The sequence below is a fragment of the Chryseobacterium sp. WG23 genome (assembly GCF_024586575.1).
Taxonomy (GTDB): Bacteria; Bacteroidota; Bacteroidia; order Flavobacteriales; family Weeksellaceae; genus Chryseobacterium.
This window is the reverse complement of the sequence record NZ_JALCZE010000014.1, coordinates 1-173,073: the sequence shown is the minus strand read 5'-3', so window position 1 is coordinate 173,073 and position 173,073 is coordinate 1. Positions and strand designations below refer to the sequence as shown.

Annotated in this window: 161 protein-coding genes, 1 pseudogene and 1 riboswitch; of the genes and pseudogenes, 97 read left to right on the top strand and 65 right to left on the bottom strand. The window is 35.4% G+C overall.

Features of this window, described 5'->3' with window-relative positions; genetic code table 11:
* The first annotated feature begins 112 nt into the window (after positions 1-112).
* From MP477_RS20195 to MP477_RS20110, 18 genes are all read left to right on the top strand, one after another.
* Positions 113-1,018, top strand: coding sequence for an NAD(P)/FAD-dependent oxidoreductase (locus tag MP477_RS20195; RefSeq protein WP_257191819.1), 906 nt, complete (start codon positions 113-115; stop codon positions 1,016-1,018).
* A 315-nt stretch (positions 1,019-1,333) separates the two neighbouring features.
* Positions 1,334-2,599, top strand: coding sequence for a serine hydroxymethyltransferase (gene glyA / locus MP477_RS20190; protein ID WP_230040444.1), 1,266 nt, complete (start codon positions 1,334-1,336; stop codon positions 2,597-2,599).
* Positions 2,600-2,658: 59 nt separating this feature from the next.
* Positions 2,659-3,117 carry a regulatory protein RecX gene (locus tag MP477_RS20185; protein ID WP_257191818.1) on the top strand — a complete coding sequence of 153 codons (459 nt, stop codon included), beginning with the start codon at positions 2,659-2,661 and terminating at the stop codon, positions 3,115-3,117.
* Positions 3,118-3,144: 27 nt separating this feature from the next.
* Positions 3,145-4,281 carry a DegT/DnrJ/EryC1/StrS aminotransferase family protein gene (locus MP477_RS20180; protein WP_257191817.1) on the top strand — a complete coding sequence of 379 codons (1,137 nt, stop codon included), beginning with the start codon at positions 3,145-3,147 and terminating at the stop codon, positions 4,279-4,281.
* 128 nt (positions 4,282-4,409) lie between these two features.
* Positions 4,410-6,338 carry a nucleoside-diphosphate sugar epimerase/dehydratase gene (locus MP477_RS20175; RefSeq protein ID WP_257191816.1) on the top strand — a complete coding sequence of 643 codons (1,929 nt, stop codon included), beginning with the start codon at positions 4,410-4,412 and terminating at the stop codon, positions 6,336-6,338.
* A gap of 37 nt (positions 6,339-6,375) precedes the next feature.
* The gene (locus MP477_RS20170; RefSeq protein WP_230040436.1) at positions 6,376-7,194 is read left to right on the top strand and encodes a polysaccharide biosynthesis/export family protein; all 819 of its coding nucleotides are present in this window, start codon (positions 6,376-6,378) and stop codon (positions 7,192-7,194) included.
* Positions 7,195-7,273: 79 nt separating this feature from the next.
* Positions 7,274-8,566 (top strand): nucleotide sugar dehydrogenase, encoded by a 1,293-nt coding sequence (locus MP477_RS20165; RefSeq protein WP_257191815.1) that lies wholly within the window; start codon positions 7,274-7,276, stop codon positions 8,564-8,566.
* A gap of 70 nt (positions 8,567-8,636) precedes the next feature.
* On the top strand, positions 8,637-10,997 hold the full coding sequence (locus tag MP477_RS20160) for a tyrosine-protein kinase (protein ID WP_257191814.1): 2,361 nt from the start codon (positions 8,637-8,639) through the stop codon (positions 10,995-10,997).
* Between the two features lie 2 nt (positions 10,998-10,999).
* A complete protein-coding gene (locus tag MP477_RS20155) occupies positions 11,000-11,404 on the top strand; it encodes an FdtA/QdtA family cupin domain-containing protein (RefSeq protein WP_257191813.1) in 405 nt (134 codons plus the stop codon).
* Entirely contained in the window at positions 11,394-11,810 is a 417-nt protein-coding gene (locus MP477_RS20150; RefSeq protein ID WP_257191812.1) for an FdtA/QdtA family cupin domain-containing protein, read from the top strand. Before MP477_RS20155 ends, MP477_RS20150 begins: the two co-directional genes overlap by 11 nt.
* Complete coding sequence (locus MP477_RS20145) at positions 11,807-12,799, top strand: 3-oxoacyl-ACP synthase III family protein (protein WP_257191810.1); 993 nt, start codon at positions 11,807-11,809, stop codon at positions 12,797-12,799. Before MP477_RS20150 ends, MP477_RS20145 begins: the two co-directional genes overlap by 4 nt.
* Positions 12,800-12,826: 27 nt before the next feature.
* Complete coding sequence (locus MP477_RS20140; protein WP_257191809.1) at positions 12,827-13,498, top strand: SDR family NAD(P)-dependent oxidoreductase; 672 nt, start codon at positions 12,827-12,829, stop codon at positions 13,496-13,498.
* The gene (locus MP477_RS20135) at positions 13,495-14,430 is read left to right on the top strand and encodes a hypothetical protein (RefSeq protein WP_257191808.1); all 936 of its coding nucleotides are present in this window, start codon (positions 13,495-13,497) and stop codon (positions 14,428-14,430) included. The genes MP477_RS20140 and MP477_RS20135 overlap by 4 nt, the downstream gene beginning before the upstream one ends.
* Positions 14,427-15,527, top strand: a complete 1,101-nt coding sequence (locus tag MP477_RS20130; RefSeq protein WP_257191807.1) for a DegT/DnrJ/EryC1/StrS aminotransferase family protein — start codon at positions 14,427-14,429, stop codon at positions 15,525-15,527. Before MP477_RS20135 ends, MP477_RS20130 begins: the two co-directional genes overlap by 4 nt.
* Positions 15,527-16,807 (top strand): O-antigen translocase, encoded by a 1,281-nt coding sequence (locus MP477_RS20125; protein ID WP_257191805.1) that lies wholly within the window; start codon positions 15,527-15,529, stop codon positions 16,805-16,807. The genes MP477_RS20130 and MP477_RS20125 overlap by 1 nt, the downstream gene beginning before the upstream one ends.
* The gene (locus MP477_RS20120) at positions 16,804-17,865 is read left to right on the top strand and encodes a glycosyltransferase family 4 protein (RefSeq protein WP_257191804.1); all 1,062 of its coding nucleotides are present in this window, start codon (positions 16,804-16,806) and stop codon (positions 17,863-17,865) included. Before MP477_RS20125 ends, MP477_RS20120 begins: the two co-directional genes overlap by 4 nt.
* Positions 17,866-18,172: 307 nt before the next feature.
* Entirely contained in the window at positions 18,173-19,234 is a 1,062-nt protein-coding gene (locus MP477_RS20115) for an EpsG family protein (protein ID WP_257191803.1), read from the top strand.
* A complete protein-coding gene (locus MP477_RS20110; protein WP_257191802.1) occupies positions 19,222-20,064 on the top strand; it encodes a glycosyltransferase in 843 nt (280 codons plus the stop codon). Before MP477_RS20115 ends, MP477_RS20110 begins: the two co-directional genes overlap by 13 nt.
* On the opposite strand, the gene MP477_RS20105 is transcribed toward MP477_RS20110, so the two are convergent.
* Positions 20,057-21,505, bottom strand: coding sequence for a glycosyl hydrolase family 28-related protein (locus tag MP477_RS20105; RefSeq protein WP_257191801.1), 1,449 nt, complete (start codon positions 21,503-21,505; stop codon positions 20,057-20,059). The genes MP477_RS20110 and MP477_RS20105 overlap by 8 nt on opposite strands.
* A 60-nt stretch (positions 21,506-21,565) precedes the next feature.
* On the opposite strand from MP477_RS20105, the gene MP477_RS20100 reads away from it, so the two are divergent.
* From MP477_RS20100 to MP477_RS20055, 10 genes are all read left to right on the top strand, one after another.
* Positions 21,566-22,282, top strand: coding sequence for a glycosyltransferase family 2 protein (locus tag MP477_RS20100; protein ID WP_257191799.1), 717 nt, complete (start codon positions 21,566-21,568; stop codon positions 22,280-22,282).
* A 5-nt stretch (positions 22,283-22,287) separates the two neighbouring features.
* A complete protein-coding gene (locus tag MP477_RS20095; RefSeq protein ID WP_257191798.1) occupies positions 22,288-23,112 on the top strand; it encodes a 2OG-Fe(II) oxygenase in 825 nt (274 codons plus the stop codon).
* Between the two features lies 1 nt (position 23,113).
* Positions 23,114-23,926, top strand: coding sequence for a glycosyltransferase (locus MP477_RS20090; protein ID WP_257191797.1), 813 nt, complete (start codon positions 23,114-23,116; stop codon positions 23,924-23,926).
* The gene (locus MP477_RS20085; RefSeq protein ID WP_257191796.1) at positions 23,923-24,819 is read left to right on the top strand and encodes an NAD-dependent epimerase/dehydratase family protein; all 897 of its coding nucleotides are present in this window, start codon (positions 23,923-23,925) and stop codon (positions 24,817-24,819) included. The genes MP477_RS20090 and MP477_RS20085 overlap by 4 nt, the downstream gene beginning before the upstream one ends.
* Positions 24,816-25,781: a glycosyltransferase family 4 protein gene (locus MP477_RS20080; RefSeq protein ID WP_257191795.1), complete on the top strand. Its 966-nt coding sequence runs from the start codon at positions 24,816-24,818 to the stop codon at positions 25,779-25,781. Before MP477_RS20085 ends, MP477_RS20080 begins: the two co-directional genes overlap by 4 nt.
* Positions 25,782-25,799: 18 nt before the next feature.
* Positions 25,800-26,345, top strand: coding sequence for a dTDP-4-dehydrorhamnose 3,5-epimerase (gene rfbC / locus MP477_RS20075; protein ID WP_257191794.1), 546 nt, complete (start codon positions 25,800-25,802; stop codon positions 26,343-26,345).
* Between the two features lie 95 nt (positions 26,346-26,440).
* Positions 26,441-27,742, top strand: a complete 1,302-nt coding sequence (gene rimO / locus MP477_RS20070) for a 30S ribosomal protein S12 methylthiotransferase RimO (protein ID WP_257191793.1) — start codon at positions 26,441-26,443, stop codon at positions 27,740-27,742.
* 384 nt (positions 27,743-28,126) lie between these two features.
* Complete coding sequence (locus tag MP477_RS20065) at positions 28,127-28,801, top strand: hypothetical protein (RefSeq protein ID WP_257191792.1); 675 nt, start codon at positions 28,127-28,129, stop codon at positions 28,799-28,801.
* Positions 28,802-28,834: 33 nt separating this feature from the next.
* Positions 28,835-29,545 (top strand): hypothetical protein, encoded by a 711-nt coding sequence (locus MP477_RS20060; RefSeq protein WP_257191791.1) that lies wholly within the window; start codon positions 28,835-28,837, stop codon positions 29,543-29,545.
* Positions 29,546-30,485: 940 nt separating this feature from the next.
* The gene (locus MP477_RS20055; protein ID WP_230040381.1) at positions 30,486-30,857 is read left to right on the top strand and encodes a septal ring lytic transglycosylase RlpA family protein; all 372 of its coding nucleotides are present in this window, start codon (positions 30,486-30,488) and stop codon (positions 30,855-30,857) included.
* A gap of 67 nt (positions 30,858-30,924) precedes the next feature.
* Here MP477_RS20055 and MP477_RS20050 read toward each other — a convergent pair whose 3' ends face one another.
* The 4 genes from MP477_RS20050 to MP477_RS22875 all read right to left on the bottom strand — a co-directional run bounded on the left by MP477_RS20050 (position 30,925) and on the right by MP477_RS22875 (position 35,267).
* Entirely contained in the window at positions 30,925-31,689 is a 765-nt protein-coding gene (locus tag MP477_RS20050; protein WP_230040379.1) for an exodeoxyribonuclease III, read from the bottom strand.
* The gene (locus MP477_RS20045; RefSeq protein ID WP_230040377.1) at positions 31,689-31,979 is read right to left on the bottom strand and encodes a YciI family protein; all 291 of its coding nucleotides are present in this window, start codon (positions 31,977-31,979) and stop codon (positions 31,689-31,691) included. Before MP477_RS20045 ends, MP477_RS20050 begins: the two co-directional genes overlap by 1 nt.
* A 99-nt stretch (positions 31,980-32,078) precedes the next feature.
* The gene (locus MP477_RS20040; protein ID WP_230040375.1) at positions 32,079-33,623 is read right to left on the bottom strand and encodes a bifunctional response regulator/alkaline phosphatase family protein; all 1,545 of its coding nucleotides are present in this window, start codon (positions 33,621-33,623) and stop codon (positions 32,079-32,081) included.
* A 132-nt stretch (positions 33,624-33,755) separates the two neighbouring features.
* The gene (locus tag MP477_RS22875; protein WP_257191790.1) at positions 33,756-35,267 is read right to left on the bottom strand and encodes a S41 family peptidase; all 1,512 of its coding nucleotides are present in this window, start codon (positions 35,265-35,267) and stop codon (positions 33,756-33,758) included.
* A gap of 355 nt (positions 35,268-35,622) precedes the next feature.
* Here MP477_RS22875 and MP477_RS20030 point away from each other — a divergent pair, with 355 nt between their 5' ends.
* From MP477_RS20030 to MP477_RS19995, 8 genes are all read left to right on the top strand, one after another.
* Positions 35,623-36,849, top strand: coding sequence for an HD domain-containing protein (locus tag MP477_RS20030; RefSeq protein ID WP_257191821.1), 1,227 nt, complete (start codon positions 35,623-35,625; stop codon positions 36,847-36,849).
* Between the two features lie 71 nt (positions 36,850-36,920).
* A complete protein-coding gene (gene lpxD, locus MP477_RS20025; protein ID WP_257191789.1) occupies positions 36,921-37,952 on the top strand; it encodes a UDP-3-O-(3-hydroxymyristoyl)glucosamine N-acyltransferase in 1,032 nt (343 codons plus the stop codon).
* Complete coding sequence (locus MP477_RS20020; protein ID WP_047488416.1) at positions 37,945-39,342, top strand: bifunctional UDP-3-O-[3-hydroxymyristoyl] N-acetylglucosamine deacetylase/3-hydroxyacyl-ACP dehydratase; 1,398 nt, start codon at positions 37,945-37,947, stop codon at positions 39,340-39,342. Before lpxD ends, MP477_RS20020 begins: the two co-directional genes overlap by 8 nt.
* The gene (gene lpxA / locus MP477_RS20015) at positions 39,343-40,137 is read left to right on the top strand and encodes an acyl-ACP--UDP-N-acetylglucosamine O-acyltransferase (RefSeq protein WP_230040369.1); all 795 of its coding nucleotides are present in this window, start codon (positions 39,343-39,345) and stop codon (positions 40,135-40,137) included.
* A gap of 86 nt (positions 40,138-40,223) precedes the next feature.
* A complete protein-coding gene (efp, locus tag MP477_RS20010; RefSeq protein ID WP_103293839.1) occupies positions 40,224-40,787 on the top strand; it encodes an elongation factor P in 564 nt (187 codons plus the stop codon).
* Between the two features lie 70 nt (positions 40,788-40,857).
* Positions 40,858-41,760, top strand: a complete 903-nt coding sequence (locus tag MP477_RS20005; RefSeq protein ID WP_257191788.1) for an LpxD N-terminal domain-containing protein — start codon at positions 40,858-40,860, stop codon at positions 41,758-41,760.
* 90 nt (positions 41,761-41,850) lie between these two features.
* The gene (sucD, locus tag MP477_RS20000; protein WP_047488432.1) at positions 41,851-42,723 is read left to right on the top strand and encodes a succinate--CoA ligase subunit alpha; all 873 of its coding nucleotides are present in this window, start codon (positions 41,851-41,853) and stop codon (positions 42,721-42,723) included.
* A gap of 15 nt (positions 42,724-42,738) precedes the next feature.
* Positions 42,739-43,407, top strand: coding sequence for a porin family protein (locus MP477_RS19995; RefSeq protein WP_230040365.1), 669 nt, complete (start codon positions 42,739-42,741; stop codon positions 43,405-43,407).
* Between the two features lie 69 nt (positions 43,408-43,476).
* On the opposite strand, the gene MP477_RS19990 is transcribed toward MP477_RS19995, so the two are convergent.
* The 3 genes from MP477_RS19990 to MP477_RS19980 form a co-directional block, all read right to left on the bottom strand.
* Positions 43,477-44,787 (bottom strand): ABC transporter permease, encoded by a 1,311-nt coding sequence (locus MP477_RS19990; RefSeq protein ID WP_257191786.1) that lies wholly within the window; start codon positions 44,785-44,787, stop codon positions 43,477-43,479.
* Between the two features lie 4 nt (positions 44,788-44,791).
* Positions 44,792-45,703, bottom strand: coding sequence for an ABC transporter ATP-binding protein (locus MP477_RS19985; protein WP_257191785.1), 912 nt, complete (start codon positions 45,701-45,703; stop codon positions 44,792-44,794).
* Positions 45,704-45,808: 105 nt separating this feature from the next.
* Positions 45,809-46,159 carry a T9SS type A sorting domain-containing protein gene (locus MP477_RS19980; protein ID WP_230040353.1) on the bottom strand — a complete coding sequence of 117 codons (351 nt, stop codon included), beginning with the start codon at positions 46,157-46,159 and terminating at the stop codon, positions 45,809-45,811.
* 118 nt (positions 46,160-46,277) lie between these two features.
* On the opposite strand from MP477_RS19980, the gene hemB reads away from it, so the two are divergent.
* Positions 46,278-47,267 (top strand): porphobilinogen synthase, encoded by a 990-nt coding sequence (gene hemB / locus MP477_RS19975; protein ID WP_257191784.1) that lies wholly within the window; start codon positions 46,278-46,280, stop codon positions 47,265-47,267.
* A 64-nt stretch (positions 47,268-47,331) separates the two neighbouring features.
* On the opposite strand, the gene MP477_RS19970 is transcribed toward hemB, so the two are convergent.
* A complete protein-coding gene (locus MP477_RS19970; protein WP_230040349.1) occupies positions 47,332-47,625 on the bottom strand; it encodes a TM2 domain-containing protein in 294 nt (97 codons plus the stop codon).
* Positions 47,626-47,756: 131 nt separating this feature from the next.
* Here MP477_RS19970 and lptB point away from each other — a divergent pair.
* A pseudogene (lptB, locus tag MP477_RS19965) lies at positions 47,757-48,482 on the top strand (LPS export ABC transporter ATP-binding protein); the annotation flags it as partial.
* 575 nt (positions 48,483-49,057) lie between these two features.
* Positions 49,058-50,785, top strand: coding sequence for an ABC transporter ATP-binding protein (locus MP477_RS19960; protein ID WP_257191820.1), 1,728 nt, complete (start codon positions 49,058-49,060; stop codon positions 50,783-50,785).
* Between the two features lie 48 nt (positions 50,786-50,833).
* On the opposite strand, the gene MP477_RS19955 is transcribed toward MP477_RS19960, so the two are convergent.
* Positions 50,834-51,298 (bottom strand): carboxymuconolactone decarboxylase family protein, encoded by a 465-nt coding sequence (locus MP477_RS19955; RefSeq protein ID WP_257191782.1) that lies wholly within the window; start codon positions 51,296-51,298, stop codon positions 50,834-50,836.
* Positions 51,299-51,413: 115 nt separating this feature from the next.
* The gene (locus tag MP477_RS19950) at positions 51,414-51,983 is read right to left on the bottom strand and encodes a Crp/Fnr family transcriptional regulator (protein WP_257191781.1); all 570 of its coding nucleotides are present in this window, start codon (positions 51,981-51,983) and stop codon (positions 51,414-51,416) included.
* 95 nt (positions 51,984-52,078) lie between these two features.
* Here MP477_RS19950 and MP477_RS19945 point away from each other — a divergent pair, with 95 nt between their 5' ends.
* Entirely contained in the window at positions 52,079-53,032 is a 954-nt protein-coding gene (locus MP477_RS19945; RefSeq protein WP_230040341.1) for a YafY family protein, read from the top strand.
* Positions 53,033-53,393: 361 nt separating this feature from the next.
* Here MP477_RS19945 and MP477_RS19940 read toward each other — a convergent pair whose 3' ends face one another.
* The gene (locus tag MP477_RS19940) at positions 53,394-53,885 is read right to left on the bottom strand and encodes a DinB family protein (RefSeq protein WP_257191780.1); all 492 of its coding nucleotides are present in this window, start codon (positions 53,883-53,885) and stop codon (positions 53,394-53,396) included.
* A gap of 177 nt (positions 53,886-54,062) precedes the next feature.
* Here MP477_RS19940 and MP477_RS19935 point away from each other — a divergent pair, with 177 nt between their 5' ends.
* The 6 genes from MP477_RS19935 (at position 54,063) to MP477_RS19910 (ending at position 61,318) form a co-directional block, all read left to right on the top strand.
* Entirely contained in the window at positions 54,063-54,647 is a 585-nt protein-coding gene (locus MP477_RS19935; RefSeq protein ID WP_257191779.1) for an alkaline phosphatase family protein, read from the top strand.
* A 329-nt stretch (positions 54,648-54,976) separates the two neighbouring features.
* Entirely contained in the window at positions 54,977-57,397 is a 2,421-nt protein-coding gene (locus MP477_RS19930; protein ID WP_257191778.1) for a TonB-dependent siderophore receptor, read from the top strand.
* A 196-nt stretch (positions 57,398-57,593) separates the two neighbouring features.
* A complete protein-coding gene (locus MP477_RS19925; RefSeq protein ID WP_230037304.1) occupies positions 57,594-58,163 on the top strand; it encodes a cob(I)yrinic acid a,c-diamide adenosyltransferase in 570 nt (189 codons plus the stop codon).
* A complete protein-coding gene (locus MP477_RS19920; RefSeq protein WP_257191777.1) occupies positions 58,153-58,797 on the top strand; it encodes a thiamine diphosphokinase in 645 nt (214 codons plus the stop codon). Before MP477_RS19925 ends, MP477_RS19920 begins: the two co-directional genes overlap by 11 nt.
* Before the next feature lie 128 nt (positions 58,798-58,925).
* Positions 58,926-59,801, top strand: a complete 876-nt coding sequence (locus MP477_RS19915) for a tyrosine-protein phosphatase (protein ID WP_257191776.1) — start codon at positions 58,926-58,928, stop codon at positions 59,799-59,801.
* A 122-nt stretch (positions 59,802-59,923) separates the two neighbouring features.
* Positions 59,924-61,318, top strand: coding sequence for an arginine decarboxylase (locus MP477_RS19910; protein WP_230037298.1), 1,395 nt, complete (start codon positions 59,924-59,926; stop codon positions 61,316-61,318).
* A 107-nt stretch (positions 61,319-61,425) separates the two neighbouring features.
* On the opposite strand, the gene MP477_RS19905 is transcribed toward MP477_RS19910, so the two are convergent.
* Entirely contained in the window at positions 61,426-62,085 is a 660-nt protein-coding gene (locus MP477_RS19905) for an HAD family phosphatase (protein ID WP_257191774.1), read from the bottom strand.
* A gap of 186 nt (positions 62,086-62,271) precedes the next feature.
* On the opposite strand from MP477_RS19905, the gene speB reads away from it, so the two are divergent.
* From speB to MP477_RS19890, 3 genes are all read left to right on the top strand, one after another.
* Positions 62,272-63,129 carry an agmatinase gene (speB, locus tag MP477_RS19900; protein WP_257191773.1) on the top strand — a complete coding sequence of 286 codons (858 nt, stop codon included), beginning with the start codon at positions 62,272-62,274 and terminating at the stop codon, positions 63,127-63,129.
* Between the two features lie 68 nt (positions 63,130-63,197).
* Complete coding sequence (locus MP477_RS19895; RefSeq protein WP_230037292.1) at positions 63,198-64,040, top strand: methylated-DNA--[protein]-cysteine S-methyltransferase; 843 nt, start codon at positions 63,198-63,200, stop codon at positions 64,038-64,040.
* A 67-nt stretch (positions 64,041-64,107) separates the two neighbouring features.
* Positions 64,108-64,719, top strand: coding sequence for an alpha-ketoglutarate-dependent dioxygenase AlkB (locus MP477_RS19890; RefSeq protein ID WP_257191772.1), 612 nt, complete (start codon positions 64,108-64,110; stop codon positions 64,717-64,719).
* Positions 64,720-64,811: 92 nt separating this feature from the next.
* Here the strand turns inward: MP477_RS19890 and MP477_RS19885 are convergent, their stop codons facing one another.
* From MP477_RS19885 to MP477_RS19855, 7 genes are all read right to left on the bottom strand, one after another.
* Complete coding sequence (locus MP477_RS19885; protein ID WP_257191771.1) at positions 64,812-66,671, bottom strand: CocE/NonD family hydrolase; 1,860 nt, start codon at positions 66,669-66,671, stop codon at positions 64,812-64,814.
* Between the two features lie 169 nt (positions 66,672-66,840).
* Positions 66,841-69,558: an outer membrane beta-barrel protein gene (locus tag MP477_RS19880; RefSeq protein ID WP_257191770.1), complete on the bottom strand. Its 2,718-nt coding sequence runs from the start codon at positions 69,556-69,558 to the stop codon at positions 66,841-66,843.
* Positions 69,559-69,648: 90 nt separating this feature from the next.
* The gene (locus MP477_RS19875) at positions 69,649-70,068 is read right to left on the bottom strand and encodes an SH3 domain-containing protein (protein WP_230037284.1); all 420 of its coding nucleotides are present in this window, start codon (positions 70,066-70,068) and stop codon (positions 69,649-69,651) included.
* Between the two features lie 5 nt (positions 70,069-70,073).
* Positions 70,074-70,562 (bottom strand): BON domain-containing protein, encoded by a 489-nt coding sequence (locus MP477_RS19870; protein ID WP_257191769.1) that lies wholly within the window; start codon positions 70,560-70,562, stop codon positions 70,074-70,076.
* A gap of 174 nt (positions 70,563-70,736) precedes the next feature.
* Complete coding sequence (locus tag MP477_RS19865) at positions 70,737-71,648, bottom strand: hypothetical protein (RefSeq protein WP_257191768.1); 912 nt, start codon at positions 71,646-71,648, stop codon at positions 70,737-70,739.
* A gap of 9 nt (positions 71,649-71,657) precedes the next feature.
* Positions 71,658-72,500, bottom strand: a complete 843-nt coding sequence (locus tag MP477_RS19860; RefSeq protein WP_257191767.1) for a hypothetical protein — start codon at positions 72,498-72,500, stop codon at positions 71,658-71,660.
* 10 nt (positions 72,501-72,510) lie between these two features.
* A complete protein-coding gene (locus MP477_RS19855; RefSeq protein ID WP_257191766.1) occupies positions 72,511-73,353 on the bottom strand; it encodes a hypothetical protein in 843 nt (280 codons plus the stop codon).
* Positions 73,354-74,004: 651 nt separating this feature from the next.
* Here MP477_RS19855 and MP477_RS19850 point away from each other — a divergent pair.
* A complete protein-coding gene (locus MP477_RS19850) occupies positions 74,005-75,255 on the top strand; it encodes a dicarboxylate/amino acid:cation symporter (RefSeq protein ID WP_230037274.1) in 1,251 nt (416 codons plus the stop codon).
* 10 nt (positions 75,256-75,265) lie between these two features.
* Positions 75,266-75,988: a phytanoyl-CoA dioxygenase family protein gene (locus MP477_RS19845; RefSeq protein WP_257191765.1), complete on the top strand. Its 723-nt coding sequence runs from the start codon at positions 75,266-75,268 to the stop codon at positions 75,986-75,988.
* A gap of 118 nt (positions 75,989-76,106) precedes the next feature.
* Here the strand turns inward: MP477_RS19845 and MP477_RS19840 are convergent, their stop codons facing one another.
* Positions 76,107-78,908, bottom strand: a complete 2,802-nt coding sequence (locus MP477_RS19840) for a GH92 family glycosyl hydrolase (RefSeq protein WP_257191764.1) — start codon at positions 78,906-78,908, stop codon at positions 76,107-76,109.
* A gap of 95 nt (positions 78,909-79,003) precedes the next feature.
* Between MP477_RS19840 and MP477_RS19835 the strand changes: the two genes are divergently transcribed.
* Positions 79,004-81,346 (top strand): TonB-dependent receptor domain-containing protein, encoded by a 2,343-nt coding sequence (locus tag MP477_RS19835; protein ID WP_257191763.1) that lies wholly within the window; start codon positions 79,004-79,006, stop codon positions 81,344-81,346.
* 152 nt (positions 81,347-81,498) lie between these two features.
* Here MP477_RS19835 and MP477_RS19830 read toward each other — a convergent pair whose 3' ends face one another.
* Complete coding sequence (locus tag MP477_RS19830; protein ID WP_257191762.1) at positions 81,499-81,954, bottom strand: hypothetical protein; 456 nt, start codon at positions 81,952-81,954, stop codon at positions 81,499-81,501.
* A gap of 147 nt (positions 81,955-82,101) precedes the next feature.
* Here MP477_RS19830 and MP477_RS19825 point away from each other — a divergent pair, with 147 nt between their 5' ends.
* Positions 82,102-83,208, top strand: a complete 1,107-nt coding sequence (locus tag MP477_RS19825; RefSeq protein WP_257191761.1) for an Mrp/NBP35 family ATP-binding protein — start codon at positions 82,102-82,104, stop codon at positions 83,206-83,208.
* Between the two features lie 48 nt (positions 83,209-83,256).
* A complete protein-coding gene (locus tag MP477_RS19820; RefSeq protein WP_002977212.1) occupies positions 83,257-83,505 on the top strand; it encodes a NifU family protein in 249 nt (82 codons plus the stop codon).
* A 167-nt stretch (positions 83,506-83,672) separates the two neighbouring features.
* Here MP477_RS19820 and MP477_RS19815 read toward each other — a convergent pair whose 3' ends face one another.
* From MP477_RS19815 to ppk1, 5 genes are all read right to left on the bottom strand, one after another.
* Positions 83,673-86,711, bottom strand: coding sequence for a choice-of-anchor I family protein (locus MP477_RS19815; RefSeq protein WP_257191760.1), 3,039 nt, complete (start codon positions 86,709-86,711; stop codon positions 83,673-83,675).
* Positions 86,712-86,843: 132 nt separating this feature from the next.
* On the bottom strand, positions 86,844-86,996 hold the full coding sequence (locus MP477_RS19810) for a hypothetical protein (RefSeq protein ID WP_209804973.1): 153 nt from the start codon (positions 86,994-86,996) through the stop codon (positions 86,844-86,846).
* On the bottom strand, positions 86,993-87,646 hold the full coding sequence (locus tag MP477_RS19805; RefSeq protein ID WP_257191759.1) for an NAD-dependent epimerase/dehydratase family protein: 654 nt from the start codon (positions 87,644-87,646) through the stop codon (positions 86,993-86,995). The genes MP477_RS19810 and MP477_RS19805 overlap by 4 nt, the downstream gene beginning before the upstream one ends.
* Positions 87,647-88,020: 374 nt before the next feature.
* Positions 88,021-88,905 (bottom strand): exopolyphosphatase, encoded by an 885-nt coding sequence (locus MP477_RS19800; RefSeq protein WP_230037255.1) that lies wholly within the window; start codon positions 88,903-88,905, stop codon positions 88,021-88,023.
* Positions 88,902-90,974, bottom strand: a complete 2,073-nt coding sequence (gene ppk1 / locus MP477_RS19795; RefSeq protein WP_257191758.1) for a polyphosphate kinase 1 — start codon at positions 90,972-90,974, stop codon at positions 88,902-88,904. Before ppk1 ends, MP477_RS19800 begins: the two co-directional genes overlap by 4 nt.
* A 392-nt stretch (positions 90,975-91,366) precedes the next feature.
* Between ppk1 and dnaK the strand changes: the two genes are divergently transcribed.
* Positions 91,367-93,268 (top strand): molecular chaperone DnaK, encoded by a 1,902-nt coding sequence (dnaK, locus tag MP477_RS19790; protein WP_209804968.1) that lies wholly within the window; start codon positions 91,367-91,369, stop codon positions 93,266-93,268.
* A 114-nt stretch (positions 93,269-93,382) separates the two neighbouring features.
* Here dnaK and MP477_RS19785 read toward each other — a convergent pair whose 3' ends face one another.
* The 4 genes from MP477_RS19785 to MP477_RS19770 form a co-directional block, all read right to left on the bottom strand.
* Positions 93,383-94,339 carry a hypothetical protein gene (locus MP477_RS19785; protein ID WP_257191757.1) on the bottom strand — a complete coding sequence of 319 codons (957 nt, stop codon included), beginning with the start codon at positions 94,337-94,339 and terminating at the stop codon, positions 93,383-93,385.
* A gap of 578 nt (positions 94,340-94,917) precedes the next feature.
* Positions 94,918-95,271 carry a cupin domain-containing protein gene (locus MP477_RS19780; protein ID WP_257191755.1) on the bottom strand — a complete coding sequence of 118 codons (354 nt, stop codon included), beginning with the start codon at positions 95,269-95,271 and terminating at the stop codon, positions 94,918-94,920.
* A gap of 22 nt (positions 95,272-95,293) precedes the next feature.
* A complete protein-coding gene (locus MP477_RS19775; protein WP_257191754.1) occupies positions 95,294-95,710 on the bottom strand; it encodes a DoxX protein in 417 nt (138 codons plus the stop codon).
* A gap of 88 nt (positions 95,711-95,798) precedes the next feature.
* Complete coding sequence (locus MP477_RS19770; protein WP_230037244.1) at positions 95,799-96,587, bottom strand: helix-turn-helix transcriptional regulator; 789 nt, start codon at positions 96,585-96,587, stop codon at positions 95,799-95,801.
* 515 nt (positions 96,588-97,102) lie between these two features.
* On the opposite strand from MP477_RS19770, the gene MP477_RS19765 reads away from it, so the two are divergent.
* On the top strand, positions 97,103-98,212 hold the full coding sequence (locus tag MP477_RS19765; RefSeq protein WP_257191752.1) for a DUF1624 domain-containing protein: 1,110 nt from the start codon (positions 97,103-97,105) through the stop codon (positions 98,210-98,212).
* A gap of 135 nt (positions 98,213-98,347) precedes the next feature.
* Positions 98,348-98,866, top strand: a complete 519-nt coding sequence (locus MP477_RS19760; protein WP_230037240.1) for a thioredoxin family protein — start codon at positions 98,348-98,350, stop codon at positions 98,864-98,866.
* A 511-nt stretch (positions 98,867-99,377) separates the two neighbouring features.
* Here the strand turns inward: MP477_RS19760 and MP477_RS19755 are convergent.
* The 3 genes from MP477_RS19755 to MP477_RS19745 form a co-directional block, all read right to left on the bottom strand.
* Entirely contained in the window at positions 99,378-99,773 is a 396-nt protein-coding gene (locus MP477_RS19755) for a hypothetical protein (RefSeq protein ID WP_230037238.1), read from the bottom strand.
* A 262-nt stretch (positions 99,774-100,035) separates the two neighbouring features.
* Positions 100,036-100,392, bottom strand: coding sequence for a hypothetical protein (locus tag MP477_RS19750; protein WP_257191751.1), 357 nt, complete (start codon positions 100,390-100,392; stop codon positions 100,036-100,038).
* Between the two features lie 12 nt (positions 100,393-100,404).
* The gene (locus MP477_RS19745) at positions 100,405-100,566 is read right to left on the bottom strand and encodes a hypothetical protein (RefSeq protein ID WP_257191750.1); all 162 of its coding nucleotides are present in this window, start codon (positions 100,564-100,566) and stop codon (positions 100,405-100,407) included.
* Positions 100,567-100,797: 231 nt separating this feature from the next.
* Between MP477_RS19745 and MP477_RS19740 the strand changes: the two genes are divergently transcribed.
* Genes MP477_RS19740 through MP477_RS19725 form a run of 4 tightly spaced genes read left to right on the top strand, consistent with a single transcriptional unit; the run spans position 100,798 to position 104,230 of the window.
* A complete protein-coding gene (locus MP477_RS19740; RefSeq protein WP_257191748.1) occupies positions 100,798-101,691 on the top strand; it encodes a hypothetical protein in 894 nt (297 codons plus the stop codon).
* Position 101,692: 1 nt separating this feature from the next.
* On the top strand, positions 101,693-102,235 hold the full coding sequence (locus MP477_RS19735) for a hypothetical protein (protein WP_257191747.1): 543 nt from the start codon (positions 101,693-101,695) through the stop codon (positions 102,233-102,235).
* Complete coding sequence (locus MP477_RS19730) at positions 102,201-103,211, top strand: nucleoid-associated protein (RefSeq protein ID WP_257191746.1); 1,011 nt, start codon at positions 102,201-102,203, stop codon at positions 103,209-103,211. The genes MP477_RS19735 and MP477_RS19730 overlap by 35 nt, the downstream gene beginning before the upstream one ends.
* A gap of 59 nt (positions 103,212-103,270) precedes the next feature.
* The gene (locus tag MP477_RS19725; RefSeq protein ID WP_257191745.1) at positions 103,271-104,230 is read left to right on the top strand and encodes a hypothetical protein; all 960 of its coding nucleotides are present in this window, start codon (positions 103,271-103,273) and stop codon (positions 104,228-104,230) included.
* Positions 104,231-104,331: 101 nt separating this feature from the next.
* On the opposite strand, the gene MP477_RS19720 is transcribed toward MP477_RS19725, so the two are convergent.
* From MP477_RS19720 to MP477_RS19695, 6 genes are all read right to left on the bottom strand, one after another.
* On the bottom strand, positions 104,332-105,081 hold the full coding sequence (locus MP477_RS19720) for a succinate dehydrogenase/fumarate reductase iron-sulfur subunit (RefSeq protein WP_257191744.1): 750 nt from the start codon (positions 105,079-105,081) through the stop codon (positions 104,332-104,334).
* 13 nt (positions 105,082-105,094) lie between these two features.
* Positions 105,095-107,011: a fumarate reductase/succinate dehydrogenase flavoprotein subunit gene (locus MP477_RS19715; protein WP_257191743.1), complete on the bottom strand. Its 1,917-nt coding sequence runs from the start codon at positions 107,009-107,011 to the stop codon at positions 105,095-105,097.
* Between the two features lie 10 nt (positions 107,012-107,021).
* The gene (locus MP477_RS19710) at positions 107,022-107,678 is read right to left on the bottom strand and encodes a succinate dehydrogenase cytochrome b subunit (RefSeq protein ID WP_257191741.1); all 657 of its coding nucleotides are present in this window, start codon (positions 107,676-107,678) and stop codon (positions 107,022-107,024) included.
* 16 nt (positions 107,679-107,694) lie between these two features.
* Positions 107,695-109,125, bottom strand: coding sequence for an anion permease (locus tag MP477_RS19705; protein ID WP_257191740.1), 1,431 nt, complete (start codon positions 109,123-109,125; stop codon positions 107,695-107,697).
* A 20-nt stretch (positions 109,126-109,145) separates the two neighbouring features.
* A complete protein-coding gene (locus MP477_RS19700) occupies positions 109,146-110,309 on the bottom strand; it encodes an OprO/OprP family phosphate-selective porin (protein ID WP_257191739.1) in 1,164 nt (387 codons plus the stop codon).
* A 192-nt stretch (positions 110,310-110,501) separates the two neighbouring features.
* Positions 110,502-111,551 carry a linear amide C-N hydrolase gene (locus MP477_RS19695; protein ID WP_257191738.1) on the bottom strand — a complete coding sequence of 350 codons (1,050 nt, stop codon included), beginning with the start codon at positions 111,549-111,551 and terminating at the stop codon, positions 110,502-110,504.
* A 376-nt stretch (positions 111,552-111,927) separates the two neighbouring features.
* On the opposite strand from MP477_RS19695, the gene MP477_RS19690 reads away from it, so the two are divergent.
* The 3 genes from MP477_RS19690 to MP477_RS19680 all read left to right on the top strand — a co-directional run bounded on the left by MP477_RS19690 (position 111,928) and on the right by MP477_RS19680 (position 115,745).
* Positions 111,928-114,120: an ATP-binding protein gene (locus tag MP477_RS19690; RefSeq protein WP_257191737.1), complete on the top strand. Its 2,193-nt coding sequence runs from the start codon at positions 111,928-111,930 to the stop codon at positions 114,118-114,120.
* Positions 114,121-114,146: 26 nt separating this feature from the next.
* On the top strand, positions 114,147-114,698 hold the full coding sequence (locus MP477_RS19685) for a biliverdin-producing heme oxygenase (protein ID WP_257191736.1): 552 nt from the start codon (positions 114,147-114,149) through the stop codon (positions 114,696-114,698).
* A gap of 120 nt (positions 114,699-114,818) precedes the next feature.
* Positions 114,819-115,745, top strand: coding sequence for a malate dehydrogenase (locus MP477_RS19680; RefSeq protein WP_209805069.1), 927 nt, complete (start codon positions 114,819-114,821; stop codon positions 115,743-115,745).
* 71 nt (positions 115,746-115,816) lie between these two features.
* On the opposite strand, the gene MP477_RS19675 is transcribed toward MP477_RS19680, so the two are convergent.
* The 11 genes from MP477_RS19675 to MP477_RS19625 all read right to left on the bottom strand — a co-directional run bounded on the left by MP477_RS19675 (position 115,817) and on the right by MP477_RS19625 (position 130,048).
* A complete protein-coding gene (locus MP477_RS19675; RefSeq protein WP_257191735.1) occupies positions 115,817-116,176 on the bottom strand; it encodes a hypothetical protein in 360 nt (119 codons plus the stop codon).
* Positions 116,166-119,657 (bottom strand): RHS repeat-associated core domain-containing protein, encoded by a 3,492-nt coding sequence (locus tag MP477_RS19670; protein ID WP_257191734.1) that lies wholly within the window; start codon positions 119,655-119,657, stop codon positions 116,166-116,168. The genes MP477_RS19675 and MP477_RS19670 overlap by 11 nt, the downstream gene beginning before the upstream one ends.
* A gap of 5 nt (positions 119,658-119,662) precedes the next feature.
* A complete protein-coding gene (locus MP477_RS19665; protein WP_257191733.1) occupies positions 119,663-122,800 on the bottom strand; it encodes an RHS repeat domain-containing protein in 3,138 nt (1,045 codons plus the stop codon).
* Positions 122,801-122,805: 5 nt separating this feature from the next.
* Positions 122,806-124,473 carry a T9SS type A sorting domain-containing protein gene (locus tag MP477_RS19660; RefSeq protein ID WP_257191732.1) on the bottom strand — a complete coding sequence of 556 codons (1,668 nt, stop codon included), beginning with the start codon at positions 124,471-124,473 and terminating at the stop codon, positions 122,806-122,808.
* Between the two features lie 419 nt (positions 124,474-124,892).
* Positions 124,893-125,810, bottom strand: a complete 918-nt coding sequence (locus MP477_RS19655; protein ID WP_257191731.1) for an alpha/beta fold hydrolase — start codon at positions 125,808-125,810, stop codon at positions 124,893-124,895.
* Positions 125,811-125,975: 165 nt separating this feature from the next.
* Positions 125,976-126,530, bottom strand: coding sequence for a putative glycolipid-binding domain-containing protein (locus MP477_RS19650; RefSeq protein ID WP_230037193.1), 555 nt, complete (start codon positions 126,528-126,530; stop codon positions 125,976-125,978).
* Positions 126,531-126,584: 54 nt separating this feature from the next.
* Positions 126,585-127,157 carry a Crp/Fnr family transcriptional regulator gene (locus MP477_RS19645; protein WP_257191730.1) on the bottom strand — a complete coding sequence of 191 codons (573 nt, stop codon included), beginning with the start codon at positions 127,155-127,157 and terminating at the stop codon, positions 126,585-126,587.
* Positions 127,158-127,167: 10 nt separating this feature from the next.
* A complete protein-coding gene (locus MP477_RS19640) occupies positions 127,168-128,238 on the bottom strand; it encodes a lipopolysaccharide assembly protein LapB (protein WP_230037189.1) in 1,071 nt (356 codons plus the stop codon).
* Between the two features lie 59 nt (positions 128,239-128,297).
* Entirely contained in the window at positions 128,298-128,834 is a 537-nt protein-coding gene (locus MP477_RS19635; RefSeq protein ID WP_257191729.1) for an N-acetyltransferase, read from the bottom strand.
* 21 nt (positions 128,835-128,855) lie between these two features.
* A complete protein-coding gene (locus tag MP477_RS19630; protein ID WP_257191728.1) occupies positions 128,856-129,248 on the bottom strand; it encodes a VOC family protein in 393 nt (130 codons plus the stop codon).
* 14 nt (positions 129,249-129,262) lie between these two features.
* Complete coding sequence (locus tag MP477_RS19625) at positions 129,263-130,048, bottom strand: hypothetical protein (protein ID WP_257191727.1); 786 nt, start codon at positions 130,046-130,048, stop codon at positions 129,263-129,265.
* A gap of 104 nt (positions 130,049-130,152) precedes the next feature.
* Between MP477_RS19625 and pafA the strand changes: the two genes are divergently transcribed.
* From pafA to MP477_RS19610, 3 genes are all read left to right on the top strand, one after another.
* Positions 130,153-131,799 (top strand): alkaline phosphatase PafA, encoded by a 1,647-nt coding sequence (gene pafA, locus MP477_RS19620; RefSeq protein WP_230037181.1) that lies wholly within the window; start codon positions 130,153-130,155, stop codon positions 131,797-131,799.
* Between the two features lie 167 nt (positions 131,800-131,966).
* Positions 131,967-132,145: riboswitch (cobalamin riboswitch) on the top strand.
* A gap of 31 nt (positions 132,146-132,176) precedes the next feature.
* Positions 132,177-134,018 (top strand): TonB-dependent siderophore receptor, encoded by a 1,842-nt coding sequence (locus tag MP477_RS19615; protein WP_257191726.1) that lies wholly within the window; start codon positions 132,177-132,179, stop codon positions 134,016-134,018.
* 16 nt (positions 134,019-134,034) lie between these two features.
* The gene (locus tag MP477_RS19610; RefSeq protein WP_257191725.1) at positions 134,035-135,096 is read left to right on the top strand and encodes a hypothetical protein; all 1,062 of its coding nucleotides are present in this window, start codon (positions 134,035-134,037) and stop codon (positions 135,094-135,096) included.
* Positions 135,097-135,247: 151 nt separating this feature from the next.
* Here MP477_RS19610 and MP477_RS19605 read toward each other — a convergent pair whose 3' ends face one another.
* The 9 genes from MP477_RS19605 to MP477_RS19565 form a co-directional block, all read right to left on the bottom strand.
* A complete protein-coding gene (locus tag MP477_RS19605) occupies positions 135,248-136,666 on the bottom strand; it encodes a CCA tRNA nucleotidyltransferase (RefSeq protein WP_257191724.1) in 1,419 nt (472 codons plus the stop codon).
* A 38-nt stretch (positions 136,667-136,704) separates the two neighbouring features.
* Complete coding sequence (locus MP477_RS19600; protein WP_230037174.1) at positions 136,705-137,052, bottom strand: nuclear transport factor 2 family protein; 348 nt, start codon at positions 137,050-137,052, stop codon at positions 136,705-136,707.
* Between the two features lie 96 nt (positions 137,053-137,148).
* On the bottom strand, positions 137,149-137,697 hold the full coding sequence (locus MP477_RS19595; RefSeq protein ID WP_257191723.1) for an L-threonylcarbamoyladenylate synthase: 549 nt from the start codon (positions 137,695-137,697) through the stop codon (positions 137,149-137,151).
* Positions 137,698-138,047: 350 nt separating this feature from the next.
* A complete protein-coding gene (gene tnpA, locus MP477_RS19590; RefSeq protein WP_257191722.1) occupies positions 138,048-138,476 on the bottom strand; it encodes an IS200/IS605 family transposase in 429 nt (142 codons plus the stop codon).
* A 431-nt stretch (positions 138,477-138,907) separates the two neighbouring features.
* Positions 138,908-139,420 (bottom strand): DinB family protein, encoded by a 513-nt coding sequence (locus tag MP477_RS19585; RefSeq protein ID WP_257191721.1) that lies wholly within the window; start codon positions 139,418-139,420, stop codon positions 138,908-138,910.
* A gap of 78 nt (positions 139,421-139,498) precedes the next feature.
* On the bottom strand, positions 139,499-139,945 hold the full coding sequence (locus MP477_RS19580; protein WP_257191720.1) for a GNAT family N-acetyltransferase: 447 nt from the start codon (positions 139,943-139,945) through the stop codon (positions 139,499-139,501).
* Between the two features lie 72 nt (positions 139,946-140,017).
* Positions 140,018-141,157: a cystathionine gamma-synthase gene (locus MP477_RS19575; protein WP_047492187.1), complete on the bottom strand. Its 1,140-nt coding sequence runs from the start codon at positions 141,155-141,157 to the stop codon at positions 140,018-140,020.
* Positions 141,158-141,245: 88 nt separating this feature from the next.
* Entirely contained in the window at positions 141,246-141,569 is a 324-nt protein-coding gene (gene gldC / locus MP477_RS19570; RefSeq protein ID WP_123857252.1) for a gliding motility protein GldC, read from the bottom strand.
* Positions 141,570-141,601: 32 nt separating this feature from the next.
* Positions 141,602-142,585 carry a gliding motility protein GldB gene (locus tag MP477_RS19565; RefSeq protein WP_257191719.1) on the bottom strand — a complete coding sequence of 328 codons (984 nt, stop codon included), beginning with the start codon at positions 142,583-142,585 and terminating at the stop codon, positions 141,602-141,604.
* A gap of 51 nt (positions 142,586-142,636) precedes the next feature.
* On the opposite strand from MP477_RS19565, the gene MP477_RS19560 reads away from it, so the two are divergent.
* The 8 genes from MP477_RS19560 to MP477_RS19525 all read left to right on the top strand — a co-directional run bounded on the left by MP477_RS19560 (position 142,637) and on the right by MP477_RS19525 (position 147,063).
* Positions 142,637-143,275 carry a leucine-rich repeat domain-containing protein gene (locus MP477_RS19560; protein ID WP_257191718.1) on the top strand — a complete coding sequence of 213 codons (639 nt, stop codon included), beginning with the start codon at positions 142,637-142,639 and terminating at the stop codon, positions 143,273-143,275.
* Between the two features lie 9 nt (positions 143,276-143,284).
* The gene (locus MP477_RS19555) at positions 143,285-143,806 is read left to right on the top strand and encodes a GNAT family N-acetyltransferase (protein WP_257191717.1); all 522 of its coding nucleotides are present in this window, start codon (positions 143,285-143,287) and stop codon (positions 143,804-143,806) included.
* Between the two features lie 7 nt (positions 143,807-143,813).
* The gene (locus MP477_RS19550) at positions 143,814-144,344 is read left to right on the top strand and encodes a GNAT family N-acetyltransferase (protein WP_230037158.1); all 531 of its coding nucleotides are present in this window, start codon (positions 143,814-143,816) and stop codon (positions 144,342-144,344) included.
* A gap of 12 nt (positions 144,345-144,356) precedes the next feature.
* Positions 144,357-145,151, top strand: a complete 795-nt coding sequence (nadE, locus tag MP477_RS19545) for an NAD(+) synthase (RefSeq protein ID WP_257191716.1) — start codon at positions 144,357-144,359, stop codon at positions 145,149-145,151.
* A 29-nt stretch (positions 145,152-145,180) separates the two neighbouring features.
* Entirely contained in the window at positions 145,181-145,696 is a 516-nt protein-coding gene (locus MP477_RS19540; protein ID WP_257191714.1) for a ribonuclease domain-containing protein, read from the top strand.
* A gap of 55 nt (positions 145,697-145,751) precedes the next feature.
* Entirely contained in the window at positions 145,752-146,123 is a 372-nt protein-coding gene (locus MP477_RS19535) for a GIY-YIG nuclease family protein (protein WP_257191713.1), read from the top strand.
* 74 nt (positions 146,124-146,197) lie between these two features.
* Positions 146,198-146,749 carry a matrixin family metalloprotease gene (locus MP477_RS19530; RefSeq protein ID WP_257191712.1) on the top strand — a complete coding sequence of 184 codons (552 nt, stop codon included), beginning with the start codon at positions 146,198-146,200 and terminating at the stop codon, positions 146,747-146,749.
* Positions 146,746-147,063: a barstar family protein gene (locus MP477_RS19525; protein ID WP_257191711.1), complete on the top strand. Its 318-nt coding sequence runs from the start codon at positions 146,746-146,748 to the stop codon at positions 147,061-147,063. The genes MP477_RS19530 and MP477_RS19525 overlap by 4 nt, the downstream gene beginning before the upstream one ends.
* A 152-nt stretch (positions 147,064-147,215) precedes the next feature.
* On the opposite strand, the gene MP477_RS19520 is transcribed toward MP477_RS19525, so the two are convergent.
* Positions 147,216-147,698, bottom strand: coding sequence for a cytidine deaminase (locus MP477_RS19520; protein WP_230037146.1), 483 nt, complete (start codon positions 147,696-147,698; stop codon positions 147,216-147,218).
* Positions 147,699-147,798: 100 nt separating this feature from the next.
* Between MP477_RS19520 and namA the strand changes: the two genes are divergently transcribed.
* From namA to MP477_RS19430, 18 genes are all read left to right on the top strand, one after another.
* The gene (gene namA, locus MP477_RS19515; RefSeq protein ID WP_257191709.1) at positions 147,799-148,851 is read left to right on the top strand and encodes an NADPH dehydrogenase NamA; all 1,053 of its coding nucleotides are present in this window, start codon (positions 147,799-147,801) and stop codon (positions 148,849-148,851) included.
* Positions 148,852-148,871: 20 nt separating this feature from the next.
* On the top strand, positions 148,872-149,156 hold the full coding sequence (locus MP477_RS19510; RefSeq protein ID WP_257191708.1) for a DUF2752 domain-containing protein: 285 nt from the start codon (positions 148,872-148,874) through the stop codon (positions 149,154-149,156).
* 231 nt (positions 149,157-149,387) lie between these two features.
* The gene (gene tssD, locus MP477_RS19505) at positions 149,388-149,792 is read left to right on the top strand and encodes a type VI secretion system tube protein TssD (RefSeq protein ID WP_047492225.1); all 405 of its coding nucleotides are present in this window, start codon (positions 149,388-149,390) and stop codon (positions 149,790-149,792) included.
* 139 nt (positions 149,793-149,931) lie between these two features.
* On the top strand, positions 149,932-151,860 hold the full coding sequence (locus tag MP477_RS19500) for a type VI secretion system Vgr family protein (RefSeq protein WP_257191707.1): 1,929 nt from the start codon (positions 149,932-149,934) through the stop codon (positions 151,858-151,860).
* A gap of 1 nt (position 151,861) precedes the next feature.
* Complete coding sequence (locus MP477_RS19495; RefSeq protein WP_230037138.1) at positions 151,862-152,032, top strand: hypothetical protein; 171 nt, start codon at positions 151,862-151,864, stop codon at positions 152,030-152,032.
* A 104-nt stretch (positions 152,033-152,136) separates the two neighbouring features.
* A complete protein-coding gene (locus MP477_RS19490; RefSeq protein ID WP_257191706.1) occupies positions 152,137-153,600 on the top strand; it encodes a DUF2235 domain-containing protein in 1,464 nt (487 codons plus the stop codon).
* Positions 153,597-153,878: a hypothetical protein gene (locus MP477_RS19485; RefSeq protein WP_257191705.1), complete on the top strand. Its 282-nt coding sequence runs from the start codon at positions 153,597-153,599 to the stop codon at positions 153,876-153,878. The genes MP477_RS19490 and MP477_RS19485 overlap by 4 nt, the downstream gene beginning before the upstream one ends.
* Positions 153,879-153,961: 83 nt before the next feature.
* On the top strand, positions 153,962-154,921 hold the full coding sequence (locus MP477_RS19480; protein ID WP_257191704.1) for a DUF2931 family protein: 960 nt from the start codon (positions 153,962-153,964) through the stop codon (positions 154,919-154,921).
* A 154-nt stretch (positions 154,922-155,075) separates the two neighbouring features.
* Positions 155,076-156,119 carry a LysM domain-containing protein gene (locus MP477_RS19475; protein WP_257191703.1) on the top strand — a complete coding sequence of 348 codons (1,044 nt, stop codon included), beginning with the start codon at positions 155,076-155,078 and terminating at the stop codon, positions 156,117-156,119.
* Positions 156,120-156,132: 13 nt separating this feature from the next.
* Complete coding sequence (locus tag MP477_RS19470; RefSeq protein WP_257191702.1) at positions 156,133-157,176, top strand: hypothetical protein; 1,044 nt, start codon at positions 156,133-156,135, stop codon at positions 157,174-157,176.
* A gap of 2 nt (positions 157,177-157,178) precedes the next feature.
* The gene (locus MP477_RS19465) at positions 157,179-157,691 is read left to right on the top strand and encodes a DUF4280 domain-containing protein (protein WP_230037127.1); all 513 of its coding nucleotides are present in this window, start codon (positions 157,179-157,181) and stop codon (positions 157,689-157,691) included.
* Positions 157,676-160,468 (top strand): OmpA family protein, encoded by a 2,793-nt coding sequence (locus tag MP477_RS19460; protein WP_257191701.1) that lies wholly within the window; start codon positions 157,676-157,678, stop codon positions 160,466-160,468. The genes MP477_RS19465 and MP477_RS19460 overlap by 16 nt, the downstream gene beginning before the upstream one ends.
* 1 nt (position 160,469) lies before the next feature.
* The gene (locus MP477_RS19455) at positions 160,470-161,075 is read left to right on the top strand and encodes a hypothetical protein (RefSeq protein ID WP_257191700.1); all 606 of its coding nucleotides are present in this window, start codon (positions 160,470-160,472) and stop codon (positions 161,073-161,075) included.
* Between the two features lies 1 nt (position 161,076).
* Positions 161,077-161,796, top strand: coding sequence for a hypothetical protein (locus tag MP477_RS19450; protein WP_257191699.1), 720 nt, complete (start codon positions 161,077-161,079; stop codon positions 161,794-161,796).
* A 63-nt stretch (positions 161,797-161,859) separates the two neighbouring features.
* Positions 161,860-162,630 carry a hypothetical protein gene (locus MP477_RS19445; protein ID WP_257191698.1) on the top strand — a complete coding sequence of 257 codons (771 nt, stop codon included), beginning with the start codon at positions 161,860-161,862 and terminating at the stop codon, positions 162,628-162,630.
* A gap of 79 nt (positions 162,631-162,709) precedes the next feature.
* On the top strand, positions 162,710-163,492 hold the full coding sequence (locus MP477_RS19440) for a hypothetical protein (protein WP_257191697.1): 783 nt from the start codon (positions 162,710-162,712) through the stop codon (positions 163,490-163,492).
* The gene (locus MP477_RS19435; protein ID WP_230037115.1) at positions 163,492-164,052 is read left to right on the top strand and encodes a LemA family protein; all 561 of its coding nucleotides are present in this window, start codon (positions 163,492-163,494) and stop codon (positions 164,050-164,052) included. Before MP477_RS19440 ends, MP477_RS19435 begins: the two co-directional genes overlap by 1 nt.
* Positions 164,033-164,440, top strand: coding sequence for a hypothetical protein (locus tag MP477_RS19430; protein ID WP_257191696.1), 408 nt, complete (start codon positions 164,033-164,035; stop codon positions 164,438-164,440). Before MP477_RS19435 ends, MP477_RS19430 begins: the two co-directional genes overlap by 20 nt.
* Positions 164,441-164,664: 224 nt before the next feature.
* Here MP477_RS19430 and MP477_RS19425 read toward each other — a convergent pair whose 3' ends face one another.
* From MP477_RS19425 to MP477_RS19415, 3 genes are all read right to left on the bottom strand, one after another.
* Positions 164,665-166,455, bottom strand: a complete 1,791-nt coding sequence (locus tag MP477_RS19425) for an endonuclease (RefSeq protein WP_257191695.1) — start codon at positions 166,453-166,455, stop codon at positions 164,665-164,667.
* A gap of 262 nt (positions 166,456-166,717) precedes the next feature.
* A complete protein-coding gene (locus MP477_RS19420) occupies positions 166,718-167,245 on the bottom strand; it encodes a DUF4136 domain-containing protein (RefSeq protein ID WP_047492272.1) in 528 nt (175 codons plus the stop codon).
* Position 167,246: 1 nt separating this feature from the next.
* Entirely contained in the window at positions 167,247-167,429 is a 183-nt protein-coding gene (locus MP477_RS19415; RefSeq protein ID WP_047492275.1) for a DUF5522 domain-containing protein, read from the bottom strand.
* A gap of 39 nt (positions 167,430-167,468) precedes the next feature.
* Between MP477_RS19415 and MP477_RS19410 the strand changes: the two genes are divergently transcribed.
* Positions 167,469-167,801, top strand: a complete 333-nt coding sequence (locus tag MP477_RS19410; protein ID WP_230037109.1) for a hypothetical protein — start codon at positions 167,469-167,471, stop codon at positions 167,799-167,801.
* A gap of 4 nt (positions 167,802-167,805) precedes the next feature.
* Here MP477_RS19410 and MP477_RS19405 read toward each other — a convergent pair whose 3' ends face one another.
* Entirely contained in the window at positions 167,806-168,417 is a 612-nt protein-coding gene (locus tag MP477_RS19405; RefSeq protein WP_257191694.1) for a hypothetical protein, read from the bottom strand.
* 773 nt (positions 168,418-169,190) lie between these two features.
* Between MP477_RS19405 and MP477_RS19400 the strand changes: the two genes are divergently transcribed.
* The 3 genes from MP477_RS19400 (at position 169,191) to hemL (ending at position 172,537) form a co-directional block, all read left to right on the top strand.
* A complete protein-coding gene (locus MP477_RS19400; protein ID WP_257191693.1) occupies positions 169,191-170,099 on the top strand; it encodes a 1-aminocyclopropane-1-carboxylate deaminase/D-cysteine desulfhydrase in 909 nt (302 codons plus the stop codon).
* A 16-nt stretch (positions 170,100-170,115) separates the two neighbouring features.
* Positions 170,116-171,174 (top strand): glucosaminidase domain-containing protein, encoded by a 1,059-nt coding sequence (locus MP477_RS19395; protein WP_230037104.1) that lies wholly within the window; start codon positions 170,116-170,118, stop codon positions 171,172-171,174.
* A gap of 73 nt (positions 171,175-171,247) precedes the next feature.
* Positions 171,248-172,537 carry a glutamate-1-semialdehyde 2,1-aminomutase gene (gene hemL / locus MP477_RS19390; RefSeq protein ID WP_257191691.1) on the top strand — a complete coding sequence of 430 codons (1,290 nt, stop codon included), beginning with the start codon at positions 171,248-171,250 and terminating at the stop codon, positions 172,535-172,537.
* Positions 172,538-173,073: the final 536 nt, after the last annotated feature.

Genomic DNA, 173,073 nt, shown 5'->3' with positions numbered 1-173,073 from the left:
TAAGCAATAAGCAATAAGCAATAAGCAATAAGCAATAAGCAATAAGCAATAAGCAATAAGCAATAAGCAATAAGCAATAAGCAATAAGCAATAAGCAATAAGCAATAAGCATATGGAAAGTAAAAAATTTGATGTCATCATCATAGGAGGAAGCTATGCCGGATTATCAGCAGGAATGGCCTTGGGCAGATCGTTAAGAAATGTTTTAATTATAGATAATGAAAAACCTTGCAACAGGCAGACCCCACATTCACATAACTTTATTACACACGACGGAAAAACTCCTAAAGAAATTTCAGATGCCGCAAGAGAGCAGGTGAAAGCATATCATACTGTAGAATTCTATAATGGGACTGTTGTGAAAATAACCAGGGAAGTTGATGGTTTTAAAGTAGAAACATCTTATAATGGGGTTTTCCGGGCTAAAAAACTTATTCTGGCTTCCGGAGTGAACGACCTAATGCCTGATATTTCAGGATTTGCTGAATGTTGGGGAATCTCCGTAATACACTGTCCCTATTGTCATGGTTATGAAGTAAAAGATGAGGTGACAGGAATTCTTGCAGATGGGGAGATGGCTTTTGAATTTTCAAAACTGGTTTTTAACCTGACTAAAAAGCTAACCTTATTTACCAATGGGAAAACTAAGCTCACCCCGGAGCAGGTTGCCAAATTGAACCGGAATGGAATCATCATCAATGAAGATGAAGTTCAAAGTATAGAACATGAAAACGGATATATTCAGAACATAATTTTTAAAAACGGAAAAATGGTTCCGCTAAAAGCTTTATATGCTAAAATACCTTTTGAACAAAATCTGAATGTCTCGGCTGATTTGGGGGTTGAATTAACGGAGCAGGGATTTATAAAGGCAGATTTTATGCAGAAAACAAATGTTCCCGGAGTTTTTGCCTGTGGAGATAATGTTACCATGATGCGGTCTGTAGCCAATGCTGTTGCGCAGGGGAATTTTGCAGGAGCTGTTGCCAATAAAGAGCTTTCGGAAGAAGAATTTTAATAAGTTCCATACAGCATGTGGATCTTATCCAGGGTGAAGATTAAAAATAATTCTGGCTGCTGCTTTATGGATGAAAAATCGTTGAATAGTTGAATGCCTGTTTCTCAAATACAATTACAACAGAGGGTGTAGTTTGGAAAAGCTCGTAATCAGATTAAAAATTATGGTCATCAGTTTATGGCAGAAAGGTTATAATTATACATTACCGGTAAGGTTTTACAACACTTAGGGGCTAAAAATCATATAATTTGATGCTGAAACCTCAAGGGAAATTCCGTACATTTGGGGTGAAAAATTTCAAAAACTAAAAGTAAAATGGATATTATTTTTGACCTGATTGAAAAGGAAAGACAAAGACAAGCCCATGGATTAGAGCTTATCGCATCAGAAAATTTTGTTTCTGAAAACGTGATGAAAGCAATGGGAAGTGTACTGACAAATAAATATGCTGAAGGATATCCCGGAAAAAGATATTACGGGGGATGTGAAGTGGTAGATGAGGTTGAAACATTAGCCATCAACAGAGCAAAAGAACTTTTCGGAGTAGATTATGTGAATGTTCAGCCACATTCCGGTTCTCAGGCCAATGCAGCCATTTATCTTGCTGTTTTGAAAGCTGGAGATAAAATTATGGGAATGGACCTTTCAATGGGAGGACACCTTACTCATGGTTCTGCAGTGAATTTTTCAGGAATTCAATATGAAGTGGTTTCTTACGGTGTAGAAAAAGAAACAGGGCTTATTGATTACAACCAAATGAGGGAAGTAGCTTTAAGAGAAAGACCAAAAATGATGATTGCAGGTTTCTCAGCATATTCAAGAGATCTTGATTATGTTAAATTCAGAGAGATTGCAGATGAAATTGGAGCAACACTTTGGGCAGATATAGCACATCCTGCTGGTTTAGTAGCTAAAGGATTATTAAACTCGCCATTTGAGCATTGCCACGTAGTAACTACTACTACACACAAAACATTAAGAGGTCCAAGAGGAGGTATGATCATGATGGGGAAAGATTTTGAAAATACTTATGGTCACAAAACTCCAAAAGGAGAAACTAAAATGATGAGCCAGGTATTGGATGGAGCTGTATTCCCGGGAATACAGGGAGGGCCGCTGGAACATGTGATTGCCGGTAAAGCAGTCGCTTTCGGAGAAGCTATAGATGGACAGTTTGAGACATATGCAAAGCAAGTTAAAGCTAATGCCCAGGCATTATCCAAAGCAATGATCGACAGAGGGTTTGATATTGTAAGCGGAGGCACAGATAATCACCTGATGCTTGTAGATCTTAGAAACAAGGGAGTAAATGGTAAAGAAACTGAAAAAGCATTAGTACTTGCTGATATTACTTGTAACAAAAATATGGTTCCTTTTGATGACAAATCACCATTTACAACATCTGGTATCAGACTAGGAACAGCAGCAATTACAACAAGAGGACTTAAGGAAAACGATATGGATACCATTGCCGGATTTATTTCTGATGTGGTAGACAATATTAAAAATGAAGAGGTTCTTACATCTGTAAGAAAGAAGGTTAATGAATTAATGGAAGGAAAAGCTCTATTCAATTATTAATATAACAGAAAAAATATAATACAAAGAATGAGCGCCCGCTCATTCTTTTTTTTGCAGATATGGAAAAGAAATCTTTTACTTTTGATGAAATTAAGATGAAATTGGTGAACTATTGTGTTTATCAGGACCGATGTCATGCCGAAGTAGAGCAGAAAATGAGAGAATTTCTGCTTATTGAGAAAGCAAAGGAGGAAATTTTATTGTATCTTATGAAAGAAAATTATCTGAACGAAGAAAGGTTTACACGTAGTTATATCCGCGGTAAGTTTTATATCAAGCACTGGGGGAAAAATAAAATCAAAATGCATCTTAAACAGAAACAGATCTCTGAAAAACTGATCAATATGTGTTTTGACGAAATTTATGAAGATGATTACATGAAAACCATCACAAGAATCTATGAAGATTATTTCTCTAAACAGACGGGACTTAAGGAATATCAGAGAAAATCAAAAACTATAAAATATTTAATGAGCAGAGGTTTTGAATATGAGAAAATAAATGATATTTTTGAATAAACATAAATTAAACAACAAACACACAAATTGAAAAAGAATAAGATCTTGCTTTCACCTCCACACTTAGGAGGCAGCGAGTTACAGTATATACAGACTGCATTAGATACAAACGGAGTTTCTCAGTACGGTTCAAACATAGATGGGTTTGAAAAAAGACTTGAAAACTATCTTGGAAAAGACTCCTTTGTGACCGCTTTGTCCTCAGGGACAGCAGCAATACACCTAGCATTGAGACTTTTGAATGTAGAAGAAGGGGATTTTGTGATCTGCCAGTCTTTTACTTTTGTGGCTTCTGCTAATCCCATTCTTTATCAAAGAGCAATTCCTGTTTTTGTAGACAGTGAGGCTTCTACCTGGAATATGTGTCCCAATGCTTTGGAAGATGCTGTTAAATATTGTCTGCAGCAAGGTAAGAAACCGAAAGCAATCATTGCCGTATCTTCATATGGAATGCCGTTTATGGTAGATGAAGTCCTTGAAGTTTCCAGAAAATATGAAATTCCTGTTATTGAAGACAGTGCCGGAGCTTTGGGCAGTACATACAAAAATAGACCTTGTGGAACATTTGGAGATTTATCTGTGATTAGTTTTAACGGGAATAAGATTATTACGACTTCAGGTGGGGGAATTTTAATATCTAGAAGCAAAGCAAATAAAGAAAGAGCTTTTTCCTTTTCTACCCAAGCCAACGAAAATAAAGACTATTACAGTTATTCAGACATAGGATATAACTACAGGATGAGTAATATCTCTGCAGGAATAGGAATAGGGCAACTGGATGTTTTAGAAGACAGGATATTAAAAAGAAGAGAAAACCATGAGTTTTATCAGGGTATCTTTGAAAATGATGAAACCATCAATCTTTTGGAAGAGCCAGGTGAAGATTTTTTTTCTAACTATTGGCTGAACACAGTCACCATTGAAGGAAATAAGTCTGGAATGACAAAAGAAAAATTAAAAAAAGTATTTTCTGAGAATAATATAGAAACCAGGTATTTATGGAAGCCTATGCATTTGCAAACCCTATATAAAGGGTATAAGTTTTTTGGGGATAATATTTGTGGTATGCTTTTTGAAGCGGGTTTATGCTTGCCGTCAGGGTCCAATCTTTCTGTGGAAGATAAAAATAGAATTGCAGATGTCCTGAAAAATCTAAGAAAGTAAAATTATTTTTTAGATTTAGGATATTGATGATATTTTATTTTAATTTTGCACGAATGATTCAATGTGAGTTGAATTAAGCGGCTAGAAATTGTATCACATTTAATAACATATGAACACCAATCAAGACAATGTATAACTCTCTTAGAAAAAAAATATTTGGAGGAGATAATGTTGTCAATCTCTCAGATGTAAGATATCTTCCCAGATGGATAATACTTGTAATAGATATTATTATTTTGGTAATATCCTTATTTCTCTCTACGTATATCATTGAAAAAATTACCCAAAAAGAGTTTATTTATCACGAAGAAAAAAGTATTGTTTTTGCTTTTATCATTCTGGTAAATACAGCATTTATGTATTTTTTTAAAACATATGCAGGGATTATCAGACATTCCACATTTATAGATTTATTTAAACTTCTTGTTTCCTGCTTCTCTACATTATTTGTCGTTGCGACAATTAATCTGATGTATTTCTGGGTTACCGGAGGAAAATTCATTTTAACACCCTATCTTGTTTTATACTTCGTTATATCCTTTATGGGATTATTTCTTTTTAGACTCTATGTCAAAGAATTTTTTCACATTGTCAGAGAGTACAGGAGAAGTACTTTGAAAAAAAGAATCCTTGTATTGGGGATTGATGAGCAGTCTATTGCTATTGCAAGGGCTATTTTAGATAATCCCAACCTTCCTTACCAGGTGGTAGGATTCCTGACTCAAAGAACGGATTCAAAAAGAGCTTCACTTTTAGGGAAACCTATTTACGCAAAAGAAAAAATAGAAGAGAATACCAAAGATGATCTTCTTGTTGACGGAGTTATTATTGTAAAAGAAATGATGGCTAAGGATGAGATGAATTCCTGGGTGAATTTATTTCTGGAAAAAGACCTGAATGTTTTCAAAGCTCCTTCTGTGCAAAAACTAAGAGATAGTGATCTGGGAGGATCAATCAGAAATCTTCAAATTGAAGATTTGCTTAACAGGAAGCCTATAAAAATTGAAAACGAAGAAGTCAAAAGCAGACATTACGGTAAAAATGTACTGGTTACTGGTGGTGCTGGTTCTATTGGTAGCGAAATTGTAAGACAGGTTGCTCAGTTTACACCTTCTTTAATTGTTGTATTAGATCAGGCTGAAACGCCGTTATATGATATCGAGCTTGAAATGAAAGACAAGTTTCCTCATATCAGGTTTAAATTTGTTCTTGCAGATGTTTCAAATATACATAGAGTAGAGCCGCTATTTGAGATGTATAATTTCTCAATGGTCTATCATGCTGCAGCTTATAAGCACGTGCCTCTTGTTGAAGATAATCCTAATGAAGCGATTCGGGTGAATGTTTTGGGTTCAAAAAATATTGCTGTTTTATCCAGTCGTTATAAAGTAAACCGATTTGTGATGATTTCTACGGATAAAGCGGTAAACCCTACTAATGTAATGGGAGCTTCTAAAAGAGCTGCAGAGTTATTTGTTCAGTCTTTACAACATGCTGAAGGAAATTCAACAAAATTTATTACCACAAGATTTGGAAATGTTCTGGGATCAAACGGTTCCGTTATTCCACATTTTAAAAAGCAGATTGAAGCTGGAGGACCTGTAACAATCACACATCCTGATATTGTAAGATATTTTATGACCATTCCTGAGGCTTGTGAACTTGTTCTTCAGGCCGGAACAATGGGGCAGGGAGGTGAAATTTTTGTTTTCGATATGGGTGAGCCGGTGAAGATTCTGGATTTAGCCAGAAGAATGATTAAACTATCGGGATTTGAACCTAATATTGATATTAAGATTATTTACACAGGACTTAGACCGGGGGAAAAGCTATATGAAGAGCTGTTAAGTGATAATGCAAAAACTCTTCCTACCCATAATGAAAAGATCATGATTTCTAAAGATCCTACCATGTCATTTTCAGAAATAGAGAGTCTTGTCCAGTTGATCGGAGAGGCTTCTGTCAATAAAGAAAAAGTAGAAGTTGTTAAGATTTTAAAGCTAATAGTACCTGAATTTATAAGCAATAATTCGATCTACGAGGTTTTAGATAAATAGAAAAAAATATAAGTGTATATTTGCACAATTTTAAAATATGAAAAGTAAAATATTAGGGATATTTTTTGTATTCTTATTAATATCATGTAAGGTAAAGGAAAATGCCCAGAATGATTTAAATTATATGCAGAATATAGAGAATGTTGCAGTAGAATCCTCTGCTAAAAATTCTAATTCTACTATACAGACTGGTGATCAATTAGTGGTTTTGATCACTGCAAAAGATATGGATGTAGTAAAACCATTCAATCAAAATTATTCTTCTTCTGAAATGATCCAGACAAATAGTCTCGCAGGAGGGAATACTCCTAACCAGGGGATGACAACCATTTCTGGACCCACGTATATTGTAGACAGTGAGGGGAATATAGATTTTCCCGTGCTTGGTAAGATTGATACAAAAGGTAAATCACTTGTAGAATTTAAAAATGAAATTAAAGATAAAGTAAGCCAATATGTTATTAATCCGACAATAAGTGTCAGACTTGCAAATTTTAAAATAACAGTTTTAGGTGAGGTTAATAAACAAGGAGACTATACCATATCTAACGGGCAGGCTACTATCCTCAATGCCCTGGGGCTTGCAGGAGATTTAACGATGTATGGTAAGAGGACGGATATCTTAGTAATAAGAACTGAAAACGGAACGGTTACGCATGGTAAAATCAATTTACAGGATGCTAATCTTATTAATTCTCCATATTTTAACCTGAAGCAAGGAGATGCTATTATTGTTCCATCAAATAAAGCAAGAGATTTAGCCTCTAAGCAAAACCCTAATACAGCAATTTATCTGACTGCAGCTTCTGTTGTAGTTACTGCTCTTGCTGTAGTAGTTGGTTTATTTAAAAAGTAAGAGTATATATTTAAAATGCAATTTTATTTAGATTGTATTATAAATGTAAGGTAGGCTCTTCTAATAAAATCACAAAGAAATGAAATCATATAAAATAGCTGTTATTGGACAAGGATATGTAGGATTACCTTTGTCTTTAGAGTTTGCAGGTCATTATCCGGTGTTGGGTTTTGACATTAATGCAGACAGAATTAACCAGCTTAATAATGGCTACGATATAACCCTGGAAGCAGATATCCATAAGCTTAATGAAGGCTTACACTCTTATAAAGAATCTGGCGGAAGCATAGGTTATAATGGTACAAGTGAACTGAATGAAATTTTAGACTGTAACATTTTTATAGTAACTGTACCCACTCCGATTGACAAATATAATGCTCCCGACTTAAATCCATTGCTGACAGCATCAAAAATGTTAGGAGGGATTATTAAAAAAGGAGATATTGTAATATTTGAATCTACCGTTTTTCCCGGTTGTACAGAGGAAGAATGTGTTCCGATACTAGAACTGTATTCTCAGTTAAAACTCAATGAAGATTTTTTTGTAGGCTATTCTCCGGAAAGAATTAATCCAGGAGATAAAATAAACACGTTAACAAGTGTAAAGAAAGTAACCTCCGGGTCTACTGTTGAAATTGCAGACGAAATAGATCATTTATATAAAAAAATCATTACAGCAGGTACCCATAAAGCACCTAGCATAAAGGTTGCTGAAGCATCTAAAGCCATTGAAAATGCCCAAAGGGATGTGAATATTTCTTTTGTTAATGAGTTAGCTCTCATCTTTGACAGAATGGGAATTGATACACATGATGTTCTTGAAGCTGCTGGTACAAAATATAATTTCTTACCATATAAACCGGGATTAGTAGGCGGACACTGTATTTCTGTAGATCCATATTATTTAGCTCATAAAGCAGAGCAATTGGGGTATCATCCTGATGTTATTTTATCCGGTCGAAGAGTAAACGATTCAATTGCAAAATTTATAGCGTCGAAAGTGGTAAAACTATTAATAGCAAAAAGTAAGATTATAAAAGGTTCACAAGCTTTAATTTTAGGGGTAACCTTTAAAGAAAATTGCCCCGATGTTAGAAATACCAAAGTAATTGATATTTATAATGAATTAATAGACTACGGGATTGGAGTTGATATTTTTGATCCATGGGTAAACAAATCAGAAGTGGAACATGAATATGGAATAAGCATTCTCGACCAACTTCCGAAAGATAAAAAGTATGACTCTATTATCATTGCTGTATCCCATAAAGAATTTCTTACCTTAGATTTTGAAAAACTAAAGAAAAAAGATAGTGTTATCTTTGATACTAAAGCTTGTATTGACAGAAGTTTAGTAGATGCTAGACTATAATTAAAATAATAAAACTAATAAATATCTGTTGTTAATTGACAGAATAATTTGTAAAATTTAAAATTAAATAATGGATAATCCAGTTATTGAAGAATCGGAAAAAATTAATATTCAGGAAATAATCAAACCCTATTTAAGAAACTGGTTATGGTTTGTAATTATTCCTATAGTGTCTTTAATTATCAGTTATTTTTATTTAAAACTGACTACTCCGGTATTTAGTATTCAATCATCGGTACTTATTAAAGATGCTAAAAAAGCTCCTTCTGGTGGTGGAGATTTTGGCGTATTGCAGGACCTGTCAGTATTGGGAGGGATGGGAACCAATAGTATAGAGAATGAAATAGAAATTTTTAAGTCTAAAAAGTTAATGCAGGAAGTTGTAAAACAATTAAGGTTACAAACTTCTGTATACACAGAATATGGCTTAAAAGAAAAAGAACTTTACAAAAGTACATCTCCTATCATCATTGAAGTAGTTAATGAAAAACCTTTTACAAAAGGACCCAAAAAACCTATTTCAATAAAAATTTCCGGAAATAATATAACGTTAGCTAGCGATGAATTGCCTGAGGTTAAAACTCAGTTCAATAAAATTATAAATCTTCCTTATGCTAATATAATCATATTGAAAAATTCCCAGTTTAATAAATTAGAAACTGGTGAAATGGGAGATATATACATGACTTATTCAACCGTTGATGGTGCTGTGGATAACTTACAAAAAATATTAAATGTAGCATTGGTAAATAAAGATGCTACAGTAATTGGATTATCTCTGAATTATGCGAATGTATCTAAAGCTAAAGATATAGTAAACAAATTAGTAGAAGCTTATAATAATGAAGCTATTTCAGATAAAAATTCAGAATCTAAAAAGACAAAAGATTTTATAGATGACAGAATCAATATCATTTCAAATGAATTAGGACAGGTTGAAAATGAAAAGGAAAAATTCAAATCGAATAATCAGATTACTGATTTAGTAACAGAAGCTAAAATTAATCTTGAAGTTTCTGCAGAAGCAAGAGCAAAACAAATTGATCTTGAATCTCAGCTTGAACTGACCAATGCGTTGATTGATTTTATGGGTAGACAAAATAACAGTCAGGTTCTACCTACCAATATTGGTTTAAATAATACCACTGCTACCACTAATATTTCTGCATACAATCAGTTGGTATTGGAGAGAAACCGTTTATTAGAAAATGCAACTCCTCAAAACCCATTAATTATAGATCTTAACAAACAGATTTCGTCTTTAAAAGGCTCTGTTATGGAAAGTCTTATTAAAAACAGAACAGGGATTCAGTTAGCTAAAAATCAATATGAAGGAGAGCAGAACAAGATAAGCTCAAAAATTACGAAAATTCCTGCTCAGGAGAAGATGTTTAGGAGCATTGAGAGACAGCAGCAGATAAAGGAAAATTTGTATTTACTTCTATTACAGAAAAGAGAAGAGACTGCTATTTCTTTAGCTGTAACAGCCAGTAAAGCAAGAATAGTAGATTATGCTTATGCTTCACCTAAACCGGTTGCACCAAAAAAAATGCTTATACTGTTAGGAGCATTGGTTTGTGGTTTTGCTATCCCTTTCCTTATTGTATATCTAAAAGAACTTCTTAATAATAAAGTGAAATCAAGAAGTGATCTAGAGAAACTTTCTAATGGTAAATCTGTAATAGGTGAAATCCCTGGTTTATTAAGAGGTCAGGATGAATTGGTAAAACTTAATGATCTTTCACCTTTGGCAGAGGCATTTAGAATTCTTATTACCAATATGAATTTTATGATTCCTAAAAAGAAAGATGCTAAAGTGATCTTCGTTACCTCAACGGTAAAGGGAGAGGGGAAAACTTTTGTTTCCGTTAATTTAGCACTTACTTTAGCTACTCCGAATAAGAAAGTTATTATTATTGGGTCTGATATTAGAAACCCACAGCTTCAGAGATATAATCCTGCTAGAAAAGGTTTGTTAGGTCTCACAGAATATTTGTACAGTGATAAAGTAAATATTAAGGAAGTTGTACACGTATCTACGTTCAATCCTTATTTGGATGTTATCTATTCTGGAAGCATTCCTCCAAATCCCACGGAACTTCTTACAAATGGACGTTATGAACATTTAATTGAAGAATTGAAAGACCAATATGACTATATTATTCTGGATACGGCTCCTTTAATGCTTGTTACAGATACATTCCTGATAGCCGATATGGCTGATGTTACTTTATATGTAACAAGATCAAGATATACAGAAAATGCATTAATTGATTTTGCAAATAAGAGTATCAGCAGCCAGAAAATTAAAAATGTAGGCTTTATATTAAATGATGTTGATAAGGATTACTTTGGATATGGTAATAAATATGGGTATGGATATCATGCTGAAGAGCAAAATTGGTTTACAAAACTAAAAAACAGATTTTAATTATGGATAAGCCGGTTCTCATTACACTTCCTAAAATTGTTGATCCCAGGGGTAATTTGTCTTTTTTTGAACATCCCAATCAGTTACCCTTTGAGATTGTAAGAACTTATTGGGTCTATGATGTGCCAGGAGGAGAAATAAGAGGAAGCCATGCGTTCAAAGAACAGCAGGAGTTTATTATTGCACTTTCAGGAAGTTTTGATGTAATACTCCATGATGGTATAAAAGAAGAAAGATTTTCTTTAAACAGATCTTACTATGGTTTGTACATTCCCAAAATGTATTGGCGAAGATTAGAGAATTTTTCTACTAATTCGTTAGCCCTTATTGTATCAGACAAGCTATATAATAATGAAGATTATATTAGAGATTTTGAAGAGTTTAAAATATTAGTCAATGGAAAGTAAGGCTTCAGTATTTGATTGCAGTGTAATTGATTTGGGAAAAATCAATTTTGCAGAAGGGAATCTAACAGTTGTTGAGAACGACTCATCATTTCCCTTTAATATAAAGAGAGTATTTTATCTTTATGATATTGCTGGTGGTGAAAGCCGTGGAGCACATGCCCATAAAGAATGCCACCAATTCCTCATTGCGGCAAGTGGCAGTTTTGAAGTAGAACTGGATGATGGTATTTATAAAAGACAGGTTTTTCTAAACTGCCCTAATATGGGACTTCATATTCCTCCTGGAATCTGGGCTTCAGAAGTTAATTTTTCATCCGGTGCTATTTGTCTGGTATTGGCATCTCATACCTATAATGAAAGAGACTATATTAGAGATTATAGTAATTTTTTAGAATTTTTGAAATGAAACAATTAGTTAGAAATGTTAAGATAATAGGAACAGGCTCTTATGTTCCATCAACAATATATACAAATGAATATTTAGAAACCATTTTACCAACAAATGCTGACTGGATATTTGAAAATTTAGGAATTAAAGAGAGAAGAATCGCAAGTGAGACAGAAGCGACTAGTGATTTAGCATGGAGAGCAGGTGAAAAAGCAATTAGCAACGCAGGATTAACAAAAGATGATATTGATTTAATCATTGTTGCAACAGCTACTCCGGATCGTCTGGCCCCTTCAACAGCATGCATTGTTCAAGATAAATTACAAGCCTATAATGCCGCTGCATTTGATATTTCAGCGGTTTGCAGCGGCTTCTTATTTGGAATGTCTGTTGCCTCACAATATGTGGCGAGCGGAGTCTATGATAATGTTCTCATCATTGGTGCGGATACATTCTCTAAAATTACTGATTGGACGAGGAGAGATGCTGTTTTCTTTGGTGATGGAGCAGGGGCTGCCGTTATTTCTCACTGTAAGGATGATGGAGGTTTCTTAGCATATCGTCTTTATTCTGATGGAAAAGGAAAAGAAAATTTTACAATTCCTGGGGGAGGATCAGAATTTCCTGCTACTTCAAAAACATTGGAAGAGAAGAAACATTTCTTTAAAATGAACGGAAGTGCTGTTTACGAAACAGCAACGAAAGTTCTTCCCAAAGCTATTATGCAGGTTCTAGAAGATACTGGACTGTCAATAGAAGATGTAGATTTAATGGTACCACACCAGCCAAGTATCAAAATTTTACAAAAAACAGCCGAAATAATTGGCTTACCTTTTGAAAAGGTAATGACTAATATGGATAAATATGCTAATACTTCTGGTGGTACTTTGCCCATTTTATTAGATGAATTGCATAGAGCAGGAAAGATAAAGAAAGGGAATATTATTCTTTTTGTTGCAGTCGGAAGCGGCTGGACTTATGGTGCATCCATTATTAGATGGATGTAATTTAATAAATAAATATAACAACACAATATGATTATAATAATTGGAGCCTCAAAAGGGATTGGTAATTTTCTGTATGAGAAATACAAATCTTTAGATTTCAAAGTTTTAGGTACTTATAACAATACTTCTTCTTCAGATGAACTTTCTAAAGTGGATGTTACAGACTATCAATCAGTTTCAAATTGGATTGATAGCAATGTAGAATCATTAGAAAATATTACCCTTATCAATTGCGCAGGAATTACATATAATGCCTTTGCTCATAAATCGGATCCTGATGCATGGAAGAAGGTTATTGATGTGAATCTAGTTGGAACTTTCAATTGCATAAGAGCAGTATTACCAATAATGCGTTCTCAAAAATTTGGTAGAATTATCAATTTTTCCTCTGTTGTTGCCACTAAAGGTACACCTGGAATTAGTGCATATGCAGCATCTAAATCTGCACTTTGGGGAATGTCTAAGTCATTAGCTCAGGAAAATGCAGGACTGAATATAACGATTAATAATATTAACCTGGGATATAGTGAATTGGGAATGATAAGTCAGGTACCACAAGAATTTCTTGAAAACTTGGTTAAACAGATTCCTGCTAAAAAGCTATGTGAGCCGATTGATATTTTTAGAACAGTGGATTACTTAATTAATTGTGAATATATCAATGGTTCATCAATTGATCTAAATGGAGCATTAATATGAGTAACAAATTAATTAAAAACCAAATAGAGCTTAGAAAAAATGAACTCTTGCATTATGCACCAACAAGCTTTTTTAGAAAGAACTCTGAAAAATCATTTGAATATTTTGTTAAAAATGATATTCTTTCAAAAACAGACGGAGGAAGTGAGATTTATAGCGTTGATATAGAGGATCACACATATAATTTCTTTTATGAATTCTTAGAATGGGATAGTGAATTTTTTAAAATACCCACCCTTAAACTTACCTATATACTTTTCGGAGAAACTAACTATGCAAACCTTCTAAAAGCAATTTCAGCCTTTAAAGAAAATGTTGTTAAGAGTAATTACATTTTTATTGAAATTCCTTCTGAAGATATTTTTGTTATTCAGGCATTAAATGAAAGCATGTTTAGGCTGGTAGAAACGAGGATGACATATTATCTGGATCTTAATAAATTTACAAACAACAGATACGCTGTAAGAGAAGCTCAGGAATCTGATATTATAAATTTAAAGAAAGTTTCCTCTGAAATGGTTAATCCATTTGATAGATTTCATGCTGATGTTTGCTTGGATCCTGTAATTGCAGACAGTTTTCTGGGTGTATTTGCAGAAGAATCAGTAAAAGGATTTGCAGATTATGTGATGGTTCCAAATGAAGAAGGAGTGCCGGCAGATTCATTTTTAACAGCTAAATATTATCAAAGCTGGTGGGATAATATTGACCTTAAAGTATCTAAAATGGTATTAAGTGCAGTATCATCCAAAACAAACCAAGGATGGTATGTTAAACTTATTTCCGAAATGGCATATCATTTAAGAGAACAAGGAGCCGAATTTGCCCTTATGCATCCTGCTTCAACAAATAAAGCCGTAATTCACTCTTATGAAAAATTAGGATGTAAATTGGGTAAAGTTTCACATATTTTAACATACAAACTGAGATGATAAAGTTTTTAGATTTACAAAAAATAAACATGGTTTATCAACAGGAGATAGAAGATAGAATTTTAAAGACTTTCCGTTCAGGATGGTATCTATTAGGTGAAGAATTGAAAAACTTTGAAGAAAAATTAACTCAATATATAGGATCAAAGCATGCGATTGGGGTAGCCAATGGTTTAGATGCATTGCGTCTTATTCTTCGAGGATATATTGAATTGGGTATCATGCAGAAGGGAGATGAAATTATAGTTCCTTCTAACACTTATATTGCTTCTATTCTTGCCATCTCAGATAATGGGCTGGTTCCTGTCTTAGTGGAGCCGGAGATCAATACTTATAATATCGATATTTCTAAAATCGAAGAAAAAATTACCCCTAAGTCGAAAGGAATCCTTATTGTACACCTTCAGGGAAGAGTTGTGTTTTCTGAAGAGCTTAAGAAAATAGGGGAAAAGCATAATCTTAAAATTATTGAAGATAACGCTCAAGCTATTGGCGCAGAATGGAAGGGCATAAAAGCTGGAAATCTTGGGGATGCTGCAGGTTTTAGTTTTTATCCGGGTAAAAATCTTGGAGCTTTGGGAGATGCCGGAGCTGTAACAACCAATGATGATGATTTGGCAAAGGCAATAAGAGCTTTAGCAAACTATGGTTCTAATCAGAAATATGTTAATATATATCAGGGATTAAATTCGAGACTTGATGAGATTCAGGCTGCTGTACTGGATGTGAAGCTGAAATATATTGATCATGAAAACGAAGTAAGAAGGCATATTGCCAAAAGATTAATTGATGGAATTGAAACCTCTGGTATTATACTTCCGGAATATCCTGTAGATGAGAAGGAACATGTATGGCATGTTTTTGTAATCAGAACAGAGAAAAGAAATGAACTGCAGGCTTATCTTACAGAAAATGGAATACAAACTATTATTCATTATCCAATTCCGCCACATAAACAAAAGGCTTATAAAGAGTTGAATGATCTATCATTTCCGATTAGTGAAAAAATTCACAACGAAGTTTTAAGCTTACCAATTAGTCCAGTAATGAGTGAAGATGAAGTTACCAAGGTAATACATATACTTAATAACTTTTAATGATTTCAAAAGCAAAAAAGGTACTTTCCAGTGATTTAGTAAAAGTCTTTTCTTACACAGGACTTTCTACACTCATTAAATTAATTACAAGTTACATTACAATAAAAGTAGTTGCCAATATTATTGGACCTGCTGGGGTTGCTCTTGTTGGACAACTGCAAAATTTTACGGCTATATTTACTACAATTGGTGCTGGGGGAATTAATAATGGTGTTGTAAAATACGTGTCAGAATATAAGAATGATGAAACAAGATTAAAAAAATATCTTAGTAATGGTTTTAAATTAACTATATATTTTTCTGGGATCACAGGATTATTTTTAATTTTTCTTGCCACATATTTGAGCCGGTGGATTTTATTTGAAGAGAAATATTATTATCTTTTTATATTATTTGGACTGAGTTTGATCCTATTATCTCTCAATAATTTTTTTCTGTCAGTTCTTAATGGTTTTAAAGAATTTAAAAAGTTTGTAACCATCAATATTTTCACAAATATTATTAGTCTTTTATTTACAATCATATTAGTTTGGTTATATAATCTGACAGGTGCATTAATTGCATTAGTAACATATCAAGGATTTATTTTAATAATTACTTTATTTTATCTTAGGAATAAAAAGTGGTTTTCGAAAGAATTATGGACATCCTGGGATAAGAATATTGTAAAAAAATATTTTTCATACACACTAATGGCATTTGTTACTGCACTGACAGTTCCTGTTTCACAATTGCTAATTAGGGGATATATTATTAAAGAATATTCTATTGTAGAAGCTGGTTTTTGGGAAGGTATTAATAAAATATCTGCTATGTATTTGATGTTTATTACAACATCTTTTAGTGTATATTATTTACCTAAACTTTCTGAAATTAATGATAATGAAACTCTTAAAAAGGAGGTGTTTAAGACCTATAAAATAATAACACCCTTAATATTTGTAACATTATTATTGATCTATCTATTAAAAGATTTCGTCATTAATATACTTTTTACAAAAGAATTTTATCCCATGAAAGATCTGTTCTTTTGGCAATTATTGGGTGATTTTTTTAAGGTATCAAGTTGGTTATTAGCTTTTATAATGGTTGCTAAATCTATGACTAAGCTGTTTATTTCTACAGAAATTATATTCTCTGTTTTATTAGTGGGATTGTCTTATTATTTAATTAATATAAATGGATTAATCGGAGCTACACAGTCATATTGTATTAATTATTTCGTTTACTTTTTAACAATGATTTTTATATTTAGATATAAATTTTATAAAACAACATGAAAATAATAATTCCAATTGTTGGATCCTTTGGTAAGTCGGGAGGTTTCCGTGTATTATCTCAACTTGCTAATTATTGGATCAAAGATGGACATAAAGTCGTCTTTTTATCATATATTAATGCTACGGATCCATATTTTCCAACAGAGGCAGAAATACTATATTATGATAATAAAGGAGATGTACTAGAGCAAAAAGATAATAACCATCCTAAAGCTTTTTTGGGTGTGTTTCAACTTAGGAATGCATTGAAAAAAGCACTCAATCGGTTAGAGGCAGATATTGTATTAGCTAATCATTGCTTTACAGCTCAACCTGTAAAAAAATCTTCTATCAACGCAAGAAAATTTTACTATGTACAAGCTTATGAACCTGATTTTTATTATCACAAAACAATCAAAGATTTTATTTTTAAAAGAATAAGTAAAAAATCTTATAAGCTAGGTCTGGAAATTATTGTCAATGCTTCAATGTATAAGAGTTACAATGAAATAAAAACAGATAAGGTAATATTTCCTGGTTTAGACCTTGATATTTTTAAACCGTTACCAATAAATAAGGACTCTAATAAAATAGTTTTAGGAACTATAGGGAGGTTGGAAGAATATAAAGGAACGATATATATAATTGAAGCTTTTAAGATTTTACGTAAGAAATTAGGTGATAAAATAGAACTTCATATTGGTTTCGGAGAGAAGCATTTAGAGGAAATAGAGGGAATAAAAATACTTTTTCCTGATGGTGATAAGGAGCTTGCTCAATATTATAATTCTCTGAATTTTTATATTTGTGCAGGAACTATTCAATTGGAAGCAATACATTATCCTATTATTGAATCTATGGCATGTAAAGTTCCGGTGATTACAACCGGCTATTATCCGTCAAATGATGATAACTCTATTATTGTTCCTATTAAAGATAGCATATCATTGGAAAAAGCAGTAATAGCAGCTATTAATGAACCGGAAGCTGTTGAATTAAGAAATGAAATTGCATCTAATAGTATTAAACAGTTTGATTGGAAAATTATTTCTCAAAAAATGATAAACTACTTTTCTTAGATAATAAAATCTTTAATTAGTGATCAATTTTAGTCATTAAAATAATTGGTTTTATAAAGTTTAATAATTTATTGTGAAATAATGTTTTATATAACGCGATACTGAAATAAATAAGAAATTTTTACTAATTGTATATGTATGAGATATGCTTATTAATGTGTAATAAGATTTACTAACCTTAATAATATTTAGATAAATAAATCACAAATGTAAAATGATAAAGAAGGGAATTTTAAAGAAATATACTTTATAGTTTTAAACTTAAATAAGTAAAGATTATTAAATTAGTAAAATAGATTGAGTATTTATGTTAGCATATAGTTATTTGTTTTTTTTTGTAGCCTTAATTAGTGTTGGCCCTATTCCCAAAAAGGTGAAGTTATTCTTATTATTTGTTATATTGTCTTTTTTTGCGGGGACTAGACTTGATATTGATAATGATTATGGATTATATGAGTATAATATTCAATACATAGAATCAAGTATTAAAGATTTTGCTACTAGGGATTCTCCAATGGAATGGTGTATGTATATTATTCCTAATTTTTTAAAATTATTTATTCAATCTAAAGTCGAAATCATTAATTATACCTTTTTAACCTTTGCTTTTTTAGGTGTTGGTATTAAATTAATTGCAATTAATAGACTTACTCCCTTTTTCTTTTTGAGTATTATACTATATACTGCTAATCTATATTTCATGCAGGAGATGACCACGATAAGGGCTGGAGTTGCTACAGGTATTTTTCTTTGGTCTATAAAAGATATTGAAGAAAACAGAAATAAGATATTTTTTGTAAAGCTTGGATGCGCGTTTTTATTTCATTATTCTTCAATCGTTTTTGTAATGACTTGGCTTTTACATAAATTCAATGTTAAGTATAAATGGTTGATTTTAGGATTGTGTCTTGCGATGTTAGTACCTATCCTAAATCTTAATTTTATTGAAATCCTTCATCTGAATGTTATTTCAGATAAGGCAGATGCTTATATGAAAATACAAGAATATGAAGAAAAGAAGCTTAACTTATTTAACTTTAAGATTATAATTTCATTATTTTATCTGATAATTTTTTATTGGCAAAGAAATAAAATTTCTGTTGTAGGTTTTGATTTACTTTTAAAAATTCACTTTTTATCCTTAATATTATTCTTTTTATTCAGCACTACAGGTCTTACTTTTTCATTAAGAACTTTTGAATTACTTTCAATCATACAAGTTATATTATATCCTTTAATTATTTTATGCTTTATGTCAAAGCTTAGAATTTGGGGATACTTGCTGGTAATGGGGACATCTTTTATATTTTTTTACTATAATATTTTTATTGCAGATTTTTTAAAGGAATACACATCATGGCTATTTTAGAACAAGATATTATTTTTGGGATTGTTTTATATAATGAAGACATACAAACTAGTAAAACTTATATTTCTTTAGTTAAGAGTATTAGAATGATTTCTCCAACTTATATCCCTGCAACAATATTAATTTTTGATAATACACCAAGGGTTGAAAATCAAAAGACTATCGAAGTTGTTTCATTTGATGATTTTATTAAAGTCCATTATTTTACAGAGAATAAAAACAGAGGTTTACCTTATGCATATAATTTCTTTGCACAAAAAGCAAAAGAAATGAATAAAAAATGGATAGTTTTATTGGACCAGGATACAACATTGCCTATCTGTTTTTATGAAAATTATTTAAATATAGATGCTTCAATTCAGGTACATTGCCCATTGGTTTTTACAAATAATAAACTTATGTCTCCATCTTATTATTGTAATTTTAGATCTTATCCAATGTCTGTTCCTGATAAAAATATTATTGAACTAAAGAAAATCAGTTGTATTAATTCAGGATTAATGATTAACTTAGATTTTTTTCTTAAAGTTGGGGGCTACAACCCAGATCTTTTTTTAGATTTCTGTGATCATGATTTTATTCATAAACTAAAGGAATTAAAAATAAATTCATTAGGTATAATTCGCTGTAAACTAGATCAGGACTTTTCAGCAATTAATCATACAAAAGAACAGGCGCTTTTAAGATATAAGCTTTTTGTGAAGGATTTGAAGACGTTTTATAAAGGAAAAAATAATTTTCAAATTTTCAGTTATGTAGATTTACCCAGACTACTGAAACTTACTTATCGATATAAATCTCTGGAATTTTTTAAAATTAGATTTATTTAGGTTTATAAAAATAACTAATATCCAGAGTAAGAAAGTTCTGCTGGCTAATATTGTTTCTGAATTTCATTTTTGAAATTTGATTTTTGGAAGTATAAGTTTGAGTAACCAAGGGTAACCCTCCTTTGTACTGAGTTGATAAAAATTTATTATTACTAAATTCACCAACGCCATTTATATCGTTAATTGTTACTCCGTGTATTGAAAAGTTTTTAAATGTATTACCAAGGAAATTAATATTTCTTGTAATTCCGTAAAATCCTAATCCATTTCCATTTTTATAGCCATCAAATAAACAATCTTTAAAGGTGATTGTATTTGCACCGCCCTCCGTTACTACATTGTTAATTGTATTGAAAATATTAATAAAATGAACATTTTCAATAAGTACACCATAAGCTTTCCGAAGATCCACAGAAGATAATGAATTGGTGATTTTAGAATTTTTTAAAATTATATAGTATTCAGATGAATTAAAGTTTTCAAAACTGGAATTCCCTATTACACCTAATGCAGAATTAACATTATTAAATGTACAATTTTCTACTATGTAATTCTTATTTGAAAATTGGTTTGCTTGAATAGAAGATAGAAGAATAATATTTACTGCAGCAATCCCGCCGATATTATCAAAAGAGCAATTCCTGATAACCCCATTTCTGGAAACTAAAAAGTCGCGATCTGGTTCTATATCTATAGCACCTGGCATATCTTTTCTAGTAATATTTTTGAATTGACATTTTTCAATTAAAAAACCATCACAATAATAAATAGAGACTCCTTGTCGATTGTCTTTATTTACTCCATCAAAATTACAATTCGATATTGTTACATTTTTATTATATGCATAAGAGTAAATATTTAAGTCAGTACCAGCATTTATAGCAATGCCATCTCCATAAAAGCCAATAAAAGAGCAATTTTCTATTTTGAAATTACTAACACCATGAGCAGAAACCTGATGTAATAATTCATCAAAACCATTTTTCTTCACTTCGGACTTAAAGGTAAAGCCACTTATTCTAATGTTTTTTATACTTTTACTATCATCTTTTTGATTTGATACTTGTGCGTCAAAAACAAAGCAGCCATCAGCAGCATAACGTTCAGAAAATGTTTTAAATAAACCATTATGAACAGTTTTACGTAATTGTGGTACGATCTGGTGTATAGTTACATTGTCTCCTTTTATAGTAATATTGCTATATTTTTTACCAAAGAAGGTTAAATGTTTAATATAATAATTTCCAGTTGGCACAATTAATGTCCCTCCATTTTTGCTGGCTAAATAATCAACTGCTTTTTGAAAGGCATTTGTATCTTCTTGTGCATCAAAGCCATTAGCCCCGTATTGTGTTATGTTAATTTGTATTAGATTTTGAGCACTATAATTTTGATAAAAAACACTGGTAATAAGTATAATTAATATTTTAGAAATATCCATAATATAGTTTTAACTTTGCAAAAATACAAGTATTTTTGCATTATAAATAGAATTGATTACATGACTGATGAAAAAAAAATATCCGTATGCCTTGCTTCTTACAATGGAGAAAAATATATTAAAGAACAATTAGAGTCCATTTTACTTCAGCTGTCAGAAAATGATGAAGTAATTATTTCAGACGATCATTCTACAGATAGAACAATTGAGATCATTAAATCTCTAAAAGATACACGGATAAAAATTTATGAAAATAGTAATGGAAAAGGGCCAATAAAAAATTTTGAAAATGCTATTTGTAATGCTTCAGGTGATATTATTTTTCTTTCTGATCAGGATGATATTTGGAAAGAAAACAAGGTCCGGAAGATTATGTCAATGTTTAGTTCTGATGAGACAATAACTTTAGTTTCCAGCAATGCAGAATACATAGACCAAGATGGACATCCAACAGGTACTAATTTTTTTAAAGGACATGTGCCTGAGAGATCTTTGTTACACCACTATGTAAAGCCTGAATTTTTAGGTTGTACTATAGCTTTTAAAAATAGAATTATAGATAAGTTACTCCCATTTCCCAACAAAATACCAATGCATGACTGGTGGATAGGAATGATGCATATATATTATGGAAAAGTAAAATATGTACCTGAAGCCTTAATTTCTTATAGAAGACATGATAACAATGTTACTTCTAGAAAAAAAAGTAAACTCTCAAAAATTATTAGATGGAGAGTAGATTTTTTGTTTAATTTTGTAAAAACCATTTTAAAATAAATGTTATGAAAAGAAATGAATATGCAGATTTAATTTTAAAAAAACTGCAGGAAAAGAAGGAAGATTACAAAAAAGAATTTAATTTACCCGACAGAATAAATTCTTGTATAATAGATAATTTGTTACCTGAGAATGTTGCCAAAGAAATTTACGAAGCATTTCCAACACCTGAGGAAATGACTGCATATAAGTCTTTACGAGAAAATAAAAGAATTGCAGCACAGATGGATTTGTATAATCCATTATTAGAAGAAATTGTTTTTGCATTCCAAGATCAAAGAGTAATTGACATTGTTGAAGAAATTACAGGATTGAAAGAAATGACACCTGATTCTAATTTATATGCAGGAGGAATTAGCTTAATGGCTAAAGGTAACTTCTTAAATCCTCATTTGGATAATTCACATGACAATGATCGTGAAAATTATAGAGTTCTAAATTTATTATATTATGTAACACCGGACTGGGATATTGAAAATGGTGGGAACTTAGAATTGTGGGACAATGGAATGGATAGTAAACAAAGAGTACTTCATTCTAAATTTAATCGTTTAGCTTTGATGATTACAAATAAAACTTCTATACACTCTGTTAGCAAGGTGATTGTAGATCGCAAAAGATGCTGTGTTTCTAATTATTATTTTTCCAAAAAACCTGCTGAAAAAGAAGAATATTTTCATGTCACATCATTCTATGGCAGACCAGATGAGCCTGTAAAAAATGTTATTTTAAGAGCAGATGCTTTATTAAGGCAGACAGTTCGTAGTGTGACAGGAAAAAGAATTGTGAAAACAGATCATATTTATAAAAAGAAAGGAGAAGACGAATAGTATGCTATATATTTCCGTAGTTACTTTTAACACAAATATTAATGATCTTTCTAAACTTTTTGATTCATTTATAAAAATTAAAACTGATTTTAGAGTAATAATCATAGATAATTCAAAATCAGATTCTTTAAAAATTTTCTTTAAAGAATTTGATTTTGTTGATTATATTCATAATCCTTTAAATCCAGGATTTGGAGCCTCTCACAATATTGCTATTACAAAATCTATAAATGATAATATTAAATATCATTTTATAGTTAACCCTGATGTCTATTTTGAAGAAGACGCTGTTACAAAAATGGTTGATTTTGTTAAAAATCATTCAGATATTGGAATGATGATGCCTCAAATTCTTAACCTTGATGGAACTGTTCAAAATTTACCTAAATTACTACCCTCACCATTCAGTGTTCTTTTGCGTAAACTGAGAAAACCTAATTTTATTTATGAACCTTTTATAAATAAATATGAATTACGACAAGTAGATAAAAACACGATTTACGAAGCTCCAATTTTATCAGGATGTTTCACTCTTTTGAATATTGAAGCAATAGAGGACGTAGGTATGTATGATGATGTTTTTTTTATGTATTTTGAAGATTGGGATCTTTCCAGAAGAGTTCATACAAAATTTAAAACAATTTATTATCCATTAACTGCAGTTTATCATGGCTATGAATCTGGAGCAAACAAAAATAAGCACCTCTTTAAAATTTTCGTTAAATCTTGTATTTATTATTTTAATAAATGGGGGTGGTTTTTCGATAAAGAAAGAAGAAAGATTAATGATAAAACTTTAAAACAATTTAAGTGATAGTCATAATTACAGGAATTTCAGGTTTTGTCGGAGAAAACCTTTCAAAATTTTTAAAAGATAATGATTATAACCTTCAAAATCTTTCATTACGAAAAGAATGGAGACTAAAAAGAGATGCTAATGCAATAATTCATCTTGCAGGAAAAGCCCACGACACAGCAAATACCTCGGCTGACGAAGAGTACTTTAAAATAAATACAGAACTTACCAAGAAACTTTTTGATGAATTCTTGGATTCGGATATCAGAGATTTTATTTATTTCAGCAGTGTAAAAGCAACAGCAGATACCGTTGATGGAATTTTGGATGAAGGACATGTATCCGACCCTAAGACACCTTATGGAAAATCTAAGCTTTTGGCTGAAGAATATTTATTATCAAAAAACCTTCCCGAAGGAAAGAGGTTTTTTATTATCCGTCCATGCATGATCCATGGTCCTGGAAATAAAGGAAATCTGAATCTCTTGTATAAAGTTGTAGAAAAGGGTGTTCCGTGGCCGTTAGCTGCTTTTGACAATAAACGTTCATTTTTGAGTATTGACAATTTAAACTTTTTAATACACGAAATTCTTAAAAATAAAGATATTCCCTCCGGAATTTATAATTTTGCTGACGATGAAAGTATTTCTACAAATGATTTGATAGAAATTATAGGAAAGGCTTCAGGTAGAAAAAGCAAGCTGTGGAAGCTGCCTTCCGGAATGATTTCTTCAGCAGCAAAATTAGGTGATGCTTTAAAATTACCTTTAAATTCTGAAAGATTGAAAAAGCTAACGGAAAGTTATCAGGTTTCAAATGAAAAAATTAAAAATGCTTTACATATAAAAAAACTTCCTGTATCCGCAGAAGAAGGCCTTTTTAAAACAATAAAAAGCTTTAAAAACACATGATGGAATATATAATTATAATAATTGCCTTATTTATTGTAATGCTGTTGTATTTTAAAATAGCCGATAAATATAATATTATTGACAAACCCAACCACAGAAGCGCCCATACACAGATTACCTTAAGAGGCGGAGGAATTATCTTTCCTGTTGCATTTATTATTTTTGGGTTGTTTAATCCCAGCTTGGTAATAGAGGAGTATTGGTCTTTTGGACTGGGTCTGCTTGCCATATGTACAATAAGTTTTATTGATGATGTTAGAACATTATCTAATAAAATAAGGCTGTCTGTTCATCTTATTTCAGTTATTTTGCTGTTATATTTTACCGGAGCCTTTGCCTTAATGCCTTTCTGGGTCTGGCCTATATTATTTGTTGTGATCATAGGGACACTCAATGCCTATAACTTTATGGATGGTATTAATGGGATGACAGGGATTTACAGTCTGGTTACCCTGGGATCTCTGGCATATATCAACAGGGAGATTATTCAGTTTACAGATCATGATTTTATTTATTATCCCATATTGGCATGTCTTGTCTTTTTGTTTTTTAATTTCAGAAAAAAAGCAAAATGTTTTGCCGGTGATGTGGGAAGTATGGGAATCGGCTTTTGGGTAATTGGGCTTATTACATTGCTGATCATGAGAACAGGTGAATATAAATACATCTTACTTTTGGCCATCTACGGAATGGAAGTAGTACTTACCATTATTGAAAGAATAGTATTAAAAGAAAATATTTTCGAGGCCCATAGAAGGCATTTATATCAGCTTTTCGCCAATGAGGAAAAAGTATCTCACTTAGTTATCAGCAGTGTTTACGCTCTAGTACAATTATTCATAAATATATTTTTAATACATTCGCACTTGCCAATTTGGGCTATTGTATTAATTGTTTTTATTCCTGCAGGTGGTATATATCTGGGATTAAAATTGAGCTTAAAAAAGAAATACAGTTTATAAGAAAATTAAAACCTAAATATGAAAATAAAAGAAACTCCCTTAAAAGATTGCTACGTAATAGAACCTACTATTTTCGAAGATGAGAGAGGTTACTTTTTTGAAAAGTATAACGAGAAAAGATTTGAAGAGTTGACGGGAATGAATGGTCATTTTGTACAGGACAATATTTCGAAGTCTTCTTATGGTGTGTTGAGAGGATTGCATCTTCAAAAAGGAGAACATGCACAGGCAAAGTTGGTATCTTGCCTTGAAGGAAGAGTTTTTGATGTCGCTGTAGACCTTCGTAGAGAGTCTCCTACTTTTGGCCAGTGGTATGGTGTTGAGCTTACTCCTGAAAATAAATTGCAACTTTATGTACCAAGAGGATTTGGACATGGTTTCTCTGTATTAAGTGAAACTGCTGTTTTTTCATATAAATGCGATAACTTTTATAATAAAGAATCAGAAGGAAGCGTTATCTGGAATGATTCTGAATTGAATATAGACTGGAAGTTACCGTTGGATGTAGTTCAACTTTCAGATAAAGATAGAATCCTGCCTACATTTGCTGAGGGAAACTTTTAAATAAGATATTGAAAACCACTTTTCTAAAGTGGTTTTTATTTTTTAATTTTTTACTCTTCAATATTTTGTATCTTTGCACACTCAAAATCAAAAAGATGCGCACAAAATCTGTAGGGAAGAAGAAAATCAATGTAGTTACTCTTGGATGCTCCAAGAATGTATATGATTCTGAAGTTTTAATGAGCCAGTTGAAAGCGAATGGCAAAGAGGTGGTTCATGAAGACCGCGGTGATATTGTAGTCATTAACACCTGTGGATTCATAGATAATGCCAAAGAAGAATCTATCAATACGATCCTTGATTATGTAGAAGCTAAAAACAGAGGAGAAGTGGAAAAAGTATTCGTTACAGGGTGCCTTTCTGAAAGGTACAAGCCGGATTTGATAAGAGAAATTCCAGATGTAGACCAATATTTTGGAACAAGAGACCTTCCTATTCTCTTAAAGCATCTTGGAGCAGATTATAAACACGAATTGGTTGGAGAAAGGTTGACAACCACTCCTAAACATTATGCTTACCTTAAAATTTCAGAAGGCTGTGACAGACCTTGTTCATTCTGTGCCATTCCCTTGATGAGAGGCGGGCATATTTCTACCCCTATCGAAAAATTAGTTACTGAAGCTCAGAAACTGGCCAAAAAAGGAACAAAAGAATTGATTCTTATTGCTCAGGATCTTACCTATTATGGATTAGATCTGTACAAAAGACGTGCACTTGGAGATCTTTTAAAAGAATTGGTAAAAGTAGAGGGAATAGAATGGATTCGTCTTCACTATGCTTTCCCAAGTGGATTTCCTGAAGATGTTCTGGATATCATCCGTGAAGAACCGAAAGTATGTAATTATATCGATATTCCCCTTCAGCATATCAATTCAGATCTTTTGAAATCTATGAAGAGAGGAACTACCCATGAAAAAACAGATGCGCTTTTAGCAAAATTCAGAGAGAAAGTTCCGGATATGGCTATTAGAACGACTTTAATTGTAGGATATCCAGGCGAAACCCAAGAGAGGTTCCAGGAACTTAAAGACTGGGTAAGAGAACAAAAATTTGATAGATTAGGATGCTTTACCTATTCACATGAAGAAAATACAACGGCCCATGTATTGGAAGATGATATTCCACAGGAAATAAAAGAGGCAAGGGTAGAAGAAATCATGGAATTGCAGTCACAAATTTCATGGGAAAAAAATCAGGAAAAAATAGGTAAAACCTTTACATGTGTCTTTGACCGTAAAGAAGGAAGTTACTTTATCGGAAGAACAGAATATGACTCTCCAGATGTAGATAACACAGTTTTGGTTTCAGCTGAAGAAACCTATATTTCTATAGGAGAATTTGCAGAAGTGAAGATTACCTCAGCTGAAGAATTTGACCTATACGGAGAATTGGTGTAATCATTTTTATTTAGTCTTGATTATCAGCAGTATTGAATTTGACTTTCAGACCTGAAATAAAAATATATTAATGAAAATTAACATAAATATTCTGTTTCTGTTAATTTTTATATTGTTGGTTTTCAATGGTTTGCACTTTTGCGATATTAAGATTTTTTAATTTTATTTTATAAAGTATACAAATTAAAAAATTATGTCTTAAATTTGCGCCATAAGCAATATTTTTAAATATATACTCTTAATAAGTATTTGTTTGAAATATTGTTTAAATTGACTATAATGTACTATCTTTGTCTATATTAACTAGGAAGAATCACAAGTTGGGATTCGTATTCCTTTTAAAAATACTGATGAAAATAATGTAATTAAAATCTTTAAAAACTTATGAAAAAATTTTTATTCACAGCAACTATGCTTGTTTGCCTTTCGGCACTTTCCAAGGCTCAGCAAGGGCGCGTGGGGATTAACACAACCACACCCGCCGCAACATTAGATGTAGTAGCCAATACTACTGACATTGCAAGACCTGATGCTTTATTGGTCCCTCGTTTAACTGAAGATCAGCTGGCAGCTAAAAATAATGCTTATACTGCTGATCAGAACGGTGCGCTTACTTATATTACTGCTGTAGATGGTACAACTACCACTAAAACAGCAAATGTGACTGCCGTTGGATTCTATTATTATGATTCTGTATCTTCTACATGGAAACCTGTAGGAGGAGGCACTTCTACTCCAAACTTCCAAATTCAGAAAGGTAGAATTCATAATGCAAATACTGCTATTGTATGGGCAGCTGATGATTATTCAGTAGTTGCAACTGCATTAGGAGGTACTAGTGTATTAAAGTTACCGGATGCGACAACGCTTCCTTTAAATTCAGTAAGATGTGTATCTGCTAACGGACCTGGAAATATAGGTTGGGATACTACTGCTGTAGCCGGACCTACTAGACCTATCGGTGGTTTCCCATCTACAATTACTTCTGCCGGATCTTTCTGTTTCATTACAGTTGACCAGGCTGGTGTAAAGGTATGGGGTATACTTTCAGGTAGATAATAGAATTTAATTGTAACTTTTAACTTTAAGCAAATGAAAAAAATAATATTAGCACTTTTTGTGACAGCAGGTACATATGCAAGTGCACAGGTTTTATCCAACGGGTCTATCATTAACCAATTCCCAAATGAGAACATCTTCTTAGATGGTTCTACAAATAATAACTCAACTGTTAATGATGGAAAAGGATTATTATTCCCGTCAACAGATTTAACACAGTTTACTTTTAAAACAGCTAGTTTAGATGGTATCAACTTCCCTTCAGCTTATGATGGTATGGTAGTTTACAATACGGCTACCGGTAATACTGTTACTGGTAACGGAGTAGTAACTGCTGTAACTCCTGGTTTTTACTATTTCTCTAACCCAGGTCAGTCTACAGATGTTGCTCCGGGTAAATGGTTGCCATTAGGAGGATCTAATGCTAATGCAGGTAAAGTGAATATCCTTACAACAGAAACTATAACTAATACTTCAGTAAATAACAAGCAGGTATATGCTGTTAAAGGTGCATTTACTACATTAGGTACTTCTACAGCAGTAAATATTCCTGCTCCTGCAGGGATGACCGCTATGTATGGAATCACGATCTATAAAGCTGGAACAAATACGGTATATGACAGAAGTTTATATTCTTATACGGTAGCTACTTCTGCTGGAAATGCTATTACAGGATCTCCTAGTATGTCTGTAGTTTATCCGGCTGATACATATGAGTATGTATTAGAGTATTTGAAAAACTAAAAATTAATTTAATTACATATAAAACCAATGAGTCTTCTCATTGGTTTTTTTAATTATAGCAGTGGTAAATGAATTGCGCAGACAGGTTATAAACATCTTAAAAGACTATCTTTAGGATTAAAGCCTGAGACTAGGAAAATTCAGCTGATTAAATACGCATATTTTAAATTGACCAGAGTTTGAGAAGAAAAATATAAAATAACAGGGTATTCTTCCTAACTTTTGATAGTAATATTATTTTTGAATATAAAGAGTTTAAGAAGGAACCTGTTTATACTTTTTATTTTAACCGCAAATCGAAGATTCAATAGTCAAGAGTCACAAGTTTCTTTAATAAAACTGTGAAAATAAGCTCATGTAAGTTTTAAAAAATCATTTTTTTTTTGATTAAGTGTACTTTTATTTTTAAACACTTTAAACTTAAAATAAAACTAAAGTGTTTATAAGTTTTCATTCAGCTTTTGCGACTAAATTTTTAATTAGTTTAAACGGGTTTAAGTATTGATATATAAGAATGAATAATGGGTTTAAAATTTTTTGAGGTTTATTTTTGTTGTTAAAATGACTTTGAAAGGAGGAGCCTTATAAGAGGAAACAGCCTTTATTACAAATTTTTTCTTTTCTCTTTAATCTTAAAACTTTTGTTTCCTTACAACAAATTTTAAAAGTAAACTGAATATTGGCTATTTTTCAATGTGTTGATTTTCAATATTTTAACTTTATCCTTTTTTGTGATTACGCATGGATTAGTTAATTATATTAACTTTTAGACTATTTTTTTAACACTTTTTAACAGTGTGTCCTAAAATGCCTATCCATAGGAGCTTACAAGGTTGTTTAACATAGGTTTTTGTTTTCATTAACATATTTTAACATTTCGACTGTGGACTTTAAAAGATTCCTGATACATTTGCCCAGTCAAAACCAATAAAAGTTCAACATGATGAAAAGATTCATTCTCGTAATCATAATGATGATTTCAACCTTAGGTGTTTATTCGTTTACGAGTAATGCCTTAGATGCGAAAAAAACAAGTTATGCATCGTACTACCACGATAAATTTAACGGTAGAAAAACCGCTAGCGGTGAAATCTTTGATAACTCAAAGTTTACTGCAGCAAACAGAACGCTTCCATTTGGAACAAACGTTAAGGTAACGAACCTTAAAAATGGTAAAGAGGTAATAGTGAGAATTAATGACAGAGGGCCTTACCATTCATCAAGATCTTTAGATATGTCTAAAGCTGCGTTCGATGAGATCGGAAATATCAGTCATGGTACCATTCCGGTTGAATATGAAATTGTCGATTAAATTTATGATTTAAATTAAAAAAGCCAGCTGTTTAAGCTGGCTTTTTGTATGATCATATTCGAACTTATCAGATATCTAATTCCAATAAAGCTGGACAATGATCAGAATGTACCGCCTCTTTTAAAATTACAGCTCTATTAAGCTTGTCTTTTAAACTATATGAAGTAAAGTTATAATCTAATCTCCAGCCTTTATTATTTGCCCGGGAATTCTGTCGGTAGCTCCACCAGGTATAATTGTCAGGATCACCGTTGAAAAACCTGAAACTGTCAATCAGTTCACATTCATTGATGAAATTGGTCATCCATTCTCTTTCCATAGGAAGAAACCCTGAAACATTTTTTAAGCGGATCGGATCATGTATATCGATAGCTTCATGGCAAATATTGAAATCACCCGATATAATAAGATTGGGAATTTCTTTTTTAAGATTTTTGATGTATTCTAAAAAGTCGTGACAGAACTGCATCTTAAAATCTAATCTTTCAATATTGGAAGCCGAAGGAACATATACTGAAATAGCTGAAAACCCGTCAAAATCTGCGCGGATGATTCTGCCTTCGTTATCATAGCTTTCAATACCACAACCATACTCTACATGGTTAGGCTTTATTTTTGAAGCTATACCAACCCCACTATAGCCTTTTCTTACTGCTGAATGCCAGTAACTGTGATATCCTGATTTTTCAAGGCTTTCGATATCTATCTGATCATTTCCGGCTTTACTTTCCTGGATACAGATAATATCGGGATCAGCGACCTTCAGCCAGCCTAAAAAATCTTTCGTGAATGCGGCCCTGATTCCATTGACGTTGTATGTAATTAATCTCATTAGTCTTTTATAAAGAATTTAAAGTTTTCATTGTATTTTGAAGGAATAAACTCGATGATCTCATAATCTGCTATCTGATGAATATAAAAAGGATCTTCGCTGATGGTCTTTTCCGCTTCATGTTTAGAGGAGATATCGGCAATAATGATACCTCCGGTTCTTGGCTCCTTTCTTCCTGAAGTGATAAATACTCCGGAGTCATAATACTTTTGAAGAAAGAGATTATGTTCAGGAATATAACGTTCTACATTTTCAAGAGGCATTTTGTAGGTAAGCGAAATAATAAACATGCTGTATTTTTTACGAAGATATAAACTCTTTCAGACTATAAAAAAAGAAGCGGAAAAAATCAATTGATTTTTTCCGCTTTATATTCAAAAATGAAAATACTACTTAGGTTCTAGAACACTGATTGGAATAATACACTCTTCAAGTGAAATTCCTCCATGCTGGTAAGTCTCTTTATAGTAATTTACAAAATGATTGTAATTTTTAGGATAAGCAAGGAATATATTGTTTTTAGCAAAAATATACTTTGAACTCAGGTTTCCTTTCGGTAAGAAAAGCTTTTCAGGATTAGTAATTGCCCATACATCACTGCTGTCATACGTTAAGCTCTTTCCTGTTTTATAACGGATATTGGTGGAGGTTTCCCTGTCGCCAACAACCTTGCTTGGTTTTTTTACATATACCGTTCCGTGATCGGTGGTAATAACCAGTTTATATCCGCTTTCTGCTGCTGCCTTAATGATCTTCAGTAGTGAAGAGTTTTCAAACCAGTTGAAAGTAAGAGAACGGAAAGTCTTATCATCACGGATAAGCTGGTCTACAATATGGTTGTCTGTTTTAGCATGAGAAAGAATATCAATAAAGTTATAAACAATAACTAAAAGGTCATTGTTTTTATGCTGATTGAAGTCATCATAGATTTTTCTTTCAAAATCAGCATTCAATACTTTAAGATATTTCATAGACTTAGAACCAAGCCCGATTCTTTTCATCTGATCTTCAAGGAAATCACGCTCAAACTCATTCTTATTACCTTCCTCATTGTCATTGAACCACTTGTCCGGGAAACGTTTTTCAATTTCTGACGGCATAAGACCTGCAAAAAAAGAATTTCTTGCATACTGTGTTGCGGTAGGTAGAATACTGTAATAATAATCTTCAGAAATTTTATTGTAGTATTTTGTGAATAACGGTTCTACCACTTTCCATTGGTCATAACGAAGGTTGTCAACCATCAAAAGAAGTACTTTTTCTTTTTCTACTTCCGGTTTTACTTTTTCTTTGAAAAGGGTATGGCTCATCAGAGGTTTATCTGAGTCAACAAGCCAGTCTTCATAATTTTTTTCAATAAATTTTGCAAACTGAATATTAGCCTCTTCTTTCTGCGACTGCAGAAGATCAGCAAATTCATTATCTGCTACTTTATCAAATTTAATCTCCCAGCTAAGAATCTTCTTATAATATTCTGCCCATTCCTGATACGTTCTCAGATAGGAAAGTTCCATAGAAAGGTTTCTGAACTCCTGCTGATACTGCAGAATTGTTTTCTGCTCCACAAGATTGTCCTCCTGAAGATTTTTCTTTAATGAAAGCAAAATCTGGTTAGGATTCACAGGTTTTAAGATGTAATCGGCAATCTGAGATCCGATAGCTTCTTCCATGATGTGTTCTTCTTCACTTTTAGTTACCATAACTATTTTCAGGGAATTGTCTTTTTCCTTGATCATAGGAATAGCTTCCAGTCCGGAAATACCGGGCATATTTTCATCAATTAATGTTAATGCAAATTTCTCTGAATCCATAAGCTCCAATGCCTCGTTCACATTATTAACGGGGGTTACCTGGTAGCCCTTTTTTTCTAAAAATACGATATGAGGTTTAAGTAAATCTATTTCATCATCTATCCATAATATCTTTTCTGACATAATTTATTTTTTACATGATTATTCTATCAAAATGTTGACCAATTCCGTTTAAAATCTCACAAAATGAGCAGATTAAAAGTTAAATATTAGTTAAATGAAAACGATGGTCAAAATTGTCTGTTTTCATTTCATTTATTCTTTGGTTTCTATATAGCGCAATGCCCTCTGTAATACCTCATCAATTCCCTTTTTTATGCCCTCTGCGGTGGGTTTTACTATAATATCGGGAATGATACCGATTCTTTGTGTTTCTCTGCCATCAGGATAATATGCGCCAAGCCCGGTAAAACAGGTGTCGAGGTCAGCAATCTTAAATCTGATAATATCTCCGTTAGCTCCGGAAGTATTGCTCCCTATTACTTTAGCGTTTGGATGCTGCTTAAACATCATGGTAGTTGTTTCTGCCTGGCTTTGAGTATCTTCGTTCACCAAAACAACTACATTGCCTTTATAATAATTCTTATTTTTTCTTCCGATACTGTTTTTTCTACTGTAAAACTTGCCCGGATAATTGGTTTCGGGAAAATTAAATTGATAATAAACAGCCGGTTTTGGAAGTAAAAGGTGGCTTAAGGGTATAATGGTCTGCCTGGGATAATTTCTAAGATCAAAAATAATAGATCCGGCAGATTCCAGGTTTTTGTACATCTCATCCAGATCTTCCCTTTCAATAATTCCCATATTAACGTAACCAATACTTTTTTTATTATCTATGAATGCCCATTTTTGGGGAACTGCAGCTGTTTCATAGACGAGATCTTTTACAAAATATGTTTTTGCTGTAATCGGTAAATTTTGCCCGTTTCTTTCAATCTTTACAGAAATTGAATCTTTATTGCTGAAAAGGAAGAGGTTTTTTACTTTTTTTATTTTTCCCCAGGAATTGGAAGCGGGAATAAATTTTCCAAGATCATTGACCATTTGAGGAATGGTTTTACCATTAATATCATAAATCACATCTCCCACATGTAAAGGTGTTTCTTCATGGAATCGGGTAGTATTTACTTTGGTAATCACCAGCTTGCCCTCTGCATATGAATACTCTACAGGTATTTTTCTATTCCCGAACTGATGAAGACTAATTAAAGTTGAAAACAAAAATGCATGTGAGTCATCTGTTTTTGTTACCAGTTCGGCTAAGGCCAGGTGATAATTTTCATCATTATTTACATGAAGGAATGTTGGAATCATTTCAGATAAAACATCACTCCAGCTTTGATCTGTTTCATATTTATAAGGAAAAAAATATTCCACATAATTCCAGTATCTGAAAAGTTCCAATAATCCAATTTCTTTGGAAGTAAATTTTGAACCATAAGAATTTTCATTTCTGAAATATACTTTTCTTCCTCCTTTTCCAAAATAATGGTTGTTACCTGTATTCCGATTATTTTCTATATTATGAAGTTTTTGGGCTGTTTTTTCATTGAATATATTAGAATTGTCTATCCATTTCAGGTCAAAATTATTCAGAAAATAAATCTTGTCACTTTCTTTTAAACATGATTTACATTCATCTATTTTTCCAAGACTTTCAATCCAGTTAGAATATAAAAGGTTGAGTTCTTCTTTATCATGAATCTTTTCAAGTTCATTGATCTTAAGAAGAAGTTGCTGATCCCAATCCAATTTTCCTTTTGCCACATTGGGATGGTAGTATTTTAAAAATCCCCAGACTCGGCATAGTGATTCCAGTTTTTGGTTTTCTGATAAAACCCGGGCGGAAAAGTGTAAACTTAAAAAAATAAAAAAGAAAAGTGAGAGTTTCCTCATTAAAGGTTATTGTGTTTTCATTCAAAGATAGATCTTTAATATTACAGTTACAAAAGATTTTTTTAAAATAAACAGGTCTTTGAAAATCTGAGGAACTTAAAAATTTTCCGGTGTGAAATTAATAGTAAAAGTAGGCGGCATTAATGGGTAGATGAGATCTTAATAGTAAATTAATGAGTCCTAAAATTTAAAATTCCTAACTTTGTTTACTAATATTGAAGTTTCAATGCAGAATAAGCTTAAAATCATCAACGATCCCGTTCACGGATTTATCAAAATACCACACGAAATTTTATTTGATATCATTGAACATCCTTATTTTCAAAGATTGAGGAGAATTGGGCAAACAGGTCTTTTGAATCTTATTTTTCCGGGAGCAACCCATACAAGGTTTCATCATGCTTTGGGGGCAATGCACCTGATGTTTACGGCATTGGAAACATTAAAACAGAAAGGTATTAAAATTTCTGAAGAAGAAGAAAAGGGGGCAATGCTGGCGATTTTGATGCATGATATTGGTCATGGTCCCTTTTCTCATGCATTGGAAAGTATGCTGATGGACGACTGGCATCATGAAAATCTTTCATTGCTGCTGATGAACGAGCTTAATGACGAATTTGATGGACAGCTTTCAATGGCTATTGAAATGTTTCAGGGGAAGTACCACAGAAAATTTTTTAATCAGCTGATTTCTTCTCAGCTGGATGTTGACCGGCTGGATTATCTGAAAAGAGATAGCTTTTTTACAGGAGTATCAGAGGGAAATATTAATACCCAGAGGATTATTTCTATGATGAATGTTTGTGAAGAAGGAGAATTAGTCATAGATGCCAAAGGAATTTATTCCATTGAAAACTTTCTGACTGCCCGGATGTTTATGTACTGGCAGGTATACTATCATAAAACCTCTGCCTTAGCCGAATTTCTTTTGGTAAAAATTCTGGAACGTGCAAAATATCTGATTTCTCAAGGGAAGGAACTTCCTGCAACGGAAAATCTGAAATACTTTTTATACCGCGAAAAAAGCTCAGCTTCAGATGAAGATATAGAAAGATTTACACAGCTTGATGATAATGACGTCATCCAGGCGATGAAAGAGTGGCAGAATTCTGATGATTTTATATTGTCATATTGGTGTAAATGTGTGATTCAGAGAAACCTTCCGAAGACAATCATTTCAACACAGGCTTTTGATGAAAAAATCATTGAAGAAAAAATAAAAAATACCAATGAATTTTTCGGAATTGATAACGGTAAAGAATTGGTGCATGAAATCAAAAGAAAACTTCTTCCCTATCATACAGAAAAACAGCCAATTTATTTGTTGCATAAAAATGGTAAAAAAACAAGGCTTCATGAAGCTGAAGACCAGCTTTTATCAGGGTTAATGGTGAATAAGACAACAAGACATATACTGATGTTTCCCCGGGATATTTCCAGTTTAGATTCTTAAAGAATATTAAAATTTGAGATCTGAAACCAAAAAATGTTTGCAAATTATAGAATTTCTTATCTTTGCAGAATATGGAATTTACAGCTTCGCAAATTGCAAGTTTTATTGACGGAAAAATAATAGGTGACGAAACGGCACTTATTACAGGGGTTTCTCCAATTGAAAATGGAGAATCAGGACATCTTTCTTTTATAGCACAAGATCGGTTTTCTCATTTTTTGGATACCTCCAAATGCTCCGTTATCATTGTTTCTGAGAAACTTATAGTCAAAGATAATTACAATCCAACCTTAATTGTTGTAAAAGATGCCTATCTTTCTTTTCAGGTTCTGATGAATTTATATCAGGAAATGAGAGGAAGAAAAGAAGGTGTTGAGAATGGTTCATCCATTCATGATACAGCTGTAATAGGAGACAAAGCTTATATCGGTGCATTTACTTATGTTTCTGAGAAAGCTAAAATCGGGGAGGGCTCACAGATTTATCCACATGTATATATTGGAAAAGGTGTAAAAATTGGTAAAAACTGTAAGATTGACAGTGGTGCCAGAATTTATGACTATTGCATTATTGGTGATAATTGTGTGATCCATTCTAATACGGTAATAGGAGGTGATGGATTTGGTTTTCAGCCTACCGCTGAAGGATTCAAAAAGATTCCGCAGCTTGGAAATGTTATTATTGAAGATGATGTTGAAATCGGTTCAAACTGTAGTATTGACAGGGCAACAATAGGTTCTACCATTATCGGTAAGGGAACAAAAATTGATAATCTGATTCAGATTGCTCACAATGTGAAAATAGGACAGAATAATGTAATAGCCGCACAAGCCGGTATTGCGGGTTCTACTACAATTGGGGACTGGAATCAAATCGGAGGTCAGGTAGGAATTGTAGGGCACATCAAAATCGGAAACCAAGTGAAAATTCAGGCTCAGAGTGGTGTGAATTCCAGTGTTAACGACAAAGAAACACTGTATGGTTCACCAGCAATCAGCTACAATGACTATCTGAGAAATTATGTTCATTTCAGAAATTTCACTGAAATAGTAAGCAGAATAAATAATCTTGAGAATAACTCAAAAGATCATACTAATGAGTGATATGCAAAAAACACTTCAGCAAGAGGTTACTCTTTCTGGAATTGGTCTTCACACTGGTAAAGAAGTAAAACTTACCATTAAACCTGCCAAAGAGAACACAGGTTTTGTATTTGTAAGAACAGACTTAGAGGGCCATCCTCAGGTAGAAGCAGATGTCAATTATGTTATAGCAACAGAAAGGGGAACAACATTAGAAAAACTGGGAGTAAAAATTACGACCTGCGAACATCTTTTAGCAGCATTAGTAGGTTGTGATATTGATAATGCAATGTTAGAAATGGATGCCTCTGAACCCCCAATTTTGGACGGATCTTCAAAATATTTTGTCGAAGCAATTGAAAGTGTTGGAGTCGTAGAGCAAAACATTGCCAGAGAATATCTGGTAGTAAAAGAAGTTCTTACTTATAGTGACCCGGCTACCGGCTCGGAAATCACAATTATACCTTCAGATACATACGAAGTAACAACAATGGTAGATTTTGGAACTAAAGTTTTAGGGACTCAAAATGCTACGCTAAAAAATATTTCTGAGTTTAAAGACGAAATATCATCAGCAAGAACATTCAGCTTCTTACATGAACTGGAAATGCTGTTAGACCATGGGTTGATCAAAGGAGGAGATATATCTAATGCTATTGTATATGTAGATAAAGATCTTACACCGGAAACTACAGAAAAATTAAAGAAAGCCTTTGGGAAAGATAATGTTTCTATCAGACCAAACGGTATTCTTGATAATTTGAATTTAAACTATCCAAATGAAGCTGCAAGACACAAATTACTGGATGTAATTGGTGATCTGGCTTTAGCTGGAGTAAAAATAAAAGGTAAGGTTATAGCTAACAAACCTGGCCATTTTGTAAATACTCAATTTGCAAAAAAACTAAACCGTCAGTGGAAATTGCAGAAAAAGAAAAACGTTCCGGACTTTGATCTTACAAAAGAGCCGGTATTCGATATCAACGGAATTATGAAGCTTATGCCTCACAGACCTCCGTTCTTATTAATTGATAAAGTTCTTGAACTTTCAGATTCTCATGTAGTAGGATTGAAAAATGTTACTATGAATGAGCCCTTCTTCGTTGGGCATTTTCCTAAAGAGCCTGTAATGCCGGGAGTACTTCAGGTGGAAGCTTTAGCACAGACAGGAGGTATTCTTGTATTGGCAAGCGTTCCAGATCCTGAAAACTATTCTACATACTTTATTAAAATCGATAAAGTAAAGTTCAAAAGAAAAGTAGTTCCTGGAGATACTATTATTTTCAAAATTGAACTGATAGAACCTATCAGAAGAGGTATTGTTCACATGCAGGGGTATGGATATGTGGGAGATACAGTGGCAGTGGAAGCAGAGCTTATGGCTCAAGTTGCAAAAAATAAAGTTGATTAAATGATCCATCAATTAGCAGCCGTAGATAAACGTGCGAAAATCAGCAAAAATGTAATTGTAGAACCTTTTACTACAATTGCAGGGGACGTAGAAATTGGAGAAGGAACCTGGATTGGTCCTAACGTTACCATCATGGAAGGCGCAAGAATAGGAAAAGATTGTAAAATCTTTCCGGGAACTGTAATTTCTGCAATCCCTCAGGACTTGAAGTTCGATGGGGAAGATACACAAACAATTATTGGAGATAATACAACTTTAAGAGAATGTGTGACTATAAACAGAGGAACTAAAGCTCTTGGATTTACAAAGGTAGGCAGCAATTGTCTTATCATGGCTACTTCCCACGTTGCTCATGACTGTATTATAGGAGATAATGTGATTATTGCCAATGGATGCGGTATTGCAGGACATGTTGAAATTGGAGATTTTACTGTAATGGGAGGTCTTTCAGCAGTTCAACAGTTTGGTAAAATCGGAAAACATACTATGATTTCCGGGGGATCACTGATCAGAAAAGATATTCCTCCGTATGTAAAAGTTGCCAGAGACCCAATTTCTTATGCAGGGATTAATTCTGTTGGTTTAAGAAGAAGAGGGTTTTCTAATGAGAAGATCTTCGAAATTCAAAAAATTTACAGAGCTATTTTCCAGATGAAGATGAATGTTTCCCAGGCACTGGCATATATTGAAAAAGAAATGCTTCCTACTGCTGAAAGAGACGAAATCCTACAGTTTATCCAAAACTCACCAAGAGGTATTGTAAAAGGATACGGAACCAGCAAAGACAGCAATTAACCAAACAGAGCTAAAAGTAAATTTGCAATTTGCCTATTTGCCGCACAGCCCAATAAAAACTAAATAAAAAAAGAATAATATAATTAATGGCAACAAGTAACGATATCAGAAAAGGACTTTGCATCGAATTTAGCAATGATATTTTCAAAGTAATTGAATTTTTGCACGTAAAGCCAGGAAAAGGTCCTGCTTTCGTGAGAACAAAACTGAAGTCAGTAACCAATGGGAAAGTACTTGATAATACTTTTTCTGCAGGACATAAAATTGATGAAGTAAAAGTAATTACAAGAAAGTTCCAGTATCTGTATGATGATGAGAACGGGTTCCACTTCATGAATAATGATGACTTCTCTCAATTATATATCAATAAAGAAATGATCGAGAACGCTCAGTTTATGAAAGCTGGTGAAGAAGTAACGATCATTCTGAAAGAGGCTGATGAAACTCCACTTTCTGCTGAGCTTCCACAATCCGTTTATCTGGACGTTATTGAAGCTGATCCGGGGGTGAAAGGAAACACTGCAACAAATGCCCTTAAAAACGCAATCGTTGAAACAGGAGCAAGAGTAATGGTTCCTTTATTTATTGAGCCGGGAGATAGAATTAAAGTAAGCACTGAAGACGGTAGCTACTTAGAAAGAGTAAAATAATAAATACAATTTACATAAATTCGGTTTGCATTAGCATTCCGAATTTTGTTTTATAAGAAAATCTATTGTTATGAGATTCCATTCTCCACAAAAGCTTAAAACAATTGCAGATCTGATAGGAGCAAAATTTGTTGGTCCTGAAGATTTTGAAGTATTGGGTTCCAATGAGATCCATATGGTGAAACCGGGTGAGATCGTTTTTGTGAACCATCCTAAATATTATGACAAAGCATTACAGTCTGCGGCTACCATCATTTTGATCGATAAAGAAGTGGAATGTCCTATAGGAAAAGCTCTTTTAGTTTCTGATGATCCTTTCAGAGATTTTAATGCAATTAATACTCATTTTACAAGAATATACAATTTCACAGAAGAACTTCATGATGCAGAAATTGGTGAGGGCACAAGAATTCACCCTTCAGCAGCCATTGGAAATAATGTGAAAATAGGAAAAAATACCCTTATTTTCCCTAATGTTGTCATTGGTGACAGAACAGAAATAGGAGATAATGTAGTCATTCAATCCAATACAGTATTGGGTGGTGATGCATTTTATTACAGAAAGCTAAACGGAAACTTTGACCGTTTAATTTCAGTGGGAAATGTGGTCATAGAAAATAATGTGGAGATAGGAAACGGCTGTACCATTGACAGAGGTGTTACAGATTCTACCATAATTGGAGAAGGCTCAGTGTTGGATAACCAGATCCAGATAGGACATGATACCGTTATCGGGAAAAAGTGTCTGATCGCTTCCCAGGTGGGGATTGCCGGATGTTGTATTATTGGAGATGAAGTAACATTATGGGGACAGGTGGGCATCGCCTCAGGCAATAAAATAGCAGCTGGAACTGTAATTTTAGGAAAAACCGGAGTAAACAGAGACCTGGAAAAAGGTACTTATATCGGGATGTTTGCCGAAGACTTCAAAACATATCTGAAAAAAGAAGTAAAGCTGAGAAATCTCAAATAAACTATTCTAAAGGTTTTATCTAAAATCAAAGAAATTTAAGTAAATTTGTGATCATTAATAAAATAATTAATAAATTAAAACAACAATAAAATGTCAATTTTAGTAAACAAAGATTCTAAAGTAATTGTACAAGGATTTACAGGGAACGAAGGTACTTTCCATGCTAGCCAGATGATTGAATACGGAACCAACGTAGTAGGTGGGGTTACTCCAGGAAAAGGAGGTAGCGAGCACTTAGGAAAGCCGGTATTTAATACAGTAGCTGACGCTGTTGAAAAAGCAGGAGCAAACGTAAGTATTATTTTCGTACCGCCAGCATTTGCAGCAGATGCTATTATGGAAGCTGCTGAAGCAGGTATTAAAGTAATTGTATGTATTACTGAAGGTATTCCTGTAGCTGACATGGTAAAAGTAAAATCTTATATTGCTGACAGAGACTGCAGATTAATCGGACCAAACTGCCCTGGAATCATTACTTCTGAAGAAGCTAAAATTGGTATTATGCCAGGTTTCGTTTTCAAAAAAGGTAAGGTAGGTATTGTTTCAAAATCAGGTACCCTTACGTATGAAGCTGCTGACCAGGTGGTAAGAGCAGGATACGGAATCTCTACAGCTATCGGTATTGGTGGTGACCCAATCATTGGAACAACTACAAGAGAAGCATTAGAGTTATTCATCAATGATCCTGAAACTGAAGCTGTTGTAATGATCGGTGAAATCGGTGGTGGATTAGAAGCTGAAGCTGCCAGATGGTACAAAGCAAGCGGATCTACTAAGCCGGTCGTAGGATTTATTGCTGGACAGACTGCTCCAAAAGGTAGAACAATGGGACATGCTGGTGCTATTGTAGGTGGTGCTGAAGATACAGCTCAGGCAAAAATGGAAATCATGAGAGAAAATGGTATCAACGTTGTTGACTCTCCTGCTGACATCGGTGCAACTGTTGCAAAAATCCTAGGATAATCTTAAACAAAACATATGAAAAAACTTTTATTAGCCTCAGCGCTTACCCTCTCCGCTTTGTCTTTTGCTCAAGTTCAATGGAAAAATACCAGATTTGGAGTTACTGCAGGATTAAATTATTCCAGAGTAGCCAATGCCCATAATCCTTCTGGCCCTAGATACACTTTTCAAGGTGGAGCTTTGGCTTTGATCCCGGTTGGAAAGGCAAACCAATTCTATATACAGCCGGAAGTTCTGTACTATGGTGCAGGAGAAACTGGTAAAGATAAGGATGCAAAAGGAAAAGATGGTTATGATGCTGTATATGGCAACAACTATCTGAGTGTACCTCTTTATTTTAAAGGGTATTTTTCAGAATCTGAATCAGAATTCTTTGGAATGATAGGACCAAGATTTAACTTTTTGCTTAACCAGAATGTTAAAGATGTTCCTGCAGACAGACCTTATTATGATCCGGATGTTATTGATCCGGCAAGACCAACAGTCAACGGAAAAGCAAAAAGCTTCAACTGGGGGTTAGGACTAGGAGTAGGTTATAGCTTCAAGAGACAATTGGAAGTAGCCGTTAAATATGATTTAGGTTTTTCAGATACTTATCCTGGCCTTGCCAAAGAAAAAGGAGGTACCGACAAGAAAAAATCTGAACAGGTTTTAGCGCTTACCTTAAGCTACATATTCAAATAAAAGTTATTCATCATAACATAAAAAAATCCCGGAATTTCCGGGATTTTGTTTTATAAATAAAGATAGTCTCTATCCTCTGATCCATTTCCAAAGCTCTTTTAAAGTAGCTTTATTGCCATACATTAAAATACCTACACGGTAAATTTTTCCTGCCAGGAATATCATGAAAATGGTTGTTCCCAACAATAATACAATAGATAATGCAATCTGCCATGCAGGAACTCCAAATGGTATTCTTGCAATCATTGCCACAGGTGAAGTAAACGGAATAATAGATAACCAGAAGCCCAGTGGACCATCAGGGTTATTCATTAATGAAAAGCTTCCATACATCCCTAGCATCAACGGTAAAACAGCAAATAAAGTAAACTGCTGGGTTTCGGTTTCATTATCAACGGCAGAGCCTATTGCAGCATAAATTGAACTATAGAAAATATAGCCTAAAAGGAAGAAAACAATGAATACAAAAATAATCAATGGGAAGTTCATTTCCAGTAAGCTATGAGAAATCTGAGTAGCCAGCTGGGCAATGTCCAGTTTATTCATTACCTGTTCATTTCCGCCAGGAATATTTTTCTGGAGTGATGAAAAACCGGTATTTAAAACCACAGCACCAATCACAGACATGGTGATCCAGATGATAAACTGAGTTAAGGCAACTAAGGTCACCCCTAAAATTTTCCCCATCATCAGCTCAAAAGGCTTTACAGAAGAAATGATAATTTCTACGACACGGTTGTTTTTCTCCTCCAGAACGCTTCGCATTACTCTTACTCCATAAATGATGATAAACATAAAAGTGACGTACATCAAAATCATGCTAAGTCCTGTTTTCACCCCGAAAGCAAGATCAGAATCTTCTTTATTGTCGTTAGATACATTGATGGTTTTCAGGGTGAAACTTTTATCAAGATCATCTAACTGAACTTCCTGAATCCCTAATTGCTTGATCTTTTCCTTTTTAATAACGTTGGAAATATCAGAAACAATCTTCTGTTTTGTATCAAGACCTATTTTGCTGTTTACTATTAACCGGCTGCTGCTTTCCAGCTCATCATAATTTTGATTTTTAAGCTCCGGTAAAATTAAAATACCATCCAGGGACTCGTTGTCTTTTAAATTATTAACTTTTGCCTTTTCGTCTGCTGCAGAAATAAATTGGTAATCCAGTTTATCATTAGACTTTAGCTGATCTTTAAACAATCCGCTTTTATCCACCACCTCTATGATACTGTGAGATTCATTAGCTTTAAACATAAGCCCAATCACTGCTCCAAAAGCAATAATAAGGATAGGAGCCAATAAGGTCAATATGATAAAAGACTTTTTCTTAACCTGAGTAAGAAACTCTCTCTTTGTAATTAAAAAAATATTATTCATAAAATTAAGAATGGTTACTTACTGCATTAATAAACACCTCATTCATACTAGGAATTCTTTCGTCGAATGATCTTACCTGGCCAACGTTTACAAGGTCAAGGAGAATATTATTCTGACCGGCCTCGTTCTTCAGGTCGAATGAAATGAGATTATTCTCATGAGAAAGATTAAAAATTTCATATTTGTTTTTGAAGGTTTCAAATTGGTCACTGCCAACTTCGGAAAGCGTAACGCCAAAAATATTTTTCTTAAACTTTTCTCTCACGTCAAAAACCTTTCCGTCAATAATCTTCTTGGAATTGTTGATCAATGCTACATAATCACACATTTCTTCCACACTTTCCATTCTGTGGGTAGAAAGAATAATGGTGGTTCCATTATTTTTGAGATCAATGATCTGGTCCTTAATCAAGTTCGCATTTACAGGATCAAAACCGGAGAAGGGCTCATCAAGAATCAAAAGGTGAGGTCTGTGTAAAACAGTAACTACAAACTGGATCTTCTGGGCCATCCCTTTGGAGAGTTCAGAAAGCTTTTTTTTCCACCATTGGTCAATATTGAGTTTTTCAAACCATTTTTTAGCTTCCTGTAAGGCGTCATTTTTGCTCATCCCTTTCAGTTCTGCAAAATAAAGAATCTGATCACCCACACTCATATTCTTATATAATCCCCTTTCTTCAGGCATATAACCAATATCTCTGATATGATTCGGATTCAGTTTTTCTCCATTGATGAAGATGTCTCCTGAATCTGCCTGGGTAATTTGGTTGATAATACGGATAAAGGAAGTTTTTCCGGCTCCGTTGGGGCCTAGAAGCCCATAAATGCTGCCTTGTGGAACATGGATGCTAAAATCATCCAGTGCGACCTTTTTTCCTGCATTATAGGTCTTTTTAATATGTTCAGCTTTTAACATTAAATTGTTCTTTTACAATTAGTATAAAAAAGTGCTGAAAGTTACGGAAATATTAAACAGAATTGGTGTAAAAGAAAAAATCCTGATGATTATCAGGATTCTAATTTATTGTTTTACGATTTGAGTAACTTTTTGCGTGTTGTCACTTAAGAGGTAACGGATCAGATATTTTCCGGGTTTCAATTTTTCAATATTGATTTCTCCGGAATTCATATTGACAGTATAGCTGGCAACCTGCATACCCAAAATGGAATAAAAAGTCACACTTTTGATTCTTAAAGAAGAATCCTTTGCCTTTATGATAAGATAATCCTTTGCAGGATTTGGATAGGCAATCATCACTCCATCATCAGCCTTCTGTGAGATGGAACCCGGCTCCTTAAGCTGAGCTTGTAAATTGTTGGAAAATCCAACAAAAGTGCCTACAAATAAAATTAAAAGTAAAAGTTTTTTCATCAAATTTATATTTTCTCGAATATATATAACAAATGTAACAAATTCTACAATCTTGCACAATAGTTTTTTATTGAACTTGTAGTAAATTTGTAGAAACTTATTCAAAAAGTATTCCAAAATGATACATTCAAGAAATAGAAGACTTAGAGTTAATGAATCTATCAGAGGTTTGGTAAGAGAAAATGTGCTTACAACTGATGATTTTGTGATGCCGATCTTCGTAATGGAGGGCGAAAACAAGCAGGAGGCAATCCCGTCGATGCCGGGGATATTCAGGCGGAGTATAGATTTAACCGTAAAAGAATGTAAGGAATTATTTTCTTTAGGAGTAAAAGCTGTCAATTTGTACATGAAAGTGTCAGAAAATCTGAAAGACAATACCGGAAAAGAAGCATGGAACAAAGATGGATTGATGCAGAATACCATCAAGGCGATTAAGGATGCCGTTCCGGGAATGGTGGTTATGCCTGATGTAGCGTTGGATCCTTATTCAATCTATGGTCATGACGGAATCATTGAAAACGGAAAGATTTTAAATGATGCTACCAATGATGCATTGGCGAGAATGTCTGTGTCTCATGCTGAAGCAGGGGCAGATTTGGTGGCACCAAGCGATATGATGGATGGCAGAGTACTGGTGATCCGTGAAGCACTGGAAGAAAGCGGGTTTACAGATGTAGGAATTGTGAGCTATGCTGCAAAATATGCAAGTTCTTTTTATGGACCTTTCAGAAGTGCTTTAGACAGTGCTCCGAAAGATGATATGGAGATTCCGAAAGACAAAAAAACATACCAGATGGATTTTCACAATTCCCGTGAAGCATTGAATGAAGTCTATAAAGATATTGATGAGGGAGCTGATGTTATCATGATCAAACCGGGACTTCCTTATCTGGATATTGTTTCCAAAGTGCGTGAAGCTATAGACTTGCCGATAGCGGTTTATAATGTAAGTGGAGAATATGCCATGGTAAAGGCAGCGGTTCAGAATGGCTGGCTGGATAATGATAAAACCATCATTGAAAGTCTTACCTGTTTCAAAAGAGCCGGAGCAGATATGATTTTTACTTATTTTGCAAAAGAAGCAGCAATGATTCTGAATAAATAAGAAAAAGATACTATGAAAAACACCTCAACTAGAGGTGTTTTTTTTTTGCTTATGTCATAGCCGGTTAAAACCAGCCTTTTTTTCCATATACGTAAGTGTCATCAAACTGCTTGTCACTCATAAAAAGATATAAAATACCTTCTATAAACGGAATAATAGATGCCGCTCCTAGGGTAACGATATTAAGGATGAGCTGAATAACACCTTCTTTGGTATACCCCAGATAAAATTTATTGAGAGCTAGCCACCCTACAAGGATACCCAATATAGCCGCTGGAAGTTTCTTTTCCGAACGATAGGGGATATTGCTCTGCTGATTTTGTGTGTTTCCTGTTTTTGTATAGCCGTAATTTTCCATTTCCTAATGTTTTTAACCGATTGATTTTTTTTAATATAAGTAGTTTGAAATTATAAAAAGTTACAGTGATATGAAAGTAAATAAGTTTATATTGCTATAAAGGGAGTTTATATTTTTGATATATTTGCCCTATGATTTTACGAGGAGAAAACTTAATCAAAGAATACGGTCCTAAAAAAGTTGTAAAAGGCGTTTCTGTACAGGTTCAACAGGGAGAAATTGTTGGTTTGCTGGGTCCGAACGGAGCCGGAAAAACCACTTCGTTTTATATGATTGTAGGGTTGGTTAAGCCTACTTCAGGAAAGATTTTTCTTGATAAACAGGAGATCACCACTGATGCTATGTATCGCAGAGCTCAGAAAGGGATTGGCTACCTGGCACAGGAAGCTTCCGTTTTCAGAAAACTTTCCGTGGAAGAAAACATTATGGGAGTACTGCAATTGACCAAGCTTTCAAAACGTGAGCAGCAAATCAAATGTGATGAGCTGATTGAGGAATTTTCTTTACAGCATGTTCGTAAAAACAGAGGGGACCTTCTTTCCGGAGGAGAAAGACGTAGAACGGAAATTGCCCGTTGTCTTGCCACCAGTCCGAATTTTATTCTTTTGGATGAGCCTTTCGCCGGGGTAGACCCTATTGCAGTAGAAGATATTCAGAAAATTGTAAGAAGCCTTGTTGATAAAAATATCGGAATTTTAATTACCGACCACAACGTACAGCAGACGCTGGCAATTACCAACAAAACTTATATCATGTTTGAAGGGAAAATTCTTAAGGAAGGACTCCCTGAAGATCTTGCCAATGACCCACAGGTAAGAGAAGCATACCTTGGAGAAAACTTCGTTTATCAAAGTATTTTAGACAAACCGAAAAAGAAAAAATATGCCTACAATATCTGGGCAGGGAATTTTGATTCAAAAAATCATTTCCAGGGATTTGTAAACGAAAACTTTAAACAGTTTGATGACCTGAGAATGATGTATGGTTTTGAAGATATCAGCTTTGCTTCACTGGCCAATTCTGAGATTGAGCATATCTTTAATGAAGTGGTAGATAAAAATGCAAACAACTCATTTGTTTTCCAGAAAAAAGAAATCAATTCCAACTACTCTTTAGAACAGGCACAGGCAGAGTCTAAAGAGGCAAGTAAATCAGAACTTCATTATCTGACTACGTATATGTATGAAGGATAAGATCCTGGAATTTGTTGAAAATATTAAAACTGGAAGCAAAGTTTTCCTGGGTAATGAATCCGGGAAACCTCAGAATAAGAAAGAATTATTTGCTGTAAATTATAATAAAACGTACCTTTTCTCTTGAAACGGTACGTTTTTCAGTTTAAATAATTTCTATGGCAAAACCTTTTAACAGAACAGTTACTTTATTTGGGATCTATAGACAGCTGGTTCCATTTATCAGGCCTTATCGCCCCATGATTTATGGAACATTGTTTCTTACTTTTCTGGGAGCCCTGGCGGCACAGGTTAACCCAATCGTTCTGAAATATACAGTGGATGAGGTGACTAAGCTTACCCATCTTCCCCATCCTATGACAGAGGGGATTCATATCCTGATCATTATCTCCATTATTTTGCTTGGAAAGGAATTACTGAATATTTTTATCAATTTCGGACAGAAGTTTTATGGGGAAAAGATCAGAATTAATGTGAGTTCTGTTCTCGCACAGTCAGCTATAGATAAGATTTTGACCTATAAAGTTGCTTATTTTAATGACGAAAACCATGATTCCGGAAAATTACAGATCAGAATTGACCGCGGTATTGAAAGTTTAACAAAGCTGGTCCAGAATTTTTTCATAGATATTTTGCCGCTTTTTTCCAATGCTATTATCGCTTTGATTATTATGTACATGCAGAATATATATGTGGGAATGGTTTCTACGATCATTGTTCCCATTTATTTTTATATAAGCTCACTACAAGCCAAAAAGCTGGGTGGAGTGCGTCGCCAGCTCAGAAACCAGAGAGAAAAGAAAACTTCAGGACTTTTGAATCTGATTAATTCCATTATGGTGATTAAAAGTTTTGTCCGTGAAAAATTTGAAGGTAAAAAGCAGTATGATCTGCAGATGCAGCTCATGGAAAGCCAGATGTTCACCAGAAAGATCAACTTTATTTATGATGGGATGAAAACTTTTATTGAGCAGTTTGGAGTTGTTCTGATTATTCTTTTAACGGTTTATCTTGTGCTGGATCAGCAGATGACTATTGGGGCTATTATGCTTCATATTATGCTTTTTAATAATGTTTCAGCACCTATCCGTCAGTTACACAGGATTTATGATGATATGAATGATGCCATGATCTATGCCGAAGGATATTTTGATATTCTTAATGCCGATCATGAAGCCGAGCCCAACGGAAATTTTGTAGAAAAAAAGATTAAGGGAGTTTTTGAATTGAAAAATGTTGATTTTACCTATCCCAACGGGACAAAAGCTTTGCATAACGTATCCATGAAAATTGAGAATGGAAAAACAACCGCTTTGGTTGGGTTAAGCGGAGCCGGAAAATCTACAGTGATTAATCTTCTGTGTAAATTTTACCTCCCGGATTCCGGGGAAATCCTGCTGGATACTATAAACCTTAATGAATTTGATAATACTTTTCTGAGAAGTGATCTCGGATTGGTCCTTCAGAAAAATCATATCTTCCAGGGAAGTATTGAAGACAACATCCGCTATGGAGATATGAATGCTGATCTTAAAGAAATTCAGGAAGCTGCCAAAAAGGCTTACCTGCATGAGCAGATTATGGATCTTCCGGATCAGTATAATCATGATGCCACCCAGCTTTCAGGAGGACAGCAACAGAGAATTGCTATTGCCAGATTGTTTCTTAAAAATCCACCCATTATCTTTCTGGATGAGCCTACGGCAAGTTTGGATGCAATAGCCACAGAACAGATTAAGAATTCCTTAGATGCCATTAAAGAAGGAAGAACAGTGATTATTATTTCGCATTCTTTATCCCAGATTTTAGATTCGGATACTATTTATGTGATGAAAAAGGGGAGGGTGGTTGAAAACGGAACCCATGATGAACTTTATAGTAAAGATGGTACCTATCGGGAGATTTTTGATGCTTCAGCAAGGAGTTTAAACCTGGACAAACTGGTGAATACTTATAAAGAAAATTAAATAGAAAACTCAGCCGGACAGCTAAGTTTTCTATTCAATACCCATTTTTTAATGAGCTTTTTCAGGAACCTGATAAGTGCCCACCTCTGCACCAAAGGCAATATTGATTCTGTTGTAACTGTTGATGGCAATGACAGCCATTGTTAAATCCACCATTTCTGTTTCAGAAAAATAATGACTTACTTGTGAAAATACCTCATCAGGAACTTCTTTACCCTGTAAAGCTGTTAAAGACTCGGCCCAAAGTAGCCCGGCTTTTTCTTTTTCTGTATAAAATGAACATTCTCTCCAGGCACTTACCAGAAATATTCTCTGTTCAGTTTCACCCTTTGCTCTTAATTCTTTGGAATGCATATCCAGGCAGAAAGCACATCCGTTCATTTGAGAAACCCTGAAGTAAAGGAGTTCTAAAAATGTGTTGTCCAATGATGAGTTTTGTACCTGAAATCCCATGTTGTGAAGTGCATTTATCGCTTTGTTTCCCATTGCAAAAGCGTTGATTCTTTGTGACATACTATTTGTTTTTTGATTAATGATGTGACAAATGTAGAACTGAATTTCCCGGATTTTTTTTACAAATGATAAATAATGTAAGGAAAGAAAACAATTGATTTCCAAATGTTGTTATCTATTTTTGGGCTCTGATCCTGCTTAGAGAAACCTGGGTAATCCCAATATAATCTGCCATATCTCCAAGGCTGATGCGCTGAATAAGGTCAGGTCTCTGTTTCAGAAAATTATGATAACGCTTTTTGCCGTCGTCTTCCAGCATTTCACTGATCCTTCCCATCATATTCACCGGAGCTTTGGAATACAATTTACTGAACAATGTTTCTGCACTGTGGTATTTTTTGCATAATTTCTCAATGATATCTTTATGTATACGAAGGATTTCAGTATCTTCTAAAGCTACAACCATGTATTTTGAAGGCTGCCTGGTAAGAAAGCCGCTTAATTCTGCAAAAAAAGCATGTTCTGCAAAAAAAGTCATGATAAAATCTTTGTCACCATTGTCAAAAAATAATTTGACAAGGCCTTTTTCTATAAAATAAAAATACCTGCAGGTTTCATCTGCTTTTAACAGAAAATCCCCTTTTCTGTACATTTTGTATTCCAAACCGGAAACAAGTCCGTTCATAACTTCCTCTTCGGGTTTTAAAATCTTCTCAATGGTCTGGATGAACTGGGTATAGGGCATAAGAAATAGTCTGTTTGAAAAAAATAAAATTAGTAAAAAAGCACTTATAATTTATGGGATACCTCAAAAAAGAATTTTAGCTTTGTTGAAGCAATATGAACGACCATTATCTTAAAAAACTAGACCGGGTAACCGCTATTCTCACCCAGCTTCAGTCTAAACCTATTGTAAGGGCGCAGGACCTGGCAGCAAAATTTGATGTCAGCATCAGAACAATTTACCGTGATGTAAAGACACTGGAAAATGCCGGAATTCCTATTATAGGAGAAGCCGGAAACGGATATTCCCTGATGGACGGTTATAAACTTCCGCCTGTGATGTTTACCAAAGAAGAAGTTTTAAGTTTTATTACTGCTGAAAAACTGATGCAGAAATTTTCTCATCAGAGCTTGGGAAATCATTACCAGAAAGCAATGGAGAAGCTGCGTTCTGTATTGAGAAATTCAGATAAGAATTTGATTCAGAATATTGAAAAGCAGATTGATGTATTTAATTTTCATGCCCATCCGGAAGATTCTCTGAAAAATGTTATTCCGATCATTCTAGAAAGCATTGCAGAGAAAACTCAGCTCATTATAGAGTATAAAACGGTAGATGCAAAAGTGAGCCACAGAACCATTGAAACAGTAGGAGTCTTCTTTGAATTCAATTTCTGGTATATCATGGCATTCTGTACCTTGAGAAAAGATTTCAGGCAGTTTCGGGTAGATAGGATTTTGCAGATTACCAAGACAGAAACTCCTTTTTTGCAGGAGTATGGGCAGGTGAATGATTACCGTAAAAAATCAAATGTAAATAAATCTATTGCTAAACTATTAGTAGATAAAAAAATAATGTCCCATCTGGTCAATTCAAAAAAATATTACGGTCTGATTGAAGAGGTGGAAACTGACAGAGGTGTCGAGCTGACTTTTGAAACAGAATGGATCAATGACGGCTTTCCCCGATGGCTAATTACTTTTGCCGATTATGCTACCATTTTAGAACCCGAAAGTCTTCGGATAAGACTCAATGAGTTGCTGGTGAAAATGACTGAAAGACATCAATAAACCTCAACATGACTGCTGAGGTTTAATATAGGCAAAAAGATGAAATGGTTATAAAATGAAACTAATATTTTTATTAAAGAACTCGTTTAAACTTTTTATTTTAACCACAAATCAAAGATTCGACGTAGTCAACGTCACAAAGTTTCTTGAACACTTAAGTTTAATGAAGCTGTGAGAATAAGCTCACTAAAGCTCGCATAAGTTTTTAAAAAATCAAAGATTTCTTGCTTACGTGTGCTTTTATTTTCAATCAGTTTTAAACTTAAAATAACTAAAGTGTTTATAGCGTTTCACTCAGCTTTGGTGACTCAATTTTTAATTAGTTTAAACAGGCTTAAAAATAAAATAGTATCCTGGCATATTAAAATCTTTCCCAGAAGAAAGGAGGTTCTATTCCTAAAGCTCTCAGATAAACATATCCCTGGCCACGGTGGTGAATTTCATTGTCTACAAAATAAAGGATGTTTTCATATACCGGGAATTCATATTGTCCGAATAAGTTGAAAGTCTCCTGGAAACGTTCTTCTGAAATCTGGCCGAAATAATGATTGATTACTTCTGTCTCTTCATCCCATTTCTTTAAGATGTCTTCTTTAGTTGTTGGAACAAAGCCCTCTTCGTTATAAGCTTCCATATTTTTTTCAACAATTCCTTTTAAAGCAACTCCGCCAATACTGATCAGCTCTACGGCCAGTTTTGCGAAGGGTCTCATACCACCTACTGAAAATTCAAATAATTCTTTCTCAGGGAAAGCTTCAATAACTCTTCTTGTAAGATTTCTGTGGCCCTGCCAGTGCTTTAATAATTGCTCAGTTGTCATGAATTGTTTTGTTGCTGTTGTTGTAGTTGTCATAATTGTATGGTTTTTGTTTGTTATTATTGATACAAAGGTAAGACCGGGTTATGACAACAGTTTGTCAGCAGGATTTTTGATCCCGAAAAAAAAATTATTCCTTTGTTGAAATATCTTTACCTACTTTCCGTTAAAGGAAAAGTATAGTAATAAAAAAAGAAATTGATCATTAGAATTATGAAGAAGTATATTTTGCCAGTTATTACTGTTCTTTCATTAGTTTCATGTAATAAAATTGAAGAAAAAATAGACCAGACCGTCCAAAAAACAACGGAAACGGTACAGCAAAAAGCCCAGCAGGCAGTAGAAGAAACAGTCAAAAAAACAGTCAGCGAATCTATCAACTCATTTACAAACTCTCAGGATGTGAAGTTCAGTGAAGTTTTTCCGAATGCAGGAGCGGGTATCGTTTCCGAGGAAAAAGGGAAAAGATTCAAATTTCCCAACGGTACTGAAGGTTATATTTTTAAATATAAGGCAGACATTGCCGCCTTATTACCTCTTTTGGAAGGGCAGCCTACATCGGATGAAAGTAAGTCAGATAAAGCAGCCCGCAAAATTGATGGACAAAGCCTTATTGATAAAATAAGTTTTATTTCGAAATTTCTTCCTGAAAATACTTTTGATACAGGTTTTTTAGAAGATATTAAGAATGACAAAAGTATAGAATATTATAAGTTAAAAAGATTCCCAAACAGTAGTACTATTATCTACAACCCAAAAAATCAGACCATAATACAATATGTAGAGGTAAATAAATAATTTGGATTGGCCGGCTTTTGCCGGCCATTTTTATGGTTATTGCGAGCCATAGCTGATGCAATTTTAACCTATTTTAAATTGATTGTCAAAAAGAATAAAATTATTATTATTTGTAATTTCAGTTAATTATTTTTTATATAAAATAGAAAATTGTTGCTATATTTCTTTTTTAGATTATTAATAAGCAATTTTATACTTTGTAAATCAGTTTTTGTTTTTATAAATCAATAATATTTTATTGATTATTGAATATAATTCTTATTATTTATTTTGTTTTTATGTTTAGTGTTTAATTTTTTTATAAATTTATTTAATTATTAATACTTGACATGAAAAAGAAAATCTTTAAAAAAAAAATCTATGCATTAGTATTAAGCGGAGCTGGTACTATGGCATACGCTCAGGAAACTGTAAAAGAAAACAATATAGATGAAGTTGTGGTTACTACGGGGAGAACTAAACCCAGAACCATAATTACCTCTGCAATTCCTATTGATAATATTTCAGCTGTACAGCTAAAATCTACAGGGCAGGTTACCTTTGATAAAGCTTTGACGTATGCTGTACCCTCTTTTAATTCATCACAGCAAACCGTTTCTGATGCAACAGCTCATTTTGATCCTGCAGATTTAAGAGGATTAGGACCTTCCAGAACATTAGTTTTGGTGAATGGGAAAAGAAAAAATCAAAGTGCTTTAATTTATGTAAATGATACACCGGGAAAAGGTGAGGTAGGTACGGATCTGAAAAGTATTCCGTCTGCCGCTTTACAGAATGTAGAGGTATTGAGAGATGGAGCATCTGCACAATATGGTTCTGATGCTATTGCAGGAGTGATCAATATTATTCTTAAGAACAGCGTTGGAAAAAGTACAGTCAATCTTTTTTCGGGTATTACTTCAGAAGGAGATGGCTTTAATATCGGAGCAGATTTTAATACAGGAATCAGAGTGGCAAAAAATGGAAGTTTGAATCTTACATTGGGATATTCTTCCCAAAATAAAACAAACCGTGCAGGATCTACTACAAAAGATGAGCTTTTTGGGGTAGAGAATGCCTGGACGCAAGCCAATCCTGGATTAGGAATGACTATAGGACAGCCAGAGACAAAAGTTGCCAATATGTTTGTAAATTTTGAATTGCCAACAGGTGAAACGGGCAAGTTCTATGCTTTTGGAGGGACAACTTACAGGAATGGAACAAGCTATGGTTTGTATAGAACGCCCTATTGGGTAACTTCAGATTTTGGTTTATTAACTCCAAAAGGACAGCCTTATAATGGATTTCAACCAGAATTTAAAACAGATGTTTATGATTATAATTTAACCTCCGGGTGGAAAGGCATGTTTGGAAAATGGAGTTTTGATGGTAGTGCAACCTTTGGCTCTAATGCTGTAGATTATGTTGTAGGAAATACCATTAATACGTCTTTGGGTGCAAATTCACCAACCCGTTTTAAAGCAGGTGGTCATCAGTTTAGTAATATTATAGGAAACATAGATATCAACCGAGATTTTGGTGCGCTTGTTTTAGGAGCTGGTGTTGAAGTACGCAATGAAAACTATCAGGCGAAGGCAGGAGAGGAAGCATCCTATATAGGAACTGGTGCAGAATCATTTCCAGGGCTGCAGCCACAGAATGAAGTCAATGAAAATCGTCAGAATATTGGCGCTTATGTGAATGCTGAATGGGATATTACAAAAAACTTATTACTTGGAGGAACTGTGAGGTATGAAAATTTCAGTGATTTTGGAAATAATGTTTCCTGGAAAGGAAATGCAAGATATAAGTTGTTAGATGATAAATTAGTGTTCCGTGGGTCTGTTTCTACAGGATTCCGTGCGCCTTCATTACACCAAATTTATTATTCTAATGTTCAAACCAAAATTACAGGGAATACAGTAGCTAATCAGGGTACTTTTAATAATGACTCTCAAATTGTAAGATCTGATCTTGGGGTACCAAAATTAAATGCTGAAAAAGCCTTTAATATTACTGGAGGATTTGCCGTAAAACCTTTTAAAAACCTTACTATTACAGCAGATTATTATAGAATAAAAATTAAAGACAGAGTACTTTTCTCAGGAGATATTGGTTACAAAACCGGTGCTCCTGGTAGTCCGGATACAACAAACCCTGTGGAAGTAATATTAGACAATAATAAAATAACCTCCTTGAAGTTTTTCACCAATGCTGTAAATACAGTTACTCAGGGAGTAGATTTTGTAGCTAATTATTATACTTCTGCTATTGGTAAAGGAAGATTGGGAATTATTGCTGCTTTCAATTATAACGAAACTAAAATAGTAGATAATATTGCTGTTCCACTTATCTTGGCTGAAAATGGTTACTCAGAAAACTTTTTTGATAGAAAAGAACAATCCAGAATTACTTCTGCAAGGCCAAAAACAAAAACTATTCTTAGTCTTTCATATGACATTTCAAAGTTTAACTTTAATCTTAATAATACTTATTTTGGTTCTGTTACATGGCAGCATGCAGCTGATCCTGCCAAAGATCAGACATTTTCTGGTAAGGTCGTTACAGACATAGTTTTAACATATAAAATCACGAATGACCTTAAAGTTTCCGGAGTAGTAAATAATTTATTTAATATTTATCCGGATATAATAGACAGTAAAGGAGATATAGTAACAGATCTTGGAGGAAGGTTCAAATATCCTTGGGAGGTCAATCAGTTTGGATTTAACGGAACAATTTTTCAGCTCAATGTTAATTATACTTTTTAATCTATAAATAAGGGAATTAACATTTGCTTTGTCATGCTTAACAAAGAGTAAACCATATCGAAAGGTATAAAACCTACCTATGCAAATATTAACTGACATTAATTCCTAATGTCAGTTAATATTTTTTTCAGATAGAATAGAGATTTATTACTATGTTTTACTTTTCAAATTGTACAAAAAAAAGTATTTTAGTAGTATGAAAATTTATACAAAAACAGGAGATAAAGGCCAAACGGCACTATACGGCGGAACAAGAGTTTCCAAAGCGAGTGCAAGAGTGGACAGCTACGGAAATATAGACGAGTTGAATTCATTCATCGGAATTTCAAAAAGTCATATTGAGGATGAAGAGGTTCTAAGACAATTGAAAAAAATTCAATTTGATTTATTCACAGTAGGTTCTGAAGCTGCAACACCAGTGGATAAATTGATGCTGGCAAATGGAAAATCACGTCTTCCTATCATTATTTCAGAAACAGAAATTGAAGAACTGGAGCAGTGGATGGATTCTTTTGATGAAAAACTGGAACCGCTTCAGTACTTTATTCTTCCCGGTGGAGGAAAATCTGCCACTTTCTTACATGCAGCAAGAACCATCTGCAGAAGAGCAGAACGTTCATTGGTATTCTTAAATGAGGCTGAAGAAGTACGTCCCGAACTTATTAAATATTTAAACAGATTATCAGATTATCTTTTCGTATTGGCAAGATACATCTCAAAATTGAACAACGAACCGGAAGAATACTGGAACCCGAATGAGAGATAAAGTATTACTTTTCATCAATGGAGAGGCTCCGAAATCTTTACCCAATCCTGAAAATTATGGTTTAATTGCCTGCACAGACGGTGCTTTTCATTATTTAAAAAGAATGGGTTTTCCCTTAGATAAACTGGATTTTATTTCCGGTGATTTTGATTCGCATTCGGGATCAGATGAAGATATGTATGAAGAGAAATTTATTCTCACATTGGATCAGGATAAAACAGATTTTCATAAGGCATTGGAAATTATTGTAGAAAAAGGATTTTCTGATATAGATGTTTTTGGGGCAAGTGGAGGAGAACAGGATCATTTCCTTGGAAACCTTAGTGTTGCTTATGCATTTAAAGACCGTATGAGCCTCAGGTTTTACGATGAGTTTTCAGAATATTATTTTATCCCTAAAAATTTCACATTGGAAGGAGTGAAAAATAAGATGATTTCTCTTTATCCTTTTCCGTCAGCAGGTAATATAACAACTACAGGACTGAACTGGCCTTTAACCAATGGAGATTTAAGCATTACTACAAGAATAGGAACCCGGAATTTTGCTGTTAAAGATGAAGTTTCAGTGCAATATGAGTCAGGAGATCTGCTCATTTTTGTAGGGAGTAATGAAATAGAATATCCTTCAATATAGTAAAGCAGTCTTTTTACCGATAATGGAAATGGGCTTTAGCCCCTTACCCGTAAATAACCATTCCAAAGCGTTGGGTATAAAAGTTTAAAAATTTTTTGTAACTTTTGTGGTGAAACAAAAAAGAACTATTGAATAAGTTTATCAAAATATCACTGGTCAGTCTTTCATTATGCAGTGCTTTTTCCTGTAAAACACTGCATAATGAAACACCGGAGTATGGGAAAAATGAAACGGAGAAAGTTATCAAGATCAAAAAAGTGATTAACTTCCGGACAGTAGGAAATATTAAAAATACGGATGGCCGTACCTTAAAACAGGGCTTTTTTTACCGAAGCGGGCATCTTCATCAGCTCAAAAAAAGCTCTTTTGACGAAATTCAAAATCTGGGAATAAAAGAAATTATTGACCTTAGAAATTCAAAAGAAATTGCTCAGAAACCGGATCATCTTCCGGCAGAAATTAAGTACAAGAATTATTCTGCCTTTGAAGATCAGGGTGATCAGCTGGATCAGGCTAAAAAACTGGTGTTAAAAGGAAAAGTAAATGGTTCTGATGCAGATAAAAGAATGGTAGATTTCTATCGGGAATATGTCACAGAAAATCCGGAAACCATAAAGACCATTATTACAGAGATTTTAGAATCTAATGACCCTGTTCTCTACCACTGCACTGCCGGGAAAGACAGAACGGGAATTACTACAGCTTTGATCTTAACGATATTGAAATTTGATAAGGAGACTATTTACAATGAATACCTTTTATCCAATACCTTTAGAAAAGATCTTGTTCAGAAAAGACTCCGCCTGGCCAATAATTTGCATTTTCTTTATCCAAAAATGGACATAAAAGTCCTGGAAAAGCTGAGCTGGGTTGAAAAAGGATATCTTGATGCAGCTTTTGGGGAGATTAATAAAAAGTACGGCTCAATGGATGTTTACATTCAGCAGGCCTTAGGGATCTCTGAAGCAAAAAGGAAGGAATATATTGAAAAGTTTACGTATTGATTATCAGATAGAAAAATATTTAGAAGAGACGATCAGGGTATTATAGAAAATTATAATAAATTTAACGCCCAAAAATCAAACTTTTTTAGCAATTTTGCATTTCTTAATTCACTTGTTTAGAAATGAAAATAAAGTACTCGGAACTTATTGATCAGACGTTATATTTCCCTACAGAGGAGTTTAATGTTTCTGAGAACAATTTGTTGTTCCACGATGTTCCATTAATGGATGTCGTAGAGCAATTTGGCACTCCGCTAAAGATTAGCTATCTGCCGAGAATTTCTCAAAATATTCAGAAAGCCAAAAGCTGGTTTAAAGAAGCTTTTGAAAAAACCGGATATAAAAAGAATTACACCTACTGCTACTGCACAAAATCCAGTCATTTTAACTTTGTACTGGAAGAAGCTCTTAAAAATGAAATTTCTATAGAGACTTCTTCTGCCTATGATATGGATATTGTGAAAGCTCTTTATGAAAAAGAGAAAGTAGATAAAAATATTGAAGTGATCTGTAATGGATTCAAAACGGACGATTACCTGATGAAGATTTCAGAGATGATCAATAATGGTTTTGAAAATATTACTCCGATCCTGGATAACTACCGGGAGTTGGATAAACTTACGGAAAGTATAGATTCTACTTTTAATATAGGGATCAGAATTGCTTCGGAAGAAGAACCGAAGTTTGAATTTTATACCTCGAGACTAGGGATAGGATATAAAGATATTATTCCTTATTACAGCCAGAAAATTGCTGAACACCCGAATGCGAGATTGAAAATGCTTCACTTCTTCATTAATACGGGGATTAAAGATACTTCATACTACTGGAACGAACTGTACAAATGTCTTCGTGTATATGCACGTTTGAAGAAAATTGCTCCTGAAGTGGATTCCCTGAATATTGGAGGTGGTTTTCCTATTAAAACTTCTTTGAATTTTGATTATGATTACCAGTATATGGTAGAGGAAATTGTTTCTCAAATCAAGAAATTCTGTGAAGAAGAAGGGGTGGAAGAACCTAATATTTATACTGAATTCGGAAGTTTTACAGTTGGAGAAAGTGGGGCGAACCTTTATAAAATTATTTCTCAGAAACGTCAGAACGACAGAGAAAAGTGGAATATGATCGACTCTTCTTTCATGACTACACTTCCTGATACCTGGGCAATTTCAAGGCACTTCATTATGCTTCCGCTCAACCGTTGGGAAGATTCTTATGAAAGAGTATTCCTGGGGGGGCTGACATGTGATTCCGATGATTATTACAACTCTGAACAGCATACCAATGCCATTTACCTTCCTGTTTTCAGTGATATAAAACCTTTATACATAGGATTTTTCCATACCGGAGCTTATCAGGAAACCATTGGAGGTTACGGTGGGGTACACCACTGCCTGATGCCTCAGCCGAGGCACGTCCTGATTCAAAAGGATGAGAACGGTGAGCTGCAGTATGAAATTTTCCGTGAAAAGCAGGAGCCAGAAGATGTGTTAAAACTTCTTGGTTACAAATAAATCTGTTATCAATAAAAACAGGCTTTAAGCTCTTTTGCAAAAAACAATTGGCTCAGTTAAAACCTATATAAAGCAAAAGCTCTCAAAATTTTTGAGAGCTTTTTATTTTAGAAATATTTTGAAATTTTATCCAGTTCCAATTCTTCGTAATCGGAAACTACAGTATCCGCTAATGTATAATCCTGATTTTTAGAATGTGGACTTCTGTAAGCGGCACAGAAGATTTCAGCCCTGTGTGCAGCAAGAATTCCATTGGTAGAATCTTCAATTACCATACAGTTTTCTACCGGTTCACCTGCCATTTCTGCCGCCAATAAGAAAACTTCAGGATGAGGTTTTGATTCTTTTAAATCTGCACCACTGATCTTCCCACTGAAGTAATTTTCAAGTTCGAATTTATCAAAAACCATATTGATAGTCGTCATGGTTGCAGAAGAAGCTAAGATCAGCTTTATCCCGTTTTCATGGTAATGCTCAATCAGTTTTCTTATCCCCGGAATTAAATCAAATTCGTCATCGTTATAGAAATAATCCTTAAAATGGGATCTTTTGATCGCTGAAATAGCTTCATGGGTCTGGTTAAGATGATATTTCTGAATTAATGCTTCACAAACTCTTTTGGTAGAAGCTCCGGTAAAAGACGTATATAAATCTTCGGAAACTGCAATTTCCAATTCATCAAAGGTTTTGAAATAAGCTTTTCTATGCAATGGTTCTGTATCTACAATAACTCCATCCATATCGAAAAGAACAGCTTTTAAAGGCATATTTTGAAAGTTTTTACAAAAATAACTTTTAAAATTTAAACATTAAATGATTTCAGGATTTAAAAGTTGGCATAAGGGTAAAATTCATAACAAATCACCAATTATTTATAACTCAACTACTATTTTGTATCTTTGCAGAATCTTTTTAATTTTTCAATCATTTAATTTTTTAATTAATAATTATATATGAAAACATACGCAGGAATTCCCGAAGAAAACGCAACGTTAGAGAATTCGAAAGTAATGTTGGTAACTGTTCCTTATGATGGAACTTCAACATGGGGAAAAGGAGCTGATAAAGGCCCTGAGTTATTCTTAGATGCTTCTGAAAATATGGAGCTTTATGATATTGAAACAGGAACTGAACCTTACCTTGAAGGAGTATATTTAGCGGGTGAAGTTTCTGAAAACTCCAGCCCTGAAGCCATGACAGAAGCTGTTTATCAAAAAACAAAAGAGCTTTTGCAAAATGAAGGAAAAGTATTTACCCTTTTCGGTGGAGAACACTCTGTGTCTATCGGGTCTATCCGTGCTGTAGGGGAGAAATATGAAAATTTAACTGTTCTTCAGTTGGATGCTCATACGGATTTACGTCCTGAGTTTCATGGATCAACTTCTAACCATGCTTGTGCTGTTTTTGAAGCGAATCAGAAACACAACTTAGTTCAGGTGGGAATCCGCTCTATGGATGCTGAGGAAACTGAATATCTGCCTGAAGGAAGAGTATTCTTTGCTCATGAAATAGCGAACAATGAAAACTGGGTTAATGATGTATTGGAAAAAGTATCAGGAAATGTGTATATCACCATTGACTTAGATGCTTTCGACCCTTCTATTGCACCGTCTACAGGAACTCCGGAACCGGGTGGATTACAATGGTATCCAACATTGGAATTATTAAGAAAAGTATTTGAAAAATGTAATGTAGTGGCCTTTGATATTGTAGAATTAATGGATTCTCCAATGGCTAAGCCAACAGCTTTCTTGGCGGCTAAGTTATATTATAAGATGCTTGCGTACAACAATATTTATAACAACAACTAAATTCCACAAGAATCGGATTTTTTCTGCCGTATATTCTTAGGAAATTTGTGAGGTAAAACAGAATAAAAATGTCCACACAAAATCAAATAGATTATAACAGAATTGCCAAAGCGATAGAATATATCCAGAGCAATTTCAGGCTTCAGCCAAGTTTGGAGGAAGTGGCAGAGAATATTCACTTGAGTCCGGCCCATTTTCAAAAGATCTTTACAGATTGGGCAGGAACAAGTCCGAAAAAATTTTTGCAGTTCATCAGTCTTGAACATGCTAAAAATTTATTGAAGGAAGAAAAGGCAAGCTTATTTGACACCGCGTATGAAACAGGGCTTTCCAGTACCAGCAGGCTTCATGATCTGTTTGTGAAAATAGAAGGAATGTCCCCTGCGGAGTATAAAAACGGAGGGAAAAGTCTTGTCATTAATTATAGCTTTTCAGAAAGCCCATTCGGGAATATAGGAGTGGCTTCCACAGAAAAGGGAATCTGCTATATGGCTTTTGAAAACGATAAAGAATCAGTATTAGGGAATTTGAAACATAAATTTCCTAATGCTTCTTTTCTTGAAAAACAGGATACACTTCAGAAGAATGCATTGTCCATATTTGATAAAGACTGGACAAAGCTCAATACCATCAAACTTCATTTAAAAGGAACCGATTTTCAGCTTAAAGTTTGGGAAAGCTTATTGACTATTCCGATGGGGAAACTGTCTACATACGGTACTTTGGCTGAAAAGATTGGAAACCCAAAGGCTTCCAGAGCTGTAGGAACTGCCATCGGAAGTAACCCGGTAGCATTTCTTATTCCATGTCACCGTGTTATTCAGTCTACCGGACATCTTGGCGGTTACCGATGGGGTAGTGAGAGAAAACAGATGATTGTAGGCTGGGAGAGCTCACAACTTTACTCCTAAGTGTTTTAGCCACCATAACCTATTTACAAAAACATTATGTAATTTGTATTAACAAAAACAAAAATCAATGCTCAGTCTCTTCGACGAAACACCGGATTATCCCTTAAGTCTCCTTCCACACGATGGAACTGCTCTTTACTATGGAAAAGTTTTCTCAAAACAGGAATCTGACTTTTACTACGACTATTTGTTCCATCAGATTCCCTGGGAACATGATGAAGCGATGATCTTCGGAAAACTGATTTTAACTAAGAGAAAGGTAGCATGGTTTGGCGAAAAAGCTTTTGAATACACCTATTCAAAGAGAACAAAATATGCAAAGTACTGGACTCCTGAGCTATTGGAATTAAAAAAGAAGTGTGAAGAAGTGACAGGTGAAACGTACAATTCATGCCTTCTTAATTTATACCATGACGGAAACGAGGGAATGGCTTATCACAGTGATGGAGAAACCGACCTTAAGAAACATGGCGCTATTGCTTCTCTTACTTTTGGAGCGGAGAGAAAGTTTTTATTTAAACATAAAACAACAAAAGAAAAGGTGGAAATCTTCCTTGAACAGGGAAGTCTGCTGGTTATGAAAGGAACAACTCAGGATTACTGGCTTCACAGGCTTCCTCCAAGTACAAAAGTAAAAACACCCAGGGTGAATCTTACCTTCAGAACCATTGAAGATTAGAAAAAATCACACCTATTGATCAGATGCACAATATCAGCTCAATCTGCAGGTGATAAAAAATAAAAGCTGTTCGGACGAACAGCTTTTTCTCTTTATTTTAAAACCTCAGCTTCAATAGAGCTGTCATCATAAATTTTAATTAATGCCTTAGTATAATCTTCCTTAGTAGCAAAATTAGGATTATCCAGGAACTTCTGCGGATTAACAGCAAACAGAGGAAACCAGGTACTGCTGATCTGGATCTGGATCTTATGTCCTTTTTTGAAAGTATGAACCACATCCTGAAGCCTGAAGTTGACCGCTGTTTTCTGATTCGGAACTAAAGCTTCACCTTTTTCTCTTGTATTTCTGAATCTTGCCGGCATAATTTCACTTCTTACCATCTGATGGTAGTTTCCATAGATTACGCCGTCTTTCTTTTCAGCAGGTTTGAAATCTTCAGGATATACATCAATCAGTTTTACCGCAAAATCAGCATCTGTAGAAGTGGATGCAATATTCAGTTTGGCCATAATCTCTCCGGCAAATGCAATATCTTCTGTCAGAACATCTGTAGTGAACGTCAGTACATCGGGTCTTCCTACTGCAAATCTCTGATCTTCCGACATATAATTTTTAGGCGTAAAGCCGTTAAAATCTTTTAAGTGATCGGAACTTAAAACCGGGTTTTCAGGATCACTGTAATATTCTGAATATCCTGAGCCGGAAGTTTTCTTTAAGGTTTTGTTCGATAAATAGAAATTAACTTTCTGTGCATTTTTAGGAGGATAAGAAGCAAATTCTTTCCATTCTTTGGCTCCGGTATCATACATTAAGGCTTCAGGAAGTCCTGCATCTTCTTTTGTATTTCCTTTCAGATAGTGGTTAAAGAATTTGGTCTCAATATTTTTCTGATAATACGTGGCAATGCTGTCTCCGAAATAGGTTTCACTGTGGAAATGTTTTCCCTGTTCCTGAGACCAGCCGCCATGAGAGAAAGGTCCCATTACAATGGTATTTTTCGCTTTTGGACTTGTCTTTTCAATTGTTTTGTAAATATTCAGAGGACCGGAAAGGTCTTCAGCATCAAACCATCCTCCTACGGTCATTACAGCATGGTTGATATTTTTCAGGTGAGGAAGAAGGTTTCTCTTCTGCCAGAATTCATCATAATTGGTATGATTCATAATTTCGGTCATGAAGAAATTGTCTTTGTAATACTTTTCATAGGCATCTTTCAGGGTACCAAGCTCTCTGTAGAACTTTAATCCGTCTTCAGAGGTTTGCTTAACGAAAGAATCCATATACCAGGCTTTATTCTCTGCTTTTGTCTTTTGGACTCCAAAAACAGGGAATGTTCTGAAATATCCCAGCATAAATCTTCCGTTATGAAGGAAATCGTCATTCCAGAAATCAGAAATCGGAGCCTGAGGAGAAGAGGCTACCAAAGCCGGATGTTGTGCCAATGTACCTACAGCAGTATAAAAGCCCGGATACGAAGTTCCAAACTGTCCTGCTTTACCATTGTTATCTTTAACGTTTTTCAAAAGCCATTCTATCGTATCATAGGTATCTGTACTTTCATCCACATCTTTTTTTGTTTTACGTTCTACCTGAGGGGTCATATTGGTAAAAGTACCTTCGCTCATATATCTTCCACGGACATCCTGATAGACGAAGATGTATTTGTCTTTCATCAGATAGGAGTTCGGGCCTACCTTTGTTTTATATTCATTTTCTCCATAAGGAGCTACGCTGTAGCAGGTTCTCTGCATCAGGAAAGGATATTTGTTTTTATTTGAGATATCTTTCGGAATATAGACAGATGTGAAAAGTTTCACCCCGTCACGCATAGGAATATAAAATTCTTTCTTGGTGAAATTATCTTTAACGAAATTGTCTTTCTGTTCCGTTTTTTGAGCTTTCCCAAGAAGGAAAAAAAGAATACATAACACTGAAATATGGATTTTCATAAAAAAAATTTACGGCTAATTTAAAAATAAAAATAAAGCCACCCTGTTTTATCTCAAGAATCTTCCTGAAAAACACCCATCAAATCAGATATTTGTTGTGTTTATGGAGGAGAAACTCAGTTTTTCAAGTGAAATACTCATAAAATCATATTTTTAAAAAAATACAATATTATTTATTTTTCGGTTTTTTACCTGCAAATTTATTGAGTTTCATACTCAGCGAAAACATAATATAGCGTTTTAGAATCAGATCTTCACGGTCTTCAAAATAAGAATCTGTAATGGTTCTCCTTACACTTTGATTTTGATTTAAGACATCATAAATTTTTACTTTTGCCGTCAGCTGCTTTTTGAAAAAAGAATATCCCAGACTGGTATTCCAGAAATAGAAATCCTTTTTGAATCCGGGAGCAATATTGGAACTGGTATTGTACTCGAAGTCATTTCCGAAAACAAGCCTGTTTTGAAAGAGGTAGTTGGTAAGTTCCAGCTTTAAAGACTGATTCATCGTATTTACCTGGTCTATATTATAATTGGAATATTTTGAGAAATTATATCCAATTTTATAGGAGGGTTTAATACTGAACTTTTCCTTAATTTCAAAGCTCAGATTCAATCCCGGATTCATACTATATGAGTTGCTTTTAAAAGCCTGTCCATTGATAAAACCATTATTGTAAGTATAATTCATATTGAATCTTGGGCTAATGGTGAATTTTTTGTCCTGCCACTTGAAAATCTTGGTTAAACCTGTACCAATGGTAACATTTTTATTTCCGCTTACATTATCATAAGTAACAATCTGTTTTCCGGCCTCATCATATTTGGTGTAATTGATGACGTCATTATTTCTGTAGGTAAAGCCTATATTGATATAGTAGTTGAAATTTTTGATGATATTATACCTGTTAAAGGAAAGGTTAGTGTTAGTCATCCAGGTGTTTTTCAAATCAGGATTTCCTGTGTAGGATATCAGCGGATCAGACTCATCTTTATAAGGAGTCAGTTGTTCTGCCCCAGGAATATTGAAGCTGGAAGAATTGTATAAGGTTAGGTTTGTACGTTCTGAAAAAGTATACTGAAAATTCACTGTATACCTTGGAAGCACAAAACTTTTCTGAAGATCATATACCTGTCCCTTGAAAACAGAATTTACCTTCATATCTGAGATATCAAGATTTACACCGCTCCAGATATTATACTTCTTTTTGAAGAGAGAAAAAGAAAGCTCAGGAGAAACCTGGTTGATTCTTTGGTTCATACTGTTTGAAAGCAGTGTATTGTATTTGGAATATTGTCCCGTAACAGGATCAAAATCACTGAAATCTCTCGAATCTCGGGATAATTTTGAACTGTATTCCAATTGAAGGCTTAGTATTGCAGAATCTGAAATAGGTTCTGTATAGCCTGCACTGAAACTGTAATTATTACTTTGTGATGTATTCTTCTGTAGCTGATCCCGGTTGTCTGTGGTAAGGCCGGATTCATTGTAGAATGTATTTTGCGACTGATTGATATTATCACTGTTGGACTCAGAAATACTGGTGTTGATGGTGGCCGAAATTGACCTTCCTTTTTTTCTTAAATTTTTCGAAAAATAAATAGTAGGACTAAAAGCATTACTTTCTCCACGGGTACTGCTGGAAGATGTACTTTCATTAAGCAGCTTATCATCCCTTAAAGTGGATGACTGAGATCTGCTGAAGCTGAAATTTTCAGATTTTGAAAAAGATGGAGATATATAAATATTGGTCAGAGAGTCCAGTTTTATTCGCGCTGAACTGTCAAAATTATATGCTCTGGATTCAGTGTCACCATTGCTTTCAGAATTGGTTTTAAGTGTATAGCTGGGAAGAAGGGTCGTTCTTGAAACTTTAGACCGGGTTTCCATAGTAGAATTGGAGTATTTTAGACTGAGATTATCCAGATCTGCATCTTTTCCGAGCTTATCATTGTAGTTAAGTCCAATAGTGGTAGATCTTTGAATCCCATTGCCACCTGTTTGAGTACCGGAGCCTCTGATACGGCCCATATTATCAAAAACATCATCAGCAGAAACACTTTTAGAATTGATATTGTTGGAAGAAGCTAAAAGACTGATTTTAGTGTCTCCTTTGAAATAACTTAGAAGCGTACTGCCTTCATACCGCTTATCAGAGCCGTAGCCTAGGGTAATTCTTGAAAGAAATCCTTTGTTCTTCTTTTCATCAATAGTAAAGTTGATCGTAGTATTCTGAGATTTTGGATGTTTCCCACTAAGCTCTTCTTCTTTTGTTTTTGTAGTGGTAAACTGAATATTTTTAATAATATCTGCCGGAAGATTCTGTAAAGCCATTTTACCATCTTTATCAAAAAATGGTTTGCCATTGACCATAACCTGATCTACATCTTTCCCATTAACTGTAATTTTATCGTCATTACCGACTTCCACACCGGGAATCTGTTTTAAAAGCTCCAGAATTTTGCTGTCAGGGCGTACCTTAATCGCTGATGCATTGAATTCTATGGTGTCATTTTTTATTTTTACGGGAGAGACTGTAATTTTGACCTCATCAATATTGATCACGGCCTTTTTCTCAAGTTGTATAGTACCCAAAGATATAGACTGGTCAATTTTTTCAAATTTCCTGAAATAGGAAAGGTTTCCAGCGTCAATTCTGAGAACAGACGGTTCTTTTGCCTCATCAATTTTTAATGAAAATTTTCCCTCCTTATTGGTAGCAGTATAATTGACAATAGATGAATCTTTTGTCTTCAGCAGATATACCGTTAGATTTTCTACAGGTTTTTTTTCCAGGTCCGATACTATTCCGTCAATATGCAGTTTCTGGGCATGTACAATCACGATATTGCATACGAAAAGCAATAACAGTAAGATTTTCTTCATTTAGCTTTTTCAAAGGGTAAAAATAGAAAAACATCCCAATATAGGGATGTTTCTCAGTATATTTCTGAAATTAATTTTCGTAAAATTAAATTATGCTCTCAAATATCTTGAATACGCATATCCTTCCTGACCGTCAGCAGTTTTCACTTTCCACCAGTCGTCAGAAGTCTGCTCAATTAAAGTTACTGAAGAACCTTTGGCTGCTTTTCCTACAACAGCAGCTTCCGTAGAAGGCTCTTGTCTGATATTCAGGTTAGAGTCCTCTGTTGCTATTGTCAGAGAAGCACCTGCAGCAAGTCCTGCTACCTGTACATCAATATTGATATCTGAAGAAGAATAGGTAGAATCAATGGCACCTAAAGCATTCCATACTGCATCTTTTGCAGCGGTGCTTGAAGCATTTCCGGAAACATAAAGTATTCCGTCCTGCTCCTGAACCTGAAGGTTTGAAATTCCTGCAGACTGAGCTGCTGAAACTACACTTGAATATTTATTTTGTAATTCGCTCATCTTAATTATTTTACAGTTAGGTTATTGTTATATTTTCCAATTTTCAGGGCATCTACAGATTCTTTGATCTTTCTTGCCTGTAAACCTGAAACATTTCCTGTAAGAGTAAGCTGTCCGTTTACAACTTCTACTTTTACAGTTGGAAAATCTTTTACAGCATCCTGAACTTTTTTCTGAACAGCAGGGTCTACAGCTGATGTAGTTTCCACTGGTGCGGCAGGCGCAGGTGCTGCTATAGTAGACATATCCATTACGTCTTTTACTCCGCTGATCGCTTTTAATTGTGTGATCATTGCATCCTTAGACTGCTGATCTGCAAAAGTTCCGCTTAAGTGAGCTACACCTTCTTTTACTTCAACAGAAGCATTGGGATTAGAAGTTACTACAGTTGTAGCCTGAGTCTGAAGATCGGCATCAGATACTTTCTTTTTACAAGAAACTGCTCCGAAAGATACAGCTACAGCTAATGCAGCCATTGCGATAGTTTTTTTCATATTGTATATTTATTAATGTTGTTATACAATCAAATGTAATAATAAAATTTGTACCAAAAGAATAAAAAATCAATAAATGTTTCTTAAATTTTTTACAATATTTTATATATCAGGGATTTAATTTTAAATGTATAAATCTTTTCTAAGGTACTTCCGGTTTATTACAGAATGTTTTTACTGTTCAACTATGGTAAGAGAATTATAGGCTCCGTTTCCTGAAATATCAAACTGGCTGACTGTTCCGTCAAATGCTACTGTAATCCAAACAAAAGGTCTTAATTTATCTCCTTTATTTAAATATACACTTACTGTACAAGCCGAGCCTACAGGTACTGCATTAGGACTTCCTCCCGTATCGGAAGCATATCCGTTATTGGTTTTTACTCTTTGAGTGATAGTACCCGCCGGATTTCTAACTTCCCAAATGGCTTCTGTTTGATTGTTGGCCCCTGTATTCACCTGACTGGATTGTAGTGCGTAAGTAAAAGTAGCAAAGTATACACCATCACGCGGTGCTATAAATTCACCTGTAGCCGGGGTAAAATTTGCCGTTGGTACCCCCGAATCAGAATCTAATTTTTCAGCCCAATTAGTTAAATAGGAAGATCTTCTTTGAACCACCCCGGATTTAGTCCCTATTTCCGAAGGTACCGCACTTTCAAATACATAGGTATCCTGAGTAATCTTACTTGCCATTACGATGATACGGGGTTTTCCTTTAGGAAAAAAACTAACCCAACTGGAACCGTCGGAAAATTCTAAATAGCCTTTTACCCCAATGGCAGGACTTGCAACATATCGTAATGTGCCTGCGCCTGCCTCGGCAGCTGTTTTCGTTGTATTCCCGATAGCCACAGAACCGTTGGTGCCACTGCGTAGATCCATGGCTACTTTTGGATTGGCAACGAGTACCCCCATTCTTCCGGAATTATCAACTACAATATTGCCTGCATTTGTTTTAATTTCTACAGGATTTGCCGGATTGGGTATTCCAATTCCTATTTGAGCATTGATACAGGTTACTGTAAGTGATACAGTAAGTAAAGTACTAATACATCTTTTTATTTTATTTTTTGATACCATCATTACCTGTTTTTATAATTCGCTGATGCTTAAATTATTCAATTTGCTGTCATTTAGTGTGTTTCGCGCGCTGCCAATAGTATGCCTTACGCTAAACTTTATAGTATCATCTTTCTTAAGATTGAAAATAGCATTACAATTTCCACTTATATAATTACTTACTGCACCAGCCTGAAAAGCAGGATAAGAATTTATTGTTTTAAATACCGGAATATTATTAGAGCTTTGGCTGCTTTCTATTGCCGTTTCTATAAATGTATTTTTAGGGATATTCCCATTAGCCAATGTGATGCTAAAAGAAACCAAATAGAACCCATCGCGTGGAGCTTTGAAAATTCCGCTGGAAGGATCGAAATCTCCACCGGTACCAGCACCTAGATCAACTGTTTCTGCCCAACCGGTAATCACTGTTGATGTAGAAGTTGGAATGCTCTGGGTAGTGCTTTTATTAGCATTTACAAGGGCCTTAGTGGGAGGAGTAAGTGGTAATGCTATCCATTGCTCACCATCAGAATACTCTAAAAATCCACCAGTATTGTAACGTATGGCCCCACCACCTGCTGCAGCAGGGCTTTGGGTATTAGTGCCCAGGCCAATAATTCTCTCGTTACCCGCAGATCGAAGATCAACTTTAGTAACCGGATTTAAAAGGCCAACACCTAACTGCCCTGTTGATGTAACAACGATGTCATTAGATATTTTTGTGGCATCAGGTGCAGAGCCATCATCTTTTCCTGCGTCAATATGTAACGGTTGTGTAGGATTCGGAATAAAAAAACCTACCTGTGCACTTATTTTAATTATAGAGAAAAGTAAAGCACAAGTGAATAATTTATATATTATATTGATTTTCATACTCTATATCTTAATGTTCTATTATTGTTAAATTATTAAACCCATCATCTGGATTTGCGGGATTTGAAGAGTCAGTTGTTACTCTAAGGGGAATCGCACTTGAGGAAAGGTTTTGATATAATCTGACACTCACCCTGGTCCCTGCATCCAACGTAAGAGTAACAGTACTTGATCCTCCAGCCTGTGTGGAGCGTGTAGCATTAGCATCATCAGATGAACCGGTCATAGATTGACCGAAAGTTTTATAGACACTCGCCAGAACGGTGCTTGTAGCAGGATTATAAAACTGGGATTCTACTCTGGAACCATCAGTAATAACAGTACCGTTAAAATTAAATGTTAGTAAAAAAGTATAGGTTCCACTACGGGGAGCAGTAAATTCTCCTGAACTGGGATTAAAGCTATTACTCATGTCACGTACCTCATTCCAGTTAATGATAGTGGTTGCCGAAGCTGTTGGTATTGATTGGCTTGCAATCTTACGAACCACTATCACTGCCTTTTGAGGAGCTACATAAGCTTTATGCCACACCGTACCATCAGACACTTCAATTTTGGCTCCTACTGGTGTATTATTTACATCATAGCGTACGGCACCTGCACCTGCTGCGCTTGCCAGCATAGTGGTAGTACCTATACCCAGAGAATTTTCATTTGCCGCTGATCTCATATCTAGTTGAACCTGAGGAGTAAGAACTCCAGCTCCAATAAAACCTGTTGCTTTATTTATGATAATATCATTAGAAAGCTGTGTGGGTGTTGGTATTCCTGAAGTTGGATTATCCTTGGCTCCGTCTACATGAAAAATTCCTTGTGGGTTATTTGTTCCTATACCAATTTGTGCATTAAACACATTTATAAAAAAACAAAAGGGAAGTAGCAATATTTTGCGTGTTTTTTTTTCCATATTCTTGTGTAAAATTTGAAGTAATTAATTAAATTTAATAGGTTGTTAATCATTACTTATAAACCAGTTTATTTTAAAAATTTTATAAACTGGTTTTAAAATCAAAAAATGTACATTAAATCTGATGAATAATATTTTGATTTAATTGATGCAGTACCTTTAAACTATTGCATTAGAGGGAATACGCAAAGTTTAAAGGTTAAAAATTAATTGTACAGCATACTCTTAAAGTCAGATATGATACTCATCATAATAAATTTAATTTCTTATAAATTAATGTGTTTTTAGAATCTTATCAATGCAAACGTTGGGTTCTAATTGTTTTATAATAGATTTTATGCAAAACTGATGATTTTTTGCAGTCAATCAAAAAATAGCGAATCGATATATTTCGAGACGCTGATAGATTTAAGTGCTGCAAGTAAAGTTCTTTTTAATTTATTGATAATTAATAGAATACATGGTCAGTCATCTTTTCATTTTTTTATTTTCTGAATACCCGGCAGGTTATTAAAATCCTAGCCAAAAATTAATCCGTTTTGAAGAAAATCTTATGCCAACTGAAAAACCATTATATTTGCGCAAATTGAACTATATATGAAAGGACAGAATAAACTTTTTATAGCAATTATCATTGCACTTATCCTGGGAGTAGGAATTGGAGGAATAGTACATGTAAAATATCCGGAAAGTGCGGAGCCTTTTTCCAAGAATATAAAATTATTGGGAACTGTTTTTATCAGATTGGTACAGATGATCATTGCACCACTGGTATTTACCACTCTGGTTGTTGGGATAGCCAAAATGAGTGATATCAAAATGATTGGAAGGGTAGGAACAAAAGCCATGCTTTGGTTTATTTCTGCTTCTCTGGTTTCCCTTTTTATAGGGTTGATGCTGGTAAACTGGCTGGAACCGGGGCATGTTACAAAGCTGCCTATCCAGGACGTTGCTTCTGCTGAAGACCTTCTGAAAAGCAGTAAAAGTTTTTCTATGGAAGACTTTGTGAAACATATGATTCCTAAAAGTTTATTCGAAGCTTTTGCAACCAATGAAGTATTGCAGATTGTAGTATTTGCTATTATGTTTGGAGTGGCTTTGGCCAATCTGGGCGAAGAATATGCTCAGCCTGTAGTTAAACTTTTCGATATTATTGCCCACGCTATCCTTAAAATGGTAGGATATATCATGTGGTTTGCTCCTTTTGGAGTATTAGGAGCTATTGCAGCAGTAGTGGCTACCAATGGATTTGAAATATTTAAAGTCTATGCTATTTACTTAAGAGACTTCTTCTTTGCATTAGGAGTTCTATGGCTGGTTCTTTTACTGGTAGGATATCTGATCTTAGGAAACCGTCTTTTCGATTTGTTGAAAAGAATTAAAGAGCCTTTATTGATCGCGTTTTCTACCACAAGTTCAGAAGCTGTATTTCCAAAATTGGTGGAAGAGCTTGAAAAATTCGGATGTAACAGCAGAGTAGTATCTTTTATTCTGCCTTTAGGATATTCTTTTAATCTGGATGGAAGTATGATGTATATGACATTTGCCTCTATCTTCATTGCACAGATCTATGGAATCGAAATGACACTGGGACAGCAGATCACGATGCTGTTGGTATTAATGCTTACTTCAAAAGGAATTGCCGGTGTTCCAAGAGCTTCACTGGTGATTATTGTGGCTACCTGCTCCATGTTTGGTATCCCACCGGAAGGGATTGCCCTAATTCTGCCAATTGATCACTTTTGTGATATGGGAAGAAGTATGACAAACGTATTAGGAAATACATTGGCTACTTCTGCAGTCTCTAAGTGGGAAGGACAGCTAACTGAGCCGTTAGATAAAATTTAAAAGCTGATCAATGAGTTTAAAAAACTTAGAAATATATAAAAGCCATATTCTTGAATATGGCTTTACTGTTATCAACACTGTTTTTTCAGAGGAGGAAGTTGGCGAAATAATCAATGTTCTCAACAACATAGACACCTCAAGAGAGAACTTCAGAAAATCTGAAGACCTGTTTGCCATAAGACAGTTTTTAAAGGAACTTCCGGAAATTAAAGACCTCATCTTTAATGACAATATTAAAAGAGTAATTAAGGAAATCTTTGGCGGAAAATACTTTGTGGTAAAAAGCATTTATTTTGATAAACCTGAAACCTCCAACTGGTACGTAGCCTATCATCAGGACCTTACTATTTCTGTGGATAAAAAACTGGAATTACAGGGGTTTGGACCCTGGACTACAAAACAAAATCAGTTTGCCGTTCAGCCTCCGTTGAATATTTTAGAAAATATCTATACCCTCAGGATTCATCTGGATGATACGGATGAAAATAACGGAGCCCTAAAAGTGGTTCCAAAATCCCATTCCAAAGGAATTTACAGACCTGAAACAATTGATTGGAATGTAGAAACTGAAGAAATAGGCAATGTGGAAAAAGGGGGGATTATGATTATGAAACCTCTTACCCTTCACGGTTCCAACAGGACAACCAACGGAAGGAAAAGAAGAGTGATACACATAGAATTTTCTGACATAGAACTTCCGGAAGTCCTGCAATGGTCTGAAAGAATGAATTGATAAAAACAACCCCTCTTCAAATTCTTGAGAGGGGTTTACTTTAGCTCTAATCACTGTATACTACTTCGCTGTCAGGGTCTTCAGTAACAGAAAAACAGCAGAAATTCTTTTTATAGTTTTATTTTGCAGAGATTTCATCAATAAAGATATAAGCATCTTCACTGGCTCCCTGATGCCATTCCGGAAGCTTCCCGAAATAATAAGCTTTTACTTTGAGATATCTGGCTTCGGTAGGAAGTATTTCCGTTGCAAAGTCTTGTATCTGAATCTTTTCGTCTTTAGGATCGATCGTATTATCTATTGTTTTCAAAAGAATAAAATCTTTACCATTCATAGAAACATAATATTCCACTTTTTTGGGCATCAGGATCCAGGCTTTACTGTCCTGAAGATAGGTAGAAGATAGCTTTGTGATCTGCTGAGGAGATTGGAAGTCAATAATTGCTTCAAAATTCTGCCCCTGATATCCATGCCATTCCCCTTTTCGCCAGTTGATATCCCCTCTTATTCCGTCAATTAATGCCAGTTTTCCATTAGCTGTATACTGAGGAGTGGCTTTTGAAAGGATGTTGATATCCCAATAATTCGGTCTTCTGTTAAAATTGGCTACTGTAGCAGAGCTTTTCTCACCATTTTTCTCGACATAAGCGAGAACCTGAGTCGTCTTCGTGATAGAGAAAGGTCCTTTATAAGGGATGAATGTTTTCCTTTTATTGGCATCACTTTCATCCATAGTCATATAATACACTTTATCACCGGGGTGTAATGGAGTAATCTCAACCTTTGTGGAAAAGTCAAAAATACGGTCAGCTGAAATGATCGGGGAAGCTGTAATCTGATCATATTTAAAATCTTTAAATGATTTTACATTTTCAAATCCCAGTTTTTTAAGTGCTGCCTTACCTGTATTTTTAGTAATGTTTTTCGTAGTTCCGTCTTCAAGATGAATGGTAACCTCATCAAAATAAGGAGTAGTGGCTTCCCATTCGGATAATCCCGGGGTTACAGCGTAAATTCCCATTGAGCTTAAAACATACCAGGCACTCATCTGACCGCAGTCTTCGTTTCCAATAAGTCCGTCCGGTGTATTTTTATAGAAATTATCAAGGATGTATTTAATTTTAGCATCTGTTTTTTCAGGTTTATCTACAAAATTGTAGAGATAAGCAATATGATGACTCGGTTCATTTCCCTGAGCATACTGACCCATTAACCCTGTAATATCTACCTGCTCTCTGCCTGTTGTTTTATCCGGAGCGGCAAATATGGCATCAATGAACTTTTCAAATTTCTCCTTTCCGCCATGAGCTGCTATAAGACCCGGAATATCCTGCTGCACGGAATAAGAATAATGCCATGAATTTCCTTCTGTATAATTATTGTTGACCTCTCTCGGATCGAAAGGCTCATACCATTTTCCATTCTTTCTGGGCTGCATAAATCCGTTCGCAGGATTATAAAGGTTTTTCCAGTTTTGAGAACGTTTCATGAAATACTGATAATCTTCTTTCTTACCCAAAATTTTAGCCATTTGAGCAATACACCAGTCATCATAGGCATATTCTACCGTTTTGGAAACACTTTCCGACTCATCATCGATGCTGATGTAATTATTATGCTTGTAGGCATTCAACCCAAAAATATCCAGCATGGCAGAATTTTTAGACGCCTGAAAGGCTTTTTCGTAATCAAACCCCTGGATTCCTTTAGCCATCGCATCAGCAATTACAGAAACAGCATGATAACCGATCATGCATTCCGTTTCATTGGAAGCCAGTTCCCATACAGGAAGTTTTCCTCCCTGTTCATATTGTTTGACGAAGGTATTGACGAAATCGGCAGTTCTCTTTCTGTCGATTAAAGTCATCAGAGGATGTGCTCCCCTGAAGGTATCCCAAAGCGAAAATACGGTGTAATAATCGAAGTCTTTGGCTGTATAAAGCTTATTATCACGGCCTCTGTATTTTCCGTCCGCATCCATATTGATATTAGGCTGTGTAAAAACATGGTACAGTGCTGTATAAAAAACAGAGAGTTTGTTTTTATCATCAGACTTAACCTCTATTTTTGAAAGCTCTTTGTCCCAATCCGTTTCGGCTTGTTTTTTTACTGTTTCAAAATCATTCGTCTGTCCTTCTGCCAGCATGTTTTTTTCTGCCCCTTTATAGCCTGTAGGGGAAATGGAAACTTTTATACTGATTTTTTCTCCTTTTTTAACATCAGCAGAAAAGGCCAGAGCCAGTTTTGTTCCGGTATAAAGGTTGGCTTCCTGTTTTCCGTTAACTTCCTTCTTAGAGATTTTCACAGGTTTAGAAAATTCAATTCTGGAGTAGATATACTGATTGGTTGCCCAGGCTTCACTTCTCCTGAAAACTTCAATGGTTTTATTGTCAATGATTTTTACTTCACCTTCCAGTAACTTGTCTCTATGGTTGAGATCCAGAATAATATTAGCATTTCCGGCATTATTGAAAGTATATTCATGATAACCCACTCTTTTGGTCGTGGTAAGGCGAACGTTGATGTTGTTTTTATCTAATTTTACAGTATAGAATCCGGCAGTAGCTTTTTCGTTCTTATGTGAAAATTTTGAAGAATAGTCTTTACTATCCAGACTCGGATTGCCCATTGTAGGCATGAGCATAATATCTCCGTAATCAGAAACTCCTGTACCATTCAGGTGAGTATGGGAAAAACCATAGATCACCGAATCCGAATAATGATATCCGCTGCATCCGTCCCAGCTTCCGTCTATTCTGGTATCCGGAGAAAGCTGTACCATCCCGAAAGGAACTATAGCGCCCGGGAAAGTATGGCCATGACCTCCCGTTCCTATAAACGGATTGACATACTGTGAATAGTTCTGAGCGGAAATAAGCTGGGTCATAAATAAAGAAAACGTGATGAGCCTTTTTTTCATATTCTAATTTTATAATAGCGAATATATTGAAAAACGGTAAAACAGATGTAATAAAAGAAGGGTATAGCTTGTCCTATAAAAAACGATAATAATTCATGAAGAAAATATTTCTGTCAGGAATACTCCTGCTTCCGGCAATTGCTTTTTCACAAAGTATAACCGGGAAGATCACACAAACCGGAAATGACGTTTCCTACGTTGAAGTGGTAGCTGCCAAAAGTGAGAAGAAACAGACTGTCATTTCGGATGAAAAAGGAAATTATTCACTGAAGCTTTTGGAGAAAGGAAATTACCACATACAGCTTATACAAGAGGGTGTGGAAGTATTCAATAAGGATATTACGGTAAATGGAGACCTGAAACAGGATTTTTTTATTGAAAAAAAGAAAGAAAAACAGATTGAAGGGATTAGTCTTACCGCCAGAAAAAAACTGATTGAGAGAAAGGCTGACCGACTGGTTTTCAATGTTGCCAATTCCGTTGCCTCACAGGGAATGGATGGGGCAGATGCCCTTGCAACCACACCATTGGTTAAAATAGATGATAATACAGGAGTTTCCATTGTTGGAAAAAGTGGAGTGTCAGTAATGGTGAACGACAGGATACTGAATTTTTCACCTACTGAGCTTGTGACCTATCTTAAGAGCCTTCGTTCTGAAAATATCGAAAAAATAGAAGTTATTACGTCGCCGCCTGCAAAATATGAAGCACAGGGAAACAGCGGAATGATCAATATTGTGTTAAAGAAGAATCAAAGTCTGGGATGGAGTGGGAGCCTTACAACAAGTCTTCAGCAGCAAACTTATACGGGAACTTCCAATAGTGTAACGGTCAATTACCAGAACGAGAAGTTACGTTCTTCATTGAAATTAAGACAGAATAAATATGACAAACATTCATACGAAAACTACTGGATAGAAGGAGCAGATGGTCTTAAAAGTAATGATAACAGAAAGGATTTTGGTGACGGGCTAGGCGCTAACTTAAGTGTTGATTATCAGTTGAGTAATAAGTCTAATGTAGGCTTTATCTATGATTATGGATTCGGCCACTCCAATATGAATATCACCAATACGTCGAACTATTTTCAGAATGACAACTATACGAATACACTGCTTACCTATGCAGAACACAGAGCAACAGGGAAGCAGCATACAGCAAGTGCCTATTATGATCTGAAGTTCGGAAAACAGGATCATAAGCTGAGCATTACAGGAAATTATTTTTCCAATGTTCCTGAAACGACCATTGATTTTACAACAACGGAGAGTCTGGGAGACCGTTTTGTGGTAAAATCTCCTTCAACAGTAAATTATAAAATCTATTCCGGGCAGGCTGATCTTACCTTACCCTATCAGTTTGCAAAAACCGAAACAGGAGTGAAGTTCACTAATTTTGATAATAATTCCAATATATCTTATCAGAATCTTATCAATGGAAATTATGTGACAGATCCACTAAAAAGCAATCAGTTTGAATATAATGAGAAAAATTATGCAGCCTATATCAGCTTTGAAAAATCATTCAATGAAAAATGGTCTGCAAAAGCAGGTCTCCGCTATGAATACTCTGTTGTTAATGGAAATTCTTTAACCTCAGGACAGCAGACCGGGAATGCTTATGGGAAATTCTTCCCAACAGCTTATGTTACCTATAAAAGTAATGAAAACCATACCTTCAATCTTAATTATTCCAAAAGGATCAACAGGCCTGGATTCCGGGCGATCAATCCATACCGCTGGTACATCAATATCAATTCTTACTTTACCGGAAATCCTTTTCTGAAGCCTTCTATCAATCATAATTTTGAATTTTCCTATGTCTACAAGGGAAAACTTTCAGCATCTGCTTATTTCCAAAGAACTCTGGAAGCGTTTGGTCAGCTGGCCAACCTGAAAAATGAAAACAGGATCAGTACTTTTGAAAACTACTACAATCAGAACAGTATGGGAATTTCACTCAACTATTCAGATACTTTTTTCAAAAGATGGGAAGCTAATTATTCAGCTAATTATTCTTATATGAATACGGATGTTTTTGCAACCGATGCCGTTTCCAGAAAAGGAAACAGCTATGATTTCGATGTTCAGAATACTCTATCACTTAATAAGAACAAAACCATTCAGCTGATTCTCAATTATTGGTTCCGGTTACCTTCAAATTCAGGGAATGTATATATGGATTTTGCCGGAAATTTTACGTCGGGTCTTAAGTTGAGCCTTATGGAAAGGAACCTTCAGATAAATGTAATGGTTTCCGATATTTTTAAGCAGGGAAAAAGTGTTGGCAAAATTTATTATACAACAGGAACCCATTCTTATAATAATTATTACGATGCCAGAAGACTGACAGTATCGGCTACCTATACTTTTGGAAATAAAAAGGTAAAAGGAGCCAGCCGTAATGTGAATTTTGATGAAAAGAACAGAGCGAATTAGGAAAGAAATCTTGAAAAAGACAGTTATTATTGGACTTGATGGCTGAAAATTATTGGATATTCTTTTAAATTCAAACCTTATAGGTTCCAAAACCTATAAGGTTTAGCATAAGGTTAGCAGAAATAGCTTTCAAAAAATTCCGTAGTAAATTTTTAGACTTCTCCCTCAAAGAAATCCTGAAGATATAGCTCCTGATCATTCTCTTTTCTTTCTGTTCCCAGATATTTTTTCCATGCCTGGGATTCATAATATACAATTCCCATTTCCCAGACACAGTAAGTGGGAAGATGGGTTTTATTTCTGTCCCAGATTTCAAATGTTCCTGAGCCGTCATGGTATACACTTTCCCATAATTCATTTTCACTTCGCCATGTGCAGACCAAAAGAAGGTAGTTTTCACCACACCGGTGCATGATGACAAAGCCAAGGTCATCTATGTTCTGAAAATTTTCTTCGGCATTTTCTATCGCGAGCTGGGCATTCCGGATGTCTTGAGAAGAAATTTCTGAAAGGTTTCCGGCAAGGTCATACCATTTGAACCTGGTCTTTCCAACGTTGAAAATTCCTTTGGGAGAAGCATATTTGGATGGGTAAGCAGTATTTCTCATACATTATTTTGTGTGAAGGATAAAAAGTCTGAATAAAAAAAAGGACAAACAAATTTTTAATCATCTGATTTATCACCTGATATTATAGATTTTATTGATTCTAAATTACCGAAAAAATCCGTAAATTTGTAAACAATTTATATTTATATGTTGACGAAAGAAAAGGTTCAGAATTTCCTTAAAGAAATAGAAGTAGACGATTTAGTGAATAATTTTCAGATTATGGGTGAAGATGTTTATATTGACATGACCGCTCATTCGCCTGCAATGCATGAAAAGAAAAAACTGGAGGCTGCAATGAAGCAGGCTTTTGCGAGTGAGTTTGGAGAAAATGTTCATTTAAAACTTAAAATCGTTTCTCCGGAGCCTAGTGAAATTCAGCAAAGTCAGATCAAAGGAAAACAAATTCCCGGGATTCAAAATATTATCGCTATTGCTTCCGGAAAAGGAGGAGTAGGGAAATCTACTGTTGCTGCAAATATGGCAGTAACATTGGCTAAAATGGGCTTTAAGGTAGGATTGCTGGATGCTGATATTTATGGGCCATCAGTACCTACCATGTTCGATACAGAAGGAGCAAAACCAATTTCTGTAGATGTAGGTGGTAAAAGCATGATGAAACCTATTGAAAATTATGGTGTGAAAATGCTTTCTATAGGATATTTCTCAGGAGCTAATCAGGCCGTTGTATGGAGAGGTCCTATGGCTTCAAAAGCATTGAACCAGATGATCAGAGATGCTGCATGGGGAGAATTGGATTTCTTATTAATAGATCTTCCTCCGGGAACTGGTGATATTCACTTATCAATTATCCAGGAAGTTCCTGTTACAGGAGCGGTGATTGTAAGTACACCTCAGCATGTTGCACTGGCAGATGTAAGAAAAGGTATTGCGATGTTCCAGATGGAAAGTATTAATATTCCTGTTCTTGGATTAATAGAAAATATGGCGTATTTTACACCGGATGAACTTCCTGAGAATAAATACTATATCTTTGGAAACCAGGGAGCACAGTATCTTGCTGAAGATCTTGGAATTCCTGTATTGGGAGAAATTCCTTTGATCCAGAGTATCAGAGAAGCCGGAGATGTAGGAAGACCTGCAGCGCTTCAGGAGGGCTCTAAAATTGCAGAAATCTATACAGAAACGGCAAGAAAAATGGTTGAAAGCTTAGTAGAAAGAAATAAGAATATTCCTCCTACTGAAGCGGTAAAGATTACCACAATGGCAGGATGCTCACCCAAAGCAAAATAATAATAACTTTCAATTACATTTGAAAAAACCGAATTGAACTGAAAAAATATGGAAACAAATATAACGCACGAAGATACAGTAACACGAGTAATGGAAGCTCTGGAAAGCATCAGGCCGTTTTTGAATAAGGACGGAGGTGATATTGAGCTTATTGATGTGAAAGATAACCAGGTTTTTGTGAAACTTTTAGGTAACTGTTCCGGATGTTCATTGAATTTTTCAACCCTTAAATTAGGCGTTGAAAATACCATTAAACAGCATGCCCCGGAAATTGAAAAAGTAATCAACGTAGAGTAAAAACTACATCGGAGATATTTTTAAGACAGATCTTTTTTTAAGGTCTGTCTTTTTTATTGGTTGATATAAAGCAGGTTTGTCATATGAATTATTTACATTAATTTTTAAGTATAAAAGTAAAAGCTCCAGGTATTTCCGGAGCTTTTGAATTCAATAATAAATGTAAATTACTTTACAATAATTCTCTTAAGATGTCCTTCAGAAGTTTTCACAAGGTAAGCTCCTGTAGAAAGACCGGAAGTGCTGATGGTTAAGGCATTCTTTTCTTTTCCGATCAGCTTTCCTGACATATCATACAGCTCATAATCCTGTTTTCTGTTAAAGTAAAGAATATTTCCTTTGTTTACAGGATTGGGGAATACATTGAATGTTGCTGTTTCAGATTTTATTTCGCCGGTTCCCAGAGTGGGTGATAGGCCTACTTCATAGATAGATAAGGTACCACTGATCTCATTGGCAACAATAACATAGCCTTTATGGATTGTCATATTTTCAGGAGCGATATAGATAATACCTTCAGGTCCGTTATCTCCACCATAGGCAGAAGTAGAACGGGAATGCTTATAATCTGTAAAAGTAGGGTTGTCAGGATCTGTAATATTATAAACCATTACTCCTCCTGTTCTTTCCAGCGTAATGAAGGCAAAGGTTTGTCCGTTGATTGTTCCTAAGGCTACCCCTTCCGGTTCCGGACCTTTTGCACGGCTTCTGTTTTTAACGGCATTGGATTCATTATCAACATTGAAAAGCAATGGATAATGGGCGGCAATATATCTTTCAAACTGATCTCCACTGTCATAAGCTCTTTGTTTTGTATCTGTATTGAAAATAGAGAATGAACGTGCCCCTAATGCTGAGATTTCTTCAAAATCTGTATCTCCATCTGTATTTCCAGTAGCCGATGAAACCCTAAATCTACCCAAATTATGAGTAGCTTTTAATAGAGCGGCCTGAGGAAAAATAGCAGGATCTAAAGTATAATTATTAGCACCTACAGTAGTTCTTTCGCTGTATCCTGAAAGATCTTTTTCATCCCCTTCGTTGGCTGTTACAATATAATGGGTATTTCCTACTTTATAGTTCTGTACAGCATCAGGAGTGTAATAAGCTTTTACGGGCCAGTTGGCAATTAATACTTCTCCATTATTATCGGAGGCATCAAAGCCATTACCCGGGAGGCTCATATCTTTTTTGCCCAATCCCCAAATCCCTGTAATAGATTGGGTGGTAAGGTCAATTTCTGCAATGGCATTGTTTTCCTGAAGCGTTACCCAGGCTTTTTGACTGTCTGCACTTACGGTGACATATTCAGGCTCTAAATCCTGAGAAAGGGTATTGTTGGTTCTTACTTTTCTTAATCCGGTTGCTGCTAAGGCTGAAACCTGAGCATCAAAACTGTTGAAATTAAGAGTAGCCACTTGAGTTTGCGTAAGGTTACCAATTCCTCCTGAAATATCAATGATGCTTATGGTGCCCTCAGGATCTATGGTGTAAGCATCATTTGGCTCTCCTTCATTAGCCGTAATCACCTTTGTTCCGTCGGGAGTGAAGGTAATCATATCTGGTAAAGCTCCTACAGTAACTTGCTTCAGGAAATTTCCGTTATTATCAAAAAACACTACGGAACCGTTCTGTTGCGGATTGGTATTTGGAGATGATGCAGCTATGATTCCGTTTTTCACGGCGATACTTGTAATTCCGCCATAGGGAGCCATATTGACTGTTTTGATAACCGAGGGAGTGGAAGGATTACTGAAATCAATAATATCAAACACATCTGTAATAGAGCTGATTGTAAATAAACGCTGTGTGGAAGGATCGTGAACTACAATTTCTGTGGAACTGTTATTATTTCCTGAAGGATCAAAACTTCCGATATAATTCAGCTGTATCTGATTAGACGGAGCCGGGGCCGGTTTATCATTGTCTATAATATAAACTGTTGCAGAATGATCTCCCGAAATGGTTGCTCCGGTTGGATTTTCGAGGCTTACAACAAAATATTCTGCCTGCTGTTCTTCCGTTGCATCATCAATAATAGGAATATTGACAGTATAACTTGTTGTGGAAGGTGTAATAGTGATGGTCTGGTTGGCTAAACTAAAATCATTGCTGTCAGCTGTGCTGAATGGGGCAGGCTTAACAACTAAATTAACTGTCGCCGTTGAGGGGTTGGCTACGTTAATTTTGAACGCCAGGTTTCCTGTATTTTCATTGACTTTTATGAAATTCTTATCCAATGAAATTGTAGTTCCGGCAGCTGTAAAGGTGCTGGAAGTCGCTGATGTAACTCCATTATCACTGAAATCTTCAATGGTATTAGGTGTAAGCGCTGCATAATAAGTCTGCCCCGGCACTAAGCCGGAAGTTGGGATGATGGTGATGATATTGTTGCTGAAAGCTGTACTAAAGGGAACTTGTGTACCAGTAGAGTTTCCCAGACGAAGCTCTACCAGGTTTTGTGCATTAGAATCGTTAATCGCGGAATTATCTGCCAGTCTTACATTTTCATTAAAAGAAATAGTAGGGTGAACAGTTGTAGAAGCATTATTTGTGTTGTTTGTAGGGAAATACGTGACTGTGGGAGGAGTAGTGTCAACACCTCCTGTTGAAGTTGCATCTACAGTAAAATTATCAAAACGGTTGTTTCCGCCTGTTCCTCCTCCTGTTGCAGAGAATTCAACTTTTAATTTAAAATTCGGGTTATTGGAAACACCTGCTACCGCTGAGAAATCAAAACTAATGAGCTGTGGATTGGCATCCTGAGGATTTACAGTCTGATAGGGGGTAAAGATAGTTCCATCTGTAGAATAAGACCATGCCTGTGTTCCTGCTCCCTGGCCTGATCTTCTTGTCGTGAATTTTATATTCACATTGTCATACCCTGTTGTAGGAAGGTTAAATTGTAATGCACCCCCAATAGGGTTATTAAATCTTAAATGAGTTCCGGAGAGATCCCCATTTCTGGCATTCAGATTACCAATATCGAAGTTTTGTCCTGTACCATTTGCAAAATCTATGACACTGCTGCCACCCGCCAAAGCATTCAGTGAGCCGTTAGCCAGTGTGGAAGAAGGTGTAGTGATGGAAGCTGCAGAAGCATTGTTATTAAAATTCCAGTAATGAATAAGGGTCTGTCCGAAAAGCCCGCTTTGAAAGAAGAATGCGGCAATGACAGATCCTTTTAATAAGTAGTTGTTGATCATTTTTTACTTTTATTAGATAAATGCAAAAATGAACTTTATGTTTGTCAACTATCTTAAGGGAATTTTAAGAAATGTTTAAAAAATAGGTTTGTAAAATATTGAATATATGATAGAGGTTAATAAATCATGGAATTATTTATTGACAGACTGACCGGAAAAATTGAGAATACTTCCGGATTTACTTCCTTCCAGAGGGTGTTGCTGCATATAGAAAAATCCTGAAACTGCAGTCAGGAGTAAGAGTACAAAAATAACCAGAACAATTCTTTTTAACATGTCTCTCATATCGCTAAATTTTTAATATCTCTAATCTCTAAAGTGGAAGTTGGGTATCCTTTTTGTACAACATTGATCATTGCTCTTCCCACTTCGTGTAAAGATAATGATTTTGACGGTAAAAAAACAGGAAAAAACCAAATAAAAGGTTTGAAAAACCATTTTACATTCAATTGGCCTTCAACAGGTTTCATAAAACCGGGACGAAAGTTGTAGGCATCTTTAAAATTCATCTTTTTTAAAGCATTTTCTGTTTTCCCTTTCACTCTTGCCCACATCATTTTTCCACTTTCCGTATTATCAGTCTGAGCTCCTGAAACATAATTAAAGACCATTTCCGGATTTTGATTCAGGACAGCTTTTGCTATATGCAGGGTGGTATCGTAGGTAATTTTAGTATAATCTTCCTCGCTCATTCCAACGCTGCTGATACCGGCACAGAAAAAACAGGCGTCATAGCCTTTCAGTTTTTCATCATTGATATCTATTGACAAAAAGTCAGAAACAAGATATTCCTTTAGTTTTGAATGCTGCTTTCCTGAAGGTTTTCTGCTTATGCTCAATATTTCAGAAACGTTCGGGTTTTCCAGGCATTCCATTAAAACACCTTCACCTACCATTCCGGTAGCTCCTGTAAGAATTATTTTGATCGGAGTCATTGTATTGCTATTGATAGTTGTAAGACGAATGAGAGATAGGAATTACTTTAAAGTTAGGGATTTTAATTTAAAGAATAAAAAATAAGTAATAAAGAGTAAAGAGTAAAGAGTAAAGAGTAAAGATATTGTTGTTAAAATTCAATAGGAGCGGACTTTAGTCCGCTTTCATCTGGAAACATATCTCCTCTGGCTTCAGCCAAAACTTAATTTTAGATAATAAATAAACATTCCCAGCCCTGATTGCAGCGGCATCCTTTTTCCGGAATGGCTGTAAAGTGGCTGCAGAAAAAGATACAGCGGAAAGCAGGAAATAGCTTCTGAAAAAAGAAAAACCGGACCAATAGAGCCCGGTTTTCAAATATTATGCTGTGAAATTATTTTTTATGCTGTAACTGGCTGTATATATTCTGGATCAATCCATCGGCCACAGAAATCTTAGGAACGAAAATCCTATTGATATCTGACCAGGACATTATATTATTGAAAATACGCAGGGCAGGAACTAAAACATCTGCTCTGTCTTCTCTCAGGCTGTAGTTTGTCATCCTTTCATCTACTGAAAGTTCATTAAATTCCTTATATACCTTTTTAAGATGAGATAAAGACATTGGTTTGCCTTCTTTTGTTTTGCTCATGGAGAAAATCTTGTTGATATTTCCTCCTGAACCTATAGCCACAATCGGCTTTTTACTGATAATATTTTTTTTGATCTCCTCTTTCATCTCTTTCCAGTTGTCTGCGGTGACCAGATTATTGAGCAGGCGGATTGTCCCGATATTGAAGGATCTTTCATAGAGCATTTTACCGTTTTCGTAGAAGGTAAGTTCTGTAGAACCTCCGCCTACATCAATGTATAGATAGGCAAAATCTTTATCAAGCCCTTCAGCTACATGGTTCTCATAAATCAGGGTAGCTTCTTCATCTCCGGAAATAATTTCTATATTGATTCCTGATGTTTCCTGAACCTGTCTGATGATTTCATTACCGTTTGCTGCATCACGCATGGCACTTGTAGCACAGGCCCTGTAATGGTCTACTTTATAGATATTCATAAGGTCGCTAAAAATCTTCATGGCATCAATGACCATTTTCTCTCTTTCGCTGCCTATTTTTCCAATAGTGAAAACATCCATCCCCAATCTCAGAGGGATTCTCAAAAGGTTGAGCTTAATGAATTCAGGTTTTCTATTATTTATTTTTACTTCATTAATAAGAAGTCGGGCTGCATTACTTCCTATGTCTATCGCTGCGATCTTCATTTTTTATTGGTTTTAGCTTTTAAATATTTATAGGTTTCTATTTGAGAACGGCATTCTTTCTTGTCATTTCTTACATATTCATTGCTCAGTTTCTTATCTAAAATCCTTGCCTTTACATTGTCACTAAGCTGAATATTCAATATGTCTTTTAATTCTTTTTTAAGGTTTTTGTCTGTAATTCTGGCTGCAGCCTCAATTCTGTAATCAAGATTTCTGGTCATCCAGTCTGCAGAGGAAATATATATATCTTCACTCCCTTTATTATAGAAATACATTACTCTGGCATGTTCCAGATATTCATCAACGATACTTATCGCTTTTATTTTTTCTTTAAAATCTTTTTGGTTAACGGCGCAGTAGATTCCTCTTACGATGAGCCTTGTAACCACTCCTGCCTTTGCGGCATCATACAGTTTTTCGATCAGGGATCTGTCGCTGAGAGAATTGGCTTTAACAATAATTTCGGCTCTTCTTCCTGCTTTAGCTTCTTCAATTTCTTTATCAATATGATGAACAATCTTTTCACGCATAAATTGTGGGCAAACCAATAAATTTTTGCAGGTTTTCAGTACCGGGAGATAATCATCTTTTGGTTTTTTCAATACACTGAATACTTTATTAATGTCTGCCATAATGCCACGGTCAGCGGTCAGCAATAAATGGTCTCCGTAGATTTTTGCTGTTTTTTCATTGAAATTTCCAGTGCTGACAAATCCATATTGGATGGTTTTATTGTGGGCTCTTTTTTTGATGACACAAAGCTTGGCATGAACCTTTTTGTTCGGAAGTCCTACCAGTACTGTAATTCCTTCAGGTTCCAGCATATCCTTCCATTTCAGATTGGATTCTTCATCAAATCTTGCCTGAAGCTCCAGCATGACCGTTACTTCTTTGCCATTTCTTGCAGCATAGATCAGGGCATTAATGATTTTGGAGCTGCTTGCCATGCGGTAGGCGGTGATCTGTATAGATTTTACATCCGGGTCCATTGCGGCTTCACGCAGAAGATCGATTACCGGATTGTATTTATGATAAGGGAAGCTGAGAAGGACATCGTCTTTTAAAATAACATCTGTCACTCGTTCTCCATGTTCAAAAGCCTGATGGGTAAAAGAAGTTCTTTCTACCGGTCTTTCATAGGTTTCAAAAACATCAGGAAAGTCCATGAAATGCTTGAAGTTATGGATTTTTCCTCCCGGAATAATACTGTCTTTTTTAGTAAGGTTAAGCTTTCTGATCAGGAGCTCCAGCAGGGCCTTATCCATATCTTTATCAAAAACAAAACGGGTGGGTTTTCCTTTTCTTCTGTTTTTGAGACCTTTTTCTATTTTTTCTGCAAAGTTGGTACGGATGTCATTATCCAGGTCCAATTCAGCATCTTTTGTAACTTTAAAGGCATTGGCTGCAAATTCATCATAGCCAAAATAAGAGAAAATGTGAGGTAGATTGAACGTGATGACATCTTCCAGCAGCATTACATTTTTCTCTTCAGGATCTTCGGTAGGAAGGAGTACAAATCTTCCGACAAAGCGGGAAGGTATTTCAATAATGGCATAATTGCTGGAATACTGCCAGTCTTTTTTTCTCATGGCAACACCCAGATAAAGGCTTTTGTCCCTCAAATAAGGCATGGGAGTGTTTTCATGAAGCAAAATAGGAATTACATTAGATTCTACCACTTCATCAAAATAGTTTCTGACAAATTCTTTTTGCTTTGCGGTCAGATTTTTAGAATTTTTAATGAAAACTTTATGATCAGCCATCTCTGCCTGAATTTTTTTCCAGGTTTTGTCAAAATTCAACTGATGCCTCATTACAATATCATTAATGTGCTGAAGAATTTTGGAAGGGGGCTGATAGAAAGATTCAGCGATCACTTTTTCCTTAAAATCCATGGCACGCTTTAATCCGGCAACACGTACTCTGAAGAATTCATCCAGGTTGTTGGAAAAAATTCCGAGGAAACGTATTCTTAAATGAAGAGGAACTTTCTCATCCATAGCTTCCTGTAAAACTCTTTCATTGAAGGCAAGCCATGTAATATCTCGCGGATTAAAGTGTAATGACATTCTTAAATGTATATAATTTATCAAAAATAATAATTCGTAAAGTTTCTGGCTCTATTTATAAGGTTAAACTTTGATTAATTTTTAAAGAAGAGTGAATTATTGCTTTTTGGTTGATAATAATTATCTGTAGATGATCGTGAATCAATATATTTTTATTTTATAATAATTAAATTTCATGAATATAATAGGTTATATTTTAAATTTTCCTTCACAGATCCGGGGAGATTGGCTGCTGTTTAGCTGAAAAAATTTCCATATTAATCTATAGAAAACCTCGATATACCGGGGTTTTTATTTTTATTGTGTCATTTTGTCATAATTCTTTGAATGGTACAGATATTGAGAAATTGAGAGTATAAATTAAACTTAAAAATTAGAAAAAATAAAATATTATGAGTAAAATAATTGGAATTGACTTAGGTACAACCAACTCTTGTGTTGCTGTTATGGAGGGTAAAGACCCTGTTGTTATCCCAAATGCAGAAGGTAAAAGAACAACACCTTCTATTGTAGCATTTACAGAAGATGGTGAAAGAAAAGTAGGTGATCCTGCAAAAAGACAGGCTGTAACGAATCCAAAGAAAACTGTATACTCTATCAAAAGATTTATCGGAACTCATTTTAAAGAAGATGCTAAAGAAATTTCAAGAGTACCCTATGAAGTAGTAAGCGGACCAAACGATACGGTAAAAGTAAAAATTGACGATAGAGAATATACTCCACAGGAAATTTCTGCAATGACGCTTCAGAAAATGAAGAAAACTGCTGAAGATTACCTTGGACAAGAAGTAACAAGAGCGGTAATTACTGTTCCTGCCTACTTCAATGACGCGCAAAGACAGGCTACTAAAGAGGCTGGTGAAATTGCAGGTCTTAAAGTAGAAAGAATTATCAATGAGCCTACAGCTGCAGCGTTAGCTTATGGTCTTGATAAAAACCATAAAGATCAGAAAATCGCAGTATATGATCTTGGTGGTGGTACTTTCGATATCTCTATCCTTGATTTGGGAGACGGTGTATTTGAAGTATTGTCTACAAACGGAGATACTCACTTAGGAGGTGATGACTTTGATGATGTGATCATCAACTGGATGGCTGATGAGTTCAAAGCTGAGGAAGGTGTAGATTTAAAAACTGATGCTATTGCTCTTCAAAGATTGAAAGAAGCTGCTGAAAAAGCAAAAGTTGAGTTATCTTCTTCTGCTCAGACTGAAATCAACTTACCATACATCACAGCTACAGCTACAGGTCCTAAACACTTAGTGAAGTCTTTAACTAAAGCTAAATTTGAGCAGTTATCTGCTGATTTAGTAAGAAGATCTATGGAGCCGGTTGCTAAAGCATTAAAAGATGCAGGTTTATCAACTTCTGATATTGACGAAGTAATCTTGGTAGGAGGTTCTACAAGAATCCCTATTATCCAGGAAGAAGTAGAAAAATTCTTCGGTAAAAAACCATCTAAAGGTGTTAACCCGGATGAGGTTGTTGCTATTGGTGCAGCTATCCAGGGAGGTGTATTGACGGGAGACGTAAAAGACGTATTACTTCTTGACGTTACACCACTTTCTTTAGGTATTGAAACTATGGGTTCTGTATTCACTAAATTAATTGAAGCGAATACTACAATCCCAACTAAAAAATCTGAGGTGTTCTCTACAGCTTCTGACAATCAGCCAGCGGTAAGCATCAGAGTAGGACAGGGAGAAAGATCTATGTTCAACGACAACAAAGAAATCGGTAGATTTGATCTTACAGATATTCCACCAGCACCAAGAGGAGTTCCTCAAATTGAAGTAACTTTCGATATTGATGCCAACGGTATCTTAAGTGTATCTGCTAAAGATAAAGGAACAGGTAAAGAGCAGACTATCAAAATTCAGGCTTCTTCAGGTCTTTCTGATGAGGAAATTGAAAGAATGAAAAAAGAAGCTCAGGAGAACTCTGCAGCGGATGCCAAGAAAAAAGAGGAAGTTGAAATCTTCAACAAAGCAGACGGATTGATCTTCCAGACTGAAAAGCAATTGAAAGAATTCGGTGAAAAGCTTTCTGCTGATAAAAAGGCAGCTATCGAAGCAGCTCACACAGAATTGAAAACAGCTTTTGAAGCTAAAAATGTTGATGATGTAAAAGCTAAAACTGAAGCTTTAGATGCAGCATGGATGGCAGCTTCTGAAGAATTGTATGCCGCAGGTCAACAGCCGGGTGCTGATGCAGGAGCAGGAGCTCAAAATCCTGGAGGTAACAATGCAGGAGGTGAAGATGTACAGGATGCAGACTTCGAAGAAGTAAAATAATTTTTTAAATATATAATAAACCCCCAGTTTTTACTTGGGGGTTTTTAGTTTCAGAATGTCTCTATTCCGGAAGAGTGATCAACTAATAGAGATCACCAATTCTTTATTCGGAATTTATAATTTTACAGCAGGTGATTCTAATATTTTAACAGTTGAATTGGCGATAGTTTTTATGATTCCTTTCTCATCCATTGGAATAGAACTATCTCTTAGTAAACCTTTGGTGATATCACTGTTATTTATTTCATACCTATAGCCCGGTGTACATAAAACATAAGTACCATTTACAGTTATTGGAACTGTGTAATTCACTTCCGAGCTTTGCATCTTTGTAAATACTTTAATGCTTTTTTTACTATTAGCAGGTATCTTTGTTTTATAGGAGCTGGTTAAGGTTTTTTCGTTTGTAGTATCTTCTCCCCAAGACTTCTCTCCACCCACTATCCATTCTACAGTAACTTGCCCTTCAAGAACTAATGGAACACCTGCTTTATAAGTTACAGAGGTTTTCAGGCTACCTGAATATTTTGTATTCCAAGTGTATTTATAACCTGTTTTATAAGAATAGGTTACCGTAATTTCACTGTCTTCATTACTGCTATTCATTACTTCTGTTGAAAAAACTTCATCAGGTAATTCCAACTGATTAGGATTAGCTACAAGTTCCGGTTTTCCTAACTTTACATAAGTGTCTGCTTTCCACCAGTTTTTTTCTTCTTTAATATTCTTACGATTCAAAGCAAAATCACGGGTAAAAAGTACGGCATCAGGATTAGGATTTTCACCTCCGGGGGTTAAAGATTTCAGCTGTTTTATGATTTCTTGTATCTCAGCCCTGCCATTGTTAGTATCGCTCAAATCCCACCCCATTTGTGATAAGAATTTTTCTGTAAAAGGAATTTTGATGTCCGATTGTTCCATAGATTTTGCGGATGTGGAAATTTTAAGACTTTTTTTGAGGTCAGGCATCAAATCAATTTCTTTTACCAATGTCCAACCTCTAGCTAGCAATTCCTTTTCTGTTTTATTTCCAGCATTTTTAGAGCTAATAGGTTTTTCATTTTCTAACATGCCAGTACTGTCAGTTCGCGAACAGGAAACAATAGATAATACTGTGACCCCTATATATAGAGATCTTAAATAATTTTTTTTCATAGTATTTTAGCTATGAGGTAGCAACCCCTTTTAAATTGTGTTTATAGTATAAAAGAGGAAAATAAAAGAAATTAACTTGTTATAATAAAGCTTATTTTAGAATCATACTTACCTTACAAAATAAAATCAGTATGGATTTTTATAATACCTGCATTTTATACTTACAAATGTAGTATATAATTCTCATTCATTTGAAAAATAAATTAAGTTAAATTGTTTGTTTACAGTATGTTGTGTTTTATTATAATTTTGTTTTAAAATAAACATGCTTAGTTGTTATTATAAGTAGAACTTATTTATATCCTAGCTTTTTCGGTATTATTTTTTATTTCAAATTGGAGATAGGCTTCGAAGAAGTAAAATAATAAAGATTACCATTTAATTATATCAAATCTGAAGTAGAAGGTTTTTTTTGTACTTCGGATTTTTTTTTGTTAGCGAGTTAATTGTAGCAATTGTCATATGAACTCCTTCCACTAGAGAAGATAGCTCAATTAAAGTATTTCCACTTCTTCAGGAACGATAAAGAGAATAGTACAGCCATTTTCAGAGGTAACGGAATGCTTAAAAGTGGGCGGTGTATACAGATAATCCCCTTTTTCCAATGGGGTACCTGCAATATGGGCACTCCCTTCTAAGATGTAAAGTTCTTCCCCGGCAGGATGATTGTGGTAAGGGTAGCTTGCTCCGGGTTCAAATTTTAATACAATAGTTGTAGAGCGGTTTTTCTCCGAATCAAATTTCAGAGATTTCACAAAAATGCCCTCGTAGTGAATTCCTTTTTCAATGAGAGGCTGCCATTCTTTCTGTTCTGTTTTTACGATATAATCGTGAATGTTTGTGTTCATTATAATATATTTTAAATTGTTATTACTGTAAAAGTTGTTCCAAGGTCCATTTGTAATGGGAGAAAGTACTCAGCAGGAATGCTCCGGCGCTGAATACAAAAACCGAATAATCCAGAGGTTCTTTAACCCCAAAAGAAATACTCATGGCAACAGCAAATAATAGGGTGAGTATGGATGCACAAAGGGAAACTTTGTTTATACGGTATCCTACAAGAAGTAAGATCCCGATAGATAGCTCGGCAACTGTTGATAATACTGCAATTGCTGGTGCCAGATACTGAGGCAAAAAAGAATTGGTTTCCGCGGTATAGTGTACAAAGTTTTTCCAGCCGGAAGATTGAGAACCCCAAAGATTCAATCTGCTTGCTGTGGCCGATAAAAATCCTGCTGATAATGCTATTCTTAATAGAAAAACGGCTATGTCCTGTTGAATTTTCATACTTATTTGAGGTCTTAATTATAAGTACAAAGTTCAGGGAAAGAGACCTCCTAAAGAATAGACAATTCCAGGAAAAGCATATAATATCTTAGTTTTTTACTGCCTTCTGATAATCTTTTGGAGAGTGGGAAGTATGCTTCTTAAAGAAATTAGAAAAATAAAAAGGATCATTAAACCCAAGCTGGTAAGCAATTTCTTTTACGCTCAGCTTTTCATAAAGTAATAATCTTTTCGCTTCGGAAACGATAAGGCTATAGATGACATTTTGTGCTGTTTTATGGGTATGGAGTTTTGAAACTTCATTCAGTTTAGCTTCGGTAGTTCCCAATATATCTGCAAAACGGGCTACCGGATAATTGTCAGCAAAATGACTCCGTACGCTTTCGAGAAATTTTAAAAACAGAGCGTTGGGTTTCCATATTTCATCTCCGTTTGCCATTTTACTGCGGTTGATTTCCACCAATAATAATTCAATTAAAGAATGGGTGGAGATCAGATATTGGTAGGGTTTTTCTTCAATTTCTTTTTCAATCCGGCTGAGTGTTTCTGTAAAAAATGATGGATGCTGAATACTAATCATTTCATTCATTCCGAAATGGCAAAAAAGACCGTTGTGGAAAATAAGTTCAATATCACGGTCACTTTTACTGAAAAAATCCAGGGTAAATTCCAGGGCAGTCAGTTCTCCTTCTACCATGATTAGCTGATGGAACTGTCCTGAAGTAATGGTGATGGTTTGACCGGCTTTCAGGATAAAGGTGTTTTCATCAATCAGAATTTCTGCATTTCCGCTTTCACACCAGAAGAGTGTATATTTTATAACCCGTCTTGGCTCCGGATGGCCTGCCTGATGTGAATATCTTTTTATTTCAATCATAATATGAATGTGGGTATATAGATAAATTCTGATTTTCTGCCTTTGGTTTAGCTTAGTCCAAATTACAAAATCGCTAATATAAAAATATTAGGTATAAATTATTTTTTAAACTTTTTTATGAAGAAGATAAGAACCTTTATGAAATTGATAGGTAATCTTGAAAACAATTAAAGCTTTCATTAAAGCTATAAAATACTCACTGGTAATTTTGTTAAAGTATTTAATTGTCTAGTATTCAGTATGTTGTTGGTTTTGATGAAAATAATATTAATAAAATCAATTATTTACTTTTAATTTATATATTTGTTTTTATTTAGAATAAATAAAAAATATTATAAAAAATAAAAATACAGACAATCCATGTAAAATAAGGAATTCGTGAGCAAGTGGATGGGTTGTTATCAAAAAAATAAACGAACGAAAGGTTTACATCACTACAAAAATGGCTGCGGGTAACTTCAAAAGTGTAATTCCCCATGCGATGTGCAGCGTTCGCTTTAAAAACTAAAAAAATTATGGAACAGCAAAGTAAAAGAATCCTGGCACTGGATTTAATAAAAGGAATGAGTGTTATAGGAATGGTCATCATACATACCTTACTCATATTTGCGAATGTAAAATCGCAATCGGAGTCGGTTATTGGAAGTTTTATTGTGTTTTTGGGAAGAGGAACTTCCATTTTTCTGATCTGTATGGGAGTAACGTTTATGACATCAACCCATCAAAGTCTTAAAAGTTCAATACAACGGGGTGGCCTGCTTTTATTAGCCGCTCTTTTCATGAATTTCATGAAATTTATGATTCCTGTGCTGTTTGGTTTTGCTCCGGATAATTTTATCCAGAAGTACGGATGGCATGCTCCAATAGAACAGCAATATGTATATCTGGTGCTGTTGGGAGATATTTTACAATTGGCAGGAATGTCTTTAGTCTTTGTTGGTTTTATTCGGAAATATGTACACAACAAATACATTATTCTGGCTATAGGATTACTGGTAGCACTGGTTTCCAGAGAAGTGAGCGGAATCAATATAGATTATCCTGTTATTAATTATGTCTTAGACCTTCTTTTTAATAATGACTATCCCGCCTATGTCTATTTTCCGGTTTTCCCATGGATGTCTTTTATTATTATCGGGATGTTTTTTGGTAAATGGTTTCTGGAGCTTAATTATAACAGCAAACAACTGTTTAAAAATATGTTATATGTAGGACTGCTGTTTATAGCCATTGGTGCTCCTTTGGTTTTCTTTTATGGTGAATACCATTATAATGGTTTTTATCACATGGGACCGGGAGGTGTTATTTATTTTGCAGGATGGACATTAGTTTTTCTATGGCTTATTTTTAGGATCACCCTAAAGATGAAAGAAAATAATGCGGTCAGAATTTTAAAATACTGCAGTAAAAACCTGACCTCAATGTATATGATACAGTGGATATTAATTTCCTGGGGTAAAGGTATCTTCGGATATAGACAACATGGAATTGGGTACGTACTTGTACTGATCCTGTTTTATATTGTTCTTACCTTTGCAGTTCAGATCTCATTGGATATACTAAGAAAGAAGAAAACATTAGTTCTCTTTAGAAGAGCTTCGATGGATGAAACGGCTTTGAAATAATACTGAAGATTTAATGGGGTTTCAGAAAAAAGGGATATCTCACTGGATATTAACTTTTACAAGAAATACATTAACCGGATCACTATATTCCTTGTAAAATACCTACATTCGTATAGATAAAAAACAAAAATAGTAATGAGATATTCTAAAATTATTGTGGTGGCAGCCTTAGTGTTGTTTCAGTTAGGAATGGCACAGGAGAAGGCAGGTACAGTATTAAACAAAGCGCTTACAGAAGCTAAAGTAAGCCATAAAAATGTGTTGCTGGTATTTCATGCTTCATGGTGCAAATGGTGTAAAGTGATGGAGGCAAACATGAATCTTCCGGAAACCAAACCTATTTTTGAAAAGAAGTTTGTTACCGCATATGTTGATGTTCAGGAAAGAGGAGATAAGAAGTCGTTGGAAAATCCCGGCGGACAGGAGCTGATGAACAAATACAAGGGGGAGAATGCCGGACTCCCTTTCTGGCTGATTCTAAATCCAAAAGGGGAAGTACTTGCCGATTCTTTTGATGATAAGAAACAAAATCTGGGATCACCCTCTACACCTGAGGAAGTTGCTGTTTTTGCTGCGAAGCTGAAGAAAAGTTCAAAACTGAGTAAAGAAGAACTTCAGGTCATCGAAAATGTTTTTACTAAAAAAGATAAATAGAAAGAAATCCCGGGTCAGGCGCTCGGGACTTTTTATATGGCTTATTCAGTGACAAAGTCGTTTTTTTGGATCAGGTGTAAAAGTTGTGGGGTGATATAAGCTTACCTCAATACAGCTTCTCTTTGACGCAAAGTTCTATTTTTATTACGCTTGTTTTTAAGTGAGCCAAGAATGAATCGATTAAAAATCGATTTTGATGAAGCTAATGCTTATTCAGCGACAAAGTCGTCTTTCTTTACTTTCTTACAATAGAACATCCGATTATTATTCCTTTGCATAAATAAAAGGATATTTCCATCCTGTTTTCAAGTTAAAATATAAAAATCACATATTTTTTTTAACATAGATTTCTGAATGTCATCCAAACAAAAAGTTTTAGACTTAATCCAATTTGCTTAGTCCATAACTTTTGAGACTGGGTCTTTTTTTACTGTCTTACCCTAATACCTATAAAAATATAACTCCCCGAACAACAAAAATTGCCCGGGGAGTCTTTTCAAATTAAACTATTTTATTTACCAAAGTAGATCTTATCCTGCTTTTGCTGTTCAGTATAGATGATCTGGAAACTTACAGGCATATAACGGTAGAGAAGCTTCCAATGCTGGATTTTAGCATGCTTTTTAAAGCTCTCAAAAGACCTGATAAAGATATTTTCGATCATTGTTCTTACATAGGAATTTCCATTCCTGTAAATCCCGTCCATGAGTTTGATGTGATGGGCGATAATGTTGATTTTCGATTCCTGCAAAAGACCTTTCAGGTAATTAACGGTAGCCTGCATGATCCCAGCAAAATTATCCTGAACAGATAACTGTGTGATTTCCCTGCGAAGGGGCGGATAGAAAAATTTTAAGTATTCAACAGCTATTTTTTGATTAATAGTTTGCATTTGTACTTTCATCATAATTTAGAATTTTTCAAACACTTTGTATTGTAGCGAAATGTATACCAAAATTTATAAACATGCTGCAAAAATAAAAACACTTACAAGCACCGCAATGTGAGTGAGTAATATCTCGGAATTATGCCTGTTAGTGGTGGTTTTCCAGGTTTTCCAATCTGAAATTTTTCTGATTTTATTTTTCATAATCTATTGATTGTGAGTTATTTTAATTTTTGTTTAATTTAAACACTTTGTAATGAAACGGGTCAAAAATGTAATAAACTTATATCCCGTGACTGTAAATTTGTCTCGAATAGATCTTTTGAAGGTCTGTGGAAATATGACTAAAGATCATTTTTTTATATTCCTCACTGCAGAATGCAGTAAAATTGTCCAGAGAATAGATAAAAGTATTCTCAATAGCATTTTTTAGGGCTTTATCTCCATTGCTGTACATGGTATCCATCTTCTGTAAGCTCCTCCACAACAGATTTCTGTCATTCTGACGGATCATATTTTTAATACGTTCGGTAAAAGCCCGGACTAAAGCGTAGGGATTTTGATTTTTTTCCTCTTTCAGTTCATTTTCAAAGTCGGGAACGAGTTCTGTGATTTCCTGTGCAGCCTGTAAATAGTTCATATTATTATGATTTTAATTGTTTTGTTCCAGCATTTTGATGATAAAACCAAAAATAAAAATGCTTAAAAAAGCAAAGAAAAGCATGTGATAAGGTTTCAGCCATTTCGGAGTTTTCGGTCCTCTGCTTTTCAGTCTTCTCAGCTTGTCTATTCTGTTTAATGTTTTTAAGTCCATTTTTGTATGTTTTGAAACTAATGATGCCAAGACTGTTCCTTTGAAATTTAATTATATTTAATTATTTGTAATACAGTTATTTATGTTGGTTTTATTGAGCTTCTAATATTGAAAAAGCATGTCAAAATGATAAGGGTTTTATCAAAATGGAAATTTTTCATTTTTATGAATTATGGGAAAGCGTAAATCAAATCCTATCAGTTTTATTATATTTAATGAAAATAAATAACCATGAGAAATAAAGATACAAGAGTGCAATACTTGTGTTTGTTTAAGAGGCTTTATAGAGAGTCAAGAAATGATGATTTTACAGATTTAGCATTTACAGATGCAATAAGTCATTTTTCGAAGATAATTAGAATGTCTAAAAGAAAAAGATCATATGATTTAAAAGACAATAAATTTTGTTTTCTTGCAGCTTTTGAAATAAAAGATAACATAGGGCAAGGGTACTTTAAAAGTGCAAGGGATGAGTTTCGGCCAAATCTATTAGATAGGAGAACACTTACAGAAAGAAGAAATCCTAAAGAAAAAACCGAAGGGGATATAGAAAAAACTCACTTTGTTATTAAAATTGATGAACATACAAATGAAGTTATCATATTATTAGAGCATAATCATTTTGGACTAAGTATAAATAACTTTATAAATTATATTCAAAAGTTTTCAAAAAAAATAGATAATGAAAATCAAATTTCTACAAGATATAAAATTACATTTGGGATGATTCCTAAAAATAATTTCTTAACTGAGCTTGAAAATTTTGAAAGAGCTAAAGTTGCAGAAATTTATATAGATAAACAGTTACTAGGAAATGAAGCATTAGAATTTTCACAAAGAATTTTCGAAATAAAACAAGATATAAAACTTGTGGTATCTGCTGATACAAAAGCTAGTATTACTAATTTTGGAATAGATTTATTTAATACTTTTAAAGGGAAAAGAAACAAAGGTATAAACAGAATTAGAATTAAAGGTATTGATAGAAACGGAAATGAAACATTTGTGGACACGAGTTTTATGGGTAAACATGATTTTGTTGATACGATAAGAAATGTTGAGACAGGAGAATCCGAATCAGATGATTTATTAGACAAAATGAAAGCTATAATAGAAAATTTTTAAAATGCTTTTAAATAATCTTATTTTAATATTTGAGTTTGTATACTTAAAATGGAAAGCTTTATTAGGTAATATTATTTTATCTATAGTGTTGTGTTCATTAGTGTTGTTTACTAATGTAAAATTTGATAATAGTTTATTTGAAAAATTAACTTCTAATTCAATAAATTTGCTTGGAGTTTTACTTGGATTTACAGCATCTATATTTACAGTTATCTTGACTATTGATAATGATGTTATAAAAGAATCTAAAAGAAAAATATTAGAGGGGAGATTTTATAATAGAGAATTTACATTATACGATTCATTAGTCATTAATTTTGCATTTTTAATCATTTTACAAGGCTTTTTATTGATAATAAATTTTATATCTCCCATATTTAATTTCAACAAGGATGGTTTAAAGTTTTACTTATTGGTAGATCTAGTATTAATAACATTAATGATCTTACTTTTAGTAAATGCTATCTTAGAATTTTATTTTATAATTACAAAAAAAAACAATAATGGGAATGAACAAAATAATAGTACACAGAGTAGGCAATAAAATCAATGGAGATTCCTTAACGCTTTCCCAGGAGGAATTGAAGCTGGAGGAAGGAATGGCAGAATTGCTTGAAGATTACTTTTTAGGATCATTCAAATCAGAAGAAACTTTTCATTTTTACAGTGACACCTATCTGGTGAATAATCCGGTTTACAGTGCGGTTTCTGAAATTTTTGAAGATAAGGCCAAATTTATATGGGAATCTGAAAATATTGCAAAACACCTTTTCGAAGCAGCGGAGAACCCTAGAGTTCAAAGTGGAGAACTGTTCATTGTACTTTTTGAAGATGAAAGTGACCGTCCGGACAGAGTGGATAAGATAGGGATCTTTAAAACCGAAAAAAGAGAATCTTTCCTGAAAATTAATCCTACAGAAGAAACATTTGATATTGAAAAAGATCAGGGAATCGGCTTATCCAAAATTGATAAGGCAGCTTTAATCTATAATAATGATAAAAACACCGGCTATGTACTTTCTGTAGTTGACAACAACAAAAACGGAGATATGTACTACTGGTTTGAAGATTTCCTGAAAGTAAAACAGCGCGATGATGAATATTTCCATACTCAGGAAGCATTAATGGTTTACAAAGATTATATCACCAAGCAGCTTCCTCAGGAATTTGAAGTTTCTAAAGCTGATCAGGCAGATTTCCTTAATAAGTCTATCAATTTCTTCAAGGAGAAAGAAGAATTTAAACTGGATGAGTTTGCCAGTGAAGTATTGGGAGACGAGCACGTCATTGAAAGTTTTGTGAATTTTAAAACAGATTATGAGCAGGACATGCAGGTGAATATTGCTGAGGAATTCCCGATCAGTGAAGCAGCGGTAAAGAAAACCCAGAGGCATTTTAAAAGCATCATTAAACTTGATAAAAATTTCCACATCTATATCCATGGAGACAGACAGAAAATTGAAACAGGAGAGGATGATAAAGGAAAATACTACAGACTTTATTTTGAAAAAGAGGTATAATAGAAATCAATTCATTAAATAAATATCATAACTTTATTGCTGATTACAAAATAGCAGTTATGAAGTTTATGATTGTTTTCTGGGGAGCTTTCCTCTTTTTCTTCTGCGTACCTTTTCCGATTTTCATTTATATGATGACTGAGGAAGGCGCAACAGGACCGAGAAATTCATTAGCGGTGAGCTATGGATATCTCGGTCTTTCTTTATTAATATGGGGATATATTCTCGTATTCTTCATTAATATTCTTTTCATTAAAACCTTTAAGCAGAGGAACACCATTCATTCCATTCTGAGAAATGGTATTCCCAGAGAGGCTAAAGTGATGCGTTACCAGCTTTTAAAATACTTTCCGAAAACCAATATGAATGCCATTCAGATTGTTCTTTCATTTCCCAACCTTAGGAATACCATAATTGAACATGAGATGATGTTTCATGATTCCAGGCCACAGGAAAAAAGGTTTGATGTAGGAAATCGTGTGAAGGTATTGTTGAATCCTAATGTTTCGCAGGAACCTTACTTTATTTTAAGCGACCAAAAGGTTGGTTTCAATGCATCGGGAATGATTGTAAGAATAGTATTTATCATATTGTTAATCGCTTATATTATTGGTCTGTACTCTTATTTCTATAGGCGGGAATCTTTTGATTTTGGCTGGCAGTTTCTCACTTTTATGCATCCTATTATTTTCAGTGGAGTGATGACCCTTATTTATGTATTGGTTTTTCAGATGATTGTAGGGAAATTTTTTAAGAATAAAAAAGAAGAACGTATCCTCTTTGTTGGAAGAAGTGCCGAAGCACAGATTATCAGTGTCAACCAGACGGGACTGACGATAAATGACCAGCCGCAGATTATGTTTCAGGTCAGCTTTAAGGATTTCAGGGGCAAAGAGCACATTGCCGTCTATAAAAAGATGGTCAGACTTCTGGATCTTTCTTCAGTACCCAAAACAGGAACGATAGAGATTATGTATGATGAAGATGATCCGGATAAAATTACGATCCCGGGAATTTAAATCAATTAATCCCGAAAATCAATATTCAACTAAAGATAAAAAAGAGCGAATTTGTTCATTGCAAATCCGCTCTTTTTATCATCTATACGTTATTCGTTTAGTTACTTTTTCCTGAAAAACAGGGCCCTGTTGTATTCAAAATTCATTCTGGCGATATTGAGTACAGAAATTCCTTGTGGACATTCCACTTCACAGGCCTCTGTGTTGGAGCAGTGCCCGAATAATTCGCTGTCCATCTGAGTTACCATATCCAATACCCGTTTGCTTCTTTCCTCTTTCCCCTGAGGAAGCAGGGCCATATGGGTGATTTTTGCTGAGGTAAATAAAGCGGCACTTCCATTTTTACAGGTGGCTACACAAGCGCCACATCCGATACAGGCGGCAGCGTCAAAAGATTCTTCAGCAGTCTGATGGGTAACGGGAATGGCAGTAGCATCAGGAGCCTGCCCGGTATTTACAGATACGAAACCTCCTGAAGAAATAACTCTGTCGAAAGCGGAGCGGTCTACTTTTAAGTCTTTTTTTACAGGAAAAGCGCCTGCACGGAATGGCTCTATCAAAATTGTTTCCCCATCTTTAAAAGATCTTAAATGAAGCTGACAGGTGGTTGTATGTTTCAAAGGGCCATGGGCAATACCATTAATCATCATCCCACACTGTCCGCAGATTCCTTCACGACAGTCGTGATCGAATTCTACGGGTTCATCTCCTTCGGTGATCAGTTTTTCATTTAATGTATCAAGCATTTCTAAGAAAGACATGTGAGAATTTAATCCTTTCAGGTCATAATTAACCAGTTTTCCTTCACTTTGTCTGTCTTTCTGTCTCCATATCTTAAGGTGTACATCCATAATTTTTTGTTTTTTATTTGTAGCTTCTTACCGTTGGCTGTATTTCTTCGAATACCAGGGGTTCTTTGATCAGTGCAGGCTCTTTGTTTTCGCCTGCCCATGCCCATGCAGAGATAAACTGATATTCTGAATCATTTCTCAGTGCTTCACCATCCGGTGTTTGAAATTCTTCCCGAAAATGAGCACCACAGGATTCATTACGGGTTAATGCATCATAACACATCAGCTCGCCAATCTCAAAATAATCGGCCACACGGCCTGCTTTTTCAAGTTCGGAATTCATTTGATCACTCTGTCCGGAAACCCTCACTTCTTTATAGAATTCCTGTTTTAGTTTTCTGATCTCCCGGATGGCATATTTCAGGCCTTCCTCATTTCTGGCCAGTCCGCAATAATCGTAGAGCAGTTTTCCTAATGTTTTATGGAAATGGTCGACGGTTTTGGTTCCTTTGATATTGATCAGATTCTGAATCTGATTTTTAACTGCATTTTCTGCCTGTTCAAATTCAGGCGCATCCGGGGAAATTTTTCCGGTATGGATCTCATCCGCCAGGTAATTGGCAATGGTATAAGGAGCAATAAAATATCCATCTACAGAAGCCTGTAAAAGTGAGTTCGCTCCTAAGCGATTGGCACCATGATCTGCAAAATTGGCCTCTCCCAAAGCAAAAAGTCCAGGAACGGTAGTCATCAGCTCATAATCTACCCAAAGCCCACCCATTGAAAAGTGGGCAGATGGGGAAATCATCATTGGTTCTTTATACGCGTCGTATCCTGTTATTTTAAGATACATATCGAATAAATTTCCGTATTTCTCTTTAATCTTATCTTTTCCTTGTTCCCTAATGGCCTTTGAAAAATCAAGATAAACAGCATTCTTTAACGGCCCTATCCCAAATCCGGCATCGATTCTTTCTTTGGCAGCACGGGAGGAAATATCTCTTGGTGCCAAATTTCCAAACGCAGGATATCTTCTTTCCAGATAATAATCCCTTTCGTTTTCAGGAATATCGTTAGGCAGTCTGTTTTCATCCTGTTTTGCTGGAACCCAGATTCTTCCGTCATTACGCAGAGACTCGGACATCAGGGTTAATTTAGACTGGTAATCTCCGGATTGCGGAAGAGAAGTAGGGTGCACCTGAATCCAGCTAGGAGAAGCCATTAATGCTCCTTTTTTATGGGCCCTCCAGATGGCAGAACCATTGCATCCCATAGCTAATGTAGAAAGATAATAGATCTTCCCGTAACCTCCTGTTGCCAGTACTACAGCATGAGCTGCATGTCTTTCAATTGCTCCGGTATCCAGGTTCCTTACAATAATTCCTCTTGCCTTTCCGTCAATAACAACTAAATCGAGCATTTCGTGTCTTGAGAATAGCTCTACAGAACCTTTTCCTACCTGTCTCATCAAAGCCTGGTAAGCGCCTAAAAGTAATTGCTGTCCGGTTTGTCCTCTCGCATAGAATGTCCGGCTTACCTGAACACCGCCAAATGAACGGTTATTGAGGTAACCTCCATATTCACGTCCAAAAGGAACACCTTGTGCTACGGCCTGATCGATGAGGTTTAAAGAACATTCAGCCATACGGTAAACATTGGCCTCGCGGGCCCTGAAGTCTCCTCCTTTCAGGGTGTCTACAAACATTCTGTAAACACTGTCGCCGTCATTTTTATAATTTTTAGCGGCATTTACACCTCCCTGTGCAGCAACGGAGTGCGCTCGTCTGGGGCTGTCCTGAAAACAGAATGACTTGACATTATAGCCCATTTCACCCAAAGAGGCAGCAATAGAACTTCCTGCCAGTCCTGTTCCCACAACAATCACGTCCAGCTTTTTACGGTTGGCAGGGTTGACGAGTCTGGCTTTCTTTTTATAGTAATCCCATTTTTGTTCTAATGGGCCTTGTGGTATTTTTGAATCTAAAATCATAACAGGGTTTTTAATGATAAGTAAAGAATACATAAACCGGCATCAGGGCAAAACCTAAGCTGATAATGATTGAATAAGCAATTCCAATGGTTTTGAACCATTTTACAAATTTAGGGTGATATAATCCCAGAGTTCTTACCGCACTGTGTATTCCATGGATCAGGTGATAGCAGAGTGCCATCATGGATACTACATAAATGAGCACATACCACCATTCTTTAAACACAGTAACCACCAGGATATACAGGTCTTTATTTCCATTCTCGTCCAAAGGTGGATTTCCGAATTTGTAAACATACCAGAAGTTTTGAAAATGAATCACCAGGAAGATTAAAATCAATGTTCCCAGGATTCCCATATTCCGGGAAGCCCATTGGCTGGCTCTTCCACGTCTGTCATTCCGGTAGTCTCCTCCTGATTTTCTATTCTTTAGAGTGATCACCAATCCGTCTGCGGCATGCAGAATAATACTGGCATATAAAACATAAGACACTATTTTGATAATGATATTTCCGGATAAAAAATGGGAATAGGCATTAAACTGAAGATGTGCCTGCTCCTGAGGAAGGAACAGTTGGAGATTTCCAAGAAAATGAATCAGCAGAAAGAACCCCAGAAACAGCCCCGTGAGACACATCAGCATTTTTCTTAACAATGTTGATAACATACATTTGATTTTATAATTAATAATATCCTAAAACTTTCATCCATAATCCTCCTACCACCATGTAGATAATTAATAATACAATTCCTATTTCGAGACCTCTGAGCCACCAGACTTTCAGGTCTACATATCCGCTTCCGAAGAATACTGGGGCAGGGCCGTGGCCGTAATGGGTAAGTACCCCGTAGATGGAGCCTAAGAAACCAAGCATCATGGCCAGTAACATAGGTGGAATTCCCAACGAAACACCTACTCCCAGTAATGCGGCATACATCGCTGCAACGTGAGCTGTGGCACTGGCAAAAATATAGTGACTGAAAAAATACACAATGATAATGACAGGAAAGGCTACCTGCCAGCTGAGCCCTCCTATTTTCACTTTGATAAGATCACTGAACCATCCGATGAAGCCCAATTCATTCAAGGAACTCGCCATCATTACCAGCACAGCAAACCAGACAATAGTATCCCAGGCTCCTTTTTCACTTTTTACATCTTCCCATGTCAGCACTGAGGTTAACAGCAAGAGTGTTAATCCAATGAAGGCCGTTGTGGTAGCATCAATAGATAATGTTCCCCCAAATATCCAAAGCGCTAAAAGGATGAAAAATGCCAGCAGCATCAGCCATTCGTTTCGGGAAATAGGTCCCATTTCTTTTAATTTCTGAGCAGCCATTTTCGGGGCATCTCCTGTTTTTTTCAATTCCGGCGGATATAGTTTGTATAAAACCAAAGGAACAACAAAGAATGCCACGGCACCGGGTAAGAAACCGGCTGCTGCCCAGGACATCCAGGTGATATCAATGCCCAGGTTGGCTGCAAATTTCTGACACATCGGGTTACTGGCTGTTCCTGTCAGGAACATGGAAGAAGCGATGAGGTTCATATAGTAGCTGTTCAACGTTAAAAAAGAACCTAGTTTTCTATGGGTTTCGGGTTTTTCAGGAACGGAATCGAAGCTTATGGCCATAGATTTCATAATAGGGTAGATAATTCCGCCACCTCTTGCCGTATTACTCGGAATAGCCGGTGCCAGACAAACATCTGCAAGTCCCAGTCCGTATGCTAATCCCAATGAGCTTTTTCCGAAGACCCTGATGAATAAAAAGGCAATACGGTTTCCAAGACCTGTTTTGATAAATCCTCTGGCAATAAAGAATGAAATCCCAATCAGCCAGATTACTTTATCTCCAAATCCTGAAAGGGCTTTTGTGATAGATTTTCCGGCATCTCCCGGAGCCACCACCTGGGTAAGAGCTGTAAATGCGATGGCCATCATACACATTGTGCCCATGGGAGCTGCTTTAAGGATAATTCCTAAAATGGTTGCGGCAAAGATAGCGAACAGGTGCCATGCATCCTGAGTAACACCTTCGGGTACAGGAATGAACCATATAATCAATGCCACGATAAATGTAATCGCTACATTTTTGATATTAATTTCTTTCATGATAATAACTATTTAAAGGGTTAGAATCTACTCTGTACCTGAACAATGAATAGATTGTTGTTGTATTGTGAGGTGTTTGCCACCTGATATTTGTAACGGTCAAACTGTACGCCCAGTTGGATTCTTGCTCCGTAATTTTTCAGGAACTCCAGGCCAACCATTGGGGTGACCGTCTGTCTTGGGTTGGAAGCCAGTCTGAAATTGGTATCCAGATATTCATAGCGGCATGAGAGTTCAAAAGCGCTGAGGTTTTTATGGTTAATCTCATATCTTAGATTAGGAAGAAAGTAAACCCCGCGAACCAGGTACTGATCCGGGTTTTCAGGTCTTACTTCAGGGGCTATAGAATTGTATAAAACGTGATTGGTAGCTTGTTTGGCTTCCAGTTGCATATCAAGGCTCCATCTTGGATCAAATTGTACCAAAGAGCTCAGGTCAACTCCCAACGCATATACTTTTTTACTGAATACTTCACCAATACCTCCATTAAGGCCTACGTTGAAATTGTATTTTTTAGACAGTCCAAAGACCAGACGGGTAGAATACTGCTTTCCGTTGTCATTGTCATTGACCTGGTTTTTTCCGTTTCCATTCACTACGGAAACTGCGTATTGGAAGGGAACTTTTCCAAGCTGAAGCTGTCCTGTAGCAGACATCCCGATCTGGAAACTGGTCCAGCCCAGCTTTCCAAATTCAGAATACTGATTGGACCAGTCCAAAGATTTAATAATATCGATAGGATAGGTTTCCTCAATTCCGAACCAAGGTCTGAACTGTCCCACAGTAATCGTTAATTTAGGATTAAAGGTATACTTCAGATAAGCGTTTTCGAGGACCCTGCTTTTAGGATCATTTTTAAAATCTGCCAGGTTGGCCAAAACAACAACTTCTGTCCGTTTACTGATTTGCGCCCGGACCTGAACTCTCATGTATTTGAGCATAAAATTATTGCTGGTTCCGGAGCCGTCGGAATGATGAAGTCCGTTTACATCCACATCTTTGCTCATGCCTACCAGGTAACGTGCCTGGAAAAGGCCTTTGATCTGAAGCTGTGGATATTTCACCTGATCTTCTTCCGGTTGTGGTTTGGTCTGTAAAGAATCCTGTATCTGCGCATGGGCTGAAAACCAGCAGGCAAGCATGCAGAATAACAGGCTTTTCTTTTTGAGTGAAAAAAAGGCCATATTTTTTTTGTTTGTTTTTTGTTTAAATCATCCCGTTAAATCTTCAGTGTGCCACTTCTCCGGAGGAGGGAAACGGGCACATAGTAAGAGAAAGTCTTTATGACAATCCTAAGAAAGGGTGTATTTTTGATGTGTTGAGGTGAGCACTTAAATGACTTAAGTGTTTTTTTTTATGGTTTTTTAAGGGTATTTTTATTCTAATCCCAGAAATTTGAATGGCAGCGATTCTTTGAAATCTGTATTGGATTTGCCATTATAGGTATGAAAGCTGCCCAGATCCAGTTTCATCACTTTTCCTTTTGGACTGAGGTCAAAGTCATTAAGGTCTACCCAAAAAGTATTGGGGGTAAAAACGGTTTCAAAATAGTAAACCAGATTCTTTTGGTCTGAGACAGAACGCCATCTTGTGGAAGATATATTAGGCTCCTTTTCTGAGGTAATTCCATATGGTACGGAACAGTTTCTGATCACACTGAAAACGCTGGCTACTGCTGTACGGGTATCAGCACTTCTTGGAATAGCGTTGATATAATAAGAAGCTCTTACAAATCTGTCTGCAGCGCGGTTGGTACCCGGAAGCATAACGTTACCGGGAATTCCTTTCCAGTAATTATTAAGGGCCAGCTGTTCTTCAAAGATAGGAGAGTTGGTCATTACCGTATAAGAAGGATCATGATGAATCACCAGTTTTCCATTGATATACTCAAATACCGCGTTGTCTCCTGAAGCATCAGAAATGGAAAGGTGTATAGTGGTGAATTTTTCGGTGCCGGGAATATAATCGCTTACAATAACGAAAGGTTCTTTTTTTGAAAATTCTACAGCTTCTTTTACAGTGGCAAAATTATCGAGATAATATTGTGCCCATAAAGAAATGGCAAGTCCCTTTTTATTTCCTTTAGGATCGAATTTTGGGTACTGGGATTCACCTAGCCATAACATATTGGCAACCAGTCCTTTTTCATTCATTCCGTCTGCTGAGGCAATATCCCAGCTGGAGCTGATGATACTTCCGTATTTTGAAGTCCATTTTACAGATTTTGGCCCTGTTTGTCCTGTATGTTCTATTCCTTTTGGAAAAACCCACAGATTGGCCGGGATTTCATCACGCCAGTCCATAGAACGGGCAGTCAGGATGGTGTTTTGCGGCCCTTTGTAAACTACACGGGTGCAGGCTTCAGACGGATTCCATAATCCTATTGAGAGGACAAGAGAAAATAAAATTAATGGGAACTTTTTCATAATAGTATTATTTGAATTTAAATTTTATATTGAATTTATTGTGAATAATTCAATGAATTTTCCATCATATTCATTATTTGGTGATATAAATTTAGTTAAAATTGTTTAAATGTCATAATTATTTCAACTGATAATGTGTAATTCATGTTATGAATCATGAACTATAGATTAAAAACATTATTACTGGATTTTTTTTTGTATATTTTAGAGATATCTTATTAAAACAGGGGTAAAATAAAGAATGTTTCAACGCGGTTTTTAGCCGGTAGAAGAGCAAAATATACAGAGATTATTGTTTGAAACAAAGGAAAATAGGTACCACACCGACCACCCTGTAGAAAAAAAGACTTATCTTTGATAGATTGACTGACATATTATGAATTTTGTAGAGTGCCATGAGGAGCCTATCCATATTCCAGGCTATATACAGAGTTTTGGCTATTTGATTGGCATTGATGCGGAATCCCATTCCATTACTTTTTTCAGCAGGAATATTCTGAATATATTTACTATTGAGAGTTCAGATGAACTTTTCGACAGAAAGCTTACGGACTTTCCTGAAAGCTTTCAAAGTATTATCGATTCAGATATTTATACTTCGCTGAATACATTTACCAGGAGGGAGAATGAAACCTACTTCGACAAAATTTTTATTAATGATAAAGAATATCACTTTTCTGTTTTTAAAAGCGGAAGGTATATCTTCTTAGAATTTGAAGAAGTCCTGATTAATCCCAATAAGCGGATTTCCAATAAATATGACAATTTTTATACCATAGATAACCAGCAGGATCTTTGGAACCATCTGTTGGAAACACTTTCCAAGGTTGTGAATTATGACCGGATAATGGTATATAAATTTATGATGGATGGCTCTGGAAAAGTGATTGCTGAAAAGAAAGGGGACGGTATGGAAAGTTTTCTGGGACTCCATTATCCGGAATCGGATATACCCAAGCAGGCCCGGGCGCTTTATCTTAAAAAAAGGAAAAGGATATTCAGTAATATTAATGCTGAAACGGTTCCGCTTTTAAGTAAAACAGAGAAACATATCGATCTCAGCCTTTCTGCGTCAAGGGGTATGTCTCCTATCCATGGGCAGTATCTTAAAAACTCGGGGGTATCTTCCAGTTTCAGTATTTCCATTATCATTGATGATCACCTTTGGGGATTGGTTACCTGTCAGAATGTTGAGGCTAAGCATATTGATCTTGAAGATAGGGTACAGGCCGGTATTTTTACGGCTCTGGCGGCAAATGCCTATTCATCATTTAAATCTAAAAATGAACTGAATTACCGACTGGAACTGAATGAGAAGCTATCCCATCTGAAAACGGATTTTTTAAAACATCATAATTTACTGGACTCATTGTCCGAAAATAAAACGGAAATAAGGGATTTACCTGAAGCCGACGGCCTTGTTGTGATTTCAGATGAAAATATAGTAACAGACGGAATTACTCCGGATTATGATACGATTAACAAAATCGTTGATTGGGCTTTTGAAAACTGCGAAAACACGATTTATGTAAACAGAAGCTTTCTTAAGGATCAAGGTGAAAATTTAGGCTTGTCTGAGAATGTGGCAGGTGTGATTATCTATTTTATTGACAGGGAAAAAAAAGAAATGCTGATCTGGTTCCGGAAAGAGTTTGATGAGCATATTAACTGGGCTGGAAATCCGGAAAAGAATATTGATATTATTTCCCAAAATGGAGAAGAAAAACGAATTGTTTCTCCCAGAACATCATTCCAGATTTTTACAGAAAATATAAAAGGCCATTCTAAAAGATGGAATTCCCGAAATGTAAGTTCTGTTCATGCAATCCGTGATCTGATCCTGGAAAGCTCCCATAAAAATTATATTGCGATCAAAAGACTGAATGATGAGCTTAAAAAAGTAAATGAAGAGCTGGACAGTTTTTCTTATACCATTTCTCATGATTTAGGAACTCCTCTTACTGTCATGAAGCTTAATGCACAGATGCTTTTGGGAAGTTTAGCTGATGATTCTGAAAAAAGTAAAGGGAAGATCAATACGATTATCGAGGAAATTGATACTATGGCGGAGATGATGCATGATGTATTGCAGCTTAGCCGTGCCAAGCACAGTGAAATTCAGCTTGAAAGCCTGAAAATAGGCCATACCATTCATAAGATTTCTGAAAATGCCAAGATGACGTATGGCAGCTCGAAAAGTGAAATCATCATTAAAAATTGCCCTGATGTGATGGGAGACAAAACCATGCTTCATCAGGTATTTTTAAATATTATCAACAATGCCGTAAAATACTCTTCCCATAAAGATCAGCCGAAAGTGGAGATTGAAGGGGTAGAGGATGGCTCTGTTATTGTATACCGGATTTCAGATAACGGCATCGGAATTCCTGAGGAAGAGAAGCATAAAATGTTTAAGATTTTCAACAGGATGGAAAATGCGAAAAAATTTAAAGGAAATGGAATAGGGCTGTCTATTGTTCATCGGATTATGAAAAGAATTGGTGGAAATGTGGATTTTGAGAGCAATAAAGAGGGGACTTCTTTCATTTTAACGTTTAAAAAGCCTTAAATTTGAGAAACTTTTAAAACGTTATTATGGTATCAGAATATTTAAAACAGAATACAGCCAATTATCACGATGCAGCGGAAAAGCTTTTTAATTCTGAAAAAATTTTTAATAAAACATTCACGTTAGAAGATTATAAAAAGATCATTCATACCAATTATCTGATGCTTCTTCACAGTGAGGATAAAATATTCAACAGTCTTTCTGATAAATATTCGCAAAAGCTTCAGCTTAACGAGAGAAAAAAACTGTCTCTTATTGAAAAAGATCTGAAAAGCCTTTCCCTGAACAACCAGGAAGTTTCTCATGATCTGGAATTTAATAATGAACATGAAGCCTTAGGAGCGATGTATGTAATTGAAGGTTCTACATTGGGAGGAAACGTAATCGCTAAGCAGCTTTCAAAGACGGAAGGTTTTGATGAGGTTACTTTCAATTTCTTTGGATGCTACCAGGAAAATACAGGCCCTATGTGGAAGAATTTTAAGGAGGTGCTGGATACTGAAGTTCATGAAGAAAACTACAATGAAGTGCTGTCCGGCGCGAAAAAATTATACTCGTTTTTACTGAACGTCAATTAATTTCTTTTAATACCTAATAAAATTCCTGAAAAATTGCCCACTTTTTCAGGAATTGTTAAATTTGGGGAGTTTCAATTTTAAACTTAACTTAAAAAATAAATAATTTAAAAAGTATACCATATGAAAGTAACTGTAGTAGGTGCAGGCGCTGTAGGAGCAAGCTGTGCAGAATACATCGCAATGAAGAACTTCTGTTCAGAAGTAGTTTTAGTAGATATTAAAGAAGGTTTTGCTGAAGGTAAAGCAATGGATTTGATGCAGACAGCGTCGCTGAACGGATTCGATACAAAAATTACCGGAACAACAGGAGATTACAGCAAAACTGCAGGTTCTCATGTAGCAGTAATCACTTCAGGTATTCCCAGAAAACCTGGAATGACAAGAGAAGAGTTGATTGGTATCAACGCAGGAATTGTAAAAGATGTTACTGAAAATTTAGTGAAACATTCTCCGGAAGTAATCATCATCGTAGTTTCTAACCCAATGGATACGATGGCTTATTTAGTGCATAAAACTTCAGGTCTTCCTAAGCACAAAATCATCGGAATGGGTGGTGCTTTGGATTCTGCAAGATTCAAATACAGATTGGCTGAAGCATTAGAAAGCCCTATTTCTGATGTGGACGGAATGGTAATCGCTGCTCACAGTGATACAGGTATGCTTCCATTATTGAGCAAAGCAACAAGAAACGGAGTTCCTGTAACTGAATTCTTAGACGAAGAGCAACAAAAATATGTAATTGAAGAAACTAAAGTGGGGGGGGCTACGCTTACTAAACTATTAGGAACTTCAGCCTGGTATGCACCGGGTGCGGCTGTTTCTGTAATGGTTCAGGCTATTGCATGTGACCAAAAGAAAATGATCCCTTGTTCTTTAATGCTTGAAGGTGAGTACGGTCAAAACGATATTTGCTTAGGAGTTCCTGCTATTATCGGGGCAAACGGAGTAGAAAAAATCGTAAACGTTACTTTAACTGCTGAAGAGCAATTGAAATTCGCTGAAGCTGCCAATGCAGTAAGAGAAGTGAATGGTGATTTGAAATTTTAATCATTACCCGGCTTTTAGCTGGTTTGAAAATATAAACAGACTGTTCCGGGAGGAACAGTCTGTTTTTTTGTTTAATTTACTAATTTGTTTTTTCTAGCTTGTTGAATCAAGTTATTTTTTAGAATAGTGTCATTCCTAAATATGTATTCTATAGAATCACCTTTCTTTTTAGATATAGAATCACCTATTTTATACGGGTACTCTAATAATTCAACTGAACCATTAGAGTATCTTACAAATAAAAAGTTATGTTCATTTTTATCTCTATAAATATTAGTGACTTTTGCATACATTTCATAATCAATTAAACTATTTTTAACTGTTTTTTCATGAAAAAAAACTAAATAGAGAATAATAAAAAATGCAGCAAGGAAACAATATTTTATATAGTTTTTGATCTTACTATCTATTTGAATAATTTTATTTTCCACTTACCCAAGTATTTGTTTTTGCCCAAGAAATAGGAAGTCCTGCACTTCCTTTAATAATTCCAAAACCTTTAGTTCTATATCCGTCTGGAGTGTGTACTCCAAAATGAGACATATCAAAATTATCTATATTCTTAAACCCTTTATATTTATCACTAAATGTACCTCCAAAAGAGCCATTAACAAGTCCTTCTCCTCCAGAATATGTAATACTTGTACCTCTAAATTCAGAAGTTACAAATGTATGATTTGGATCTGTCGGAATGATTGCACCTCCTTCAATACCTCCTGAAAGACCCAAACCTAGGCCCCCACCTAATGTAAAATATGATTCTACATGACCATTACCGTCTTGTACAAGACCCAATGAAACTGTAAATCCTCCTCCAATAAAAGCACTACCAGTGAATCCAGCATAGAACCCTGTACCTCCTTGAATGCTTCCAATAGAAGCTAGCATTTGGCTATCAGGATTAACTCCAATTTGAGTTCCTGCTCCAGTTGTAAAAGATTCTGTCATTACTTTACCACTGGAATCAGTGGCAACTCCTGATTCATTTAAGGTATATTGATAGCTTTGATTACCCTTATTATCTGTCCCTGTTATTGTTAAAGCATCATTATATTCCTGAGCTCCGGTATATTTTTTATCCTTAGCATCCTGTAATGAATGAACATCTTTATCATAAGTCCAAGATGTTTGTCCGTCAACAACTGACTTAATCCACCCAGTGCCTTCTCTACCGTCCGGATCGATAAAATTAATAGGATTATTAAATGCATAGTTATAAGGACTATACCTTGTCATTTTCTCTGCCAATGGATCCACCACGCCCCATCTACCAATATCCGGCATATACATCCTGGCTCCATAATCATACATTCCTGTCTCCTGCAATTCCTTTCCATTGTATTTATAGTTGTAGGTACTATTAATCGCTGTATTTCCTTCATCATGTTTCAATCCAAATGGATAATAATTATTTTCCTCAATGATCTGAACTGCTGATCCGTTATTCATATAACTTAACCTTATATTTCCTAAGTGATCGATATAATTGTAAATATACTTATTTTTTGTAAAATCATAGTATCCTTCAGACGTTGGAACAAATTTTAAATCTGAAGATGGTGCAGGAGGGTTGCTCCCTGTATAAAAATTATATTGGAAACCATCTAAATAATCTGTAGTAAATGTCTCTGCTCCTTGTTTGTATATTTTTGTGAGTTTTACTCCATCGGCTCTATACAAATAATCATAGAATTTTTGATTTTTACCGGCAGCTCCTTTTATTTTGGAGGGAAGGTTTAGAAAATTGTATTCTATGAGGTCTAGTGCCTTATCTCTATGACGGGTCATATTTCCATTATTATCATATAAAAAGGCATAAGGGCTTACAATATAAGGATAACCAGACGGATTTTGCTGTTCATCAGTAATTGTTGTTAAGCTGTTACCCGAGTAATCATATCTTAAATTATCAATTACTTTTGCAAGAGTGCTCCCAGCTAGAGCTCCCTCTGACCTTTTGAGTCTTGTAATATTTCCATTTAAATCATATTCAACTTGTTCAAAATATTCTCTGGCTGATTCATTTCCTGATTTTTGATAAAAACCGGCAGAAAGCCTGTTCAATGCATCATAAGAATAACCATACCTTTTTAAAGGCCCATTATCTTCTGTTAAAGTTTTCCATGCAACCTCCGCAATATTTCCATTAAATTTTGGACTTACTTTTAACGTAGGATAATCGGAATTGGGGATCTCCAGCCCTTCGACTGTATTATAATTAATTTGGTATCCAAACAGATCATTTCCTAAATTAGCAGGATCATTGATCTTTGTCATCCAGCCTCTGATGTTATACTTATAATCAATCTGCTGTAAAGGTGCTGTGGCGAGTACTCCTCCTACTTTTTTACTTTGTAGCTGAGACAGTTCATTGAAGGTATTCTGTGCCAGGATCTCTATAGGATTACCATTGACCTGATGAGTTAGTTTTAGCACTCTGTTTTGAGAGTCATACGTAAATACTTCCCGTGTAATCCTTTCTATATCGGCAGGAATCCTTCTATGGTAAGTATTAGCTTGAAGGATTGTTCCTGCAAAATCAAGTTTATGGTTTAGCACCGTATATCCTCCAAGATGGTTGTTGCTTCTTGTTCCTATTACCCTTCCTTTGGTATCATACCAGGTAAAGATTTTAGTCCATTGGTCATCCTCTATATTCTTTACATAAGTGGCCAAGGGAAGTCCTTTGGTAGAGCGTTCCTGGGTAGCATTATCCGTTAGAAGAGGCTGAGAAAACACATTGGTAACGGTTGGAGATCCTACGGGATAAGTATCATAATAATTGACACTTAAAATAGTTTCAATATCAATAAAATATCCATTGGTGTACAGAACCTGCATCCCACTTTTAGTAAATCCCGTACTGCTTCTAGCCTCTGTTATTACAAGATTTTCTGCCTGAGACTGCATACTGGTTCTGCTTCCTGCTGTAATGATCCCTGTATAGGCCGATCTCCCGAATGGATCATATTTAGTAATCATCCATTTGCCTTTCTCACGCATATTGGCATCCTGTGTCATAATCAGTCTGTCTGCTTTATCATATACCATATATTCCCAGCCTTTTCCGGGAAGTTTCTTTTCTACCAGACGGTTTTTCTCATCATAACGGTATTGATAACACAAGTCACTGAGTGCTGGGTTCACATCTGTAAGAGTGGAGGCTGTGGGAGGAATCACAAAAGCTAACTGGTCATATTCATTGTATACATAATAGGTGTCTGCATTGCCTGAAGCATTAATTAGTTTTCTTACCAGAATGACCTGTCCTTTCCCATTTTTAAATTCTATGGTTTTGTTTCCGTCTTCATCAGTCACCGTATTTTTATAGAGCTTAGATTCGGAGTAGATTCCTGTTGACGGTGGAAGTTCACTTTTGGTAGCTGCATTTTCCCACGTCGTAGTAGTGGTAAACATTTTTACAGCATCAGCGGCTGTATTGGCTTCATAATCAAACTTTACAGGCTTACCAGCCCAGTCATTTCCCACCTGGATCTGCTGCTGGATTCTGTTCAAAGGTGAGTTCTCCAATACTTTCTCTGAAAATATTTTTTCTGAACCATAAGGTGTATTGGCCGCATTCGATAAAGGATTAGGAACAATAGCTCCATTCAAGGTTTGGGATTGTGGAACAGGAAGATAATCTTTGACCTGTCTTCCAAAGCCGTCATATTCAATATGAGTAACAACATCTCGTCCTAATGGAGATGCTTTTACATTAACTATTTGTTTGGCCCTTCCTAATCCGTCAAAATATTGAACCGTCTCGGCAGATTTTGTAGCCGTAGCTCCATTGTAATCGAGATAGGTTTTAGCCTGGATATAGTTTTCTGTATTAGGAAGTGGAGTGAGCTGTGCCTGTAAACTTCCTGTTACCAGCAGTACTCCTATAGGGATTATTATCTTTTTCATCGGTATTAGTTTTTATAGTTGTACTTCATTTCCTTTACTACTTTTCCATTCGCATCAGCTACTTTTATCAGCCTTCCTGCTGTATCATAAGTGTAAAACTCTGTGATCCCTGTTGGCGGAGTAATACTTCTGACTCCTACCAGCGGATCATAGGTATAAGTAGTGACCGGAGAATTAGGAAACTGAGTTCTGAATGTCTTCAATGCACTTAATAAGGCGGTTTCATCATTATTGGACCCTGCTGCTCCATCAATATCAGAAGTATTGACAATAGCACTGATACTAGGTGAAACCTGGGCATAAGTCACGCCTTCAATTTTAGCAATAGGTTTTGTATTGTTATATCCCCAGATAATGACTGTTGGAATACCGTCTTTTGTGGTATACTGTTGTAAGTTTCCGTTTGAGTCATATTTATCGTAGGTAACTTCTGTTGATTGTGCTCCGGTATTAATTCCATAAGAAACTACTGAAGTAGGAAACAAAGTTGCTGGATCATCATATTTGGTCTCTGTTTTTGAAAACATTTTTCCGGCAGGATCACTTGCATTCTGCTTCTTTGTAACAATGGTTTGCAAAGGAATACCAATCATATTGGCATTGATCAACTTTTGATTGCCTTTTTCATAAGCATACTGATACAAAGTTTGTTGGCTGGAACCAGAAGTTTCAACATCTATCATAATCGGATTGGTATGTTTATAATTGGTATCATAAGTATAATTGGTAATCTCATCAATACCATTACTATTATTGGCTAAATAATTAGTGGTTTTCATCATTTTCTTCTTTACCCAGGCAGATGATATTTCATATCGGTTAACCGTAAACGTTGTAAAATTGGCAGCAATCGCTTTGATTCCAATCACATAAGGTCTTATCGGCAGAGTTGGAAATCCTGCACTATAATCGTTGGAAAGACTATTGAAATGATTATCAAAATCATAGGTGATAACATCTTTTTTCAGCAGCTTTTTCTGAGAATCATAATAATTTCGTCCGATTAAAATCCCACGGGCAAACTGATTGTTGGCATAAGTGAATATGGGGCTTCTGGCATTTTTAGCATTGGTATGACTAAGATTCATGTATTCATCTGTAGTTTCGTAACTTTCTGCTGCATTACTGATATTTTTGACTCTGGTTGTCACTTTATCATACACTGTAGGTTTTCCATTGATGGTTGTAATATTGAAGTTTCCGGTATTGCTGATCACCATCTGTTCACAGCTGTATCCTGCCACCTTATCCTCTGCCACTTCCTGGATGTAAGAATAGTCTATATCATCCCCCATATATTTTCCGGTGGATTTACCGTTTTCATCTTTATAAATGAACTCTGTTTCTTGAGCCAGCGTATTGCCATCGCTGTTCTTTATTTTTTCTACCCGGATTCCCCCTACAGATTTATTGTATTCTTTATTTTCAGATATAATGTCAACCCATTCCACATTCAAAGTAGCATACTGGCTGCTGTTTACGTTTCCTATTTTTCTGATCCTTATTTTATAAGAAGGCTTCTTGTCTGCAATCACTTCATATTGCTTGTTGATCAGGAATGTTTGAAGAACTGTATTGTTATTGTCCAATAATTCTCCAACAAAATGTGGTCCTTCCGGAAGACTTCCTTCAGAACCTTCATCCGGGCTGGTAGTACTTTGAAAAGTAATTTTAAAATCTACTTTGTTTGCATTGCTGCTCACATTGAAAACACCACCCAAGGGTTCCAGATTTGAAATAAGGAATTCCTTCTTTTCAATTTGAGTTTCTACTCCACTAAAATAGAAATCGTCTAATCCATATTCCAGGTTCATTGTTCCTCCGGTAGGATATTGAATCTCTTTTAAACTTCCAGATACGGCATAATTAATATCAGGCCTCTTATCATCCCCATAGCCATAAGTTTTATCATCATATGTTATATAGGGAATTCCCTGGTTAAAGGTCTTCCCGTTATAGAATCCTACATAATCAGTCTGTTCAGAAAGTCTGTTCGGTAAAGGATAATTTTCATAATACTGAAGTTTGTATTTTGAATTATCTTTCAGGTTCACAACCTCTTTTAATTTGAGTCTTTTAGTCAGGTAAGGGAAATCAGCTTCAAAACCGGGAACTACCGGTGAATCTGTACTTATAAAGTAATCTTTAACCAAACTATAATCTGATACCACCGCTTTCTGAGGGTTTCTAATCTCTACTTTACTTAAAGAAAGTCCATTATTGATATCTTCACGGCCATTATATAGGAACTTCATTTCGTTTCCTTCAAATTCAATACTCTGCAGTACATTTTCTAAAAGAACTCTTGTTCTTGTAACGAATTCTTCATTAATAGTCCCATTTTCAACATTACATGCCCTGCCTACTCTAAGTCCTTTATAGAAACTGCTCAGATAATCATAGTTGCTAGTCAGGTAATTGAATTTTATTTCCTTTCCTGTTGGTAAAAGAATTCTTGTAATGACAAAGTCTGTCGTATTAAAATCTTGTGGATCAGGTGCATTACCACCTCCAACATTTTGGGTCTGATTTCCCGGCTTGAAATAATATTTTATCCCTTGGTTATCTGTAAAAACAAATGAGTCTTCAATCTTTACCGTGCTATAGGGGATTTGAATGATTTTCCCGGCACTGTCATAATAAAACTCTCCTGAGCTGCCACCAATAGCATAAGAATAGATATCAGGCTGGGTATCCGGTGCTCCAAGTCCATTTTTGAGGGTCATAGCAAGGGTATAATCATTTGGATTCCCTTGGACAGGATTAAAATTATCAGGATTAATATATTGTATTTTTCCCTTATCCTCTCTTCCTAAAATCTGTTTGGATAATGAAAGGCCTCCAATAGATAATGACCATCCAAGACCAACTTTTGAGGCTGTTTCTTTTACTTTCACTCCTGAAGCATGATATTTTAAGGAAACCGGTAAACTAAAATCACCTACTTTGATGGTATACAAAGGAATATCAATACCTACCGCTCCGGTATGGGTAGAAGTGGGTATATCAATATGTTTGGATAGCTGACTTGCGTCTGGAGATTTTATAGTGAGGTTATATTTACTGTCTTTCGCATCTACTGATTGTGCATAGCCCAGGGCACATCCACAGATGATCAGAGAAGCTGCAATTACTTTTTTCATCGTGTTTATTTTTTAATCAATTTAGCATTCGCTGTTTTATTTGTATCCGTTTTTATGGTCACCAGATAAGCACCCTGAACAAGCGCTTGTGTATTGATTTTGGTAACATTATTTTTAGTTTTTATATTCTGAAGCTGTCTTCCGCTCATGTCGTACAGCATAATGTCAGCTTCCTTAAAATCAAAGCCTATTTCTACATAAGCATAATCTGAAACCGGGTTCGGATAGATCTTGATATCATGCTTTTCTATCAGCTGATCTACCTGTTTGTCTCCCAGCTTTACGATCTTCCAGTTCTCTTTTCCTAATTCCTCAGCACTCGTTCCGGCCAGAACAATAGAGCCATCCCTGTTTAATTTCAGGTCAGAAAGTCTCTCCTCCTTTTTTCTCGAGTCTCCACTCACATGTTTTCTCCACTGTTCATTGCCGTTGCCATCAAGATAGAGCATCCAAAAGGTTTCATCGTCCTTTTCTATTCTTCCTTCCGCCTGGGTATAACCACCCAACAATATTCCTTTGGTGGCATCTTGATTCTTGGCTCTCGGCTCTTGGTTCTTGATTCTTGATTCTTGACTCTGTATCACATTCATTCCCATTAAAATATCTCTGTTCTTGAAATTGTAGGATTTCTGCCAGATTTCTTCACCTCTTTCATTCAGTGAGATCAGCCAAAGGTCTGTTCCTTCTTCAATACCTACTGATTTATTTCCGGATCTTTCGGATCTGGATTCTCCACCAATGATGAAACCGTTTGAAGTTAAAGCCAGGGTTCTGATATGGTCATCTCCTTTTCCACCAAAGTTCTTTTCCCATTCTAGTTTTCCGTTTTTATCCAGTTTGACAATCCAGTAATCGCCTTCACCGAAATTGCTGTTGGCTTTTGGCATTTGGCTAATGGCTGTTGAGGCAGCAGGCCTTTCAGTCGAAGGTGTAATCTCAGGATTCCCAACCCCGGAACCTGAACCCCGAACCTCGGAACTCCTCGAATAGATTCCCAGTAATGCTCCACCGTCTTTTGTTGGGATCATTTTCTCTACTTCATCTAGTCCTCTTCCCCCTAGAATAAGCTGAGACAGTTCTTTTCCCTCTTTATCCAATCTGGTGACCCAGACGTCTTTTGAACCGTAGCCTTTGGATGAACTCTGTATATTTCCCGCTACAAAAAATCCTAAGTCGGTGGTCTGAATGACAGCTTTGGCTTCTTCATCTGAAGATGTTCCCAAGGTTTTCTGCCACAGTTCATCACCAAATTCATTCAGCCTGATCAGCCAGATATCCGATCCGCCTTTGGAATCTTCTTTTTTATCCAGTCCTTTGCTTGAATATGTGGTACCTGAAACCAGAAATCCACCATCCTGGGTGGTCACCGTTCCTGATAAATAATCGTGGTTTTGTCCGGCAATATATTTCTCCCAAACCTGTTCTCCCTGCTGGTTGAGTTTTACCAAATGGAAATCGTAGCCGTTGTTTGTTTTTTGACCATTAACAGCTGGCGACTGGCTTTTAGCCTGAATAGAGCTTCCGGTGATAAGATATTGCTGATCAATAGTGGTGATTACCTGATTGAGAAAATCCTGAGTGGAAGATTTGATGTCTTTCTGCCAGATCACTTCTTGGGCAGAGAGGCCCAAAATGGTACATAGAGTACATGCACCCATGTAGAGTTTTTTCATGCCATTATTTAGTTTAAGTTATTCTTAGTTTAATTTGCTGCAAAAATATTACTTTTAGCTCACTGTGGAAAGATTTATTTTATCATATTGATTATGAAATCTATTACAGTACAATACTTTATTGTTTTTATATCTGCAAAGATTATTCATTAATGCGACAAAACTTGTCGTATTATCAGCAATCTTTGCATAAATATCAAGTCAAAATGAAGACATAATTATCTGTATGATTTATAGGTGAAATCACACTTTGCTACGATTTTTTTTAACTTCGGATAATTAATTTGATGTTTTGATATGTTCTAAGAAAATTTTAACTGAAAAGGGTAATATAAATACAACAGGCTGATTGTTTTAGCTTTGAAGCAAGAGCATCTTCACATTAATATTCATGAACAGTTTTTGGGAAAAATAAATTTTCACCTGTGGGGATTCACAAAGTTCCATACGGAATTGATAAACTCACTGTTTTTTTCATAATACAAAAGATGTCCACCATCAATGGAAACCACTTTTTGATTTGGAAATTGGAATGTTTGATAATGCTTGGTTCCTACGGCTTTGTCTTTTTTTCCTGTAATAATTAATACAGGGACTTTAATGTCTTTTGTAAGAGGTGTGTAGTCAGTGTAATATTCAGGATATTCTTTGGGCTTTGTGATCACTGCCATTCCAAAATCGATGATCCTTGGATGAAGAGAATCTATTTTGTCCATTTGTTTAATGGTTTCGATATCATCCGTAAGAAATTTATACCCGATACGCTTTTTTCTCATTAAGCTGCTTACTTTTGAAATTTCTGACTGAAGGCTGTCTTTGGAAATGTCTTTGGCAGGGGAGTGAAGGAGTTCATTTCCATACTCTATCTGTTCTCTTACCGATTCATCATTGAGGAAATGTAACGTGATATTGGCGAGGATAAGTCCTTTTGTGTATTGAGGGTATTTTTTAGCATAATTAACTGCAATAATTCCTCCAAAAGAATGTGCCAGTAAGAAAACCTTGTTCAGTTTCATATGTTGTCTCAGTTCTTCAATATCCTGGATCATTTTGTCAAGATGATAATTCTCTGCCTGACCTGATTCACCGGAACCACGTTGATCCATATAGATCATTTTCATATTTTTTTCAAGGTTGTTTCCGCCCATCAGTTCAAATGAAGGATATCCCTGTCCGGGACCTCCGGGAACATAGATACAGGCTTCCCCTTTTCCGGAGACTTTATATTTGAGTCTGATATGGTCAGCGGTTTCAAAAAAGCCTTCAGAACTGTTGTTCTGAGCAGAAACAGAAATTATAGATAAGCAGAAACAGATAAGTAGCGAGATGGTTTTCATATACTAATAACAGTTGGGAGAACCTGTTTATTACTTCTTCTATGTATTATTTTTTCATACATCTAAGCATTCGGGGTTTCCTGTTAAACCTGATTAATTCTGTCAAAAAATATGTGATAGAGAGATCTCAGACAGTTAAGGAACCGGATGAAATTTCAGGTTGCTTTAAGTGAGCTCAGCGATTTTTTTAAAGAGTCCGGGATAATGGATGACCAATCCATTTTCATCCACTACAATGTCAGCTTTAAAATCGGTTTCAATATTTTTGTACAGATATCCGGCGGTGCTTGTTTTGGTATACTGTTGCTTGGCTGGTTTAATATGATTGTTTAAAATATCAATATAAATAACCTTGATCTTCTGCGAGTGGTTTTCAGTTAGAATCAAATTATTGATCGGCAATGTATTGGTAAATGGGGTTAAAGAGATATCAATATATTTGAATCCTTTCAATTCAGGATGTATCATATTATTGATCTCCCAATGATCCTGTTGTTTTTTTCCTGTTATTTTGGTCTTTATGGTATTGATCTCAGATTCAATTAAAAATTCCAGCATTGTCCAGTCTTTATCAATGATGAGTTTATAATCTACAGCATAAATTTTATCATGATAACAGCCAATGATTTTTGACAGTACAGTATAGTTTTTACCATTTTCTTGTATGTTAACATATTCGAGAGACTGATAAATTATTCCTTGCCATATTAATGTTTTCATTTTGTTTCGGTTTAATGTAATGTCAGTGTTAGAGTATATTGAATGGAATATTGATTAATGGGAAATTCTTCGTTTCCTGATCCTGCTTAATGTTTCCCTTGCTACGCCTAAGAAAGAAGCCAGTTGGGTAAGTGATACCCGCTGCAGCATTTCGGGGTATCTGTTTTCAAGATATTCTAATCTTTCCCAGGCAGAATAAAGTTTGAAAAGATTGGAAAACTCTTCCTGTTTTGTGGCAAACTGACGGATACAATGACGTCCCAGGCTTTCAATTTCATGAGATTCTTTAGCCATTGTAAACAATTTTTCTTTATTGAGAATAACCGTATATACTTCTTCACATGCTGCCATATTGAACTCAGATGGTTGTCCGCTGCCAAAGCTGCTGATATTGGTGGCGATTTCATTTTCAAAGAAAAAGCCGGTATTTTTTATCACTCCGTCTATCTCATAATACGTTTTACAAAATCCTTTATCAATAAAAAATAGAGAATGGCAGATCTCTCCCTCCTGCAGCATAAGTTCATTTTTTTTAAAACTTTTTTCAGACAGGGCAGGCTGGAGCAAAGACCAGCTTTCATCAGAAAAAGGAGTGAGGGAACGGAGATAGGTCAGAAGATTTGTCATATGTCAGCTATTATTCTTTAATCTGGTCAGACACGAAGAGATTATTCTTGTTGATATTTAGAATATTTTCGTTTGTAGTATACCAGTGAACAAATTGATCATATTCAGCTTTATTATTTTCCTGCCAGTTTTTAAATGCTTTCTGATCACCAATTTGGAAAATATAATGATTGTATGCGTTAAATACATTATGATCTTCCATTGTTTTATGATAACTAAGGAGTACATTAGGATTATCTATATAATCTTTTGTATAATATTCTTTCAGAAACTGTCTTCTGATTTCAGATAAGGTATTGAGATTAATTTCTTTTTGATTAATTATAGAAAGGGCAAAGTTTTTAGCAAAAACAATGCAGAATGGGAATTTTTTATTTTTATCATATTGTTGGGCATCTATTACAGCTGGACATAAGTTTGTTTTTATCCCTTCATTATCAAACTTTACTGCCTTTTTATAATTTTCGTATAAAAGCATACTTATTTCTTTGGTACGCGATGTCGTACGTTCCAGATTTACAAATATTTCCCCATAAATAAGCCCAGACAGAAGATCATTAGAATTTAAATAAATTTGTGAGACCCTATAATAATTTGATGGATATGAAGGTTCTGCTTTTATGCCTTTCTCATACGTTTTAATAGCTTCATTGAATTTTCCTTCAAATTCCAAAACCACTCCTTTTTCAAGATATAGTTTTCCTGAAGCCGGAAATTTTTTAAGCCCTTCATTATAGACGCTTATTGCTTTTTCAGGATTATTGGAAAGATCGTAAGCGCTGCCAAGCAATGCGTAGTAATAGTCGTCAATATTAGAGTGATCTTTTGCCTTGTTAAGTTCTGAAATAGCCAAAGTGTAATCCTTTTTTTTGATATATGCTAAGGCAATTTCATAGGGGTAAGTATAGTCCTTTGGGTCTATTTTTTCACAGTCTTTCAAAATGGAGATTCCTTCATCATATTTTTCTGCATCAATTAATTTTATTGCGTCATGAACTTCTTTACATTTAAATGTCTTTTTTTGAGCATTCGTCAGTTGAAAAAAGCTTAAGGTGACCAGAAAAAGGGTAGTACGTAACATTAACTTTCAGGTATTAGTTTATTACAAAAATGCATTTTTTTAATTTAAAAAGGAAAAAACTATTCCAGATCCAACGTCATAAAAAGGGCAATCTCGTCAGAATTATTATACAATCTTGTGTTCATGCCGGTAATATTGAAGCCCATTCTTCTGTAAAATTGTATCGCAGGGTAATTGGTATTCTGGGTTTCAAGTTCAATAACCCGGCAGTTTAATCTTCGGGCTTCTTTAATGGTATTTTTGATCAGTTGTATGCCGGCACCCTGTCTTCGGTGTTTCTCATGGATCAGGATGTTTTCGATATAAAAACTGTTGTTCCAGGTTCTTTGCTCACCAATAATCCAGCCTACCAGCTCATGATCAATATAAGCTCCGAAGGAATTTCCTTTTTTAATGATTGTATTAAAGGTTTCAAGCTCATCAGAATCAGTTTCCCATAGTTTGGTATAGGATAAAGCTTTTTCTTTTACCGTAAATTCGAAAACGCCGCCATATTCTATGGAAGATACGGAATATATGGTATCCGTAGTATAGCCGTTGTGCCCCCAGTCTGTGGTAGGATTGTTGGTAAGCTTTTCCAGTTTTTTTATTTCCATAAGATGATGTTAATAGGAAGTTTATGATATTTCAGTACAGATTTCTACCAGATAATTATCAAGGTCTTTAATATACGCTGTTTTTTGTCCCCAGGGTTTTACCGTGATGTTTTCATACAGAACGGCACCATTTTTAACTGCTTTTTCTGCCAGTGTTTCCACGTCATCCGTAGTAAAGCCCAATTCTATTCCGAAAGGTTGGACTTCTGATTTCGAGGTTAAAAATCCCTTTTTTAAATTGGAGCTGGCCAGGCTGATCGATGCAAAAGAAATAGTAGTTTCTCCGGTAAGAAGCTCTCCGTAATCTTTTGCAGGAGTAATGAATTTTATTTCTGTATCAAAAGTGTTTTTGTAGAAATTCATTGATTTTTCTACCTCTTCTACATACAGGATAACATATTTAAATTTAATCATATTATTGGATTATATTATTTTTTCTTGATAATATAGTCTTCGTCTACCATCAGTTCGATATGAGGCCCATTAAGCGGATAATATTTCATACCTCCAAAATGACCGAAATGAAGCGGATATTTTTGACTAAGATCTCTTACTTTAGCTCCAAAGGTGTTGATATCAATATCTATAACCTGATCTTTATATTGCCTTCCATTAGTAAAGAAGAGCATAAGGTTACATTGATCACCAAAGTCGAAATCGTGGTAGTGAAATACGCTGAGGTTTTCTTCATGGCATATTGCAACCAAATCATTAATGAAATCCTTTTTATATGCCAGCGGAATATTACAGTCAACTCTTATTGAAAAATTTTCGGCATTATTCTGTCTGAAGTCTGAACCTGTCATCTGAATAAACCGGTGTTCTATAGTCCTGAATATTTTCCTCTCCGGAAGATAGTTTTTAGTGTACTGAATTTCAAAAGGAATCTGCTCATCTAAAAGTACGGCATTTTGATCCGTCAACAGTTTTTCAATTTCAGCAGCTAACTGAAAGTAATAGTCAAAAAGCTGATCATTTCCAATAGTCATCATCACCTGATTGCCATTGATTTTTAGCTGTAAATAGGTGTAAGGGAATTCTGCTTTTAAAATTTCCAGTCTGTAGAGGAAATTTTCAATATCATCCACCTGAACTTTTGTCTCCAGCCCGGCAGGATTGTCGGCATGGCCGCCATATCCCTGCAAGAACTTAAAATATTTAAAATGATATAAATTTTCAGGAAATTTAAAATACCAGTATACTCCTAAAATCATGGATGAATTGATTGGTGAATTGAATATTGATCAAAATTAAATAAAATTTCACACTCCAAAACATTCAAAACCCTTAAATTTGTGGTCAATAAAAATTTACTTGGATGCTTAGGAAAATTTCAATTGCGGCAGCTGCTGTTTTGTCCGTAGTTACAATCAATGCGCAGAAGAACAAAAATACTCAACTGGAAAGACCGAAATTAGTGGTAGGTTTGGTGGTAGACCAAATGCGTTGGGACTATCTATACCGTTTTTATGGTAAATATGGAAATGACGGTTTCAAAAGACTGCTGAATACAGGATATTCTTTAAATAATGTACATATTCCTTATGTTCCTACGATTACCGCTTTAGGACATACATGTATCTATACCGGGTCTGTACCTGCAATCCACGGAATTGCCGGAAACGACTGGACAGATAAGGAAACGGGTAAAGGGGTGTACTGTACGGCAGATGACAGCGTTCAGCCGGTAGGAACTACCAATACTAAAACAGGAAGCCACTCTCCAAAAAACCTTTGGTCTACAACCGTAACCGATGAGTTGAGACTGGCCACGAACTTCCAGGGTAAAGTGATAGGAGTTTCTCTTAAAGACCGTGCTTCTATTCTTCCTGCAGGTCATACTCCGAATGGAGCTTTCTGGTTTGACGACAGTACCGGGAACTTTATTACAAGTACATGGTATATGAAAGAGCTTCCACAATGGATACAATCATTCAATGCTCAGAATTTACCTGAAAAATTAGTAGCCAACGGCTGGAATACTTTACTTCCAATCAATCAGTATACAGAAAGTTCACCTGACAATTCTTCATGGGAAGGTCTATTGGGAAGTGCAAAAACACCTACATTCCCATATACCAATCTGGCGAAAGATTATCAGACAAAGAAAGATAATATCCGTTATACACCTTTTGGAAATACATTGACATTAAAGCTGGCTGAAGCTTCTGTAGAAGGAGAGCAGTTAGGGGGAGACCATATTACAGATTTCTTAGCAATCAATTTAGCTTCTACGGATTATGCAGGCCATAAATACGGACCGAACTCTATTGAGGTTGAAGATGTCTATATCAGACTGGATCAGGATTTGGCTCAGTTTTTCAGCTACCTGGATTCAAAAGTAGGAAAAGGGCAGTATACGGTTTTCCTTTCAGCTGACCACGGAGGGGCTCATTCTGTAGGATTCCTTAAAGAGCATAAAATTACTACAGGCTTTTTTGGAGAAGGCATGGAAAAAAATCTTAATCAGAAACTGAAAGAAAAATTTGGTGCTGATAACCTGATCAATGCTATAGATAATTATCAGGTGTATTTTGACAGAAAAGTATTGGCAGATACTAAACTTGAGCTGGATGATGTGAGAAATTTTGCGGTAAAAGAACTTGAAAAAGATCCTACTGTTTTATATGCTGTTTCTGTAGACAGAGTTCAGGAAGCCAGTATTCCGGAGCCTATCAAACAAAGAATTATCAATGGGATCAACAGACAGAGAAGCGGAGATATCCAGTTGATTTCTCATGACTCTATGCTTCCTCCTTATTCTAAAACAGGAACTACACACAGTGTTTGGAACTCTTATGATTCCCATATTCCATTGATTTTTATGGGTTGGGGAGTTCAGCAGGGAGAAAGCAATAAAGAATACCACATGACAGATATTGCACCTACGGTTTCTTCTTTATTGAAAATCCAGTTTCCAAGTGGAAATGTTGGAAATCCGATTACAGAAGTGATGGGGAAATAATCAAACAACATCAGTATATATAAATGGCTGCTTTCAACTATTGGAGGCAGCTTTTATTTTTATAGTATTCATCAAGGCCGGTTGCTGTACAGGATTTTCTAATACTTATGAATAAGACGTAATTTTTTACCTGTTATTTCACTTTTTGTCTAATACATTTAAAAAGCTATCTTTGCAAAAATTATGGTTTCCAATATATTGGAATGAAAAGGGAATCGGGTGGAACTCCCGGACTGTCCCCGCAACTGTAAATCGCAACAAAAGTTTCTGTAAAAAACCACTGTGTAAAAACGGGAAGGTACAGAAGGCGAAAGTCAGGAGACCTGCCAGAATAATAATCAAAATATATATTGCTTTCGGAGGAAGAGTAAATTAGTATGGATATAAAAAGATCTTTAGTACTGCTTTTTTCGTCTTATGGCTGCTTTCTTTTTGGACAAGAGAAGGCCTTAGATACTATTTATGTATTCGACAGCCAGATAAACAAAGTAAAGCTCTTTCATCATGTAACGAATATTACCAATGAAGATGCTGAAAAAAATTCTGCCAACCTTTCCGAATTACTGAGATTTCAATCTCCTGTGTATATCAAAGAAAATGGGCGTGGTGCCGTTTCTTCACCTTCTTTCAGGGGAACTACCGCCCAGCAGACTGCTTTTGTATGGAATGGAATTAATATTAACTCCAGTTTTTTAGGACAGGGAGATATCAATAATATGGCTTTGTTTGGATATGACCAGATCGGAATTAAACCTGGTGGAGGTAGTGTTATTTATGGCAGTGGCGCCATTGGGGGAAGTATTCATTTGAATAGCAGCCTTGATTTTAATAAAGGTTTCCATGCTGCTCTGTTTTCAGAATTTGCATCTTTTAATACTTATAATAATGTTGTTAAAGGTTCTTACAGCAATGATAAGTTCAGCTTTAAAGTTTCCGGAAGCCATTCTATAAGCCAGAATGATTATGAAGTAGAAGAAGCGGGCGGAAAGAAGTATACGAATGACAACGGAAAGTATTACAATACCAATTTCAATATAGCAGTAGCTTATAAAATTGCTCCCCATCATCAGATCTCATGGATATCAGAGACTTTTAACGGAAAACAGCATTATCCTGTTCGTTTTGGTGATCTGGAAACCAAGACAAAGTATCATACCCAGAATTTCAGAAACCTGATGGCCTGGGATTGGAATACCACGCGTTTCAGCAATTCATTTAAAGCAGCCTATACTGAGGAAAATTTTCAGTATTTTGGAGATATTGCAGAACCGGAAACCAGTGGAGGTGCCGGAAAGAATTATATTTTGAAAAATGATTTCAATTACTTCCTCAATTCAAAATGGAATATCAATATTATCGGAGAATTTCAAGTGAATAAAGGTAAGGGAGAGGGAAGCTCAAAAATAGGTGATATCAGCAGAAATGCCGGGTCTATTGCCGGATTACTTCGTTATTTTCCTATCAAAGACTTACGGTTTGAAGCCGGAATCAAGAAAGATTTTGTAGAAGACTTTAAATCACCGGTCTTATTTTCTTTTTCAGGAAAATGGAATGCCACCCAATGGTATGATGTAGGGCTAAGTGTTTCAAGAAACTTCAGAGCTCCTTCATTTAATGACCTCTACTGGACACCGGGAGGAAATCTGAATTTAAAACCGGAAACTTCCTACCAGTTTGAATGGAGTAACCAGTTTAAATTAGGAAATTTTAAATTATCTATAGCTCCTTACTATATGAATATCCGTGATATGATCCGGTGGCTTCCAACAATTTCCGGGTATTATGGAGCTAGTAATACCAGTAGGGTAGAGTCTTATGGAGTAGAGTCGCAGCTTGAATTTGAAAAAAAATTCGGGAAGCATATGTTGAAATCAAATCTTGGGTATTCTTATACGAAATCTAAGGACCTTGATATTCAGAAACAACTTATGTATGTGCCTTTACATAAACTTACAGGAAGTATAGACTACCGATATGATTTTGTGAAAGTATATGTACAGGGAATGTTTAACGGGCTTACCTATACAGATTCCAATGAAAAAAGAAGTGATGCCTTAGATTCTTATTTTGTGATGAATGCCGGAGCCAGCGCTGCATTTCTTAAAAACTACAGCCTGGGTTTTAAAGTAAATAATATTTTAAATGAAACTTATTATACGATGCTTTCCTATCCGTTACCCGGACGAAATTACAGTATAAGCCTTACTATCAATTTTTAAAATAAATTAATTATATATGAATATCAGAAAAATTTTACCTCTTGCATTTGCTTCCATGTTACTTTTCAATGTTTCATGTAGCAGCGATAGCGACGACATTGTAGAACAGCCAATTACTTATGAAGCTGGAGTGCTTATTTCCAATGAAGGTGGATTTACAACCACTACTGCTGAAGTTTCTTTCGTAAGCAGTAATCTTGCTAATCTGTATGACAAAATTTATGCTTCTAATAACAGTGGTGAACCTCTTGGAAAAGTTCTTCAGAGTATAGGTTTTCAGGGAGACCGTGCTTATTTAGTATCTAATGTTCCTAATAAAATTGACATTGTAAACAGATATACTTTCAAAAAACAAGCTACTGTAACGGCTAACCTTGATGGAGCAAGATATATTGCTTTCTCAGGAAACCAATATTATGTAACCAACAATAACTTTACAACAAATAAAAGAAAGCTGAATGTTTACAATACAGGCGACAATTCTTTTGTAAAGAGTATTGATTTTACAAATGCTGCTGAAAAAGTGGTGGAAGCTGAAGGGAAAATTGTAGTACAGACTGATGGTACAGGATATGACGCCAGTTGGAATCCAATTGCAACAGGATATACGATCTCTGTGGTAAATCCGACTACAAATACAGTGAGCCAAACAGTAACTCTTCCTGCCAACGGAATTATTAAAGATCTTATTTCTTATAAAGGAACTGCTTATGCATTGGTTTCCGGGGATACCAGCTCTTATATCTATAAGATCAATACTGCAGACGGAACATTTACAGCAACAACAACTCTTCCTATCCCTAAAGTTCAGAAGCTTAGAGCGGAAGATAACAAATTCTATTTTATTACAGATACCAACAAAATATACGGAATGACTATTGGTGCTGCTGTACCTACGGCTCCTATTATGACAGCTACAGGTAATGTATATGGATTTGATGTAATTGACGGCAGAATCTTTGCTTCTGATGCAAGTTTTTCAGCAGACAGTAAAGTGAATGTTTACAGTGCAAACAACGGAACTTTATTGAGAAGTTTCACCGCAGGAATCGGAACAAACGGTTTCTATAAAAACTAAGATACAAGGCTCTGGCCTGTATACATAAATTTTATTTTTTCATCATTTGTGTTTTTTTTCGGCCGGCTCTTTTGAGACCGGCCGATTTTGATTCATTTTAATAAAAAACCGACTGGAAATCTTTTCCAGCCGGTTTTTTTGTGATGTAAGCTTATATTTTCAGTCCTAGTTTTTCTGCTTCAGCAATCACAAATTTTGTTGCTTCGTCTTTTTCATTAGGAATTACCCCTTCAAGGATAGCTTCTTTTACCTTTTCCTTTAAAATACCGATTTCACGGCCAGGTTTAAGCTGAAACATTTCCATGATCTCTTCTCCGGTAATAGGAGGCTGGAAATTCCTTACCTGATCCTTTTCCTCTACTTCTTTGATTTTGACAGCCACATATTCGAAGTTCTTTTTAAATTTATCCTGTTTTTTAGAATTTTTTGTAGTAATATCCGCTTTACAAAGGGTAAAAAGATCTTCAAGGTTTTCACCGGCATCAAATAGCAGTCTTCGTAATGCCGAATCAGAGGCATCATCTGTGATCAGGGCAATAGGTCGGGAGGAAAGCTTTACCATTTTCTGAACATACTTCATATCGCTTCCTAAAGGCAGTTTAAGCCTTTGAAAAAGAGCTTTTACCATTTTTGAACCTAAGAATTCATGTCCGTGGAATGTCCATCCTGTTCCTTCAACAAACTTTTTAGTAGGAGCTTTTCCCACATCGTGAAGAAGTGCTGACCAACGCAGCCAAAGATTATCTGTATTCACAGAAATATTGTCTACAACTTCTAGGGTATGGTAAAAGTTATCTTTGTGAGTCTGCCCTTCCACTTCTTCCACTCCCTTAAGCTCTATAAGCTCAGGAATAATAAGTTTTAAAAGGCCTGTTTGCTCCATTAGGCTTAATCCTACAGAAGGTTTTTCAGAAAGCATGATTTTGTTAAATTCCACCATGATTCTTTCCATAGAAACAATTTCAATTCTTTTGGCTTCCTGTCTGATGGCCTCCAAAGAATTTTCTTCAATGGTAAAGTGTAATGTGGAAGCAAACCTTACCGCTCTCATCATCCTCAATGGATCATCAGAATAAGTTTGTGCAGGCTCTAGCGGAGTTCTTAAAATTCCTTTCTCCAGATCCTCAATTCCATGAAATGGATCAATCAGTTCTCCGAAATTATCTTTATGTAAAGAAATGGCCATGGCGTTGATGGTAAAATCTCTTCTTTTCTGATCGTCCTCCAATGTTCCGCCCTCCACTTCAGGCTTGCGGCTGTTTTCAGTATAACTTTCCTTTCTCGCTCCCACAAATTCCAGATCAAGATCCTTGTATTTGATCATAGCCGTTCCATAGGTTTTAAAAACAGAAACTTTTAGGTTAGGATCAATATCCTGAGCGACTGTCTGAGCAAGCTCAATACCACTTTGTTCGGTGACAAAATCTATATCTGTAGAAGCTTTTCTTTTCATTAAAAGGTCCCGGACATAGCCTCCGACAATGTATACGGACTGATTATTTTTTTCCGCAGCCTCAGAAATTATTTTGAAAAGTTTTAAATTTTTATTTTGGGTAAGATTAATTTTCATCGTTAGTAAATAGCGTCAAGTTGTACTCATATCACCCATTAATCATAATGAGCATACATTTTATTAATTTTTCCTTCTTCATTAAAAAACATGACTTCAACAGCCTGTTTGTCCATAATAGATTTGTAGAATAATGCCACAGAATCAACTCCTGCAGTAGATTGTATCAGCTCAAAGTGAAGATCAGGAAACTTTTCCAGGGCCTTCCTCCAGTAATCACGAACGGCTTGTTTTCCCTGTAAAGAACTTTCCTTTCCTCCTGTAGCCATAGAAATCATTGGCGTTGTGATTTCAATATCTTCAGAATAATGGGATAGAATAGCTTCTAAATCATGAGAATTCCAGACATGTATCCACTCCCGGGCAAAATCTTTATGGTTTATCATATATTGTAATGAGTTGGAATTTTGCAAAGATAGAACTAAAAAAAGAAATCCTGCCGATATGAACAGACAAGACTCTAAAATAGACATCAATACTTTTTATTCACGAAGAACTTTGATTCGGTTGTCACTCCATATTTTGATCACCGAAGATCCTGAATATTTTGAAACTTTATCTCTGTCTTCTTCCACTGCATAATCTACAAGACTGATCATCTCATTTGAAATATCTGAAAACTTCAACGGACTTTTCTCACCACTAAAATTAGCTGAGGTAGAAACCAACGGTTTATTCAGTTTTGTAATTAATTTTTTACAAAAGTCATTTTTTACCAATCTTATACCAATACTGCCGTCTTCGGCAAGTAATTCTTTGGGCAGCCCGCGGGGATTTTCATAAACAATGGTAACGGGTTTTTCACTAAGATCAATAATTTCCCATGCCATTTCCGGAACATCCACCAGGTCCTGAAGTCTTTTTTCAGACTCCACCAGAATGATCATGGATTTATTTTTTTCACGCTTCTTAATGTCAAAAATTTTATTGACAGCCTCTATATTGGTAGCATCACAACCAATTCCCCAAATAGTATCTGTAGGATAAAGAATTGTTCCGCCGGATTTTAATATTTCGATAATATGTTCCATAATGGTATTGAATTCAAAACAGTCTATAAAGGTAGAGAATCTGGGAATTTCGGGCAAAGAATTGAGGAATAAATGATATTGTATTTTAATTTTTTTAGGTTTCGGCTAAAGCCAATGGAAGATTTTTAATGAAACAACGGGTTAAAGCCTAGTGATGGTCGGAAGAAAATCCGAGCACGACTAGACTTTAGCCCGTTCCTATTGATGATTGTATGTTTTATATTAATGATGTATGATTATACATGTAAATATATGCTTTCAAAATAATTATGCGTTATGTTCTTAATTCAATAGAAATGGGCTTTAGCCCATTTTAACAAAGAATAGGTGCATTTGGCTTTAGCCCAAACCTATTTTTTAAAATTATATTTTTCAATGAATTCCAGATACTCTTCAGTAAAACTCTTTTTCTGATGATGTCTTTCCTGATTTTTAATATAATTTCTTACCTGATCTACCATTGATTCGGAAATGGAAACTGCAAAATATTCATCCTGCCATGAAAACTTATCTTTTGTAAACTTATTTTTATTGATCCAATAAGAAGATTCTCCTTTTATTAATTGGACTATTTTTTCAATATTTTGATCTGAACCTAAAGAAATAAGACAGTGACAATGGTCTGAATATCCATTGATCATATCTAAAAATATTCCTTTTTGTGTAGCATATTCTTTGATATGTTTCCATACTTTTATTCTTACATCAAAGGTATTAAGAAAGGGATCTCTATTTTTTGTAGAGAAAACAAGATGAATGAAAATTTTGATAAAGGACATTTGTGTTGTTTTAACCAAAAATAATATTTTTTTATTAAGTTTCGGCTAAAGCCAATGGAATATTTTTTAATAAAAAACGGGCTAAAGCCCCGTTCCTATTGATGATCTATGCGTTTTAATTAATAATGTAAGATTGAATTATACAAATATGTATTTTCAAAAATTATTATACGTCATTTGTTAAATTTAATAGAAATAGATTTTATTGCTATAGAAGATTAATCTGGTTTATATAGACAATATTCAACCAACAATACGGATATAGTTTTAAGAGAAGGATCTCTATTTTTTGTAGAGAAAACAAGATGAATGAATAATTATGCGTTATGTTCTTAATTCAATAGAAATGGGCTTTAGCCCATTTAACAAAGGATATATGCATTGGCTTTAGCCCAAACTTATATCTTCGACAGTAGAACTCTAATGTATCATTACATCCATCCCAATTTAGATAAATATCTTTCCTCAATAATATTCAAATGGTGATAGTTGTGTCCAACGATCAATTTTCCAATGGTTTCTACTGAAATTTCGTTGCCATTAGCAATCCCTTTGTTTTGTAAAACGGAGGGACTGAGACTTTCTAATAAGATCTGAGAAGATTTTCTTACCAGTTTATATTCTTCCAGCAGAGACTCTAATGTTCTTTCATCTGCAAAAGAGTTATTGGCATATTCATTTTCATCAAATCCCGGAAGATTATTTTTGTCACCTCTTGCAAAAGCCAATATTCGGTATTGAAAAACTCTTTCGGTATCTGATAGATGTAATAGAAGCCCTTTCAATGTCCATTTCCCTTCAGCATAGGCAAATCTGGATTGTTCTTCCGTAAGATTGGAATAAATTCCTATTGTTTTCTCTTCTGATATTTTTAATTCTGCCAACCAGTTTCCTGTTGGCACCTGATCTAAATATCTTTGAATATATTTCTGAAAATCTGTCATATTTTTAATTTTTTTACGTTAGATAGATTTTGTAATGCTGTGAGGTCGCACGCTATACATCGTACATTATACAAAAAATCATGAATTGCTCCACTCATAGAAATTGACGGAGTCATACAATTCAAAACCGCAGGCAGGGTATAATTGATTTCCGATATCATTGCTTTTACCCGTTTCCAGTAATATACCACGGGCTTTTGATGATTTGCATACATCTTTAGATGCTTCTATCAGTGCTTTAGAATATCCTTTTCCTCTGTGATTTTCATTGACGTATAAGTCATTCAGCAGCCAGTAACGCTGCATTCTGGTGGATGAAAATAGGGGATATAATTGTACAAAACCTGTCAGTTCTTCATTCTCTTCTGCAACAAAAATTTCAGAATCTTTATTTTCAAGTCTTTCCTGAAGAAATTTTTCGGCTGAAGGAATATCTGATTCTTTATGATAAAAAATCCGGTACTGGTCAAATAATGCCGCTAATTGAATGAGGTCGTTAACGACCGCTTTTCTTATATTTTTCATAGATATTTGGTGATCATAGGTGAAATAAAAAGGAGTATTTAAATGATAAACACTCCTTTTTACTATTGTATATTAAGAAAAAGCTTTCTCCAGATCTGCAATAAGGTCTTCAGCATCTTCAATACCAACGCTTAAACGAACTAAGTCATCTGTAATTCCTAATTCAGCACGTTTTTCTGCCGGAATAGAAGCGTGAGTCATTAAAGCCGGGTGATTGGCTAAAGATTCTACACCACCTAAAGATTCAGCTAATGTAAATACTCTTACTTTCTCTAAAAACTTGATGGCATCTTCTTTTTTTCCGGATTTGAAAGTAAATGATACCATTCCTCCCGATTCTTTCATCTGAGATTTTGCAAGCTCATACTGTGGGTGAGATTCTAATCCAGGGTAGATTACTTTATCTACAGCAGGATGGGTTTCAAGGTATTTTGCTACGGCAAGCCCGTTGTCAGAATGTCTCTGCATTCTTAATGCTAAAGTCTTAATCCCTCTCAATACAAGATAAGAATCATGAGGTCCTAAAATACCGCCGCTTGCAAACTGAATAAAGTGAAGTTTTTCTCCCAATTCAGCATCTTTAGCAATCAGTGCACCTGCAATTACGTCAGAATGTCCTCCTAAATATTTTGTAGCAGAATGCATCACAATATCAGCTCCTAAATCAATTGGTCTTTGGATGTAAGGCGTAGCAAAAGTATTGTCTACAGCTACTAAAATATCTTTTCCCTTAGCAATTTCTACTACGGCTTTGATATCTACCAACTTCATCAATGGATTCGTTGGCGTTTCTACCCAGATTAATTTTGTTTTATCAGTAATTACGTCAGCAATTTTAGAAACATCATCAAAGTTCACGAAAGTAAACTTCAGTTGATATTTTTCAAAAAGTCTTGTAAACATTCTGTAGGTTCCACCGTAAAGATCATCTACAGCAATAACTTCATCGCCTGGATTTAATAATTTTAAAACACAGTCGATAGCGGCTAGACCTGACCCGAAAGCGAGTCCTCGCGCTCCATTCTCAATACTTGCCAAAGAGTCTTCCAATGCCTGTCTTGTAGGGTTGGCAGCCCTTGAATATTCATATCCGGAATGTACTCCCGGGCTTTTCTGTGCAAAGGTAGACGTTAAAAATACAGGTACATTTACAGAACCTGTTGCAGATTCATGATGCTGCCCTCCGTGAATTACTTTTGTATTAAAATTCATATTTATATAATTTGATATTTTGAATGGATTATTTGAAAATGAAAGGATGTTTACCATCATTTCAAATGATCCTATTTCCAAATTGTTGTTATTTTATTGCTGACTTTACTGCAAATTCTTCTGCAATTTCTTCCATCCACTGCGCTACATCTTCCTCTCCGGTAGCTCTCTGATAGGTACTTCCTAAAGAAACTAAGATCTGGTGGATAAACATTTTCATTTGATCTACAGGCATTTCTTTTGTCCAAAGGTCTATTCTTAAAGCTTCCATTGCTTTATCATCCCACACAGAGATCATGGTTGCTTTAGTTTCTTCTTTCTCCACTCCGCCATCCTGTGCATTCCATGTTATATTTTCAGGAATGTGGTTTTCATCCAGCTCTACATCTATCGTAATCTGAGTCTTTCTCATTTTTTCTATTTTTCTAAATTCTAAATTTTCTATTATTTAAGTTTCGGTTTATAACCGGACTGATTGAAGATTGTTGTCGCGTCCATTTTCAGGAAGACCGTCAGCTTCGTTTCAGGTTTTTCTTTAAGATAAGCTTTACAAATTTGCCACCCTGTAAAAATTCCAATTTGTGGTGAAGATTCATTATCAATTTCTGTATAAAATTTGGAGAAAGGTCCCGGAGCAATAAAACGTTCTCCTAACCTTGGATCGTCTCCAAAGAGCAGATTGCTTTCCACAAAATAATTCCAGATATTGGCTTCATTTACCTTAGCCCATTCATACTGTTTCTGGGTATAATTCATTTTCAGGTAATCAGGGAAATCCGGTAAGAAAGCATCCTGAAGAGTCATTACCTTTCCGTTCAGGATCACCTGGTCAATAAATTTCTGGTGATCCGGAGATTCTGTAACAATATTTTCAGCAAATAACTGTGAAACCTTAGGAACAATATTCTGAGGGTTCATCGATTTCTGGAAATAAAGCTCCAATCCTTTATAATGAGCATTGCCATCACCCATAAAACCTGTAATATCTATAAAGAGGAGATTCCCTTTTTCATCATAAAAAATAGGGTCCTGTACCATCTGTAATGCGGATGAGAAAAGATATACTTTAGGACTTTTGAACTGTGGAAAATAATACTTGATATGTGAAAATAAATCCTGCAGTTCTTTCTGAAGTTTTACCCCATCAATTTTTCCAATCGCTTCTTTATAGATTTTTATTTCTTCAGCATCAGCTCTTCTTTTCTGAAAGTCAGCATCTGAGACACTTCCCTGAAACCAGGGAAACTTAGCTTTAAACTGCTCCAGCGGAGTATCCGGATTGTAAAATTCTTTTGAAATATCCGTTACTTCAACTTTTTCAGCGGTATTTTTTATCTCTACCTTCCATAGATTTTCCGGTTCTTTTTTGCAGGAATCCAATCCCAGAACTAAAACAGAAGAAAGCGCAATCAATCTAAAAATCTTCATTATTTTTACATGAAATTAAGTGTACAAAAATAAGGATTAAAAAGACAATTAATGATGAAAATTAAAATATTTACAGCACTATGCTTTATTTGGGGATTTTCTTTTTTCCACGGCCAAAAGCTTGAGTTTAAAGATAAAAACTTTGAAAAAGCAGTTCTTGAAAATTTTGACCTGAATAAGAACGGAATACTGGAGAAAACTGAAACAGGCTTGATCACAAACTTATTTTTAGTTCAGAAAGGAATTACATCAGCGGAGGATTTACGTTTTTTTGAACATGTAAAAATGATTGTTCTGGATGATAATGTTATTTCCAATATAGCCATAAGCAATATGGACAAGCTGGAACTGTTCTCATGCACAGGATGTAAGATTACTTCTTTCACAGCAGAAAATCTGAAAAGTATGACCTCGCTGTATCTGGACAATAATCTTTTGGAAACGATTTCATTAAAAGGCACTCCAAAAATTGATCAATTAACATTATCTTTAAATCAATTAAAAACGATCGATTTGACTTCATTTAAAAAATTAAGAAAGTTAAATCTTGAACATAATAAACTCCAAAAACTGGATATTTCAGAAAATGTTGATCTGCAGACTGTGAACGTTGGCGGAAATAAGATGAAAGAAGCAGATATAAAGAAGGGAATGAAAACCAATATTACTATTTTTGGAACCGAACAATAAACTGATGATATGAGAATAGAAACCGACCGACTGATTTTAAGGCGACTTGAGGATACTGATTGTGAACGGATGTTTATTTTGCATTCTGATCCTGAAGTGATGAAATATCTTGAAAAGCCTGTAACACATATTCAGGAGTCAAAAGATATGATAAAAATGATTCAGAAGCAGTATGAAGAAAATGGAGTGGGAAGACTTGCCGTTATTGAAAAAGAAAGTGGACTGATGATAGGCTGGAGCGGGCTGAAATTATTAACGGAACCTATCAATAACCATGTCAATACGCTGGATCTTGGATATCGTTTCATTCCTGAATTCTGGGGGAAAGGTTATGCTATGGAAACAGCAAAAGCTGCTCTTCATTATGGTTTTAATGAATTGAATGCAGATTTTATTTATGCTTATGCAGATTCCGGAAATACAGGATCCAATTATATTTTAGGAAAACTGGGATTTGAACGGACCGGAGAATTTGAAGATTCTGGGGCGATCTGTTTTTGGTATAAACTGAAACGTGAACAATATATTTAATAATAGTATGACCATACGCAAGGAGGAAGAAAAAGACCATAAAAAAGTATTTCAGCTTATAGAAGAAGCTTTCAGGAATATGGAGCATAGTGATCATCAGGAACATTTTCTTGTTGAGAAATTAAGAAAATCTGATGCTTTTATCCCTGAACTGTCATTGGTAGCAGAAAATGAACATGGTGAGATTACCGGCCATATTCTTTTTACAAAAATTAAAATAGATAATGGCTCAGAATCTTATGAATCGCTGGCATTAGCTCCTGTTTCAGTAAAGCCCGAGTTTCAGAATAAAGGAGTGGGCGGCAAGCTTATTCTTCAGGGACATTCGATAGCCAGAGCACTAGGATATTCTTCAATTATACTTATCGGACATGAAAATTATTATCCAAAGTTTGGTTACGAAAAAACCAGTAAATTTGGGATCACTTTTCCGTTTGAAATTCCGGAAGAAAACGGAATGGCTATTGAATTGACAGAGAACGGATTAAAAAATAAAAAAGGGATGGTGAAATACCCTAAAGAATTTGGAATAGATTAAAAAATATAAGCAATGCAGACACAAAAAGTGATAGATCATATTGTAAGCTGGTTAAAAGATTATGCAACAAAGGCTAAAGTAAACGGTTATGTATTAGGCGTTTCCGGAGGTGTGGATTCCGGAGTGGTTTCTACACTGGCGGCGATGACCGGCCTGAAAACCTTATTGATCGAAATGCCCATCCGCCAAAAAGCGGATCAGGTAGATAGAGCAAGGGAACATATGAATGATTTGAAATCAAGATTCCCGAATGTAGAAGTGATGTCTGTGGATCTTACGCCTGCATTTGAAGAGCTTTATAAAACTTTTGATGTAAAGGATGATTTATATCCTAATGAAAAATTAGCTTTTGCCAATACAAGATCCCGTTTAAGAATGCTTACCCTTTATTATTATGGGCAGCTCAATGGGCTTTTAGTATGCGGCACAGGAAATAAAGTTGAAGATTTCGGAATCGGATTTTATACAAAATACGGAGATGGTGGAGTAGATATTTCTCCCATTGCAGACCTTTATAAAACAGAAGTTTATGCTCTTGCGAAAGGATTAAACCTTATTAAAAGTATTCAGGAAGCCATTCCTACGGATGGACTTTGGGATGTAGACCGCACAGATGAACAGCAGATTGGAGCTACATATCCGGAACTGGAGAAAATTCAAAAAGAATATGGCACCAAAACGGCAGAAGATTACGAAGGAAGAGATAAAGAAGTTTTTTTAATCTTCGACAGAATGCATAAAGCCGCCAAACATAAAATGGACCCTATTCCAATTTGTGATATTCCGGAAGAGTGGAGAAGCGAATAAAATTATTGCATCATTAATAAAGTATTGCCATGAACAGTAAAATAAGATCAGTGTTTTTTATATGCCTGGGACTTCTTTTTGGAATGTCTGTCATGTATATTTACAATAATTTTATTGCAGATAAAAAAGATCAGTCAGGTACAAAAAAAGAAACGGTAAGCTACGGAAGTACATCTGCTCAAGACGGCTACAATAACGGAACTTCACCAGCCCAGGTTTCAATTGATCAGCTGACAGAAGAAAAAACCGTTATTACCTATGTTAAACAAAACCATAGGCTGCCTGATTACTATCTTACAAAAAATGAGGCCCGAAAACTGGGATGGAATCCTTCAAAAGGAAATCTTTGTGAAGTGCTTCCCGGAAAAGCTATTGGAGGAGATAAATTCGGAAACCGGGAAGGAAGGCTGCCGGGTGGCGAAAAATACTTTGAAGCCGATGTCAATTATCAGTGCGGAGGTAGAAATGCAGACAGAATCATATACACGGAAAATGGTGAGGTCTATCTTACTAAGAATCATTATAAGAGTTTTGACAAACAGTAAATAGTCATTGCGAGGAACGAAAGTGACGAAGCAATCTCTAAAATATGATGAAAAGATGAAAGCAGGTTTTATTTATATTATGACCAATAAAAATCATACAACTCTTTATACAGGAGTTACTTCAAACTTGCCAAAACGAGTTCAGCAACATAAAGAAGCATATTATTCCCAAAGTTTTACATCAAGATATAATTTGTATATACTCGTTTATTGGGAAGCTTTTCAGGAAATTGGAGATGCTATTTTTCGGGAAAAACAAATAAAAGCAGGTTCAAGACAGAAGAAATTGGATCTTATCAACTCTATAAATCCTGAGTGGAGGGATTTAACAGATGACATTTCAAAATATTATGGATGTTTTTTGAGATTGCTTTGTCGCTTTGCTCCTCGCAATGACAGAAGTGTAGTTTATTTTAAATTATTGTAATTTTGAAAAATAATAATCTCTTTTATCTGCTATTGGCTTTGCTCCTGATTATCTCATGTTCGGAAAAACAGAAGATGAAGATAAATCAAGAGCAGAAACCCGCGATTACCATCCTTATACAGCCATTTAAAGATGTTAAACCTGAAAGTTTGGAAACCGTGGCAGAAGGAATTAGGGAAGTTTATCCGAATGTCAAAGTACTTGATGCTATAGATTTTCCGGAAAATTCTTATTATAAAGAGAGAAACCGGTACAGGGCTGATTCAATTATTAAATTCCTGAGTAAAAGGACAAAAGACGGTTTTGTGACAATAGGACTAACCTCGAAAGATATTAGTGCTACCAGAGGGGAAATCAGAGACTTTGGGATTATGGGATTGGGATATACCCCCGGAAAGGCTTGTGTAGCATCAAAATTTAGATTAAGTAAAGAAAATTCTGATGAGCAGTTTTTTAAAATAGCCATTCATGAGCTTGGCCATACGCAGGGGCTTCCACATTGCCCGGAAAAAATGTGTTTTATGAGAAGTGCAGAGAGTAAAAATCCCACCAATGAGGAAACCGGATTCTGCAAGAAATGTAAAAGTTTTTTAATTAAAAAAAATTGGAAATTCAGTTCAATATGAAGACAGTATATATAGATTTTACAGACATAGGCGATTATGAAGATTTTTATGCCCAATTAAAGGAAAAGATTCAGTTTCCTGAACATTTTGGGGATAATCTTGATGCGCTTTATGATACCATTACAGGAGACCTGGAAATGCCGCTCCACATTGAATTCGTAAATATGACAGTAGATCAGCTTGAGATTTTTGAAGATCTGCTTATCAGTTTGGAAGATGCTGAAGAAGAAGTTGAAGACTTTAGTTTCAGTTATTATCTGGAACAATATGAAGATGAAGACGAAGAGGATGTAGAATCTGACGAAGAAAAATAAACGAAAATAAAAGAGGTTGTTTCAAAAAATAGAGACAACCTCTTTTTTTCAGATCTGTGGTTTTATTCAACAGATTTGTGAGATGGATTGAAAAATGAAAGCCTGCAGAAAACTCCACAGGCTTTATAAGTTTATTTGTGCATTTACACTTCCTATAAGAATGTTGAATCGAAATAAAAGGGAAGCAGATCTTTTACAGCGTGTACTTTTACCACCTCATCATTCATGCTTGAAAAATAGAGATCAATGTCTTCACTTTGCTTTGTTTCATATTCTATTAAGCTCTGACGGCATGCCCCGCAAGGAGGAATCGGCGGATTATTCTCATGAAATTCTTTAGGACCTCCTACTACAAAGATCTTTTTTATTTTCACATCCGGAAAATTAGCAGCTACCCAAAAAAGAGTAGTTCTTTCGGCACAAAGCCCTGACGGAAATGCAGCATTCTCCTGATTATTGCCGGAATAGATCTCTCCATTTTCCAATAATACGGAACACCCTACCAAAAATTGTGAATAAGGTGCATAAGCGTTTTCACGAGCCGCTTTGGCTCTTGCTAATAATGTATTTTCTATATCATTCAGTTCACTGCTATTTTTAAAATATTCGTAACTGATCTGTATGTCTTTTTTCATATATTGTAGACTAAAAAAGGGGGGTAAAATTACTTCTTTTTAATGAAGTGGGCAATATTTATTCTTCTGGAGTTAAGTTGAATTTTTTAAAAATGATAAAATGTTATATACACCAATACAATTCAGAAATGTAGAATTAAAAAACCGATGGGTAATGTCACCTATGTGTATGTATTCATGTGAAAACGGAATGGCCAATGATTTTCATTTTGTACATTATGGAAGCAGGGCACAGGGAGGAACAGGACTAATTATGGTAGAAGCAACAGGAGTAGAACCCCGGGGAAGGATTACCAATCATTGTATGGGAATCTGGAATGATGAGCAGGCGGACAAACTGCAGACAATAGTAGAATTTGTGCATACTCACTCGGAGTCTAAGATAGGAATCCAGCTGGCACATGCCGGTAGGAAAGGTTCTACATGGAACAATCACCAGATCTCTGTTGAAGAAGGCTGGGAAACGATTGCCCCGAGTCCTATTCCGTATCATCCGTCAGAAAGAATTCCGCATGTATTGTCTACTGATGAGGTGAAAGAACTGGTGTTAAACTTTAAAGAAGCTGCAAGAAGAGCTGTAAAAGCAGGTTTTGATATTATAGAACTTCATGGAGCGCACGGATATCTTATTCATCAGTTTCTTTCGCCGCTTTCCAATATAAGAACCGATGAATATGGCGGAAGTTTTGAAAATAGAATCCGGTTTCTGATGGAAATTGTAGAAGCTGTAAATGAAGAACTGAATGAAGAAACGGCGCTTTTTGTAAGGATTTCAGGAACAGAATATGCTGAAAATGGCTGGGATATTAAAAGCAGTGTTGCTTTAGCTAAAGTTTTGAAAGAGCATTCCGTTGATCTGGTAGACGTATCAAGCGGAGGAAATATTCATGGAGCTAAAATTTCTGTTTTTGATGGCTATCAGGTTCCGTTTTCTTCACAGATAAGAAATGAGGCTGCTGTTAAAACTGGTGCTGTAGGTCTGATTACTGAAGTTAAACAGGCTGAAGAAATCCTTCAGAATGGAGATGCTGATCTTATATTTGTAGCACGGGAAATCCTTAGGAATCCATACATTGCGGTTCAGGGATCATTTGAGATGAAAGAAGACTGCTTTTTTCCTCATCAGTATACCAGGGCGAAAATATCATCATAAGTACTTGTAATACTGCAGAAATGGATATTGAAGATTTTATGCTGACCTGTCCCAGTAAAAAATTTCTGGGAGTAGAATGCCTTGGGTGTGGCGCTCAGAGAGCTATTGTACTGGTATTTGAAGGGAAGTTTTCAGAGGCTTTTCATATGTACCCTGCTGTATATACTTTATTATTGTTTTTTTTTACGCTGGGTTGGAGTTTCATCGACAGGAAAAGAAAATATGGCGTTGCCTTAGGAATTATGGTGGTAACAAATCTTTTAATTATGATTGCTGCATATATTTATAAGCATAGTGTTTTTTGAAACAGTTTAATTTCCTGCAATGAGTTATTATTCATTCCATAGTAGTCTACAGAAGACTAAAAGCCAATATGAAGGATTCCTTTTGTTCGTTTTATTGCCTGTAAAAAGTCGTAGAACTACTACAATTTATGAAACTGTTGCTTAAAAACTTTTTAGATTAGAACATGAACTCTATCTTTGTTATGTAAATCCTATTATACGGGAACAATCATTAAGGATAAAATTTAAGAAATGGCAGGAAATTCAAGAGGAATCTTAAAATTCAATGGAGGTGAAGGTCAAAAGCTACTAAAGCTTAATTACAGCGTATCAAGAGCTACGGATGTTTCAGGACGTGTAGCATCTGATCCGACAAACGCCCTTATTAAAGTAACGATTGAAGCAACAGAAAAATCTGATGTTTTGGAAAGCTTACTCAACAGTAAATACAAACCTACAAACGGGGAAATAAATTTCAATAAATCTCATGAAGAGGGAACATTGATCTCTTTAAAATGGGAGAACGGATATGTGATCCAGCACGAAGTAGATTTTGATGCTTTAGACAGCAACAATATGCTGATCAGCTTTGTAGTTAGTGCAGAGAGTATTACGTATGGAAATTCATCTTATGACGGACTTTGGCCTATGAGCTAAGTCTTCAGTACTGAAATATAAAAAGGCTGTCCTCTTAAGACGGTCTTTTTTTACCCATTGTAACCTGATTTCAGGGATGATTATTTACTGGAATCCATTTTATAAAAAAATTAAAAACCTTAACAAATCACTACAAAATATGTCAATCACATCTGGAAGAGGTGCAGGATCTTTTCGTCCGACACAAAATGCAGACGGTGTATCTGAAAATCACCATACTGGAATTAACCGCCTGGTAAAGCTTTCTTTGGTTATAGAAGGAAAGATAATCAAATACTATAAACACTTTAAGCTTAAGCAAAGCACAAGACGCCACCATGAATTTACGCTTACCCTGGCACACGATGCGCTGGGAGACCGGCAAACCCATTCACTGGAAGAAGCCAATAAGTTTTTGGGAAAACGTCTTACGGCAGTACTCTCTTATAAAGATATAGACAACAGCCCGGAAAGGACTTTTGTAGGAGTTATTACAGGAGTGGGATTCAGCCAGGAGAAAATGAGCCTGGGAAATGTTGTGCTTACGGGTTGCAGCCCAACCATTCTGCTTGATGGGGCACCTCATATTCAGAGCTTTGGAGGAACTCAGCCTGTCAATATGGGAATTATTGCTGATGAAGTGATTAAACAGGGAATTGATAAAGGCCGTTTTGATATCAGGGTGGATGCCAATAATTTCTCACAGATTATCTACAGCAGTCAATATGACGAAACCCACTACAATTATCTGGCGAGGATGGCAGAAGCCTATGGAGAGCAGTTTTATTATGATGGGGAAGTGCTTCATTTCGGAAAATTGCCTCCACAAAACAAACCTATTGTATTGACTTACGGAAGCAGTGCCAACGATATAAAGGTTGACCTCAAAGCTGTTCATACCAGACCGCAATTCTACGGCTACAACAGTAATAAAAATGAAAAACTGACTTCGGGATCTACGCCTATTAAACATGTGGGAGATCTGGCCAAAACAGCATACAGCCATAACGATTCTATCTATAAAACACCGGCATTGCAAATAGCACCCGTAAAAGCATCTACACATCTTGATGTGGAATATTCACAGAAAAGTGCTTCGGGAAGTGAAGCGGTAAACGTTTTTTCTGTCTCAGGAAATACAACCGTTCCCTTTCTGCATCCGGGATGTGTGGTAGATATGCAGATGCGTAAACCAGATTCTAATGAAACATCTTATTTCACAAGAATTATGATTACAGAAGCAGAACATGAAATTGATACTATAGGTCATTATCAGGGAAGCTTTGTAGGAATAGCTTCAGATACGGGATTTCTTCCCAAGCCGGAATACACGGTTCCAAAAGCAGAGCCACAGACCGCAACGGTAATTTCCAATACAGATCCTGAAGGGCAAGGAAGGATACAGGTGAGATTCGACTGGCAGACTAATGATACCACCCACTTTATCCGAATGATGAGTCCTGACGCCGGAGGAACGGATCAGATTTCTCAAAACAGAGGCTATGTAGCAATTCCTGAAGTAGGAGACCAGGTGATGGTTAATTTTGTTCACAGCCATCCGGACAGACCTTTCGTAATGGGAGGAATGTTTCATGGAGGGGTGGCGCTGGGTGGCGGTGTTAATAATCATTTGAAATCGATACAAACCCGAAGTGGGATCAGAATTTTAATGAACGATCAGGAAGGAAGTGTAACGATCCTTGATCCAAGTGGCAATAGCTATTTTATGGATGGTAAAGGAAATATCAGCATGAAAGCTCCGAAAAATTTCACTTTAAATGCCGGTGAGAATATCAATATCAGTGCAGGAAAGGAAATTTCTGTGGGTGCGGGGGCAAGTATTACCAGTACCGCCAATGAAGATATTATTTCTACCGCCGGAAAAGATATGAAACTTACAGCATCAGGTGATATCACAGAATCTTCAGATACAAGGACAGAAATGGTAGAAAAAGAGTTTAGAAGACAGTCTGAAACTTCTAATGAAATAGCTGGTGAAATTTCTATGTTCAGCGAACTTGAAAATATGACCATGCAGAGCGGAAAAATTGTGGAATTCAACAGTGCTGAAAAATCAAAATTGTTCTGATATGGCCATTATAAAGACAGCAACCAATATAAAAATAACGGTCAAAGATTCCTATCATCTGAACGCGGGGAAAAAAGTTGAAAAAATAGCAAAGAAAATTAACGTTGAAGCACAAAGAGAAAACCTTGTGTTAGCAAGTAATAAGAAAATCATGTCTCATGGGAATAAATAAATTTACATTTCTGCCTGATGTGGCTTCTTATAAATAAGTTTACAGTTAAAGTTAATAAAGACAATACCAAACTATTTCTGTCAATCAATTTTTAGAGAAAAACTATGCATAATAATCAATTTGGAAATTATACACCGCCAGCGACACCAAAAGGACAGATAGACATTAGAATCGGTGTTTTTTTCGACGGTACACAGAATAACAGGAGAAATTCACAAGCTGCAGGAAATGAACCGGGATATAAACCTACTGCTGAAGAGAAAGCAGCTTACAAAAAGCATTCAAATAAATCTGATGATAGCTATACTAATGATTTATCTAACGTAGCCAGAAAAGAATACTGGTATAATGAAGATAAAAGTAAGTATATCGGTAAAGTATATATCGAAGGGATTGCAACAGAAGATTTACAGGGAGATGTAGATAAAAAGACAAATCATAAAGGGGTGGCTTACGGTGCAGGAAGCACAGGGGTAATAGCGAAGGTTCAAAAAGGTTGTCAAAGAGTGGCAGAGAAAATTAATGAGCTTAAAGGCAGGTTTGAAATAAATACCATTATACTGGATGTTTTTGGTTTTAGCAGAGGTGCCGCAGCGGCAAGGAATTTCGTATATGAAGTGACCCAAACCAAACCTAGAAATGGGTTGTTAGGATTTATTTTAGATAACAATAAAGTAGAATATGGATCCCTTCAAATTAGATTTCTTGGGGTATATGATACCGTATCCTCCTATGATCCTAAAGCGAGTGAAATTACAGTACATCCCGATTTTAACAATGATGTGGAGGAGTTGAATTTAAACACATTAAAAGCAAAGAAAATTATTCATTTATGTGCTTCAGATGAGCATAGAGAAAATTTTATGCTGACAAGAGTAAGGCTAGCGCCAGGAGGTAAAGATTTTTTTCTACCGGGTGTTCACTCTGATGTTGGTGGATGCTACACTCATAATATGCCTGAAAGTAAACAGATCATGGATTTTGATAATACTGTGGGAGATGGCCTGAGTGATGCAGACTATGATAGGGCCTTAAATATTGATTTAAATAATCTTATTGAGCAGGGTTGGTTTAAACGCAGTGAAGTGGTAGCTCCCAATTCATGGCATGAAACATATATTAATAGAGAAAAAATAAGTAACAGGTATAGTTTTATTCCTCTGCATATAATGAGTGAACAGGTTAATGAAAACTATTCTAATACGATTGATATAACCAATTTAAATAAGTCATATCGTATTCCTAACGGGACAGAAGATAAATATTATCCGCTGGATTTAACTAAGGTTAAAAAGAGGCTCGATGAGTATGTCAGCGGTTCGGCTCCTGAGATGACTTATTATACGAATACGGAAATTGAAGCACTACGAAAACAACTAGCAGCTAAAAAAATAACTGCAGAGAAATTTAATCGAATTGTACAGGATCACAATTTACTAATATATTTAAGAAACAGATACTTACACTGGAACTCAAAATTTGGAGATATTGGGTATAATCCTCATTTCACCTTTGACAAAAAAACATTACAAATAAAAAGATTTAGAGAAATGGCTTTTAACTCATGAAAATACCTGTAAAACATATACTCCTCAGACTTATTATATTGCTGATTCCTTATTTAGGGTTTTATTTTATGTTTGCAGAAAGCGGTTTCAAGGGACAAACCTATGATTTAGATGAACTTCCTTTGTATTTGTTTTTTGCTTTGTTTGGTTATGTTTTTGTAGAAATATTTTATTGGAAATATAAAAAAGATAAAAATAAACTTATTGCGAATATATGTTTGATCGTATTTTTCACAATGCTTTATTTTATATTACCTCACCGAAGATATTTTAATTAAAATCTCAAAAAGAAATGCATTTTAAAACGAATATAATTTATTGTTTACTTTTCATCAGTACCTTAATCTCATGCCAAAATAAAATGGAAAAATACAAATGGCTTCCCACGGAAAGTTCACCCCTTCTATATCCTATGAATATTTATAAAGGTCATCTTTTTCTTGAAGATGGCAGCAGTGTATATATTCCCTGTTCAGGTAGTTCTCATACAGGTTGGGGCTATAGCGGCTCTATGCATACTCAGGGAAGTGATTTAAAAGCTGTTCCCGTTAAGCTTGAGGTAACCTGGGCATCATTTTTAGAAAATAAATTTTATACCGGAAGCTGGGATTTGCCTGTAGATAAAATAAAAGAACTTTTTAAAGAAGGAACCGTTAATTGGAGAACTAATGAAAAAGAAGGGTATTCCTCTGTTGTCGTAGGTCTGGCCCCGGGAGGAGTGGTAGTAGTCTGGATGTATGGTAATGACCAACAGGTAGAAATAGGAAGATATCAGGCAAAAGAAACTTCTGTATCTATGAAAGATTATGTTCCCGGAAATCCTACCATAACGCAGGAAGAATATTTTGATATGAGTAAATCTGTTCCAGAAGCCTATGAAAACATGAAGAAAAATGGAATTCAGTTTGGGATTTGGGATACCTACCGTAAAAAATACAACTGGAAAACCAGCATAGAAATTCCTAATCATACCTTCAAAAATGTGACACTGGAGATGTATAACGGAGAGGAGGAAACATTGTTTAATGAGACCATTGATAAAAATCCTTTTAAGGAAAGAGCGGTTCCGCGTCTGTTATCTTATTTATTTGAAGACAAAAATGGTAAGCAAACAGTTTTTGAAGTAAGATACTTCGATGAAGAAGAGATATTTTCATTATTTAAAAAAGCAGATGAAAACAAACCTATAGAAATTGTCCTTCGTATGAATGAAGATCTGACCAATAGAAGGCTGATCTTAAAACAGGGAAATAACGAGTTTCCTATACAGAAAATTGATTATGACAATATGTGGGAACTTAAAAAATATAAATCGAAATAGTATAAAACCGGGTTACATGATAATCCGCATAATATGAAGAAGCATGTAATGGTAGGAGTTGAAAAGCAAATATTGAAATTATGGGCATAGCTCTGCTGGCAATATCCTCTCAGAAAGGAATGCCTGTAGAGAAATAAAGTACGAAGATGATTGTATGCAGAAATTTAATAAACATATCGTTCAAAAAGGGGAAACCTTAAAAAGCATTGCTGCCTTTTATAGCCTGGATGTGGATGCTTTAAAGCTATTTCATAATAATCTTTGTCAGGTAAAAGATATGATCCTTATAGAACTGACCGGGCAGAAAGAGCTTTTCATTCCAAGAACGGCAGTAGCAGATAAAAATAAGCTGGTAAAGTTGGGGAGAGGAAACAGCCTGACCTTTCAGCCGGGTAGTTCATTTTTTAAATATGGGGTGATCATCAATCTGGAAACAGGAGATCATAAAAATGAACTGAAATATGAAACGTCAGTACGCTGGCTTAAAAGTGAAAATAACCTGCATTTTTTTGAAATAGACCGAATCTCCAATCTTTTTCTGAACGAAGAAGAAGTAAATGAAATAGCCGATACACTGGCTTATAAAACATCAAAAGTTTTATACCCTCTACAGGTAAGTGTAGATCAGTATGGTAAATTCAATGCTGTTGAAAACCTTTCCGTTTTCAATGAGCGGTGGCCGGATGTTAAAAATGAAGTCTATAAAGAATTTGAAGGAGAAGTAGTAGACGAATATTGCAGAAAGATTGAAGAGATACTGGATGAGCCGGATGCACTCAGTCTGTATCTTAAAAATGATTATTTCATCAGGACACTATTTTTCGGAGTCTATCAGAGTTTCGGGCAGAATTATCAGATTGAGGGAACAGAGAGTTTTCCGGTTGTAAACAACCCGATAGAGCCCCGGTATAAAATAAAGCTGGAAATTGACCCCCTGAAAGATGACTATGACCTTGTGAATATCGAGGGAGAAGGGAAATTACATGAAGAAAGAGATGTACATGATTTTATCAACGAATCCCCTTTCTCTTTAATTATTGGAGATGACCCGGTAATAAATAATCAGGGAGATTTCAGGATAAAATATTATCTGGATGGGAAACTCCAGCTTCCGGAATCCATGTATTTGGAATGCAGCATCATGCTCAAAGAAAAGAAAAAAATATCAGTAGTAGTAGCCGCTCTGCCGGAACAGTAAAAAACAAAATAATATGAAAATAAAATTAAATCATAAACTTCTTACACTGCTTTTTATAGCATGTTTTAGCCTGTATTTCGGGCAGAAAGTAGAATTTACAGTACCTAAAAGTATTGAAACATTACAGAATTCTATATTTTATTTCAGTAATGACTTTACAAAAGATGAAGCCAAAGCAGCAGCGGCATCTGATGATGATTTCTCCACAACTGTTGATCTTTATAATTTAAAATACGATACAGACTATAAAAATCCTTATCTGAAACCGGCATTAAAAAACGGAGCAAAACCGAAGCAGTTTATTCAGCAGGCAGTATGGAATGTAACCATGAAAAAAGTGTCCGGGAAAAGCACGAAAGTAAGTGTTTTTCTTGAAGCGGTTACTCCGGATCGTTGGTCAAAAAAAGATATTGATGTAAAACAGACCCAATCTACAGGAAAAGTAGAGCAGGAAATTAAAGAGTTTCTTTTAAATTATGAGGAACCAAAGGTTTCTGAAGCTTTAGAAGCAGCGGCAGATGCAGCTGATATTGCGGCCACAGAAGCCATGGCCACAGCTCAGGTTGCTGATTTTGAAGCCAGAAATGCAATAGAGAAAGTAACATCAAAAAAATTACAGAGCGTATTCAGTAAAAAACAGTTTATTGCTCTGCCAACAACATCCGGAAACTTTACTAAGCTTTTACAGATACAGCCCAGCGACCTTGAATGTGGGGATTGTAAAAACGGAAAATATTCCAGTTGGGATTTTGATGATTTTAATATGATCTATGCCCAGATGACAACAGGATTAGAATATTATGCCCTGCAGTATTATGGCAATCAAAAAGTTTCAGGATTACCATATGGCCTGGTATTCAATGACAGTTCACCTTCTGAATGTAAAACAAAATTTGCAAGATATAATGCCCAGCTTTACCAGACAACAGTGGATACCGATGAAAACTCATCAAAAGCACTTACAGTAGTTACTTTTAAGATCAACACCAGTTTTGTTCGTCTTGAATTTGGAAATGAATATTTAACCAGACTTGTTATCTCAAACAAAGAATTCTAACTATGGCCGAAAAACATATTGTAGTACAGGGTGCGATGTGCAAATGTCAGTTTGGACAAGCCCCGGATAAACTGAAAGTGCTTACACACCAAAAAGAATATGCGAATGATAAAAGTGCTTCCAAAAAACTGATCGCTACCACGAAGGAAATAGGAGGCGCCACTTTTGAAAAAAATACATTCGGGAACTGCACAAAAAACGGAGGTCCGCCGCCGCCATGCAAAATAATGGTGACCGAATGGCAGAAGTTTTATGATAAAGTACAGCTTAGTAACGGTGGGTTTATTATTCTGGAAGACAGTAAAGCGGTCTGTGCTGTGGCAGGAACCCCATGTATTGAGATCATAGACCATGGGCAGAGAGCTGAAGCCGGCCAGCAGAATTTTAAAAATGCTGATAAAGACGTACAACAGCAGATCAATCCTTTGGTGAATGCTGAAGAAATGTATAAAAAAGAACCTGTTTATGACACATCAGGTGATAATTCAAAGAATACAGGATGGCAAAAGGAATAAAGAAAATAAATATAGCTACAGCTGAAGACAATACAAAAGTGGTAGCCACCCAGGGCGATTTTATTGGAGTTGAGCCCGGAAAACCTATCTGGTTTCAGGTTTCAGAATGGTTTCCCGGTACCCCTGAAGCAGACAAAAAAAAGGAAGTAATCTGGATCCGGCAAGACAGTGCACGCCAAAAAGTGATTAATCAGCTTAGAAGACCCGCTGGCTATGTATACAGCTATACATTCACCAAAAAAGAATGTGGGATTCTTTCTTATTATATAGAAGCAAGCCTGGGCGGAAAACCGGATAAAGTAAATAAAGTAGGGAAATATATCTTTGGACATTGCCCCCCAAGGATTGTAGACTCCAGATGGAGTACTACAGAAGGAGGAAAGGATGTCAGACAGACCTTTTACTTCAGCTATGGGCATATTATTCACCTTTACCTGGGAACAGAAGGACTGAATGGAAGAAAAGACCTTATTGTTGAGATCTACAGAAGAATCAGAACAGGAAGAGGAGCAAAAGATGATCCTATGATGAGAAGATGGGCAGATGTGGAGGTTAACGATGGGGAGATTAATGTTAAAGTTCAGAATACATCACAATGGAAAGGAGTCATCAAGGATATAAAAGATGTGGAAGAGCTGTACGTAAAGGTTAAAGATCCAAAGACCGGAAAATATATTGTAGACGATAATAATGATGACATCCACGCAAGGTTTTTAAGGATGAAAAACGAGCTGGTAGCTGCAGCTCCCCAACCGCCTCAGAATGTTGTTCCTACCAAGATCTATGCGCCGGATAAAAACCTGGCAAGATATGAACCCTGCAAATTTGAGACGATACAGATCAGTGACATCGTTTTTGAAAAAGACAAAGAAGTTAAAAAGCCAATCACACTTTTTAATAAAGGAGTTGGTGTTAAAAATATCGCAGAAAGGGAAACCATACATGCCACCATTTTTTATGAATTCAATTCTGCAGTCATTGAAGGTGACGGAGAAAAGAAACTGAATAATATTCTTCGTTTCTTACTGGAGCATCAACATTCTACAATAACCATAGATGGATATGCCTGTGTGATTGGTAAGATGCAGTACAACCAAAGCCTTTCTCAGAAAAGATCAGATATTGTAAAGAAATTTTTTACTGACGGAGGACTGGACAGCAAAAGAATAAAATCCCTGGGAAAAGGAGAAGTACATGCTACAGATGATAAGAACGGTAAGGACAACGTCAAATATAAGGACGAAAAAGAATATAAAAATAACCGAAGAGTAGATATCTATTTTGATTATTATCCGCACGATGCGAATACCATTATTTATCATACCATTGCCCCTTCTTCGTCCACCAAAAGGAATATAACGATAGATGTATCAGCATTTGATACGAAGGCCTGTTTCAGGAATAATGATCTTCATACCAAAGAGATCAGATTACTGGATGTAGGCCAGGCTATTGATGCCGGAGATAAGGAGAAAAAATTTGCCCCGCCCACATTCGATTATCCGGTATATTCAGATTTATCCAGAGCAAATGCCCTTCCGCTGCAGTATATCTGGCCGGAAGCAACCACTCCGAATAAAATACAGATGTATGCCCACAGCTGCAGATTTTATAGCAATAAAAAGCGAACTACGGTTTTAATAAAAGCCTATCCCGATATCAAATGGGATTTCCATTTTTTCCTGAATCTGAGTAATGATCTAAGCGTTAAATGGCAAAACCTTTCTGCTGCAAGACATAAGGAAATGCAGGAAAAAGCCGGAAAAATAGGAGCAGAAAAAAGATGGAAACAGACCGAAGTAGATTTTGGGGTGACAATGGAAGCCAACTGGGACAGAACAGCCGCTGATAAATATAACGGTCATGCTGATGCCACCTTAAAATTTGAAGATAAAATAAAATGGATGTATAAAGTCTTTAGCTCCCTGAAAGAATTTTCAAAAGGAGTGACAGACCAAACCAAAGGTAAAATCAGAAAAAAAAGTTTTACCAGTAAAATGCCATTAACAATAGAAATGAAGCCACCCAATTTCTGCCTGGGAGCAGAATGGATGCTGGAAAGAGGCAAGAAAAATAAAAAATCTCTTTCCACTATTGGAACAGATCTGGAGTTTTATTTCAAAGCTTCTCCCATTGTAGGGATAGAAATAACTATAGACCTCCTTGATATGCTGATTCAGGCCGGAGTAGGAGTGGTAAGTGGCGGAACAGCCAACGTTGCCGCTAAAGTGATCCTTGATGAGGTGAGAGCCTGGCTGGCTGATGAAGACCATCCGATATCTTTGAATATGTATATTGATTTGAAGGTATTTGGAAATATTTCCGGAGAATCAAAGATCCATTTTAATACCAATTCAGATGAAAGTAGTGGAAATGGAAAACTGGAAACCCAGATTGGTATTGAATTGGATGCCGGTATTGAAGTAAAAGCAAAATTTGTAATCATTGTGGCGGAAGCTTATGCCGAAGGGAAAATAAAAGCAACCGGTAAAGCAACTGCTACTTTTGGGCATAATCTTATTTATGATCAGAAGAGCAGCACCCAGAAAACGCTGTACTACAAACCGGATCTGAAATTTGATGGCCTGGTCGCTACTGTAGTTGTGAAGGCAAGTGTTGGCTTATATATTAAAAAAGGAATTTTAAAAGGAGACAGAAAAATGGACCTTGCAGATTTTGATAAAACATACGAAATCCTTCCGGAATTCGATATTATAGAAAAGCTGGAGAAATATACCGGATTCTCTCCAACGATACCATTCATTCAGCAGGGATAATATGAAAAAAATAATAGTAACAGGAGTGCTTATGCTGTTTAATTTTTGCAGCTCACAGTCAAAAACAGATCTGACAGCTTTAGAATTGGGAGCAGCCAATGAAATAGTGATAAAAAACACCACAAAGCAAGTTGACCTTGAACAGACTACTGGCTTCCCCTATTACAATACTTACAAAGTAGACCAATATCAGTATGGAGATATCAGTTTTTTGCAGGATTACCCTAAAGAAAGAAAGTACATAAAAAGTGAGATTGGATTTTTAGTGGAAAATCAGGAACATAATATACTGGCAGGATACTATATAATGACCAAAAACTTTAAAGAAAGTGAGGCGTTGTCAGCTGCATTAAAGAAAAAATATGGTGAGCCTAAAATAATTATTGAAGCTACCGACAGATGGCCATATTCAGGATATTACTGGCAGGGCACTAAAGATGGTTTTGATATTATGATGGAGCAGGTGAAAAAGAAAATTAATGTTGATCAGAAAGAAATAAAAGGTCTTGAAACCAACCTGTATTTTATAAAAAAAGGATCACATTACGGAAATATGAAAGACAGAGAGACTGTATTGCAGAGCTTTATAACCAGACATGAACAATAATATGAAAAATTTAAAATACGCATTAATACCAATAATCTGTATGGGATTTACATCATGTAACCAACAGGACAAGAAAAGCAGTGAGGCTCAAATTGAAGCCCGGAATGATACTCAAACGGGACCTTTCAATCTTGCTGCTCTTACGATGGGACAAAATATCAATGATATTTTAAAATCAGGTGGGATGACCGCTAAAGATACCGTACAAACCGATGAGGTGACGCTGATTGGAAATGAGAGATTAGCTTTTTCTTCTGAAGCATTATTACATTTTAACGGGATCAGTTTAGATGGAAAAAATAATAAAAATACCAATAAAGTCCTTTTACACTTTGGAAAAGTAGACCAGGAAATTGGACCTCTCGCTAATGAAAAGGATGACGAGCTGGGAATGTATCAGCTGGATATTTATACCGAACCTGAAAAAGAAGCCCTTTTTGAAAACTTAAATAAAACCCTTCAGAAACCTGTTTTTACTACAGTACATGAAAGTTTTGAATCAAAAGTCAAAGACAATGAGATCATACAGACTCAAAATAAACTCAGACAGGAAGTGGCGATATGGAAAAATAAAGGAATGATCTATTATTACTGTGAAACCAAAATAGATAATAAACCTGATGAATACAGATGTAACTTATTTGTGTTTAAAAATAAAGAATGGAAAGATCTGCTGAAAGGATCAGGATATCAGGATCTCGATAAAATTTCTCTCAATTGATATGAACAGAGGATATCGTAATTTCAATACAATAAAACCAGTAAAAAATAGTATATATTTCCCATGCAGCAGCCTTATTATGTAATTGACTTCAGTGCATCAGCATGTATGTTTGAGATCAGGATCAATGATTATCCTGTTATCCATATGAATGCTACCAATCAGGTATCTACTATGATTCCTGTCAACTATGCCATACTGGAAAAAGGAAAACAGACGATCACAGCTTCCATTTTACCGGTGGCGGGGCAAACTGAAATTGATAAACAGGCTGAACTGAAATTCAATATCAAGCTTTTTGATGTCATCAATAATTTTGTATTTGATAAACAGTTTGGTGACTATCAGTCAAAGCCTGTAGAAGATAAAAAATTACCTGTGATCAGGTATGAAAGCTCCTTTGATGCCGACGTTCCTTATAAGCTTACTGCCTGGCAGGACGGAATGAACCTTAAAGATGTTAAAGACTGCCGGGAAAAACTGGATGTGGCCTACCATAAAATCATCAGGCTGATTGAGAATGCCAAATATGATGAGTATAAGAAGCTCATTCTGAGAAGAGAAGGGAACATGGCCCAGTCGATGTATCTATCTCCCCGGGAATCTGAAGGAAGATTCAAAGAACTACTTAATGAGTTCATGGGCGGTATGAAAGTTCAGCCAATACCTGATGATGCTGTTATGATGCTGTATGCAGACAGTAGAGCCGCCGTTTTAAAAAGGCCCAATGGCGATGCGGCATTATATTTAATAGATTCTAAAACACAGGAAGAACTGATGCTTGATATTACCTTCTATATACCGCAGGGAAAAAACGAATTTGAGATCATATAATCTTGCAAATAAAATGTACTTTTGAAGGCCGACCCTATTCCTGATGAATATTGCCGGCCTTTCAATATCCATATCATCTATGAAGAACGACAAGAAAACGTCATACACGGGATACATTGTTCTGGGAATAATAGGATTTTGTTTTCTCTATTTTATTCTGTGGACTATCTTTAAAGAGAAAATGCCACTGCATAAATATCTGTATGAAATATCCAGTAATTATGATGCGTATGCAGAAAAGGCACTGTTTATTTTTCCATTAGTATTTTTTGTTTTCATTTTTATTACCTTAATGAAGCCTACTTCTGCTAAACGTTTTTTACGGTTGCAGGCATCACTTCCAACCTCAAAAATAAAATCCTTAGCTAAAGGACTCGTGGAAGTGGAAGGAACATTGGTGATGAAGAATCCGCTGCTTTCTCCGGTGGGTAATGAAGCCTGTATCGGGTATTATTATACCATTGAAGATATTGATAAAGATTCTGACGGTAAAGAATCTTACAGAACAATACATAGAGAAACCCAGTGTAATCCTTTTCAGATAAAAGATGAAACAGGAATCATTGAGGTAGAACCCGAAGGAATAGAGCTGATCCTTCTCGGAGAAACAAATGTGAGCAGCAACAATAGCAAAAGGTACAAAGAAACCCTTCTGAAAGACGGTCAAAAAATGCTGCTGGTGGGCTATGCTGATGTTAAAAACGGACTGCCATTCATCAGAAAAGACGATCGTTATAAAGTGCTGGGAATTACCTCTGCATCAGGAATTACCGTATGGAATAAATATCAGCCATTGTTGAGGTCATTCCTGTTTACCTGCTCTGTTATCCTTTTAATAATCATATTTATATTTACACAATAATGAACCAAACTGTTGCAATTATATTACTGATCCTGCTGGGCGTTGCCGTTATAAGCTTCTTAATCAATTTGTATAATAAGCTGGTGATGCTTAAATTCAATGTAGAAAAAGCCTACGGAAATATTGATGTGGTTTTGAAACAAAGAGCAGATGAAATTCCTAACCTGGTGAACGTAGCCAAACATTTTATGAGCTATGAAGAAAAGCTGCTTGCACGTCTTACAGAATTGAGAACCTTTTATAACAGTACAACAGATGCTGATAAAAAAACCGAACTGGCCAATGAGACTTCAAAGGCTTTATCTTCATTCTTTGCCGTTTCTGAAAACTACCCGGAGCTTGCTTCCAACAACAACTTCCTGGAACTGCAGAAAAGAATTTCTGAACTTGAAAACAAAATAGCAGACAGAAGAGAATTTTTTAACGACAGCATTAACCTCTACAATATAGGAATTCATGAATTTCCCAATGTAATACTGGCAAAAATGCTGGGCTATAAAGACAAGACTTTACTGGAAGTAACAAACGCCGAAAAACAATATGACGGAATTCAGTTTTAATACCTTTTTCGGACTCGAAAGACATATGGCAGAATATCCTGAAGTCGCGATATTTGGAACCCTGTTTTTACCTTTGCTTTTATTTATCCCTGTTGCTGTAATAGGCTGGATATTCAGAAAGCTGAAATTCAACATGTATAGTATTCATGTATTGCTGTATACGCTGATGTTTACCTTTGTAATAGGAGCGCTTACCATATTTATACTCTTCTTTATCACAGATAGAAACGGGGTGAAATTAGCGTATTGCTGGCTCACTGTATTGATAGGGATGTTCTTTTTCAGTATGATCAATGCCAATACCATTACCAAAATGTTTACGGATTGGTCAAAGATTATTAAAGAGAAGGATGGAAGGGAAGGGAATGAGTTAAGAGTTAAGAGTTAAGAGTTAAGAGTTAAGAGTGCCTTTCACGAATGCTCTGTCAGATCAGCTTGCTGGTTTCTCTTAGTTTTCTTAAGTTTAAGCACCTAAAAATAAACCTTTGCGTTATAATAATTCGGCATTAAAGAACAAATTACTCCTTGTATTGGCAAATGCGAAAGGTATAAAATAAAAGGCTGGTCTCTGAAAATAGAAACCAGCCTTACTTATTTATTATCAATTCAAGATTATTTTACCAAAAACTGCATCGTCGTATTATCCAGTTTTAAAATATAAATTCCCTGACCAAGATTTTGGGTCTTAATAGAATTTCCATTTTTAAAAGGCTGATTAACCGTTTGCATCACTTTCCCCTGTACATTATAAATCTCAGCTTTTTTGATATGCTGTACATCTCCGCTTACAAAGATTTCCTGATTAGTGACCGGGTTTGGAGAAATTTTAAAATTTTGAGCTTTTGTTTCCAAAGTAGCAGCTTGAGCTTGTCTGGCAGTTCCTCCAGAATAGCATGTCCATTGAAGATCGTCAATAGCAATTCTGTTACTTGCAGAACCGTTAACCAGACTTACCGTTACATTACCGGAAACATCAATATTATTAATCGTCGTAGTGGTTGCCGTTGCGCTATAAGGAACAGTTCCTACAGTAGTCCCGTTTACTTTTACATCAAGATTTCCATTACTTCCGGAAAACTTCAGTTGAGTAGTTACCGTTAAAGAGCCAATACCATTGCCTGAGCTGCCTGATGTTAAAGAACCGCTTCTTATGGTAATAGCTTTATTGTTGATCGTTTGGTCTGTTCTGGCATCAGTAGCGGTCCAGGAAATCCCGCTGTTGCTCCATGTTCTTGTAGTATAAGAGGCACTGGTGGCAGGGATGGTTTCAAAAGTTTCGTTTACACACCCTGTAGATGGATTTGTAGATCCGGCGTTGGTAGTTCCTGAAACGGTAGAACTGTTTGCAGAAGAATTTCCAGCGGCATCCTTAGCTACCACATAGAAAGTATAGGTAGTGGAAGGGTTGAGACCTGAAATCGTAGCTGTAGTAGAATTTACTGTAGTATTCAGGCTTCCGTTCATATAAACAGCATAAGAAGAAACCCCTACGTTATCAGTAGAAGCATTCCATCCAAGAGAAATACTGTTAGCTGTTTTTCCGCTAACAGCTAAACCTGTAGCCGTTGTGGGAGCCTGGGTATCATTGCTTGGCTGCTGAGATCCCCAGATAAGATTTACATAGCTGGGATTATCAATAAATGGGTTTCTATTCCCCTGAAAAGTATAGGATGCATTATTTCTATTGATTTCAGCCTGAGAAACAGGATCCTGGTTGTTCCAGGCTAGAAGTACGTTAAGTTCCCATGTCTGTAAGCCCGGAAAAGCAGAACTTCCCAGCATATTCCCAGAAGAAAAAGAAGAAAGTTTACTTTGATAACGGGTTACGAAATAAAAGATCATACGGGCTACATCACCTTTAAACTCATCAATCGGTTCGAAAACAGTTCCTGAATATCCCGAAGAAGCAGAATTTCCAAGCTTTGATCCGTTTTTAGATGTAAAAGTAGCGCTTCCCACCTGTCCGAAAGGATAATTGCTTCTCATGCCATTTACCTTTCCGTCAGTGGCTCTGATGAAATGAATATCAGAAACCATAGGCGAAGACTGGTTAAATAAACTCTGAGGAACAATATGTTCTCTGTTATAGCAATTTCCTTCCGTAGAATAAGTACCACACTGATTGGTACCCGGTGTATAGTTATAAGGATCAGCTCCTACAGGTTTTTCTGAATAAATATCAAGGATAGACCCGTCATTTTCATAATTCTTATCAATATCAGTGGTTTTATAACCGGTCCACAATCCGCTGTAGCCTTTATCCTGATGACCGTTGGTAATAATGGTGCTTAATGCCGTTTTCAAAGCAGCACCGCTCAGTCCGTTGGCAGAATTGTAATATCCTGCAGGAGCCTGAGCATTTACAAGTCCTGCAAAAACAGAAAATAAAATGATTTTTTTCATACTAATATTATTTCAAGCAAGAATACTACATTTTTATGAATAAAAAATTACATAATTATTAATTTTCAATAGTCAATATTGTGCTTTGCATAATAAGTAACGCGTCATCATTGTTCACTAAAAATAGGAGAAAGATGTCCATGAAATTTTCAGCTAATCTGTATGTAAAAACACGATAAGTAATAGAAGTATATCCTTATATCATATCACCATAAAAAATGCCGGCACAAAATGTACCGGCATCTATAATAATTGCTTTAATTTATTTTCTTTGTGGCGGATAGTTTTTCATAATCTCAGCCAGAATTTCCGGAATTTGTCTCTGTTTGGATTTTGGTGAATCTACAGAAATTCCACTTCCGATACCCTGCCAAACCAACTTATTTGTTTTTGAATCGATAAGGTCTACGATTAAGGCCCCTTCATTATAATTGCTGGTCCATGTTCTGCTCATTCCGACACCCCATCCGAATGGGCCGCCCCAGCCCCACATTCCGTAAGGTGAAGAAGAATTAATATCAGTAACTTTCTTATGGTTAGCTTTTACGTTGACAATCAGATCAGGATTTTCTCCGGACTGAAGTCCTTTGCTTTGAAGCTGTCTTGATAATTCATTCAAAACCCTGTCTTTATCAATATCATTCAATTTCAAATCATCAATTCTTATTTTATAGGTTTTATAAGAATTGAAATTGGCTGTTTCAGCGTAGTCTGAACGTACCTGAAAAGGGCTACATGAAGTAAGACCTAATGTAGCAGAAGCCAACAAGATAAAAATATATTTTTTCATTTTATTTATTTTTTTTATCGTTTTTAATGAATGTATCTGTCTTTTTATCGTATCCGTAAGGACAGTGTCTGCAGCCGCTTTTACAACAGTGTCCTCTTTTCAGATGAAACTTTTCCGTAAAAACCTTGTATCCCTGTTCATTATAATAAAAGTCCTCACCTTCTTTGATGTCAAAATGGGCCATAAGTTAAACGTTAGTCAAAAACTTTTTATATTTGTTGTTATGATAATTGTATGCCAAAAGCCATTAAAAAAACTAAAAATTAACGGCATTGCTCTCTTTCCCTTTATCTTCATTAGGAAACCCGAAGATAAGGAAAATAAAGTACTTATCAATCACGAAAAGATCCATTTAAGACAGCAGCTGGAGATGCTTATTATTTTCTTCTATATATTCTATGTGATCGAATATTATTACTGGTTTTTCAAACTAAAAGATGGCTATCTGGCCTATAAAAGAATTTCATTTGAAAGAGAAGCCTATGCAAGAGAAAAAGATTTGAATTATCTTAAAACAAGAAAACTGTGGGGTTTCTGGAAATATATAAGATCATAAAGTTCTATTTCTTATCCTTCCATTCATTATCAAAATCCTGCTGGGTTTTCTGGGGTTTAAAATATTTATCGTGATTTCTCTTGATATCATAGAGAATTGCTTTTCCGATTAAAATATCCAAATCTGGGATAATCCATTCCGGAGAACCTTTTTTTTCCTGACCGTTTGTAAATATTTTAGTGGCTTTACCCTCTTTCATTTCCACTTTCATCACTAAACATGGAGACAGGTAACCGGAACAGGAATGCCCTGTGTATACTTCTTTGGCAACAGTTCCATCGTTGAAAGTGATTTTCAGCTCAAGCTGATTTCTGGGCTGTGTAGATTGCACACCATAACGGGTTGAGCTTTCAATAGAACTGATCGTTTTTAAATATTCAATGGTATTTTGCCTGCTTTCCGGAATATATCCGGGATAAGTTATACTTCGCGTATGATCTTCCACTTCCTGTTCGATCTGAGCATTAAACATACTGATTATTCTGTCGTTAGGCTTATCGGGGATATCCAGCTCTGATCGGGAAAACAGCTGATTACCAAAAAAAATGTAAAACATTCCTGCCATAAAGATGATGACAACAAGTGCAGATATTATGGTGATCAATATTTTTTTCATATCCGGCTTTTTAGTTTTATCGTAACCAAGTTAGAAATTATTATTTAAAAACAGAGTCTTAAAGTAATGGTCTTTAAACTGCAGGAACCCACTTACAAATAAACATTTCATCGATTGGCTTAGCTAAAACCGATCATTAAAATATTCTTGATGATTGTTCGTAAAATATGGCTGAGATCCCTATGGGATGACAAAGATTGTGAATAGATACCATTTACATGGCCATATTTGAGCCATTATTCAAAAAATAGATTCGATAAAGTGTGTCATTTCATACGACTTACTAAATTACAATATAATCTGATTCTACCAGAGCTTATCCATTCAATAGAAGTGGGCTTTAGTCCACTTACAAATAAACATTTCATCGATTGGCTTAGCTAAAACCGATCATTAAAATATTCTTGATGATTGTTCGTAAAATATGGCTGCGATCCCTACGGGATGACAAGGATTGTGAATAGATACCATTTACATGGTCATATTTGAGCCATTATTTCAAAAAACAGATTCCATAGAGCTGTCATTTTGTAAGACTTACTAAATTACAATATAATCTGATTCTACCAGAGCTTATTCCATATCAATAGGAGTGGACTTTAGTCCACTTACAAATAAGTATTCATCGATTGGCTTTAGCCGAAACCTAATTATTAAAATGCATCTTTCAGCGAAAATACCCATCAAAATTTGTACAACTGCTGAAAGCTGCTAGGAAGTAAATCTTTTATTATTTTTGTAATCAATAAACCTTGAGTAGTTCAAAAATAAACATGGTATTACAACTTCCCACAGAACCTGTGCCCATTCAGGAAATTTCCATTAATAAAAAGGTGAGACTTTTTATAAAAAGAGAAGATCTTATCCATCCTCAAGTTTCAGGAAATAAATACTGGAAACTTTTCTATAATATCAATAAATATCTGGAAAAAAAACCTGAAAATCCTTATGTTATTACTTTTGGAGGAGCCTTCTCGAATCATATTTCTGCGGTTTCTGCAGCAGGGAACATGGCAGGTATTCCAACATTGGGAATTATAAGAGGAGAAGAACTGCAGAATAAATGGCGTGATAATCCTACTTTGGTTTTTGCCAAAAGAAATGGGATGAACCTGAAATTTGTCACCCGCGAAGAGTACAGACATAAAGAAAAACTTACTGAATTTCTGCAACAGGAGTTCCCTGATGCATTGATTGTTCCGGAAGGAGGAACCAATGAAGAGGCTGTGGAAGGGATAAAAATGATGCTCAATGAGCAAACAAAAGATTTTGACTATCTTTGCACCGCAGTGGGAACAGGAGGAACCATTGCCGGAATCTCGAAATTTTGTGAAGACAATCAGAAAGTTATAGGATTTAAGGTGGTTGACGATACTTCGCTGGAGAAAAAAATAGCAGAATTAACTTCGAAACATAATTTTAATCTAATAGATTCAGGTTTTGGAGGTTATGGTAAAATAAATGACGAAAACATTCGTTTTATCAATGATTTTAAAGAGAAATATAATATTCCTTTAGAACCTATTTATACAGGAAAGATGATGCAGAAGGTTTTTGAGCTGATTGAAGAAAACTATTTTCCTGAAAACACCAGTATATTATGCTTTCATACGGGAGGATTACAGGGAATTGAGGGAGCAAATCTGCTGTTAGAAAAACAGAATAGAAATTTAATTATATAAAGTAAAATTGAAAAACATGAAAAGACTTTTCGTACTAATAAGCCTTTTAGTTTTATCAAAATTTTCTGCCCAAAATTGGGCAACTGAAGATCAGTATATCCAAAAATTTGCTAAATATGCGGTAGAGGAAATGGAAAAATATAAAATTCCTGCTTCTATTACCCTTGCTCAGGGACTATTGGAAACCGGAGGAGGACAAAGCAGACTGGCACTGGAAGGTAAAAACCACTTCGGAATAAAATGTAAGGAAGACTGGACAGGTAAGACAATGAAACATACGGATGATGCACCTAATGAATGCTTCCGTGTGTATGAAGATCCAAGACAGTCTTATGAAGACCATTCCATATTTTTATCTACAAGGAAATACTACGCCAATCTTTTTAATCTGGATATGAAGGATTACAGAGCCTGGGCTTATGGTCTGAAAAAAGCAGGATATGCCACCAATCCACGTTATGCTTCCATCCTGATCACTAAAATTGAAAAATACAGATTATACGAATACGACAATACCAGTTCTAATGAAGTATTGTATGCCGTTCTTAAAATGTATCCGGACCTTAAGGATGACAGATCTTTCATGGCGCAGCTTGAACCTTCAAAAATGGGTAAAAAAGCTAAAGATCCGGTTACTGTGGAAGTTCCTTACAAGCAAACCTCTTATGCACAGCAGCAGAAAAGAGTGGAAAGAATCAAAACAAAAGCAGAGATCCTTAATGCTATTCTGATCAAAAGCCATCCAAATGATGGTTTGAAATATATTGTTATTCCTGAAGATACCAACGTACAGTTTATTGCCAATAAATTTAAAGTGAGCGAAAGCAGACTGATGAAATGGAATGAATTGGAGAACGATGTATTAAAGAAAAATGATATTGTTTTCCTTGAGTCTAAAAATTCTTCGGGAAATACGGCAACTTACAAGGCTGCATCAGGGGAAGATATGCATGATATCGCCCAGAAATTCGGAATCAAATTACATAAATTATATGCTAAAAACAGGATGGATGAAGGACAGCAGCCATCTGCAGGACAGTTAATTTATTTAATAGATAAAAAACCAAGAAATTAATCTTTGTTGATAGCTTCTCATTAACCGTTCATTATGAGCTGTTACTGAATTCTTGTCAACCCGTAACTAATATATGAAGTATCAAAGAAGTTCGGCTTTATTTGATGAAGCCTACAAATACATTCCGGGAGGAGTAAACTCTCCGGTTCGCGCATTCAAATCAGTGGGAGGGGTTCCTGTTTTCATGAAATCAGCAAAAGGTGCTTACCTTACCGATGCAGATGATAATACGTATATCGATTACATCAACTCATGGGGGCCTGCCATCTTGGGACATACCCATCCTGAAGTTTTGGAAGAACTGAAAATTCAGGCTGAGAAAGGTTTTTCTTTCGGTGCTCCTACAGAGCTGGAAACAGAAATTGCAAAATTTATCATTGAAAATGTACCTAATATCGACCAGATCAGAATGGTTTCTTCAGGAACTGAGGCATGTATGAGTGCCATCAGACTGGCAAGAGGGTATACAGGAAGAGATAAAATTGTAAAATTTGAAGGTTGCTACCACGGACATTCAGATTCATTCCTGATTAAAGCAGGAAGTGGAGCTGCTACCTTCGGAAATCCCAATTCTCCGGGAGTAACAGCAGGAACAGCTAAAGATACTTTATTAGCCCGTTACAACGATTTTGAACAGGTGGAAGATCTGTTCCGCCATAATCAGGGTGAAATTGCAGCAGTAATCATCGAACCTGTTGCCGGAAATATGGGTTGTGTCTTACCTGAAAATAATTTCCTTCAAAATTTAAGAAGAATCTGTGACGAGAATGGTGCTTTACTTATTTTTGATGAAGTAATGACCGGTTTCAGATTGTCTTTTGGTGGAGCTCAGGAGCTTTTCAATGTGAAAGCCGACCTGGTAACCTATGGAAAGGTAATCGGTGGAGGTCTGCCGGTAGGTGCTTTTGCCGGAAAAAATGAAATTATGGATCATCTGGCTCCAAAAGGAGGCGTATATCAGGCTGGAACATTAAGTGGAAATCCATTGGCTATGAGAGCAGGATTAAAAACCCTTCAGCTTATTAAAAATGATTCGGAATTCTTCAACAGGTTGAATAAGACAACAGAGACTTTAGATTTTGAAATCGGAAAAATTTTAAATGAAAAAGGAATTGCCCATAAGATCAACAGAAAAGGGTCTATGATGTCTGTATTCTTCCATATCAACAGGGTTTCTAATTTTGATGAAGCTCAGGAAGCCAATCATTCGTTATTTAATAACTTCTTCCATCAGATGCTGCAAAATGGAGTTTATCTTCCACCAAGCGGATATGAAACGTATTTCATCAGCGATGCAATCAAGGATAAAGAAATTGATATGACGCTGGAAGCAGTAAGGAAATTTGAATATTCTAATAAATAATAGTGAAACCGGATTTTAGATCCGGTTTTTTTATGCAGAATGATTTGAATTAGGAAGTTTGCAGATCACTAAAAAACTCTACGCAATCAAAGTTATGCACAATCTTTTGTCACTCCGTAGGAGTCTCAGCAGAGTAAGCAGCATAATTTAGATTCCTGCGGAATGACAAGGATGCTGGTAAACTTATGTATAAAACGTAAGTAATTTTTACATCTAAAAATAAGCACATAGTTTGTCACTCCGTAGGAGTCTCAGTAATCAAAGTGAGTCAGCCGTTTAGATTCCTGCGGAATGAAAAGGATGCTGGTAAACTTTTGTATAAGTCGTAAGTAATTTTTACGTCTAAAAATAACCACATAGTTTGTCACTCCGTAGGAGTCTCAGTAATCAAAGTGAATCAGCCGTTTAGATTCCTGCGGAATGACAAGGATGCTGGTAAACTTTTGTATAAGTCGTAAGTAATTTTTACGTCTAAAAATAACCACATAGTTTGTCACTCCGTAGGAGTCTCAGTAATCAAAGTGAATCAGCCGTTT

Coding starts and splice junctions, on each gene's coding strand:
- MP477_RS19990 (WP_257191786.1), bottom strand. CDS start 44,787: ATGAATAATATTTTTTTAATTACAAAGAGAGAGTTTCTTACTCAGGTT.
- dnaK (WP_209804968.1), top strand. CDS start 91,367: ATGAGTAAAATAATTGGAATTGACTTAGGTACAACCAACTCTTGTGTT.
- pafA (WP_230037181.1), top strand. CDS start 130,153: ATGCTTAGGAAAATTTCAATTGCGGCAGCTGCTGTTTTGTCCGTAGTT.
- MP477_RS19940 (WP_257191780.1), bottom strand. CDS start 53,885: ATGACAACTACAACAACAGCAACAAAACAATTCATGACAACTGAGCAA.
- MP477_RS19695 (WP_257191738.1), bottom strand. CDS start 111,551: ATGAAAAAGTTCCCATTAATTTTATTTTCTCTTGTCCTCTCAATAGGA.
- MP477_RS19455 (WP_257191700.1), top strand. CDS start 160,470: ATGAAAAAAATAATAGTAACAGGAGTGCTTATGCTGTTTAATTTTTGC.
- MP477_RS19700 (WP_257191739.1), bottom strand. CDS start 110,309: ATGGCCTTTTTTTCACTCAAAAAGAAAAGCCTGTTATTCTGCATGCTT.
- MP477_RS20030 (WP_257191821.1), top strand. CDS start 35,623: ATGCAGAATAAGCTTAAAATCATCAACGATCCCGTTCACGGATTTATC.
- MP477_RS19925 (WP_230037304.1), top strand. CDS start 57,594: ATGAAAATTTATACAAAAACAGGAGATAAAGGCCAAACGGCACTATAC.
- MP477_RS19845 (WP_257191765.1), top strand. CDS start 75,266: ATGAGTTTAAAAAACTTAGAAATATATAAAAGCCATATTCTTGAATAT.
- MP477_RS19445 (WP_257191698.1), top strand. CDS start 161,860: ATGCAGCAGCCTTATTATGTAATTGACTTCAGTGCATCAGCATGTATG.
- MP477_RS19805 (WP_257191759.1), bottom strand. CDS start 87,646: ATGACTCCGATCAAAATAATTCTTACAGGAGCTACCGGAATGGTAGGT.
- lpxA (WP_230040369.1), top strand. CDS start 39,343: ATGATCCATCAATTAGCAGCCGTAGATAAACGTGCGAAAATCAGCAAA.
- MP477_RS19510 (WP_257191708.1), top strand. CDS start 148,872: ATGGATATTGAAGATTTTATGCTGACCTGTCCCAGTAAAAAATTTCTG.
- MP477_RS19405 (WP_257191694.1), bottom strand. CDS start 168,417: ATGAAAAAAATATTGATCACCATAATATCTGCACTTGTTGTCATCATC.
- MP477_RS19490 (WP_257191706.1), top strand. CDS start 152,137: ATGCATAATAATCAATTTGGAAATTATACACCGCCAGCGACACCAAAA.
- MP477_RS19465 (WP_230037127.1), top strand. CDS start 157,179: ATGGCCGAAAAACATATTGTAGTACAGGGTGCGATGTGCAAATGTCAG.
- nadE (WP_257191716.1), top strand. CDS start 144,357: ATGCAGACACAAAAAGTGATAGATCATATTGTAAGCTGGTTAAAAGAT.
- MP477_RS20150 (WP_257191812.1), top strand. CDS start 11,394: ATGGAAAGTAAGGCTTCAGTATTTGATTGCAGTGTAATTGATTTGGGA.
- MP477_RS19740 (WP_257191748.1), top strand. CDS start 100,798: ATGAGAAATAAAGATACAAGAGTGCAATACTTGTGTTTGTTTAAGAGG.
- MP477_RS19520 (WP_230037146.1), bottom strand. CDS start 147,698: ATGAAAAAAGACATACAGATCAGTTACGAATATTTTAAAAATAGCAGT.
- MP477_RS19450 (WP_257191699.1), top strand. CDS start 161,077: ATGAAAAATTTAAAATACGCATTAATACCAATAATCTGTATGGGATTT.
- MP477_RS20115 (WP_257191803.1), top strand. CDS start 18,173: ATGTTAGCATATAGTTATTTGTTTTTTTTTGTAGCCTTAATTAGTGTT.
- MP477_RS19865 (WP_257191768.1), bottom strand. CDS start 71,648: ATGATGGTATCAAAAAATAAAATAAAAAGATGTATTAGTACTTTACTT.
- MP477_RS19480 (WP_257191704.1), top strand. CDS start 153,962: ATGGAAAAATACAAATGGCTTCCCACGGAAAGTTCACCCCTTCTATAT.
- MP477_RS19780 (WP_257191755.1), bottom strand. CDS start 95,271: ATGAACACAAACATTCACGATTATATCGTAAAAACAGAACAGAAAGAA.
- MP477_RS19440 (WP_257191697.1), top strand. CDS start 162,710: ATGAAGAACGACAAGAAAACGTCATACACGGGATACATTGTTCTGGGA.
- MP477_RS19650 (WP_230037193.1), bottom strand. CDS start 126,530: ATGAAAACATTAATATGGCAAGGAATAATTTATCAGTCTCTCGAATAT.
- MP477_RS20020 (WP_047488416.1), top strand. CDS start 37,945: ATGAGTGATATGCAAAAAACACTTCAGCAAGAGGTTACTCTTTCTGGA.
- MP477_RS19575 (WP_047492187.1), bottom strand. CDS start 141,157: ATGAATTTTAATACAAAAGTAATTCACGGAGGGCAGCATCATGAATCT.
- MP477_RS19685 (WP_257191736.1), top strand. CDS start 114,147: ATGGTATCAGAATATTTAAAACAGAATACAGCCAATTATCACGATGCA.
- MP477_RS19660 (WP_257191732.1), bottom strand. CDS start 124,473: ATGAAAAAACTCTACATGGGTGCATGTACTCTATGTACCATTTTGGGC.
- MP477_RS19630 (WP_257191728.1), bottom strand. CDS start 129,248: ATGATTAAATTTAAATATGTTATCCTGTATGTAGAAGAGGTAGAAAAA.
- MP477_RS19410 (WP_230037109.1), top strand. CDS start 167,469: ATGATAATTGTATGCCAAAAGCCATTAAAAAAACTAAAAATTAACGGC.
- MP477_RS19875 (WP_230037284.1), bottom strand. CDS start 70,068: ATGAGCGAATTACAAAATAAATATTCAAGTGTAGTTTCAGCAGCTCAG.
- MP477_RS19435 (WP_230037115.1), top strand. CDS start 163,492: ATGAACCAAACTGTTGCAATTATATTACTGATCCTGCTGGGCGTTGCC.
- MP477_RS20045 (WP_230040377.1), bottom strand. CDS start 31,979: ATGTTTATTATTTCGCTTACCTACAAAATGCCTCTTGAAAATGTAGAA.
- MP477_RS19610 (WP_257191725.1), top strand. CDS start 134,035: ATGAATATCAGAAAAATTTTACCTCTTGCATTTGCTTCCATGTTACTT.
- MP477_RS19985 (WP_257191785.1), bottom strand. CDS start 45,703: ATGTTAAAAGCTGAACATATTAAAAAGACCTATAATGCAGGAAAAAAG.
- MP477_RS19725 (WP_257191745.1), top strand. CDS start 103,271: ATGAAGTTTATGATTGTTTTCTGGGGAGCTTTCCTCTTTTTCTTCTGC.
- MP477_RS20135 (WP_257191808.1), top strand. CDS start 13,495: ATGAGTAACAAATTAATTAAAAACCAAATAGAGCTTAGAAAAAATGAA.
- MP477_RS20195 (WP_257191819.1), top strand. CDS start 113: ATGGAAAGTAAAAAATTTGATGTCATCATCATAGGAGGAAGCTATGCC.
- MP477_RS19840 (WP_257191764.1), bottom strand. CDS start 78,908: ATGAAAAAAAGGCTCATCACGTTTTCTTTATTTATGACCCAGCTTATT.
- tnpA (WP_257191722.1), bottom strand. CDS start 138,476: ATGTCCTTTATCAAAATTTTCATTCATCTTGTTTTCTCTACAAAAAAT.
- MP477_RS20060 (WP_257191791.1), top strand. CDS start 28,835: ATGAAAAAAATAATATTAGCACTTTTTGTGACAGCAGGTACATATGCA.
- MP477_RS19745 (WP_257191750.1), bottom strand. CDS start 100,566: ATGGACTTAAAAACATTAAACAGAATAGACAAGCTGAGAAGACTGAAA.
- MP477_RS19635 (WP_257191729.1), bottom strand. CDS start 128,834: ATGGAAATAAAAAAACTGGAAAAGCTTACCAACAATCCTACCACAGAC.
- MP477_RS19735 (WP_257191747.1), top strand. CDS start 101,693: ATGCTTTTAAATAATCTTATTTTAATATTTGAGTTTGTATACTTAAAA.
- MP477_RS19705 (WP_257191740.1), bottom strand. CDS start 109,125: ATGAAAGAAATTAATATCAAAAATGTAGCGATTACATTTATCGTGGCA.
- MP477_RS19670 (WP_257191734.1), bottom strand. CDS start 119,657: ATGAAAAAGATAATAATCCCTATAGGAGTACTGCTGGTAACAGGAAGT.
- tssD (WP_047492225.1), top strand. CDS start 149,388: ATGGCAGGAAATTCAAGAGGAATCTTAAAATTCAATGGAGGTGAAGGT.
- MP477_RS19930 (WP_257191778.1), top strand. CDS start 54,977: ATGAAAAAGAAAATCTTTAAAAAAAAAATCTATGCATTAGTATTAAGC.
- MP477_RS19870 (WP_257191769.1), bottom strand. CDS start 70,562: ATGAAAAAAACTATCGCAATGGCTGCATTAGCTGTAGCTGTATCTTTC.
- MP477_RS19905 (WP_257191774.1), bottom strand. CDS start 62,085: ATGCCTTTAAAAGCTGTTCTTTTCGATATGGATGGAGTTATTGTAGAT.
- MP477_RS19565 (WP_257191719.1), bottom strand. CDS start 142,585: ATGAAGATTTTTAGATTGATTGCGCTTTCTTCTGTTTTAGTTCTGGGA.
- MP477_RS20125 (WP_257191805.1), top strand. CDS start 15,527: ATGATTTCAAAAGCAAAAAAGGTACTTTCCAGTGATTTAGTAAAAGTC.
- MP477_RS20065 (WP_257191792.1), top strand. CDS start 28,127: ATGAAAAAATTTTTATTCACAGCAACTATGCTTGTTTGCCTTTCGGCA.
- MP477_RS19770 (WP_230037244.1), bottom strand. CDS start 96,587: ATGATTGAAATAAAAAGATATTCACATCAGGCAGGCCATCCGGAGCCA.
- MP477_RS19970 (WP_230040349.1), bottom strand. CDS start 47,625: ATGGAAAATTACGGCTATACAAAAACAGGAAACACACAAAATCAGCAG.
- MP477_RS19920 (WP_257191777.1), top strand. CDS start 58,153: ATGAGAGATAAAGTATTACTTTTCATCAATGGAGAGGCTCCGAAATCT.
- MP477_RS19960 (WP_257191820.1), top strand. CDS start 49,058: ATGATTTATGGAACATTGTTTCTTACTTTTCTGGGAGCCCTGGCGGCA.
- MP477_RS20105 (WP_257191801.1), bottom strand. CDS start 21,505: ATGGATATTTCTAAAATATTAATTATACTTATTACCAGTGTTTTTTAT.
- MP477_RS19810 (WP_209804973.1), bottom strand. CDS start 86,996: ATGAGAGACATGTTAAAAAGAATTGTTCTGGTTATTTTTGTACTCTTA.
- MP477_RS19750 (WP_257191751.1), bottom strand. CDS start 100,392: ATGAACTATTTACAGGCTGCACAGGAAATCACAGAACTCGTTCCCGAC.
- MP477_RS19775 (WP_257191754.1), bottom strand. CDS start 95,710: ATGAAAATTCAACAGGACATAGCCGTTTTTCTATTAAGAATAGCATTA.
- MP477_RS19600 (WP_230037174.1), bottom strand. CDS start 137,052: ATGATAAACCATAAAGATTTTGCCCGGGAGTGGATACATGTCTGGAAT.
- MP477_RS19485 (WP_257191705.1), top strand. CDS start 153,597: ATGAAAATACCTGTAAAACATATACTCCTCAGACTTATTATATTGCTG.
- MP477_RS19710 (WP_257191741.1), bottom strand. CDS start 107,678: ATGTTATCAACATTGTTAAGAAAAATGCTGATGTGTCTCACGGGGCTG.
- MP477_RS19525 (WP_257191711.1), top strand. CDS start 146,746: ATGAAGACAGTATATATAGATTTTACAGACATAGGCGATTATGAAGAT.
- MP477_RS19580 (WP_257191720.1), bottom strand. CDS start 139,945: ATGAAAAATATAAGAAAAGCGGTCGTTAACGACCTCATTCAATTAGCG.
- MP477_RS19785 (WP_257191757.1), bottom strand. CDS start 94,339: ATGTTAGAAAATGAAAAACCTATTAGCTCTAAAAATGCTGGAAATAAA.
- MP477_RS19945 (WP_230040341.1), top strand. CDS start 52,079: ATGAACGACCATTATCTTAAAAAACTAGACCGGGTAACCGCTATTCTC.
- MP477_RS19400 (WP_257191693.1), top strand. CDS start 169,191: ATGGTATTACAACTTCCCACAGAACCTGTGCCCATTCAGGAAATTTCC.
- MP477_RS19860 (WP_257191767.1), bottom strand. CDS start 72,500: ATGAAAATCAATATAATATATAAATTATTCACTTGTGCTTTACTTTTC.
- MP477_RS20080 (WP_257191795.1), top strand. CDS start 24,816: ATGATGGAATATATAATTATAATAATTGCCTTATTTATTGTAATGCTG.
- MP477_RS19420 (WP_047492272.1), bottom strand. CDS start 167,245: ATGAAAAAATATATTTTTATCTTGTTGGCTTCTGCTACATTAGGTCTT.
- MP477_RS19475 (WP_257191703.1), top strand. CDS start 155,076: ATGCAGAAATTTAATAAACATATCGTTCAAAAAGGGGAAACCTTAAAA.
- MP477_RS19655 (WP_257191731.1), bottom strand. CDS start 125,810: ATGAAAACCATCTCGCTACTTATCTGTTTCTGCTTATCTATAATTTCT.
- MP477_RS20130 (WP_257191807.1), top strand. CDS start 14,427: ATGATAAAGTTTTTAGATTTACAAAAAATAAACATGGTTTATCAACAG.
- MP477_RS19430 (WP_257191696.1), top strand. CDS start 164,033: ATGACGGAATTCAGTTTTAATACCTTTTTCGGACTCGAAAGACATATG.
- MP477_RS19395 (WP_230037104.1), top strand. CDS start 170,116: ATGAAAAGACTTTTCGTACTAATAAGCCTTTTAGTTTTATCAAAATTT.
- MP477_RS19895 (WP_230037292.1), top strand. CDS start 63,198: ATGTCCACACAAAATCAAATAGATTATAACAGAATTGCCAAAGCGATA.
- MP477_RS19530 (WP_257191712.1), top strand. CDS start 146,198: ATGAAGATAAATCAAGAGCAGAAACCCGCGATTACCATCCTTATACAG.
- MP477_RS19540 (WP_257191714.1), top strand. CDS start 145,181: ATGAACAGTAAAATAAGATCAGTGTTTTTTATATGCCTGGGACTTCTT.
- MP477_RS20140 (WP_257191809.1), top strand. CDS start 12,827: ATGATTATAATAATTGGAGCCTCAAAAGGGATTGGTAATTTTCTGTAT.
- MP477_RS20155 (WP_257191813.1), top strand. CDS start 11,000: ATGGATAAGCCGGTTCTCATTACACTTCCTAAAATTGTTGATCCCAGG.
- MP477_RS19755 (WP_230037238.1), bottom strand. CDS start 99,773: ATGATGAAAGTACAAATGCAAACTATTAATCAAAAAATAGCTGTTGAA.
- MP477_RS19760 (WP_230037240.1), top strand. CDS start 98,348: ATGAGATATTCTAAAATTATTGTGGTGGCAGCCTTAGTGTTGTTTCAG.
- hemL (WP_257191691.1), top strand. CDS start 171,248: ATGAAGTATCAAAGAAGTTCGGCTTTATTTGATGAAGCCTACAAATAC.
- glyA (WP_230040444.1), top strand. CDS start 1,334: ATGGATATTATTTTTGACCTGATTGAAAAGGAAAGACAAAGACAAGCC.
- MP477_RS20170 (WP_230040436.1), top strand. CDS start 6,376: ATGAAAAGTAAAATATTAGGGATATTTTTTGTATTCTTATTAATATCA.
- namA (WP_257191709.1), top strand. CDS start 147,799: ATGTTATATACACCAATACAATTCAGAAATGTAGAATTAAAAAACCGA.
- MP477_RS19625 (WP_257191727.1), bottom strand. CDS start 130,048: ATGATTTTAGGAGTATACTGGTATTTTAAATTTCCTGAAAATTTATAT.
- MP477_RS19460 (WP_257191701.1), top strand. CDS start 157,676: ATGGCAAAAGGAATAAAGAAAATAAATATAGCTACAGCTGAAGACAAT.
- MP477_RS19585 (WP_257191721.1), bottom strand. CDS start 139,420: ATGACAGATTTTCAGAAATATATTCAAAGATATTTAGATCAGGTGCCA.
- MP477_RS20050 (WP_230040379.1), bottom strand. CDS start 31,689: ATGAGATTAATTACATACAACGTCAATGGAATCAGGGCCGCATTCACG.
- MP477_RS19615 (WP_257191726.1), top strand. CDS start 132,177: ATGGATATAAAAAGATCTTTAGTACTGCTTTTTTCGTCTTATGGCTGC.
- MP477_RS20185 (WP_257191818.1), top strand. CDS start 2,659: ATGGAAAAGAAATCTTTTACTTTTGATGAAATTAAGATGAAATTGGTG.
- MP477_RS19910 (WP_230037298.1), top strand. CDS start 59,924: ATGAAAATAAAGTACTCGGAACTTATTGATCAGACGTTATATTTCCCT.
- MP477_RS20120 (WP_257191804.1), top strand. CDS start 16,804: ATGAAAATAATAATTCCAATTGTTGGATCCTTTGGTAAGTCGGGAGGT.
- MP477_RS20040 (WP_230040375.1), bottom strand. CDS start 33,623: ATGTCAGAAAAGATATTATGGATAGATGATGAAATAGATTTACTTAAA.
- MP477_RS19680 (WP_209805069.1), top strand. CDS start 114,819: ATGAAAGTAACTGTAGTAGGTGCAGGCGCTGTAGGAGCAAGCTGTGCA.
- MP477_RS19550 (WP_230037158.1), top strand. CDS start 143,814: ATGACCATACGCAAGGAGGAAGAAAAAGACCATAAAAAAGTATTTCAG.
- MP477_RS19645 (WP_257191730.1), bottom strand. CDS start 127,157: ATGACAAATCTTCTGACCTATCTCCGTTCCCTCACTCCTTTTTCTGAT.
- sucD (WP_047488432.1), top strand. CDS start 41,851: ATGTCAATTTTAGTAAACAAAGATTCTAAAGTAATTGTACAAGGATTT.
- lpxD (WP_257191789.1), top strand. CDS start 36,921: ATGGAATTTACAGCTTCGCAAATTGCAAGTTTTATTGACGGAAAAATA.
- MP477_RS19955 (WP_257191782.1), bottom strand. CDS start 51,298: ATGTCACAAAGAATCAACGCTTTTGCAATGGGAAACAAAGCGATAAAT.
- MP477_RS20165 (WP_257191815.1), top strand. CDS start 7,274: ATGAAATCATATAAAATAGCTGTTATTGGACAAGGATATGTAGGATTA.
- MP477_RS19720 (WP_257191744.1), bottom strand. CDS start 105,081: ATGGATGTACACCTTAAGATATGGAGACAGAAAGACAGACAAAGTGAA.
- MP477_RS19495 (WP_230037138.1), top strand. CDS start 151,862: ATGGCCATTATAAAGACAGCAACCAATATAAAAATAACGGTCAAAGAT.
- efp (WP_103293839.1), top strand. CDS start 40,224: ATGGCAACAAGTAACGATATCAGAAAAGGACTTTGCATCGAATTTAGC.
- MP477_RS19880 (WP_257191770.1), bottom strand. CDS start 69,558: ATGAAGAAAATCTTACTGTTATTGCTTTTCGTATGCAATATCGTGATT.
- rimO (WP_257191793.1), top strand. CDS start 26,441: ATGCGCACAAAATCTGTAGGGAAGAAGAAAATCAATGTAGTTACTCTT.
- MP477_RS20160 (WP_257191814.1), top strand. CDS start 8,637: ATGGATAATCCAGTTATTGAAGAATCGGAAAAAATTAATATTCAGGAA.
- gldC (WP_123857252.1), bottom strand. CDS start 141,569: ATGAGAAAGACTCAGATTACGATAGATGTAGAGCTGGATGAAAACCAC.
- MP477_RS20055 (WP_230040381.1), top strand. CDS start 30,486: ATGATGAAAAGATTCATTCTCGTAATCATAATGATGATTTCAACCTTA.
- MP477_RS19605 (WP_257191724.1), bottom strand. CDS start 136,666: ATGAAAATTAATCTTACCCAAAATAAAAATTTAAAACTTTTCAAAATA.
- MP477_RS19980 (WP_230040353.1), bottom strand. CDS start 46,159: ATGAAAAAACTTTTACTTTTAATTTTATTTGTAGGCACTTTTGTTGGA.
- MP477_RS20100 (WP_257191799.1), top strand. CDS start 21,566: ATGACTGATGAAAAAAAAATATCCGTATGCCTTGCTTCTTACAATGGA.
- MP477_RS19885 (WP_257191771.1), bottom strand. CDS start 66,671: ATGAAAATCCATATTTCAGTGTTATGTATTCTTTTTTTCCTTCTTGGG.
- MP477_RS19730 (WP_257191746.1), top strand. CDS start 102,201: ATGAACAAAATAATAGTACACAGAGTAGGCAATAAAATCAATGGAGAT.
- speB (WP_257191773.1), top strand. CDS start 62,272: ATGAAAACATACGCAGGAATTCCCGAAGAAAACGCAACGTTAGAGAAT.
- ppk1 (WP_257191758.1), bottom strand. CDS start 90,974: ATGTCATTACACTTTAATCCGCGAGATATTACATGGCTTGCCTTCAAT.
- MP477_RS19850 (WP_230037274.1), top strand. CDS start 74,005: ATGAAAGGACAGAATAAACTTTTTATAGCAATTATCATTGCACTTATC.
- MP477_RS19690 (WP_257191737.1), top strand. CDS start 111,928: ATGAATTTTGTAGAGTGCCATGAGGAGCCTATCCATATTCCAGGCTAT.
- MP477_RS19535 (WP_257191713.1), top strand. CDS start 145,752: ATGAAAGCAGGTTTTATTTATATTATGACCAATAAAAATCATACAACT.
- MP477_RS19470 (WP_257191702.1), top strand. CDS start 156,133: ATGAAAATAAAATTAAATCATAAACTTCTTACACTGCTTTTTATAGCA.
- MP477_RS19555 (WP_257191717.1), top strand. CDS start 143,285: ATGAGAATAGAAACCGACCGACTGATTTTAAGGCGACTTGAGGATACT.
- MP477_RS19640 (WP_230037189.1), bottom strand. CDS start 128,238: ATGTTACGTACTACCCTTTTTCTGGTCACCTTAAGCTTTTTTCAACTG.
- MP477_RS19425 (WP_257191695.1), bottom strand. CDS start 166,455: ATGAAAAAAATCATTTTATTTTCTGTTTTTGCAGGACTTGTAAATGCT.
- MP477_RS19665 (WP_257191733.1), bottom strand. CDS start 122,800: ATGAAAAAAGTAATTGCAGCTTCTCTGATCATCTGTGGATGTGCCCTG.
- MP477_RS19595 (WP_257191723.1), bottom strand. CDS start 137,697: ATGGAACATATTATCGAAATATTAAAATCCGGCGGAACAATTCTTTAT.
- MP477_RS19820 (WP_002977212.1), top strand. CDS start 83,257: ATGGAAACAAATATAACGCACGAAGATACAGTAACACGAGTAATGGAA.
- rfbC (WP_257191794.1), top strand. CDS start 25,800: ATGAAAATAAAAGAAACTCCCTTAAAAGATTGCTACGTAATAGAACCT.
- MP477_RS19500 (WP_257191707.1), top strand. CDS start 149,932: ATGTCAATCACATCTGGAAGAGGTGCAGGATCTTTTCGTCCGACACAA.
- MP477_RS19825 (WP_257191761.1), top strand. CDS start 82,102: ATGTTGACGAAAGAAAAGGTTCAGAATTTCCTTAAAGAAATAGAAGTA.
- MP477_RS19830 (WP_257191762.1), bottom strand. CDS start 81,954: ATGAGAAATACTGCTTACCCATCCAAATATGCTTCTCCCAAAGGAATT.
- MP477_RS20110 (WP_257191802.1), top strand. CDS start 19,222: ATGGCTATTTTAGAACAAGATATTATTTTTGGGATTGTTTTATATAAT.
- MP477_RS20175 (WP_257191816.1), top strand. CDS start 4,410: ATGTATAACTCTCTTAGAAAAAAAATATTTGGAGGAGATAATGTTGTC.
- MP477_RS20090 (WP_257191797.1), top strand. CDS start 23,114: ATGCTATATATTTCCGTAGTTACTTTTAACACAAATATTAATGATCTT.
- MP477_RS20095 (WP_257191798.1), top strand. CDS start 22,288: ATGAAAAGAAATGAATATGCAGATTTAATTTTAAAAAAACTGCAGGAA.
- MP477_RS19415 (WP_047492275.1), bottom strand. CDS start 167,429: ATGGCCCATTTTGACATCAAAGAAGGTGAGGACTTTTATTATAATGAA.
- MP477_RS19815 (WP_257191760.1), bottom strand. CDS start 86,711: ATGATCAACAACTACTTATTAAAAGGATCTGTCATTGCCGCATTCTTC.
- MP477_RS20005 (WP_257191788.1), top strand. CDS start 40,858: ATGAGATTCCATTCTCCACAAAAGCTTAAAACAATTGCAGATCTGATA.
- MP477_RS19950 (WP_257191781.1), bottom strand. CDS start 51,983: ATGCCCTATACCCAGTTCATCCAGACCATTGAGAAGATTTTAAAACCC.
- MP477_RS19835 (WP_257191763.1), top strand. CDS start 79,004: ATGAAGAAAATATTTCTGTCAGGAATACTCCTGCTTCCGGCAATTGCT.
- MP477_RS19715 (WP_257191743.1), bottom strand. CDS start 107,011: ATGATTTTAGATTCAAAAATACCACAAGGCCCATTAGAACAAAAATGG.
- MP477_RS19890 (WP_257191772.1), top strand. CDS start 64,108: ATGCTCAGTCTCTTCGACGAAACACCGGATTATCCCTTAAGTCTCCTT.
- MP477_RS19765 (WP_257191752.1), top strand. CDS start 97,103: ATGGAACAGCAAAGTAAAAGAATCCTGGCACTGGATTTAATAAAAGGA.
- MP477_RS20145 (WP_257191810.1), top strand. CDS start 11,807: ATGAAACAATTAGTTAGAAATGTTAAGATAATAGGAACAGGCTCTTAT.
- MP477_RS19995 (WP_230040365.1), top strand. CDS start 42,739: ATGAAAAAACTTTTATTAGCCTCAGCGCTTACCCTCTCCGCTTTGTCT.
- MP477_RS19800 (WP_230037255.1), bottom strand. CDS start 88,905: ATGAAGATCGCAGCGATAGACATAGGAAGTAATGCAGCCCGACTTCTT.
- MP477_RS19560 (WP_257191718.1), top strand. CDS start 142,637: ATGATGAAAATTAAAATATTTACAGCACTATGCTTTATTTGGGGATTT.
- hemB (WP_257191784.1), top strand. CDS start 46,278: ATGATACATTCAAGAAATAGAAGACTTAGAGTTAATGAATCTATCAGA.
- MP477_RS19935 (WP_257191779.1), top strand. CDS start 54,063: ATGAAGAAGTATATTTTGCCAGTTATTACTGTTCTTTCATTAGTTTCA.